This window comes from Janthinobacterium sp. BCJ23 (genome assembly GCF_059617945.1).
This window is the reverse complement of the sequence record NZ_JCAQAW010000006.1, coordinates 57,672-288,357: the sequence shown is the minus strand read 5'-3', so window position 1 is coordinate 288,357 and position 230,686 is coordinate 57,672. Positions and strand designations below refer to the sequence as shown.

Below are 230,686 nucleotides of genomic sequence, written 5' to 3'. Positions count from 1 at the left end.
CACGGTTTGCGTGCCGCAGATGAAGCGCACGGACGACAGGCCGTAGCCGTATTTTTGCGTAGCGGCAATCGATGCCTCCTGCGTCTGCAGGTCGCCGGACAGGCCCAGGTAATTGTTCGCACACATATTGATCAGGGTACGGCCATCGTCGCACACCACTTCGGCGCCCTGGCGCGAGGCGATCACGCGCTCGGGCTTGTACAAGCCCTGCTGGCGCAGTTGATCGAGATTCTGTTGCAGACCGCTGAAAAAGGTGTTCTTCGCTTGCTCGCTCATGATGATCCTTGTGTGTCCCTGCGTTTGTGGTATCCGTGTGACCTCAGCCGCCATAGGGAAAAGCGGCCGCTTGACCGGTGCGCGCACAATGCTGTACCGTGAAGCGCTGTTTGAAGTCTACACGTTTCCGTATTTTTCTTCAAAATCCACTATTTCGAACTGAAATTCAATATAGTGGATATTACCCAAGCCTTTTGAACTTTGCAAGCCACCTGCCGATGAAAACCAGCGTTTCGACCAATTCTCCGCCCGAAGTGGGCGCCACCCTGCAACGGCTGCGCCTGGCGCGCGGCCTGACACTCGAGGATTTGTCGCGCATCGCCGGCGTTTCGAAGTCCATGCTGTCGCAAATCGAGCGCGAAAAAGCCAATCCCACCATCGCCATCACGTGGCGCCTGGCCAACGCCCTGGGCGTACAGATCGGCGAATTGCTGTCCAGCGCGGAAAAAGCCGTGGAAACCATCCGCATCACGGACGCCCACGAAACCCCCACCCTGCCCGGCGACCATGCGGGCTACGTGCTGCGCATCCTGGGACCGATGGAACTGGCCGGCAAATATGAATGGTATGAAGTGACTCTGGCGCCGGGCGGCGAACTGGCGTCGCAGCCGCACGACCCGGGCACGACCGAGCATTTGACGGTGATCCACGGCAACCTGGAGCTGGAAGTGGGGACGGCGAAGAAAAAGGTCAAGAATGGCGGCACGGCGCGCTACCCGGCGGACCAGCCGCATACGATACGCAACCTGGGCAAGACGGAAGGCAAGGCCTTATTGGTGGTCATCCATAGATAGTTGCATTTCAGCGGTGTGCAATAGGCTCTTTCGCCCATGCTAAGATTTTGGATTAGACAAGATTTTTCACTGTCTTTCATGGAGCCTTAGCAATGACGATTTCCGAAAGCACCACCCTCTTCCACCAAAAAAAGGTCGTCCAGTACGATCCTGATATTGCGCTGCAATCCGGGCAGGATATCGTCTACCGCCTCTCGCTCGAGTATGACGACAAGCGCAAGATGCCGGACCTGATCGCCGGCTTCCTGGAAAAAACCGACAAGAATGCGCTTGAGGCGCTGATCATCGGCATGTGGGGCGACCCGTACGAAGCGGGCGCCGACGAGGTGATCGCCGCACTGATCAGCCACGCGCCGCAGCTGCCGAACTTGCGCGCGCTGTTTATCGGCGACATGACGTACGAGGAATGCGAAATCTCGTGGATCGTGCAAGGCAGCTACAAGCCGCTGCTGGACGCCTTCCCGCAGCTGGAAGAGCTGCGCATCCGTGGCGGCAATGAATTGACCGTCGAACCGTTCGCGCACCAGAACCTGCGCAAGTTCACCATCGAGTCCGGTGGCCTCGATCAGAAGATCGCGCAGGCGCTGGCCCAGTCGAGCATGCCCAAGCTGGAATACCTGGAACTGTGGCTCGGTAGCGACGACTATGGTTTTTCCGGCGACGTGGCGCTGTACCAGAAAGTGCTGGCACAACTGGCCACGCCAACCCTGCGCTACCTGGGCCTGCGTGATGCGCAGATCGCCGACGAGCTGGCCGTCTGGCTGGCCAACGAGCCGCTGCTGGCCACCGTCGAGACCCTGGACCTGTCGCTGGGCACCCTGGGCGACGTGGGCGCCGAAGCACTGCTGCAAGGCACGCAATTGGGCAATCTGAAGCGCATGGACCTGTCGCATCACTATATCTCCGAAGCGAACCAGGAAAAACTCAACGCCCTGCCCTTCCCCGTCAGGCTCGATGATCCGCAGGAAGACGACGAGGACGACGACGAAGTCTATCGCTATGTCGCCGTCGGCGAATAAAACCTGATGCTTTTGCTGGCAACACAGGGCAGCAAGCGCGTGCGCCTGCTGCAGGCGGCGCGCGCGCAGCTGCGCCTGCCGCCCGCGCAAGTGCTGGAATGGCGCGACTGGCTACGTCAGCCTGCCTTGCTCGAGGATTCATTGCGCCAGACCGGCCCGCTCAAGATCGAACCGCCCGGCGACGATCCTGCCGCCCACCTGCTGTTGCTGCAGGCGGGCTGCCGGCTGCTTGACCGTCCGCTGCTCTCGGCGCCCGCGCATGGCGAGCTGCTGGCCATGGATGCGTGGTTTGCCGGTTTTTCCAATGCCATGGCGTCCCTGGCGGCGCAGCTGGCAGACCTACCGCAAATACGCGTCTTCAATGCGCCAGCCGAAATCTGTCTCATGACGGACAAGCTGGCGTGCCAGCGCCACCTGGCCGCGCATGGCGTGCCCATACCTGCCTTGCTGGGACCAGTGCAGAGCTACGAGCATCTGCAGTCGCTGCTGTACGAACACCAGCTTGACCGCGTCTATCTGAAACCGCGCTACGGCTCGTCCGCATCTGGTGTCGTCGCCTACCGCAGGAACAAGGCCGGACGCCAGCAAGCCACGACCTCGGCCACGCTGCACCGCACCGAGGGCGCAACGCGCCTGATGAACAGCAAACGCATGGCGCGCTACGAGTCCGAACACGACATCGCCGCCCTCGTCGACGCGCTGGCAGCCCAGGAACTGTATGCGGAAGCATGGCTGAACAAGCCGCGCTGCGGCGACAGCCATTACGACTTGCGGGTCGTGACCGTGGCCGGCCAGCCCGCGCACCGGGTGGCGCGCATCGGCGACCAGATGATGACGAATCTGCACCTCGACAACCGGCGCGGCGACGCGGCTGGCCTCTTGAACGCGGCCGACATGGCGGCGCTGGAAGTTGCCAGCGCCCAGGCCGCGCGCGCCTTCCCCCACAGCCACGTGACGGGCTACGACCTCGTCGTACGCCACGGCCAGGCCCATGTGCTCGAAGCGAATGCCTTCGGCGACCTGCTGCCAGGCCTGCTGTGGCAAGGCGCGGACACTTACGCAGCACAACTGGCCCATGTTTAAAGACACAGCACCGATCCCCGACATGCACCGCATCGTCGGCAGCCACGACATCGTCTTCATCACGCTCGACACCCTGCGCTATGACGTGGCGCAAGCCCTGTATGAGGCGGGCGAACTGCCCGTGCTGGGACGTTTTCTGCCGCCGGGCGGCTGGGACAAGCGCCACTCGCCCGCCACGTTTACCTACGCGGCGCACCAGGCCTTCTTTGCGGGTTTCTTGCCCACGCCGGCCGCGCCCGGCCGCCATCCGCGCCTGTTCGCCAGCGCCTTTGCTGGCAGTGAAACCACCTCGCCGCACACGTTTGCGTTCGAGGAAGCGGACCTGCCCGCCGCACTGGCCGCGCGCGGCTACCGCACCATCTGCATCGGCGGCGTAGGCTTCTTCAATAAACAGACGGCGCTGGGCACGGTGCTGCCGTCGCTGTTCCAGGAAAGCCACTGGAGCGCCGGCATGGGCGTGGCCAGCCGCCATTCGACGCAAAAGCAGGTGGCGCTGGCGACCCGGCTGCTGGCGCAAAACGACCAGCGCACCTTCTTGTTCATCAACGTGGCCGCCCTGCACACGCCGAACCGCGCCTACCTGCCCGGCTGCCACTGCGATAACCTGGACAGCCATGCGGCGGCCCTGCGCTATGTCGACAGCGCACTGGCGCCCCTGTTTGCCGCCTGCGCCGCGCGCGCGCCCACGTTCGCCATCGTCTGCTCGGACCACGGCAGCGCGTATGGCGAAGACGGCTACCGTGGCCACAGGGTCGCCCATGACAGCGTGTGGCAGGTGCCGTACGCGCACTTCTTCCTCACGCCAGATACCATTTCCCAGGAGTCCCCACCGTGAACCCATCCGAACCGCCGGGCACCCTGGCGCAGCGCATGCGCCACACGCCCTACCAGGCGTATTCATATTCGTATCCGCACAAGGCGGCCTACCGCGCCTTGCCGCAGGCCGCGCCGCTGGCGCCCCTGTGGGCGCAGCAGGACCGTTCCGCCCTCTTCGCCTACATCCACATCCCGTTTTGCGAGATGCGCTGCGGCTTTTGCAACCTGTTCGCCATGGCCCGCCCCAGCGCCGACATGGTCGAGCGCTATGTGCAGCAGGTGCTGGTGCAGATGCGCGCGATGGACGGCGCCCTCGGTGAACGCCGCTTTGCCCGCTTCGCGCTCGGTGGCGGCACGCCCACTTACCTGTCGCCCGCGCAGCTCGACACCTTGCTGTGCGGCGCGCGCGACATCCTTGGCATCGACCTGCAAGCCACGCCGGCCGGCATCGAAGCGTCGCCCGAAACCATCACGGCCGAGCGGCTTGCCGTCTGCCGCGCGCATGGCATCGACCGGGTCAGCCTGGGCATCCAGAGCTTTGCCGCCGGCGAGATGCGCGCGCTGGCCCGTCCCCAGCAAAACGCCACCGTCCATCACGCCATCGGCCTGATACGCGCGGCCGGCTTTCCCACCCTGAACCTGGACCTGATCTACGGCATCGCGGGGCAAACCGTCGTCAGCCTGCTCGCGTCCATCGACAGCGCATTGGCCTTCCGGCCCGAGGAAATCTATCTGTATCCGCTGTACGTACGGGAGCAGACGGGTCTTGGCAAAGTGGCGCGCCGCCAGGGTGCCGCGTCGCTCAACCCCATCATGCTGGCCCGCGACGGCGACAGCCGCCTGGCCCTGTACGCGGCCGCGCGCGACCATTTGCGCGCCCAGGGCTATGAGCAGGTCTCGATGCGCATGTTCCGCGCACCGCATGCGCCCGAGCAGAACGGACCGTCGTACTGCTGCCAGAACGATGGCATGGTGGGCCTGGGCGCGGGCGCCCGTTCCTACACTTCGCGCCTGCATTATTCGAGCGAGTACGCGGTGGCGCGCACGCAGACCATCGGCATCATCGAACAGTATCTGGCGCTCGACGAAACGCGCTTCGCGCAGGCGGAACACGGCTACGTGCTCGATGATGCAGAACAGCGCCGCCGCTACGTGATCCAGTCGCTGCTGACGGAACCGGGCCTGGACCGCGACGCCTACACGGCGCGCTTCGGCACGCGCTGCGAGCTTGATCTGCCGCAGCTGGCCGAGCTGCACGCCTTGGAACTGGTGGAAGAAAACGGCGCGCTGCTGCGCCTGAATGACCGCGGCTACAGCTACGCCGACACCATCGGCCCATGGCTGGCGTCCGAGACGGTGCGCGCGCTGATGGCCGAAGGCGGCCAGGCGTGCTGACAGCGCAAGCGCCAACGCTGTCCCTGCTGTATCGCGGCACGCTTTCGAGCTGCAATTACGCCTGCGGCTACTGCCCGTTCGCCAAGAAGCGCGACAGCCGCGCCACCCTGGCCCGCGACGCGCGTGAAGTGGCGCGTTTTACCAGTTGGGTGGCGGCGCAAAAACGGGACATCAGCGTCCTGTTCACGCCCTGGGGCGAAGCACTGGTGCGGCGCCACTACCGCACGGCCATGCAAATCCTGGCAGCTTTGCCCCATGTGCGGCAAGTAGCGCTGCAGACGAATCTGTCCGGCCCCCTGAACTGGCTGCAAGCGATGGACGGGGTGGAAAAGATCGGCCTGTGGTGCACCTACCACCCGGATCAGACAACGCTGGCCCGTTTTCTTGAACGCTGCGCGCGCCTGGACAAGATGGGCGTGCGCTATTCCGTCGGCGTCGTCGCCATGAACGAACACCTGGACGCCATCCGCACCCTGCGCGCGGCCCTGCCCGCGCACGTCTATTTGTGGCTGAACGCCTACGACCGTCGCGGCCCCGGCTACTACAGCGAACAGAACCTGGCCTGGCTCGACGCCGCCGACCCGTGGTTCGCGCAAAGCCGCCGTCCGTCACCCTCGCGCGGCAAACCGTGCCTGGCGGGCGAAGCGTCGCTGTCCGTCGATGGCGATGGCGAACTGACGCGCTGCCATTTCGTGCCGGAGCGCTTGGGGAATCTGTACGTGGATGACTTGGCAGACATGCTACAGGAACGCCGCTGCCCGCGCTTCAAGTGCGATTGCTATATCGGCTATGCGCAGCGCAAGGATTTGCCGTTTCAGGCGGTGTTTGGGGAGGGGGTACTGGCAAGGATCGTGACTGTAGGTCGGATTAGCCAGCGTAGGTCGGATTAGCGGCGGCACGCCGCGTAATCCGACACATTGTTGGCATGACGGGTGTTGTCGGATTACGCGCGGCGATGCCGCGCTAATCCGACCTACCGTATTTTACTGCGCAGCCACCTTGGCCGGCTCCGCCATTACCGGCGTCATCTTCAACGAACGGCTGAGGAAGCCCCAACGATCCGCCACTTCTTCGATCTGCTTGGTCGTCGGCTTGCCGGCGCCATGGCCCGCCTTGCTGTCGATGCGGATCAGTACGGGCGCCGCGCCGCCTTGCGCTGCCTGGGCGGCGGCGGCGAACTTGAAGCTGTGGGCAGGCACGACGCGGTCGTCGTGGTCGGCCGTCGTGATCATGGTGGCTGGATAGCAGCCGCCCGCCTTCAGGTTATGCAGCGGCGAGTATTTCACCAGCGCCTTGAACTGTTCGGCGTCGTCCGACGAACCGTAGTCAGGCACCCAGCCCCAGCCCACGGTGAACTTGTGGAAGCGCAACATGTCGAGCACGCCCACTTGCGGGATCGCCGCGGCGAACAGGTCGGGACGCTGCGTCATGGCCGCGCCGACCAGCAGGCCGCCATTGCTGCCGCCGCCGATCGCCAGCTTCGATGGCGAGGTGACCTTGTTGTCCACCAGCCACTGCGCCGCGCCGATAAAGTCGTCGAACACGTTTTGCTTGTTCAGCTTGGTACCAGCCTGGTGCCAGGCTTCGCCGTACTCGCCGCCGCCGCGCAGGTTGGCCATCACGTAGACGCCGCCCATTTCCACCCAGGCAAGATTCGCCACGGAGAAGCTTGGCGTGAGCGAAATGTTGAAGCCGCCATAGCCGTACAGATAAGTCGGGTTGGAACCGTCGAGCTTCATGCCTTTTTTCGAGACGATGAACATCGGCACCTTGGTACCGTCGCGGCTGGTAAAGAATTGCTGGCGTGTTTCAAAGGCGTTCGGGTCGAAATCGACCTTCGGCTGGCGGTACACCGTGCTCTTGCCCGACTTCATCTCGTAGCGGTAGATAGTCGCTGGCGTCGTGAAGCTGGTAAACGAGTAGAACGTTTCCGTGTCGCCACGCTTGCCCGCAAAGCCGCCGGCCGAACCGATGCCCGGCAAGGCCACTTCGCGCACCAGCTTGCCGTTCAGGTCGACGATCTTGATTTGCGTTTGCGCATCTTTCAAGTAGTCGAGCACCAGCTGGTTGTTGATGAGGTTGACGGCGACGAGGGTTTCCGCGCTTTGCGGCACGATTTCCTTCCAGTCGGCAGGGGCAGGTTTGCGCGTATCGATGGCGATCACGCGCGATTTTGGCGCCTTGTTGTCCGTCTTGAAGAAGAACACGGGGCCGTCATTGTCGATGAACGAGTATGAAGCGTCAAACTCTTCCAGCAAGCCCACGACCTTGGCGTTTTTCTGGCGCAAGTCCTTGTAGAAAACGCGGTTCTTGCGTTCCGTGCCTTGCGTGGCCGTGATGATCAAATAATTGCCGTCGTCGCTGACGGTGCTGCCGCCGAACGCCCATTCCTTCTGGTCGGGACGGTCGAAAACGAGCACGTCGTCGCTTTGCGGCGTGCCGATCTTGTGGAAATACAATTTCTGGAAGTAATTGATATCGGCCAGCTTGGTGGCTTCGTTCGGCGCGTCATAACGGCTGTAGAAGAAACCTGTGTTGTCCTTGGTCCACGAGGCGCCCGAGAACTTTGCCCACTTGATGTGGTCTGTCAAATCCTTGCCCGATTCGATGTCGCGCACTTTCCACTCGTTCCAGTCGGAACCGGAAGCGGACGTGGCATAGGCCAGGTACTTGCCGTTCGGGCTGATCGAAGTGCCTGCCAGCGCCACCGTGCCATCCGTGGACAGGGTGTTCGGGTCCAGCAGCAGGCGCGGTTCGTCCGTCAGTTTTTTCACCGTGTACAGCACGGCCTGGTTCTGCAAGCCGTCGTTGCGGCTGTAGAAATAGCGGCCGCCCTGCTTCGTTGGCGTAGAGAAACGCTCATAGTTCCACAGCTTGGTCAGCCGCTGCTTGATCGCGGCGCGCTCGGGGATGGTGCCCAGGTACGACTGCGTCAGCTTGTTTTGCGCCGTGACCCACTCGCCCGTTTCCGCGCTGTTGGCGTCTTCGAGCCAACGGTACGGGTCGGCGATGGTGGTGCCGAAATAGCTGTCTTGCTGGTCGACTTTTTTGCTGACCGGATACGTCACGGCAGCGCCGTCGCCGGCCGGGCACGATGGCGTCGCGGCGCTTTGCGCCAGGGCATTGCCACCGAAAGCGGCCATCAAGCTGAATATGAGGGTTGCACTACGTAATTGCATGGGTTGTTGTCTCATTGTTGGATGTCGAGGAAAGCAGGCCGCACACACACACGCCGCGGCTGCCCATGTTGACTTTCGCCAAGAGAAATCATAGCGCGGATTGCCACTTTTAAAGCACAGTTATCTGATGGATTTGCCGTCTTTTGTTTGGACAATTTACAGGAATCGCCATGATAAATCTCGCTTTCGGCGGAATCGACAAACTGACGTTCATGCAAGAAACGTTATCAAAAGCAAAGTCATTTCATCAAGTTGTCATAAATCTTCTTTACTATCGGCAACATGTTCATGGCCCGTCCAGAGGCCGTGCCGCCACAGCCTCCTATGCATACTCTCGCCCTCCCTTCCGCCACTGCCGCGCCGGCCCCCGCGACGCCATCGAATGTGGCTTACCTGAAGCCGCCACCGGCAAGCATGACCATCGAAGGGACGGACGCCTTGCACGAGATCCTGGCGGGCCGCAAGCTCAGCGCGCTGTTCCAGCCCATCATCCACATGCACAGCGGCGACATCATCGGCTACGAAGGCTTGATACGGGGGCCGTCCGACAGCCCCCTGCACGCGCCGATGAATCTGTTCAAGGTGGCGCGCGCGCATGACCTGACCCTGGATGTGGAACACCTGTGCCGCCAAGTGGTGCTCGAGCGCTTCGCAGAACTGCAACTGCCGGGCAAGCTGTTCCTCAACGTCAGCCCGGAATGCCTGCTGCTGCGCAATGCCCGCCATGGCGAAACCCTCGAATACATCGAGCACATCGGCATCAACCCGGACCGTGTCATCATCGAGCTGACGGAAAACCAGCCCACCTACGATTACGAGCTGATGCGCGAAGCCGTGCTGCATTACCGTAACATGGGTTTCCAGATCGCCATCGACGACCTGGGCGAAGGCTTTTCCAGCCTGCGCCTGTGGTCGGAACTGCGCCCGGAATATGTGAAGATCGACATGCATTTCATCCAGGGCATCAATAATGACCCCGTGAAACTGCAGTTCGTGCGCTCGATCCAGGAAATCGCGGAGAAATCGGGCACCCTGGTGATCGCCGAAGGCATCGAGGCGCAGACGGAATTGCTGGTCTTGCGCGACCTCGGCGTGGCGTTTGGACAAGGCTATCACCTGGGGCGGCCCAACGCGGTGCCGGCGCGCGCCCTGCCGGCCGAAGTGGTGCAGGCGCTGGGACGCAATGGCGTGGCCGTGTATCCGCAGCGCAGCAGCCTGGAAAAGAATGGCGCCAGCATCCGCAAGCTGCTGCACAAGGTGGCGGCCGTGTCGCCACAGCTCAACAATAACGAGGTGTACGATATCTTCCTGAAGGAACCGAAGCTGATGATCATTCCCGTCGTCGACGACGGCGTGCCGCTGGGCCTGATCAGCCGCTTCGAAATGATCGACCACTTCGCCCGCCCCTACCAGCGCGAACTCTATGGCAAGAAATCATGCAGCCTGTTCATGGATGCCACGCCCCTGATTGCCGACCACGAGACGAGCTTGCAGGAACTCAGCTACACGATGGTGCAGTCCGATGCCCACCACCTGTTCAACGGTTTCATCATCACCGAGCACGGCCGTTACCTGGGCATGGGCACGGGCCACGACCTGATGCGCGAAATCACGCAGATGCAGATCAACGCGGCCCGTTACGCCAACCCGCTGACGCAACTGCCCGGCAACGTGCCCATCAACGAGCATATCGACCGTTTATTGCACAGCGGCAGCCGCTTCTGGGTCTGCTATTGCGACCTCGACCACTTCAAGCCCTTCAACGATGTGTACGGCTACCGCAAGGGCGACGACGTGATCCAGCTGACGGGAGAAATCCTCAGCAGCCATTGCGACCCGAACCGCGACTTCATCGGCCACATCGGCGGTGACGATTTCATGATTCTGTTCCAGAGCGAAGACTGGGAAACGCGCTGCCAAGCCATGCTCGACGACTTCGCGGCCGCCATCCTCGCCTACTACAGCACAGGCGATTGCGAACGGGGTGGCTACATCAGCGAAGACCGGCAAGGCAAGAAAGTGTTTTATTCGTTGATCAGCCTGTCGCTGGGCGTCATCAAGGTCGAGGCGCACCAGTACTACACACACCATCAGATCGCCACGCAGGCGGCCGAAGCGAAGAAGCAGGCAAAGAAAATCCACGGCAACAGCCTGTTCCTAGACCGGCGGCAAGGCGCGGCTGTGGCGCGCATGGATGCCTAGCCTGGAGCAATAATACGCAAGATCAAATACGCACGAGATCGACAAACGCATTGCCGCTGCGCGTATCGGACACGAATGCCAGGCTGATGTGCGCGCCATCGCGGCGCGCCTGCACGCGGTAGCTGCCTGCGGGCAGATCCACGAACAGTCCTCCATACGCCGTGTCCGGTTCCAGGCCGCCGCCCGTGACGTCTTCCCCCGCGCCGATGAAGACGCGGCCCGAAACGATGGCAAGATGCACGATCACCTGCGGTTCGGCAAGTTCCTCGTGCAAGGTGACTTCATACGCGCCATCGCCGCCCACGTTGAAAAACGCGACTTGCCCCGCATTCACGGCCGCCAGTTCGGCGCTGGGGATGCTCCACCAGTCGCAGTCATCTTCCAGCTTGTGGCGCAAGAGCGCAGGGTCGAACACGCACAGGGTAGCCGTCCCGGTCACAATTTTGACGCACGTGCTTGGCGTCATGTGGCCAGCGGCGCCGGTCCCAGCAGGGGCTGGCTCTCCACATACTGCGCGCTCGCTTGCACCTGCCACGGGAAGTGGCCATCGCGCGACGGCCAGACGATCTGGTACAAGGTGAAATCATCGCCCTGGTAATACCAGCGCGCATAGCCGACATAGTCGCGGTATTGCTCGACGGGCACGCGCACGAAGGCGCACTGATGGCCTTCCAGCAAGACGTCCGTGGTAGTCGTGAAATCCGTGATGGCGCCGCTGCGCGCGGCGTCCAGCGCCAGGTCGAGTATCCGGTGGGCCATGGAATGGGGCAAGCCCATGATCAGGAATTCAGGCTGGCCGAAGCTGTGGCAAGCGCCTATGGTGAAGGCATAGCCGGGACCTTCTTCATCGGCACCGATATGCACGCCATGCCAGCCGTGCGTGGCGATGTCGTCGATGACTTTTTGCTCGGATGCATCCTCGCCTGCCTGCCTTACCATGCTCCACCTTTCACCGTGCCAAAAAACCGTGCCGCCTGAGCGACATGCCTGCCGGCAATTATCGCATGCGGAGCGCGTCCATGCGCGCACGGCGGCGGCGCTTCAGTCAGGCGGCTGCAGCGGCGGAAAGCGCACCTGGTGCCATTGCCGCATGCGCTGCTGCGCCTCTTGCAGCTGTGCCGGTTCCAGCCTGGTGGCAGCCGCTTCCCTGGCCCTGGCCTCCCCGCTATCACCGCCCTCGGCCGCCAGCGCCAGCCACATGTAGCCGCAGACGGGATCCTTTTCCACGCCGCGTCCGCTGTTGTACATGCCGCCCAGGTTGTACTGCGCCAGCGCATGGCCCTGGCCAGCTGCGCGCGCATACCATAGCACGGCCTGGCCATCGTCTTGCGGCACGCCATGGCCGTTCGCATACATGACACCCAGGTTGTTTTGCGCGCTGGCATCGCCTTGATCGGCCGCCGTGCGGTACCAGCGCACGGCGCACACCTCGTCGCGCTCCACGCCCTGGCCATTCGCATACATCACGCCCAGGTTGAACTGCGCATTCGACGCGCCCTGGGCCGCCGCCCGGGCATACCAGTCGAGCGCCAGGCGCAAATCGCGGATGACGCCGCGCCCGCCCGCAAACATGCCGCCCAGATTGTATTGCGCCATGCAATGGCCTTGCAGGGCAGCGCGCCGGTACCACGCGACGGCGCGCGCCTCGTCCTTGTCCACGCCCTGGCCGCGCGCCAACATCAGGCCCAGGTTGAACTGGGCGTCGGCGTCGTCCTGCTCGGCCGCCCGCTGCAGCCAGGCGTAGGCGCGCAGCTGGTCGGGCGCCACGCCCAGGCCTTCCGCATACGCCACGCCAAGTTGCCGCTGCGCCACGGCCAGCCCCTGTGCCGCGGCCTGGCGGAACCAGGCCAGCGCCTGCGCATCGCTCTGCACCACGCCCTGCCCCCGTTTGTAGACGAGCCCCAGATTCAGCTGTGCCTGCGCATCGCCTTGCAAGGCCGCCTTGCGGAACCACGCCAGGGCCAGCGCATCGTTCTTTTTCGCGCCCAGACCCTGGGCATAGGCTTCGCCCAGCAGAGATTGTGCGCTGGCCACGCCCTGCTCGGAAGCGCGGTAAAACCACGCCAGGGCCAGCTCGTCGCTCTGCAGCACACCGCGTCCCTTGCGGTACATCTGCCCCAGGTTTTGCTGGGCCGAGGCATCGCCCTGGGCGGCGGCGCGGCGAAACCACAGCACGGCGTCGGCATCGCTCTGCGCCACGCCGCGGCCGTGGTAATACATGGCGCCCAGGTGGTTCTGCGCGAACGCCAGCCCTTGCAGCGCTGCCAGGCGTAGCCAGACAAAGGCACGCGCGTCGTCCTGCGCCACGCCTTCGCCCTTCTTGTACATCAATCCCAGGTTGAACTGGGCGTAGGCATTGCCCTGCTCGGCAGCCGTGCGGAACCAGATATACGCCTGGTGGCTATCTCTGGCAGTATGGTCCTTGTCCATGTGCGCCCCCATCCACATCGCGCTTGCCGGCAGCACGCGCAAAACGGCGGCCCAGGGCGGCGAAATCGTGTGTTGCTTAAATTTTAAATTCGCTGCGGGGGAAGGACTTGAGCAGGCTCAATAGAAATAATAAAATTATATCGTTTTGATGAGCCCGCTTAGAGGGGAAACGGCGCTCAGCGGCGCGATGGATGCTTTTGCAGGAATTGCGGCACCTTGGCGGCGGCCAGCTTGTTCAGCGACACGAGCAAGTCGGCGTCGACATCGGCGATGCCATAGCTGCTGCGCAAATGGCGGCCGATATGGATCAGCACTTGCGCCGCCACTTCCGCATCGGACTCGGCCCTGTGGGCGGCGCTCTTGAAGGCGATGCCCAGCTGGCTCGACAGCAAGCCCAGCTTGTAGCTGGCCATGCCGGGAAACACGCGGCGCGACAGTTTCAAGGAACACACGAGCGACTGGTGCGCCGGTGTCAGGTTCAGCCTGGCGCTTTCCGCGCGCAGGAATTTTTCATCGAAGCTGGCATTGTGCGCTGACAAGGCATCGCTGCCGATAAAATCCAGCAATTGCGGCACCACTTCGGCCACGGGCGGTGCTTTGTCCACCATCGCCTGCGTGATACCCGTCAAGCCCGTGATGAACGAGGGAATGCGCGCATTGCAGTTGATCAGGGTCACGTAACGGTCCGTGATCCGCCCGCCCTCGATGCGCAGCGCCGCCACTTCCGTGATGCGGTCGCCCATGTCGGGCGACAGTCCGGTCGTCTCGAAGTCGATCATGACGATCGGTTTGTCAAACACATTCATGAAGTCAGGCTCTTTCTGCGATGCTGCGGTGGACCAGCTTAGCCGAACTTGCGTACGGCGTCCAGCGCAAGACCTGCGCCGATACTGCCGAACAAATCGCCTTCGACCTTGCGCGCGGCCGGCACCAGTGCCGCGATCTTTTCGCGCAGCAGGCGCACGCCGCTCGAGCCGCCCGTGAAGAACACGGTGTCGACGGCTTCCGGCGCCACACCCGCGTCGCGCAGCAGACGCAGCACGGTGTCTTCCACGGAACCGCACAGGTGGCCGATGGCTTCGTCGAATTGCGTACGTTTGAGCAACAGGCTTTGCGCGGGCGACAAGCGGTCCAGCTCCAGCTGCACTTCGGCCGCGTCGGACAGGGCAATCTTGCCCTCTTCCACTTTCATGGCCAGCCAGTGGCCGGCGCGCTCGTCGATCAGTTTTTGCAGGCGCCCCATCTTGTCTTGCTCGCGCGCATCGCGGCACACGTCGGCCAGTTGCACCCAGATCTTCTTCGTGTACGCCAGATTGATCGTGTGCCACGTCGCCAGGTTGAAATAATAGCTGGACGGCACTTCGCTATTATTGTTCAGACGGCTGCCATAGCCGAGCAAGGGCATGACGGACGACAGGCTCAGGTATTTATCGAAATCCGTGCCACCGATGTGCACGCCGCCCGTGGCGAGGATGTCGTTACGGCGCTCGGCCTTTTTCGCCCGGTCCGGCGACAAACGCACCAGCGAAAAGTCGGACGTACCACCGCCGATGTCGGCGATCAGCACTAGCTCTTCCTTGGCTATCTGCGACTCGTAGTCGAACGCTGCGGCAATCGGCTCGAACTGGAAGGCGACATCCTTGAAGCCGACGGAGCGCGCCACTTCGGCCAGGGTGTCCTGCGCCAGCTGGTCCGCTTGCGCGTTGTCGTCGATAAAGAAGACGGGACGGCCGAACACGGCGGACGAGAATTCGCGGCCGGCGGACTGCTCGGCGCGGCGTTTCACTTCGCCAATGAATTGCGCGAGCAACATGCGAAATGGCAAGGCGCGGCCGCCGACTTCCGTCTGGCCATCGATGAGACTGGTACCCAGCAGGCTTTTCAGCGAGCGCATCAAGCGTCCTTCGTAACCAGCCAGATAGCCGGCCAGCGCCGCGCGGCCAAAACTGACTTCCTCGTCTTCCGCATTGAAGAAGACGACGGACGGTAAGGTCGTCTTGCCATCTTCCAGGCCGAGCATGGTGCTCTGCCCTGGACGTGCCCAGCCTACCGTGGAATTTGACGTGCCGAAATCGACGCCGCAAGCATTGGCCATGTCGACCCTTCCCTGAATAAAGGGGCGTTATGTTATCAGAAGGCAGGGCTTTGCACCAGCAAAACCCGTTCAGCCCGGTCAACAGCATAAGCTTGCTTTGCATCAAGTACCAGCTGCACACAAAAGATACTCTTGGGAAATTAACGCCGAGCAACTCGGCCAACCCCCGGAGACCCATCGTGCCCCATGCTCCCCTGCGCCACCTGCCAGCAGCTGTGCTGGCCGCCTTTCTCGTTTCCCTGGCCGGCTGCGGCGGCGGTTCGGCCGACACCCAGGCCGGCGCCGGTTGCGGGCTGCACAGCATGGCAGGCTGCGGCGGCAGTCCGCCGCCGGTGGTCAATCCGCCCGTCACCCCGCCGGTCACCCCACCCGTGACGCCGCCCGTGATTCCGCCCGTCACGCCGCCCGAACCGGCCAGCCTGGCCAGCGCCGTCAACCTCGTGTTTTCCAGTACGGAACTGGCCTCGGCGGGCATGGCCGGCGGCGAGGTGGCCGTCACGGCCCTCGTCAAGGATGGCGCCAACCTCGCCTTGCCCAACGCGAAGATTTCCTTTGCTACCGATTCCGGCATCCTCGGCAGCGTCGACGCCGTGACGGACAAGAATGGCCAGGCGCGCGCCCTGCTGGGCACGGGAGGCGCCAACAGCAACCGCAGCATCACCGTAACGGCCAATGTGGGCATGCGCAGCGGCAAGGGTACGGTGGCCGTCACGGGCAGCACCGTGGAAGTGCTGGGGCCCGCCGCCTTGATGCTGGGCCAGGGCGCCGACCTCACCGTCACCGTGCGCGACTCGGCGCGCAAACCCGTGGCCGGCGCCGCCATCGCCTACAGCACGGGCGCCGGCAACAGCGTGCGTGTCAAGGATGGCGGCGCGGCGCTCAGCAATGCGCAAGGCCAGCTGGTGCTGCGCCTGACGGCAAGCAGCCTGGGCAAGGACGCCGTGTCCGTCAATGCGCTGGGCGCCGCCGCCACGCAAGCGTATGCCGTGGCGGGCAGCGACCTGCGCCTGAGCCCGGCCGTGGGCCAGGATGCCAGCGGCGCGGACGTGCTGGCGGAAGTGGCCACCCTGGCGTGCCAACCCATCGACGCGCGCTACGACAAGGCGGGCGTGGCGCAGTCCGGCAGCGCCAGCTTGTCGACCTCGCGCGGCAGCCTGTTTGCGGACAGCGCCTGCAGCCAGGCCTTGCCCACCAGCTTGATGTTCAGCAATGGCAACTTGCCGCGCAGCTATGTGCAGTCGGCCAACACGGGCGTGGCCACCATCACGGCGGCCGTGGCCGGCGGTCCCTCGGCGCAGACGCGGCTGGAATTCGTCGCGCCATTGAGCCCTGCCAGCAAGCTGGCCGTGCAAGCGGATCCGGCCGTGCTGCGCGCGAATACGACGGCATCGGCCGACAATGCCAGCATCAGCACCAGTATGAGCACCATCAGCGCCGTGGTACGCGATGGCGCGGCCAACAACCTCGTCAAGAACGCGCCCGTGCTGTTTACCATCTTGAGCGACCCCAGCGGCGGCTACCTGCGGCAAGCGGGCCGGGTGCTGACGGGCAGCGACGGCCTGGCGCGCGCCGTGTACGTGGCGGGACCGGCCGACAGCGGCCGCGACGGTGTGCTGATCCAGGCCCGCATCGAGGGCGCTGCGCAAGCGGCGGCCACGGCCCTCGTGCGCTTGACGGTGGCGCGGCAAGCGCTGTCGGTCAAGCTGGGTACGGGCAGCCTGCTGCGCGAGTATTCGGCCAGCGTGCTGCAAAAGGACTTTGCCGTGTTCGTGTCCGACAGCGCCGGCAACGCCGTGCCCGGCGTCGCCATCACGGCCGCCGCCTGGCCCAGCCGCTATGCCAAGGGATACTATGTGTGGCAAGCGGACAAGCCCGAGTTCCCCGACACGGGCGTCTGGCGCCTGGCCCTGCCCCATTACAGCTGTGCCAACGAGGACGTCTTGCGCAATGGTATTTTTGACGCCGCCTACGATGGCAACGGCAATGGCGTGCTTGACCCGGGCATTCCCCTGACCGTCAGCGCAAGCGGCCTGAGCGACGCGCTGGGCATGGCCACCGTCACCGTCAGTTATCCGCGCAACTTCGCTTCCTGGGTGCGCATCGCATTGACTGTGCGGGGCACGGTCAGCGGCACGGAAGCGAGCGCCACGGCGGATTTGCCCTTACCGACCCTGGCCAGCGATTTCAGCGTCCGCCGCGTGGACCCGCCGGGACGCCTCAGCCCCTATGGCAGCGGCCCCTGCGACAGTCCAGATTGAGAAGCAAGCATACCACTTGCCATTAAATCAAATTATTTGCAACATGGATAAGAAAACAGTCTTGCCACATGGAAATATTTTCGCTATGCTCATTTTCCCGCCCAGGCCGCCACCAGCGGCCGGGCCTGCAGGAATACTTTGAGACAGGTTGCTTGCCAGACCAATATGCGAAAAAAGAATACTGTAGCCCGGACACCCAGCACCACCGCCCGCCCCGTATCCAGCGCCGGACGGCGCGTGACTTCATATGACGTGGCCCTGCTGGCCGGCGTGTCGCAATCGGCCGTGTCGCGCTGCTTCAAGCCGGGCGCCAGCGTTTCGCCAGCCACCCACGCCAAGGTCATGCAGGCGGCCATCAGCCTCGACTACATTCCCAATGCGGCCGCCCGCAGCCTGATCACGCGGCGCTCGAACCTGGTGGCCGTCATCATTTCCAACCTGGCCAATCTGTACTATCCGCAAGTATTGTCCGACCTGAGCCAGCAAATCGCCCGCCAGGGCAAGCGTCTCTTGTTGTTTACCCTCGAGCGCGAAGCGGACATCGGCAAGGTCTTGTGCGATGTGTGGCAATACCAGGTCGATGGCGCCATCGTGGCCGCCTGCCTGTCGGACGAACAGATGGCCGAATTCGGCCGGCGCGACGTGCCGCTGGTGCTGTTCAACCGCAGCCCGCGCGAGCACGCCGTGCATGCCGTGCTGTGCGACCAGGCCGAAGCGGCGCGCCTGCTCGTCTCGCGCCTGGCCGAAGCGGGCCACCGCCAGTTCGCCATCATTGACGGCCCCGGCGACTCGGCCGTCGCGCAGGAACGCAAGGCTGGCATGCTGGACCGTTTGCTGACCCTGGGCCTGCCCGCGCCCATCGTCGTCAGCGGCAACTACGATTACGCCAGCGGCGGACGCGGCTTGCGCAAAGTCATCGATCGCCTGGGTCGCGTGCCGGACGCCGTCATCTGCGGCAACGACATCATGGCCATCGGCTGCCTGGACACGGCGCGCCACCAGATGGGCATCGAGGTGCCGCTGCAAATGTCGGTGGCCGGTTTCGATGCGCTGGAAGCATCAGGCTGGCTCAGCTACGACATCACCACCCTGCGCCAGCCCGTGCAAAAGATGGCCACCGACGCCGTCGCCATGCTGGGCGAACTGATGGAGCGGCGCGGCGGCATCGCCGAGCGCCGCCGCTATTGCTCGTATCTGGTCGAGGGAAGTACGGCGAGGCTGACTGGAGCACAGCCATATTTCGGCATGATGGCCGCCGCCTGAAAAACGCCCGTGGCGTTGTTGCCTGCCCCTCGCCGTACTATTCGTACTGTCTTCGGGGCCGCGCCTAGCCACAGGCGTTTTTCAGACGCTCGCACTTCTCTGCCAAAAACCTTACACATAAAAAAACCTCGCATTGCTGCGAGGTTTTTCATTTCAAGGCCAGGGAATCAACCGAAGATCTTGCCCTTGAGCATATTCAAACCCTGGCTGACGAGGTCATTGCCTTCCGGTACCTGACCATCAGGGGTCAGTTTGTCGATCAGCTGGGGCAGCAAGGCTGCCAGGCCGCCCGAAGCCGCGTCCGGTGCGACGCCCGCTTTTTCCGCGATCTGGGTGATCGTGTCGCTACCGAGCGCATCCTTAATTTGTTCGCCGGAGACAGGCGCATTGGCACCCGTGCCGATCCAGCTGGCCACCTGGTCACCCAGGCCGCTTTCCTGGAATTTCTGCAGCAGGCCGGGCAAGCCGCCATGCTGGTTGACCAGGTCCATCACACTGGCCATCAATCCCGATGGGGCTTCCCCGTCAGCACTTTTGTTGCCCAAAGCGCTCATCGCCTGTCCTGCAAGTTGATCTAGCAAACTCATCGTATTCTCCTGAACGCTATCGATTGGTGCCGCGTGACTGCGGCTTCGGTATGGCGCAGACCATTCTGCGCCATGGAAATCATTATACTATGAATAATAAAAATGCTATAATTACAATCTTGAGGCGAACGCACAGATCGCCTCACTGTCGAGGCATCCACCTCCATCATATTTAGTTCGGCCCAACTTGCAAGCGTAAATTGACAGTTTGCAAAAACGTGTAGAATTAATTTTCCATTTACTGAGGAGTATCAACACATGAACATCAATAAAGCGGTAGACAAGGCTTACGAAAAAAAGACCTTCAAGGAAATCGCTGATGCGCCCGTCGATGCGCTGCAAGGCGTGAGCGAAAAGGATGCGGAACTGCTCAAGCAAGCGTTCAATATCAAGACCGTGCGCGATCTGGCGAACCTGAAATACTCGAAGTGGGCGCGCGCCATCGTCACCCTGGCCGATACGGAAGAATAAACCGGGCCATGCCGCAGGCATTCCCGTCAGCACAGCCCGCCCCAGTCGGCGGGTTTTTTCATTCCGGCCTATTACCGGCTGGCAAGCCGATAGCCGCGCGGAGTCGCCGTTGACTACGCCGCTGACCCTGCCCGGCATCTGCTGGCCCCTGCAAGCGAGCACGGGCCACCTTGCCGTCACCACGCAGCACATCACGGGCCACTTTCGCGCCGGCGCAGGCGAAGATGCCATCATCGTGTGCGATCTGTTGGCAGCCGGGAAGTTCCGCAATGGCGCGGCGCGCCACTGGTGCCGCACGCACCAGTGCTACTGGGGCACGCAGGCTGACGTGGCCGACTGGCAGGCAACGCGGCAGATGCGTTGCCGCCAGCACGCCAGCCCCATGGGCTACGTGCTGTATCCGGCGCTGTTCGACCCCAGCCAGTTTCACGCCACGACCTTGCGCCCGGGCCCCGATGGCTTGCTGCAACTGCGCGCCAAGGCCGATGATGGCGGCGCCCTGCTGGCGCGCGACCTAGCCGCGCTGGCCATCGATTGCCGCGCCCTGCCCGGCCTGTTCCCGCCCGACGTCGTGCAGCTGAACATCACGCCGCCCGCCGCGCAAGCGTTCACCGCCGCCTTGCAGGCAGGCACGCCGCTGGACTGCAGCGACTGCGCCCGCTGCGGCCATCCGCACCTGGACCTGGGCAGCTTCGCGCTGGCGCCGCACCGGCGCCACAGCTGCGGCCATTGCGGCCACGACGCCTCGCACAGCGCCACGGCCATCGTCTCGACGCCCCTGTGGCGGCTGCGCCAACGCTACGCGCAATGGTTCTGAAGGTGCGTCCGCCCACAGTCGGCCTGGTCGCTTGTGCGTAGACTGGCCCCATCACCACCACGAGGACGGCACCATGCCACAAACGCAACACCAGGATGAAAATGGCCAACCGGGCGACGAAGGCGATTTGTCCGACCTGCTCAGCGAATTGCGCATCCTCTTGCCGGGCGCGCAGATGCTGACGGCCTTCCTCATCATCCTGCCCTTCAACGGCGGCTTCGCGAAGATCGTGCAGGCGGAAAAAGTCGTCTTCCTGCTGACGTTCTTCCTGTCCATGACGAGCCTGGTGCTGCTCAGCGCGCCAGCCATCCAGCACCGCGTGATGCGCCCCCTGCAAGACCGCGAACGTTTCAAGCGCGTGGCCGACCGCATCATGATGTGCGGCGCCTTTTCCCTGGCGCTGGCGTTTATTCTGGGCACGAACCTGGTGATGTCGGAAGTGTTCGGCCACATCGCCGGCATCATCGCCGGCGTCCTGATGGGGTCACTCATCATTTGCATGTGGTGGTGGCTGCCCCTGCACCTGAAAAGCAGCAAGAAGATCTAAACGCAGCTGGCAGCGCCCAGTCCGTGTCCGGCAACTATCGTAGGCATAGTCGCTTTCATATTCTACGTGTCAATATTTTCCATGGGATCAGAAATTCCTTGCGCCGTCCGTCTCCGAGTGACATCAGAGCGATTCCCCCGTCCTGGCCATCTGCATGGCTGCCGTCATGCAAATACAGCTTGCGCACCTCGACGCCAAGATTAGTATGAATGCAATATTTTGTCTTCGTACAACTAGTATCGACCCCGCATTGAAAGGATGACAACTTGGATCCCGACCTCGACCTCCTCAAGAAACAGATTGAATTGATGGCCTTGCACGCGCAATCGAGCATGGACCCCGCGCAAGCAAGGGCATTCGAGGCAGCAACACGGAAAATGCAGGCGGAGTATGAAGGGGCAAAACGCATCCTGGCCGACAAGAACGCCAGCGCGGAAGCCAAGAAATATGCAAAGGACGTCACGGACGCCATCAACAAGAACTTGCCCAACATGGTCAAGGGCGTGCTGTCCGCGGCGAGCGCCTTCAAGTCCGGCGACTATATCAATGGCAGTGCCGCCATCATGGATATCTGCGCCGCCGGCATGCAGCTGATCGGCAGCCTGTCAGCCGGCGCCGGTCCGTACGGCGCGATATTCGGCGCCCTGTTCAGCATTGTCGGTCAACTGCTCACCTATTTCGGGCCAAAGCAACCTTCTCTCAAGGATCAGATCATTGAAGCAATGAAAGGGTTGAACGCGGATGAGAAACTGCGTGAAGTCAAGGCCAATGGCAGTGCGGTTGATCAATATATGGCGACCATAGGCCGCATCAAACTGGATCTGTCCGAAATTCTGCCGACGCCCTTGAACACGGTGGAGAATCGGGTGAAGGTCCACAAATGTCTCGATAGTTGCATTATTTCAATAAATAATGCGTTTACCATTATTTCCGTTTTATACGACAAATGGATGACCGCCGAATGGCTGAAGGACGAAAAAACCCAGGACCTGGAGAAATGGCCGGAAATCCTCGGCGTTTTCTGCCGCACCTACGCCGATGCGCTGCTCGCCCATGTACTGCTGGAATCCCTCGTCGACCATGAAATGGTGGGGCGGCAGCTGGAGCAGGCCTCGATTCGAAATCCGGACTACAAGAACACGCCGCACGAGTATGACGCGATCTACGACCGTTTGATACGGCTCGAAGCGGACATGGAGGCGCTGCCCAAGCTGTGGAACGACGGCAACACCCAGATGCTGGAATGCCTGAAGGCGATCGAACCGGTCGCCCGCGACCGGGGCCTGTTCGCTCACCTGGGCACCAACATGAGCAAGAACCTCTACGCCGCGACGGGAGGCAACGTCACGCGGACCGGCGAATGGAAGCCTTTTCAGATCGGCTACGGCAATCGTGGCCGCCGCTTCGCCTTGACGATGCCAAAGACAGAGGCAGGCTCGCTGAAGCCGCGCTATCACCTTTTCTTCTGCCAGCACTGGAGCGCGTCCGATAACGGCGACATGGAACACGGCTGGATGGATCCGACCACGATTGAAGTGTCGGACATGAAAGAAGTATCCGGTGATAAATTCCATGACGTCTGGGCGCTGCCGTCCCCCGACGACAGCCGCGCATCGTTCGTCTACACGGCGCGCAATGAAGGCAGGCAAGGCTCCATCAAGCTCCATCAATTGAATGACAGCGGAGAGTTGAAAGCCGGAAATTGGCAGCCGGCGACCAAGGCCGGCGTCGTCAACGTCCGCGCCATCACCCATCCACCCGCGACATTGCCCGATGACCCGGACGGGGCCGCCATGCTGCCGGCCCTCCTGCAAGGGACGGACCATTACAACTCCATCATGTACGGCGCCCTTGCCGCTTCCGGCGAGCTTTACGTCGACCAGTCAAATACCCGCTGCTACGTGCCAGCGCCGTGGGGCAGCTATACCGGTATCGATGTCGATCCCTACTATGTCTGGGTTTTCGGGCCGATGGGCCTGGCGTGCGCCACGCACGCCTCGGTCATCAGCTGTATACGCGGCATCATCAAATCGCCCAGATGGATCAGCCATATCCCCGAAGCGCTGATCGGCGACACGCATACCCATCCGGGCAAAACGTGGCGGGACAGGTACACCCAGGCGAGGATTCCCTACCCGCCGCTGATCGGAATACAATCGCTGTCGCCGTGCAAGGATGGCACCCTATTCGCCAGCATCACGACACGCACCGTTACAGCTGTACAACATGGCGGAGAAGTCGCCTACATCGCGACCGATACGCCAGCCCTGTATACGGCCCTCTACAGCATCAATATCAAGGATGGCAGCCTCAACGTGGGACCGTGGAGCAAACTGCCCGGCGGCCCGCAGGCGCAACAAGTCCAGAAGATGGCCATCCCCTGCTGGTCGCTATTTGCAAGTTTGAAAGCACAGCTGGCCAAGACGCCTGTCATGGCCCCGCCTCCGCTGCGAACTGCCCGGCAGACCACGCTGTAAGCCTGCCCTGCCCCCATGGCTCGCCGTGGCGGCTGGAATCACAGAGACGGCAAGCGACGCACGGCGGAAGGAAACGCAGCATGGGCAAGCCGCTACCCCGCCTTTTGCAAAATGGTGATCTTGCCATCTGCCTCGAGGAACGCGCATTTCATGTCCGCCAACGGACAATCGGCCTCGCGCAGCGCCTGCTCGACATCGCCGCCGGCCACCCGGCATTTCTTGACGACATCATCGAAAATCTGGCCGTCGCGGCCCAGCAGCACGGGCGTGCCATCGACCAGATCGGCGAACTTGCGGCTGCGCGAACTCAGCCATGCGATCAGCATGTTGAGGCAGATCAAAGTCAACGCCAGTACCAGGCCGGCGGGAACGGATTCGTCGCCGCCGGACAGGGAATTCGATACCGCCTCGCTCAGCAGCATGACGACCAGCAAGTCGAACGGCGTGAATTGCCCCACAGTCCGCTTGCCCGTCATGCGCACCATCAGCAGCAAGGCAAGGTAGATGATGACGGCGCGCGCCACCAGTTCCCACACCGGCACACTCAGATCGAACATGGCAATCCTCCCCACAGATGATTGCCTTATTTATACGTCTTTTTGCTCCGGCATGGCAACACCGCTGGCCTGCTCCAGCAACGTTTCGCGGAAAATCCCCACCAGCGGACGCAGGTTGACCTTGTGCCAGGCCAGCCACAATGGCGTGCGGTAGCTGAACCACGGCAGTGCGCGCACGATCACGCCGGCCGGCGCGTGCTGGCGCAGGCTGTGCTGGATCATGGCCATGCCCAGCCCGGCCGCCACCAGGCCCAGCGCCGTCAGCGGTTCCGTTGCTTCCAGGCGGATATCGGGCGTAAAACCAGCGCGCGCGCAGGCGGCGATAAAGTTATCGTGTTTCAGCACGCTTTCCTTGTGCAGCACGGCAATCCATTCCTGGCCCGCCAGGTCCTCGGGCGTCAGCTCCGCCTTGTGCGCCAGCGGATGCGTCTCCGGCAAGGCCAGCAGCATGGGATCGCTCAGCACTTGCGCGCAATCGAGGTCCGGGTCGTTCGGCAGCGGCGGTTCGCACAGCAGCGCGATATCGAGGCTGCGCTGGCGCAAGCCCTCGATCTGCTCGGCAGAATGCAGCTTGTACAGGGCGATATGCACCTGTGGGCGCGTGGCGCGCAAGGCGCGCAAGCCATCGGGCAGGACGCCCGCATGCATGGCGTTCTCGATGTAGCCGATGCACAGGCCGCCCTCGTCGCCGCGTCCCAGGCGCTTGGCCAGCGCTTCCAGGCGATTCCCGTGCGTGATAAAAGCGCGCGCTTCGGCCAGGAAAGTATGGCCGTCGCGCGTCAGGCGGATGCGCTGCGCGCTGCGCTCGAACAGGGTCAGGCCCAGCCTGTCTTCAAGCTGGGCGATTTGCCGGCTCAGCGGCGATTGGGAAATATGCAGGCGCTCGGCGGCCCGCCCCACGTGTTCTTCCTCGGCGACGGCGATGAAGTATTGCAATTGACGGATATCCAGCATATCAGACCTTTCAGGACTCAAGTTGCGCCAATTATGTCTTGGACAGGCTTAACTTGTCCAGCTATTCTGTCTTCACTGATCCACACATTGAAGGAAAACATCATGAGTATCAAACACTTACTGACAGGCAAACTGGGTTTCGGCACGGCGCCGCTGGGCAATATGTTCCGCAACATTCCTGAAGAGGAAGCCAAGGCGACCGTCGACGCGGCCTGGGAATCGGGCATCCGCTACTTCGATACGGCCCCGTTCTACGGCGCTGGCCTGGCCGAGCTGCGCCTGGGCGCCGCCCTGAAACAGCGCCGCCGCGACGAATACGTACTGAGCACCAAGGTCGGCCGCCTCATCCTCGACGAACTGGAAGACCCGGCAAGCCGCGAACTGGGCGAAAAAGGCGGCTTGTTCGAATTTGGCCGCAAGAACAAAATCGTCGACGATTACTCGGCTGACGCCACCCTGCGCTCGATCGAAGACAGTTTGAAACGCCTGGATACGGATCACCTCGACATCGTCTGGGTACACGACATCGCCCAGGATTTCCATGGCGACAACTGGCTGGCGCAATTTGAAACGGCCCGCACAGGCGCCTTCCGCGTGCTGACCCGCTTGCGCGAAGAAGGCGTCATCAAGGCCTGGGGCGTGGGTGTGAACAAGGTGGAACCACTGGAACTGACCCTGGACCTGGCCGAAGCCCAGCCCGACGCCTTCCTGCTGGCCGGCCGCTACACCCTGCTCGACCATGAACGGGCGCTGCAGCGATTGATGCCTGCCGCCGCGAAACAGAACGTCGACATCGTCGTCGGTGGACCCTACAGTTCGGGCATCCTGGCCGGTGGCGCGCATTTCGAATACCAGAAAGCCTCGCCCGAGATCATTGCAAAAGTGGAACGCATCAAGGCCATTGCCACGCGCCATGGCGTCAGCGTGAAGGCCGCCGCCCTGCAATTCTCGCTGGCCAACCCGGCCGTGGCCGCCGTGATCCCCGGCGCCAGCCGTCCGCAACGCCTGGCCGAAGACCAGCAAGCATTGAACAGCGTCATCCCCGCCGCCTTCTGGCAAGACATGCGCGCCGAGCAACTGGTGTCGCCATTCGCGCCGCTGCCCGGCAGCACTCTCTAATATATACATAAGGAAATTACCATGGCCCATACCACCACCTCGATCGACATCGCCGCCACACCGGCGCAAGTGTGGCAACTGATTGGCGGCTTCAACTCGCTGCCCGACTGGCTGCCGTATATTCCCAGCAGCACCCTCAGCGATGGGGGCCGCATCCGCCATCTGGCCAATCCGGCCGGCGACGTCATCGTCGAGCAGCTGGAAGCGTACGACAATGCGGCGCGCAGCTACAGCTATTCCATCCTGCAGGCGCCGTTTCCCGCCACCGATTATTTGTCCACCCTGCAAGTGAGCGCGATTCCCGGCAGCGATGGCGCGCGGGTCAGCTGGTCGGGCCGCTTCACGCCCGTGGGCGTGAGCGAGCAGGAAGTGACGGAGCTGTTCCACGGCATCTACGTGGCGGGCCTGGAAGCGCTGCAGCAATCATTGACGAAGTAACAATCCGCGAAGACCATTTCCGCCACAGCCAGCTTTTCTTCGCCTGCCCTGTGGCGGAATCGCGCAGATTCCGTGTTATCGTTAACAACAAGAGCAAGCGTTATTGTGTGCAGTGCAGCATATTTCAGCCATCACCCAGCAGAGCTTGCCCGAATCTTTTACAATGTTGTCTTTGGGCAGTTCCTATCGCCCGAAAATACCGGCCAGCCGACGACTCTGGTGGCGCATTGCCACTTCCGGCCGGGCCACAGCGCGTCTCTCCACCCTGTCATTCTTTACCCAACTAACAAGAACATGCACGCCTCCGTAGACCCATTGATTCCGCGCGTCACCGCGCCTTTTGGCGCTGGTTATGCCGACCTGGCCCTGGCCATCGGCGGCCTCGCCATCGGTACGGGCGAATTTGCCTCCATGAGCATCCTGCCCGTGGTGGCCGACGACCTGGGCACGACCTTGCCGCAGATGAGCCACATGATCAGCGCCTATGCGCTGGGCGTGGTCGTCGGCGCGCCCCTGATCACGATCTTCCTGGCCCGCATGCCGCGCCGGCTGATGCTGATCTGCCTGATGCTGATGTTCGCTGGTGGTAACTTGCTCAGCGCCATCGCCCCCAATTATGGCTTGCTGGTCGTCGCGCGTTTTGTCGCCGGCATCCCGCACGGCGCGTATTTCGGCGTGGCGGCCTTGGTGGCAGCCGCGCTGGCCGAACCGGACAAGCGGGGACAGGCCGTCGCCCGTGTCCTGATGGGCTTGACCGTAGCCAATATCTTCGGCGTGCCGCTGGCCACGTATATCGGCCAGACCCTGGGCTGGCGCTCGGCCTTCTTGCTCGTCGCCGCGCTGGGTTTGCTGACCATGCTGATGGTGCGCATCTTCGTGCCCATGGTCGCCGCCGGCGACTCGAGCCCGCGCCGCGAACTGGGCGTGTTCCGCCGCCTGCAAGTGTGGCTGACCCTGCTGATGGTGGCGATCGGCTTTGGCGGCATGTTCGCCGTCTATACGTTCATCACGCCGACCTTGCTGGAAATCACGAAAGTGTCGCCCCTCGTCATCTCCATCTTGCTGGCCATTATCGGTGTGGGCATGACCGTGGGTAATCTGATCGGCGGCTGGCTGGCCGACCGCTCGCGCCTGTGGACCATCTTCGGCGTGCTGCTGTGGAACGTGGCCGCCCTGGCCGCCTTTACCTATACCAGCAGCAATGTGTGGCTGACGGCCATCAACCTGTTCGCCATCGGCGCCGGCATCGCCGTCGCTCCCGCCGTGCAGACGCGTTTGATGGACGTGGCCGGCGACGCGCAAACCGTGGCCGCCGCCCTCAACCATTCCGCCTTCAATATCGCCAACGCCCTGGGTGCCTGGGCCGGCGGCATCGCCATCGCCATGGGCATGGGCCTGCGTTCGACAGGCTGGGTCGGCGCCATGCTGGCCTGCGGCGGCATCGTCGTGCTCGGTATTTCCGTGCTGGTGGAAAACCGCAGCCGCAATGTGGGTGGTGCGCAGCCGGCTTGAGTCGTTCAGTGAGCGGCGGCAGGTTCAGGCGGCCGCTCACTGCCCGCTCGTCTAGTCCTCGATGGCAAACGCCACCGCCGCCTCGCAATGAATGGCCGTGGTATTAAATAACGGCAAGTCGATATCTGCGGGCTTGACCAGCAATGGAATCTCCGTGCAACCCAGAATCACGCCCTGCACGCCTTGCAGCCGCAGTTTCTCGATGATGCCGAGAAAAATTTTCCGACTGCCATCGGTAACAATATTCTGTACCAGTTCCGTGTAGATAATGTCGTGGACGACTTCCTGGTCGGCCGCATCGGGTGTCACTGTGGCGATGCCAAAGCGCTCCAGCGCGTCGTGATAAAAGCGGCCCGCCATGGTCTGCTTGACACCCAGCAAGCCGACCTTGCGCAAGCCCGACTGCTGCACCCGCTTCGCCGTTTCCTCGACGATGCTGATGAAAGGCAAGCCGATCCGCGGCACGACGGCCGGCGCGAAGCGGTGCACGCCATTCGCGCATAGCAGGAAGAAATCCGCGCCCATGCCTTGCAGGCGCCGCCCTTCCTTGACGAGGAATTGCTCGATGGCGTGGGAATCGGCTTGCGCCGCGTGCGCGACGAAATCGGCCTGGTCGATGCTGACCAGTATGATGCGCGCGCTATGCGCGGGACCGAGGCGCGCCACCAGCATTTCATTGAGCAAGCGGTAGTATTCCAGGGTGGAAGCCCAGCCGATGCCGCCGATCAAGCCTATCGTTTTATGCTGCACGTCTATCCTGGCAAAAAAGAGTTTCGTACATTGTATGTCACGCGTATCCAGACGATGGCAGAGAAGCACGCAGCGCTGCCGCCATCCAGATGGCGCGGCACCTTGCCGTCTATCCTCCGCATCTACCTGATGTCATGGCCATTGGAGGTCTGTCGACTATATTCGCTCTCAAACGCGGCCAGGCTTTCCGCCTGCGCCCACAGGCTGGCGATATAGCGGAATTCATCCTCGAACGGCTGCTCGAAATCGGCCACGTCCGTCGCATACTCGCAATTGCGGCTCAGCATGACCAGCCAGTCGGGATAAGCTAGCGCCGGGTACAAGCGGGTAAAGATGGCATCGAGCGAAGCCACGCTTTCCCGCCCTGCCAGATAGGCGGCGCGCAACTCGACGATGTATTTACCAGCCAGGAATTGCTGATCGAGCCGTTGCGTGCCCCGGTAGCGCTCGATAATCACCTCGGCCAGCGGCAGTACCTCGTCAACACCCCGGGCGCTGGCCAGCAGCACGACCTCGAGGTCGTCGCCTTCCTGATCCAGGCGCAAACGCTCCACGGCCCAGTCCACGCAGCGGTCCGCCAGGGCAAAACCCATGCGCAGCTGGAAAACGGCGAGCTCCAATTCTGTCAGTTGTTCCATGTCTTTCATTTTGCTGATGCCCTCCTCACTCCGCCTGCAGCATCTTTTGCAGCACCGCATCAAGCTCATAAAAATCCACGGGCTTGGTCAGGTGCAGATCGAAGCCCGCATCGGATGCCATCTGGCGGTCCTTGTCCTGGCCCCAGCCCGTGACGGCCACGAGGATGGCGTCCTTGCCGCAGGGTTCACTACGCAACAGCCGCGCCACGTCGTAGCCATTCATGTCCGGCAAGCCGATGTCGAGCAGGATCACGCGTGGCATGAAACTTTTCGCCGTAGCCATGCCTGCAGGGCCATCGTAGGCCGTGCGCACTTCATAGCCGAGGATGTCGAGCGCCAGCGCCAGGCTTTCGGCCGCGTCGGCGCTGTCGTCGATGACCAGCACCTTGCCCTCGCGCGTGCCGGCCAGTAAGCGGCGGTTGGGCTCGGGCGGCGCTTGCAGCGGCACGGCGGGCAGCGGCAGGCGCAATATGAAGGTGCTGCCCAGCCCCACGCCATCGCTGTGCGCGCTGATGCTACCGCCATGCAATTCAGCCAGGCCGCGCACCAGCGACAGGCCGATGCCCAGGCCGCCCTGTGCCCGCGACAGGGCCGGTTCCAGCTGCGAAAACATGTCGAACACCGTGTCCAGGTGCTCGGGCGCGATGCCGATGCCCGAATCGCGCACGGTAATGTGCACGTCGTTTTCCGTGCACGCCACTTCCAGCCCGATGATGCCGTTGGCGGGCGTGTACTTGACGGCGTTGGTCAGCAGGTTGGCAATCATCTGCCCCAGGCGCGTGGCGTCGGCGTCGAGCCAGATGGCTTGCGGCCATTGCTCCACGTGCACCGCGTGGCCCGATTGCGCGGCCAGCTCCGCCACGCTGTGCAGGGCCGCTTCGACCACGGGGGCCAGCTCCACGCTGGCGCGGCGCAATTCCAGACGCCCCTGCGTGATGCGCGACACTTCCATCAAATCGTCGACCAGGTGCGTCATGTGGCCCACTTGCCGGCCCAGCACGTCTCGCGCCCAGCGCAGCTGCGGATCGTCCAGCTGCGCCAGGCGCAGCACTTCCAGCACATTGCGCATGGGCGCCAGCGGGTTGCGCAACTCGTGCGCCAGGGTGGCCAGGAACTCGTCCTTGCGCCGGTCGGCGGCCGCCAGCCGCTCGTTGAGCTCGCCCGCCTCCTTGCGCGCCAGCTGCAGCTGCTGCTCGTATTTGCGCCGGTCGCTGGCAACAAAGACGGCGATCTCGTCATAACGCACGCCCTCGTGCACGCGGCGCACGGCGTTGAACAGCATCGGTATGGATTGCCCCTGGCGCTGGCGCATGTCGAGCAGAATTTCCGACACGCTGCCCTGCACCTGCATCAGCGGCAGCCAGTGCGTCTGGTGGAACACGCGCCCGCCGATGGTCAGCAAGTCCTGCAGTTTCTTTTTGCCGAGCAATTCCGCAGAGCCATAGCCGAGCCAGCCGCAAAAGGTGGCGTTCGCCTGCACAATGGTGCCGTCAGCCGTGCATAGCAGCAAGCCGCAAGCGGCGTGCTGGAACAAGGTACTGGTATCAGGCAAGGAAGGCATCGTGTCGCGCATTACAGGTGCAGGCCGTCGAGAAATTGGCGGATGGCGCGGTAGCTGGCATCGGGCACGCTCATGTGCGGGCAATGACCGACATTCTCGACCACGTGCAGGCTGCTGCGCGGCAGCATCTCGCGCAAGTACTCGCCCACGGACGGTGGCGCGATGAAGTCGTCGCTGCATTGCACGATCAGGGCCGGCGTGCTGTTGTGCGGCAAGATGGCGCGGTGGTCGGACAAAAACGTGGTTTGCGCGAAATGCCGGGCGATGGCCGGGTCTGTGCGGCAAAAACTGTTCACAAGATCGTCTCCCAGCGCCGGCTGCCCGGGCGCGCCCATGATGGCAGGCGCCATGCCGGCGGACCAGCCCAGGTAATTGCTGTCCATGGCATCCAGCAAGTCGTCGATATCGGCACGGCTGAAGCCGCCCCGGTAGCCGGCCGCCGCATCGTCGACATAGCACGGCGATGGCGCCAGCATGACTTGCGCGGCGAACAACTCCGGCTCGGCAATCGTGGCCAGCAAGGCGCTCATGGCGCTGACGGAATGGCCGACGCAAATCAAGGGACCGCCGCCAACGGCATGGATGACCTGGCGCAAATCGGCGCCATGCGCGTCGAGCCGCGCATAGCGATCGAAATCATAGGCGCCCTGGTCGGAAGCGCCACTGCCGACCAGATCGAACAGCACGGTGCGGTAGTGCGGACGAAACAGCGGCTCCAGATAGCGCCACATGGTTTGATCGCAGCCAAAACCATGCATGAACACCATGGTGGCTGCCGCGCCCGCCAGCGGTGCATCGTTGCGTTCGTTCACGCGGACATTGTTCCGATCTTCTATACGCATGCCGCTTCAACCTTGAATATTTCCATGTGGAATGTAAATTAACTTCTTGCTAGCATCTTAGCATGCGCCATTTGACTCGAGGCAACACCATTGGCGCTGGACAAACGCCATGCCACGGCGGATAATGAGAACGATTCCCATTATCAAAATAACAGGCCTGTACTAGGCCCATACTTGGCTTTTCCCTGTGCGCCCCGGTGGCGCCCGCTGGCGGCAACAAGCCGGTTTTATGTTGAAGGTTTGTACCGCATGCGCGCTTTCTGGACTGTCATACACCGCTGGGCCGGTCTCACCATCGCCCTCTTCCTCATCGTCGCGGGCCTCACGGGCGCCGTCACGTCGTGGGACCACGAACTGGACGAATGGCTCAACGCCGACATCATGGAAACGCCGGGCCGCGGTCCCCTTCAGCCGCCGTTCGTGCTGGCGCAAAAAGTGGCCGCCGCCGACCCGCGCGTGGAAGTCAATTACATGACCCTGGGCCTGGAAGAAGGCCATGCGGCCGCCTTCATGGTGCGTCCGCTCACCGACCCGGCCACGAACAAGCCGTTCGTGCTCGACTACAATACCGTCTACATCGATCCCGTCACGGCGCAGATCACGGGCACGCGCGATTCGACGGCCATTTCCCTGTCGCGCCGCAGCCTGATGCCATTCTTGCGCCATCTGCACTACAGCCTGCACGTGCCCGCCTTCTGGGGCACGGACCGCTGGGGCTACTGGCTGATGGGGACGGTGGCCCTGATCTGGCTGCTCGACAGCATGGTGGCGTTTTATCTGACCACGCCGCGCCGTTTGCGCCCACGCGCGCAGGATGAAGCGCCGCGCCACCGCGACGCCGCCAACTGGTGGCAGCGCTGGAAACCGTCATGGGTGGTGCGCTGGGCGGCCGGCGGCTACAAGCTCAATTTCGATCTGCACCGCGCGGGCGGCCTGTGGGTGTGGATCATCATCATCGTCGTCGCGTTCACGTCATTCTCGCTGAACCTGTACCGTGAAGTGTTCTATCCCGTCATGTCGCTCGTCTCGACCACCACGCCGGGCCCGTACGAAACGCAGACGCCGGCGCCATACGGCACGTATATCACGCCCGCGATCGGTTTCGAGCAAGCCGTCGCCATCGCCAAAAAGCAGGCCGTGCAGCGCGGCATCACGTCACCCATCGGCGGCATTTATTACGGCGGCAATTACTCGTTCTACAACGTCTCGTTCTTCGACCCGGCAGACGAGTTCGGCGCGGCCGGCATGGGCTTGTCGAACCTGTACGTCGACGGCATGGACGGCAGCATCATCGGCCAGCACAAGCCATGGGAAGGCACGGCCGCCGACGTCTTCGTGCAATTGCAATTCCCCCTGCACTCGGGCCGCATCCTCGGCCTGCCGGGACGCATCATGATGTCCTTCATGGGCGTGATGGTGGCCATGCTGTCGGTGACGGGCATCGTCATCTGGGAAAGAAAACGTCGTTCGCGCCGCCTGCAAGCGAAAAAGCCCCAGCAATCCACCTGAAGTAACGGCTCCACGAGGGCGCAGGCGGAGGCATTCGGTCTGCGCCGCACACGCGCAACGCGCAACTAATAATAGCGGCCATCCCACCTCCGCACTTTGCTACACGGTAGCCGGCACATGCCGGCTGTACGCGCTACTCTTCCCGTGTGACTAATGCAGTTTACTTGCAATAGCATGACGCGCCAGCTATTATTGCAACTCAATTGCATTTACCACTTTGCGCTGCGCCTGCGTCCAGCGCCAGCATCCCATACGCCTATTAGAGAGTCCTATGCGCCATCATGTATTCGCAGCCGCCATGCTGTCCACTGCCCCGCTCGCTTACGCGGCGGACGACGTCACCCTGCAAACCATCAAAGTCCGCGCGGACAGGCCTTCCAGCATCGACAGCGTCGTCATCGTCGAGAATACGCAAGCCCAGAACAGGACTTTGGGCGGCATGCTCGAGCATGTCTCCGGCGTGCAAAGCAGCGCCTTCGGCCCGAATGCCGGCGCCCCCGTGATTCGCAGCCTCAGTGGCAGCCGCGTGCAAATCCTGGAAGATGGCCAATCCATCCTCGGCATGAATGCGCTCAGCGGCGACATCAACATCCCGTTCGACCCGCTGTTTGCGCGCAGCGTGAGCGTGAACAAATCGTCCGACAGCGTACGTTTCGGCGGCAATGCGATCGGCGGCAGCGTGGACGTCGATTCCGGCCTCATTTCCAGGAAGATGGAGAGCAAGGAGAAAGACCTGGAGCTGGTGCTGCGCAAGGGATTCAACGATGCCGACGCGCAAGGCTTGCGCATGAATTTCAATGATGGCAAACATTTCTCGACGAATTTGCAGATGTCCTTCCAGAAAATCGGGCATTACGATATTCCTGGCAACAGCAAGGCCGGCGTGTGCAACAGCCAGCTGTTCCCTTCGAGGGGCGGCGTGAATAGCTTTCTGGCCGACAGTTGCCAGAAAGAAGCGAGGATCCAGCAAGTCTACAACAAGGCTTCGCAACCGTTTATCGACCAGTTCATGAAGGAAAATCCGGACTGGGCGGACGGCGATTTTTCCTTCTATACGAATCAGCCGACGTCCGTCTGGCAGCGCAAGACCTACGTCAATCCGGCCAACCCCGCTTATGTGCCGGGTACGCCAAAGACGGTGCAGAACAAGATCAACAAGGACGTGACACCCGATTACCACGGCACCTTGGGCAACAGCCATGCCAGCAATTCCCACTTTGCCGTCGGCAGCACCTATTTTTTCGATCGCGGTTACGTGGCCGTCAGCCTCGACACCAAGAATAGCGACTATGGCGTGCCGGGCTTTTCCATGGAAAACAAGTCTTTCGGGGCCAACCATGACGAGGGGTTGCCCGTCGGCGTCGTGATCAGCCAGGATAAATATGCGCTGGAAGCCACTCTGCGCGACCCCGTCGCGTACATGGAAAGCGCGCAGCTGCGCGTGTCGCGCCTGAACAATACGTCGGGAGAACGCCTCGGTGCGGCGAAGGCGAATGACTACCGCTTCGACACCAATCAAGCCGAGCTCCTGCTGGCGCACCGGCGCGCGGGGCCATTGAGCGGCGTGCTTGGCCTGAGCCTTCAATCCCGCGACATCACCGGCAGCGGGCCGCAGCTTTACCTTCCCGATGCGAGCACGGCCAGCAGCGCGCTGTTCGTCAAGGAAAGCCTCGATGCCGGCTGGGCCACCTTCGACGCCGGTTTTCGCCATGAAAAAGTCGAGCACGACATCCACAAGAGCGGATTCAAGACGTCAAGGAATGCGAAAAACGCCAAACTCGAGGACAGGTCATTCAGCCTGAACAGCTATAACCTGGGGGCCTCGGCCAAGCTGGGCCAGCTGTTCGGTGCGAAGGTGCGCTATGCCTCGTCGGAAAGAGCGCCCGACGTCAATGAGTTGTATGCGAGCAACCGCCACTATTCGATCATGACCCAGGAAGAAGGCAACCAGGATTTGAAAGCCGAGCGCGCACGGAATACCGAGCTTACGGGCTTGTTCGGCCATCGCGGCTTCCAGCTGTCCGCCACCGGCTACGTCATGAAGTATGAAAACTTTCTGTATCTTGGCCACTCGGGCCTGCAGACGGCCAATCGCCTGCCATTAAAATATTGGAAGCAGACCGATACGACGGTCAAGGGATTCGAGATCGACGCCTCGCAGCTCATTGAGCTTGGCGGCTACGGCAAGCTGAACCTCTCCGCCTTTGCCGACCTGGTCAAGAACAAGGCGGACAATCCGGACAAGCTGCGCGCGCACAACGACGGCGCCTACCTGCCCAACATGCCCACCAACCGCTATGGCGCGAATCTGCTGTGGGAAAACAAAGGGTGGAAGGCCAGGCTTTCCAGCACCTGGTACGACAAGCAGAAGTACCTGGGCAAGAGCGTCAGCGAGGAAGTGCCGCTCGACGGCTACACCATGGTGAACTTCCAGGTGAGCCGCGCACTGCAAGTGCCGAATTCGCCGTTTGCAGGCATCGACGTATTCATCAGCGGCACCAACCTCCTCGATGACGATGCCAGGCCGCACAACTCTCCACTGAAATACATCGCGCCCTTGCCGGGCCGTGGCTTCCAGATTGGACTGAGCGCCAGGCTCTAAGACGCGGCGCCGTCCCGCTCCCGCCTCACCAGCGCAAGCAGGCTGTCGCCCCGGTTGCCGTCGCAGCAGACGGCCACGCCATCCGTAAAATCAGGCGCCGTCAGCCGCGTCAGGACGCTGCCGGGCGGCATTTCCAGCGCCAGCCTGGCGCCACGCTCCCACGCCAGGCGCGCGGTAGCGGTCCACTGCACGCGCTGCGCCATGTTGGCAGCCAGGCTGTCCCGGATGCGGGCCGGGTCGAACAGAGCGCGCGCCGCGCTGCTGCTCAGGTAGACGAGCGACGGCCGGCGCACGACTACGCCATCGAAGGCGGCGGCCATGTCGCCTGCGGCAGCCTCCATCAACGGACAGTGCGACGGCACGCTGACGGCCAGACGCTTGGCCTTGCTGGCGCCGTGCGCGAGGGCCAGCGCCATCACGGCGTGCAAGCCAGGCTCGCTGCCGGCAATGGCGATCTGGCGCGACGCGTTCAGGTTGGCGACATACACGGGCGTTGCTGCGCTGTGCACCGGGGCCAGCAAGGGTTCCAGCTGCGCCAGGTCCAGGCCGATGATGGCCGCCATGCCGTAGCCGGCCGGGTACGCGTGCTCCATCAACTCGCCGCGCCGCGCCACCAGGCGCACGGCATCCGCATAATCGAGCGCGCCGGCGACGACGGCCGCCGCATATTCGCCGATGGAAAAGCCGGCCACCATGTCGGGCAGCGCGCCGCGTGCCGCCAGCGAACGCGCCATCGCCACACCCGCGATCAGCAAACACAGTTGCACGGCCCGCGTCGACGCCAGCGCGGCAGCCGTGTCCAGCGCCAACGGATCGTGGCCCAGCACTTCAGCCGCTTCGGCCAGGGCCGCCGCCACGGCAGGATCGCCGGGCAACGCATGCAGCATGCCCGGAGTCTGGGCACCCTGGCCGGGAAAGGTAAACAAGACGCTCATGCCAGCTCCCATGGCGTGGCCGTCAGCACGGGACCATGATCCGTTTTCAACAAGACCCGGCCCCGCCCCGCCGCCCACTCGGCATACGCAAAGCCGCCACGGCCCGTGTCGATCTGCAGGTCCAGCCGGCACGCCGTGACAGTGGCCGCGATGGCGCGCAGGGCGTCGGCCTGGGTGAGGTCCGGCGGCGCGGCGATGCGCAGCACCAGATCGAGGTCGCTGTCGGCGCGCAGCACGGGCAAGCCGCTGGCCAGCGAGAAACCGACGCCGCCCGTCGGCCCCCAAGGCCAGCCCGTGGCGCCGAGCAGCGGCGCAACTTGTCGCAGCGCGTCGAGCGCGGCGCAGGAAAAATCCGGCACTGGCGCATGCGCCAGCATTTCCGGCGTGACGCGGCGCACGACGGCGGCGGCGTCCACTTCGCACGCATGCCGCTCGCTGCGCAGCATGCCGCGCATACCCACGGGGATGCGCCCAGGGGCCGTGCTGGCGCGCCGCACCACCAAGGGCGCCGCCTGCAGCCAGGCAGAGTCGGCCCAGGCGGGCAAGGATGCGCCGTCCGGCAAGCCGTCCAGCCACAACAGATCATGCGCGCGCCAGGCTTCCATCAGGCCACCACCGCCTTGACGGCAAAGAACAGCAACGATGGACCCAGCAAACAGCCCAGGCCCGTATGAAACGTGGCCACCAGCGCGCCATACGGCACCAGCTTGCGGTCGGTGGCGGCAAGGCCCGCCGAGACGCCGCTGACGGTGCCGGCCAGGCCGCCGAAGACCATGGCCGAACGCGGCGTTTTCAGTCGCAGGAAACGCGCCGCAGCGGGCGTGCCCACCATCACCAGGATGGCCTTGATGAGACCCGCCGCGATACTGAGCGCCATGACGTCGGAACTGGCGCCGATGGCCGCACCCGTGACGGGGCCGACGATGTAGGTGACGGCGCCGGCGCCGATGGTGGTCATGCTGACGGCGTCCGAATAGCCAAACGCGTACGCAACGCCCGCGCCGACGAGGAACGGCAGCACCACGCCCAGCATCAGCGCCACGACGCCGATCAGGCCAGCCTTGCGCGCTTCCGTCGCCTGCACTTCGAAGGCCGTGGCGACGATGGCAAAGTCGCGCAGCATGGCGCCGCCCATCAGGCCGATGCCGCCGAACAGCGACAGATCGGCCAGTCCCTTGTGGCCGCCGCTATGCACGCCGCCCCAGTAAGCGAGGCCCAGGCCGATGACGATGGCGATGGCCGAGCCATGCACGCGGCCCAAGGTCAGATACTTCGACAGCGCCACCGACAGCAGCATGATCAGGCCGACAAAGGCGAACGCCGTCACCAGGCCATTGTGGATGGCGGCTTTTTCAAATATCTCAAGCATGACGGTGCTCCTTGATCAGCATCGAGTCGGCTTCGACGGCGGCCGGGCTTTCCATTCGATTAATCAGCGAGATCACTGCGCCGCAAACGATGACGGAACCGATGGCGGCCAGCACGGCCACCGGCCCGCCGCGCAGGGCCGCCACCACGTCCTGCTGTGCAGCCATCGCCACCACCACGGGAATATACATGGCGCCCCAGTATTCGACGCCCCGCTCCGTCATCTGCGGCAGCCAGCCGCGCCGCTGCATGTAGAGACGGGCGCAGATCAGCAGCAGCATGGCGATGCCCACGCCACCCACGTTGGTCTTGACGCCCATCAGCTGCCCGAGCAGGTCGCCCAGGAAGATGCCGAGCAAGTGGCATAACGCCAGCAGTGCGGTTCCGTAAATGATCATGATTTGTCTCCGTTATAGGAATGGAATGACTTGAAGTCTTCTCTGTTGTTTCACCTACCACTGCTGCGCCAGCACCTCCCTGACTTTTGCCGACGCCTGGCGGTGCGGCGCGCCCAGGCGGCTGGACAGGTCCGGCAGCGGGTCGGCGCGGATGTCGGCCAGGGCAGCCTGCAGGCAGGCCTCGACGGCGGCCGTGTCCTGCGCCGAGGGATCGTCGGGCTGCGCCACCTGCAAGGTTTGCCACAGCAGTCCCAGGGTGGCGTAGTTGCCAATGTCGTAGGCCATCGGCGCGATGGTCGCGGCCAGCGCTTCGAGCGCTTCCACGGTGCGCAGGGTGATGCGCGCGGCCGAGGCCTTGCCCATCGCATGCACCATCACTTGCGGATCGTCGAGCGCGATCAGGCGGTTGGCCTGGTAGCCGTGGGCGAGGAAGGCGCCCGACATGGCCTTGCCGACGATCAGGCCGATCACAGGATGGCCGGCCAGGCGCGCCTCGGCGTAAGCGCCCGCCGCGCCGGCCAGCGCCTGGTGGATGCCGTACGCTTCTTCGCGCCGGCCATACGCCTGGCTGGCCACGTCGATGACGGCGACGATGGGCCGTTTCACGGCCAGCGCTTGGTCCTCGACCACCGCCTGCCGCACGGCGCGCGCCAGTTGCCACGCCTCGACCAGGCCGACTTCGCCCGTGCGTGCGCGCGTAAAACGGTTGTCCGGGTCGGGCAGCACGGCAAGGTAGCGTGCCGGCTCGCCCGCCAGCGGCGCGTCGACCACGCGCACGGCAGGCGGGTAATCAGGCAACGGCGCGGCATGCTGCGTCAGGGCCGCGAGCCAGACGGCGCCCCGGCTCGTATCGGTGATGGCGTTCATGCTACTGCTCCTTTGCTGTAGATGGTGCGCACGGCTTGCGGCGTGGCTTGCGGGCCGGCGTCCACTTGCGCCAGGCGGGCGAGAAAATCGTCGGCCTGGCTGCTGCGGTGCTGTGCTGGCACGCCGCGCGCGAACAATTCGGCTACCGTGGCGCGCATCTGCGCCGTGTCGTCTTCCACGTAGGCGTCGGCCAGGCCGCTGTGGAAGCGCTGTTCGCCGCCCGTCAGGCTCCAGATGAACGGTTTGTTGCGCGAGTCGAATTCGTCCACGCCCGCCTCCTGCTCGATCACGGCCGGACCGTTGAGACCCAGGCGCGCCTCGCGCGTGACGACAAGGTAGCTGCACAAGCCCGCCGCGATCGACATGCCGCCGTAGCAGCCCACCGTGCCGGCCGTAATCCCGATCACTGGCTGGTAGCGGCGCAGGTCGACGATGGCCGCATGGATGTCGGCAATGGCCGCCAGGCCCAGGTTGGCTTCCTGCAGGCGCACGCCGCCCGTCTCGAACAGGATCACGGCGCGCGTCGGTATGCCCTTGCGGTTGTCGCGCGCCGCCAGTTCCAGCGCGCCGGCGATCTTCGCGCCACCCACCTCGCCCATGCTGCCCCCCTGGTAGGCGCCCTCGATGGCCAGCACCACGGCCGGCTGGCCGCCGAACAGGCCCTTGGCCACCACCACGCCATCGTCCGCCTGGGCCGTCACGCCCTGTTTGGGCAGCCACGGTGAAGCGATGCCACAGAACGGGTCGAGCAGTTCGCGCATGCTGCCCGCATCCAGCAAGGCCTTGGCCCGGCTGCGCGCGCCTCGTTCGATGAAGCTGTCACGCTCAAGTAATTGCTGCAATGTGCTCATGCCGCCCTCCCCGCTTGCAATTCTTCGTACGCTTGTTCGATGCGCATGCGCACCACGCCCGGTGTGGCGCCGCAATCGTTGATGACGATGCGCGCCGCCGGCAGCGGCTCGCCGCCGAATACGCGCTGCAACAGCGCATCCCACACGGCGCCCTTGCCATCGACCGAGGTGTTGACGACGATGCGGGTCACGCCATCGCTGCCTGGCTGCAGCAGCACTTCCAGGTCGCCCGAGCCGACGACGCCGGCCAGCGCGCGCCCCGCCGCCGGCTGCCCGGCCGGGAATGTATAGTCACGCGTTTCCATGCGCTTCTCCTTGCGTCAATCGGTCGAGGAACAAGGTGGCCGCCAGCAGATCGGCCGCGCCGCCCGGCGACACGCCGCGTGCCAGCGCCACGGCTTCCAGAGCCAATAGCGCCTGCGAACCGGCGGCCGTGGCCGCACCTCCCGCAGCGAGTACCTGCGCCGCCCCAGCCTGCAACGCCAGCAAGGCCGTCTCGCCGCCGCGCGACAGCACGCAGGTGTCATCGAGCTGGCTGACTATCGCCAGCAAAGCGTTCAGGCGCGCCGTCGTTTCGTTGTCGCCGCGCGCCCGCGAAGCGTGCAAGGCAGGCAATCCGGCACCTGTCACCAGGGGAAAGCCGGCGCGGGCCTGGCCACGCGCGCCATCGACCTGATACTGGCGACACGCCAGCTCGCCCTTGTTGCCAGTGGCGCCAGGCGCGCCGCGGTCGTGCAAACGGGCCAGCGCGCCGGCCCGCGCCGCCACGGCTGTTGGTACCAGCGATGCGCCGCGCGCGCCCTGCTGCGCCGCCGCCGTCACCAAGAGGCCCAGTGCCCAGATGGCGCCACGGTGCGTGTTCACGCCGCCCGTGGCTGCCAGCATCAGCGCTTCGCCATCGCGGCCGATGGCGCCGATGCGCTGGCGCAGCAGGTCGTCGTCTTCACTCCGCGCGCCAGCGTCGGCCATGGCGGCAAACACGGGCTCCAGCACGTAGGCCGAATGGCACATCAGGGCCCAGTTCAAGTCCGTGTGCGCGCCACGGCTGCGCAAGTCGACCAGGCCCGGTTTCGGCGTCAAGGTCACTTCATCGAGCAGCGCCTGCAGCACTTGCCGTCCCAGCGCGGCAGAACGTATCTGCACTGGCCTTATCATCATTGTGCTCATTGCAATCATTACCAGCTCCTGAATTTGGCGGGTGGTTGATACAGGCCGTCCGACCATTCGACCAGGTCGGCGATGCTTTTCGCGGCCAGCAGCGAGCGGTTCGCGGCGCCGCGCTGCACGCCGATATCCTCGGGCAGCGCGATCAGGCCGTCGGCGCGCAATTTGGCCGTCGTCTTCGGGTCGTGGCGCAGGCCGATGGGCGTCACGCCGGCGACAGCCGCCAGCATGGCCTTGCGTTCGTCGAGCGAACCGGCCTTGTACAGGTAGGCGATGCCCTCTTCCGTCAGCACGTGGGTGACGTCGTCGCCATAGATCATCACGGGCGCCAGCGGCATGCCGCTGGCCTGGCCCACGGCGACGGCATCGAGCGATTCGACGATCGTCGGCTGGCCGCCATCCTGGAACGTTTCGACCATCTGCACCACCAGCTTCTTGCCGCGCGCGAGCGGATCATCGGTCTCGATCAGGTCCAGCCAGGCCGGTGTCGGGTGGCGCCGGCCGTGCGGATCGTGGCCCATGTTCGGCGCGCCGCCAAAGCCGGCCAGCCGGCCATTCGTCACGGTCGACGAATTGCCCAGGCCATCCATCTGCAAGGTGGCGCCGATGAACAGGTCGACCGCGTACTGGCCAGCCAGCTGGCACAGGGCTCGGTTCGAGCGCATGGAGCCGTCGCGGCCCGTAAAGAACACGTCGGGCCGCGCGGCCGCATAGCCTTCCATGCCCAGTTCCGCGCCGAAGCAGTGCACGCTCTCGATCCAGCCCGTCTCGATGGCAGGGATCAAGGTCGGATGGGGATTGAGCACCCAGTTGCGGCAGATCTTGCCTTTCAGGCCCAGCTGCTCGCCATACGTGGGCAAAATCAGCTCGATGGCGGCCGTATTGAAACCGATGCCGTGATTGAGCGACTGCACCTGGTGTTTTTCATACACGCCGCGGATCGCCATCATGGCCATCAGCACGTGCACGGGCTTGATCACGCGCGGGTCGCGGGTAAACAGCGGCTCGATGAAGAACGGTTTATCGGACTGCACGACGAAATCGATCCACGAGCCGGGCACGTCGACCCTGGGTAAATCGCTGACGTCGTCGACGATCTGATTGACCTGGGCGATGACGATGCCGTCGCGGAAGGCGGCCGATTCCACCAGGGTCGGCGTGTCCTCCGTGCTGGGGCCCGTGTACAGATTGCCCTGGCGGTCGGCCATGTAGCCGGCCACCATGACGACGTTGGGCGTGAGGTCGACGAACAGGCGCGCATACAGTTCGATGTAGGTGTGGATGGCGCCAACTTCCAGCAAGCCATCTTGCAGGAACTGGGCGATGCGCAGGCTTTGCGTACCGGCAAACGAGAAATCGAGCTTGCGGGCGATACCCCGTTCGAACAGGTCGAGGTGCTCGGGCAGGCTGACGCTGGGCATGATCAGGTGCAGATGGTGGATCTTGTCGGGGTTGACCTGGGTCAGCATGCGGGCGAGGAAGTCGGCCTGCTTCTGGTTATTGCCTTCGAGGACGACGCGGTCGCCCGGCGCCAGTAAGGCTTCGAGCACGGCGACCATGTCGCCCTGTTGCAGCACGGGGCCGCTCGCGTAATGGCGCACGGCGTCCAGGCGGCGGCGCTTCTCGGTGCGACGCGTGTCCCATTGTTTTTGCCGCTGCGCTGGCGCTGCTGTGGCGGTTGACATCTTGCCTCCGAATTAAGCTATCGAACCCTGACGATAGAGTGAAAACGGAGGCACGACAATCAACCTGCTACCATGTTCATTACCCTGAAGTTAATGAACTCACGATAATCACGGTGATCATGGCCATCAACGAAGAAATCACGCTGAAAAAGCTCGAGGTTTTTCTCAGCTTTATGGAATTGAACAACCTGGCGCGGGTGGCCGACGCGCTGGGCCAGAGCACGGTCAGCGTGCACCGCGCCCTGCACTCGCTGGAAGACGGCTTGCGCTGTCCCCTGTTCAAGCGCGAGGGCCGCAGCCTGATACCGCTGCATGCGGCCTACACCTTTGCCGAATCGGCGCGGCGCGCGCTGGCCGAGTGCGAGGAAGGCGTGCGCAAGGTGCGCGAAATGTCGGGCATCAACCCCGTGCGCCTGAAGATCGGTTCGCTGTATTCATTGACCCTGCACTGCATCCCGCAGCTGGTGATCGCCCTGAAGCTGCGCCGGCCCGGTCTCGACATCGACCTGACCCTGGGCTCGAACCGCGAACTGCTGCAAAGCCTGGCCGATGGACGCCTGGATGCCATCATCGTCGGCGTGCAGGAGGAAGAACAGCACCCGGGATTGGTCGCCGTGCCCCTGTTCCAGGACGACGTCTACCTGGCCGCCCCGCTCGGTTCACCCTATGCGGGCGCCGCCTCGGTGGACTTGCAGCAGCTGCGCAACGACAAATTCGTCACCCTGAACGAAGGTTTCGTCACCTCGCAAAGCTTCAACCACGCGTTCGACCTGGCGGGATTCGTGCCCGACACGACCATGCGCGTGGGCGACATCTTCTCGCTGATCAACCTCGTCAGCGGCGGCATCGGCTACAGCCTGCTGCCGGGCCGCGTGCGCGCCTTCAGCTCGCGCATCGAACTGCTGCCGCTGGACGCGCGCTACGGCTCGCACCAGCAAATCACCCTGCTGATGCTGAGCAGCCGCGAGCGCGACCCGAATTTGCTGGCGCTGGCGGCGGAGTGCAGGCTGTATGGACGTGGTGGTGGCAGCACAGCCAACTAAAAAAACAGATGCCAATCAGTTCGCCCGTCACCAATGATCAACTCTGACTTCTGAAGTCTATGGTTGAAGTCGAATCAACGTCGGAGCGATCCTCCTAGCAATTTCAATTGGAATAGTTTCAAAAAACAAAAATACAGCAAAAGAAAAAATTACAATTTCAACAACGACGATAAACATCGCCTGCTGAAAATTCAGTGGAACCCCATTTAAAACCGCCGACATTATCGCAATGAAGAAAAGCAGCATCAATGAAAACATGAAGTAATTAAACACGTTATCAAATTTGGCTGACCCGGTAATTTTTACAAATATTTTCCCGTTTTTCATTTCCAAATATTTGGACGTTTTTGCGATCGAACTATAACTAATATCTCCATCGAAAATTGTAACAAGATTTTTTATAACTGCACGATACTGCGCATCGGCAGAAATTTTTGCAACTTTCAAAAAAATATGATGATTGATTTGCTCTTTTAGAAACTCCTTATTGCCTACATCGGTTTCCGCATACAACAAAGAATCCTTGATAAACTTCACCTTTCCAGTGACTATTCTGTCATGAAAATCCTCAATAGCTTTGTACTTCCATATGATGATGGCAAAAATAATACCAATGACAACTGCCCAATTCCCTTTCAGGTATTCCGTAACTAACATCTCGAGCCACTTATCCATAAAACCCTTTGCAAAAAATTTTTTTCAGAAATAATACTTCACACAATTTCCACAAGAAAACAGCAAGCTTAATATTTATGATCAAAAAAACAATCAATTTTAAAAAAATTAATTACAATTTAACATAACTTACTATCATTGAGTTGCTTTCTTTTCTGGGCCGGCAACAATCGCCACAGTTGAATGGACCCGACACTTTCCCGGCACAATGGTTTTTACAACAGCATGAAATAAAAATGCCGTTCAGGTTTAACTGAACGGCATTAATACCACAGCGAATTTCGGCAACAAAGAAAATTAATAAAGTGAAAATTCTCCGATTTTCTAAACCGCACTATCCCAAGGCGCCGACAGCCGCACCGCGCAGTTGATGAGGCCCACCATCGAATACGTCTGCGGGAAATTGCCCCACATCTCTCCCGTCACCGGGTGCGTATCTTCCGACAGCAAGCCCAGGTGATTACGCGCCATCAACATTGTTTCGAAGATCTTGCGCGCTTCGTCCTTCCTGCCGATGCGGGCCAGGGCGTCGATGCGCCAGAAGGTGCAGATGTTGAAGGCCGTTTCCGGTTTGCCGAAGTCGTCGGGCGCTTCGTAGCGGCGCATGTAGGGGCCGTCGCACAGCGATGCTTCGAGCGCGTCGACGGTGGCGATGAAACGGGGGTCCATGGGGTCGATGAAGTTGACTTCCGCCATCAGCAGCACGGATGCATCGAGGTCGCGCCCGCCCAGGCTTTCCGCGAAGGCCTGGCGTTCCTCGCTCCACGCTTCGCGCAGAAGACGTTCGCGGATCAGCACGGCGCGGCTGTTCCAGTGGTCGGCGCGGTCCGGCAAGCCCAGTGTATGGGCGACCTTGGCCAGGCGGTCGCAGGCGGCCCAGCTCATCAGCATGGACGAGGTGTGGACCCTGGCCCGCGTGCGCAGCTCCCACATGCCGGCGTCCGGTTCCGCGTGCAGTTTGAAGGCCTGGTCGCCCACGGCTTCCAGTGCGGCGAACTCGGCTTTTCCGCCCCGGTGGAACAAGCGGTGGTCGAGGAAAGCCTGCGCCGCGCCCAGGACGATGTTGCCATAGACGTCGTGCTGAAAGTGTTCCTGCGCCTGGTTGCCGACGCGCACGGGGCCATTGCCGCGGTAGCCAGGCAAGTGGTCGAGGGTGGATTCGGGCAACTGCTCTTCCAGGCCGATGCCGTACAGGGGCTGGATGTGGCCGCCTTTCGAGCGGGCGACGATATTCGTCAGCCAGCGCAAATACTCTTCCATCGTCCCAACTTCCGACAGGCTGTTCAATGCCCGCACGACGAAGAAGGCGTCGCGCAGCCAGCAGTAACGGTAATCCCAGTTGCGGCTGCTGCCCGGCGCTTCCGGAATGCTCGTCGTCATGGCGGCGATGATGGCGCCCGTGTCCTCATATAAAGACAGTTTTAATGTGATGGCCGCGCGGATGACCACGTCCTGCCATTCCAGCGGCACGGCCAGGCGCCGCGTGTAGGTGCGCCAATAGTTAATCGTTTCCTTTTCGAAGATGCGCGCCGTCTCGTCGATGCCGCCGGCCAAGGTTTCATCGGGGCCCAGCAGGAAGTTGGCGGTGCCGCCCAGCACGAAATACGTTTCGCTCAGCACATAGTTGAGCGACACATCGGTGTTCAGGCGCAAGGTCTGATCCGGCCCCACGTAGCGGATGTGGTGGCTGCCCTGCGTGACCTGCGGCGCCAGCTTGCCCCAGTCATAGCGGGGCCGCAGGCGCACACGGATGCGCACGGCGTGATCAAGCGGACGGACCCGGCGGATCAGCATCAGCGGGCGGAACATACGGTCGCGGCTGAGGAAGCGGGGCGCGAAATCCGTGATTTCCACGCCGCGCCCATCCGTGTCGTACAGCCGCGTGCGCAGTACGGCCGTGTTCGGCTCGTAGAATTGTTCGCTGCGGGCAAAATTCTCGATGTCGATGGCCCACACGCTGCCATTTTCCGTGTCGTCCAGCAAGGTATTGAAGACGGGGTCGCCATCGAAACGGGGCAGGCAGGACCAGACGACTTGCCCCGCCTGGTCGATCAGGGCGCTGAAGGCGCAATTGCCCACCACGCCGCAGTTGAGGGACGCTTGCGCCGGCGGCGCAGTGGCGGCGGACGCATGGGCGCCGCTGGGGGTGTCATAGGATGTCGTCATTGGCTACTCCTTGAACGGGGATACTGACGCGGCCAGCAATACGGTGCGCAAGACGTCCGGGCTGGCCAGGCGCAGGCTGGCGGCGCTGGGACCGCTGCCCACTTTCACGCCCTGCCCCCCAATTTGTTGAACATAGGCAAAGCCTGCCTCGTCGGTGGTATCGTCGCCCGCGAACACGGGCCGGCGTCCCTTGAACGGCGCCTCGGCCATGAAGGCGGCGATGGCGCCGCCCTTGTCCGTGGCGGCAGGCTTGGCTTCCAGAACCATTTTGCCATGCAACAGCAAAAGACCGGGGCACGCTTGCACGGCCGCCGTCATTTCCTGCAGGCACAGCTGTTCCAGTTCCGGCGCCAGCCGGTAATGCAGGGCCACGGCGCCGCGCTTGTGTTCCACCAGCAAGCCCGGATGGCGGTCCGCCAAGGCCCGGGCATGCGCCAGCACGGACGACACGTCGGGCGTGGCCGCCACATGCCGTGTGCCGTCGGCGCCGCGCCGCTCCACGCCGTGCACGCCGGCCACGGGCAGGATCAGGGGCGCCAGCATGGCGTCGATCTGCGCCACGGGGCGGCCGGAAACGAGGGCCAGCGCGCCGCCATGCCAGCGCGCCAGCAGCATCAGCGCGTCGACCACGCCCGCTTCCAGGCGCACGCCGTCGGGCGTGGGCGCCAGGTCGACCAGGGTGCCGTCGAAGTCGAAGAAGATGGCGCTGCCGGGCGCACTCAGCAGTTGCAGCAAGGCTGCGCTATCGTCAGGGATCTCCGCCATCAGATCCCCTTGCGCCGCTTGATGCGGCTGTGGGCATCGATCTTGGTCATGACCTTGTCGCGCTGGCGCAAACGGGCCGCATCGAGCAGCATGCGCCCGGCCCAGCGGTAGACATTGAAATGTTTTACACGGGCCCGCATGCTCTTCATGCGCTCGCGCTGTTCCACGGGTGGCATCACGAGGGCGCGGTACAGGGCTTCGGCGCCCTGCTCGATATGGTAAGGGTTGATGATCAGCGCTTCGTGCAGCTCGCGCGCGGCGCCCGTGAACTGGCTCAGCACCAGCACGCCCAGCTCGTCGTCGCGCGCGGCGATGAATTCCTTGGCCACCAGATTCATGCCATCGTGCAAGCTTGTCACCATGCACACTTCCGAGGCGCGGAAATAGCGCTGCAAATCGTCCTGGCCATGGTGTTCGGCTTTCAGCAGGATGGGCACATAGTCTCCGCTGCCGAAGCGACGGTTGATGCGTTCGACCATCTTGCGCACCCGGGCGTCAAAACTCTGGTATTCATCGAGCGACGCGCGGCTCGGGGCGGCGATTTGCACGAAGGTAAAATGACCGACCATGCCGGGCTGCTGTTCCAGCATGCGTTCGACGGCCTGGAATCGCTCGACGATGCCTTTCGTGTAGTCGAGGCGGTCCACGCCGATGCCCAGCAAGTGGTCGGGCGCCACGCCCAGTTCGCTGCGAATCTGTGCGCGGCACGTGGCCACGTCGGGCTGGTCCGGGTTGTCTTCCGGCCAGGCGATGGAAATCGGATAATCCTCGACCTGCGTCATCTCGCCGCCATAGGAAATGGTCGACGCTTCTGGTTCGATACGGGTTTCCAGGTAGCGGTCCACCGTTTCGAGGAAATTCTTGCGGTGGAATGGCGTGTGGAAGCCGAGAATCGTGCTGCCCAGCAAGCCGTCGAGGATTTCTTCGCGCCATGGGCAAATGCCGAACGATTCCGAGTTCGGCCACGGGATATGCCAGAAAGTGATAATCGTCGCCTTCGGCAAGGCTTCGCGCACCATGCGCGGCAGCAAGGCAAAGTGGTAATCCTGCACCAGTACGACGGGGTTGTCCGCCTTCGCCTCGGCGATCACGGCGTCGGCAAAGCGGCGGTTGACCTTCACATACTGCTCCCAGTCGGACGAGCGGAACACGGGGCGCACATGGGCGATATGGCACAGCGGCCACATGCCCTCATTGGCGAAGCCATAATAATAGCCCTGCTCTTCCTCTTGCGTCAGCCACACGCGGCGCAAGGTATAGCTGGGATTATCGGGTGGCACGGGCACGTGGTCGAGCTTGTCGACCGTCTCGCGGTCGGCGGAACCGGCGCCATGCGCGATCCACGTGCCGGAGCAGGCGCGCATCACGGCTTCCACGGCCGTCACCAGGCCGCTGGCGGGACGCTGCACCGCAACACCGGTTTCCGTTTTGGTGTGGATATACGGTTCGCGGTTCGACACCACGAGCACCTGGTCGCCCGACAGGTCCGCTTCCAGCAAGGCGCGCAGCTTGTCCGGCGTCCAGTCGGACGACCAGCCGTTATCGCCCTGGCGTTCCAGATGGTATTCCTGCAGCAATTCGCGCAAGTCGCCGATCAGCGGCTGCATTTCCGGCGGCGGCGCGGGCGCGGCGGCCGGTGCGGCGGCGGCAACGGCGGGATTGTTCTTCGACAGCAATTCGCCGCGCAGGATGTCCTTGACGGCCGCCAGCCAGCCGCGCCAGCTCAGGTGCGCCACGAACACGGTCATCAGGGAAATCAGCACGGCCAGCACGGCCAGGAAGGCAAAGATAAAACGTTTGGTATCGGTATTGCGGCGCTCGACAAAGCTCATGTCCTGCACCAGCACCAAACGGCCCAGCTGGGACGCATCCTGCATCACGGGCGTTTCGCTGATATGGACTTGCCCTTGCGGCAATTGCGCCAGGGATTTGTACAGGCCGCCCGTGGAAGGCGTGCTCCAGCAGCCGATGGAAGCGGGGTATTGCGCGGACTGGTACAGCAAATGGCCCGCATTGTCGCAAAAGCCGATGGCGATCAGGCGCTCGTCGCGCGTGGCGCCCTGGAACAGTTCGCTGATGCGGGTGGTGTCCTGCGCGGGCAGGTATTCGGTGAGCGAAGGCCGGAGGGTTCCGGCGAGCAGTTCTGCCCGGCTGTCGAGATCGCGCACATACCAGCGCAGGGTGATGTTGTCGAGCAGGGGTACCACAATATAGGCAAACAGTCCCAGCACCAAGGCCAGTGGCAGGATGAAGCGCAAGGACATTCGGAGTGATCGTACTATCATCGTTTTCCTTTGCAAAAACAAAAAGCATGGCAAGTATGACTATGTTTCCACTGCGGCGACGCCCGTTTGCTTTCCGTATTGAAACGTCAACGTGACATGGCGCAGCGCAGCAATTTCTGCAAGTATCCACGTTGACGCAAGTCTTATCCGTACGGCAACGCACGCCCCCGTTACGCCATCTGCCCGTAAAATACCGCTTCCGACATCCATTTCATTTAAGAACAAGGAGTTTTCGCCTATGGATCTCAGCACGTTCCACTCGCTGATGGGAGGCCCGCTGCGCTCGGCGCTGACCGTGCTCGTTTCCGCCCTGCTCGTCACCCTGGTTGCCATCGGCGTGCACCGGGCCGGCATCGGCCTGCTGAAAAGACTGGCCAATGGCCACCCGCTTGCCAGCAACGTCGCGCGCGTGGCCTTCCGCGCCAGCCAGCTGTGCCTGATCGTCTTCGGCTTGCGCATGGTGCTGGCCAGCGCGCCCGACGACACGCCGGGCCTGGTCGCCATGTCGCACCTGGCCAGCGTGGCGCTGATCATCGCGCTGACCTGGCTGGCCATGCAATGCATCGAATCGCTCAGCATCACGATTTCCCAGATCAATCCCGTCGACGCGGCCGACAACCTGCGCGCGCGGCGCCGGATCACCCAGGCCCGCGTGCTCACACGCAGCGCGCACGCCATCGTGGTCCTCCTGGGCCTGTCCTTCGTGCTGCTGACCTTGCCCGGCGCGCGGCAGATCGGCGCCAGCCTGCTGGCGTCGGCCGGCGTGGCGGGCCTGGTGGCCGGTATCGCCGCCCGGCCCGTGCTCGGCAATTTCATCGCAGGCCTGCAAATTGCGTTCTCTCAACCGATCCGCATCGACGACGTGCTGATCGTCAACGGAGAATGGGGCACGGTCGAGGAAATCAAGGGCACGTATGTGGTCGTGCGCGTATGGGACGAGCGCCGTTTGATCGTGCCGCTGCAGTGGTTCATTGAAAATCCGTTCGAGAACTGGACGCATACCTCCTCGGAGATCCTGGGCACGGTGTTCCTGTGGCTCGATTTCAGCATCCCGATCGAGCCGCTGCGCGCGGAACTGACGCGCATCTGCGAAGGTGCCAAGCAATGGGATGGCCGGGTCTGCACCGTGCAGGCGACGGATTCGAACGAGCGGGCCGTGCGTGTGCGTTTCCTCATCAGCGCTGTCGATTCAGGCACGGCGTTCGAATTGCGCTGCATGGTACGCGAGCAGATGCTGGCCTTCATCACCACCCACTATCCGCACGGCCTGCCCCGCTTGCGCTCGACGCACGACCCCATCGAGCTACATGGCATGCAGGCGCAGAACGACAGCGTGTCGCTGCACAAAGCATAAAAAAACCGTGCGGCGCGCTGCCCTTGCCCGCGCGCCGCTACAATGGTTTGCATGAGCACCACCGCCTGGTTCATCCTGATCGGTTGCCTGATGCTGGCGCGTGGCCTGGGCGCCGATGGCATCGCGCGCCTGCCATTGACCTCGGCCATGGCATACCTGGGCGTGGGCCTGCTGCTGGGGCCCATGTTCCTCGGCCTGTTTTCATTCGACCTGGTGCAGCAAGCGCCACTGCTGGAAACCCTGACGGAAATCGCCGTCCTCATCTCCCTGTTTTCCGCCGGCGTCAAGATGCCCGTGCCTTTCAGCCTGGCGCGCTGGCTGCCGTCGCTGCGCCTGGCGTGGCTGTCGATGGCCATCTCCGTGGCCCTGGTGGCGGCCTTTTCCTGCCTGGTGCTGGGCCTGCCCCTGGGCGCGGGCATACTGCTGGGCGCCATCCTCGCACCCACCGACCCCGTGCTGGCCACCGACGTGCAGCTGCGCCATGCGGGCGACCGCGAACAATTGCGCTTCATGTTGACCAGCGAAGCGGGCATGAACGATGGCAGCGGCTTTCCCTTTGTCATGCTGGGCCTGGGCTTGCTGGGCCTGCATGAGCTGGGGCCGCACGGCGCCACCTGGCTGTGGCGCGATCTGGTCTGGGCCAGCGCGGGCGCCATCGCCCTGGGCGCGGCCGGCGGCGCGCTGCTGGCCTGGCTGGGCTGGCAGGTGCGCGCGAAGGAGCCGAAACACGCGATGCTGGACGACCTGGCGGCCCTGGGCTTGATCGCCCTCGTGTATGGGGTGTCCACGTGGCTGCACGCGTGGGGCTTTTTGGCCGTGTTCTTTGCCGGCGTGGCCTTGCGCCAGACGGAACTGCGGCTGGCGGGCGCGCCGAAAGACCGGCACGGCTTGCTGCAAGCCGAGGAAACCCATGCCGTGTCCGCCGCCAAGCCGCACGACAGCGACGTGACGCTGACCGTCAGCGGCGAATCCCTCGTCTTCAAGGAACACCTGGAACGCCTGTCCGAACTGACCCTGGTGCTGCTGCTGGGCGGCGCCGTCACGGCCGCCGCCTGGAGCTGGCAGGCGTGGAGCGTGGCGCTGTTCCTGCTGCTGGTGGCGCGCCCGGCCAGCGTGATGCTCGGTCTGCTGGCCTCGGGCACCAGCGTGCGCCTGCGCGGGCTGGCCGCCTGGTTCGGCGTGCGCGGCATCGGCTCGCTGTACTACCTCAGCTATGCCATCGCGCATGGCCTGGCGGACGGCCTGGCGCGCGAACTGGCCGACATCACCCTCGTCGTCGTCATCCTCTCCATCGTCGCCCACGGCCTGACGGTCAAACCGCTGCTGGAACGCTACTGGCGCAAATAAGCGCCGGCGGCACCTATTTATCACTGCTTCAAAGCAATGTTTTGTCAATTGCGCCTATGACGGGCGGAAATATTGTTAAGATAATTAAAAATGGCAAAAGAGAGAAGCAATGAAACGAAGAAGCGTGCTGGGACTGGGCGTCTCGATGGCCCTGCTGCAAACGGGCTGCGCCACCGATCCGGCCAGGCTGGCGTGGGAAACGGCATTTGACGGCTTCATGCGCGATGGCCTGGCCCGCACGGAAACGCCGGGCATGAGCGTGGCCGTGGTGCGCGGCGAGCAAACGATTTTCGCGCGCGGCTATGGCTGGGCCGACATCCAGGCCGGCAAGAAGGCCGACGCCAGCACGGTGTTCCATGTCGCCTCCGTCAGCAAGCTCGTCACGGCCACAGCCGTCATGATGCTGCTGGAACAGGGCGCCTTCCAGCTCGACGACAAGGTGGCGGCCTACCTGGACTTCCCGCTCATGCATCCGAAGTTTCCCGACGTGCCTATCACCTTTCGCCACTTGCTCAGCCACACCTCGGGCATTTCCGACGCCGTGTACGAAAAGACGACGACGTTTGCCGTGCAGGGCGACCCGCGATTACCGCTGCGCGACTTCGTCAAGGGTTACCTGTCGCGCGGCGGCGCCTGGTATGACGCGGACGTGTCGTTTGCGGCCCGGCCCGGCACGGAATGGCGCTACAGCAATGTCGGCATCGCCCTGCTCGGCTATCTGGTGGGCCGTTTGAACCCCGATGGCCTCGACGCCTTTACCCACGAGCACCTGTTCGAACCACTGGGCATGGACAGCACGGCGTGGAATCTGGCCGGCTTGCCGCGGCGCACCGTCGTTGCCCAGCCGTATGCGCACAAGGAACCGGGCCTGCAAGCGCTGCCGCCCGTCGGCTATCCGGACTGGCCGGCCGGCCTGCTGCGCAGCTCGGCGCATGACTTTGCCCGCTTCCTGGCCATCTTCAGCAATGGCGGCCGGGTCGATGGCCACCGCTACCTGCAAGACTCCACCCTGCAATTGTTTTTCGCGCCTCAAGCAGCCCCCGTCGTGCCCGCCGACTCGTCCGTGCGGCAAGCCCTCGTGTGGCTGCTGCGCGACGTCGACGGCAGGCCGCTGGCCACGCACAGCGGCGGCGACCCGGGCGCCGCGTCCGTCGTCTGCGTCGACCGCGCCAGCAAGACGGCCGTGCTGGCCTTCGCCAACGTCAGCGCCGACAAGGAGTTTCGTTCATTTCAGAAAGAAGTCGTGCTGCGCCTGCTGGCCCATGGCGGCAGCGGCGCGCAAGCGCGGTAGGCATGCCGCTTGTGTGAGCGGGCGCACGGTGGCGCACGGGCAAGAACGTATGCTGTGCTGGTCAGATTTGACGCTCAACAAGGAGACCGGCATGACGAACCGCATCGGCAACAAGGACGTGGCGCAGCAGCGCAGCAAGAGTGAAAAAGCCCGCATCAAGGCGCAGAACATCGCCAACGAGGCGGTCAAGAAGGCCGAGGCCAGGGCCAAGTACCGCAACGCCGTCAAGGGCCAGCCGGGCCAGCCCGCTCCGGCAAGCTAGGCGCCGAACCAGCCGCGCAGTTTCTCGGCGGCCCGTTCCTTGACCTCGGCCGTGATGTAGGTGGCGACCGTGGCGACAGCCGCCGCCAGCACGGCTAGGTCATCCGCATAGCCGACCACGGGCGTGATATCGGGAATCGCATCGATGGGCGAAATAAAATAGCCAAGCGCGCCGTAGATGGCCGTCTTGGCCCACAGCGGCGTATTCGGCTGCTGCGCCGCGTAATACAGCCACAGGGCTTTCTCGATGACTTCGCGTCCCGCCGTCTTGGCGAACTTGACAACCTTGTCCCAGAAGCTGTCATCCGTGTATTTCTTTTCATACTGCTTGTCGGCCTGGGGGGCGTGGTCTTCTTCCAGATTCTTTTTTCTGCCAAACATCTGCTGCTCCTGTCTGCCGCGCACGGCGTTACGAATGCGCACCTTAGCATAACGGCGCGGCAGGTGCGCGGCGTACAAGGTACGCTATATCCATGGAAATATCCGCCACCACCACGGCCCGCGCCGCCGGCCTGCGCTACACGGGCGACCATCAGAGCGGCATCGCCCGATCGGGCAAGCCCGGCAAGTTCCGTTACCGCGACGCGGATGGCAAAGTCCTGCGCGATGCCGCCACCCTGGCGCGTATCAAGGCGCTGGCCATTCCGCCGGCCTGGACGGACGTGTGGATCTGCCCGCACGCGAATGGCCATTTGCAGGCGACGGGGCGCGATGCGCGGGGCCGCAAGCAATACCGCTACCATGCGCGCTGGCGCCAGGTGCGCGATGAAGTGAAATACGAGCGCATGCTCAGCTTTGGCCGCGCCCTGCCCGCCATCCGCGCCGCCGTCGCGCGCGGCATGCAGCTGCCGGGCTTGCCCCGGGAAAAAGTGCTGGCCACCATCGTCCACCTGCTGGAATTGACGATGATGCGCATCGGCAACGAAGAATATGCGCGCACGAACAAATCGTTCGGCCTGACCACCCTGCGCACGCGCCACGTGCAGGTCGACGGCAGCGCCGTGGCCTTCCACTTCAAGGGCAAGAGCGGCGTGCGCCACGATATCCGCCTGAGCGACCGGCGCCTGGCCAGGGTGCTGCAGCGCATGCGCGAACTGCCGGGGCAGGAACTGTTTCAATATGTCGATGAGGATGGTGCGCGCCACGGCATCGGTTCGGGCGACGTCAACGATTACCTGCGCGAAGTGACGGGCGAAGACTACACGGCCAAGGATTTCCGCACCTGGTCCGGCACCCTGCTGGCCGCGCTGGCCCTGCAGACGTTCGAACAGGTCGATTCCGATGCGCAAGCGAAGAAAAACATCGTGCAGGCGATCGAGTCCGTGGCCAAGAAGCTGGGCAACACGCCGACGATCTGCCGCAAGTGCTATGTGCACCCGGCCGTGCTGGAATCGTATCTCGATGGCAGTTTATTGGAAGGCATGCGGGCGCGGGCGCGGCAGCAGATGCAGGACGATTTGCAGGCGCTGGCGCCGGAGGAAGCGGCCGTGCTGGCCTTGCTGCAGCAGCGGCTGCAGGGTGCCGCTACGGTCAAGCCCGGCGTTCCGGCTGGCAATGTGCCGACAGCGTGAGCGCATCGCTGCTGCAGACAGGCAAGGCGCCATGGCCGGCATCGCGCGCCACGGGTGCCGGCGCGGCATCGTCCGGCTGGGCCTCGCCAGTATTCATCAAGGTGGCCGCCAGGGTCGAGAACGTAAACAGGCAGATCAGCAGAAAGGGCTTGTTCACGTGGATGGACTGGTCTGGCTTTTGCATCGCGTACTCCGTCGGACTGGTTGGCTGTTGCAGCATGGACACGATCATCGCGTGTTTCCGCAAGGCATACAATCAGACAGTTTCGACAAGACGGGTAGGACAGCGCTGACAGGCTCAGCCATGACGTCCCGTGTCGGAAAATTTGACACCTGCTCCGTCCCATTGCCGCCAAGCCCTTGTTTTTAAAGCACAATCGATGCAGGAACGCTTCCTGCTTGACCTCCTGCCTGGGCACGCTTGGCGCCAGTCTACGGGGGGAACGATCATGAGTTTTATCAAACAGGCTCTGCTGGCGCTGCTGCTGTGCGCAATGTCCGCCGCGCACGCCGCCAGCATCGGCTACACGGCAACATCGCTGGGCGGCACGCAGTGGCGCTACGACTATACGGTCAGCAATACCACCCTGGCCGTGCCCATCGAGGAATTCACCTTGTTCTTCAGCGTGGGCCAGTACGCCAACCTGCACAGCGCCTCCACGCTACCAGGCTGGGACGTGCTGCTGGTGCAGCCCGATCCCGCCATTCCCGCCAGCGGCTACCTCGACGCGCTGGCGCTGGCCGGCGGCATCGCGCCCGGCGCCACGGCCACGGGCTTTTCCGTCACCTTCGATTATCTGGGCGCGGGCAGCCCTGGCGCCCAGCCGTTTTCCATCCTCGACCCCGTCTCCTTCATCGAGCTCGAGGAAGGTATCACGCTGCCGGCCGCCGTCGCCCTGCCCTCCACGCCATGGCTGCTGCTGGCCGGCGTACTGGCCATGGCCTGCCTGCGGCGCCGGCAGCTGGCGGGCGCCGCCCTGGCCACGGGGCTGGCACTGAGCCTGTGTGCCTGCGGCGGCCCGAACGATCCCACGCAGGCGCCCGCGCCGAAGATCATGCTTGCCGGCGCGACCACCGCCCAGGCCGCCGGAGACCTGGAAGTCACCTTGCTCGAAAAAGTGGCCGAGCAGCGCGTCAACCGCACTGCCTGGGACTACACCTACCGCGTACACATCCGCAACAATGGCAGCGAAGCGGCCGTCAACGTGCAAGCCGTGCTGGCCAGCGCGCCGGCCGGCAGCACCATCATCGATGGCAACGTGCTGGCCGGCAGCATCGGCGCGGGCGCCACCGTCACGCCCGCCGACACCATCACCGTGCGCATCGAGCGCAGCATCGCCTTCCAGAGCTCCGGCCTGACATGGACCTTCAGCACCGGCGACGGCATCGTCCTCGACCCCGTACGGCCCGCGCAAGTGGTCGTGCTGCCGCTGGCCGAGCTGGGCTTTCCCGATGGCGCCGACAGCGTCAAGGCCAGCGGGGCCGTGACGGACGTGCTGCTGCAGGACGGCAGCCTGCGCTTTTCCACGCCCGGCGACACGGGCGTGGACCAGCACGCGCAATTTGCCCTCAGCAAGGGCGGCAAGGTCACCACCCTGGACCTGCTGATCCAGACGCAACTGCCCACGGCTGTGGAAACCTATGTGGAGCCGGACGATGACGGCAGCGTACCGACCACGGCGCCCGTGCTGGCCATCACGGGACTGGGGCCGAACAACCGCCTGCAGCCGGGCGGCCTCGCGTTCCGCCTCGTGGATGCGGCCCCCATGGCCCTGCAGGATGACAGCGACGGCCTGCTGTCCGGCCCGAATGACGTGGCCATCAGCCTCAAGACCTACTGGACGTTCGATGCGGCCAGCGGCACCTTCAGCATCGGCGCCACGGCCATGCAACAACTGCTCGCATCCTTGCCCAACGGCAGCTACGACCTGAACCTCAATTTCGTCTCGCAGGATGGCGAGTTCACGGCCAGCTATGCCTTGATCGTCATCAAATCCGGCATCGTGCTGCAAGGACAGTTGCGCACGCCGGCGGGCGGCAATGCCACGGAGCTGGCCGGCAAGAAGATGTTATTGGCCGGCTACAACAACCACCAGCGCCAGGTGGCCGTGGTCGACGCCACGGGCGCCTTCCATTTCGACGGCGTACTGCCCGATACCTACCAGCTGACCTTGAACGACCTGGTCCACCCGAACGTGGTCAGCGTCAGCGCCGTCGTTTTTGAGAACAGCAGCAACGTCAATGTCGACATCGTCTATCCGTATGGGACTAACCTGGCCCTGCGCGCCGGGGCGCAGACCTATGCGGCCGGCAGCGTCACGCAGGATGGCGCCGGCCCGCCTGCGCGCGACCTGCCCGCCAGCCCCCGCGCTGCGGGCGACGCCATGCCGCAGGCTGACGAGGGCAGCAAGACCTTCACGGCCATTGCAGCCGCGCAAAACCAGACCATCACCTCGCCCATCGCCTTCACGGTGCCCAAGGACACGAAAAACGTGGGCGTGAAAATCACCGTCAGCACGGCCGAGTATCCCACCTACACGACGGCGCAAAGCCAGTACAACGATACCTGGTCGTACGCCGTGACCGGCTTGCCCGGCGTCAGCCTGGCCGCCACGGGCGCCGTCAACCAGTCGCACTTCACGCAAGGCACCATCGTCAGGACTGAGTGCGTCGACGTCAGCAAGCAAACCAGCAATGGCGCGCTGAACCTGGGCGGCAACGTCAGCGCCACGAATATCGGCGACAGCGCCCTGGCCACCGTGACGACGGTGGAACTGAGTCTCGCGTGCAAGGGTTTGAAGGTGACGCAGGCGAAGTTCAGCTCGCCGAACCAGGCCGCCCTCCCCGTGCTACAGCCGATCAAGCTGACGGGTAACTTGGCGGGGCCGTATGTTTCCGTCTCGCAGGGAACGGCCACGGCCACGCACACCTTGCCGCTGGAATTGCACTACACGCCGGCGACGGCAAAGATTACGGAAATCAACATCGGCATATCGTCGGGCGGCGGCAATCCCGCCTTCAGCACGGAGAATTTATTGTCCCAGACCAATACCAAGACCGCCGGCACCGTAAAATTTCCCGGCCTTGTGCTGCCTGCCTTTGCAGGTGCCAAGCTCGACAAGAAGGCCGTCGTCACGGTGCGCCTGAAGGGCAGCATCGACAATGTCGATGCCAGCTCCGACCCGGCCGAAGGCGGGCAAGTGGAGTTCAAGGGCGACACGGCCTACATTCCCCTGTACCTGGCCAACAACGAGGCGGCGCTGGCGGGGCGGCGCTACGGCACGCGCGACCCTGGCGGCGATTCGTGGGCCACGCGCCTGGCCATCGCCTGGCTGGCGGGCAAGGCTTACCGTTTCGACGACATCAGCGGCCAGCACGTGACCCAGACGGCGACGGGCCGCTCCATCCTCGGCCACAGCGGCCACAGCGACGGCCAGCAGATCGACTTGCGCTACGCGGACGGTGCGGGCGGCTACACGGACGCGCTGGGCGGCCAGAACGATGGCGCCGCCATTCAAAATCTGATCAATGCCGCCAAGGCGGAAGTGGTGGCCAACCCCGCGCAAAAGCCGAAACTGGCAGCCCTGGTGGCGTGGATTGCGGCAAACCGCGCCATGCTGGCCCTGGAAGCGGCGCAGGCCAGCACGCGCGTGATCTACATCGGCCCCCGCTTCATCAAGCTGGCCCTCGTCGACGGGCGTTTTTCCGCCGCCACTACCGACCATATCCCCGGCGCTGGCGCCTGGACCAAGCCGGCAAAAGTGCACATCGAGACGGGACACCTGAGCCACTGGCACATCAGCATCACGGCCCATCCGTAAGCAAGGTCAGGCGGGCAGATCGGACAGTTCCAGCTCCGAAAACCCCGCCCGCCGCCGCGCCTCCAGGTTGAACGGGCCGCGCAGGGTCGGCGCTTCGTAGCGCAGCGCCAGCTCGGCATAAGTAGCGCGTAATTCCAGGCCCCTTTGATCGCACAGGTAGCCATACCAGCGGTTGCCGATTTCCACGTGTCCCACTTCATCGCGCAGGATGATGTCGAGGATGGCGGCAGCGGCCATGTCGCCCGCCTGCGCCAGCTTGGCGCGCAGCGGCGGAATCGCATCGAGCCCCCGCGCTTCCAGGGTGCGCGGCACGAGCGCCATGCGCGCCAGCACGTCGCCGCGCGTCTTGTCGACCATTTCCCACAGGCTGTCGTGGCCTGGGAAGTCGCCATATGTGTGCCCCAGCACCTGCAGGTGCGCTTGCAGCATGGCAAAGTGCGTGGCCTCCTCCTTCGCCACGCGCAGCCAGTCCGTGTAGTAATCAAAGGGCAAATCGGGGAAGCGCCACAGCGCGTCGAGCGCCAGATTCATCGCATTGAATTCGATATGCGCGAGCGCATGCACGAGCATGGCGCGCCCTTCCGGCGTGATCATCGACCGCCGCCCCACGAGGCGCGGCGGCACCAGTTCCGGACGTTCGGGACGGCCCGGCACGGGGCCGGTCGGCGCCAAAGGCGCATGCGCATCGAGAGATAGCTGCGCTTCGGCCATGGCCGCCACCATCGCCACCTTCGTTGCCGGGTCCGGTTCGAGCAGGCAGGCGAGCGCAGTTGTGCGCAATTCCTGTGGCGGCGTGGAGGTCAGTGGGGATGATGCGTGCATGGTGCTTCCTTCGTGCGCTTTCTTGAACAAGGCGCGCAGTGTATCAAATTGCCTGCCCCACCAGCCAATCGAACAAGGCCTGCACTCTTGCCGGCAGCGCGGCGCGCCCGCTGTGCACGAGATAATACGCCTGCGGGCTGGCCAAGGAAAAGCCGCCAAACGGCAGGATCAGTTGGCCGCTATCTAACCACGGCTGCACCAGCTGGCGCCGGCCCATGGCCACGCCCGCGTGGTGGATGGCCGCCTGCGCGCACAGGTCGGCGCGGTCGAAACGCAGGCTGCGCGCGGGCAAGTTCACGCCGGGCGCCTGCCCGTCCAGCCACAGCCGCCACTCGGCATCGGGCGCGCAGGCGGGCCAGGCCAGGGTGTCGTGCAGTACCGTCGCGCCTTGAAGCTGATGCGACGCATCGAGCAAACCGTGTTCGCGCGCATAATCCGGGCTGCACACGGGCGCCAGCCATTCGTCCATCAGCTTGCGCGATGCCAGGCCGGGAAAGTTGCCGTCGCCGTAATGCAAGGCCAGGTCGACCTGGCCCGCGCGAAAGTCGACGGCGTCGTTCCCCACGCGCAAATCGATCGACACGTCCGCATACTGCGCCGTAAAGCCTGCCAGGCGCGGCACGAGCCAGCATTGAGCAATGGAGGGGCGCGCATGCACGGTGATGCTGCCCGTGAGCGCATCGCCGCCGGCCAGCGCCGCATGCAAGCCATCCCAGCCGATTTGCAGCGCGGCGAAGATGCGCTCGCCATCCTGCGTCAGCTTTACTTGCCGCGTCAGGCGCTCGAACAAGCGCAGACCCAGGCCCGCTTCCAGCCGCGCGATGCGGTGGCTGACGGCGCTGGGCGTGAGCGCCAGTTCCTGCGCGGCCAAGGCAAAACTGGCATGGCGCGCCGCCACGAGAAACGTGTGCAGGTTGGCAAACTGGCTGGCCGTCAACGTCGCCATGCGCGGTGCGCCGGCCGGCATCAAGCGGCGCCGGCCGCCAGCAAGGCGTGGCCGCGCGCCACGTAAGCGGCCATTTCGTGCTCCGGCACCATGCTGCCGCCCGTGCCCCACACCAGGTGCGTGGCCGTTTCCAGGTGCTGCTGGTATTGCGGCGCGGCCAGCACGGCAGGAATGCCCGCGAATCCGGCCACGGCCGACGGTTCCAGGCGCAAGCCTTGCGTTTGTTCCAAGGTCGCCAGCAAGCGGTACAGTTCTTCATCGCTGACGGTGGCGTAGCCGTCGATCAGCCTTTGCATGGCGCGCCCGACAAAGCCGGACGGGCGTCCCACGGCCAGGCCATCGGCGGCCGTCAGGTTGTCGATGCCGATTTCCTGCACGCTGATGCCATCATGCAAGCCCGTGTACACGCCCAGCAGCATGCACGGTGAATGGGTCGGCTCGACGAAGATGCAGTGGACATGATCGCCAAAGGCCAGCTTCAAGCCAAAGGCCACCCCGCCGGGGCCGCCACCCACGCCGCACGGCAGATACACGAACAAGGGGTGCTGCGCATCGACCGTGACGTTCTTTGCGGCGAACTGGGTTTTCAGGCGTTCGCCCGCCACCGCATAGCCGAGAAACAGATCGTGCGAATTTTCATCGTCGACGAAGTGGCAGGTGGGATCGCTCTCCGCCTGTTTGCGCCCCGCTTCCACGGCCACGCTGTAGTCGGTCGCGTACTCGACGACGGTGACGCCGTGGCTGCGCAATTTATCTTTTTTCCACTGCCGCGCGTCAGCCGACATGTGCACGGTAGCGCGAAAGCCCAGGCGCGCGCTCATGATGCCGATCGACAAACCCAGATTGCCCGTGGAGCCGACGGCGATCGCATACTGGCCAAAGAAGGCGCGTACGGCGTCGCTGGCCAGCAAGCTGTAATCATCGCCCTCTTTCAGCAAGCCGGCGTCCAGCGCCAGCGTTTCCGCATGTTTCAGCACTTCATAGATGCCGCCGCGCGCCTTGATCGAGCCGGAAATGGGCAAATGGCTATCCTGCTTGAGCCACAGCTGACCGCTTGTCATGTCTAATGCCCCCTGCATGGCGGGCAGCGGCACGACGGGCGACTCGATGACGCCGCCACTGGCCTGCGTTTCCGGGAAAGCCTTGGCCAGATACGGCGCAAAACGGGCCAGACGCGCACTGGCCTGCGCCACGTCATCCGCCGTCAAGCCCACGTCTTTCAGGCCCTCGGCCGCCGGCGCAATGCCGGGGTTGAACCAGCTCAAGGGCTCCAAGGCCATCAGTTCTGTAATCAGGGGAAATTTTTCGCGCAGCGCGACGATGGCGGAAGTGGGCAGCATGGCAAGCTCGTAAAGGAACAAACCATGATTAGACCGTATGCGGGCGCCGCTGGCAAACGATGGTTGATCAGGCAATGGGTGACGGGAAGTCATCTATGCCTTATTTATCGTCCGCACGGAATGCCAGAACGCGTGGACGATATCGCATGCCGAAGCCGCGCATGACCGGGTCCTGAACTTGAACGATAGATAAATTTAATTCCTCAATGCACTATCGATTAAAGAAAAATTTCCACAAAGTCACAAAAATAAGTTATCTTAAAGGCAAATAAAAGGAGACATTTTTCTCTTTTCTACCGAGGCAAAAATGCGCTCCAAGAACGACAAGGTCACTGCTACGAATATGGATATCCTCGACTGCGCAAGGCAGGACGATTTGACGGCCCAAAAGGTCGAGGTCGGCATTATTTTCCAGGAAATGCTCGACACGGCCACGGCCGCCGCCTACCTCGCCAAGAACAAGGTGCCGATCGCCACCGCGCTGCGCGTGCTGACGGGGTCACGGCGGAAAAAGAACGGAGGCGGAAATTGATGGCGCTGTGCCGGGTACCCTGGGATATCCGGCTTGAACACGTCAGGGTTTCAATGGAAGTAAAGTCACTTCGTACCAAACCCGTAAGCCTCGCTCAATCTGGGTGATCGCCATCCAGCCCCTGGTTTCCGTGATGGTTTCAATGGAGACAGGACGAATGCCGTTTTTTACCAGCCATTCATTGGCCATTACCAGCGATCTGTCCATGCCGTCAGAGAGAGGACTGCCCGAGGTGGTCGAACGAAAATCTTTAAACGCGATCATGTACACCTTTTCATCAAGTCGGCATCATTTCAGCAGTCAAGGGCGGAAGCCTCTGCTATCGCACCCATGTGCGCCAAACGCCTGAAACAGGCGCCACAGAGCATAACAAATTACCGACAAGAAACATGCACACATTGTCACGAGCAACTGGCGCTCGCCGATGCGGCAATGCCAGCAGGCACCTTCCTTCCGCATCGGCGCAGGAAGGCGCCTGCTGATTTCAGCCTTAGAACTTCAGCTGCAGCCCCAGATCAATCGACCGGCCCTCGGCCGGCAACGCTTGCAGCGCGCCGCCGTTCGACTTCAAGCCGGACAAATACACGCCGCCCAGCGGATCCGCATACGCTCGGTTGAACAGGTTGCTCACTCCCGCGCTGAGGTTGGCCATCTTGCTCAGCGCTACGCTGCTGCGCAGGTTGACGAGCGCGTAGCCGCCCGTTTCCGGTTCGACACGGCGCGCGTCGACCTTGTCCTTGCGGGTCACGATCTTCGTTTCGATGCGGTTGCTCCAGGCGCCCAGCTTGTGCTCGACGGCCAGCAAGGCGTTGAACGGCATCATGCGGTACAGGTCGCCGCCATCGCTGCGCTTGCCCCGCGTGTATGCGGCATTACCCGTGGCCATGAAACTGCCCCAGCGGGCGCTACTGGCCAGCGGCAGCTGCCACGCCAGATTGGCGCCGTACAGCTTGGCGTCGTGGTTGGCAAAGCGCAACAAATTGCCGTTCGCACCCATTTTCATGTACGGGTGGAAAGATGACAGCACATCGACGTCGATGTAATTGTCGACCTTGCTGTAATACGGGTTGAGGCGCACGAACCAGCCCTCCTCGCCGCCGCCATGCCAGTCGGCCGTGAAGGCCGCCGTGTAAGCGGTTTCGGGCTTGAGGTCGATATCGCCCACATAGCCGTTGCCATCGCCAAACCAGTTGGTCATGGTCATCGCCATCGAACCCCGGCCCCACGAGTAGCGCTCGTACAGGTTGGGCGAGCGCACCTTGCGCGCCAGCGCGAATTCATAGCTGCTGGCCGCGTCTGGCGTGAACGTGGCTTGCGCCGAAGCATCGATATTCGTGTCGCGCTGGCTGCGGCTGCGCGCATTGAAGGCCCTGGCGGCCATCACGTCGGGCATGTTCATCATGTTGGTGCCGTACGATTGCACGTCGCCCGTATCCATGCGCACGGATTCGCCGCGCACGCCCAGCACGCTCGTCCAGCGCGCATCGTGGCGCGTTTCCAGTTCGCCGAACAGCACGGTTCGGTCGCGCTTGCCGTCGTTGATGTTCAGGTAGGTGCGCGGCCCCATCATCATGGAACCGGGCACGGCCGGCCAGTAATCGTCAAGGCGGAAGCCGTGCCACTCCTGGCCCAGGCGCAACTCGCCCGCGCTCATGGGCAAGCTGGCCATCAGCGCATAGCCCGTGTTGCGCCCGTGCGTGATCATCGGCATCGTTCCCGTGCGCTCGGGTGTGAAAAAGCCCATTTCATGGTCCGTCTGCTGCCAGTAGGCGCGCGCGTCAAACACGCCCCAGCCGAACTCGCCCTTGTAAGCGAGGTTGGCGAACTGGCCATGGTTGTCCGTCATGTCCATGTACTGGTTGGGAAAACCCTGGTACGGGATGTGCTGCACGCCGGCGCGCAGGGTCAGCTGCTGGCCATCGCGCTTGGCCGCCAGCACGATGGACTGGTTGATGCTTTCAAACATGCTGGCCAGCACTTTGTTGCCGTGGCCATCTTCATAGCTGTGTCCGCGGGTGTAGGCACCGCTGTAGCCGACGCTGAGCACGTCGCTGCCGGCCGACGCGTTCACGCTGGTCGCCACGCTGTTGTTGACGCTGCGTCCCGACACGGCAAAGCTGCCTTGCGTGAGCAAGGCCGCGCCGGGCTGGGCGAACACGGGCGCGTTCGACTGCACTTCGATGGTGCCGCCGATGCTGTCGCCGCCCGCGCTGACGGGTGTCACGCCCGCGATCAGGCGGATGCGCTGCACCTGCTGCGGATCGATATACGACAGCGGCGCATTCATGTGGTTGGCGCAGGCCGACGTCAGTTCCATGCCGTCGATGCGTATTTTCAGCCGGTCATCGGCAAAGCCATTGACCACCGGCAAGCCGGACACGCCGCCGCCGGCCGCCACGCTGTAGCCGGGCGTGCTCGATAACATGAGCGCCGTGTCGGCGGCGGGACGGTAGCCGTCGCCTATGGCCGTGACGATGACTTTCATCTCGGGCAGGACCTGTTCAGTGCGCGTTTGCGCCACGGCGGGCATGGCGATGGCGAGGAAAATCAATAAGGGGAAATGTTTCATGGTGCTGCTTTCAGATTCTGTATGGGCAAGACGAACAGACGCAAGCGCACGATACGCGCGGCGCAAGGCAGTTCAGGGAAAGGGACAGATCAGAAAGCGGCAGGCGGCCCGCGAGGCTGGACAGGTGTCCAGGCGAACAGCGGCGTGGCGGATTGGTAAAACAGCAGGGGCAGCAAGCCCGTGATGAGCTCGCCGGAAGCAAGCACGAGGGTCGTCGGTGGCACGTCCAAGGTGGCCGCATGCATGCTGCAGCACGGGCAATCGCCCATGCGCATGCCGCTCTTGGAGGTATCGGGCGCGTCCGTGGAGAATGTTGCGGGCAGCATGTTCATGCCGCCCGCCACCGAGCATATTTCCAGGCTGGGCACGGCCAGGCCGCTGGCGACCGTCAGCGCGCGCGACACCGTAGGGGCGAGCGTAGCCAGGAAGATGGCGATACACGCGATCCACAGGACGATGCTGGCCTTGCCTTTGCTGATGAACATGGCAACATTGTATCAGCGCAGGTCACCCGTGGACAGCGCGCAAGTCAAGCCTTATAGATCCACCTTCATCGACAACTTGATCGCGCGCGGCGCGCCCGATGCCAGGCGCGTGCCGGCACCAGCCCAGTAGCGCTTGTCGGCCGCATTTTCCACGTTCAACTGCCACACGACGGCCTTGTCCATCACGCGGCTCGCATAGCGGGCGCCCGCGCTGAACAGGCTGACGCCACCGAGGAAGGCCTGGTTCAAATCGTTGACGGGACGGGCGCTGTAGTAATACGCGCCGCCGTTGACGGACAGGCCCGGCATGGCGTCAAACGCGTAAGCGAGGAAGGCGCTAGCCGTGCGTTTCGACGCGTTTTCCGGCGCCTTACCGTTGTAGTCGGCGTTGATGTGCGCAAAGCTTGGATCGAGGAACTGGGCCGACGTCTGCCACGACAACTGGCGCGTCAGCTTGCCCTGGGTCGACAGTTCAAGGCCGCGGTAGCGTTGTTCGCCGTCCGACGTGAATACATTGCTGGCATTCGTGTAATAGCCGGGGCGCGTGATGTCGAACAGCGCGGCAGACAGCAAGGTGCCGCCAGGGGTCAGCCAGCGCGCGCCCAGTTCCTTTTGTTTACTCACGCCAGGCGCCATCTTGACGCCCTGGTTGACCGTGCCCGTCGGGCCCGTTTCGCCCTCTTCCAGCCCCCGCGCCGTGGAGGCATAGAACGACAGCTCGCGCATGGCCTTGTAGATCAATGAGGCCATCGGCGTCGTCTTGCTGACGTCGTAGTGGCTGGCGCCCTGGTCGCTTTGATAGCTGCTGCGGCGCACGCCGATGACGCTTTGCCATTGCGGGCTGAAAACCATGCGGTCGAGCGCATACAAGCCCGTGTCGCGCGTGTCGAGCCCGGCCGTCGTCGGCGCCGTGGGCTTGGGGCCTAACACGACAGTCGTAACGGGCACTGGGTTGTACAGGTTTTGCGAAGCGATCGTGTAATTGCTCTGGTAAATCGGATCTTGCGATTTGTCCGTGCGCGACGCGCCCAGGGTCAGTTCGTGGGCGATGGAACCCGTGTTGACATTGCCGGCCAGTTCCGCGCGCAGCAAGTCCGACGTCATCACGCTGTGCTGGATATTGCCCGTGATGCGGCCCGCGCCCGTGGCCAGCGCGGCCGCGTTGTTCAGGCGGAAGATCGCCAGGCGGCGGTCGCGCGCCGTTTCCGCGTGGCCCGCCTCCACCGTCAAGGCCCAGCCATCGGTGATGGCGTAATCGGCGCGCAATTGCGCATTTTTGGTTTGCGCTTCGAAATTCGACCAGTCGGGGCCGATCAGCTTGCGCGGATCGACGGCGCGCGGCAAGCTGATCACGCCTTTCACGGCCGTGGGCAAGGCCACGCCCGCCTGCTCCGTCACCCTGCGGCGCTCGTACTCGAGGTCGGCCTTGAGCAGCAATTTGTTCGTCACTCTCCAGTCGAGCGCCGTGGAAAGGAAGCGGCGGTTACCATTGCCGACATCATCCAGGTAGGAACCGAGGGTGCCGCCAGCGGCATTGATGCGCGCGCCGAATTCCTGCTGCGCGCCAAAACGGCGCGCCACGTCGACATTCGCCACGGCACTGCCACGGTCATCGAGGCTCAAGCCCATGCTGGTGACGGGCTGGCTGCCGGCACGTTTGGTAACGAAGTTGACGACGCCGGCCGGCGACGTAAAGCCGTAGTACAGGGCCGAAGCGCCCTTCAGCACTTCCACCCGCTCCTTGTTTTCCATGGGCACTTGCGAGAAGTTCATGATGGGCAGGGAGCCGTTGAGGCGGTAATTCGTGCGGTTTTCCACGGCAATGCCGCGTATCACCAGCTGATCCCACGTCTCGCCCCCATTTTGCTGGCGCGTCACGCCGGCCGTATTGCGCACGGCGTCGTACAGGCCGGACACGGCTTGCTGCTCCAGTAATTCGCGCGTAATCACGTTGACGGTCGACGGCACGTCCATGATGCTGGCGCCACGGAAACTGCCCGCCTCCGTGGTCAGCGGCACCAGTCCTTGCGCGCGGGCGCCCGTCACCTGCACGGCTTGCATGACTTTCTCATCGCCAGCCGTCGGCTCGTCCTGGCCGCTGGCCGCATTGGCCGCCAGCGCGGCGTGGGAAGCGAAGGCCAGCGACAGGGCTGCGACCACTGGAAGTAAACGGGTGCGGGGAGTGACAACAGGCATGGCGTCAGGCTTTCAATTGGGAAATGGGGGGCAAGCGGAAACTTACGGTTAGCGCACATGATACCGATAATGAGAATCATTATCAAGAAAAGGTGAGTTTGTGTGAGTTTTACAGAAGAAACTAGTTCCCTTAGGCGCCTGTTATCACTTGAACACGTTTGGATTTTGCAGACGAGCCCGCAAAGAGGCATACTGACAGTCACGGCGCGCAACACTGCGGCCCAACAAGATCAAAAGGTAAGTTCGTGAACACAATCGACAACAAAAGCGTGCAGACGAAAACATTTCGCTGGAAACGCTGGCAGCGCTGGGCCCTGGGCACGGGCTGCGCCCTGGCCGCCTACAGCGCGGCCGGTTTCTGGCTGGTGCCCTACGTCATCAAAAACCAGTTGCCCAAATTTGCAGAAAAAGAACTCGCGCGCCAAGCCAGCATCGCTGACGTGCGCTTTAACCCGTTTACCCTGCGCCTGGAAGCGGACAAGATCGCTTTCACGGAAGCGGCCAGCGCAAACAATGCACCGCTACTGTCCATCGGCGCCCTGGCCGTGCAGCTGGAATGGAAATCCATCGTGCGCCGCGCCTGGAGCCTGGCGGAAATCCGCATCACGGCGCCGCAAGCACAACTGACGATCACGCCGGACGGCAAGTTCAACCTGGCCGAAGTGCTGGCCACCTGGCAACGCAATCACCCGGAAAAGAGCGAAGGCGGCATGCCGCGCCTCGTCATCGCCCACTTTGCGCTGGAGCAAGGCAAAGTCGACTGGCAAGACCAGAAGGCCGGCTATGCGGACAACTTCACGCCGATCAACTTCACGCTCGATAATATTTCCACCCTGCCCGACGCCAACGGCAGCTACAGCCTCAGCGCCGATGCGGTGCGCGGCGGCAAGCTGCACTGGCGCGGCACCGCTTCGCTCAGCCCCATCCGTGGCGAAGGCGAACTGATACTGAACGACGCTTCCCTGCCGGGCCTGGCCGCGTATTTGAAAGCCTATACGCGCGCGACTGTCGCCAGCGGCAAGCTGTCGGCGCGCCTGCCCTACGCCTTTTCCTATGCGGACGGCAAGCTGGAAGCGACCGTCAAAGGCGCGGGCCTGGCCTTGCGCGACCTGGCGCTGGTGCAAAGTGGCAAGAGCGACGCCTTCACGTCGCTGAACACCCTCGGCATCGCCGGCGTGAACGTGGACCTGGCGCGCCAGAACGTCACGATCGACAAGGTCAACCTGGTCGGCGGCAAGGTGGCCGTGCGCCGCGACAGCAAGGGCGAGATCGATGTGGCGAGCCTGATGCTGCCGGGTAATCCCGCACCTGCCGCATCGGCCACCGCCACGCCAGCAGCGCCAGCCACGCCCGGCAAGTGGAAAGTGGATTTGAAACAGCTGGCGCTGGCCAATGTGGACGTGTCCGCCATCGATGAAACCGTCTCGCCGGCTTTGCAGCTGAGCGCCAAGCAGCTGCAGCTGAACTTGCAGCTGGGCTTGCAGCAAGGTCCATCGGGCATGGCCACCGTCATCGACGGCGCACAGTTCGGCCTGGCCGACCTCACCATGCAACGGGGAGCGCAAACGCCGTTCAAGCTGGCCCAACTGGGCTTTACAGAAGGCAAGATCGACCTGGCGGCGCATACCGTGCACCTGGGCGCCGTGACAGCCAGCGGCGCGCAGATCGACCTGGCGCGCAACCGCCAGGGGGAATTTGCGATTGCGCAAAAGCTGCCCGTGTTTGCCTCCAGCAAGGCCGACACTGCCAAGGATGCGCCATCCGCGCCATGGTCCACCAAGGTAGACAAGGTAGAACTGAGCAAGTTCGGCGCCCGTTTCGATGACGCGGGCACTGGCATCAAGGTCACGCTGCAAGATGCCCGTTTGTCGCTGCAAGACGTCAGCAACGATATGAAACAGGCGCTGCCGTTCGAGCTGGGCGTAGGCCTGCGCGAAGGCGGACTGTTGACGGCCAATGGCAAGTTCGTGCCGGGCACGGGCGCCGTCGATGCGCAGCTGAATTTGAAGCAGCTGACCCTGGCGCCCGTGCAACCGTTGCTGGCGCAGCATATCAAACTGAAACTGGCAAGCGGGTCGCTCTCCGGCAGCGGCCGCCTGACGACAGGCGGCGGCGCGCCGAAAGCGCCCAAGGTCCGCTATGTGGGCGGCGTCGATATTGCCGGCCTCGTGCTCAATGAAACGGATGGCAAACGCTTTGCCTCATGGAAAAGCGTGCGCGCCGACAAGATGACGGCCAGCGTGGGGCCCGACTTCGTCGACATCCCCGAACTGCGTGTGGTGGAACCGAACGCCCAGCTGATCATCGAAAACGACCGCAGCCTCAATGCCCAGCGCCTGCTGGTCAAGGCGCCCGAGCCTGCCACGGCCACCGCACCTGCGCCGGCTCCCGTTGCCGCCACCACGCCGGCGGCCGACGCCGTCTTCCCCGTGCGTGTGCGCCGCGTGCGCCTGCAAAACGCCAAGCTGGACTTTGCCGACCTCAGCTTGCGGCCCCAGTTCGCCGCCAAGATTTATGAACTCAATGGCGTCGTCACGGGCCTGTCGACGAAACGTGATGCGCGCAGCCAGATCGAACTCGATGGCCGCATCGACGAATTCGGCCTCGCCCGCGTGCGTGGCCAATTAAATCCCTTCGCCCCAACCGACAACACGGACTTGAACGTCGTCTTCAAAAATGTCGACATGGTGTCCGCCTCGCCGTACACGATGAAGTTCGCCGGCTACAAGGTGGCAGAAGGCAAGATTTCGCTGGACTTGCAATACAAGGTACGCAACCGCCAGCTCGACGGCACAAACCAGATCGTTCTCGACAAGCTGACCCTGGGCGAGCGCATCGACAGCCCGGACGCCTTGAAGCTGCCGCTGGAACTGGCGCTGGCCATTCTCAAGGACTCGGACGGGCGCATCGACCTGGGCTTGCCCGTGTCGGGCGACATGAACGACCCGCAATTCAGCTATGGCGCCCTGATCTGGAAAGCCGTGGGCAATGTGCTGACGAAAATCGTCACGGCCCCATTTCGCGCGCTGGGCAACTTGCTCGGCATCAGCGCCGACAAGCTCGAATCGATCGACTTCGATGCGGGCAGCGCCGTGCTGCTGCCGCCCGAGCGGGAAAAGCTCAAGCAGGTGGCGCAAATCCTCGCCAAGCGCGAACAGCTGAAGCTGGCCGTGCCAGGCCAGTACAGCGATACGGACGCGGCCGCCCTGCGCGCCCAGGCCGTGCGCCGCGCCGTCGCCGCCAAGGCCGGCATCAAGCTGGAAGCGGGCGAAGAGCCGGGACCGTTGAACCTGGGCGAACGCAAGATACGGGGCGCCCTGCGCGACCTGTACGCGGAACGCTTCGGCAAGGCCGAGCTGGACAAGCAGAAAAAGGCGGCGGAATCGGCCGTCCCAGCCACAGCGGCGGCAGAGGCGGCATCAGCAGCCGCATCGGCTCCGGCAAAAATCCCCGTATTCCAACGTCTGGGCAAGCTGATCGAAGGCGAGCCGCAAGTGGCCGACACGGGCGCCTTCTACAAGGGCTTGCGCGAGCAGCTGGAAGCCAAGCAGCCCCTGGCGGCCGACGCCTTGAGCAAGCTGGGCACCCAGCGCAGCGCGGCGATTCTGGCCGCCCTGCAGCAGGATGGAACGCAGGCGGCCAGGGTCAGCGCCGGTGCGCCGGAAAAAACGGAGGCCGCGCCGGGCAAGCTGGTGGGACTGAAACTGGGATTGGCGGCGCAATAAAAAAAGCGTTGTCCGCAATAAGCTCGTGGACAACGCCTTTTTATCAGGAAGCGACTTTATTTGAATTTATTTCTTGGGCAGGAATTTTTGCAGATCGAATGCACTGACATCAAATTCAAATACAGGCGAACCTTCCTGATACATTTCTGCGGCAATGCGCAGCCTTTTCGCCTTTTTTAATTCCTGGAAAAATTTATCCCCATCACGGAAGTGGATCGTTGTCGTACTTTGATCGGAGGCGCCAACGGCCTTGTAATAACCAGGCGGACTATCGTCAAATCTCACCTGCACCAGGCAATCTTGATAGGATTGGCACAATATCTGGCCCTTCTTAATCGAGAACATCGCACTCTTCTTAGGCCGGCTATCACTCATCAGCGTCACACTGGCATTCTGTTCTCCGTTATACGGAAAAGCAAAATCAACCGTATTACTGCTATGCAGGTTCGCAAAGTAGACCGTATCGCCGCTCATTTTATCTTCGCTGGCGAAGTAATGCCATGCATCGACCGGCTTGACTGCCTCAATGACGGCAGCTGGGCTGCTATTTGTCGCGGCCTGCGTTGTAGCATCAGGCGCTTTGGGAGAACAGGCGATCAAGGAAAGGAGAATTGCTGTTATTGCGGAAATTTTTATCTTTATCATTACAATCATTCACATATTATTTGAATTGAAACACCGCTTTGAAGTCTAACAAACGGCGTTCCCACAAGCAACATGCAAATTTGAAAACTCGCCAGACCGACAGCGAATGCCGCCGCGGTGCCGCCAGCAATGCCGGCACCGCGGCGTGTCTAACTATTTCGTCTTCGCCCCCTCCTTCACCGCCTCATCCGGCAACGCAAACGCCACCAGGCTATCGCCCATCTTCGTGCCGAGCGAACCATGGCCGCCGGCCATGACGACGACATATTGCTTGCCCGTCTTGTCGGAGATATAGCTCATCGGCGTGGCCTGGCCGCCGGCCGGCAGGCGGGCTTTCCATACGGTCTTGCCATTGCGCACGTCGTAGCCGCGGATGTAGTAGTCGAGCGTGCTGCTGAGGAAGGCCACGCCGCCGCCCGTGGTGCTGATGCCGCCCAGGCTGGGCACGCCCAGCGGCAAGGCGATGGGCACGGGGGCGCTGTCGCGCGTGGTGCCGTTCTTGTGCATCCACACTTTTTTCATGGTGCGCAAGTCGACGGCGGCGATATAGCCCCATGGCGGCGCCTGGCATGGGAAGCCCAGCGGCGAAAGAAAAGGCTTGATTTCCACGGCAAACGGCACGCCCGTCTGCGGCTGCAAGCCCATTTCGGATCCCGTACCGCCCTTCGCGTTCGCTTGCGCACGCGGCACCAGACGCTCCAGAAAGCCCATGTAGTCGGGGTTCACCAGCAGCAATTGCCGGCCCGGATCGACGGCCGCCCCGCCCCACTCGAAGATACCGAGCGGGCCGGGCGAGATGATGGCGCCCTTGATCTTGCCTTCGGCCACCGTTTGCGGCGTGAACGGCCCTTCGTAGCGGTGCTGGCGGAAGATGATGCGGCACGCCAGCTGGTCGAATGGCGTCGTGCCCCACATATCCGTTTCGCTGATGTTTTTCTCGGGCAAGAAAGTGAGGCCCGAAAACGGCTGCGTGGGCGACAGGCGGTCGCCGGGAGCCGGGTTGTTCGTCGGCACGGGTTTTTCCGGCGCCGGCACGACCAGGCTGCCGTCGCGCCGGTCGATCACGTAGATGTCGCCGCGTTTCGTCGTGGCCACGACGGACGGCACTTTGCCTTTCGGCGTGTCGATGTCGACCAGGGTGGGCTGACCGCCGATATCCATGTCCCAGATATCGTGGTGCACGGTCTGGTAGACCCAGCGCACCTTGCCCGTCGCCAGGTCCAGCGCGACGATGGCGCTATTGTATTTCTCGCCATGGGGATTGCGGTTGCCACCCCACGTGTCCGGCGTTTCATTGCCCATCGGGATGTACACCATACCCAGTTTTTCATCGATGCTGGACACGCCCCAGGAATTGGGCGAGTTGTTCGTGTACGTTTTTCCATCGGCAATCGGCGCCGTGTCGTCCGGGTTCGACGCATCCCAGTTCCACATCAGCTTGCCCGTGACGGGATCGTAGCCGCGGATCACGCCCGACGGCTCTTCCGTGGAAAAGTTATCGGTGACGCTGGCGGCCATCACCACCACGTTTTGCGCCACGGCCGGCGGCGACGTCGGCATCAGGAATCCCCGCTTCTTCATGCCCATGCCATGGTACAGGCCGATCACGCCATTTTCGCCAAAGCTTTTGCAGGCTACCCCCGTATCGGCGTTGACGGCGATCAGGGTGGCATCCATGGTGGGCGCGAGGATGCGGCGCGGGCATTCCATGCCGGCCGCCTCGGGTGCCGGGTCGCCCTTGGCGCGGCCCGCGTTGACGTCCCAGTAGGCCACGCCGCGGCAGATCATGTGCTGGTAGGTCGATGCGTCGCGGTTGATCTTCGGATCGTGGCGCCAGATCTCCTTGCCCGTGTCCGGATCGAGCGCAATGACGATGTTATGCGGCGTGCACAGGTACAGCATGCCGTTCACTTTCAGCGGCGTGACTTCGTTGGCGATCTCGCCCGGATCGTTCGGACCCTTGAAGTCGCCCGTGTTGTACACCCATGCCTGTTTCAGCTGCGACGCGTTGGCCGGCGTGATCTGCGCGGCCGGCGCATAGCGGTCGCCATAGCCGGAACGGCCATACGCGGCCCAGTCGTTGGGCGCCACGCCCGGCGCGAAATCGCCTTGCGGCGCGGCTGCCATGTTCTCGGCCGGCACTTCGCCATGCAAGGTGTAGTAGTCCTGAAATAGCGAGAACACGCCCACGGCGGCCGTCAGTACCACGGCGGCGGCCAGCGCGCTCTTGCCCGCGTCGCGCGGTTTCGCTCCGGCCGTCAATGGCGGATCGAGGCGGCGGTCGACGAACGGCAGCAGCAGCCAGACGGCGGCGGCGAACCAGATATCGAGGCGCGGCAGCAATTGCCACCAGTCGAACTTCACTTCGATCACGGACCAGATCAGGGTGGCGAACAGCAGCAGCGCGAGAAACAGCTGGGCGCTGCGCCGCCCCTTCCACACGAGCGCGCCCGCGACGAGCATGCCGATACCGGCCACGACGTAATACCAGGAACCGCCCAGGCTGACGAGCCAGGCGCCGCCGCCGGCAAGTGCCAGGCCCAGCAAGATGAAGATGACTGCGGTGATGACAAGCAAGGGTCCAGGCCGGGCAGAGGCAGTCATGATGCTCCTTTACAAGAGTCAGTCGGCGGCACGCGCCTGCGCACCGTATTTGATGGCGATCAAGGAATTCCATTTTTTCACTAATCGCCAAAGCGTGCCACACGCCAGAAGGCCAGGTACACGCCGTGTGGCTTTTTATACACGGTCTTACCGTCCAGCCCGCTATAAGCATATGTTTTCAATGAAAATCATTGAATAAAATAATTCAACAACAAATTTCTCGAATAAAACGAATTTTTATCGTAAAATGGAAAAAAACCTCCCAAGCCAAACATTTTTCTTGAATTTCACTTCATTGGAGCGGCGCCCAAAATGACCATCGCTAAACGGCTGTACGCCTTGATCCTCTCCGTCGTCCTCGGGCTGGCCGCCCTCGCGGGCTTTGGCATCTACCAGATGGACCGCGTGTACACGGCGGCCAGCTATGCCACTGTCAACACGGTACCCAGTCTGCTCACCTTGAACGACGCTTTTGTACCGTTCGCGCAGATGCGCACGGCCGTCTGGCAGCACATGGCCAGCAAGGATGCGGCCGGACGCGCCAAGCTGGAAGCGGGCATCAGGGAAGCGCGCGCGGCGGTCGGCAAGGCGCTCGACCAGTATGAAAAAGAAGATATCACCGATGAACAGGACCGCGCGCTGCTGGCCGCCGACCGCGCCGTGCTGCTGCGCTACGATGAAGTGCGCGACAAGGTGCTGGCGCTGTCGAAGGCCGGTGAACTGGACGCGGCGCGCGACTTGCTGGCGCAAAACCAGCCCATCATCAAGGAACTGGTCGACGCCCTCGCCGCCCACCACCGCTACAACGCAAACCTGGCGGCCAAAGGTGCGGCCGATGGCGCCGCAGCCGCTGCCAGCGCGCGCTGGATTGCCATCGCCCTGTCCCTGGCCGTGACGGCCCTGGTGGCCAGCATGGGCCTGCTGCTGGCGCGGCGCATCGCCGCCTCGCTGGCCGGCGCCATCGGCGTGGCCCGCACCATCGCGGACGGCGACCTCAGCGTGCAGGTCCGCGCCACCTCGAACGACGAGGTGGGCCAGCTGATGCAGGCCATGGCGGACATGAGCGCGAGCCTGGTGCGCATCGTGGCCGAAGTGCGTTCCGGCACGGACAGCATCAGCACGGCCTCGGGCGAAATCGCGTCCGGTAACCTGGACCTGTCGGCGCGCACGGAACAGCAAGCGGGCTCGCTGGAAGAAACCGCCTCGGCCATGGAAGAACTGACGGCCACCGTGCGGCAAAACGCGGACAATGCCCGCCAGGCCCAGCAAATGGCCATCAGCGCCTCGGACAAGGCGCAGCGGGGCGGACAAGTGATGGGCGACGTGATACGCACGATGGAAGCGATCGACAGCTCGTCGAACAAGATCGCCGACATCATCGGCGTCATCGACGGCATCGCCTTCCAGACCAATATCCTGGCCCTGAATGCGGCCGTGGAAGCGGCGCGCGCCGGAGAACAGGGGCGCGGCTTTGCCGTCGTGGCCACCGAAGTACGCAACCTGGCGCACCGTTCGGCCGCGGCCGCCAAGGAAATCAAGGTACTCATCAGCGACTCCGTGGAACAGGTGGGCCAAGGCGGCAAGCTGGTCCAGCAGGCCGGCGCGGCCATGACGGAAGTGGTCGACACGGTACGCGGCGTTACCGACATCGTCAGCGAAATCTCGGCCGCCAGCGTGGAGCAAAGCACGGGCATCGAGGAAATCAACCGCGCCATCACGCAGATGGATGAAGTCACGCAGCAGAACGCGGCCCTGGTCGAAGAAGCGGCGGCGGCATCGCAATCGCTGCAGGAGCAGGCAGCCAGGCTGGCCGGCGTGGTGGGCGCCTTCAAGCTGGCGCAGGGACAGGCCGGCGCGGCGCCGCGCGCGCCTGCCGCGCCGCGGCCCGCGCCGCACAAGGCGACGCTCAAGCTGGTCGCCACGCGCCCCGCAGGCCAGGCCAGGAAAGCGGCGCCGGCCGCCGCCGATTCGGGCGACTGGGACGTATTTTAGGTCCGCCATCACGCAGGATCACTCGCATAGAACGCACTGGAGCACTGCCATGAACTCCTTTCTCGCCATTCACCCCTTCCTTCGCTGCGAAGACCTCTCGCTGATGCGCCCGGCGCTGGCGCTGGCAGGCCTGCTGTTGCTGCTGGCCGCGCTGCTCTGGCGCCGCACCCGCTGGCAGCAGGCCGACCGCACGCAGGCCGCCGGCGCGGCGCCGGCCGATCTGCACGCACTGCTGCAAATGCGCAAAGCGGTCCCACCGGCCAAGGCGGCTGACAGCGCACCACCGTCTACAGCGCCCAAGGCACCGGACACGCCGCCATTCGACGCGGCCCGCCTGGACGCCATGTTCGGCCACGACCGGCGCCTGCAGGGCGAGATTCTGGCCCTGTTCGTGGCCGAGACACGCGACCGCCTCGCCGGCATCGCCCATGCGCTGCGCTGCGAGCGGGCCGCCCCGGCAAGAGTGCTGGCACAGGAAATTCTCGATGGCAGCCAGTCCATGGGCCTGCTCCCATTGCAGGCCCTGTCGCGCCAGGCTGTGCATGCGGGCTTTTCCAACGATATCGGCGCCCTGCACCGCCTGCATGCGGAACTGCTGATGGCGCTCGATGCGCTGTCGCAAGCCGTGACGGCCCTGCAGACGGCGGGCACGGCGCAGGCCGATGACTGCAACGGCGTAGGAAGCCGGCCATGAGCGCGCACATCGACCTGGCGTTCCTGCCCGGCGGCGCCATCCTGCCTTCGCCCGCCTGGCGGCGCCACTGGCTGGCCACCTTGTGCCAGCAGCAGGTGGCGCTCGATGAACTGGCGGAACAGCTGGGCTGCGATCCGGCCATGACCGGCAAGCTCATCGGCCTGGCGAATGCGGGCGTGCCGCCGGGCGGGCGCAGGCATGCGGCCGTCAGCGCCGCGATGCTGGCGGCCATCGGCCTGCCCGCCCTGCGCCAGGCGTGCGCCACTCCGGCCCCGCCAGCGCCCACGTGCGCGCACTTCGACGCGCAGCGCTACTGGTCGCACTCGCTGGCCATGGCGTGCGCCGCCCGCGTGGCAGGCGACGCGCTGCAGCTGGCGCCGGCCGATGAGCTGTACAGTTGCGGCTTGCTGGCCAACTGCGGCCAGCTGGCCCTGGCCACCGTGCATCCGCAGGAATATGGAGAACTGCTGGGCCAGTACGGCAATGGCGTCACGGCCCGGCTGCTGTGCGAAGAATCGCAGCGCTTCGGCCACCACCAGCTGGCCCTGTCGGCCATCCTCATGCGGGGCTGGGGCATGGCGGACATCCTGTGCGACGCCGTGCTCTGCCATGCCGCGCCGCCCGGCTTCGGACGGGCCGGGCGCATGACGGACCTGGCCTGGCTGCTGAAGCTGGCCAGCAGCTTCGCCGACCTGATACTGCGCAACGGCGCGGGGCCGCGCGAGCCCGCCCTGGCCACGGCGCGGGTACTGGGCCTGGACGCAGGCCACATGGAAACCCTACTACGCCACAGCAATGCGGAGTGGAGCGAATGGCGCGATATCCTGGAACCGCACACCCATCCCGCCCCCTGCCGTACGCGCACGCGGGTCCGGCCAGCCGCACGCCAGGTTTTCAGTGAATTCATCTAATTCGTTGAAATTGATTTTTTGAGCCCGATTGCGTATCATTCCCATCAACTTCATCGCGACCATAAAGCCCATCATGCACACTGCAGACGTCTGCACCACCCAAAAGGCCGCCGAAATCCTCGGCATCTCGGTCACCTCAGTGCAGCAACTGGTCGAGGCCGGCGTGATCGAAGCGTGGAAGACCAAGGGCGGCCACCGGCGCATTCCCCTCGCGGCCGTCGAAGCCTACAAGGGCAATCCCGGCCAGCCGGGACAGGATCAGCGCGCGTCACGGGCCAGCCGCCCTGTCCCATCGGGCCGCCCGCCGTCCATCTTGGTCATCGAAGACAATCCGATCGAGCGCGCGCTGTATGAAAAACAGATCGGTTCATGGGGCTTGCAGGCGGACTTGCGCTTTTGCGAGAACGGCTACCAGGCGCTGATGGAAATCGCCCGCGACCAGCCCGACATCCTGCTGGCCGACATCGTCATGGAAGGCATCGACGGCTACGAAGTGATCCGCACCATCCTGGCCGACCCGCTGCTGGCGGACATGCACATCGCCATGCTGTCGAGCCTGACGCAGGAAGAGCTGCAGGAACGGGGCGGCGTGCCGCCAGGCGTCGTGTTCTTTGCCAAACCCGTCAATTACGACGAGCTGCGCGGCTATCTGCGTGCCTGCTGCGCCGGCCATGCGCGGCGCAACAGCCTGGCCGCCTGAGCCGCCACCGCTTTCCCTTCGCCACGGAGCCGCCATGCCAGCCTATCGCCACATCGATCCTGCCGTGCTGTTCCACGCCACCGGCCACGACCTCGAGATGTTCCGCGCCCTGTCGCAGACCTACCTCGACACGTCGCCGGCCATGTTTGCGCGCGTCGAGCAGGCCGTGCGCGGCGGTGCGGCGCAAGCCATCGTGCATAGCTGCCATACCTTGCGCGGCACCGTGGCCCTGCTGGGCGCCAGCGCCCTCGTGGCGCGCCTGGCGGCACTCGAGCAGCTGGTGCGCCATCAGGGCGTGGCGGCACCGGACTGGCTGGCCGAAACGGCGGCGCTGATCGGCGCAGTGGAGCAGGAAGTACGCCGCAGCATGCTCGAATACACGGGCGCGCAGGCATGAACGCGCGCCAGGCCGTCCTGCGCCTGGTGCACCACTATCGGCCGCGCACCACGGTGGCCATCGTCGGCCTGGTGCTGGTGGGCCTGCTGGCGCTGCGCATCGTCGTCTCCGGCGTGGTGCTGCACCGCGAAGCCGTCGATGACTGGAAACAGGACCTGTCCAATCTGTCGCTGCTGCTGGCGGAAAACACGGCGCAGAGCATGACGGCGGCCAGCCTGGTGCTCGACAGCGTCAGCAGCGAGATCGAGGCCGCCGCCCCTGCGGACGCGCAGGCGCTGGCCGCCGCCGTCGGCACCCCGGCCATGCACCAGATGCTGCGGCACAAGATCGGCGGCGTACCGCAAGTGGACGTGGTATCCATCGTCGGCAGCGATGCCGGCGTGCTGGCCTTCAGCCGCGCGTTTCCCGCGCCACCCATCCGCCTCGGCGAGCGCGACTACTTCGAGTATCACCGGCGCCACCCGCACGGCGGCATGCATGTGAGCGCGCCCGTGCAAAACAAGGGCAATGGCGCCTGGACCTTCTATATCAGCCGGCGCATCAGCGGCCCGGACGGCCGTTTCCTGGGCGTGGTCCTGGTCGGCCTGTCGTGCGATTTCTTCAGCAAATTCTTCCAGAGCACCAGCATCGGCGAACACACGGCCTTTTCCCTGTACCGCAGCGACTACACGCTGCTGGCCCGCTGGCCGGCCGTGCCCGCCATGATGGGCAAACGCAACCTGACGGGCAGCACCTACCGCCTGCTGGAACAGGGCAAGACCGATGGCGTGCTGCAGGTGGACTCGCCGCGCGCAGCCGAGCAGGGACGCCCGGTCGACCGCCTGGCCGGCATACGGCTGGTGCGCGACTATCCGCTGGCCGTCAACGTCACCGTCACGGACGAGGTCTACCTGGCGGGCTGGCGGCGCATGCTGCGCACCATGGGCGGTGCGGCCGTCGTCAGCCTGCTCGTGCTGGCCGGGGCCATCGCGCTGATCATGTCCCTGCTGCGGCGCCAAGAACACGAGGCGGCTCTGCCCGTGGCGCTGGCGCCGCGGACGCCGGCCGCCACATCGCCGGAGCCGGAGACAGCAGCGCCATCCGAATCCACACCCGCGCCTGCACCAGCGCCGGAGCCGGGCGCGCGCATCCTGCTGGTCGAGGACACGGCGCTGAACCGCCAGCTCGTGTGTCTGCAGCTGGGATCCCGCGGCTACAGCATCGACACGGCGGAGAACGGCGCGCTGGGCCTGCAGGCGCTGGCCGAACGGCAGTACGACCTGGTGCTGATGGATTGCATGATGCCCGTCATGGACGGCTACCAGGCGTGCGAGGCCCTGCGCGCCCGCGAAGCGGCCAGCGGCGCGGCGCGCCTGCCCGTCATCGCCCTGACGGCCGGTGTCACCGAAGACGACCGGCAGCGCTGCGTGGCGGCTGGCATGGACGATTACCTGTCCAAGCCGTTTACGGCCAGCCAGCTGCGCGACATGGTCGAGCGCTGGCTGACGCGCCAGGCGGCGACGCGCTAGCCGCCAGGGCCAGCGCTCAATACAACACTTCCCGCATAAAAATCATTTTATTCGATAAATTCAATTATATTCACTATAATTGATAAATCGCGCACAGAATGACAATCCTCGCGGAGGCAGCATGCAACAGCACAGATACCGGAAGGCCATGGCCTGGCAGCGTTGGGAGCGCTGGGATGCGCGCACCCTGCTGTCGCTCTTCATGGCCGTGCTGCTGGCGGGGCTGTGGAGCATCACCGTGCTGCAACTGCGGCACGCCTACGACAGTGCCATCGCCGGCGCCGGACGCGATGCGCGCAGCATGGCGCGCGTCTTCGACGAGCATGCGATCCGCACGATCGAGGCGGCGGACCAGGCGGCCACGTATTTGCGCAGCCGCTACCAGGTGCTGGGTAGCGGCCTCGACATCGTGACGGACCTGCGGCAAGGCCTCAGGCCCGGCCCCCTGTACAACCTGTTTACCATCGTCGACGAACAAGGCGACATGGTGCTGTCAAGCCGCCCCTTCCAGCCGACCAACCTGGCCGACCGCGAGCACATCCGCGTACACATGCAGCGCGACAGCGGCGAACTGTATATCAGCAAGCCCGTGCTGGGCCGCGTGTCGAAAAAATGGTCGATCCAGCTGACGCGCCGCATCAACCATGCCGATGGGCGCTTCAAGGGCGTGGTGGTGGTCTCGATGGACCCGTATTACTTTACCCGCCTGTACGACGAAGTCGACCTCGGCGACAACAGCTCCACCGAGCTTGTCGGCAGCGACGGCGTGGTGCGCGCGCGCCGGGTCGGCGCCGCCGACACCATCGGCCAGGATATCGGCGCCAGCAAGGTATTTTCCTTGATGCAAGGTAAAACGCGGGGCGGCTTCACCGAACGCAGTCCCGTCGACGGTATCCTGCGCTTTTACGCATTTGAAAAACTGGCTGGCTACCCGCTGTACATGCTGGTCGGACTGGACCGCGACACGGTATTGGCCGACTACGTCTCGCGCCGCAACCAGGCCCTGCTGATGGCGGCCATCACGAGCGCGCTGATCGTGCTGTCCTGGGCCGCGCTGGTGCTGCTGATCGGCCGCCTGGTCGACAGCCGCGCCAGGGCCATCGCCGCCAGCGAAGCCAAGTCGCGCTTCCTGTCGAACATGTCGCATGAATTGCGCACGCCCCTCAACGGCATCCTCGGCTTCTCCGAGCTGCTGCAAGAGCAGCTGCGCGAGCCGGAACAGGCCGCCTACGCGCAAACGATACAGGACAGCGGCCGCCAGTTGCTGTCCATGGTCGAAGCGGCGATGGAATTGAGCGCGCTCGAGCACGACCAGGTCCGGCTGGAGTCCGCCGCCGCGCCATTGGACCAGTTGCTGGAACTGGCGCTGGCGCCGCACCGGCCGCGCGCGGCGCACAAGGGCTTGCAGCTGGCCGCGCAAGTGGCGCCCGCCACGCCGCCCAGCATCGATTGCGACCGCATCCGCTTCGTGCGCGTGCTCGACATCCTGCTCGATAACGCCATCCGCTACACGGCCGCCGGGCGGGTCGACGTGCACGTCACGCACAGCGGCGCGGACCTGCAGATCGAGGTGCGCGATACGGGCATCGGCATCGCGCAGGCGCAGCAAGGCGTGATCTTCGACAAATTCTCGCAGGCCGACGACTCGCCGAGCCGCGCCCACGATGGCGCCGGCATGGGCCTGGCCATCGCGCGCCAGCTCGTCGCGCTGATGGGCGGCAGCATCGGCGTCGCATCCGCGCCGGGCCAGGGCGCCGTCTTCCGCCTGCGGCTGCCGCTGGGCGGCAAATTGACCACACTATCACATGCATAGTTGCGCCAGTTGTGCGCAAAAGTTGTTCTCCATCCCTATCGGGTATAGCATCGCCACATGAGCTATCACACAGAGGCGGCGGCGTTGCGCAGACGATGGATCGAGTGGCTGTTCCTGCTTCTCGGGCTGCTGATCGTCGCTGCCGCCCTCGCCTATGCGCACCTGGCCGAAGCGACGCGGCATGACGAGGCCGAGCGCGAGCGCCTGAGCGTGCTGACGGCGCTGCTGGCAAAAAACATCGAAGTCGACCTGGCGGCGACCAACCTGGTGCTGGGCGGCGTGATCCGCGACTATCTGGCCGCCGGCCCCGTACCGGACGCCGGGCAAGCGCTGCCGCGGCGCCTGGCCGCGCTGGTCGACGCCATGCCGGGCGTGCGCACCATGCTCGTCATCGATGCGCAAGGCAAGGCGGTCGCCACCAACATCGCGGAACTGGCAAACCAGGATTTTTCGCGCCGCGGCTACTTCCAGACGGCGCGCGATGCCCCCGATGCACGCATGCTGTACATCTCGGCGCCCTTCCATTCCTTCAAGGGCGACCTGGTCATCACGGCATCGCGCATGGTGCAGGACAAACAGGGCCGCTTTGCCGGCGTGGTGGTGGCCACCTTCGCCCCCGAATACTTCACGGCCAAGTTCCGCACCGCCATGTACGCCCCCGACGTGTGGGCCGTGGTGCTGCATGGCGACGGCCAGCAGTTCCTCAACTACCCGGCCAGGACTGCCAATGGCGGCAATATGGACGTCCCCGGCAGCTTCCTGCGGCGCTTTCGCGACAGCGGCTACCAGGCGGGTGTCCTGAGCGGCGTCGAAATTGCCGGCGCCGGCGCCCACACCGCCCCCCGCATCATGGCCATGGCGACCATCGCCCCCACCGCCCTGCACATGGACCGCGCCCTGATCATCGGCCTGAGCCGCGAAGAAGCGGCCATCGCCGCCCCGCTGCGGCGCCAGGCGCTCGGCTACGTCCTCTCCTTTGCCGTGCTGGCGCTGGCCGCGGCCAGCCTGCTGTTCTGGAGCCAGCGGCGGCGCCGGCAGCAGGCCGCCTGGCATGCGGAACAGGAAAGCGAGCGCCAGGCCATGCAAGCCGTGTCCGATAGCGAAACGCGCTTTCGCACCCTGATCGAAGATGCGCCCGTGGCCATCGCCATCCTGCGCCACGGCCGCTTCATCTATTCGAATCCCCGCTACCGCAGGCTGCACGGCTACACGATGGAAGACAATCTGAACGGCCTGCCCTGGTCCGCCATGATTTCCCCGCCATCGCTGGCGGCGCTGGCCGCCAACGAAGCGCTGATCGAAGCCGATTCGCCCAGTGAACAGGTGTTCGAGGCCGTCGGCCTGGGCAAGCAGGGCCTGCCCGTGCCCATGTTCAAGACCACCACGCGCGTGCTGCTCAAGGATGGACCGGCCACCCTGATCTTTGCCCAGGATATCTGCGCGCAAAAACAGGCCGAAGAGGCCATGCTGCTGGCGCGCGACGCGGCCGAAGCGGCCAACCGCAGCAAGGCGGAATTCCTCGCCAACATGAGCCATGAAATCCGCTCGCCGCTCAACGCCATCCTCGGCATGGCCTGGCTGCTGGAGCGCGACGGCCTCGATGGCGAAGCGCTGCAGATGGCGCGCAAGATCCGCGCCGCCGGCCAGTCGCTGCTGGGCATCATCAACGACGTGCTCGACGTGTCGAAAATCGAGGCGGGCCACATGACCATCGAACAGGCGCCGTTCCGCCTGGCCGACGTGATCGAGAAGATCGCCGCCAGCATGGGCGTTGCCGCGCATGACAAGCCGATCGAGGTGCGCATCGGGCCGCTGCCCGACGGCGTCGACCAGGTGATGGGCGACGCGCTGCGGCTGGAACAGGTGCTGGTCAACCTGACCAGCAATGCCATCAAGTTCACCACGCAGGGCACGGTCGAGCTGACGAGCGCACTGGAAAGCCGCGACGGCGACGCCGCGGTGCTGTGTTTCAGCGTGCGCGACACGGGCATCGGTATCGCGCCTGAAGTGCAGGAAGCGATCTTTTCCGCCTTCGCCCAGGCCGACACGTCCACCACGCGCCGCTTCGGCGGCACGGGCCTGGGCCTGACCATCTGCCGCCAGCTGGTGCGCCTGATGGGCGGCTCCATGCGCTTGACCAGCGTCACGGGCCAAGGCAGCACCTTCAGCTTCACGGTGCCGCTGCAGCTGATGGCCGCCAGCGTCCCGTCCTCGCCCGACATGCAGGGTTTGCGCGTCTTGCTGGCCGATGGCAAGGCCGACGCGCGCGGCGCCGTGGCCGCCGTGGCGCAGGGCCTGGGCTGGAGCGTGCATGCCGTCTCCGGCGGCCAGGCGGCGCTCGAGCATGCGCTGGCCTGTGCCGACGACGCGCGGCCCGGCGTCATCGTGCTGGCCGCGCGCATGCCCGACATGGACGGCGAAACCACGGCGCGCGCCCTGCGCGAGCACCTGCCGCCGCAGGATTGCCCCATCGTCATCCTGGCGGCCAGCGGCGCGCCGGCGACAGCGCCCGCGCGCCGCCGTACGGACCCGGCCAATCCGGCCGATGCCATCCTCAATGAACCGGTGACGGCTTCCAGCCTGTACAACGCGACGATGGAAGCGCGCCAGCGGCGCGCCGAAGCGGCCGGCCTGGACGTCGGCCTGGACGTCGGCCATGGAGCGCTGGGCGAGCGCGTGCTGGCCGGCGTGCGCGTGCTGGTGGTCGACGACAGCGACATCAACCGCGACGTGGTCAACCATATCCTGTGCGACCAGGGCGCCCTGCCCTCGTTCGCCTGCGACGGCCAGCAGGCGCTGGACTGGCTGCTGGCCCACCCGGCCGACGTCGACATCGTGCTGATGGATGTGCAGATGCCCGTCATGGACGGATTGCAGGCGACGCGCGCGCTACGCCAGCTGCCGCAGTTCCAGGACCTGCCCGTGGTGGCGCTGACGGCCGGGGCATTCCAGACGCAGCGCGCGGCGGCGCTGGAAGCGGGCGTGAACCATTTCATCAGCAAACCGTTCGACGTACCGCAGACCATCGCCCTGATCGCGCGCGCGCACCGGCGCCACGCGCAAGGGCTGCCGGCCCTGCCGCCCGTCGTGGCCGAAGCGGCGATGCCCGTGCGGGCGGGCGGCGCGGCGCCCGTGATCGACCTGGTGCAAGGCATGGAGCAGTGGCTCGATGAAGCACCCTACCGCCAGCACCTGTCGCACTTCGGCAGCACCTACCGCAACACGGTGGGCGCCATGCGCGCGCTGCTGGCGGCCGATGCACGCGCCGACGCCGCCGCGCTGGCGCACAAGCTGGCCGGCGTGGCCGGCAGCCTGGCACTGCCCGCCACCGTGCACGCGGCCCAGCAAGCCGAACAGCTGCTGCACGCGGGCGACGATGCGTCGGCCGCCCTTGATGCACTGGAACAGGCGCTGGCGCAGGCCATCGAGGCCGCAGCCGCATTCACGGCACAGACGCGGCCCGGCCAGGCGGCCGTGCCAATGACAAACTTGCCAGCCTAGCCTTCGCGGCCATCCACCCTGGCGCGCCACAGATACGGCGCATACACGCATGCATACAGGCCAAAGGCCAGCGACCAGCAGGCGCCCGCCGCCAGCAGCAGCGGCATCGACAGCGCGGCGGGACCGACGGCGGCCAGCAGGCGCGCCAGCGCACCCAGCTGGATCAGCCAGTACATCGCCGCTTCCGCCTTCCCGCCCTTGAGCGGCCGCCCCGTGTGGCCCAGGGTGGTGCGCGTCATCATGCCGATGATCAGGCCCGCCATCGAGCCCACCGTCAGCGCGTGCAAGGCGGCGCTGGCCGGCAGCAGGCCCAGGCTGGCGGCCGCCAGCAGCGCAAAGCCGATGCCGATCCACGCATACGACAGGTGCAAAATCCACAGCAGCGGCACGCGCACCGTACGCTGCGGCTGCCAGGCCAGCAGGTTGGCAAGCGACACGCCGGCGGCGCAGAAGGCCAGCGGCGCCGTCAGCCAGGCTGGCGCGCCGGCCAGCCACGCGATCGCGGCGGCCGCCATGCAGGCCACGGCCGCCAGCGCGCGTTTCGGACTGGCCACGGGCGTGCTGCCCGGTGCGCCATTGCGCGTAAACATGGGGATCACGCGCGCGCCGATCACCGATTCGATCAGCACGATGATGAAAATGGCCGCCTGCACGGGCACAAACAGCGACAGCGGAAGCCAGCCCAGCACGGCCGCGTGGAACAGGCCATTGGCCAGCGCCAGCAGGGCCAGCAAGCCGACGAGGAACAGGTTGCGCGTATTGCCCGAGCGGCGCAGCACCAGGTACAAAGGCCAGGCGGCCAGCGGCAGGAACAGCCAGTCGACCAGCGCCGCCAGGAATCCGGGGCCGCACAGCATGGCCACGCGCCCGGCCAGCCACAACGCCACCAGCGCCATCAGCTGGGCGCCGTGCGGCGTCGGCAAGCCAGTCCAGTTGCGCCCCGCCGTATAGAGGAAGCCAACGACGACGGCCAGCGCGAAACCGAACACCATTTCATGCATGTGCCAGCCCAGCCCCACCTGCAGGCCGCCCGTCAGCCAGCCCGCATAACTGGCCAGCCACAGGGGAATGCCGATGGCCGCAAACACGGCCGCCAGCAGGTAGAACGGGCGGAAACCCAGTTGCCAGACGGCGTGGCCGGCATGCCAGGGCGCGGCGCTGGCGGCGGCGGCGGGAGGAGAAGATGGTTCGCTGATCGGGGTGATGGCCATGATGGGCTCTCTTTTAAAGATATATTCAATATACTACTTTAAAAGTGCGATGGCGGCCATCGGCAAAAAGGACTAGAAGAATGACTGGCAGCGGCCATGGGGCCGGCCCGGCGGGCCTGACCCCAACTACGCGGCTACTTGCCTTGCCGGTGCTCGACCGCGTACACGGCCGCCTGCACGCGGCTGGTGAGGTTGAGTTTTTTCAGCACGTTCTGCACGTGGATCTTGACCGTGCTTTCGGCCAGGTCGAGGGTGCGCGCGATGCCCTTGTTGCTCTCGCCGCGCGACAGGCAATCGATGATTTCCTTTTCACGGGGCGTGAGCTTGTCCAGTTCCGACACGGGTTCCTCGCGCCGCGTGCCCGCCTGCAGCTGCGCCACCAGCTTGCCCGTCATCGCTTCGGCGATGACGACTTCGCCGGCAGCCGCGCGGCGGATGGCGCGCACCAGGTAATCGGCGTCGATGTTCTTGATCAGATAGCCGCAGGCGCCCGCGCGCAGGGCCGTGGCCAGGTCTTCCGCGTCTTCCGACACGGTCAGCATGACGATGGCCGTATCGGGGCAATCGTGCTGCATCAGCTGCAGCGCTTCCACGCCGGACATGCCGGCCATGTTCAGGTCCAGCAGCACCACGTCGGGCTGCAGCTGGATGGCGCGCTTGATGCCTTCCACGCCATCGGCCGCCTCGCCCACGACGGCAAAATCCGTATGCCGCTGCAGCAGCGAGCGTATGCCGCTGCGGAACAGCGCGTGGTCGTCGACCAGCATGACGGTGATCGGTTTATCGGGTGTCTCCATTTTTTATACTTTCAGGTAGTTACTCAGGCGGCGCGGCGCTGCTCGCGCGACAGATGCAGTTCGACCGTGGTGCCGCCGCCCTGGCAGGCATGCACGTCAAACGTGGCGTCGATGCGCTGCGCGCGCTCGCGCATGATATGGATGCCGACATGGCTGTCGCCCTTTTCCAGCACGGCGGCAGCGTCGAAGCCGACGCCATTATCGCTGATCGTCAGGGTAAAGTCCTGGTGATCGGCGAGGCGCACTTCGACGTGGCTGGCCTGGGCGTGCTTGCGGATATTCGACAGCGCTTCCTGCACGATGAATAATAACTGCAATTGCTGCTCGCGGGGGAACGGCGCGCCGTCCACATCGGCCAGCAGTTCGGCGTCGATGCCCGTCTGGCGGCGGAATTTGTCCACGGCCGCGCGCAGGGAGCCGATCAGATCGTCCTCCATCAGGCGGCTGCGGAAGTTGGCCAGCAGTTCGCGCACGTCCTCGTAGCTTTCCTTCACGCCCGCATGCAGGGCCGGCACGATGCCCGCCACCTCGTCGAAACGCGCGTTGCGCACGGAGTCGTCGAGCATCTGCACCTGCAGGTTGAGGAAATTGAGGCTTTGCGCGATGCTGTCGTGCAGGCCTTGCGCCACCAGGTTGCGCTCTTCGGAAATGGCCATTTCGCGTTCGCGCGCGGCCAGGCGCAGGTTTTCCAGCGCGATGCCCAGCAGCTGGCCCAGGGTTTCCAGCAAGGCCAGCTCGCGCGCGGAAAACACGCGCGCATGGCGGAAATGCAGGTTGAAGAAGCCGAGGTGCTGTTCGTGCGCATGGATATGGAAGACGGAGACGGTGGCAAAGCCTTCGCGGTGGCAGCGCAGCTCGTGCGCCTTGTCGATGCGGCGCATGTCGTGCACCTTCGCCACCTTCATCTCGACGGCCGTGCCGCACAGGCAGTCGCCCACCTTCAGGCAATGCTCGGACGCCACCAGTTCCTCGGACAGGCCCGTATGCACGACCATGTGCAGGTTGCCCCGCTCGGCGTCGAGCACGCGCACGGTGGAGCCGTCCGCTTCGAAATAATCGACGATGCGCTGCATGAAGCCGCCGCAGATGTCTTCCAGCGGCTGCGGGCGCTGCAGGAAAGCGGCGCTTTCGTACAGCAGCGCCAGTTCGCGGTTGCGGTATTCGAGGGTGGCCGTCTTGCTGCGCACGCCCTCTTCCAGGTTGCCGTACAGCGCCTGCAGGCGGTCGGCCATCTGGTTGAAGCCACTGGCCAGCTGGCCGAATTCGTCATTGCTTTCCACTGCCAGGCGCACGCTGAAATCGCGTTCCTTCATGCGCTGCATGCCCAGGCGCAGCCGCGTGACCGGTTCGATGATCAGCATGAACATCAGGTAAATCATGCTGACCGTGCCGATGACGGCCATGCCGACGAGGATCAGCTGTGAGGCACGCAGCCAGAAGGTGCGCTGTTCGCTATCATGCTCGATCAGGCGCACCAGTTGATCGACCTGCCCCACGAAGGTATCGGCGTCATGCTCGAACTGGCGCGCGCGCGCGGTGGAATCGGCGGCCAGCGCTGCCGGGCGCAAGGCGCCGCGCCAGGCCGTGCCGATGCGTTCGAATTCGGACTTGATGGCCGTGCTGGGGGGCAGGAACAGGGGGCGCTGCGGGTCCCCGTGGCCGATCTTGGCCAGGGTTTCGTCGATCAGCAGCACTTGCTGGCGCGCCTGTTCGCGCGCATCGCTGGCAAGCAGCAGGGTCAGGCGGTAGGTCTGCATGCGCAGCCGGCCCGTCTCGTTGATGGCGGCCGAACTGCCTTCGAGCTGCCAGGACAGGAACAGGGTGCAGCCGATCGCACTCAAGGCCAGCACCAGCATGAGCAGCAGCGCGCCGACGATCTTGGTCGACAGCTTCTGCCAGGAGGAAAACATCGCCTTGAATTTCATACCGCCCTTGAATGTAAATGCAAACTGCCTCAGCCGCCCGTCTGCGCCATGAACCGGATAATTTTATCGGGCTGCGTATTGAAATCATGCTGCTGCGGCTTCAGTTCGATGGCGGCGCGGATCGCCGCTTCGATCTCCGCATCCGTGGCCCCGCCGCGCAGCATGGGGCCGAGGGCAAATTTCTCTTCCTGGCCCAGGCACAGGTACAGGGTACCATCGACGGACAGGCGCACGCGGTTGCAGGTGGCGCAAAAATGCTGCGACATGGGCGTAATGAAGCCGATGCTCGAGCGGCCATCGGCTGTCGCCATGTAGCGCGCCGGCCCGCCGCCGAGCTCCGTTGCCTGCGGCACCAGGCCAAAACGGGCCGCCAGGCGCTCGCGCACAGGACCGAGCGGCATATAACTGGCATTGCGGCCCGTGCTGCCCATCGGCATGGCTTCAATCAGGCGCAGGATGAACTGCTGCTCGATGCAAAACGCCGCCATGGCCTCGATCTGGCCGTCATTGATGCCGCGCATGGCCACCATATTGATCTTGATCGGGTCGAAACCGGCCGCCTTGCCCGCCATCAGCCCATCGAGAATCGGCTGCAGGCTGTCGCGCCCCGTGATCTGCTGCATGCAGGCGCGGTCGAGCGAATCGAGGCTGACGTTAATGCGGTCCACGCCCGCCGCGCGCAAAGCCACGGCGTGCTTGCCCAACTGGGTGGCGTTGGTCGACAGCGACAAGTCCTGCAAACCAGGCAATGCCGTCAGCCGCTGCGCCAGTTCCGGCAGGTTGCGCCGCAACAGCGGTTCGCCGCCCGTCAGGCGCACGCGGCGCGTGCCGAGGCGAACGAAGATGCCCAGCAGGCGTTCGATCTCGTCGAACGTCAGCCAGTCCTTCGGCTCCTCGAAGCCGCGAAAGCCCTTGGGCATGCAGTAACTGCAGCGCAAGTCGCAGCGGTCGGTGACGGACAGCCGCACATAATCGATCGAACGGCCAAAACGGTCCTGCAACTTGACGCTACCCATGACGCTACTCCTGTTTCTTACTTGATTGTAAAGGCTGGGGCACGATCTGGCTGTGCCCCAGAAGGCCTAGCGGCCTACGCCTTTCGGCCTACGCATTTCTACCTACTGAACCAGCGGGCTGGCCGTGCCTTCAAGCTCGATGCCTGCGATCTCGGCGCGTCCCACCAGCAAATGCAGATACTGGTGCACGGCGCGCTGCCACGCAGCGCGCGACAGGCGGTCGGCGATCTGCGCCTGCACGGCCTCGTAGGCGATGGGCTGGCCCTCGACCCGGCGCAGCACTTGCACGATGTGGTAGCCGAAGCGCGTTTCCAGCAAATGGCCGGCCAGCGCGCCCGCTTCCAGGCGGAACAGCAGCGCATCGAATTCCGGCACGCTCTGGCCCGGCGACAGCTGGCCCAGGTTGCCCCCCAGGGCGCCCGACGGGCAGTTCGAATACTGCGCCGCCAGTTCGCCGAAGCGTTCGGGCGCCAGTTTCAAGGCGTCGAGCACGGCTTGCGCCGTCGTGCGCAGCAGCTCCAGGGGCGCCTCGGGCGTCACCTGGAACAGGATGTGGCGCGCCTCGACCAGCTCCCCGCTGCTAAACAGCTGCGGGCGCTGCGCATAAAAGGTGCGGCAAGCCGCATCGTCGGCGGGCGGCACGCGCACTTCCTGCGCAAACAGCGCTTCGATGCGGTCATCAATACTGCCGCCCTGCACGCCGAGGCGCTCGGCCTCGTCCAGCAGCAGCCGACGCAGCACCAGTTCATGCACGGCCTGCTTCAAAGGGTTGCCGGCGCCGTCGTGATGCGGCAGTTCCTGCGCGATGTCGGCATCGTCGATATCGATGCCATTGACGGAGATTCCCATGATGTGACTCCTTTCTTAACGGCGGCGAACCAGCTGGTAAGCGCGGCCCAGATATCCGATGGCGCCGAAGCCGCTCCACACGTGCACCAGACGGGTGAACGGGAAGATGACGAACAGCGACATGCCCATGAACAGGTGCAGCTTGAACACCAGCGGCGCATCGACAATGAAGCTGGCGGCGTCGCCGCGGAAGGTCACGATGTGCTGCGCCCAGTTCATCAGCAAGACCATCATGTGGCCATCCATGTGCGAAGCCGAGACGAAGATCGAGGACAGGCCCAGCAGCAAGGTCAGCAGGATCCACACCATCACCAGCTTGTCGCCGGCCGTGGTGACGGCGCGCAGCCGGTCGTTACTGAAGCGGCGCACCAGCAGGATCAGGATGCCGACCAGGCACAGGCCGCCCATCACGCCGCCTGCCGCCATGGCCACGCCCTGCTTCAGGCTGTGCGACACGCCCAGGGTATCCCACACCCAGACGGGGGTGAGCAAGCCGGCCGCATGGCCGAACAGCAGGCCGATGATGCCGATGTGGAACAGGATATTGCCCAGGCGCAGGCTGCCGCGGTGCAGCAGCTGGCTGGAATCGGACTTCCACGTGTATTGCTCGCGGTCGAAACGGATCAGGCTACCGAGGAAAAAGATGGCCAGCGCGATGTATGGATAAATGCCATACACAAATTGATGCAAGTAATTACTCATGATGTACTCTCCTCATGCGGACGCGCTTCAAGCGGCGCGCCGCGGCTGCGGGTGAAAATGCACGGGATGGACGCCGCCCGGAACCTGGGCCGGACCTTGGCGCAGCAGCGGTTCGACGCCGTCCGCACCGGGACCGAAGGTTTCCAGCGCTTCATCCATGTCGCGCACCGGCGGTTCGGCCAGCATTTCCGCCGCCACGGGGCTCAGGCGTTCGAGCAAGGTGAAGACGGGCGCGTACGGGCTGCCGTTGGCCGTCAGCTTGCGGCCGATGTGCGCCAGCACGTGGACGGCGTCGCCCAGCAGCGGCGCCGAGACTTCCTCGTCGAGCTGCGCGAGGAACTCCAGGAACAGCGGCACGAAGTCGGGCAAGTCGTCGCCCACCATTTGCAGGCCGTGGCGCTTGTATTCCTCCATCAGGTCGACCATGGCCTGGCCCCGGTCGCGCGATTCGCCGTGGATATGCTCGAACAGATGCAGCGAGTGCGACGGGTTGCGGTCGAACGTGGCCACGTACTGCTGCTGCAGGTCGATCAGGCTGCTGCTTTCCAGGTGCGCCAGCAGGGGCCGCAACAGCGCTTGCTGTTCCGGCACGGCCGCCAGCGCGGCGTCCAGCTGCGGCAGGTGAGCGATCAGCTCGGGCTCCGGATACAGCAGCAGGCGCGAAAGGACTTGGTAGTGATGCATAGCGTGTTCCATATCAGCTCCTTAAGCGCCTGGCGCCGTTTTGCGCGACTTCGGCATCTGCATGAAGATGGCCGAACCGTGTTTTTTCTTGCCGAACAAGGTCGGTTCGCTGGTGCCGTCCGAGCAGCCGTTGCCGAAGCTGAAGCCGCACGAACCCTTCTCGTTGAAGCTGTCCTCGGCCATTTCCTTGTGGCTGCTGGGGATGACGAAGCGGTCTTCGTAATTGGCGATGGCCATGATGTGGTACATGTCCTCCACCTGCGCCTTGCTCAAGCCCACCTGTTTCAGGACCGTGAGGTTTTCCACCTTTTCCACCGTCTTGCTGCGCATGTAGGCACGCATGGCCAGCATGCGGTCCAGCGCCGTGACGATGGGCGGCTGGTCGCCGGCCGTCAGCAGATTGGCCAGGTACTGCACGGGAATGCGCAGGCTTTGGGTGTCCGGCAGCATGCCGTTCACGCCCAGCTTGCCCGATTCGGCGGCCGCCTGGATCGGCGACAGCGGCGGCACGTACCACACCATCGGCAAAGTGCGGTATTCGGGATGCAGCGGGAACGCCACTTTCCACTCGACGGCCATCTTGTAGACGGGCGACTTGACGGCCGCTTCCAGCCAAAGGTCGGGGATGCCCTGACGGCGCGCCTCGGCGATGATGGCCGGGTCGTGCGGATCGAGGAACAGGTCGAGCTGCGCCTGGTACAGGTCCTGCTCCTGCGGCACGGAGGCGGCGGCTTCGATCTTGTCGGCGTCGTACAGCAGCACGCCCAGGTAGCGGATGCGGCCCACGCACGTTTCCGAGCACACGGTAGGCTGGCCAGCTTCGATGCGGGGGAAGCAGAACGTGCACTTCTCCGCCTTGCCCGACGACCAATTGTAGTAAATCTTCTTGTACGGGCAACCGGAGATGCACATGCGCCAGCCGCGGCACTTGTCCTGGTCGATCAGCACGATGCCGTCGTCTTCGCGCTTGTACACGGAGCCGGACGGGCAAGACGCCACGCACGTCGGGTTGAGGCAATGCTCGCACAGGCGCGGCAAGTACATCATGAAGGTGTTTTCGAACGTGCCGTACATCTCCTTCTGCATGTTGTCGAACAGTTTGTCCTTGCTGCGCTGGGCAAACTCGCCGCCCAGGTCATCTTCCCAGTTCGGACCCCACTCGATTTTTTCCATCTTTTTCCCCGTCAGCACGGAGATCGGACGGGCCGTCGGCGGCGTCTGCGACAGCGGCGCGCTTTGCAGGTGCTCGTAGTCGTAGGTGAACGGCTCGTAGTACTCGTCGATGGCGGGCAGGTTCGGGTTGGCGAAGATATTCGCCAGGATCTTCAAACGGCTGCCCTGGCGCGGCTCGATCTTGCCCGCATCCGTGCGGCGCCAGCCGCCGTTCCACTTGTCCTGGTTTTCCCACTGCTTCGGATAGCCGATGCCGGGCTTGGTTTCCACGTTGTTGAACCATGCGTACTCGACGCCGTCGCGGCTGGTCCATACGTTCTTGCAGGTGACGGAACAGGTGTGGCAGCCGATGCACTTGTCCAGGTTCAGCACCATGCCGATTTGCGCTCTGATTTTCATACTATGCTCCTTGTTCCTGCAACGGGCCTTCGAGCCAGTCGACCTTGTTCATCTTGCGCACCAATACGAATTCATCGCGGTTGGAGCCCACCGTGCCGTAGTAATTGAAGCCGTATGCCAGCTGGGCGTAGCCGCCGATCATGTGCGTCGGCTTGGGCACGGCCCGCGTCACCGAGTTATGGATGCCGCCCCGCTTGCCCGTCATCTCCGCGCCAGGCACGTTGATGATCTTTTCCTGGGCGTGGTACATCATCGTCATGCCGGCCGGGATGCGCTGGCTGACGATGGCGCGCGCCGTCAGGCTGCCATTGACGTTGAAGACTTCGATCCAGTCGTTATCGACGATGCCGGCAGCTTGCGCGTCCGTCTCCGACAGCCACACGTGCGGTCCGCCGCGCGACAATGTCAGCATGCGTAGGTTGTCCGAATACGTGGAGTGGATGCCCCACTTCTGGTGCGGCGTCAAAAAGTTCAGCGCCAGTTCCTTGTTGCCGTTCGGCTTGGTGCCCAGCAGCGCTTCCGTCGTCTTCGTGTTAATGGCCGGCTTGTACACGCACAGTCCCTCGCCGAAATCGCGCATCCACAGGTGATCCTGGTAGAACTGCTGGCGGCCAGTCAGGGTGCGCCAAGGGATCAGTTCATGCACGTTGGTATAGCCGGCCGTGTAGCTGACTTCTTCGCTTTCCAGGCCCGACCAGGTGGGCGAGGAAATGATCTTGCGCGGCTGCGCCTGCACGTCGCGGAAGCGGATGCTGTCATGCTCGCGCGGCAATGCCAGATGCGTATGGTCGCGTCCCGTGATGGAGGACAGCGCGGCCCAGGCTTTCACGGCCACGTGGCCATTCGTTTCCGGCGCCAGCGACAAAATCATCTCGGCCGCATCGATGGCCGTATCGAGGCGCGGCTGGCCCTGCGACACGCCCTCGTCCAGCACCGTGCGGTTGATGCCGCGCAGGACGTCGACTTCATGCCCCGTTTTCCAGGAAATGCCCTTGCCGCCGTTGCCGATGGTTTCCAGCAGCGGGCCGATCGAGGTAAACTTCTTGTAGACGTCGCGGTAATTGCGCTCGACCACCGTCATGTTCGGCATCGTTTTGCCGGGAATCGCTTCGCATTCGCCCGCGCGCCAATCCTTGGGATCGAAAGGCTGGCCCAGTTCGCCCGGCGTGTCGTGCATCAGCGGCGTGAGGATGATGTCTTGCTGGGTACCCAGCAGCTCGCCGCCGATTTCAGAGAATTTCTCGGCGATGCCCTTGTAGATTTCCCAGTCCGACTTCGATTGCCACAGCGGCTGCACGGCTTCCGACAGCGGGTGGATGAACGGATGCATGTCCGACGTATTCAGATCGTCTTTTTCATACCAGGTGGCCGTCGGCAGCACCACGTCACCATACAGGCAGGTGGTCGACATGCGGAAGTCCAGCACCACGAGCAGATCGAGCTTGCCTTCGGCGGCCGGGCGCACTTTCACCTGTTTCGGCGTGAGGCAGTCTTCTTCATCGCTGAGCAAGCCGTTTTGCGTGCCGAGCAGGTATTTCAGGAAGTACTCGTGGCCCTTGCCCGAGCTGCCGAGGATATTCGAGCGCCACACGAACATATTGCGCGGGAAGTTGGCCGGGTTGTCCGGGTCATCGCACGAGAACTGCAGCTGGCCCGCCTTGATCTGGTCGAGCGCATACGCGGCCGGCTTCTGGCCTGCGGCGGCAGCGGCCTTGGCTACTTCCAGCGGATTCGTTTGCAGCTGCGGCGCCGATGGCAGCCAGCCCATGCGTTCAGCCTTGGCGTTGTAGTCGAGCAGGGTGAGGTCGCCCGTGCCGCCGGCCGCCGATGGCGAAGCGATGTCGCCCGTTTCCAGCTTTTCGTGGCGCCACTGGCTTGTGTGGGCATAGAAGAATGAGGTGCCGTTCATCTGGCGCATCGGACGCACCCAGTCCTGGGCGAAGGCCAATGGCGTCCAGCCCGTTTGCGGACGCAGTTTTTCCTGGCCCACGTAATGGGCCCAGCCGCCGCCCGACTGGCCGATACAGCCGCACATCATCAGCATGTTGATGATGCCGCGGTAGGTCATGTCCATGTGGTACCAGTGATTCAGTCCGGCGCCCACGATGACCATGCTCTTGCCGCGCGTCTGGTCCGCGTTTTCCGCAAACTGGCGCGCCACGGTGATGACGTCGGCGCGTTTCACGCCCGTGTGCTTTTCCTGCCATGCGGGAGTGTACGGCACGTCGTCGTCATAGCTTTCCGCCACGTTTTCGCCACCGAGGCCGCGGTCGATGCCGTAGTTGGCCAGGGTCAGGTCGAACACGGTGGTCACCAGGCCCGTCGTGCCATCGGCCAGGCGGATGGTTTTCACCGGCACCTTGCGCAGCAACATGTCGGACGCATCCTTGCCGCCGAAGTAGGCAAAGCCCACTTCCGTGACGGCGTCGCTGTCGTTGATCATGGAGAGCATCGGCACGATGGGCGCGCCGCTGCCGCCTGCCTTCTGTTCCAGGTTCCACTTGCCCGACTCGCCCCAGCGGAAGCCGATGGAGCCGGCCGGCGCCGTGATGGCACCCGTGGTCTCGTCGATGACGAGGGTTTTCCATTCGGGGTTATTCGTTTCGTCGAGGTTGTTGTCCAGGTGCGAAGCGCGCAGGAAGTAGTCGGGCACGAGGGTGCCGTTATGTTCCTTGAGCAGCACCAGCATGGGGAAATCCGTGTACTGGCGCGCATAGTCGCGGAAGTAGGCACTCTGCCCTTCCGAGTGGAATTCCTTGAGGATGACGTGGCCCATGGCCAGCGCCAGCGCGGCGTCCGTGCCCTGCTTCGGCGCCAGCCAGATGTCGCCGAACTTCACCATTTCGCCGTAGTCGGACGAGATGGCGACGGTTTTCGTGCCCTTGTAGCGCACTTCCGTGTAGAAGTGGGCGTCCGGCGTGCGCGTCATCGGCACGTTCGAGCCCCACACCATCAGATAGGTCGAGTTGTACCAGTCGGCCGATTCCGGCACGTCCGTCTGCTCGCCCCACACTTGCGGACTGGCTGGCGGCAAGTCGCAGTACCAGTCGTAGAAACTCAGGGCCACGCCGCCGATCAGCGACAGGTAGCGCGTGCCGGAAGCATAGCTGACCATGGACATGGCGGGAATCGGCGAGAAGCCGACGATGCGGTCCGGGCCGTATTTCTTGATCGTCAGCGCATTCGCGGCGGCGATGATTTCATTCGATTCTTCCCACGTGGCGCGCACGAAGCCGCCCAGGCCGCGGATGGATTTGTACTGCTGCGAGCGTACGGGGTCCTGGCTGATCCAGTCCCAGGCCGTGACGGGGTCCATGGTCTTGCGCGCTTCGCGCCACATTTCCATCAGGCGGCCGCGCACCATCGGATACTTCACGCGCTGCGCCGAATACACGTACCAGGAATAGCTGGCGCCGCGCGGGCAGCCGCGCGGTTCGTGGTTGGGCAGGTCGGGCCGCGTGCGCGGGTAATCGGTTTGCTGCGTTTCCCAGGTGATCAGGCCATTCTTGACATACACCTTCCAGCTGCACGAGCCGGTACAGTTCACGCCATGCGTGGAGCGCACGATCTTGTCGTGCTGCCAGCGCTGGCGGTAGGCGTTTTCCCAGGTACGGTCTTCATCGACCACGGTGCCGTGGCCGTTTGAAAACGGCTCGGCGGGCTTGCTAAAAAATTTCAGGCGGTCCAGAAAGTGACTCATGCTACCTCCACATTGCGCCGCCGACAGCGGCGCCAGGTCTTAAAAAACGCTGCAAGCACGATGGCTCAAGCGTCGATACAAACAGTCTATCGATGCGCCGTGCCCGGCGGTATTGGCAAGAAGTCGGTTTCCGGCACCAGGAATGCATAGGCGCGTAGTCACCCGGATAGTCACTATTGCCTATGGGCGGCGCGGCGGAGCTGCGGTATACCTGTCGTCATCGTTCAACACAGAGAAAGAGCATCATGCCGATTACCGATTACGCCAGCCTGCTGAGCAGCGCCCGCAACCAGGAGCAGCCGCAACGCCTGCTGTTCACCTTTACCCAGGCGCAGGCCCAGCCTGGCGGCCAGGGCAAGTCCCTCACGCCCGTGATGTGCGCCGACAAGCTGCCCGAGGAACTGGACAGCTTCGAGACATTGAAGGAGGAGTCGAAACAGATGCAGACGCACTGGGATGTGGTCTTCGTGGCGGGACTGGCGGGCACGGACGGCCAGCCGCCCGCCGCGCAGGAATGCGAGGCGCCCCTGCGCGCCATGGTGACGGCCATCGAGCAAGGCCGCATCGACAGCCTGCTGGCGTTTGACCGCAGCGGGGATTTGTTACGTTTTAGTTGACGGAACTTGTCGGATTACGCCCTGCGGGCTAATCCGACCTACCTGACGAGGCAACTGTGGAGCGACGTAGGTCGGATTAGCGTAGCGTAATCCGACACCTTGTTGGCCGCACGTTTCGGATTATCTGCCCGCATCCGGCCAAGGGCGCTCATGCAAATGGCGCGCCCTTTCTATCGGACAGACCAGCGGCAAAAACTGCTGCTGGCGCGCCGAATACGCCATCAGCGCCCCGCTGTCGATGTCGAAATACCATCCATGCAATTTCAATACGCCCTGCTCCACCCTGCGCTTGAGCCACGGGTAGGTGAGCAGGTTGTCCAGCGACTGCAATATGCTGGCCAGCTCGCACGCGTGGTGCTGTTCCGCCGACGAACGGTGCGCCAGTTCGCGCCGTACTCTTTGCGCCACCGGTTCGGCGATGCGCATCCACTGGCCAACGAAGTCCGTTTCCTGCCCTTCCGCGCGCGGCTGCGGTTCCAGCAGCGCGCGGATGCCGCCGCAGCGCGCATGACCAAGCACGATAACCCTGGCCACTTCGAGCTTGCAGACGGCGAACTCGATGGCCGAACTGACGCCGGGCGGCGCGTCCGGCGTACACGGTGGCACGAGGTTGGCGATATTGCGCACGACGAACATGTCGCCGGGGTCGCTGCCCGTCAGCAGCATGGGGTCGACCCTCGAATCGCAGCAGCCGATCAGCAGAGTCGAGGGCCGCTGCCCGTCGCGCAGGCTGTCGTACAGGGTTTGCGGCTCGCTGAAGTACTGCTGCTGAAACAGGCTGAAGCCGTTGACGAATTTTTCCAGTTCTTCCATGACTACCTCTTACTGTGTTCAACGCCAGGCGAGCAGGACTCGCCCGGCGTTCTGACGCTAACTAGCAAGGCATCGGCGCATTCTTGCGCGCATAGCACCACCAGGTGATCGCGATGCAGCTGACATAAAAGCCGATGAAGCACCACAGGGCCGCGTCGGGGCTGCCCGTCAGCGCGATCGAGGTGCCATAGCTTTTCGGGATGAAGAAGGCGCCGTAGGCGGCCACGGCCGAGGTGAAGCCCAGGACGGCCGCGCCTTCCTTGTTGGCGTCGACGATGGCTTGCTCCTGCGCCGCCTTGCCCTTGCCGGCCGCCGCGCGCTGGTGTTCCGTCAGGAAGATCACGGGGATCATGCGAAAGGTCGACGCGTTGCCGATGCCCGTGCCGGCGAACAGCAGCATGAACATCCAGAAGAAGCCATTGAAACTGCCACCCACGCCCGCTTGCGGCATGAAGTACAGCACGCCCAGCACGGCGCCGATCATCAGCAGGAAGGACCACAGGGTGACTCTGGCGCCGCCCAGTTTGTCGGAAATCACGCCGCCGGCCACGCGCGCCAGCGCACCGACGAGGGGGCCGAGGAAGGCGTAATCGAGCGGGTTCACGTCGGGGAACTGGATCTTGATCAGCAGCGGAAACGCGGCCGAATAACCGATAAAGGAGCCAAAGGTGCCCGTGTACAGCCAGCACATGAGCCAGTTGTGCTTGCGCTTGAAGATCACGGCCTGTTCGGAAAACGACGCTTTCGCCGACGCCAGGTCATTCATGCCGAACCAGGCCAGCAAGGTCGACAGCGCGATGAACGGCACCCAGATGAAGCCCGCGTTTTGCAGCCACATGTCCTTGCTCACGCCATTCTTGACCCAGGTGAGCGAATCGCCGCCCCAGGCGCCGAAGACGGCAAACGTGATCACCAGCGGCACGACGAACTGCACCACCGACACGCCCAAGTTGCCCAGGCCCGCATTCATGCCCAGCGCGAAGCCCTTGCTCGCCTTAGGATAGAAAAAGCTGATGTTGGCCATCGAGGAGGCGAAATTGCCGCCGCCGAAGCCGCACAGCAGGGCCAGGATCAGCATGGTCGGATAACCGGTGTTCACATCCTGCACGGCCAGGCCGATGCCGATGGCGGGAATCAGCAAGGAACCCGTGGAAATGGCCGTCCAGCGGCGCCCGCCGAAGATCGGCACCATGAACGAATAGAAGATGCGCAAGGTGGCGCCGGACAAACCCGGCAAGGCCGTCAGCCAGAACAGCTGGTTGTTACTGTAGGTGAAGCCGATGTTGGGCAGGTTGACCACCACCACGCTCCACACCATCCACACGGCGAATGCCAGCAGCAGCGCGGGGATCGAGATCCACAGATTGCGCGCGGCCGTGGCCTTGCCCGTGTTTTGCCAGAAGCTCGGGGTTTCCGGCTCCCAGGTATTGATCATATATCTGCTCATGCTTTTGCTCCTGCAGGTTGATTGGTAGGTGCCGCGCGCAGCGGCTTGAACGAGAAATACATCCAGACGAGGGAGACGCAGACAGTGCCGTAGAGGAGCATGAAGGAGCTCGAACGCACGCCCGTGAAGTCCACCAGGGCGCCGAACATCACGGGCAGGATGAAGCCACCCAAGCCGCCGGCCAGGCCGACCACGCCCGAGACGGCGCCGATGTTGTCGGAAAAATCATCGCCGATGAACTTGAAGACGGACGCCTTGCCCACGGCCATGGCGATACCGACGATGAACAGCAGCACGGTGAACCACAGCGGCGACAGGCCGATATGGAAGGCCAGCGGACCGGTGACGGTTTCCACGACCATCTGTGTTTGCGGATACGACAGCAGGAAGAAGCACACCCAGCACACCCACATCACGGCCCAGGTGACTTTCGCCGCGCCGTATTTGTCGGAGATCCAGCCGCCCACGGCGCGCAGCACGCCGCCCGGCAGCGAGAAGCAGGCGGCCAGCAGCGCCGCGTGTTTCAGGTCGAAACCGTATTCGGCCACGTAGTACTTCGTCATCCACAGCGCCAGCGCCACGTAGCCGCCGAACACCACCGAGTAGTACTGGCAGTAGCGCCACACGCGCGGGTCCTTCAGCACCTTCATCTGTGCGCTGAAGCTTTCGCCCGATGGCGCCAGGTGCGATTTGTCCGTGTATGAGAACAGCCAGAAGATGATGGCCGTGGCCAGCATGGCTACCGCATACACCTTGGGCAGCATCTGCCAGCCGAAGGCGGCGACGATGCCGGGCGCGACGAACTTGGTCAGCGCGGAACCGGAGTTGCCGGCGCCGAAGATGCCCATCGCCAGGCCGCGGCGCTCCTTTTCATACCAGCGTGCCACGTAGGGCGTGCCGACGGAAAACGAGCCGCCCGCCAGGCCCACGAACATGCCCAGCACGAGGAAGTGCCAATAGGCGGTGGCGTAGGAGATCAGGTAGATCGGCACCACGCTGGCCAGCATCAGCCAGAAGAAGACGCGGCGTCCGCCGTATTTGTCCGTCCAGATGCCCAGGGGCACGCGCACGAGGGAGCCCGTCAGCACGGGCATGGCGGCCAGCAGGCCGAATTGTGTTTCAGTCAATCCCAGGCTGGTCTTGATGGGGATGCCCAGCACGGCAAACATCATCCAGACTGCAAAGCAGATGGTAAAGGCGAAGGTGCTGCTGATCAGCACGGACGCCTGCTTGCGCCGCATGCCGGGTTCGACTGCCTTGTTACTACTGTTGTTCTTAGTGCCATCTAGGGTAGCCACGATGTTTCTCCATGAATGCACTGGCCGTCTGGCCAGCCGTCCCGACCAGCTTACGTGGCAGAGTCGAAAGGCACTATCGGCCACAGGGTGATTCTGGAAAGGCAATCTGGATAGCCGCATCGGCAAAAGTGACTAGATGTCGGGGTATGAACCTAGCCTGGATGGCGGGTGTTTTACAAACGGACGCATTTTTGGCACACTCGGCGCCTGGAGAAAAAGAACGCCATGCAGAACAGAGACGAAACAGACGGGATCATCACGCGCGCGGCGCTGCCGGCCGATGTGGACGCCATGCTGGCCTGCGATGCCTATGCGCAGGCGCACGCCAGCCGGGGCGATGCCGTGCGCGCCGCCGTCGGCCAGGGGCACTGCCAGGTGGCCATCCAGGCGGGCCAGGTGGCAGGCTATGTCCTCACGCGCGACGATTTCTTCGATTACGGTTTTGTCTCGCTGGTGGTGGTCTCGCCCGCCTACCAGCGGCGCGGTGTGGGCGTGGGCCTGCTGGCCGCCGCCGAAGCCGCGTGCACGACGGCGAAGCTATTCACCTCGACGAACCAGTCCAATTTGGCCGCGCAACGGCTGTTCGCCAGCGCGGGTTTCGTGCGCAGCGGACAGATCGACCATCTCGACGAGGGAGACCCGGAGCTCGTGTACATGAAATGGTGCCGCTGATTGCGCGTCCCTCCGACGGCGTATGGCGCGGCGCGCCAAAGGCGGCTATGCTGGCGCTACTTTGAATAACGACCGCATGGACATATGGACTATCTGAGCCTCAAGCATTTCCACATGGCTTGCGCCGCCGCCAGCGGCCTGCTTTTCCTCTTGCGCGGCGCATGGATGCTGCGCGCCTCGCCCGCCTTGCAGCAGCGCTGGGTAAAAATCCTGCCGCACCTGGTCGACACGGCCTTGCTGGCCAGCGCAATCACCCTGGCCGTGTGGAGCGGCCAGTCGCCGGGCAGCCAGCCCTGGCTGGCCGCCAAACTGTGCGCGCTGGTGGCCTACATCGTGCTGGGCACCATCGCCCTGAAACGGGGCAAGACGCCAGCCGTGCGCGGCGCAGCCTTCGCGGGCGCCGTGCTGGTATTTGCCTACATCGTCGCCGTGGCCGTCACCAAGCAGGCCTGGCCGCTCTGAGCGATTGCGGCGCGCGCCAGTTCTGCCGGGCGCGCGCAAGTGGAAGGCAATGATAGTATTTGCAACTTCATCGACAAGCGGGCTACCGTGGCCCCGCATCCACTCCTGAAAGGCAAACATGCTGCTATCCGAACTGCTGACCAAGCTGACCTGCGGCGACCTGGAAGGCGACGAACTCGACGACGCCGTCGCCGCCATCACCGAAGCCCCCTCCGCGCCGCGCGAGGAATGGGTCGACAGCGATGCGCAAGCCTACGCGCTGGAAATGCTCTCGCAGCTGGCCGGCTACATGGCGTCGAGCGACAAGATCGATGAACTGCACGAACAGATACAGGACATGTTCGACGAATTTCCCGACTTCCCGTACGCACTGCTCAAGGAAAGCGGCGGCAGCGTGCTGCCCTATTTCGAGTGGCTGGATACGGAACTGGCGCAGCGCGCCGTGGAAGAAGGCGGCTATGACCTGATCCAGATCGACGGCAACGGCTCAGACGAAATGGATGCGCTGATCGTGTACCGGCGCGACACGGACGACATCATCCAGGCCGCGGCATTGATGGGCGTGACGATAGGCCGGCCACTCACCTACTACCGCGGCATCGACGCGATGGTGGGCAAGCAACCGGGCTAAGGATCAACGCCTATTGCATCGGCAAGGCGCTCACATCGACGGCCGGCGCCTGGCCCGTCGCGGGCCGCGTAAAGTTCTGGCTGGTTTTCACGTAGTCGGCGAAGAAGCCGCCGTTATGCAGGTAGAACTTGCCGTTTTCCAGCCCGCCCGCATAATCCATGCGCTGCGCATTCGTGGCCGTGGCGTCGCCGGTGAACCTTCCCGCCGTCACTTCCGACCACGTGCCCGATGCATTCCGAGCCCACTGGTTGCCGAACTGGACGCGGCGCTCCGTGTAGCCCAGGGTATCGATAAAGTTCTCGAGGAAGGAATGCACGCCCGTCAGATACGTGGAGATCGCCGGCCGCTTCCAGGTGGCGATGTAGCGCCACTTGCCCGTCTCGGGCGCGAAGAACCAGGCCGAATAATCGCTGCCGCCATTGCCGTCGGGCCGCGCACGCGTGATGAAGCGGTACGTCGTGCCAGCCGCCCAGTTATACGACAGATAGGTCTGGCCGCCCGTGCCCTCGCCGCCAAACGCATTGTCGACCACGCCGGCGCCCTTGCTGACCAGGGTGGTCTTGGCGCCATTGTCGGCGTCCCACACGGAGAACAATATCCAGCGCTCGCTCGGCGATTTCACCTGGATGCCCATGTAGCCCTGGCCAAAGCCGTTGGCCATGAAATAGGAGCCGATGGCGTCCTGGCCCTGGGGAATCGTCATCTCGTTATAGAAATACTCGGTATTGGCCGGCACCGTATAACCCATGTGCACGGACGGGCCGCGCCGCGACCAGTAGTAGTTGGCGGGGTCATTCGCATAGGTGAGCGCCGTATTCGACGTCACCTTCAGCGCCGCGACATCGCCGAACGTGCCCTTCACGCGCTTGAGGCCCTGCATGTCGACCTTTACATAGCCGGCCGCCGGCACATTGACCGTGCCGACGGCATAGGTCTTGCGCTCCTTGCCGGCCAGCTTGACGTCGAACGGCGTGCCATTGATCTTCACGCGGATGGTGCTGTTGCCGCCATCGGCCAGGCTGGCGTCGAGCGCCACCTGCACGGAGCCCGCCCCGGCCACGCGGAAATACGTGCTGGCGACGGCATCGGGATTGCTCCAGCCGGCCAGGCCGCGTTCGTTGATGACGGCGCCTGCGTCCCCGCTGGTGATGAAGGCGTTACCGGCCAGTTCCACGGTCGCCGTCGTGGCGGGCGCCGCCACGCTGGCCGCCAGCAAGGCCGTATTGCCGTTGCCCGTGGCGGTGGCGCCGCCGCAGGCCGCCAGCAGCAAGGGCATGGCGGGAAGGATGGCATAGAGTAATGAACTTCTGTGTTTCATCAACGTCTCCTGGTGGTACAGCTTTGCGGCGGGCGAACACGGGCCTGCGCACCTGCGCCGCGGTTGAAAAACTGGGTGGATAGAAAAAACCCGCTACGGCAGCTGGTGCGGTAGCGGGTTCTGTCGGCTTAGTACTTGCCGTCGAGGGCGAAGATCGGCTTGCGCGATTTCCACTGCCCGCCCGTAAAGTCCGGGAAGTCCAGGGTCTGGAAGTTGGCGGCGATCGATTGCTCGGACAGCGGCGTGATGGCGCTCCACGTCACGGCATCGTAGATATCGATCGGCATCGGCGCGTTGGCTTTCAGCGCTTCGACAAAGGCGTGGATGACGAAGAAGTCCATGCCGCCGTGGCCCGCGCCTTCGGCTTGCGCCGCGTACTTGCGCCACACCGGATGCTCATACTTGTCCTGGTAAGCCTTGAAGTCGTCCCACTGGTGCGGCTTGCTGACGCCTTCGATATGTATCGAATTGTTCAAATCCATCCACAGGCCGTCCGTGCCTTGCACGCGGAAGCCCAGCGAGTATGGACGCGGCAAGCTCGTATCGTGCTGCAGGATGATGGTTTCGCCGTTCTCGCACGCCAGGGTCGTGGTGACCACGTCGCCCAGCTTGAATTTGACCTTGGCGTTCGCATGCTGGGCGCCGCCTGGCTGCTTGACGATGTAATCGTGCAAGCCGCGCGCCTTGGTGGCGAAGGCGTTGATGCGCGTAAAACGGTTGCCGCGGTTGATGTTCGTGTACATGGCACACGGGCCGATGCCGTGGCTCGGATACAGCTCGCCATTGCGCTCGACCGAATGCTGCGTGCGCCAATGGGCTTCCGACCAGCCCTTCTCGCCGAATTCCACGCCGCCGCCATATGGCTTGGCCGGATTGCCGCTGTTGAATTTCACGGCGCGCAAATCGTGCTGGTAGCCGCCCTGCAGGTGCAGCAGTTCGCCGAACAGGCCCGCGCGCACCATTTGCAGCGCGGCCATCACATCGCGGCGGTAGCACACGTTTTCCAGCAACATGTACGGCGTGCCCGTTTTCAGCTGGGTGTTCAGGACATCCCAGTGGTCTTGCAGGGTAATGCCGGCCACCACTTCGCAGCCGACGGCGATCTTCGCCTGCATGGCGGCGATCGCCATCGGCGCATGGAATTCCCACGGCGTGGCGATGATCACGCCATCGAGGCCGCCCGCGTCGAGCATGCGCTTGTAGGCTTTCTGGTCGCGGTCTTCGCCATACGTGCGCGGACGCGGCTTGCCGGCCTTGGCCACCTGGCCCAGCGCATGTTTCAGCATGATCGGTTCGATATCGCACAGGGCCACCACTTCCACGTCGTCGCGGCGCACCAGTTCAGCCAGCAGCACCTGGCCCCGCATGCCCGTGCCGATCAGGCCCAGGCGGACCTTGTCGCGGCCGGCGGCGGGTGCGGCGTTGGCCTCGCCAGGCAGCAGTGCGCTGCCGGCCATGGCGCCACCGGCCAGCGCGGCGCTGGCGGACAGGAAATTGCGTCGATTGATTTGTGTCGTCATTGGTCTCTTCTCGCTTCCATTGGTAATGATCGTCGCCGGCCCGCCGCACGGCAGGCCGGCTGCAGTTTAATAGGTGTATTCCGCCGTGAAGCGCACGGAACGCGGCGCCGTGCGGCCGGCCACCTGCAGATAGTTGCGGGCGATGGCGCCATGGTCTTCGCGCGTCTCGTTGTAGCGGGTCACGGTCTGGCTGTTGAACACATTGAACACGTCCACTTTCAGACTCAGGCCCTTGACGGCGCTGGGAGTATAGGCCAGATTCATGTCCAGCTGGGCTTGCCAAGGCAGGCGGCCCTGGCTGCCGCGCGGCGCCGCTTTGCCATCGCAATAGAAGTAGGAATCGCCGTAGTCGTTCTCGAACTTCAGGTTGTCGGGCAGCGCGCCGATGCAGTTGCGCGGCGCGCCCGACGTCAGCGACAGGTTGGCGCCGACCGTCACGTCCGGGATGACCTGCATGAAGCCGTAGGCCTTGAAGGCGTGGCGGTGGTCGCCCGGCAGATAGCCATACGCGTTGTACATCAATTCCTTGTGGTCGTCGCTGACCGTCAGGCCCACGTCGCCCCCGCCGATGCTGTCCGTCTGGCCTTCCATATTGCCCTTCAGGCCGGACAAGGTGTAGGTCAGCTTGCCGTACCAGCCATTCGTGTACGGGTGCTCGATGAACATGTTCAAAGCGCGGTAGGTGCGTGCCGGTTTCGGATTGCCCCACTCCGCCGCCGAAATATCCACGCGGCGCAAGCCCTTGCCATCGTCGAAGTCGACCATCAGGCTGTTGTCGCGGCCCGGGTTGATGATGGCGCACTGGAAGCCGCCCCAATTGCTCGTGTCGACGCTGTTGCGCGTGGCCCAGGCTTGCAGCGGACGCGCGTCGCAGGTGTCGTCGTTGGTGTCGTTCAGCTTGCGGTACAGGACGCTGGCGCCCACCACCAGCTTCTTGCTCAGGGCACGTTCGAAGCCCAGCGAGAATTCATCCTGCGACAGCGGCTTCAGGCCGACGGCCGTCACCTCGCGCGCATCGCGGCTCTGGCCATACGCATTGTTTGCCGAATACGGCTTGCTGATCGCGTGCAGGCCCGTCGGCGCGCCCGTGACGGGATCGATGCCCGTGTACGTGTACATCTCGCTGGTGGCCAGGAAGGGGCTGGCCATGTTGCTCGACAAATTCGATGGCACGGGCAGGTGGTAGCGGCCGCCGTTGGCGAAGAATTTCAGCGTGCCGTCGCCCAGGTAATCCCAGGTGGCACCCACGCGCGGGGCGATCATGTTGCGCTGCGAAATGAAGGCCACGCCATCGGTGCTGTAGTTGGTGAACTGTTCGCGACGCAGGCCCAGGTCCAGCAGCACCCGTTCCGTGACCTGGTAATGGTCCTGGATGTATTGCGCCGATTGCACGCTGGTCGGACGCGCCAGGTTGGCGTTCAAGTCCTTGCTGACGTAATAGCCCTGCGCACCGTAGCCGCCGCCCTGGGCCGGCGTCTCAAAGGCACCGTTGATGGCCCGGTTCGGATCGGTCGCGCGCTGATAGCTCCAGCGGTGGCCGCCGGCCAGGCTCAGGCCCACTTTCGATTCCACGTCGATGCGGTCGATGCCGCCGCGCAGCGAGTGCTTGCCCAGCTTGTATTCGAGATCGAGGCGCTTGGCTTTCTGGCGGTCTTCCGACGACGGGTCGACCAAGGTGCCCGTCACCGTTTGCGGATTGGCGTACGTCAGGCCAGGCACCTGCGTCGAGGTATTCGACGACGTTTGCGCCAGCAGCGGGTTGTAGCCGTTCGGCGTGCGGGTGTGCGAGGTGCGCGACTCGCCCATCATGGCCGTCACGGTCAGGTTGTCCGTCAGGTAGCCCGTATACTTGAAGATGTCGATGTTGGCGCCCGGCGCGGCCGACGAACCGCAGCAGTTGACCGTCGTCTCGCCCTTGCCTGCCTGGACGCCATTGCTCGCATGCGTGGCGTAGCTGTAGCCATACGCCTGGCTGTCTGTTTTCGTGCGGTCATACAGCTTGGTGTATTCGAAGTGATGGTCGTCCGTCAGATTGTAATCGAGCTTGGCCATCATGCGGTCCACCTTGCTCTGGCTCGTGCTCCAGCCGCGCGCCAGGGCCGTGCCCGAGTCGGCGGCGGCGGCAACGGACTGGCTGTCCGTGCGCGTCTGTTCCAGCGCCACGAAGGCAAACAGCTTGTTCTTGATCAGCGGGCCGCTGCCGTACAGGCCCACCACCTTGCTGGTGCTGCCATTGTCGCGGTTCCAGTACAGCAGATTGCCATCCGTCTTGGGATTGGCGCCCGTGTTCGGGTAATAGGTGTTTTCCGGCTCGCCTTTGAGCGAACGGGGGATGATGGAGACCTTGCCGCCGAATTCGACCTTGTTGCCGCCGCTCTTGGTGGTGATGTTGATCACGCCGCCCGTGGAGCGGCCGAATTCCGAACCGTAGCCGCCCGACAGTACCTGCAGGTTGGAGATCGCGCCAAATGGCAGCTCCGACGCGCCCACCTGCGTCAGGATGTTCGTGATGGGGAAACCGTTGACGTAGAACGCGTTTTCCGACTGGCCCGAGCCGCCGATCGATGGCGCATTGCCATACACGCTGTTGGTGCCGCGCGAGACGCCCGGCGTCAGCTGCACGATGGACGCCACATCATTGCCGACCGGCAACGCCTTCAATTCCTTGGCCGTGAAGATCACGCCATTGTTCGTGTTCGACACGTCGATCGGATTGCGCGACGCCTTCACCACGACGGTCTGCTCCTGGCCCACGGTGCCTGCCGCGCTGGCCGGGCCGAAGTTGGCCTCCGCGCCCGCGCCGATCAGGGCTTCGACTTCCTGCGATGCTTCCACCGAACCGGCACGCAGCACGCGCACCGCATAGCGGCCTGGCGGCATGGAGTTGGCCACGTAGCGGCCCGACGTATCGGGCGTCAAGGTGCGCTGCACGCCCGTCGCCAGGTTTTCCAGCACCACGGTGGCGCCGGCCGGCGCGCTCACTTCGCCGAAAATGGTGCTGGTGGCGTTCGACTGTGCCCAGGCCTGGCCTGGCACGCCGGCCGCCAGGGCGATCACGATCGCGGCGGCGCGGCTGATGTCGCGCAATTTGAGTCCGGTGGTATGCATGGTGTGTCTCCGTCTATATCGAGGGTTATGCGCGCCCTCCCCGCTCCAGGGCGAAGCCGGGGGGATGCAATTTTTATGGTGGTCGTCGGAAGGTAGCTCCAGGCAGTTGCACCTTCCGGGAAATCAGTCCGTATCGGCTGATTTTCGTTTTCTTGGGATTACTTTAAAAAGAAAAATAAGTATCGTCAACAAAAAGAAAGTTATAACGGCAATTTATCGAGAAATTCGGCGAATAAAGGCATTTTATCTTTCGATTCAATCTGCGATGCGTCCTATAACTTTCGTTATCGTGGTATGACAGATACACGCGACTGCAGCGAGGTAAGCAGAAATCGTGAATCGGCGCAAAAAAGCGGGGAGAAAAACACGAAAGCAGCCATGGCACTCTGCTTTCACTTACGTTTATCTTTCGTATTGTGCATTTCGGAATATTGTCTTTTCTTTTCCATGCCAATACCCCGGCCCGCATAGACGGGCCGGGGCAGCGTCACGCTTTAAAAGAACTTGTAGCTGGCCGACAGGGCGAACTGTCGGCCGAACAGGTCCTGGCTATGGTTGTAGCCTTCCCAGCCGTTCGGGTCGTAGTACGGCTTCTTGTTGAACGCGTTTTTCACGTTCAGGCCCACGTCCAGGTTCTTCACCGGCTTCCAGCTGAAGGCCAGGTTGACCGTCGTGTATGACGGCGCGCCCTTGCACTGGCCGGCCGGCAGCGCTACCGAGGCGGCGGTGCAGTTTTCCGGCGTGTTGTCCTTGTCCCAGGGACCGTAGGCCCAGCGCGTCTTGCCCGAGTAGTTGATGAAGACGCTGCTGACGAAGTTGCGGTAGCTCCAGTCGGCGTTGACCGTGGCGCGGTAGCGCGGCGAATCGTAGTAGCCGACGGTATTGCCCTTGATGTCGCTGCCGTCTTCGCTGTCGTGGGTATCGCGCTTGCGGATGGTGGCCGCGATGCCGGTACTCAGCTTGCCCCAGTCACCGAGCCCAAAGCGCGTGCGCGCATCGATGTCCACGCCATCCATCAGGGTGCGGCCGCGGTTCGAATACGAGTTGATCAAGCCGCCCAGGTTGCCCACCGAGTAGCCGGGCACGCCGCCCGCGCACACGCCCGCGTTGGCGGGATTGGCGCACATGGCCGCCACCGCCGCCACGTTGCCCCGGTCCGTATCCGTCAGGTCGTTGCGGATGGCGCTGGACGTGCCGGCCAGGGTCGGGCCGTACTTGTCCACCAGTTCCGTAAACAGCTCATTGAAGTCCTGGCGCACGATTTCGTCGCGGCGGTTGATGAACCAGTAATCGATGGAAATGCTCACGTCCTTGGCCGGCTGCAGCACCAGGCCCACCGTGGAAATCTTCGCCTTTTCCGGGCGCAGGTTCTGGTTCGGCGGCGTCAGGCCGCCCACCGTCGTCGAGCAGTTCGAATTGAGCAAACTCTTGCCCAGGTCTGCATCCGTCGCCACCTTGGACTTCATCAGTGCACGCGCCATGGCATTCGTTTCATCGCAGCGCACCGTGTCGCGGATGCCACCCACCTGCGCAAAGACGCCGCCCGTGCCCGATTCGGCCAGGTTGGGCGCGCGGAAGCCTTCCGAATACGTCCCGCGCAGCATCAGGTCGGGCCGCGCGCGCCAGATCACGCCCAGCTTGGGCGCCAGGTTGGCCGAGAAATGCGGATATTTGTCCAGCCGCGCGGCCGCGTTGACTTCCAGGGTGTCGCTGAGCGGTACCACCACTTCGCCAAACACGGCCGCGATGGTGCGCCGGCCATCGAACCAGGAACCGCCCTGCTGCGTGATCAGGCCATTGGCCGCATCCGCGTTGCCGGGCGTGAGGAAACTCTCGCGCATCACGTTGGTGCCCACGGCGGCGCGCACTTCGCGCTCGCCCAGCTTGAACAGGGTGCCTTCCACCTTCGCATCCCACGTCATCAGCTTGGTCCACGATTCGATGGCGAAGGTCGGATAGGCGCTGCGCACCAGCGCCGCATTCGCCTCGCTGATTTCGCCGAACTTGTAGGCGGGATTGTCGGAGATATACGTGCGGCCGCTGACGGGGTCTTTCGTGAACGGCCCGAATGCCTGCTCGAAGCCCTTGATGTTGATGTTCGCCGTCTGGAATAGGGTCGAATGGCTGCCCGCCACGCTGAGCGCCGTCTCGAAATCCCAGCCGCCGCCGATGCTGCCGCGCAGGCCGACGAGCGCGCGGTAGTTTTCATCGACGTTCTTCTGACCGAAGTGGCCTTGTGCATCCTGCAGCAGGTAATTCAAGCCGGCCGCGCCGCCCATCTTGGCCACCATGTCGGCATCGAGCTTGCCTTTCAGGTAGGCGTTGTTGGGGCTCAGGAAAGGCGTGGCAAACGTGTTCAGGGTATTGCCCGTGTTGCGCGCGAACCAGTTGTTCGTGCTGCCGCTATTGAAGCTGGACGGGCCATTCTCGCCGCGCATCTTGATGTGGGTGAAAGCGCCTTCCGCGAACGCTTCCATGTCGCCACCGAGTTTCAGCCGGCCGCTCACGTAGGCCGTGGCGCGCTCCGAGGTGGGGCCCGTGTCGAGCTGGTTGGGCAGCGCATTCCACACACAGCGCGTGCCCGACGCTTCGGTGATGCTGTTGTTGCAGCCATTGACGGCGCGCTGGGTGCGCGCATTGTTCTTCGCCTTGTCGAAGACAAAGAAGGTCCCGGGATTCATCACGCCCGGTTCGCTGCCCACGCCCACGCGCATGTTCGGGATGAAATTGGGATTGTTCACATAAAAATACGAGGGGCGCTTGCGCCAGGTATCGGCCAGCGCGATGCGGTCGCGCTGGTAGACGTTCACGGAACCGTAGATGTTGTAGCCATCGCTGGCCAGGTCGCCCAGGCCATACAGCACGCTGGCCTGGCGCTCGCCATACGATTTCACGCTCGGTGAAAACTCGCCATTGGCGCGCGCTTCCAGGCCCTGGTACGACTTCTTGGTGATCACGTTGATCACGCCGGCCACGGCGTCGGAGCCATACACGGCCGACGCGCCGTCAGTGAGGATTTCCATGCGCTCGATGGCGGCGGCGGGAATGGCGTCGATATTGACGAACATGGTCTGGAAGCCGGCCGGCGCGCCATAGAACGACAGGCGGCGGCCATTGAGCAGCACCAGGGTGCCCTGCGCGCCCATGCCGCGCAAGTTCGCTTGCGAACCGCCATCGGAACCCGTAAACATCGAGCGGAAATCCTGCTGCGCCGGACGGGCCGCGGGCAGGTTGTCGAGCACTTGCAGCAAGGTGAGCGCGCCCATGTTCTCGATCTGCTTGGCGTTGATCACCTGCACGGGCGACGCCGTTTCCGCGTTGATGCGCTTCAGGCTGGAGCCCGTCACTTCGACACGCTGCAGTTTCTCCTCCTCCGCCGCCAGCGCCGTCGACGCCAGCCCCACCGCCACCATCGCGGCCATCAGTTTTTTCAAGTGCATACTCAACTCCCTTTTTATAAGTGATTTGTTTTCGTCAGGTTGCAAGAGCCCCTCCCCGGTCCGCAGAGGGGCTCTTTTTAGTGAAATGATTGAAGTAGTTAGCGCGGCTTGACTGTCGCGCCTTCCGTGCCGGTGAGTACGGCATTGGCCCAGTTGCCGCAGACCTGGGCCGGGTGGGCGCCGCGCGCGCCCAGGGTGCGCAAACTGAGCTGGCTCAGGCCGCGCACGTCGATTTCGGGTTTGACCACCCCGGGAGCCGTGACCAGGCCGCTGTCATACAGCAGCCGCTCACCGCTCCATACCTGGAATTGCAAGCCGCCCGCGCTGCGGCAGCTATCGTCCACGCCCAGGTCGGCGCGCAGCAGATTCCAGTTGCCCGCCAGCTGCAAGTCGATGCGGCTGGCGGGTCCCACGCCGAGGCCCTTGCGGAACCACAGCCCGTTCATGCGCATCTCGGCCGCCTTGCCGGCCGGCCGGTCTTTCGCGATAGTCTTCGGCAGCGCCAGGTCCGACAGGTAGCGCTGCACTTCCTCGCCTTCGGCCACTCTGTGCTCGAGCACGCGGAATGCGGACAAGGTGACAGGCGCCACGTCGGTCGCCAGCGCCGCGTCGAACGCGCGCGCCACCGGCGCACTTTGCGCCGCCGTCACCATCGGGTCCAGGGACGCCGCGCCATCGCCTTCCGGATTTTGCGTGCTCATGACGCGGAAGCGCAGCAAGCGCCCGGCCGTGGCGGGGAAATTGATCGTCTGCGTGCCTTCCTGCAGCTTCAAGGTGCCCCGCTGCAGTGGCGCGCCCCACTCGCCGTTGTTGTCGCCGATGTAGATTTCGTAATCGCGCACCTGGCCATGCTTCCAGTGCTGGTCGTTGCGCGGCGCCAGTTCGATGCCGTCCACCAGGCGCCGTTCCGTAAAGCCGATCACCCATTCATGCGGGCCGCTTTTCACGGACGGGCTGCGCACGGTGCGGAACCACGTCTCCGGCTTGCCATCGAAGGCGTTTTCCAGCGGATAGCCGCTTTCCTCGGCAGGACGCGCCACCACCTGCATGGCGTCGGCCGGCAAGGCGCGGCCCGGCACGGGAGCGGCCGGGAAGGCCGCATCGACTCTGGCCACGGCCAGCGCGCCGGCGACCTGCAGCATCAAGGGCTGGCGAATATCCTGCGCCGCCACTTTCACGTGCAAGGTGCCTTGCCTGTCCGCCGCATCAAAATACCAGCCCTCTGCCGCCTTGTCATAGGCAGCATGGCCGGCGGCTGCCGCGATCAGGCGTTCGCCGGCGCGCACGGCGGCCGGTGCCTGGCCCGCCAGCATGCGCAGCGCATAAGCGCGGCGCGCTTCCTGGCCCTGGTACCGGCCATCGACGGCGCCGATGTCGACCTGCACGTCGGCGCCCGTCTGGCGCATACGGATGACTTGCTGGCTGAAGGCGCCGCCCTGGTACTGGCGCGTGTTGCCGTCGTCTTCATACAGGGTGTAGTCGGAATCGCCGTGCGGGTAGATATCGAGGGTCAGCTGGTCCTTCGGCTTCTGGCCGTCGTACAGCATTTCCGGATACATGGGCAGGATGGCGCCGGCGCGCACGAACACGGGCAGTTTATCGAGCGCCACCTGCAGATCGAGGTCGCGTCCCTTGGCGTCGGCCGTGGCCTGGCGGCCATCCCAGTAGTCGTACCACGTGCCTTGCGGCAGGTGGATGCCCTTGCGCCAGCCGCCGCTGACGGCCTGGCTGCGGTAGACGGGCGCCACCAGCACGTCGCGGCCCAGCAGGAACTGGTATTTATACGCTTCCGTGTAGGCGGCCGGGTCTTGCGGATAATCCCACATCAGACCGCGCACCAGCGGCGCGCCCGATTGTTCCGCTTCGCGCACCAGGGTATACATATACGGCGTGAGGCGCATCTTGAGCTTCAGATAGCGGCGGTTGATGTCGCGGTACGGCTCATCGAACCACCACGGGTGCTTGCGTTCGGCCGCAGCCCAGCCGGACATGCCCATCAGGACGGGCGTAAAGCTTTTCCACTGCAGGTCGCGCAGATAGGTTTCCGGGCTGCCGCCGAAGATGGCGTCCACGTCGCCCGATGCATAGGCCTGGCCGGACAGGCCCGAGCCGATCAGGGTCGGGATATGCCAGCGGATGTAGTCCCAACTGGCGCTCTGGTCGCCCGTCCACGCCACGGCGTAGCGCTGGATGCCGGCCCAGCCCATCACCGTCCACAGGAAGGGGCGGCTGTCCGAGTTGTTCAGGATGCCGTCATAGGCCGACTTGTTCGCATCCATGGCGAACTGGTAGCCCTTGCCCGTCCACGCCACGTCGAGCTTTTGCACGCGGCTGCCCGCTTGGCCCACTTCCCAGGCGATCTTGTCGACGCCGTTTTCCGTCCACAGGCCCGTGCGAAAGCCATAGCCGGCCAGGCCCTTCACCGTTTCCGGCAAGTTCGTGTAACCGCAGCCGTAGCCGTCGTTGGGCAGTATCCAGCCGCCCGGCATGTCGTGTTCGCGGTACTGGCGCGCCACCGTTTCCACCACGTCCGGCGTCTTGCCCGTGGGGCCGTCCGTCCAGTTCTTCGGCACGGAACCGGGCTTTTTCACGTTGTCGCCATCGTTGTAGCAATCGGCGTCGCCGTATTCCAGCGCCCAGCGGGGCAGCATGCGCGCGCGGCCCGTCAGGTCCGTGTAGCGGGCGACGACGTCGGGCAAGTCCTTGCCGACGAAGAAATACGCATCGAAGCGGCCTTCCGCGTGCTGCAGCGAGATCTGCTCCTTGTCGCGCAGATCGTAGTTCCCGTCGGACCAGGTATTGCGCAGCATGCCCCAGCCGCGTGAACTCATGAGAAATGGCGCGGGATTCGGCCGGTCGCCCTCTTCCCAGCCGCCCGAATACGACACGGGCACCTGCTTGCCCTTGAATTCGAAGCGGCCATTTTGCTGGCCGCCGCCAAAGTACCGCTCGCCCGGCAAGCTCGATAGCACCTGCACGCCCTGCTTGTCGTCGAGCGACAGCGGCTGCACCTCGCGCCACAAGGGCACCGCATCACCGTTGCGGAAAAGGGAAAAGCGCAGCGGTTTGCGATCGATGCGCAGGCTCAGGGCATCCGTGTTGATCAGGATATGGTCGGGCTGCTCCTTGATCTGGTACACCACCTGTGCGGCAGGCTGGCCCACGACAATGGGCGCTGCCTTGTCGCCGGGCCCCGTCAAGCCTGCCTTGCCGCCGGCCTCGATGCGCAGCACGTCCACCTGCGGCAGGCTGATACGCAGTTGCATGCCCGTGTCGCTGCGCAGGTCCCAGCCCAGCGCCTCGCCCTTGGCAACGTCGGCCGCGTGCACGGCGCTCAAGCTGGCCAGATTACCGATAGGCGCGGCATGCAGGCCCGGTGCGGCAAGGGTGGCAAGGGCGGCCAGGACGCAGGCGGCAATGGCGCGGCGGGGAAGCGGGAGAGGTTTCATCTGCTGGCTTTCAGAAAATCGAAGTGATGGAAATACTTTAAGAAGAAAAATAAATATCGTCAATCAAAAGAAAGTTAAAGCGGCAATTTATTAATAAAATGCCCAGAATTGGCGCATTTCTCTTACGTTTCACCAAAATGTCACAAAACATACTTTCGTTATCGTGGCATTTCAGCGACAGGCCGCGCCGCCACGGGCTTTTGCGCTGCACCGCAGCATGCTTCAGGGCCATTAAAACGACATTATTTCGCAAGCCGCCAAACTATTTACTTTCGTTTTACTTTCGTATTTGACTTTTCGAAATTTAGTATTTATGCTTTCTCCAACAAACACTTTACTGACCTCTCATGACTACCCTTCTTCAGCGTGACATTCAAACCTGGCGCGACATCGGCGGCCTGCACACGGCCGAGGAAATCGCCCACCAGCCAGCCATCTGGCGCGCGCTGGCCGGCATCTTGCGCAAGGAGCAAGCGACACTGGCCGCCTTCCTCGGGGACGCGCTGTCGAACCCCCAACAACGCGTCATCCTGACGGGCGCCGGCAGCTCGGCCTATGTGGGCGAAATCGTCGTCGATACCCTGAATGCGGCCTGGCCCGCGCAGATCCGCGCCATCGCCACCACGACTTTGCTGACCCACCACGAGCTGTACCTGGAAGCGGATGCGCCCACCCTGCTCGTCTCGTTTGCCCGCAGCGGCGACAGCCCGGAAAGCCTGGCGGCCGTGGAACTGCTGCGCCAGGTCGTGCCCGGCGCGCGCTTTTTGAACATCACCTGCAACGCCGATGGCAAGCTGGCACGCCAGGGTGCGAACGATGCCAACACCTACAACCTGCTGATGCCGGAAGGCAGCTGCGACCGCGGCTTCGCCATGACCAGCAGTTTCAGCAGCATGCTGCTGGCGGCCCTGTCGGTACTGGGCAAGGACACGGATCTGTCTCGCCTGGACACCCTGGCACAGCTGGGCGAGCAAGCCTTGCGCGACTGGTCTGCCCCCGTGGCGGACCTGGGTTCGACACCGGTGCGGCGCGTCGTCTACCTGGGCAGCGGCCCGCTGGAGGCGCTGGCCAAGGAAGCCGCATTGAAGATCCTGGAATTGACGGGCGGGCGCGTGATGGCGATGGCAAATACGCCGCTGGGCTTCCGCCACGGCCCGAAATCGGCCGTCACCACGGAGTCGCTGGTAATCCTGCTGCGCAGCAGCAAGCCGCTGGCGCGCCAGTACGAAGACGACCTATTGAAAGAACTGCAGCGCGACAGCGTGGCGCAGACGTGCCTGACTGTCGGTATCGGCGGTGACTTATCTGCCGATGCGCCGGCCTGGCCCGACGCCTGGCTGGCCCCGCTGTGGCTGCTGATGGCCCAGCAATATGCGCTGCACCAGTCCGCACTGCTGCAACTGCGCCCCGACAATCCATTCGCCGGCGGCATCGTCAACCGTGTCGTGCAAGGCGTCACCATCTATGGCCATGACCAATTCTAATCCTACAGCCGGCTACCACGGCATCGACATCGGCGGCAGCAAGATAGAGCTGGTCGCCTTTGCGGACCGCGATGGCGCGCTGGAAGAAGTGTTCCGCGAACGGGTCGCCACGCCCGGCGACGATTTCAACGCTTTCGTGCAAGCCATCACCGGCCTGGTGGAACGCGGCGACGCGGCGCTGGGCACGACGGCGCCCGTCGGCATCGGCTTGCCCGGCGTGATCGACAGCGCCAGCGGACGCCAGCTCAGTTCCAACGTGCCGGCCCTGAACGGCCGCCTCGTGGCGCAAACCCTGCAGCAGGCCTTAAAACGCCCTGTCGCCATCGGCAACGATTGCCAGTGCTTCGCCCTGTCGGAAGCGCAGGGCGGCGCGGCCGACAATGCCGCCAGCATGTTCGGCGCCATCCTCGGCACGGGCGCCGGCGGCGGCTATTGCGTGGGCGGCCAGCTGCTGCGCGGCTTTAACGGCGTGGCAGGCGAATGGGGCCACTGGAGCCTGCCCGCCACCCTGCTGGCGCAGCACGGCCTGGCCGGTTACGACTGCCCGTGCGGCAAGGCGGGCTGCCTCGAGCGCTATGTCTCCGGCCCCGCCATGCGCAAACTCCACGCCCACTTTGGCGGCGACGGCGCCGAGCCGCTGGCCATCGTCGCCCGCGCCAACATGGGCGACGCCGTGGCCCAGCGCACGGTGGCCGTGCACCTCGACGTGCTGGGCCACGCGCTGGCCGGCCTCGTGCTGGCCTACGACCCGCACGTCATCGTGCTCGGCGGCGGCTTGTCCAAGCTGCCGCATTTGTACGACAAGCTGCCGGCCGCCGTGAAGCGCCATCTGTTCCCCGGCGTGCACGTGCCGCCGATCCTGCCGCCCCGCTTTGGCGACGCCGGCGGCGCGCGCGGCGCGGCCCTTTTGATACGACAACATACAAAGGCGTAAACATGATGAAGCAAGCGGAAAACCCGACTTTTACCCTGTCCCCGATCCAGCAAGTGATCAAGGCGCACCGCCGCGGCGAGCGCGTGGGACTGTACGCCGTCTGCTGCAGCCACCCGAGCGTGCTACGCGCCGCCATGCGCGTGGCCAGCGAGTACGACACGGTGCTGCTGGTCGAGGCGACGTCGAACCAGGTCGACCAGTTCGGCGGCTACACGGGCATGACACCGGCCGTTTTCCGCGACACCATACTGGCACTGGCCCGCGAACAGGGTTTCCCCGCCAGCCGCCTCGTGCTGGGCGGCGACCATTTGGGCCCGAACGCCTGGCAGCACCTCGATGCGGCCACCGCGATGAACCACGCCGAAACCCTGATCGCCGCATATGCGTCGGCCGGCTTCCATAAGATCCACCTCGATTGCAGCATGCGCTGTGCCGACGACCCCTTGCAGCTCGACGACGAAACCGTGGCCGCCCGTTCGGCGCGCCTGTGCATCGTCGCCGAGGAAGCGGCGGCGGCCGCCGGCTTCGCGCCGCCCGTCTACGTGATCGGCACGGAAGTACCGGTTCCCGGCGGCGAAGCGTCGCTGGCGCAGGCCGGCGCCGTCACCAGCCCGCAGGCCGCGCGCCGTACGCTCGACGTGCACCGTCGCGCCTTCCTCGACAAGGAATTGCATGGCGCCTGGCGCCGTGTCATCGCCATGGTGGTGCAGCCGGGTGTCGATTTCGACCAGAGCAGCATCCAGCACTACGATGCCGATGCCGCCGCCGAACTGTCTGCCTTTGTCGCCGAGCAGCCGGGCCTCGTGTTCGAAGCCCATTCCACCGACTACCAGCGCGAAACGGCGCTGCACGCCATGGTGCGCGACCATTTCGCCATCCTGAAAGTGGGCCCGGCCGCCACCTTCGCGCTGCGCGAGGCGCTGTTCGCCCTGTGCCAGATCGAGGAGGAACTGCTGCCGGCGCACGCCACCTCGCAGCTGATGCAGGTGCTCGACGACGTGATGGTGGCCAAGCCGAAGAACTGGATCAAGCATTACCTGGGCACGCCGGACGAGCAGCGCCTGATGCGCCGCTACGGCTTGAGCGACCGTTGCCGCTATTACTGGGGCGAGCCGGAAGTGGCGGCCGCCGTCGGCAAGCTGCTGGCCAACCTGGATACGGTGGCCATTCCGCTGCCGCTCCTGAGCCAGCATTTGCCGGAACAGTATCTGGCCGTGGTGCAGGGCAGTTTGCCGGCACAGGCGCCGGCCCTGATCGAGCACAAGATCGGCAGCTTGCTGGCGCAATATGCGCGCGCCTGCAACCACAATGCGGCAGTCCCCGTCATTGCCGAAGCGGCAATCTGTTAAGCTCGGTATTTTCACTTTTTACCGAGCCCGCCACCATGCGAAATACCAGCCAACGCCGTGAATCCATCCTCCAAATGCTTGCCCAGCAGGGCTCGGTGCAAGTGACCGACTTGGTGGAAAAGCTCGGCGTGTCCGCGGTCACCATCCGCAGCGACTTGAATGCGCTGGAAGCGCAAGGCATGGCCACGCGCAGCCACGGCGGCGCGACCCTGACGCGCACGCCCCCGCTTGAACACACGATACGCCAGAAGGACGCCATCAACCACGAGCAGAAGGAGCGCATCGGCGCCTATGCGGCGCGGCTGGTGGAACCGGGTGACAACATCATCATCGACTCGGGCACCACCACCATCTCGCTGGCGCGCCATCTGCGCGATGCGACGGGCGTGACGGTGGCGACGAATGGCCTGAACATCGCGTGGGAACTGGCCGACGCGCCCGGCGTGGACCTGATCCTGACGGGCGGCCTGCTGCGCAAGCAGTCGCTGTCGATCCAGGGCAGCCAGGCGGAAACCTGTCTGCAGGCCTACAGCTTCGACAAGCTGTTTCTGGGCGTCGACGGTTTCGACCTGCAGTTTGGCGTGACCACCCACCACGAAGCGGAAGCAAGCCTGAACCACAAGATGGTGGAACGGGCCAAGCAAATCATCGTCCTCACGGACGCCTCGAAGTTCGGCCGCGTCAGCCTGCACCGCATCGTGCAGCTGGACCGGGTCGATACCGTCATCACCGATGCCAGCATCAGCCAGGAGTACCGCGAAGGGCTGCAAAAGCTGGGCATCGAACTTTTTATAGCGGAATAGCACATGCTGAGCGGCAGAATCCTTACCCCATCTGGCTGGATCACGGGCACCATCACCTTTGACCAGCGCATCGTCCAGATACAAGAAGACCCTGCCGCCGACAGCGCGCTGACCATCCTGCCCGGCTTCATCGACCTGCACGTGCATGGCGCGGCCGGCGTCGACATCATGGAAGGCGGGAACGCGGGCGCCACCGTGGCGCAGGTGCACGCACGCCACGGCACCACGGCCCTGCTGGGCACGACCCTGACGGCGAAAGAACCGTCGATCCTGCGCGCCCTGCAAGGCCTGGCCGGCGTCATCGCCGAGCGCCCCGCCAACGGCGCGCGCATGCTGGGCGTGCACCTGGAAGGACCGTTTTTGAATTTGCACCGCCTGGGCGCGCAGCCGCCCGACGTCGTGCAGGCCAGCCTGGCGCTGGTGCAGCGCTTCCACGCCATCGCCCCCATCAAGGTCTTGACCATGGCGCCGGAAATCCCCGGCCATCTGGAACTGATCCCGCAGCTGGCGGCGATGGGTATCCGCGTGCAGATCGGCCACAGCGCCGGCACGTATGACGAAGGCGTGGCCGCGTTGAACGCCGGTGTGTCCGGCTTTACCCACCTGTACAACGGCATGACGGGCATGACACATTACGACCCGGGCATGGTCGGCGCGGCGCTGGCGCACGCCGAATACGCGGAAATCATCCCCGACCTGCAGCACGTGGCCAAGGGCGCCCTGCGCGCGGCCCTGCGCGCCATCCCGCGCCTGTACGGCGTGACGGATGCCACCTCGGCCACCGGCATGCCCGATGGCGAGTACGGCCTGGGCACGCAGCGCGTCTACAAATGCCTGGGCTGCGTGCGCCTGGCCACGGGTTCCCTGGCCGGCAGCGTGCTGACCATGGACCAGGCCCTGCGCAATTTCGTCGACCTGGGCCTGGACCTGGCCGACGCCTCGAACCGCTTGTCGCTGTACCCGGCCGACTACCTGGGCGAATCCGAACGGGGCCGATTGGCGCCGGGCGCCTGGGCCGATATCGTCGTCCTCGATTCCCAATTACAGCCAGTGTCCGTCTTCGTCGAAGGCACGGCCATCGATCTTTCCACCCGCTAGACCATCCACAACCTCAACCCCGTCCCGGAGTTACCATGCACGACACGTCACACAAGGCCCCCGTGTGGGCCATGCGCTACCTGCTATTTATTGCCGGCATGGGGGGATTGCTGTACGGCATAGACATCGGCATCATCGCCGGCGCCCTGCCCTACCTGGAATCGACGGCCTCCGTGGCCTGGAAACTGACGGCCCAGCAGCTGAGCTTTATCGTCGCCGCCGTGCTGCTGGGTTCCGTGCTGTCGTCGCTGTTCGCTGGCGCCCTGGCCGACCTCTTGGGCCGGCGCTGGGTGATGTTCCTGGCCGGCGCCCTGTTCAGCGCCAGCATCCCGCTGATCGCGCTGGCCGACGGCTACACGCCGCTGCTGCTGGGCCGTCTGCTGCAAGGCATCAGCGGCGGCTTGATCGGCGTCGTCGTGCCTTTGTACCTGGCCGAATGCCTGCCCGCGCAGCAGCGTGGACGCGGCGCCGCCCTGTTCCAGCTGCTGCTGACCATCGGCCTGGTGGCCGCCGCCCTGATCGGCCTGATGCAGGCGCAGACGGTGGAAACGGCCACGCAGGCCGCGCAAGCGTTGCCGGAAGCGGGCCGCGTCGCCGCCATCTTCACGGCCAAGGACCAGGCCTGGCGCAGCATCTTCTGGGTCTGTTTGACGCCGGGCCTCGTGTTTACCGTCGGCGCCCTGCTGCTGGCCGAGTCGCCGCGCTGGCTGGCGCAACGGGGCCGCATCGAGCAGGCGCGCCAGTCGCTGCTGCGCACGCGTTTGCCCGCCGCCGCCGACATCGAGCTGCGCGAGATGCAAGATACGCCCGAGAATACGGCCAAGGCCAGCGGCAAGGCAAAAGACCCGCTGCTGAGCCGCCGCTACGTGCTGCCCTTCCTGCTCGCTTGTTTGATCCTCGCCTGCACGCAGGCGACGGGCATCAATTCCATCCTCGCCTATGTCGTCAATATCCTGAACCAGGCCGGCCTGTCGGGCGCCTCGGCCAATATGGCGGACGTCTTGCTGAAAGTACTCAATGCCGTGATGACGGTGGTGGCCGTGCTGCTGGTCGACCGCAAGGGCCGCAAGTTCCTGCTGATGCTGGGCACGGGCGGCATCGTCGTCTCGCTGCTGGCGGCCGGCCTGCTGTTCCGCGGCGCCGAAGCGCATCTGGCCGACGTGCGCCCCGCCATCGCCGCGCAAGTGCAGGCCGATGGCCTGACCCTGAACCTCGATGCGGCCGCCTTGACGGCTCTGGGCGCGGCGGCCGACGGCACGCCGCAGCAGCTGACCATCGCCTACGCCTACGGCCCGTTCACCAACGTGAAAAGCTTGCGCAGCGACGACCCCGTGCTGCGCCAGGTGACGATCGCCCGCGACGACGCCGTGCAGCCTGACAGCGTGATCGGCGTGTTCTTCCGCAAGCTGCACCTGAATCCGTTCGCCGACCCGGCCGCCGGACGCGAAGCGCCGCTGCGCATTGAAAAGGCCAGCCTGGGCCCCGTGCCCTCGTCGACGCACGGCTGGCTGGTGGCCATTGCCATCTGCGTGTTCGTGTCCAGCTTTGCCGTGGGACCGGGCGTGTGCGTGTGGCTGGCCCTGTCCGAGCTGATGCCGACGCGCATCCGCTCGAACGGCATGAGCATCGCGCTGCTGGTCAACCAGTTCGTCTCGACGGTGATCGCCGCCATCTTCCTGCCGACCGTGGGCTTGCACGGCTATTCGACCCTGTTCTTCTTTGGCGCCGGCTGCACGGTGCTGTATTTCCTGACGGCAGCGTTTTTGCTCCCCGAAACCAAGGGCAAGACCTTGGAAGAGATCGAAGCGCACTTTGCCAAGTAAGCCAGAGTAACCAACTGTAGCAGTCTCCTTTCCAGCCCCGGGCCACCATCCGGGGCTGTTTTTTTGCCTGCCGGACAAGTTTGCGGGGCTGGCGCGCACGGCACCGTACGGTTTTCCTTCTGGAATCAAGGGCGCGTGGGCTAGAATCTGGCTGCGTCGTGCTACTCACGAGGCGGCAATGGCGCCATGACAAAAACCACCAGGAGACACAGTGAGCTTATTTAGAACCAAGAATTTGGATGACATGATCGCCCACAGCAAGAAACCGGGAGGTCTGGCGAAAGTGCTGGGACCCTTCGACCTTGTCCTCATGGGCATAGGCGCCATCGTCGGCACGGGAATTTTCGTGCTGACCGGCACGGGCGCCCTGACGGCCGGCCCCGCCCTGTCGCTGTCGTTCGTCGTGGCGGCCGTCGCCTGCTGCTTCGCCGCCCTGTGCTACGCGGAATTCGCTTCCACCGTGCCCGTGGCCGGTTCCATCTACACCTACAGCTATGCCACTTTGGGCGAGCTGGCCGCCTGGATGATAGGCTGGGACTTGCTGCTCGAGTACGGCCTGGCCGCGGCCGCCGTCTCCGTCGGCTGGTCCGGCTACTTCCAGTCGCTGCTGTCAGGCTTTGGCATCGCCTTGCCCGTCGCCCTGACGGCAGCGCCCGGTGCCCTGCCTGGCGTGACCACCTTCATCAACCTGCCGGCCCTCGTCATCATGCTGCTGCTGACGGCCATGCTGGGCTGGGGCGTGCGCGAATCGGCGCGCCTGAACAACATCATGGTGGCCATCAAGGTAGGCGTGGTCCTGCTGTTCATCATCTTCGGCGCGCGCCACGTGCAGCCCGCCAACTGGCAGCCCTACATGCCGTTCGGCTACCACGGCATGCTGAGCGCCGCCGCCCTCGTCTTCTTCGCCTTCATCGGCTTCGACGCCGTCACTTCGGCCGCCGAGGAAGTCAAAAAACCGTCGCGCGACCTGCCGATCGGCATCATAGGATCCTTGGCCGTGTGCGCCGTGCTGTACGTCGTGGTGTCGGCCATCATGACGGGCATCGTGCCATATCAAAAATTCCTCGGCGTCGACCATCCCGTCTCGCTGGCCCTGCAGTATGCGGGTGAAAACTGGATCGCCGGCTTCGTCGACCTGGGCGCCATCCTCGGCATGACCACCGTGATCCTCGTGATGGCCTTCGGCCAGACGCGCATCATCTTCGCCATGTCGCGCGACGGCTTGCTGCCCAAGCGCCTGTCGACCGTGCACCCGCGCTTCCACACGCCGTTCTTCGCCACCTGGCTCGTCGGCATCGTCTTCGGCCTGATCGCCGCCGTGATCCCGCTCAACATCCTCGCTGAGCTGATCAACATCGGCACCTTGGCCGCCTTCACGATGGTCTCCGTCGCCGTCGTGGTGCTGCGCAAGAAGCGCCCGGACTTGCCGCGCGCCTTCCGCTGCCCTGGCGTGCCGTACGTGCCGGCGCTGGCCGTGATCCTGTGCGTGGGCCTGATGACCTTCCTCAGCTGGGTCACCTGGGTGGCCTTTACCATCTGGCTCGTGATCGGCCTGGTCATCTACTTCGGCTACGCGCGCCGCCGTTCGCTGCTGCATCCGCAACAGTAATCCCTCCACTGCGCCATCGCAGTAAGATGGCGGTCTCGCAACCCCGCAGACCGCCATCGATGCAACGCTCCCCCGACCTCATCAAACAGCTGGACCACAGCACGGACCAGCTCAAGCGCGCGCGCCTGCGCAGCATGCAGTGGCTGGCCGTTGGCTTGCTGCTGCTCGCCGCGCTGGTGTTTGCCGTGGCCCGCTCGCAACGCGGCGGCCACCCGGCCTGGGGCTATGTGGAAGCGTTTGCCGAAGCGTCCATGGTGGGCGCGATCGCCGACTGGTTCGCCGTCGTCGCCCTGTTCCGCCACCCGCTCGGCATCCCTCTGTGGCATACGGCCATCATCCCGAACAGCAAGGCCGACATCGGGCGCAGCCTGGGCGCCTTCGTGGAAAACCATTTCATTACCGAGCAAGGCATCGCCGAGCGCATCGCGCAAGCCGACCCCGCCGCGCGCCTGGGCGCCTGGCTGGCCGACGAGGCCCACGCGCGGCAGCTGGGCATGGCCAGCGCCGGCGTGGCGAAACAGCTGCTGGCCCTGGCCGACCACGACAAACTGGGCCACCTGCTGCGCCAGCAGGCCAGCGGCTACCTCGGCCAATTGAACCTGTCGGACGTGGCGGCCGACTGCATCGATGCGCTGATCGCCGACGGCAAGCCGCAAGAATTGCTGGACTTCCTGCTCGACCGCGGCGCCGCCTACCTCGACGACGAGGCGCACCACGCGGCCATCGGCGACTTCGTGCTGGGCGCCTTCCAGATCGAGAACGCGCTGGTCAAAAAAGCCGTGAAAGCATATGAGCCGCGCATGATCGCCTCGCTGCAAAAGTTCGCCATCGCCGTGCGCCTCGATCCCGATCATCCGCTGCGCCAGCGCATCGCCGGCTGGATCGCCGACAGCGCGCTGCACCTGAAGGCCGATCCGCAGTGGCAGGACACGGTGCGCCGCTACCAGCTGCAACTGGTCGCCAGCGACACGGTGCAAGCCATGCTCGGTGACGTGTGGAAGCACATCAGCACGCGCGTGCTGGCCGACCTGCACGCCGACCAGCCCGTGCTGGCGCAAGCGATCGCCAGCCTGGCGCGCAACACGGGCCGGGTGCTGGGCACGGACGACCATGCGCGGGCATGGCTGAACGGCGCCATCGTCGCCGGCAGCGGATCGTTGGTGCGCCGCTACCGTGGAGAAGTGGGCGCCTTCATCGCCGCCCGCCTGGACCTGTGGAGCAAGGAAGAAATGAGCGAGCGCATCGAACTGGCCATCGGGCGCGACCTGCAATTCATCCGCATCAACGGCACCATCGTGGGCGGCCTGGCCGGCTTGCTCATTTACGCCGCCAGCCAGGCGTTCTAGCCATACTTACCAGCGCGGCACGGCGCTGGCCGGCGCCGCATGCGACGGAAAATGCGGCAGCACTTCCTGCGCCAGTTCCTGCAGCACCTCGGCGGCCGGACGCTGGCCATGCTGGATGCCCAGTGCCGCATGGTTGACACCCGCTTCCTGCCATTCCCCCAGCAGATCGATCAAGCCCTTGCGCCCCGTGCGCAGCACATAGCCGCTGCGCAAGGGCGTGCGCGGATAGTCGGGGTCGTCCACCAGGTCCAGCCACTCATTGCACATGTGCGGGCGGAAGCCGCCATCCGGGATGCACTGGCGCCAGGCGCGGATCTTTTCCGCCAGCCGGCGCGGCCCGTCCGGCGTATCGGTCGCTTCCGGATACGTCAGCCAGCCATCGGCATGGCGCCCTATCCACTCAAGCGGCTGGCCCGAGGAACTGGTGACGATCAGGGGAATGGCGCCCGCCACGGGCTTGGGCAGCAGTTCGAGGCCCTCGATCCTGCCCAGCGGGCTGCTGACATGCGCGGGGCCAGGGCGCAGCAACTGGCGGAACAGGTGCACGGCCTGCGCATAGCGTTCGCCGCGCGTATCGTACGGCACGCCATACGCGGGAAATTCGCTGGCGCGGTCGCCCGAGGCCGTGCCCAGCACCAGGCGCCCGCCCGACAACTGGTCGATGCTGGCGGCCGCCTTGGCCAGGTCGATGGGATGGCGCAGGGTAAAAATGGCGCTGCCCGTGGCCAGGGCCAGCGAGTCCGTGCGCGCCGCCAGGTAGGCGAGATAGGTCCACGGGTCGAACAGCTGGCCCGCATCGCCGAAGCGCGGGTCAAACAGGGGAATATCGCGCACCCAGGCGGCGGCGAAGCCTTGCCTGTCCATGGCGGCGACCAGGTCGGCCTGGCCGGCCAGCGCCTGCATGTCGCCCTGGTAAAAACGCAGCGGCGTGTAAATGCCGAGGGTAAGCGCGCCGGGCGCGAACATGCGGCGGTAGCCGCGGTGCTGCGTGAAGGCCTGCGACGAGGCGCCTTCCGTGATGTCATTGCTCATGCTGTTCCTCGATAAAAATCAGGCGCCCGTGGCGGGCGCGGGGATAGTGACGCCCAGCTGCACGGCCGGGCGGGCCGCCACGCGGGCGTACCAGCTGCTGACGTGGGGCCAGGCGGATAAATCGAAGCCGACGATGCGGGCGATGTGCAGCCAGCCGAAGCTGGCGATGTCGGCGATGGAATAGCCGTCGCCAGCCAGGTAGGCGTTGCCCGCCAGACGGCCATCCATGGTGGCCAGCGCCGCGCCGCAAAGCTGGCGAAAGTGTGCCGTGGCGGCCGCATTCGCGCCTCTCTCCTCGACCTCGAAATGCACGCGCTGGCCCAGCACCGGCCCCATGCTGGCCGCATGAAATTGCAGCCAGGTGATGGCGGACCAGCGTTGCGCGGGCGCCGCAGGCAACAGCCTCCCCGTCTTCTCGGCCAGGTACAGCAGGATGGCGGCCGATTCGAACACGGTAATGCCTGTCTCGTGGTCGACCAGCACGGGAATGCGCCCGTGCGGATTGAGGGTCAGGAAAGCGGGCAGCCGGTGTTCGCCCTGTTCGATACGCACATGGCGCAATTGATACGGCAAGCCCAGTTCGGCCAGTGCGATGGTGGCCTTGAAACCGTTGGGCGAGCTGTCGGTGTAGAGTTCAAGCGAACCCGCCGGGGATGTGATGCTGTGCATGGAGTATCCTGTCGATATAGTTTTACTGAAGTAAAATAAGCGTTGCAAACACCGCCATCCTCGCTCTTATTTTCGGAGAATGGAAACGATGATTTTTGCTGTCTTACTATAGAAAAACTATATCGATGAAGCATCCTTTACCGCTCCAGGCACTGCGCGCCTTTGTCGAAGTGGGCCAGCGCGGCAGCATCAAGGCCGCCGCCGAAGCGCTGCACGTGACGTCGGGCGCCGTCAGCCAGCAAATCCGCCTGCTGGAAGAACGGGTCGGCATGCCCCTGTTTACGCGCGAACGCCAGGGCTTGCGCCTGACCGAAGCGGGCGCCATGGTCCACCCCACCCTGCTGGGTGCCTTCGCGCAGATCGCCGGCGCCAGCCAGGCGCTGGAAGACATGGCTGGGCGCCAGACGCTCACCGTCAGCACGGTCGCCACCTTTGCCGCCGCGTGGCTGGTGCCGCGCCTGGGCCGCTTCAACCAGCGCCACCCGCAAATCGAGGTGCGCGTGGAAGCCACGTCGGCGCTGGTCGACCTGCGCCGCGACAGGGTCGACGTGGCCTTGCGCCACGGCCTGGGAGAGTATCCGGGCTTGCAGGTGACGCGGTTAATGGCACCCGTGCTGGTGCCCGTCGCCAGCCCCGCCCTCATGGCAGGCCAGCCGCCCATCACCACGCCCGGCGATTGTCTGCGCTACCCGCTGCTGCACGATACGGACCGCGCCGACTGGCCCTTGTGGCTGGCCGCGCATGGCACCCAGGACGGCAGCGCGGATGCGGCGCGGGCGCGGCGCGGCTCGGCCTTCGAAGATGATTTTCTGTTGATACGCGCGGCCGAGGCGGGACAGGGACTGGCCCTGGTGCCGCAGCTGTACGCGCAGGAGGAAATCGCCGCGGGACGCCTGGTGCAAGTGCTGGACTTGCCCTGGCCCGCGCGCTTTGCCTACTACCTGGTGACGCGGCCCGACGCGGCCACGCGCCCTGCCGTCCAGGCATTCATGGCATGGATACGCGAGGAGGCGCAGGCCGCGCGCTAGAGTCCATGCTCGCCTGCCGCGCACGACACCACGCCGCACATGGCGCTGAACGGCGCCGGCATGCCGGCGCGTCCCGTGGCGATGCAGGCCGCGGCCGGCACCACGGCCAGCAGCAGGGCCAGGTAAGCGATCGCCTTCAGGCGCTGCATCGATGCATGGCGCACCTGCGCCCCGTGTGGATAGCCCTTGCCCGCCTCTACGCTGCCTCTTGCCGACATCTTCGTATGCATGTCCGTCTCCTCTATCCACAGTGAATGGTGTTGCTTCACTGAATTTTGCTACATAAATTTACCGAATACAATAAATAATTTCACGAAAAAATCATTTTCTCTTTCCGTGAGCAAACGAAACGAAGAAGAAAACTTTGCTCACCATAGGAAGAAATGGCCCAGCATCAGCTGTTTACGCCATGTGCCCCCGAACTTAGCTGTGTCGAAAATCCAAATAAAATCATGGAAATCACAATATTCGTTGAAATCATTTTTATTTGATGTATGATGAGTGCAAAGGAGCGCCCAGGGCGATTCGGCAGACCTCTTTGCCTCGACCGCCCGGTATCTCCACCTTCTTTGTAGGGGACAAGCAGATGAACAGAATCCTGGCCTTGCGCCTGCTCGACGCCGCCGATGACGCCGCCGTCATCATCGATGCGGGCTCGCGCATCCGCTATGCGAACGATGCCATGTATGCGCTGAGCGGCTATGCCGCGGGCAGCTTGCCGGGCCAGCCGATCGAGGCGCTGTTGCCCGACGCCGTGCGCGAGCAGCATGGCGCGCAGATCGGCGCGTATCTGGCCGGCTACAAGAAGTCCAGGGTGCTGGGCCACAAGCGCCATTTCGCCATTCGCCACCGCGATGGCACGATGCTGCCCATCGTGCTCAAGGCCATGGACCTGGGCACCCTCGACGATGAAAACTTCATGGGCGCCTTTTTCATCGACCAGCGCCGCGAACTGGCCATCGAACAGCAGAACGCGGCCCGCTGGCAGCAGTTGCAGCGCATCGCCCTCAGCGATCCCCTGACCCAGCTGCCCAACCGCCGCGCCTTCGAAATCGCCGCCGTGCGCACGGCGGCGCGCTCGAAGCGCTCGGGCCACCCGATGACCATCGGCATCGCCGACATCGATTTCTTCAAGCATGTCAATGACCAGCATGGCCATGCGGCCGGCGACGCCGTGCTGCAAGCCATCGCGGCCATCATCCTGGCCCAGGCACGGGCCGCCGATGTCGTCGCCCGCGTGGGCGGCGAGGAATTCGGCTTGCTGTTCCCCCACACGGACCTGGCCAGGGCGCGCCAGGTGGCCGAGCGCATCCGCCTTGCCGTGGCCGCGGCGCAGGTCGATGTCGAGCACGCGCCCATCGCCGCGACGATCAGCATCGGCCTGGCGCCGCTGCCTGCGGACGGCGACTGGAAAGCGGGCTTCACGCAGGCCGATGCCGCCCTGTACCAGGCCAAGAAAAATGGCCGCAACCGCGTCGAGCAGGCTTGAACCCCGCCCGGCGATCCTCGCAGTCCCATGCAGTACGCAGCACCTGACAGGAGCAAGCACATGGAAACGACGACGACACATGCCGCCGCAGCGGGCCAACGGGCGCAAGCGGGCGCACGGGAATTGCTGGTCTTCGGACTCGGCAAGGAGGAATACGCGATCGACATCGGCCTGGTGCAGGAAATCCGCGGCTACGGCGCCGTCACCCGCATCGCCAACGCGCCCGCCTTCCTCAAGGGCTTCATCCACCTGCGCGGCAGCATCGTGCCGCTGGCCGACCTGCGCATCGCGCTGGGCCAGGCCGAGCCCGCGTACGATGCCTCGACGGTGGTGATCATCCTCGTCTTCGCGCATGGCGCCACCGGCATCGTGGTCGACCGCGTGGCCGATGTGGTGCCGCTGGCGCCGGGGCAGATCAAGCCGCCGCCGCAGCTGCACGGTTCGGCCATGGCCGGCCACGTGACGGCCATCGGCGCCCTCGACGAGCGCATGCTGATCGTGCTCGACATGGACAGCCTGCTGGCGGGCCTGGGCATGCACGCCACGGGCGAGCTGGCGGCCTGAACCAGCCGCCGCCGTCCGTCCGCCACCTGACCGCCATCCGCCGGAGACACCATGAGCATCCTGATCGTCGATGACAACGACACCAACCTGAGCCTGCTATCGACCCTGGCGTCCAAGGCCAGCAGCATCGAGACGGTCTGCATGAGCGATCCCGTCGATGCGCTGTACTGGTGCGAATCGCACGTGCCGGACCTGGTCTTGCTCGACTACCGGATGCCCAGCCTGTCGGGCAACGAGTTCCTCAGCATTTTCCGCAAGATGGGCGGCATGGCAGACATCCCCATCATCATGGTGACCACGGAAAACGACCGCTCCGTGCGCAAGCAGGCCTTTTCGCTGGGCGTCACCGAGTTTCTCACCAAGCCCGTCGACACCATCGAATTCAGCCTGCGCGTGCGCAACCTGCTGGCCCTGCGCACGGCGCAAACCATGCTGGCCGACCGCGCCAAGCTGCTCGAACACGAAGTGGCCCAGGCCATCGCCAACGTCACGGCCAGGGAGATGGAACTGGTCACGCGCCTGGCGCGGGCGGCCGAATTCCGCGACCCGGAAACGGGCGCCCACATCATGCGCATGGCGCGCTACTCGGCGCTGATCGCCAGGAACCTGGGCATGGATGCGCAATGGCAGGACCTGCTGCTCAAGGCAGCGCCCATGCACGACGTGGGCAAGCTGGCCACGCCCGACCATATCCTGCTCAAGCCGGGGCGGCTCGATCCCGATGAAATGGCCATCATGCGACTGCATGCGAAGATCGGCGGCCATATCCTGGCCGGCAGCGACTCGCCGCTGATCCGCCTGGCCGAGGAAATCGCCTGCGGCCACCACGAAAAATATGACGGCAGCGGCTATCCGGACGGCCTGGCGGGCGAGCAGATACCGCTATCGGCGCGCATCGTCGCCGTGGCCGACGTCTTCGACGCGCTCAGCTCGGAGCGCCCGTACAAGCCGGCCTGGCCTCTGGCGCAGGCGCGCCAGTACCTCGAGGAAAACCGGGGCAGCCATTTCTGCCCGCTGTGCCTCGACGCCTTCCTGGACGCCTGGGGCGAGGTGCTCGCCATCCGCGACAGCCTGCCCGACCCCGTCCAGCCACACGCCCACCCACTGTAAGCGAGGAGCCTGCCATGCGCGTGCAACAACTGATCCTGAACAGCCATGCCGACTTCGATGCGGCCCTGGCGCCGCTGGCCGCCATGGCCCCCGACCTGGTGCTGGTCTTCGGCGCCTGCCCCTACTTTGCCACGCCAGGATTGAGCGCGGCGCTGCGCCGGCAGCTGCCCGGCGCCGTCATCGCCGGCTGCTCCACGGCGGGCGAGATCGCCGGCAAGCGCGTCCACGACGACAGCTGCGTCATCACGGCCATCCGCTTCGCCCACACCACGGTGGCGATTGCCGACGCCATCATCTGCGACATGGCAGATTCGCACGACGCGGGCGAGCGCCTGGCGCAGGCCCTGCCGCACGATGGCCTGACGGCCGTCTTCATGCTGGGCACGGGCGTGGCCATCAACGGCAGCGCCCTGATCGCCGGCCTGCAGGCGAACCTGCCGCCTGGCGTGACGGTGTCGGGCGGGCTGGCGGCGGACGGCGGCGCCTTCCTCCAGACGTGGACCCTGGGCCCGCGCGGCGCGGCCGACAATACCATCGTCGCCGTCGGCCTGTACGGCGAACGCATCCGCCTCGGCTACGGCAGCCATGCGGGCTGGGAAGCGTTCGGCCCCGCGCGCAAGGTGACGCGCTGCGTCGACAACGTGCTGTATGGCCTCGACGGCGCGCGGGCGCTCGACATCTACAAGCTGTACCTGGGCGACCATGCGCGCGACCTGCCCGCTTCAGGCCTGCTGTTCCCGTTTGAAATGCTCACGGCCGCGCATGAAAAAAGCAATGTCTTTCGCACCATCCTCGCCGTCGATGAAGAGCAAGGTTCGCTGACCCTGGCCGGCGACATCCTCGCCGACGGCTACTTGAGACTGATGCATTCCAGTACCAACCGGCTGATCGACGGGGCCGAGACGGCCGCGCGCGGCGTCGCCCCCCACGCCGATGCGCAGGGCGACCAGCTGGCCCTGCTGGTCAGCTGCGTGGGACGCAAGCTGGTGATGGGCGACCGGGCCGAGGAAGAGGTCGAAGCCGTGGCAGACCTGCTGGGCGGCGCGGCCTGCATCGCCGGCTTTTACTCGAACGGCGAAATCGGCATCGCCCAGCCGCATGGCGCATGCCAGCTGCATAACCAGACGATGACCGTGACTGTATTGAGCGAAGCATGAACCGCACCCTGGCACGCCAGTTGAACCGCGTCTGCGATATCGACTCGGACGCCGCCTGCGCCGCCCTGCTGGAACAGGCGCAGACACTGTGCGGGCGGGCGGACACGCCGCCCGAACTGGCCGGTTTTCTGGCCGGCTTGCCAGCCCTGCTGCAGCGCATCGACGGCGCCTACGAACAGTCCGAACGCGATCTGGACCTGCGCTCGCGCAGCCTGGAACTGAGTTCGAATGAACTGAGCATGACGAATGACCTGCTGCGCACGGAACTGGCCAGCCGCAACCGCGTGATCCAGTCGCTGCGCGTGGCGGCCGTGCGCCTGCTCGACAACAACGATTCCGGCCTGCGCCTGCCGCAGGAAGACGATATCGAAGGCCTGTCGGTGCTGCTGGCCGAGCTGGTGTCGCAGCAGGAACTGCGCCGCATCGAATTGCAGAACCAGCGCTTCGCGATGGACCAGCATGCCATCGTCAGCGTCACGGACACGGCCGGCGTCATCATCTACGTCAACGACAAGTTCTGCGCCATCAGCGGCTTCGCGCGCGAAGAGCTGGTCGGCAAGACGCACCGCCTGATCAATTCGCGCGCGCATCCGGACGCCTTCTTTGCGCAGATGTGGCAAACCATTACGGCCGGCCACGTGTGGCACGGCGAAATCTGCAACCATGCCAAGGATGGCGGGCAATACTGGGTCGACGCCACCATCGTGCCCTTCCTCGACGCGGCCGGAAAACCCTATCAGTACATCGCCATCCGCACGGAAATCAGCGACAGCAAGCGCATGGCCGAGACCATCGCGAAAAGCGAGCGCGAATACCGCAACGTCGTCAACAGCCTCAATGAAGTGGTCTTCCGCACGGACCTGCACGGCGCCTGGACCTTCCTGAACCCCGCCTGGCACACCATCACGGGCTTTGGCGCTGCCGGCAGCCTGGGCAAGAGCGTGCTGCAATTCGTCGATCCGCGCGACCGCGAGCGCGCCGCAGCCGGCCTGTCCCATCTGCTGAGCGGCCAGGTGGACAGCATGCGCCATGAAGCGCGCTACGTGACCCGCGATGGCGACGTGCGCTGGATCGACGTGTGCGCGCGCGCCGAACGCGATGGCCTGGGGCGGCTGGCCGGTATCACGGGCAGCTTGACGGACATCACGGAGCGGCGCCAGGCGGCGCGCGAGCTGCGCCACAACCTCAACTTCGTCGACGCGCTGATCGAAACCATCCCTATCCCCTTGTACCTGAAGGATGTGCAGGGCCGCTACCTGCGCGCCAACCGCGCCTTCTGCGCCTTCTTCCACCTCGACCAGGCGCGCATCCCGGGCCTGACGGTGGCCGACATCCTGCCGCAGCAGCAGGCGCAGCAAGCGCTGCAGCACGACCTGGCACTGCTGCAGGACCGGGGCAACCAGTCGTATGAGGACCGGCTGACCGTCGGCACGCGGCAGGTCGATGTCCTGTGCAGCAAGGCGGCCCTGCTGAAGTCCGACGGCAGCCTGCACGGCCTGGTGGGCACCATCGTCGACATTTCCAGCCAAAAGGCGGCCGAGCGCGCGCTGCTGCTGGCCAAGGAAGTGGCCGAATCGGCCAGCCGCTCGAAGAGCGAATTCCTGGCCAACATGAGCCACGAGATCCGCACGCCGATGAACGGCATCCTCGGCATGACGGACCTGGTGCTCGATTCCGAGCTCGATGCCCACCAGCGCAAATACCTGGAAATCGTCAAGGCCTCGGCCGATGCTCTGCTGTGCATCATCAACGACATCCTCGATTTCTCGAAGATCGAGGCGGGCATGCTGACCCTGGAAAGCATCCCCTTCGACCTGCGCCAGCTGCTGCAGGAAACCATGCGCGCGCACGCCATGCGGGCGCAGGCCAGCGGCCTGGAACTGGTGCTCGACGTCGATCCCGCGCTGCCGCACACCCTGCTCGGCGACCCGGGCCGGCTGCGCCAGGTGCTGACCAACCTGGCGGGCAACGCCATCAAGTTCACGCCGCAGGGCGAGGTGGTCGTCAGCGCCCGGCTGCGCGCCAGCGGCGATGGCGTGGCCTGCCTGCGCCTGAGCGTGCGCGACACGGGCATCGGCATCGCCGCCGACATGCAGGAGGCCGTTTTCGACGCCTTCCAGCAGGAAGACGGGTCGACCACGCGGCGCTTCGGCGGCACGGGACTGGGCCTGTCGATCACGCGCCGCCTGGTGACGATGATGGATGGCGGCATCGGCCTGACGAGCGAACTGGGCAAGGGCAGCTGTTTCACCGTGGACCTGGCACTGCCCATCGGCGAGCAGCAGCCCCTGGCGCCGCCGCCCGGCGCCTCGCTGGCCGCACGCAACATCCTGCTGGTCGACGACAATCCCAGCAGCCTGACCATCCTGCGCCGGATCTTCGAGCACAGCGGCGCCACGGTCACCGCCTGCGAGTCGGGCGAGGCGGCGCTGGCGCACTGCCACGGCGCCTTGCCGGCGGACTGCATCATCATGGATTTCGCCATGCCCGGCATGAACGGCTTCGACACAGCATCGGCGCTGGCCGCCCTGCCCCACTGGAGCCAGGCGCCCATCGTCATGCTGTCGTCCTGCGGCAGCCTGGGCGACGCGGCGCGCTGCCGCGAACTAGGCATTGGCGGCTACCTGCTCAAGCCTGCCAGCCCCGAGGAATTGCTGACCGTCGCCATGAGCGTGCTGGGCACCCGCCGCGGCATGCCCAGCGCCGCGCCCGTGGCGACACGCCAGGCCGTACGCGAAAGCATGCCCGGCCTGGACATCCTGCTCGTCGAGGACAACGCCATGAACCGCGAACTGGCCACCGTGCTGCTGTCGAATGCGGGCCACCGCGTCACGCACGCGGCAAACGGCCGCATCGCCCTCGATTGCCAGGCCGCCGGCCATTTCGACATGATCCTGATGGACTTGCAAATGCCGGAGATGGGCGGTTTCGAAGCCACCGCGCAGATCCGCGCGCGCGAAGCGCAAGGCATGCCGCGAAGCGTCATCATCGCCATGACGGCCAACGCCCTCGAAGGCGACCGCGAACGCTGCATCGCCGGCGGCATGGACGACTACCTGTCCAAGCCGTTCCGCACGGCCGCCTTCCACAGCCTGATCGAGCAGCATGTGTTGCAGATAAACAAACAGACGCCGCGCTTCGGCTACGGCGCCGCGCTGGCCCAGGCCGACGCCGACGTGATCGGCATCATCGGCGCATCGTTCCTGACCGGCTTGCCGGCGCAGCTGGAGGCCCTGCGCGCGGCCCTTCGGGCGGGCGACCGGGGCACCGTCAGCCGGCAGGCGCACACCCTGGCCGGCTTGCTGGCCAATTTCCGCGCCGCACCGGCCGTCGCCATCGCCGCCGCCATCGAGCGCGAAGCGGCAAAGGCGCCGCAGGGTGCGTTGCTGGCGCGGCTCGATGCGCTGGACGAGCAACTGCGGCTGTTTGTGCAGGAAACGGACACGGCCATCCAGGCGGCAAGCCACATGCTGCACGCATCCGGCCAAACTTGATGTAGATCATAATTTTTTAAACAAGCTCTTGCTATCCTGTAAAAAAATGACAGGAGCCCTGGATGAGCAAGACGCAGCCGAGCGAAGCGGCGCACGACGTTGAACATGAGCGCCTGGGCAGCGCCTGGCAAGGCGTGCCGGCGCCCGACTATCCGGAAAGCGCGCCGGAAGGCGCCACCCTGGACTTGCTGCTGAACGCCTGGCTGGGCAAGTTCACGGGCGGCATTTCGCCGGCCGCGCTGGGCAACGCCTATGCCGACTGGCTCGGCCACCTGGCGCTGGCGCCGTCGAAGCAGCAAACCCTGCTGCAGGAAGCGTGGAGGAAGATCGGCCGCTGGCAGCAATATGCCTTGCAATCGGCCATGGCCGGCGGCGCCTTCGAGCCGCCATGCATCGCGCCGCTGCCGCAGGACCGGCGCTTCGACGATCCGGCCTGGCGGCGCTGGCCGTACAACCTCGTCTACCAGGGTTTCCTGCTGCAGCAGCAATGGTGGCACCGCGCCACCACGGGCGTGCGCGGGGTCACGCCGCACCACGAGGATGTCGTCACGTTTACCGTGCGCCAGTGGCTCGACATGCTGGCACCGTCGAACTTCATGCTGACCAATCCCGTGGTCCAGCAAGCGGCCCTCGAGAGTGGCGGCGCCAGCCTGGCGCGCGGCGCGCAGCACCTGGCCGAAGACTGGCAGCGCGCCGCCATGGGACCGTATGCGTCCGACACGCGCCGCTACAAGGTGGGCGGGAACGTGGCCGTCACGCCGGGCAAGGTGGTCTACCGCAACGACTTGATCGAATTGATACAGTACGCGCCCACGACCGCCACGGTGCATGCGACGCCCCTGCTGTTCGTGCCCGCGTGGATCATGAAGTTCTATATTCTCGACCTGTCGCCGCACAATTCGCTGGTGCGCTATCTGGTGGGCCAGGGCCACACGGTGTTCATGATTTCCTGGAAAAACCCCACGGAAGAAGACCGCGAGCTGTCGCTGGAAGACTACCGCCAGCTGGGCGTGATGGAGGCGCTCGACGCCGTTGTCCGCATCACGGGCGCGCCGCAGGTGCACGCGGCCGGCTACTGCCTGGGCGGCACCCTGCTGGCGATCGCCGCCGCCACGATGGCGCGCGACGGCGATGCGCGCCTGGCCAGCCTCACCATGCTGGCCTCGCAGGTGGATTTCAAGGAGCCGGGCGAACTGTCACTATTCATCGACGAGAGCCAGGTCAGCTTCCTGGAAGCGGCCATGTGGAAACAGGGCTACCTCGATACGAAGCAGATGGCGGGCGCTTTCCAGCTGCTGCGCTCGAACGACCTGGTCTGGTCGCGCCAGCTGCGCCATTATCTGCTCGTACAAGACGAGCAGGACAGCGACCTGATGGCCTGGAATGCGGACGCCACGCGCATGCCCTGCCGCATGCACTCGGAATACCTGCGCCGTCTGTTCCTGCACAACGACCTGGCCGAAGGCCGCTACCGCACTTCGGGCCGCCACATCGCCTTGCCCGACATCGATGCGCCGATCTTTGCCGTCGGCACCCTGACGGACCACGTGGCGCCGTGGCGCTCCGCATACAAGCTGCAACTGCTGACCGACACGGACGTCACCTTTTTGCTCACCTCGGGCGGCCACAATGCGGGCGTCGTCTCGCCGCCGGGCCAGCCACGCCGCAGCTACCAGCTGGCCACGCACGGCCACGACGCACCCTACATCGACGCGGACAGCTGGCAGCACGACGTGCCGCACCACGAGGGTTCGTGGTGGCCCGCCTGGCAGGCGTGGCTGGCGCAGCGCTCCGAGGCGCAAGTGGCGCCGCCAGCCATGGGGCCCGGCCTGGGCGACGCGCCGGGCCGCTACGTGCTGCAAACCTGACCACCGACAACCGAGCGACAACCGAGGAAAACGCCATGCCCTACACCACCCTGCTGGTCCACGTCGACAATTCCCGCCACTGCGCCCAGCGCATCCGCCTGGCCGTGCGCCTGGCCGTTGCCGAAGGCGCGCACCTGATCGGCTCGGCCATGAGCGGCATCTCGCGCTACGCGTATGGCGGCGGCGTCAACGCGCTGCAATTTGCGCCGGCGCAGATGCAGGCGCTGCGCTCCCAGGCCAGCGAGGCCTTGCACGACTTCGAGCGCATCGCCCGCGAAGAAGGCCTGGGAACCTACGAAACGCGCTTCGTCGACGACGACGCGCAAGGCGCGCTGCTGCTGCAGGCACGCTATTGCGACTTGCTGATCCTGGGCCAGACGGATGCGCAGGATACGCCGTCGCGCGTCATCGCCGGCACGCCCGAATACCTGATGCTCCATTGCGGCCGGCCCGTGCTGATGGTGCCGCACACGCCGTCCGCCGCGCCAGCGGGCATCGCGCAGCATCCGCTGCTGGCCTGGAACGGCAGCGCCGAAGCGCTGCGCGCCATCACCGATGCGCTGCCGCTGCTGCAAGGGGCGCGGCAGGTGACGCTGGCCGTCGTCAATTCGCACGCCCAGCCGGCCGCGCATGGCGAGCAGCCAGGCGCCGACCTGGCCCTGTACCTGGCGCGCCACGGCGTCAACGTCGAGGTGCTGCAGCACGACACGCCGCCGGGCCAGGACGTGGGCACGGCCCTGCTGGCCATGGCGGCCCAGCGCCACTGCGACCTGCTCGTGATGGGCTGCTACAGCCACATGCGCCTGCGCGAAGCGCTGCTGGGCGGCGTCACGCGCACGGTGCTGCAACAGATGACGTTACCGGTGCTGGTGTCGCACTAGCGCGGCCGTGCGGTCATGTCGGCATGCCGTGCGGTGTCATCGTTTTTGTAAAATCACGCCGCTCATGTATTGATTCAGATCGCGGAAATCCTTCACGCTCCAGGCGTGCGGCGCAATCTTGACGCCATTCTCTTTCAGGGTTTTCGGAATCAGGTCGCCATTCGGACGAAGGATGACCGACGAGACGATCACGCCCGGATAATCATTGAGCCGTTTCTTGAAAGCGGCGGTGGTCAGATCGGGGGTACGGGGGTTGCTTTTATTTGCCAGCGGCCCTGTCCCCTTGATCTCCGCTCCGTGGCACACGGCGCATCGCTGCATGTAGAGATTTTTTCCATTGATATTCTCCGCGAAGGAGGACGATGTGTGAAGCAAAGATAAAAGGCCCAGCGTAGCGGTTAATACTAATTTCATTGTCATGTAGTTTGTTATTGATATCAACGGAGCTGGCTCAGGGCAAACCCCGTCAATGCCGCTGCAACGCTCCAGATCATATTTTAACCGGGATTGCTCATTCACCAAGTGACGCCTGCAGCCAGGGAACGGCCTACAATAGCCAGGCTGGACACTGCCCTGCCGCCTGCTGACGGGCCGCGCGGCCTGCGTCGCCCCTGTCAGCGCCACCGCCACAAGGAGTATTCGCATGAGCAAGCAAGCCACCATCGTCCTCGTCCACGGTTTCTGGGGCGGCGCCGCCCACTGGAGCCGCGTCATTGCCGAATTGCGGCGCCACGGCCACACGGCCATCCGCGCCGTCGAACTGCCGTTGACGTCGCTGGCCGACGATGCCGAGCGCACGCGCAAGATGGTGACGCAGGTCGATGGCCCGGTATTGCTGGTGGGACACTCCTACGGCGGCGCCGTCATCAGCGTGGCCGGCAATGCGCCGAATGTCGCGGGCCTCGTCTACATCGCCGCCTTCGCGCCCGACGCGGGCGAAAGCCCGGGCAGCATCACGCAGGAACACCCGCCCATCGGCGCGGCCAGCCTCGAGGGCGACAGCGACGGCTATCTGTGGGTCAAGCCCGAGCAATACCATGACAGCTTTTGCCAGGACCTCGACGCGGAAGAAGGCGCCGTGCTGGGGGTGGTGCAGAAAGCGCCGCTGGCCAGCACCTTCGGCGACACCGTCAACGACCCGGCCTGGAAGCACAAACCCAGCTGGTACCAGATTTCCAGCGCCGACCGCATGATTTCCCCCGTCAACCAGGAGCGCATGGCGGCGCGGCTGGGCGCCAGGAAGGTCATCACGCTCAACGCCAGCCACGCGTCGCTGGCTTCGCGCCCCGTGGAAGTGGCGGCGCTGATACTCGAAGCGGCAGGCGCGGTGGTCGGCGGGTAAGCGTGCTCCGCTACAGCCACCCTTCGCGCTTCAGCCGCCGGTGCAACCAGAAGCAGCCGGCGATGATGATGGCGATCACGGCCGGATAGCTGCCGCGCCACTTCAGTTCCGGCATGAATTCGAAGTTCATGCCGTACAGGCTGAAGACCATGGTGGGCACGGCCAGGATGGCGGCCCAGGCGGCCAGGCGCTTGACCACCTCGTTCTGGCGGATCGAGATCTGCCCCAGCGCCACCTGCATGGCCGAATTGACCAGCTCGCGCATCTGCCCCGCCGTGTGCGTGACCCGTTTGACGTGGTCGAGAATGTCGCGGTAATAGATGCGGTTTTCCTTGGGCACGATGTCGCCATGAAAGCGGATGAGCTGGGTGCAGATGTCGTGCAGGGGGTTGACGGCCGCATCAAGCTTGAGCAGCTCCGTCTTGAGCTGGTAGAAATCCTGCAGCTTGTCTTCGCTCAAACTGGGCTTGAACAGCTGCAGTTCGTAGTGCTGGAAGCGGGCCTGCAAATGGTCGATGCAGGGCTGGTACTGGTCAACGATGAAATCGATGATCGAATACAGCACGTAGCCGGGGCCGCTGGCCAGTTTCTCGGGCACGCTTTCCTTGCGCTCGCGCAGCTTCGCATAGCCGGCCGAGGGGCCATGGCGCACCGTGATGATGAAGCGTGGGCCGAGAAAGACGTGGGTTTCGCCATAGACGATGGCCTCGCCATCGAGGGTGGCCGTGTGCATCACCATGAACAGGGTGTCGCCGTACTCTTCCAGCTTGGGCCGCTCGTGCGCGCCCTGCGCATCCTCGACGGCCAGTTCGTGCAAGCCGAACGCCGATTGCAGCGCCTGCATGGCCGTGGCGTCGGGGCTGGCCATGCCGATCCAGACGAAACAATCGGGGTCGCCGAGAAAGTCGCCCACCTTGTCGATGTCGAAGTGGGCGATCTTCTTGCCGTCGCGATACGCTTCGCAATTGACGACGGCGGCGTGGGTACTCAGGTCCATGTGATTTTCGGGCTACGATGTCGGGCCGTCAGTATAGCGGAATGACACTGTCACTCTGTTAAGTTGGCCACCGTCGCCCGCAACGAAGCTTAGAACAGGCCGAACAGCGATTTTTTCGGCGCCGCGCAGGCGGCGGTGACGGGCGCCTCGATTTCCTGCCTGGCCGCCGGATCCGTCACATCGAGCAGCACCTGCTTGCACTTGTTTTCACCCAGGAAACGGAATTCCACCTGATATGTCTTGCCCGCTTCCGGCGTCAGCTGCAAGGTCAGCGGGCCGCAGGAACCGGCGCGCAAGCCGTGTTCGGCCGGCCAGTCGGCGTAAGCCTGCACCCAGACCGGTACGCCCGCCGTCAGCGTCTTCTCCACTTGCGGCAGCACGCCCGTCATGCGCCGCGAACGCTCGACCATCTTCGAGATAAACGGCAACAATTTTTCGCGCAAGGTCGTGGCGTCGTACACCTTGCCCGCCGGCGTGAAGTCCTTGCACTCCTCCTTGCTGCCACTGGTGCCGTAGTCCACCACCATCTGCTCGCCCGAGGATACCAGGCTCAGTTTCGCAACCGCGGGCACGGCGGCCGCTTCCGCAGCAACAGGCTGCGCCACCGGCGTTTCCACCGCCGGCTTTGCCACGACTTCGTCACCCGCCTGGGCCGCCCAGGCACTCACGCTGGCCGCAGCCAGCAAGACACTCAATACACCACGCACACTATCTTTACGCACAAGAAATCCAGATTCAAAGTAGGTTTCATCGAAACATTAGTTAATTCAACATAACCAATATTGCCATAAAAGATAATATATTAAATATTTCCATATGGCAATTTTATAATGTGCGGTTTGCCTGCGCGTCGCGTCTCATCACGTCTCAATAGCGGTAGTTCAGGCTCAGCATCGCATTGCGCGGGTCGCCGTAACTGACCCTGCGGCCCGTGCTGATGCCGTAGTAGCTGCGGTCGGCCAGGTTGTTGAGGTTGAGCGACAGGGCCAGGCGATCGGAGACCTGGTAGCGCGCCATGGCGTCGAACACGGCGTACGAGCCCTGGTGCACGGTGGTGGTGCCGCCGCGCACGGCCCGGGTTTGCTGCCAGGTATGCGATTGCCAGCGGGCGCCGCCACCCAGCGTCAGGCGCGGCATCGGCTGCCAGGTGCTGTACAGGCTGAGCTGGTCTTCGGGCGCCAGCGTGTTGACCTTGCCGGCCGCGTCGCGCGCGATCTTGTGCGTGTAGCCAGCCTGCAATTGCCAGCCCGGCATCAGCTGGCCCGACACTTCCAGCTCCACGCCGCGCGAGCGCACGCCGTCGATGGCGCGGTAGGCGTCCATGCCCGTCACCTTGTTCACGGCGTCGACAGACTCGGCAAAATTATCCTGGCGAACCTCGAACGCGGCCGCGCTGGCGTTCAGGCGGCCGTTGAGGAATACGCCCTTCACGCCCGCCTCGATATTCTTGCCCAGCACGGGGTCCAGGGTCTTGTTGTCGACGTCGCGGCTGTTTTGCGGACTGAAGATGTCGCTGTAGCTGGCAAACGCCGTCAGGTTTGGCGCGAAGTCCCACGTCAGGCCCGCATACGGCGTGAAGATCGACGCTTCATCGATCTCGGCCGTTGGGTTGACGTAGGACGACAGGCGCCCGCCCATGATCACGTGCACGCCCTGCGGCAGCGAAAAGCGGCCCGTCGCATACACGGCCTTCTGGCGGATGACTTCGCGGGCCGTGTCCAGTTCCCACTTCGGCTCAGCGACTATGCCCCGGTAAGTATAGATATTATCGACCTTGATGAAGGAATACGGGCTGAAAACGTCGTCCGACTGTTTGCGGTAGGCGTTCGCGCCCACCACCAGTTCATGCGTGCGGCCCAGCAAGGTAAACGGCCCCTTGGCGTACACGTCGAGGCCATTGCTGGTGGCGTCGCTGTTGTACTGGCGCGCCGTGACGGACGTGCCGCTGCCGTCCGCCTTCGGGAAACCGTCCAGGTAGGCGACGGGCGCGTACAGGGCGTTGGCCTGGTGGATCAGGCGCAGATTGGCCAGCCAGCCATTGTCGAACGTGTGCTCGAGCGAGGCGAAGACGGATTTGGCTTGCGTCTGCTGCGTGCTCCAGGTGGGCGCGCCGGTGAACGAGCGGGGCATGGTGAAACGGTTGCCGTCCGCGTCGAACAGGGGCGCGCCGCCCCAGTCGCTATTGCGCGGCACCGTATGCTGGTAGTCGGCGCCCACGGTCAGCAAGGTGCGCGGCGACAGGTCCGCCTCCAGCGTGCCATAGGCCAGTTCGGAGCGGCGCTGGTAGCGGTCGACGAACGAGTGCTTGTCCTGGTACGAGGCCACGGCGCGCGCACGCACGCTGCCGCTGTCGTTCAGGGGGCCGCCCACATCCGCCATGCCGCGGTAATTGCTCCACGATCCGGCCGACAGGTCGGCCAGCGCGCGCAATTCGCGCGTGGGCTTCTTGCGGATCAGGTTGACCGTGGCGCCCGGCGTGCCGGCTCCGCTCATCAGCGCATTCGCGCCTTTCAGCACCTCGACCCGGTCGTACAGGTCCATATTGGCCAGGGACTCGCCCAGGTTCAGCGAAGCGTCGCGCGTCCACGGCAAGCCGTCGTAACTGAAATTGTCCAGCGAAAAACCGCGCGCATAGTAAATCGTGCGTTCGCTGTCGATGTGCTGCACGTACACGCCCGGCGTGTGGTTCAGCACTTCGCTGAGCTGCACCAGGCCGAAATCGTCCATCTGCTGGCGCGTGACGACGCTGACCGCGTGCGGCGTCTCGCGCGGCGACAGCACCAGGCGGTTCGCCGTGCTGACGGCGCCCGTCGTATAGGAACCCGTGTCTTCCGTCACCTGGCCCAGGTAATTGGTGGTGATGACCACTTCCGGCATCGTTGCCTCGGGATGGGCGGCGGCCTGTGGCGCCGCCGCTTGCACGGTATAGACGCCGCTATCGGTCTTGAGCAGGACCAACTGCGTGCCCTGCAAGGCGTGCCGCAAGGCCTGCTCCGCCGTGAAATCGCCGTGCACGGCCGCGCCGCTGGCGCCGCGCGCCAGGTCCGCATCGATGGAAATGCGCACGCCGCCACGGCTGGCAATCGCGATCAGGCTGGCGTTCAAGGGCTGGGCCGGCACGTCATAGCGCACGGTGGCTGGCGCCATTTGCGCCGCTGGCGTTTGCGCCAGGACGGTGGGCGCGGCGCAGGAAAGTAACATTACAGCCAGGGGAATCTGGCGCATCAACAATGGTGGCATGCTGGGACTCTATCTTGTGGTGAAGGAAAAGTGGGGCTACACCAGGTATGAGTCGCGGCGCGCCAAAAGTGACAGTGCCGGCGCAAAAAAAAATGTCAGCCTGCCTTCAGGTCGATGCCCGTCCACCAGCCGCCGGGCCCCTGGCGCAAGGTGACAGGCAGGGTTTCGGCCAGCGCCAGCAAGGTGGCGCCGCTGTCGTCGAGCGAGTAATTGCCGGACACGCGCAGCGCCGCCGCCTGCGCCGTGATGTCGATGTAGCCGTGGCGGTACGGCCGCAAGGCGGCCACCACTTCGCCCAGCGGCTGGTCGACGGCCACCAGCATGCCCTGCTCCCACGCCATCGCCTGCCCTGGCGCCATGCCGGGCAGCAGGGTCAGCCGGTCCGCGTCGAAGCGCGCCGCCTGGCCCTGGCGCAGCACGCGTGCCAGCCCTTTACCGGCCGGACGCACGTCGATATCGCCCCGCAGGGCCAGCGCCACGGTGCCCTGCGCTTCGCGCCGCAGCATCAGCTCGCCACCCGGCGCCGTCACCGTGCCGTGCGCGCTGCGCAACAGGAATGGCGCGTTTGCCGCATGCGCCACCCTGGCCAGCAGCTGGCCCTGGCGCAAGGTGACGTGGCGATGCTCATGCGTGAGGTCCGTATCGGCCGAGGAACGGGCATCCAAAGTCAGCACGCTGCCGTCGGCCAGCGTGTAGCTGCCCCGCTTGGCCGTGGCCGTATGCAGGTCCGCGCTCCAGTCCGGCAAGAACGGGCTGCCGCGCAGCAGCCAGGCGCCGCCGAGGGCCGCGCCCGCCAGACACAGGGCGCCCTGCAGCCACTGGCGCCGCTGCTCATCGTGCCGGGCGGCGCGCGCCAGGGTTTGCCCGACGGTCCCCGCCCCGCCCGCCGCCTGCAGCGGGCCGACGCTGTGCTCGACGGCCTGCCCCAGGGTGTGCCACGCGGCCGCATGGCGCGCATCGGCGGCCAGCCAGCGAGCGAAGGCCTGATGCTGGGCCGCGTCCGCCTCGCCCGAACTGAGTTCGACCAGCCAGCCGATGGCGGCGTCCTGTACCGCAGGGGACATGCTCATGCCGGCTCCGCGGCGGCCAGGCAGCAGCGCAAGCCTTGCGCCATATACTGGCGCACCATGCTGGCCGATACGCCCAATTGCGCCGCGATCTGCGCATACGTAAGGCCATCGAGCTGGCTCATGAGAAAGGCGCTGCGCGCCTTGACGGACAAGGTATCGAGCGCGCGCGACAGCCGCTCCAGCGCTTCGAGCAGCACGGCGCGTTCCTCGGGCGATGGCTGGACGGCGTCCGGCAGCAGCGCCAGGGTGTCGAGATAGGCCTGCTCGATATCGCGCCGCCGCCACTGCTGCAGCAAGATGCTTTTCGCTACCGTCGTGAGATAGGCGCGCGGCTCGCGGATGGCGGCCAGCCGCCCCGCATGCAACACGCGCACAAAGGTTTCCGAAGTAACATCTTCCGCCTCCGCCCGGTTGCGCAGGCGTAACAGCAAGCGCTGCAACAGCCAGCCATGGTGGCCCGTAAACAGGCTGGCGGCCAGGGTGGCGTCATTCGAGGGAAAAGGCAAGGCAGACAAGAGCGGATCCGGCGGCTTTAATGATAATGATTCTCATTATATTGCAGAGACTGGAGCCTGTCCCGCAATTTTGCCATTGTTGTCAGGCGCCGACAACGCAGCAGCAGTCTTGAAGGACGAGGGATGCCGCAGCAGGCTAAGCCGTCGAGATAACCGCATTCAGGGCACGCCGCAGTTCCTTCAGCCGGGGCGGCTTGCCCAGCACGCAGTTGACGTGTTCGGGATAGTCGCTGTCGGCCGCCAGGCGCTGGCCCCAGCCCGTGAGCATGATGATGGGCGTGGCCGGCGAACACTGGCGCACGGCGCTGGCCACCTTGCGCCCGTCCACGTGGGGCATGCCCAGGTCCGTGATGACTACCTCGAAATCTTCGTGCCGGTCGCGCGCGGCCAGGAAGCTGTCGATGCCGGCCTGGCCCCCATCGGCGGACACCACGTCGTGGCCATCGATTTCCAGGATGTCGCGCAGGGACTTGAGCACCATCGGGTCGTCGTCGACGACGAGGATGCGCAGGCGCGGCGGCACGGCGTGGGCCGCGTCGGGCGCCGGCTCCCCCGCGTCCGCCGCGCAAGCGGGAAACGCCAGGCGCACCGCCGTGCCCTGCCCCGGCGCCGTGACGATGTCGATGCTGGCGCCATGGCGCTCCATCATGCCGTACACCATGGCCAGGCCCAGGCCCGTGCCCCGCTCGCCCTTGGTGGTGAAAAACGGTTCCAGGCAGCGGCGGCGCGTGTTCTCGTCCATGCCGAGGCCCGTGTCGGCCACTTCGATCAGCACCTGGCCGGGCGCGCCCACGCCGGCCGTGCGCACGGTCAGCGTGCCGCCATCGGGCATGGCGTCGACGGCGTTGAAGACGAGGTTGGTCAGCGCTTCGCGCAATTCGCCCACGCTGCCGGGCAGCATGGGCAGTGCGTCGGCCAGCTCCGTGCGCAGGGCGATGACGATGCCGCGCTGCTGCGGCATGTCGCTCCAGCGCGCGCGCGTCAGGTCCAGCACCTGCTGCACCACCAGGTTCGCGTCGATGGGCGAGAGCGCCAGTTGCGGTTCGCGCTGGCGGTAGAATTCGCGCATGCGCGCCACGGTGGCGGCCACGTCGTCGATGGCCCGTTCGATCACTTCCAGGCAATGCCGGCCCTGCGGACTGAGACTGGTTTCCGTCTCCAGCAGCGATTCCGTGTACAGGGCCACGGGGGAAATGGCGTTATTGATGTCGTGCGCGATGCCGCTGGCCATCTGCCCCAGCGCGCGCAAACGTTCCTGCTGCATCACAGACTGCTGCGTCTGGCGTAAATCGTCATACGCGCGCTGCAGTGCACCGTAGAGCTGCGCCTGGTTGGCGGCCAGCGCCACGTGCTCGCTCAGCTGGCTGAGGAATTCGCACTCGCCGCTGGTAAAGCTGTTTGCGGCGCGGCGCGCCACGATCAGGATGCCGAACACCGTGTTTTCGGCCAGCAGCGGCGCCATGACGAGGGCGCGCAGTCCCCCTTGCGCCAGGCGCTGCGGAAACGGAAACGCCACCCCGGCGATGTCGGCTTCATACACAAGCTTGCCGCGCACGCAGCTCGACAGGCCATTCTCGTCGATGGGAATGTGCGCGTGTTCGCTCATCATGAACGACTGCGCCAGCGCCTCGCTGCGCACGCCCACGCACGTCACCTGCAGCGCGTGCTGCGACGGTTCGTACAGGCAGATGCAGCTGAAATCGATGGGCAGCTGCTCTTCCAGGCTGCGCACCACCACCTGAAAGATGCTGCGCAAGTCCTGCCGCTCGCCGATCGAGCGCGTGATCTGCTGCAGCAGGTTCAGGCGTTCGAGCTGTTCATGCACCTTGCGCTCGGCCAGCTGGCGTTCGGCGATCTGCGTTTCCAGCGCGGCATTCGTGTGCGCCAGCTCGTCGCGCGAGACGGTGGTGCGGCGCAGCTTTTCCGTCATGCCGTCGAAGGCGCGCGCCAGGTCGCCGATTTCATTTTTGGTGTGCACGCCGAGCGAGAAGTCCAGCTTGCCGGCGCCGACGATCAGGGTACCCTGGCGCAGTTTTTCCAGCGGTCCCGTGACGCTGGTGATGGTGAAGTAAATCAGGCCGGCCACCAGCGCGATGATCATCCCGCCAAACAGCATCACGGCCACGTTGGCCCGCTGCTGCGCCTCCAGCACGCCTTGCCGGCTCAATTCGGACAGCCGCATCGCCTCCGAAATCATGCCCTGCACCTTGCCCATGATCTGGCCGGACAGGCGCGACTCCAGCTCGTCCAGCACTTCGCGCCGCTGCGGGTCCTGCCCCAGTTCGCGGTGGTTCGCGACAAACAGGTGGAACAGGCCGCCCACGCCGGCCAGGTCGCCCTGCAATTTCAGCAGCAGCGCGCGCTCCTCGTCCGTGCTGAAGGCGGGCGTGGCCAGCAGGCCCGAAGACAGCGATTCGCTGCGCAGCTGCCATTGGGCCCGCGTGCGCTCGCCACGGTGCAGCGCATATTCGATCGACAGGTAGCGCAGCGACGTGACGGCTTGCAGGATATCGGCCGCCGCCTTGTTCTTCGCCAGTTCGCGCTGCATCGCCATGGTGGTGGAAAACAGCATGGCGACGATGATGGCCACGAGCACCACGCAAAACAGTTCGGCCAGCTTGAAACGCGTTACGATTTTCACGGTGGCCTTCTCAATGAATGACCGTCACGGCCGATGGCGCCACGGCTTCGAGGCCGTCCAGGTAAACGGCGTCGAGGAAGTTCGGCATGTCGCCGTGCTCGGCCAGCCGGTTCCTGATGGCCCAGCGCGCCTCGTCTTCCAGCGCCAGCAGCAAGCCTTGGTCGAGCACGACACCGAAGCGGTAACCGTGCCAGGCTGCCTGCAGGCGCGCCGTCTCGCTGGCCGATGCCTTGGCAAACAGGGCGCGCGCGGCGTCGGGCTCGTCCTGGCAAAAACGGGCGCCGGCGATCAGCGCGCGCAGCACCTTGCGCACCGTGGCCGGGTGGCTGCGCACATAGCCGTCCGTGCCGGCCACGTTGAACAGGCCCGCATAGACATCCTCGCCATAGAAGATGGCCGCCTTGCCGGCGATGGCATGCGTCATGCCCGTCAGGAACGGTTCCCAGCCAGCCGCCGCATCGATCTCGCCCCGCGCCAGCGCTCCGGCCAGCTGCTCGGGCGCGTAGTTGCGCAAGGTGACTTCGGCGGGCAGCAGCTTCTGGCGGTTCAAAAAGGCGTCCAGCGTAAACTGGCCGGAGGTGCCCAGGGTCACGCCGATGCGCTTGCCCTTCAGGCTGGCGGGCGTGGATACGCCGCGGTCCAGGCGCCCCACGATACCGTGGTCGCGCTCGGCCTCGAAGATGCTGGCAATGATGACGACGGACTGGTTCCGCAGGCTGGCCAGCACGACGGGAATATCCGAAACCGTGCCCAGGTCGGCCTTGCCCTGCAACACGGCTTCCATCGAGGCCTTGCCCGACGAATACGGCTGCAGCCGCGCATCGATGCCTTCGCGCGCGAAATGCCCCTGCCCGTGCGCGGCCAGGACGGGGCAGCTGCCCACGTATTCCGCATTCACGGCCAGGCGCAGCACTTCCACGGGGCCGCGCGGCGCGGCGGGACGGGCATGGAACTGCCAGATGGCCACGGCAACCAGCGCCAGCAACAGCACGATGGCTGCCAGCCTGGCCATCCACCGCCGCGGCGCCCGGCCGCTCATGCGCTGCACTGCGCCGTGGCCGACTCCAGCGCGCTGTTGATGGCCTCGGAAAACGCCGTTACGTCGATCGGCTTGGTGAGATAGCGGTAAAAGCCCGCCGCCAGCCCCTGGCGGATATCGCCGGGCCCGGCCACGGCCGTCAGGGCGATGACGGGGATATGCGCAGTGCGGGCATCGGCACGCAGCAGCTGCATGACTTGCGTTCCGCTGATGTCGGGCAGGTCGCTATCCATCAGTATCAGCTGCGGCAGGTGGCGGCGCGCCATGTCCAGGCCCGTCTGGCCGTCGCCGGCCGACAGCAGGTCGAGATCGGGACGGAAATGGATCAAACCCGCCACCAGGGTCACATTCAGGGGATTGTCTTCCACATACAGCAGCGTCTTGCGGTCCGGCAGCCGTACCGCTTCGGCGGGCCGGGCAATGACGGACAGGCGCGCACTTTCCTGCGGCGGCTGGCGCGCCGGGCAACTGGCGATATCGAGCCAGAAGGTGCTGCCGCGCCCGGGTGTGCTGGCCACGCCCAGCCTGGCCTGCATGGCTTCGGCCAGGCGCTTGCTGACCACCAGCCCCAGTCCCGTACCCTCCTCGTCGCGCGCATCGCGTCCCAGGCGGTTGAAGGGCTGGAACAGCGCCTCCAGCTGCGCCGCGCTCATGCCGCCGCCCGTGTCGCGCACGGACAGGCGCAGCTGGCGCGCGTCGACGGGCTGGCAATCGACGTGGATCTCGCCCTGTTCGCGGTTGTACTTGACGGCATTCGACAGCAGGTTGATCAGCACCTGCTTGAGGCGCGTGCGGTCGGCCAGCACATGCACGCCGCCCGCTTCGACGAACGTCAGGGTGATGCCGCGCTTGTGCGCCAGCGGTTCCATCATTTGCCAGCATTCGTGGTAGATGTCGGCCAGGCTTACGGGTTCCATCGACAGCGACATATTGCCCGACTCGATCTTGGCGATGTCGAGGATGTCGTTGATCAGGGTCAGCAAATGCCGGCCGGCGCCGAAGATGTGCGAGGCAAAGGTTTTCTTTTCCTGCCCCGTCGAGGGGATGGAATCGGACATCAGCATCTGCGAAAATCCCATGATGGCGTTGAGCGGCGTGCGCAGCTCGTGGCTCATGCTGGACAGAAAATTGGTCTTTTCCTGGTTTGCCCGCTCGGCCACTTCGCGGGCCAGCTGCAAATCCTTGTTCATGGCGTCGAGTTCGGCCGTATGCTGGCGCAGCAGCAGTTCCAGGCGCGCATTGGCGATGCGCAGCTGGCGCGTCTCCAGCGCCCGCGCCAGTATCAGCAGGATTCCCGACACCTTGAACGGCTTGACGACGTAATCGAGCGCCCCCGCCTTCATGGCCTGCACGGCCGAGGCGATCGTGCCTTCGCCCGTCATGACGATGCAGGCCAGGTCGGGATCGATCTTGCGCGCCGCTTCCACCACGGCGATGCCGTTCATGCCCGGCATCATCAGGTCGACCAGCAGCAGGTCGAACGATTCGACGGCCAGCAGGGACAGCGCCGCCTCGCCCGAAGCGAGCCCCGTCGTGTCATACGCCTGGCCGCGCAAGGTGTCGCACAGCGCGCGCACATGCGCCAGTTCGTCATCGACGATCAGTATCCGCGGCGGCATTGATGAGCTGTTCATGCATTCTCCTGGCGGCATGGCCTTGCGGGCCGGAAATTTTCCCCGCAACATGCGTTCCGAGCATAGCACTTGAAAATTACCAAAAATACACGCATTGTCACGCGCGCAAGGACGCCAGGCAGATGTCAGCTCATCACGGGCAGCCCCCGCAGCAGCTTGTCTAGCGTCAGCGGATAGTCGCGCACGCGCACCCCCGTCGCGTTGTAGACGGCATTGGCGATGGCGGCCGCCACGCCGCAGATGCCCAGCTCGCCCACGCCCTTGGCTTTCATGGGCGAGGACGTGGGGTCCGTTTCATCGAGGAAGATGACGTCCTGGTGCGGGATGTCGGCGTGCACGGGCACTTCGTAGCTGGCCAGGTCATGGTTGACGAAGAAGCCGCGGCGCTGATCGACCACCAGTTCTTCCATCAGGGCCGCGCCCACGCCCATGGTCATGGCGCCGATCACCTGGCTGCGCGCCGCTTTCGGGTTCAAAATGCGCCCGGCCGCGCACACGGCCAGCATGCGGCGCACGCGCACTTCGCCCGTGTCGCCGTCCACGCCCACTTCGACGAAATGGGCGCCGAACGTCGATTGCTGGAATTTTTTATCGAGGTCGCCGTATTCCATATGGTCTTCCGCGACGACGTCGCCATGGTAGGCGGCGGCAGCGAGCGGCACGCTGCGCTCGCCCTGGCTGACCTGGCCGTCGGAAAAGCGCGCCTCTTTCTCATCGAAGCCCAGCTTGCCGGCGATGGCCTGGCGCAGGCGCACGCAGGCCGCGTACACGCCAGCCGTGGAACTGTTGCCGCCCCACTGCCCGCCCGAGCCGGCCGAGACGGGAAAATCCGAGTCGCCCAGGCGCACGACCACCTTGTTCAAGGTCACGCCCAGCATTTCCGCCGCCGTCTGCGCGATGATGGTGTAACTGCCCGTGCCGATATCCGTCATGTCCGTTTCCACGGTCACGATACCGTTGCCGTCAAGACGCACGCGGGCGGCGGACTGCATGACGAGGTTGTTGCGGAAGGCGGCCGCCACGCCCATGCCCACGAGCCAGCGGCCATCGCGCCGCATGCCCGGCTGCGCCGATCGCTCTTTCCAGCCGAATTCCACGGCGCCCGTGCGCAGGCAATCGATCAAACGGCGCTGGGAGAATGGACGGCTCGGCTTTTCCGGATCCACTTTCGTATCGTTCAGGATACGGAAGACGATGGGGTCCATTTTCAGCTTGTCCGCCATCTCGTCCATGGCGATTTCCAGCGCCATCATCCCAGGCGCCTCGCCCGGCGCGCGCATGGCATTGCCTTCCGGCAAGTCAAGCACGGCCAGGCGCATGGCCGTCATGCGGTTCGGTCCCGCATACAGCAGCCGCGTCTGCATCACGGCCGTTTCCGGTTGCCCCCCTTTCAAGTCGCCGGACCACGATTCATGGCCAATGGCCGTGATCTTGCCGTCGCGCGTGGCGCCGATGCGCAGGCGCTGGATGGTGGCGGGCCGGTGCGTCGTGTTGTTGATCATCAGGGGCCGCGCCAGGGCGACCTTGACGGGACGCTGGGCCGCGCGCGCCCCCAGAGCCGCCAGCAAGGCTTCCGCGCGCACGAACAGCTTGCCGCCGAAGCCGCCACCGATATATGGCGAAACGATGCGCACCTTGTCTTTCGGTATCCCCAAAGTGCGGGCCAGGTCGCCGCGGCCCCAGTCCACCATCTGGTTCGCCGTCCACACCGTCACCTTGTCGCCTTCCCAGGCGGCAATCGAGGCGTGCGGCTCCATCATGGCGTGCGACTGGTCCGGCGTCGTGTAGCTGGCATCCAGGCGCACGGGAGCATGGGCATAGGCGCCGGCGAAGTTGCCCGTCTTGCTGTCGGGCTTGCCCTCCTTCGGCTTGGTGGCGCCGCCCTTGGCCCTGGCCAGGTCGAACACGCCCTGTTGCTCGACATACTTGACATCAAGCAACTGTGCGGCCGAGCGGGCTTGCTCGAAGGTTTCCGCCACCACCAGCGCGATGGCCTGGTGGTAATGTTCAATGTCCGGCCCGCCCAGCAGCTTTGCCGTGTTCATCTTGCCTTTGCCCAGCTTGCCAGCCGACTCGGCCGTCACCACTGCCAGCACGCCCGGCGCGCGCCGCGCGGCGCTCGTGTCGATCGAGGCGATACGCCCCTTGGCGATGGCCGCGCCGACGACATGGCCGTAGGCCGCATGCGGCGCGGCCTTGTTCTGTTCATATGCATACGGCGCCGTGCCCGTGGTTTTCAGGGGGCCGTCGATGCGGTCCGTGGGGCGGCCCACGATTTTCAGCTGGTCGATGGGATTGGTGGTCGCAGGTGTCGAAAATTTCATGGCCCTAGCCTTTCTTCGCTTGTGCTTGCGCCAGCACCGAGGCAATCGTGCGCTGCGCCAGGGTCACCTTGAAGCCGTTGTCGTCAGTGGGATGGGCGCCGGCCAGCAGGCGTTCGCTCACGGCGGCGGCGCCATCGGGCATGGCCTGCTCTGCGGCGGACACGCGCCACGGCTGCGGCGCGACGCCGCCCAAGGCCAGCCTGCCCGTGCCGTTGGGCAAGATGATGGCCGCCACGGACACGAGCGCGAACGCGTATGAAGCTCGGTCGCGCACCTTGCGGTAGACGTGCGTGCCGCCAACGGGCGGGGGCAAGGTGACGCTGGTGATCAGTTCGCCGGGCTGCAGCACGGTTTCCACGTGCGGAGTGTTGCCCGGCAAGCGGTAAAAGTCGGCGATGGGGATGCTGCGCGTGCTGCCATCGGCCCGCACCGTGTCGATGCCGGCATCGAGCACGCGCATGGCCACGGCCATGTCGCTCGGGTGCGTGGCGATGCAGGCATAGCTGCCGCCCAGAATCGCCAGCGGCCGGCTGAAACCGCCGATGGCCGAGCAGCCGCTGCCCGGCACGCGCTTGTTGCAGGCCTGGTTCGTGTCATAGAAATACGGGCAGCGCGTGCGCTGCAAGAGGTTGCCCGCCGTCGTCGCCTTGTTGCGCAATTGCGCCGAGGCGCCGGCCAGCAAGGCGCGCGACAACACGCCATAATCGCGCCGCACGGCGGCGTGCGCGGCCAGCGCCGTGTTGCGCACGAGGGCGCCGATGCGCAAGCCGCCATCCTTTGTTGCTTCCACCGTATCCAGCGCGAGGCCATTGACGTCGATCAAGTGTGCCGGCGTTTCGATTTCCAGCTTCATCAGGTCGAGCAGATTCGTCCCGCCCGCGATGAAGCGAGCGCCCGGCGTGTTCACGGCGGCCGCCGCCGCTTCGGCCGGTGAAGTGGCCTTCTGGTAGCTGAACACTCTCATGCCGGCCTCCCCGCCACCTCGGTGATGGCCTCGATGATGTTGGAGTAGGCGCCGCAGCGGCAGATGTTGCCGCTCATGCGTTCGCGCAGCTCTTCCGGCGTTGCCTGCGGGACCGCGTTCAAGTCCGTGCTGACGTGACTGGGGATGCCCTGGCGTATCTCTCCCAGCGCGGCGACGGCCGAGCAGATCTGCCCCGGCGTGCAATAGCCGCATTGATAACCGTCGTGGGCGATGAAGGCGGCCTGCATCGGGTGCAGCTTCTCGGGTGTGCCCAGCCCCTCGATGGTGGTGACCTTGGCGCCGTCATGCATCACGGCAAGAGTTAAACAGGCATTGATGCGCTGGCCGTCGAGCATGACGGTGCAGGCGCCGCACTGGCCGTGGTCGCAGCCCTTCTTGGTGCCCGTCAGCTGCAAATGTTCGCGCAAGGCGTCGAGCAAGGTGGTGCGCGTGTCGAGTTCCAAGCTGTGGCGCCGGCCGTTGACATCGAGGCTGACTTTCATCAGGACTGGTGGCGCCTGGCCGGTCGTGCTGACGGCCTGCGCCGCTCCCGCGACGCCGGGCACGGCCGCCGCCGTGGCCGACAGCGCGCCGGCAATCAGCAAGCCGCGCCTGCCGGCATTGATGTGATGGGACTCTGTCATCTCGCGCTTCCTCCTGGCTGTGGACTGGCTGGGTGGGCGCATGCAGGCCCGAAGCACCAGTCTGACGGCCCGATTCCTACGCGTCTGTACGCAAACGAACGTTCAGCCTGAGGCCGCGCCGGGTCGTGCCGACGCCGCCCTGCGCCGCGTAGCCCGTGTGGCGGGCGCAATGGTCGAGCGCCTGGCGCAAGGCCGTATCGACATTACGCAAGGACATGCCGTGCCGTTCAGCCACTTCCTGGCGGGTCAGCTCGTCCACGCGCAGCGCTTCGAGCACTTGCCGGTGGCGCCGCGGCAGCAAATCGACGGCCTGCGCCAGCCGGCGCACGTCGGCCTGCAGCTCGGCCAGGCGTTCCGGCCCGGCCGCCGTATCGGCAAGGAAATCGACGAGGCCGGCGCCGCCCCCATCACCGTCGTCCGCATACAGCCAGGCGCGGTTGCGGCGCAGGCTGTCCATGGCCGCATTGCACGCGACGCGGAACACATAGGCGACGGGGCTGTGCGCCAGCGCAGCTCCGTCCGCGTCCCCGGCCGCCAGCGCGCCCAGGCGCAGCCAGGCGTCGTGCAGGCTGTCGCTGGCCAGTTCGGCGCAGCCCAGGTGGCGCGCCAGGCGCCGGTGCAGGGCCGCGTAATTACCCTCCAGCACCGCCTGCAGCTGGCTGCCCTGTCCTGGCGCCACGTCGTTCGCCGCCTGCTGCCGGGGGCGGATGGCCGGGCGGTACCAAGCCATGCCCGTCATGCGCAAGGGCAAGGCAGCCGTCATATTCACCAGGCCGGCCATCATGGCGACAACCTGCTGCGCTCTTGCGCCGTCAGCTGGCGCGTGGCCGATTCCGGCAGCGGGCCCAGGCCCAGCACGCGCACGGCGCTGCGCGGGTTGTAGTCGGCCGCCTCGATGCGCGCGCCATCCTGCGGCGCCGCTTGCGCGCTGTCCGGCGGCGCGTCATTGCCAAAACCCAGCACGCGCACCGTGAACACCGATGGCTGCGCCGAACGGGTGGCGGCGCGCTCGCGCTGCACCACGTCCTGGGCGGCGGCCGTGGCCTGCGTGGCGGCCGCGCTGGCGTTCGTCATGGCGGCCACGTTGACGGACGCCACCGTGGGCATGCCCTTGGACTCTCCCTTGACCTGGATGTTCGCCGCGTTCATCACCGTCAGCGCGGCCAGGTTGACGTTGCCCGACACGCGGATGCCCGCCTCGCCCGCGTCGATGGTGCCCAGCGGGGCCAGCAAGTCCACGTCGCCGGCCGGCACTTCCGCGATCGGCGCCAGGGTGGCGATGCCGGCGCCCGTGCTCGGCACGTCGGACGACAGGGTCACGTTGCCCCAGCTGTCATACACGCGCTTGGGCGGCGTGTAGACGATGGTCGACTTCGAGCCGCGCCCCGCGTTGATGTCGCCTTGCGACGACCAGCCGAGGATGTCGCCGCCGAACGTCGTCATGATGCGGCTCTGGCCCAGCAGGATGCTGCCGTGCGAGAACAGGCCGATATTGCCGCCGCCCTTGGTGATCACGCCCGAGGTCGACGGCGGCGCCTCGCCTTCGATGCCCAGCACCTGCTTGCCGCCCGGCGTCAGCATCTGGATGTCGCCGCCGAAGTTCGTATGCACGTAGCCGCTGCGGGGGAAGTAATCCCAGCGCTGCTCGCCGTCGTTGCGCTTGGCGTACAGGCCGCGGTACATGATGATGTCGCCCGCATAGGCAATCGTCTTGCCATTCGCGGCCGTGGCCGGCGCCAGGCCCGCGATGGCGTTGCGGCTGCGCAGGAAGCTGCCGATGCGCGCGCTGTCCGCATCGTTGAACTCGCGCCCGCCCGCCTTCAGTTCCGCGAAATACACGTTGCGGGCAAACACGCGCTGCTGCGGCTCGGGCAAGGCCAGGAAGTAGGCCAGCGCTTCGGCGGTCGTGCCCTTGAAGCCGTAGCGCTCGCCGAGCCAGCTCGCCAGTTCGCCGTCGTACGCTTTCACCACCTTGCCGGCCTGGTCGGCCAGCGGCACGCCCGTCTTCGCCACGTTCGCCGGGTCCAGATAGGGCTTGACGAAGCGCAGGTAATCGAGGCCGGCCGCGCCCACACCAGCCTGCATGGCGATGCCGGCGCCCGGGCGCTTGTCTCCCGCGACGACGGGGCCGAGGCTGACGACGCTGCCCTTGTCCTGCATCAATATATTGCGCCCGGCGCTGATGTCGAGCGTGCCGGGGCCGGCCACGTTGAAGGAACTGCTGAGGATATCGCGTCCGGCCGACACCACCGACACGTCGAACGCGTTGTTGTGCACGAACAGGTTGCTGTAATTGCGGAACATCATGTCGCCACCGCCCGTGCCGTCGATGGCTTCCAGCAGCGCCGTGCCGCTGCCGACGATATCGCGGCCCGCCCTCATCCAGACCGGTTGCGCCCCTTCGTACCAAGTGATGCCCGCGTGCTTGGCGTCGTAGAACGCGACCATGCGGCCGCTATTGACGCCGATCAGATCGCCCTTCACGGCATAGATGCGCGCCACTTGCGTGCCGCTGTTGGCCGGACCGGCGGCGGAATCGGGCCCGAAGGCGAACAGCGGAAAGTTCCACTGCGACGACGGCACGCCCGAGCCCGAAACATTGCCGCCCGCCGACGTCAGGCTGCCAGGCCTGAGATTCCACGCTTCGAAGGCAGGCTTGAACGGCGTGGCCATGCTGTCGGCGGCCGCGCCGGACTGGCTGACGGCATAGCCGCCCGCATAGATGGAATCGCCGGCCAGCCACTCCAGCTGGGCGTAGCCCGACGGCGCCAGCAGCAAAGGATCGGCATACGCGGTCGCACCACCCCAGTCCGAGATGGTCTTGCCGTAGTACAAGCTGCCGTTCGCGGCCGCGGCCCGCACGATGGACGGATAGACGACGGCCAGGTCGGTGGCCGTGCCGACCGGCGCCGTCAGCGGCGTCATGTTGCCGCCGGCGGAGAACAGGTCGAGCGCCGTGCGCGGCGTCCACAGGCTGAACCAGCTGTAGCCGGCGCCCGGCTCGCCCGACGCGCTGATGAACGACGCGGCGTTGAACATCGGCACGCGGCCGGGGTCGGCCACGTCCTGCAGCACCTGGTCGCCCAGGGTTGCCACGCTGACAGTGGCGTCGCCGGGCACCAGGGTCATGCCGCCCTGCGGCGTGGCGCGCGTGGCGTGGAACGCGTCGAAGGCGCGCGTTTCCAGCGGCACGTGGTCGGTCGAGCGCGTGCCGTACTGCAGCGCGACCTTGCCCAGCTGGGCAGCGGCCACGTCCACGTGGCCGCGCAAATCGACCAGCGCGCCATTCAAGTGGCCGCCACCGGATTGGCTGGCAGGATTGAGGGCGCCGCCCACGCGCAGGTCCAGGTCGCCGCCGCCCGTCAGTTGCAGGCTGCCATCGGCCAGCACCCGGCCCGTGCTGCCCACGGCCAGCAGCAAGCCCTGCGAGCGCGGATTGATGTTGATGTCATACACGGTGGCAACCTTGGGCGCCAGCACGCCCGCATCGCCCGCCACATCGGCGCGCACATTGCCGCCGCCCAGGGTGCCGAAGCCCGTAAAGCCCAGCACGGTATCGGCCAGGGTATCGCGGCCCACGTAGCTGCCAAAATTGATCCACCACGCCGTCGGCTGGGCCGGACCGCCCGTGGCCACGCCACCGCTGCCCTGGCGCCACAGCCAGTTGCCCACCGCCACCGAATCGCCCGGACCATCCTTGCTGACGGGGCGCCCGTTGGTGGCGGCGGACGCGCCGACCAGCGAACCGCTCAGGTCGCCCGCCACCCGCAGCAGCAGATTGCCACCCTGGTCCGGATACCATGCCCGGTAAATGCTGTCGGCGCCGCCATCGACCAGGCGTTCATGCGCACCATCGGGGTTGGCCAGCACCTTGCCGTCCAGATTGCGCGCGCGCGCCAGGTTGTACGGGTCGCCGGCCGTGGTCGCCATGGACGACATGCCGGCCGTGTACACGCCGTACAGGCTGTCCACGCGCAAGTCGCCGCCGCTGACGAGGTCCAGGTCGCCCGTGCCCGTGCGCAGCACGCTGTGGCGCAGGGTGGACGCCTTGTTGTCGAAGGTAGGGTTGGAGGTGCCGCACCAGGTGGGGTTTTCCTCGCACATGGTGGGCCAGCCCAGGCCGGCCAGGTCGACCACGTCGCCCGCCTTCACGCTCGGGTCGGCGAATTCTTCGGCGCCGGCCTTGGTCCACACATAGGCCAGCTTCAGCACGCACATGCTGGCGTCGCCAGCGCAAAACTCCGCCACGGTCTGGCCGAACTGGCTGATGAATTCCTCGGTGATCGGTTCGCCCGCCACGATGCCGACGATGCCCTCGCGCTCGCCCAGCTCCTGCGCCGCCTGCGTCCAGTGCTGCACGCCCTTCGGCGGGATCATGACGCCATACATGCCGTAATGGCTGTCGGCCAGGCGCAGGGTGCCGTGGGCCGGATGCGCCTGCACGCTGCGCGTGTCGGCCGCGTCCAGGTCGGCGCCGGCCGCCAGGCGCATGCCCCACGATTGCGAACCTTCGGCCAGCATGGGCGCGATGGCCCACAGCGCGCCCTGGCGCCCCGCCACTTCCGGACGCAGTTCGATGGCATCCACGCCGGGCAGCAGCTTGACGTCGGTGCCGTTCGGGATCAGTGCGCCGACGGGCAGCACCACTTTGCCACTAAGCGTGACCACGTTGAGCTCGCCCAGCAAGCCCGGCAAGGCGACGCCTTTCGGCCAGGTCATGGCGCGCACCTTGACCATTTGCGCGACCACGTTGCCCGCGTCGAGCCGCATGCCGGCAGTAAAGGTCTGTTCCGTGGCCAGCAAGGTACCCGCCGCGTGGACGATATTGCCGGCGCTGTCGCGCACGGCAGCGGCCAGTACCGTACCGGCCGGCACGGTGAGCTTCTGGTTCAGGACCACATCCACGGGCAGGCGCGTGTTGGCGCGGAAACTCAGGGCCTTGACGGGCACGTCGTAATTGAGCGTGACGCCGCCCGGGAAGATGGTGCCGTCGGCCAGGGTCACGCCCTTGCCCGGCACGATGACGTCGCTGCCGTTGATGTCTCGCCCCGGCAGCAACAACCAGCCCTTGTCGTCCTGCGTGGACGGCGGCGGCGCGAAGCCGTCATTGATGCTGCCATAGATATTCAAATCGCCGCCAGCGCGCAGCAGCAGGCTGCCCACCTCGCCCGAGCCGCGCGCATTCGTCACTTGAAAACGCGGATTGAGGCTGGCGTAGCGCATGCCGGACAAATCCAGGTCGCCCTGCACCACCAGGTCGCCGTCCGCCGTCTTGCTGACGATATCGACGCCGGGACGCAAGTGCAGCGCCTCGGCATACGCGGCCGTGTTCAAGCCCGCCAGTTTGCCATTGCGCAAGTTCGTGTTGGCCAGCGCCGCATCGATAAAGGCCGTGCTGTCCGCATGCTTGCTGTCGAGGTATGCCTGGTTGACCACCTGATATGGGCGGCCGGTGGCCGACAGGTCCACGGCATAAGCCGCATCGTCATAGCGCTGCATGGCGTTGACGGCGATCGATTTCGCGCCGCGGATGGTGAGACCGCCGCCAGCCGTAATGGCGATGTCGCCAAAGGTGGCCGCGTCAGCGTCCGTGCGCGCGCCGCCGCTGCCCAGGCGTGGCGCGCTCAATTCCACCGTGCCGCGCGCAACGCCGTCGTTTTCGCCCTTGCCCTTCCCAAGCACGGCCGCCGTGCCGTGGCGCACGTCGATCTGCGCGCCGCCGGCCAGGTCCAGCACGCCTTCGCCCCCGTTCAGTTCCACCATGGCCCGGTTCGGGCTGTCGATGATCTTGCCATAGCTGTCAACGCGCAGGACGGTGCCATGCGCGTCGAGCACGGCGTTGTTGGCCAGGGTGATGCCATGCTTGCCGGCCAGGCGGATACTGCCCACGCGCTCGCCGCTGGCATCGATCACGCCGGCCACCGTCAGGCGGCCATTGTCGACGGCCACCTGCACCTCGCCCGCCTTGAGTTCATTGCCGATGGTCAGGTCGCCCTGTTTCAGCTGGAAGCTGCGCGCGCCCGTCACGCCGCCTTCGTTCAGGCGCGTGTTGAGCGCGGCGAACTGGCCGTCCACGGTCCCGCCCGCGCCCAGGGTGTGCGCGCGCACGTCCACGCTGCCCTTCTTGTATGGCACCATGGTGCCGCCCGCGTCGTAGCTGCCGCTGGCGCCGCCCAATATCTTGCCTTGCAGCTCCACCATGCCGGCCGCGCCATCGAGGGCCACGGCTTTCAGGCTGCCGGCGCGGTTGTTCTCGGCCGACAGGTCGATCACGCTGCCGCCAGCTGCGCGGATGTCGCCGGCGCGGCTGTCCAGGCTCACGTCGCCGCCCCAGCTGTATTTGTCCACGTCGAAGAAGGTGCTCTTGCGGCCCGCCATGTCGATGCGCGCAGCATCGGCCACGCTGATGTCGTGCTGCGCGTTGACCGTGAGCTTGCCGCTCGGCAACACCACGGCTGTCGCCACCGTCACGCTGTCGCCGTTCAAGGCCAGCTGGGCGCCCAGCGCGGCGTTAGTTTTGGCGAAAGGGGCTGGCGCGCCGGCCGGCGCCGTCACGGCCAGCGCGCCGCCCGCCGTGTAGCTATGCGATGAACCGGCCTCGCCCGTCAGCAGCGGCGTGCTGATGTTCAGGTTGCCGCCGCTGTACCGGAAGCCCTTGCCCGTTTCATACGCGCCCTGCGCCTCGTAGACGGACAGGCTGCCCTTGTGGTTGGCCGTGACCTGGCCCGACGCTTTCAGGTTAACGGTGCCAAAACCCAGCGCCAGGCGGTCGAAGGTGGCGACGCCGGCCGGCTGCGTGAACGGGCCGAAACCGAAATCGATGCGTTCCGCTTCCAGATTCAGGATGCCGCTGCCCGTGCCGGCGCCATGCGCGATCACATTGCCGGGCGCCGACAGGGCGCCGCCCCAGATCAGGTTGGCCGTGCGGATGGTAGCCACCGTGCCGGCATCGCCCTGGCCATACATGGCCGGCGTGGTCAGCACCAGGCGCTCCAGGTTCGATTTTCCGCTCGTCTTGTCATAGGTATCGAGCACCACGTCGCCATAGAAATTGACGCTGTCGGCCGCGTTCAGCATCAGCGCCTGCAGCGCTGGCGCGCCCGTGCTGATGTCGCCGCGCAGCAATCGGTCCAGCAGGCCCTGGTTCAGGGTCAGTCCGGTGGGGCGCGTGCCGCCGGCCTGGGCCGCCGCCAGCGCCTCGTTCGAACCGATATTGATGGCGCCCACGGCCAGGCTCAGGTTGCGCGTGCCGTAGCGGGCCGTGTCGTCCAGCTGGAAGCTGCCGCTGGTCGCCAGCAGCAAGGTGCCTTCCGAATATAGGCTGGCCGTGCCGACGCAAGCGGCGGCGCACATGCCGATGCGGATGCCGCCGCGCGTCGTGCCGCTGACGGGCGCCACATTGAGCAAGCCGTTCGACGCGGCCAGCACGTGCACGTCCGGACGGCTCTTGTAGATAAAGCCATCGTTGGCGTCGTACGCGGCCTTGCCGCGGCCCAGGGTGTTGATGCCGGCGCCGGCCGCGATATCGATCACGCCATTGCCCAATTGCGCGTTGCTCGGGTCCTGGGCGACGAGGAACACTTCGGGCGCCGACAGGACGGCGCCGGCGCGCAGGTAGATGGCACGCGCCGACTGGACGCCGAAGTTCACGTAATTGCCGCCCTGGCCATATTCCACCGTGGGCGCATTGCCCACCACGATGCGGGCCGCGCCGATATTGTTTAGGCTGGAAGCACGTATGCTGACCGGTTTTGCGCCGCCGCTGGCCGGCGCGCCGTCGGCGAGAATTTCAATTTCGCCAGTCGAGCTATCGTTCGACATCAGCACCACGGTGCCGCCATAGCCGCCCTCGGCCGCCGCGAACTTGCCGGCACCCTGGAACTGGAACGTCTCGAGGCCGCCGCCGGGCGCCATGGTCAGCTTGAGCGTTTTCGCATCGGACGGCAGCATTGCGCGGGGAATGCCGCGCGTTTGCGCATCGGCCAGGGCAAACGCGGCATAGCCCATTTCGTTGTACTGGGAATACGTGCGCAAGACCTTGGCCGGCGTGATGATCAGCTGGCTGGCCAGCGGCGCGCGGATGTCCGTGCCGGCGATAGACAGGGTGCCGGACGCGGCCCAGGAACCGTTGCGCAGCTGCTGCGCCAGCGAGCCGGCGCCGCCCTGGCCTGCCAGGCCGTTCAGTTCCACGCGGAAGGCGCCCGGCAGCAAGGCGTAGGTCGACGGCATCAGGGTATAGGTGCCGGCCGCCAGGCCCGGCACGCCGCTGCCTATCGTCACTTGCCGGCCAACGACCGCATCGGCGGCGCCCGAAGGCGCTTGCGGTGCCTGCACACCGGGCACGATGGCGTACACGGGATTCGTCGCCAGGCCCGGCAAGACAAAACCGCCGTTCGCCCCCACCTGCACCAGCGGGTGAGTGCGCGCATCGGTGGAACCGCCGCGGCCCGCGATGAAGCCGGCACCCGCCAGTTCGCCGCCGCCGGACAGGTCGAGCAGCGCGCCCGGCTGCACGTTCACCGCCACGCCGGCCATTTCCACGCCGACGCGCAAGCCGCCCTGCGCATTGAAGCCGCCCACGCCCATGAAGGTAGCCGCCTTGCCGTCCACGTTCCAGCTCTGGCCATCGACCGTGCCGCCATACGGCATGACCAGGCCGGCGCCGCTGACGGAGCTGATGCTGTTGGCCAGCAGATTGACAGTCAAGCTCTTGTCATTGTCATAGCGGGCCGCGCCGATCGCCAGGCGGCCCAGCGGTGCGCGCACCACGCCGCCCTGCTCGATGTGCGCAGCCTCCAGTTCCAGCGAGCCGAAGGCGGAATACGGCATGGCCGGCACGCCATCGGTCGTGCGAGCGATGCGCAGGCTGCGCGCCGGGTCGTAGCCGAACTTTCCATCGGTGCGGCCGTAGCCGACGCGTACGGCGGCGCCGGCGCCCGTGTCCGGGTACAGCTGGGCCGCGCTGAGGGTCATGTCGCCCGGCGAGGACAGCACCGTCGTCGCCTCCGCGCCACCCCAGCCCAGCGGGGACAGCAGGAAGCGCAAGTCGCCGCGGCTGCTCAGGCGCACGTCGTCGGCAACGATATTGACCAGGCCGCGCACGTCGATCAGGTCGCCCGTCATGCTGACCTGGCCGGCGACCGGCGACTCGCCCGCCGTGCCTGGCGTGACATAGAAATCGCGTCCGACCGGCTTGACGCTGGCCAGGCGCACATAGGGCGCCGCGATGCCGACCTTCGCGCCGGGCTTGCTGCCTGGTGTCAGCACGGGCGCGCCGTACAGCTGGAAGCTTTGCTGCAGATGCAGCGACACGTCGCCATCGAAGGAGGCGGCCCCCAGCAGGGCCAGGCTGCCGAAGCCGCCCGCTTCCACCTGCTCCACGGAAAAACGGCCGTGGCCGTACTGCAGCGTTGCCGCCGCGTCCCGTGCGCGCACGTTTTCGGCCAGGTCGCTGGCGCCCTGGCGCTGCGTCACGGCCAGTTGCCGCCCCTGCAGCACCTTGTCCGTGGCCAGCACTTTCAGGTATTCGGGCGAACCCGTGGCCACGGACAGGCTGCCGCCTGCCGCGCCCGCGCCACCGGCCCTGGCCAGCAGCTGGCCATCGAGATACAAGCCGTTGTTCGACGCCAGCGCGATGCTGCCGCCCGCGCTGGCGACGTCGACGGCCGCGCCGTTCACGTCGAGCACGGCATGCGCGCCCGAAGCGTCGAGCACGGCGCCATCGCGCACGACAACAAACAGGCTGGCCGCCGACGTGCTGCCCTGCGCATTGTCGATCTCGCCGCCGACGACGATGCTGCCGCCATCGACCACCTTGCCGTAGCGCCGGCTCTGCGCATCCACAGCCGTGACGGCGCGCGAGGCGACGTCGAGCACGGCATTCTCGCCTATCCACAGGGAACGGCCATGGCCGGCCGCTTCCACGGCTTCGGACACACTCACGCCGACGCCCACGCCGCCGAGGCTGATCTTGCCGCCCCAGGCGTTCAAGCGGCCGTCCACCGTCAGCTGGCCCACGCTGGACAGCTTGATCGACTGGCCCGCATCAACGCTCACCACGGCACCCTTGCCCACAAGCAGTTCGGCGCTGGCCATGCCGGCCGCATCGGACTCGATATCGCCCACCTGCAAGGCCAGGCTGGCGCCCTTGCGCTGCGTCAAGGTGCCCTTGAGCGCGTTTTCCGTGTACTGCTCCGGCGTCCATACAGCCAGTTTCTCGTTGTCCACCACGCGCAGCACGGGCATGCGCACGTCGACCTGCGTGCCCTCCGCCACCGCCACGCCCTGCTTGCCGACCAGGCTGTAGCTGGAAAACCCCTGGTCGAAGAAGTCGCCGTCCAGTTGCAGGGCGCCTTTCTGTTCCGTCTCGGCCTGGCCGATCACTATCTTGTTCGCCTGCAATTCCAGCTTGCCGCCGCCCGCCACGCCATGGCCGCGCACTTGCGCGCCCTCGCCCAGCACCATGTCGGCCTTCGGCCCATAGCTGGCCAGGCTCACGTTGCCGCCCTTGCCGCCCTGCTGTTTCGCCTGCGACAGAATGGCCGCGCCCGAGCTCACGTTGATCAGGCTGCCATTGCCGATGCGCACGTCGCCGCTCGCCCGCAACGAGACATTGCCGCCATTCATGTAGGGCAAGCCAGCGGCGGCCAGCGGGTCGCGCAGCACATTGCTGAGCAAACCGCTGGTGTCGAGGCTCACGCCATCAGCCAGTACCAGCTTGCCCGCGGACCCGCCCGGGATGACGACGGTGTCGCTCATGCCCAGCGCGCCGATCTGGTTCAGCACATTGCCGGCCATGATGCTGCCGCCATGGCTGCGCAGGTTGGCGTTGATGGCCACGTCATTGCCGAACAAGGTGATGTTGCCGCCATCGGCCACCTGCAGCGCGCTGTCGACGGTGACCGCGCCCTTGGCCGCGATGCGGATGGCGCCCAGCTGCTGGCTGTTCAGCAAGGTGGTGTCGAGCAGCAGCTTGCCCTGGCGCTCAGCGTCCAGCATGCCTGTCACGTCGAGGCCGGCGGCGATGCCATCCTGCACACGCGTCAGGCGCACCTCGTCCATGACGGCCGACAAGGCATGCTGCAGCACGCCCGTGCGCTTGTCGAACATGGGCTGATACTGGCCAACGATCAATTGTCCCCGCTGCGCGGCCGCGAACTGCGACTGCTGGTAGCCGTCAAGCAACGCTTGCGGCGCCTGTACCTGGCGCTCGCCCTGGAAAACGTCGCCGGCGATGCCGCCTTCCAGCACGGCCGACCCCGTGGCGACCACCAGCTTGCCCGCGTCGCGGCCTGCCGTGTAGCCGTTTTCCAGACGCAGTTGCGCGGCGATCAGGGGATTGGCGTAGAAGGCGCTGGCATCCTTGCCCCAGCGCGCGTGTTCCTCCTCGTAGCCCTTGTAGACGCCCAGATACTGCAAGTCGCCGGGCGCGCTGCCCGCCTCGTGCAGCTTGCCGTCCGCGCCTTTGAGCCAGGTCTGGCGCACGGCGCCCGTCTGCACGTCCAAAGTGCCGCCGGACAGATTGATGCTGGAGCCAAGCTGCGTGACGACGTCCTTGCCGCCAAAACTCACCGTGCCGCCCTGCGCCATCCATTCGCTGACGGAATGGCCTTGCGTGCCCAAATAACCGGCCACTTCCAGCAAGCCGCCGGCCGTGTACCAGCGGTCGCTGTCGTAGCCGTTCGTGCCTTTCGGTACGAACACGAGCTTGCGGCGATCCACCCAGATACTGCTGTTGATCAGGGCCTTGCCATCGCGGTTGACGGGCGCATCGCGCTGCTCGTTGCCCTGCACGTTGATCTCGACATTGTTCGCCTCCATCGCCACCTTGACGCCCACGGCGCCGGAGACGTCGAGCTGCGCCCCATCGCGCACGAGGCTGCGGCTGCCGGCGTTGACGGCGAGCTGTCCGCCCGTAGCCAGGGTCAGCGAGTCGCCCATGAATTCCACCGTGCCAGCGCTGCCGATCTCGATGCGCGACTGGTCGCGGCGGTCGTTGACGAGCGAGATATTCTGCTCCGTCGTCACGGCCGGGCCGCGCATGGCATCGCGCTGGCTGTCGAGCGCCATCGTCTTGCCGTCGTCCTCGACGACGATGGCCGTGGTGGCGCCGCGTCCCAGAGTCACGGCAGCATCGCTGCCCAGGGCGTTGAGGTGGATGGTGCCTCGCGTGGCCGCCGTGGTGGACGCGAGCAGCACGCCATCCTGCCGCACGTCGCGCCCGGCAAGAGTGATGTCGCCTTCGCGCGCCTGGATCAGGCCCGTGTTGACGACCTTGCCCGCAGTGCTGGCGGCCGCGAATTGCGGCGTGACTTCGCTGCCGCGCGTGGTCGACAGCGGGTTGCCATCCGTGCCCACGCCCTTCTTGATGGTAAAACTGTCGCCGGCGGCCAGCAGGGCCTGGCCTTTCGGCGTGCTGATCTCGCCCCCGTTGTGCACCTCTTTGCCCAGCAGCATCACGTAACCGCCGCCCTCCGTGCTGCCCTTCGGCAGGTTGCTGGCAATGCGCGCACCGGCCTGCACCTGCACCTTGCCGTCCGCATCGGTAAACGTCGTGGCGCCGGCCGTGCCGGGGCTGTAGATGCCATTCTTCTGGAATTGCGCATCGCTGATGCGGGCAGCGGCCGCCACCAGGCTGCGCGTGTCGACCTGGCTCGTGCCGGTAAACACAATGCCGTTGCGGTTAGCAATCAGCACCGTGCCGTCGGCCTTGATCTGGCCCTGGATCTGGCTGGGCCGCGCTTGCGGATCATTGACCCGGTTCAGCACGGCCCAGTCCTTCTGCTGCTGGAAAGTCAGGGTCGTGTCCTTGCCCACATTGAAGGTTTCCCAGTTCAGGATGGCCTTGTCCGCCGTCTGCTGCACCACCACGGCCGTCTTGCCTGCCGCTACCGTCTGCACGGGCGCCTGGGCGTTGAGCCAGCCGGCCGTCAGGCTGTTGGTGTCGACCTGCAAGCCGCCCTGCGCCAGGCCGTTCGGCAAGCTGACACCGCCACCAGCTGCCTGGCGCGCCTGCGCCTGGGCCGCTTGCTGCGCGGCGATGGCACGCGCGGCCAGGTTCAGGTTGTTGAGCGAGCGCTGCAACTGCTGGTTCGCCTGCTGTTGCTGGCCCTCTGGGCGGCTGCCCAGCGGCAGCGGCTGGCCATTCGGCAGGCGGCCCGACGTGGCCGCCGTATTTTGTGCCGCGCCCTTGGCCGCGAACCAGCCGCCGCTGAACGCCTGCTGCGCGCGGGCCGGCGTGCTGAAGGCGCCCGCCATCAGCATGGTGGTCAATGCGTAAGCGAGCGGCGTGAGCCGCAAGCGGCTGCCCAGCGTGGACGTGGGGACTGGGCGCTGGGCAGTGTAAAGCTTGGTCATGGCAATGGTTTCCTGGCTAGAGAGAAGGGAACGGAGCCTGGCGTTAGCGCAAGCGTCCATGCCTCCATGACGTAGCTGGGCGGCGGAAGGGATAATACTTTTGTAAAATATTTTTTGCGGCGCACCCTGGCACGCGCCGCACTTCAGCTGAGCAGCACGATGCCGCCTGGCAGGCTCGTCATTTGCGCCCCCGTCAAGTCGCGTATCATCGCCAGCGCGCCATCCATCTGGGTGATGGAAAAGCGCATGCGCACGAGGCGCCGGCCCAGCTCGGCATTGCGCAGTACGACCCTGCCCGGACGGTAGCGGTTGATTTCATCGACCACGCGGGACAGCGGCTGGCCGGCAAACGACAGCGCGCCCGTGCGCCATGCGCTGGCCTCCCCCGCCGGCGCGGCCGTGGCCGCCTGCACGCCCCGCTCGTCGTAGACCAGTTGCTGCCCCGCGTCGAGGGTCTGGCGGCGCTGCTGCCACACTACGTCCACGGCACCCGCCAGGCAGGTGACGCACACGGCGTCGTCCGTGTGGCGCACATTGAAGCGGGCCGACTGCGCCAATAAACGCCCCGCGCCCGCCACCACCGATACGGGCTGGCGCGCGCCGCTGGCAACGATTTCCGCTTCGCCGCCCAGCAGTTCGATCGCTTCCGGCGCCCGCACATTGATGCGCGTCTGTGTATTCATCTGCACCGTCATCTGCTGCGACAGGGCCACTTTCCGCTGCTCGCCCGTGCCCGTGCGGTAGTCGGCGCTCAGCTCCTGCAGCGACGGCCAGGCGCCCAGCGGTGGACGCAAGGCCAGCACTGCCACGCCGGCCGCCAGCGCGCCACCGAGAAAAGCACGGCGTCCGGGCCGCGCCGGGAACGCCAGCACTGCCGCCTGTTGCGGTGCGGCGGCGCGGGTCAAGGCGGAGTCGAGCGCCTGCCACACTTGCTTGAGCTCGCGCCAGGCGCGCGCATGATCGGGGCTAAGCGCGCACCAGGCGCGCAAGGCGTCGGCGTCGGCTTGCGTAAAATCGTCGGCACGCAGCCGCGCCCACCAGGCAGCGGCTTCCCGGCCAATGGCCGTGTCGGCATGAACTAAAGGGGCGCGTGGATCGCGGTCGGGAGCAGTCATGGGATTCATCAATATTTACGCCGGCCCGACACATCGCTGCGCTGGGCCGCATCGGCGTCGGCCATGCACGTTTTACAGTGTTGCAGGGCGGCCTGCAATTCTTTCTTCACCATCGCCACAGAAATGCCGAAGCGTTCGGCAATGTCCGCATTGAGCATGCCGTCGATGCGCGCCGCCGTCAGGATGGCGCGGCGGCGCGGCGACAGGGCCGCCAGGGCCGCGTCGAGCGCCTGCACGTCGAGCCGCGCCGAGACGATGCGGGCCGGGTCGCTGATGTCGTCGCCCGGTTCGTCGGCCATGTGCATCAGTTCTTCGCGTTCGCGCTCGGTGACGATGATGCGGTCGCGGCGGTAGGCATCGGTGGCGATATTGGCCGCCATGCGCAGCAGATAGGCGTCGGGATTGTGGACGGGAGCGGCGGCCGGCCCCGGCGCCACCATCGCTTCGAGGCGCAGCCAGGTTTCCTGCAGCGCATCGGCCGCATGGTGCTTGCAGCCGACGACGCGCTCAAGGCGCCAGCGCAGCACGGCGTAGCGCGAACTGAGGTGGCGTTTGAGCTTGGTGCGCAGGTCAGGCATGCTCATGGCGCGGCCATGGTCTTGGGGGCGCAATCGACTTCGCTGCCCGGCCCTTGCGGCAGCAGCAGGATGGAAACGGGCTGCGGCATCGAGGGCAGCGGCGCGGCGCCCACGCGCATGCCCAGCACGACGCGCGCAATGGCCGTGTCGCGCGCGCGCAAGCCCGTGCTGTCGAGCAGGTGCACGCGGTCCACCACGCCGGCACGGTTCAGATACAGTTGCAGCGCGAGACGGTAGCCGCCGGGACGCGTCTGCGCCGCGCGGCACAGCAGTCCCAACAGCACATGCTGCAAGCGGCTGACATAGGCCGCATGGTCGCCGCCGCCCTGCGTGGCGCCCGGGATGTCGGCGGCGGCCACGACGGCGGCCTGCGGCAAGTCCGCTGCCGTTGCTGAAGCGCCGGCCGGGGCATACACGATGACGGCTTGCGCGTCGGACAGGCGCGATAGCAGGCCCGTGCCTTCCAGCAAGGCTTGCAGGGCCGCACCCGCCGCATACGGGCCGCGCACGGCGGCCGACTGGCGCTGCGCGTAGCGCTGGTCCATCAGCACGGCGACGCCCGTGCGGCGGCTGTACATATCGAGCGCGTCGCCCAGGTTTTGCGCGGCGATATCGAACTGCAACACGGCGCCATCGGCCGGCTGCGCCCGCACCGGTCCCACCGCGGCCAGAAAACCCAGCAAAACCAGGTATCCCGCCAGCGCTAGCACATGGACGGATGCCGGGCTGCCTGTCATATCGCTATCGAGTCGCTATCGTGTGAGGGGAAACTGCGTGGCAACAAGGCATTGCCAAGTAACAATTCTTGCATCAACTGCAATAGCCTACACACAAAAAATGACGGCTTCGTGACATCAGCGGCGTGCGCAAATTTCGCCATGCGGGACGTCGGGCGCGGCTGTGATTTCGGCTACACTGGCTGCTACTTTCCCTTTCAGACGCCTGATGATCGAAAAGAATCTGCCCGAGCTGGTCATGCTGAAGCGCCTCATCGACGAGGGCGGCAGCCACCTGGAAGTGGCCGCGCCCTGCAGCATCGCCATGGATGGGCGCGAATTTCCCGTGTACTCGATCGCCATGGGCAATCCCAGCCCCGACGTGCCCGTGCTGGGCTTTTTCGGCGGCATCCACGGCCTCGAACGCATCGGCACGCAAGTGCTGCTGTCGTTCCTGGAAAGCCTGATCGCGCGCCTGCGCTGGGACGCCACCCTGCACCAGCAGCTGGAAACCATGCGCCTCGTGTTCATGCCGCTGGTCAATCCAGGCGGCATGTGGCAAGCCACGCGCAGCAATCCTCACGGCGTGGACCTGATGCGCAACGCGCCCTTGAGCGCGCGCGAAAAAGTGCCGTTCATGCTCGGTGGACAGCGCTACAGCGCCCGCCTGCCCTGGTACCGCGGTGCGGCGGATGGCCCGATGGAGCTGGAAAGCCAGGCCGTGTGCAACCTTGTCGAGCGCGAACTGCTGTCGCGCCAGTTCAGCATCGCCCTCGATTGCCATTCCGGTTTCGGCTTGCGCGACCGCATCTGGTTTCCTCACGCGCATACCAAGGTACCGATAGCCCACCTGGCCGAGATCGGCGCGCTGGAAGAACTGTTCAGCCAGAGCTACCCCAACCACAACTATGTGTTCGAGCCGCAAAGCCGGCAATACCGCACGCATGGCGACCTGTGGGACTATCTGTACCTGAACGGCACCAGCTACAGCGGGCGCGTGTTCCTGCCGCTGACCCTGGAAATGGGCTCGTGGCGCTGGGTCAAGAAAAACCCGCGCCAGCTGTTCAACCGGGTCAGCATCTTCAACCCCACGGCCGCGCACCGCCTGCAGCGCGTGCTGCGCCGGCATCTGGTGTGGTTCGATTTCCTCATGCGCGCCGCCAGCAGCCACGGCCGCTGGATGCCCGAAGGCTTGCTGCGCAAGGCCCAGCGCCGGCGCGCCCTGGCGCAATGGTACGAATCATGAGCGGATCGCCCACCTGGGTCCTGCTGCGCGGCCTGATGCGCGAACAGCGCCACTGGGGCAGCTTCCCCGCTACCCTGGCGCGTGCCCTGCCCGGCGCCCATATCGTCACGCCCGACTTGCCCGGCAATGGCACGCGCCACGCACAGGACAGCGCCACCCGCGTGGCCGCCATGGTGGAAGACTGCCGCCAGGAGCTGCTGGCGCGCGGCATCCCCGCGCCCTACCACTTGCTGGCCCTGTCGCTGGGTGGCATGGTGGCCGTCGAATGGGGTCACCGCTATCCGCAAGAAATCGCCCGCTGCGTGCTGATCAACACCAGCATGCGGCCGTTCAGTCCCTTTCATCAACGCCTGCGCTGGCAGAACTATGGCGCCCTGCTGCGCCAGCTGCTGCTGGGCGACGGGCGCAGCCAGGAAAGCCTGATCCTGCGCCTGACCAGCCGCAGGCATGCCCATGGCAACCCCGCGCTGCTGGCCGACTGGTGTACATATCAGCAGGAATACCCGGTCAGCCGCCGCAACGCGCTGCGCCAGTTGCTGTCGGCCGCCCGCTACCGCGCCCCGGCAATCCGCCCGCCCATGCCCGTGCTGGTGATGGCCGGCGCGCTGGACCGACTGGTCGACCACCGCTGCTCGCAGCGCCTGGCCCGCGCCTGGCAGGCCGATTGCCTGATCCACGGCGACGCGGGCCACGACTTGCCGCTCGACGAGGGACAGTGGGTGGCGCAATCGGTGGCGAGGTGGCTGGGCGTGGCAGCGACAGACGATCACAAGATAAACACGGCACAATCATCATGCCAATAGCAAACCCCACAGACCAACTGACAGCGCTGGTGGAAGCCGGCGTCCGCGAACAGATTTTCCCAGGCGCGGCCTGGGCCGTGGGCACCATCGACCACCACGCAATGGGCGCGGCCGGGCGGCTCACGCCCGATCCTTCCAGTGCCGCGATGCAGGTCGACACCCTGTTCGACATCGCCTCGCTGACCAAGATCATCAGCGTCTGGTCGCTGGTCGGCCAACTGGTGAAGCAGAAGCGCCTCGCTCTGGACAGCCGGCTGGCCGACGTCTTGCCCGGCACGGCCGGCCATGCACTGGCACCGATCACGATTTTCCAGCTGCTCACGCACACGGCCGGCCTGCCGCTGCGCGCCCGCCTGCGCGCCAGCTATGGCGACGTGTACGACGATATCGTGCGCGGCGTGCTGCGCGAGCCGCTGGAAGGCATACCAGGTCAAGCTGTCGAATACACGGACCGCGCGGCCCTGATCCTCGGCCTGGTCATCGAGCGGCTGCTGGGCCTGCCGCTCGACGTGGCCCTTGCCGAGCACGTGCTGCAGCCGCTGGGCATGACCGCCACGGGCTACGGTCCGGTGGCGCCACGGCACGGCCAGCTGGTCGCGCCGACCGAGTATTGCGAGCAGGCGGGCGCCCACCTTGCCGGCGTGGTGCATGATTTTTCGGCCCGGCTGCTGGGCGGCGTGTGCGGCATCTCCGGCCTGTTTTCCAACGTGCCCGACCTGCAGCGCTTCCTGCAGGCGATGTTGGCGCCGCGCCAGCACAGCGGCGTGTTTGACGCCGATTGGCTGAAGGAATCGCTGACGGTGCGGACGGGCGCGCTGCAGCCGTCGCGCGGCCTGTTCTGGCACCCGGCGGCAGGCACGGGGCCAGATGACGACGTCTGGTGCCATCTGGGCTTCACCGGCACGGCGATGTGGCTCAGCCCTCGGCGCGGCCGCTATGCGGTGCTGCTGACAAACAAGCTGTATTACACGCGCGACTCCGCCAGGATCAACGAACTGCGGCGCGAATTCATACGTTGCGCATTCGGTCTCTGAATCCGGCCGCTTTTCAGAACAGTCCGATTTTCCGCGGATGCCGAAGTTCCTATACTTCCCCCATCTTAAACTGTCGGGAAAATCGCCATGAGCGCTGCCGTCTATGCCCTTCCATCCATCACGATGAGGCAGCGCCTGCCGGCGCTCCCCTTCGCCATGCCCAGCAACGGGCCGCAGGAACGCAAAAAATCCGCGCAAGCGCTCAAGCTCAGTCCAGCTGCCCAGCCCAGCGACGCGGACGTCATCCATGCCATACATTCGGGTGAGGGGCTGCGCGTCGTCTACCAGCCCCAGTATGACTTGCACAGTCGGCGCATTGTCAGCGCGGAAGCACTGCTACGCTGGCACCATCCACGTCATGGCAACGTACCGCCGGCGGTACTCATTCCCATGATTAACCGGCTCGGCCTGCATCTGCCGCTGTTCCGACTGGTTGTGCGGGAAGTGATCGACGTGCTGCATTACCTGCGCAAAAAAGGCACGGAAGTGCCGCTGGCAGTCAACGCCTCGATCGATACCGTGTGCGAGCCGGGCGTGGCCGAGCTACTCGCCACCCAAATGTGGGATGCCTGCCTGCCGCCCCGGTTGCTGAAAGTCGAAGTCACCGAGGAGTTGCCGGTACTCGATGAGCTACGCCTCTCCGCATGCCTCAACACGCTGAAGGCGAAGGGATTTCCCCTGTCGCTCGACGATTTCGGCGCTGGTTCGGCCACCTTCAACGTCCTGTCCAAGATGCCTTTCGATGAAGTCAAGATCGACGGCGCCTTTATTCGCGACATGGAAACCAATACCCATTCGCACGCCATCGTCGCCACCCTCATTTCACTGGCACAAAGACTCAACCTCAAACTGGTGGCTGAAGGCATTGAGAATGAATCGCAGCTGGCAGCCTTGCTGGGCATCGGCTGCCATATCGGCCAGGGCTATGCGCTGGCACATCCGATGGAGCGCGAGGACTTTATCCAACATCAACGTGCAAGACTGCCTGCAATGGCAATGAAGGCAACGTACCAATGACTGATATGACCGAATTATTACCGCATGTCTTGACCACCGATGCTATGGGTGCCGAGGAAGCCGTCTACACGCATGATGGCGCGGCATTGGTCGAACGCCTGCTCGCCTACATGGGGCTGCGCAATGACGCCTGCCTGGCACGCGAACTGGGCGTGCCGCCCTTCGCGATCAGCAAGCTGAGAAGAGGCTGCGCCGCGCTCAATACCGACATGCTGATACGCATGCACGAAGCATCGGGCCTGTCCATTGGCGTACTGCGGGCACTCACGGGTTCCCGCCCGTGATCGCTGACGGGCGGCATGACCGCTCCCCACGCAAAAACGGCGCGCCATCACTGGCGCGCCATTTTACATTTGACCTCGCTGTGCTATTGATAAGTCAGTGTATAGATGGCCACCGCCTTTGCCGGCCCCGCCGTCACCTTGCCCGCCGTCGTTTGCAGGTAGCGCACCCCCAGGGGGATCTCGAGCGAGCGGGTACCGGCATCTAGCGGGATGTTCAACTTGACATTTTGCGATAGGGGCAAAGGTGCGCCTGCGCTGTCGAGCAATTGCACCCCCACTCCCGTCGCCGACACGGTACCAGCCGTCAAGCCAAGCACGCCATTGGCGGCGTCGATAACCCCGCCCGCTGGATCAACCCGGATGCTGACGGTATTTTTCGTCAACACCCCGGCGGAAACCGCGGCGTTTTGCGACGATGTAGGCAAAACAGTTTGAGAGTAGCTACCATAATAACCGGGAAACCCGGAACAACCCGTCAAGGCAATTGTAAACGGCACTGTCGGCGAAACCGCATCTTTTCTTGTCAAGGTTCTCACATGATGTTTACCTAAAGACACGTTGAGGTCAGGCGTAGAACAGGTAATGTCGACGACACGGATACTGCCGGTCAAACCGAGCGAAGCGATTTTCATCGGGATGGAGCTGGGACCGAGCTTCAGAACCAAGTTCATCCGGCCCAGGGTGCTGGCATCGATAGTGCCCGTTCCCACTGGCCCAATCTTGATCAATGAGACGAGCATACGCGTGCCTATAAAAGCTCTTCGGGATGTACGGCAGCTGCCATTGGGCGCGCCTAAGCCAGTCCCGCAAAAATTAGTGATATTGCCACCTACCGGATCTACGCCAACTGCCTCCACACCCACCTCTCCGCTCCACCAACCGATACCGATGCCAGGGATGTTCGTTGCATAAGTTTTTCCAGCATATACTCCCACGCTATTGCTTGTTATCGCTCCCAGTCCGCTGACATCGTAAGAATTGAACCCCGCTAGAGAGGACGCGTTGCATTCAATTACGACGCCCGTGCCATCCTGGCGAAATGCCTGCGTATAGAGCGCGCTGCCGATCGGTGCATCGCGGGGTATATTCAGAGTGTTGATCTGCAGTGCCATGGTGCCGAAAAAGGCCGCCGTGCCATTGACATAATTGCAGCTAAGCTGCGCCTGTGCCGATTGCGCGGCGGCGTACAACACCAGGCCCGTCATGGAGACACGAATTATTTTACCGATTTTCATTTTTTTTCCTTTGTCATGGTACGCATCGCGCATCCGGCCTGTCCATCGGCGAACTCAGGGCACTCACGGATCGCCGGCACGGATCGCTGACGGACGGCATGACCGCTCCCCACGTAAAAACGGCGCGCCATTTTACATTTGACCTCGCTGTGCTATTGATAAGTCAGTGTATAGATGGCCACCGCCTTTGCCGGCCCCGCCGTCACCTTGCCCGCCGTCGTTTGCAGGTAGCGCACCCCCAGGGGGATCTCGAGCGAGCGGGTACCGGCATCTAGCGGGATGTTCAACTTGACATTTTGCGATAGGGGCAAAGGTGCGCCTGCGCTGTCGAGCAATTGCACCCCCACTCCCGTCGCCGACACGGTACCAGCCGTCAAGCCAAGCACGCCATTGGCGGCGTCGATAACCCCGCCCGCTGGATCAACCCGGATGCTGACGGTATTTTTCGTCAACACCCCGGCGGAAACCACGGCGTTTTGCGACGATGTAGGCAAAGCAGTTTGAGAGTAGCTACCATAATAACCGGGAAACCCGGAACAACCCGTCAAGGCAATTGTAAACGGCACTGTCGGCGAAACCGCATCTTTTCTTGTCAAGGTTCTCACATGATGTTTACCTAAAGACACGTTGAGGTCAGGCGTAGAACAGGTGATGTCGACGACACGAATACTACCGGTCAAACCGAGCGAAGCGATTTTCATCGGGGTGGAATTGGAACCGAGCTTCAGAACCAAGTTCATCCGGCCCAGGGTGCTGGCATCGATAGTGCCCGTTCCCACTGGCCCAATCTTGATCAATGCGAAGAGCATATACGACTCCACAAAAGCACGTCGAACTGTGACGCAGTTGCCATTGGATGCGCCATCCCCCCCGCAAACATTAGAGGTACTGCTAGTTACCGGATCTACGCCAACTGCCCTCACACCTGTCTCTCCGCTCCACCAACCAACACCGATGCCAGGGATACTCGTTGCATAAGTTTTTCCAGCAAATGCTCCCACGTTATTGCTTGTTATCGCTCCCATTCCGCTGACCTCGTAAGAATTGAACCCCTGTAGAGAGGGCACGTTGCATCCAATTACGACGCCCGGGCCATCCTGGCGCAAGGCCTGCGAATAGAGCACGCTGCCGATCGGTGCATCGCGGGGTATGCTCAGAGTGCTGATCTGCAGTGCCATGGTGCCGAAAAAGGCCGCCGTGCCATTGACATAATTGCAGCTAAGCTGCGCCTGTGCCGATTGCGCAGCGGCGTACAACACCAGGCCCGTCATGGAGACACGAATTATTTTACCGATTTTCATTTTTTTCCTTTGTCATGGCACGCATCGCGCACCAGATATATTGCGCATGAGCGCTAATGCATAGTCTGGCGCCCAAGGCAAGCCTGATGCAGCCATACGGCCCATCAGCGACGTTTGCCTGCGGCGCCCGGCTTGACGGCCGCGTCGGCCTGTTACACACCCTGATCAGATGCGCGCACCACTTGATGATCATGCGGCACCCGCAGGTCGAGGCGCCGCGCGGCATTGCCATAAGTCCAGTGGACACCGGAAATCGATGGCGGCACGGCCTGGCAAGACTGCAGCAGTTACTCCCTGGACAGCTGTATTCCGTAGGCGTACAGATGGGCACTTGCCGCCTGCCACCGGCATGAACGCCACCTCGCGACGTTCCATGCGCTGTCCCTTAGTCGGCCTGATAGGTGCGTGCCATCGCCATCGTCTTGTCCGGCACGCATACTGCCTCCGCTTGCCGCAGATTGCCGCCCTCGCCCTGCATCAACGAGACGGGCACCGGCAGCAAGCAGCGCTCATGCGCCTTGCCGCCCCATGCAATCGATAGCTGCCGGATGTTTTCCTGCAAGCGCACGTACAGTTGGCCATCCTGGCCGACCATGCCCACGGACTGCCCTTGCTCATCCTTGACCGTGGCGCCAAACGGCAGCACGCCGCCGCCGGCCAGGCGCACCTGGAACAGGATCGCGCGGCCCGTGCTGGTGCCATACTTGAGGAAGACGATGGCGCCGTCACGCGGCGCCACCTGCTGGCTCGTTTCGCGCAGCTCCACGTCCATCGACGAACCTGCGGGATCGATCGCCACTTCGTTCAGTTCATACGGACGCAAGTACGGCACGACCGCATTGCCGCTGGCATCGAGCCTGAGACCGGGATAACCGGCCACCCTGGCGCCAGCGGCGCCGGGCGCATGCACCACGGCCATGGTTTCGCCACGGTGCGGCGACAGGGTCACGCCACCCGGATGGGCCACCACACTGCCGCTCATATTGAACGACGCGCTGGTATAGTCCTGTCCGCGCCCGATGGAGGCGCCCATAAATGCCCGCGCTCCCGTGTACTGGCCATTCAAGGTGCCGCTGCTGGTGCCGCTGGCGCCATCACGGCTGAGCGACGCACCATAGCCGAACTGGCGTTCTTCGCCGGCCGTGCCGCTGACGGTGGCTAGCTGGCTGTAGCGGCCATCGGCGTTGCGCGACAGTTGGGCCGACATTTGCGGCACGTCCGCGCTGGCGCTGCTACCCAGCGGCAAGTTCAGAGACAGCAGCAGGCGGTTTTCCATGCCGCCGGACGACATCCGGCCGCGATTGGCGCTGATGCCGTAGCTGATTCTCCCCACCCGCTTGTTATAGCTGAACTGGTATTGCAAATCTTGCCCAGTCCGGTTCCAATAGTTTTGCGTATAACCGCTGATGCTGAGGTTGCCCCACTCGCCGAGGCTCTGGTCGGCCGTCAGCGACAGCCGGTTGCGGGGCCGGTCCAGCATGCTGGTGGCATAGCCCTGCCGCTCGGCGTCAAGCGCCTGCATGGCGTTGGCGAAATCCAGGTAGCCGCTGGTGGAAAAGCGGTAGGCCGCCATCGAAAAATTGCTGCCGGTACTCAGGATATTCTTGCTGTACGACACGCGCATACTCTGGCCCCGGGCCTTCTCGGCGTCCAGGGCAGTCTGCGCATGGCTCAGATCGACGGACATGGCGCCGATCGGCGTGGCAAACGCCATGCCGCCCAGCAGCGAAAAATAATCGGCGCTGGCTTGCACGCCGCCGTAGCCCGTCAGGCTGTTGTTCAAGCCATATTGCACGGTGCCTTGCATGAAACCTGCCTGCTGGCTCAGGTAATTATTGCGCGTCACGCCGGCCGTGGCGCCGAAACGCAGCGTTCCCGGACGCAGCAGCTGCGTCACGGCGGCATACGGCACCACAAAGCGCTGTTCGCTGCCGTCCGCTTCGGACACGGTCACGTTCAGGTCGCCGCCGTAGCCGGTGGCGTACAGGTCGTCGATGACGAAGGCACCCGGCGCCACCGTCGTTTCCAGCAAAATATTGCCTGCCTGGCGTATTGTCACGCGGGCGCTGGTGCGGGCGATGCCGCGCACCACTGGCGCGTAGCCGCGCAGCGAGTTCGGCAGCATGCGGTCATCGCTGGCTAGTTGCACGCCGCGGAAGGACTGGGTGTCGAAAATCTCGCCGCTGGTATTTGCGTCGCCCAGGGTCAGCTGGCTTTTCAGCGAGGTAATGTCGCGCCGGAGATAGGTATCGAGCACCTGATAATGGCTGCCGCCGGCTTGCTGCCAACTCAGCGCTCCCTTGTGGCGCAGGCGCCAGGCGCCGAGATTGACGCCGCCATCGAGGCCCAGGTAGGCTGAATTGAAGGTGGTGTCGCCACTCTTGCTGTGATTGCTGTTGAAACTGTAGCCCAGCGTGCCGGACGTGACGCCGCGGTCCCACAGTTCCGGGCTGACATAGCCGCGCGCATCGCGCCGCAGCGAAATCTGTGGAATGCTGATGTCGACTTGCTGGCTCTCCGGCACGAACTTGGCCGTTGCATTCTCGATCAGTTTGCCCAATTCGGCACAGTTGCCCGCTTCCAGCAAGACTATCGCTTCCGGCGACAGACGCGCCATGTCGACGCCAAGCAGTTCCAGCAGCTTGCGCGACACACACACCACGGGATAGCTGCCATCGTCATTGGCATGAATCTGGATATCCTGGCGGTTTTTCAACTGGCCATTGAGGGCGATGTCGGCACGGTAAGTGCCTGGCAAGACGGGGTTACCCTTCTGATACGCGGCCAGATCCAGGCTGCGCGAGCCTTCCGGCAGGAACGCGCCATTGAACTCGACCTCTCCGGCGTGCGTGGCCGGCAAGGCCAGGACACAGGAGCCCAGCGCGACCGCCTTGAGCATCGCCTGCGCGATGGAGGCGGCCAGGCGATGACGCGGCGGCCGATGATGGCGGATCTGGAAGCGGCTATGCATGATATGGCATCTCAAGGCGCAAGCCTGGCGCCGGGGGCAGACAGCGCGCGGCGGGTCGGCACCTGGGTACCATAATCATTGATCGCGCTAAATTCCACCTGCGCGCCGGCTGCCGGCACGGCCTTCAAGGTCGGCAGGGCAAACTGCTTCTTTTCGCCCGGCGCGACCATGCCGTCTTCGCTGTCGTTACGCTCGGCGCCGGCGACCAGGGTCAGGGCCACCAGGGAAACGTGAAAAGCGGATGGGTTGTAGGCTTCCAGGGCGTAACCCCGGCCATTGCTGGCGGACACGACACGCCATTGCAATTGCTCGATCGCCTCGTCAGGGGAGCCAGGCAACCCCTCGTTGCGATAAAAAACCTTGATGCGCGAACGGAACGCCATCTGCAGGGTATTCTCATCGGATTCCTTCACCTTGGGCGGAATTTCCAGCACATTCAGCCAGAACACGGATTCCTTATTCGATGGCAAGGGTGGGCCGATAAACATCAGGCGCAAGCTCTGGCCCTTGCCCGGATCGATGCGTGCCAGCGGCGGCGTCAGCACGAATGGGGCTTTGGCCGTGGCAGGTGTCGATGCGGCATCGCCGCTATCGACCCACGCCTGCACCAGCGCAGCCTGGCCACCGTCGTTATTGAGCTTGACGGTAATCTCTTTCTGCTTGGCCGAATAGACTTGGCGCGTACCGGTAATCACCACGCTGGCCATGGAAGAAGAATAAAACAGCAAGGCCAGACTGAACAAGAACGGACGTTGTAATGAGTAGTGACGGGACATGCGCAGACTCTCCGATAGTTATCGCAAGCTCGCCCCAACCTTGCAGCCGGAACGTGCTTGCGTGGCGATTAATTACTGATAATTGATCGAGTACGTCACGGTGCCGGACACGGTGCCGGCGGTAGCGATACCGGTGGAAATATATTGCACGGCATACGGCAAAACCGTGTTACCGCCGGCGTTTTTTTCCACGCGGGTGGTGGCAGAGTCTTGGCTAATATTGCCAGCCTTGATTTCGCTGCCGTTTGCGCCATCGAGCAATTGCAGCTGTACATTTTTGGCGGTCCCGATGCTTTTCACGTTGCTGGTCAAGGCATCGACGCCAGGACCCGCTTCGAAGAATGCGGCCGCCTTGGTCGTGGCGCCCACGCAGCCGCTCAACTCGATATTGAAACCGGTCTGGCCGGCAACACTTTTAGCCGTTTTCAGCACGGCGGCCGACAGCTTCGGCAAGTTAACGGCGACGGGACCCCCAGCACCCTGGCCATTGACGGCAATGGCGCAAGTCGAGTCAAGCAGCTCGCCGGAAAAATTGATCGTGCCATCGCCGGCGAAAGCAGATTGTGTTGCCGCGACTGCCAGCAGAACGGTGAAGATACGGGCTTGGGATTTCATTGAGACTACTCCTGAAAGATAAAGGTAAATGCGCACCAGTTAATCTAGGAACGCGGCTGTTGATGCAGGTTCGTACTTTACCGAGCCGCGATATTTTTCGATATAAGAATGGTCTTAAAAATTCTTGCCGCGGACAGGACGCGCTCTTGTGCTAACTAGCAAGAACACACACCGATGCCAGAGCGCCTGGCAATCTGACGTTGGGGAATGGCATACTTGAATGGGAGGGAGTGGGGGGGTATGGCGCCCCCGCACGGCCGGGGCCAGGGCCACGCGGGTGCGCTAGCGCCTGCGCGGCGGCGCACGCAGGCGAGATGATGGTTGCAGGTCTATCAAGCGGGCAGCGTCTCCTTATCGTCAGGCGTCAATATTCTCTGCGCCAGCCAGACCAGAACGGTCGCCAACATCACGGGACACACAAGCTGCAAAAAAGCAGCCAGCGTCAAACCAAACATATCCTTCAGCTGAGCGGCAGCGACACCCGCGACAAGTAGACCCAAGGAGTTGGCGGCGTAAAACAAGCCCAGTATACGCAGGCTCTGCATCGGCGCCACCGTTCGTACCAGCGCCGCCACCAGATTGACATAAAACATCGCACTCAGCCCGACGCTCATCAAGGACGCCAGCAACACAAGCAGGCTCAAGGGCATATGCCATCCTGTGAATATCAGGCCACCAATCGCAGCCGTGATGGGGAGAGCAAGCGACAGCGTTTTCAGGGCGCCATAACGATCTCCCAGCCAGCCTCCCAGCGGCGCCAGCAAGGTACAAATCACAAACAAACTCGACGCCATCTGCGCAGACCGCATGGGAAATCCCAGTACCTCGCGCAAGTAAACTTCATAAATATCTACAATGTAAGTTGCGCTCGATGGCTGGCATATGGCTGCCAGAGACAGCAGCAACGGACCGCAAGACCAAATAGATCCTATCGGGGTCCTCGCTTCATGGCGTATGAAGCGGCGTTCGTCGGCGGCGTTAATTTGCTGAAAAAGGTGCCAGATCAGGATATACAGCAGCACCAAGAGGAGCAAGCCGGCCAAGGCCGGTAGCAGGGGCAGTTTTTCCTGTTCACTGGCCGCATGTCGAATGGCAATCAGTGTGGCCCAGATAATACTGCTGGCCACAACGATGCAGTACATGAAGCCCACAATGAGCCCGCAATGGCGCGGAAAATACGTGGTTCCAATACTGATCCAGGCAGCTAGAGTCAGTGTAAGTCCTATACCGCCCAGAAAGGTACAGCAGCATAATTCAAATGGCGAGCGAGAAAAGATGGCCATGAACGCTGCTACCGCAAGCAGCAGGAATCCACTCCACAAGGTTTTCTTGCGCGACATGGTTGCTGGCAGGAGTGCCAGCATCAGGCCAGTTCCTGCCTTGCCAAGGATAAAGATCACCCCGGCTATCGGCGCATTGCCGAGCATCTCAGGCAGGCCGAACGGCAAGGGCTGGGATGCCAGCGGCAACAGCGCTGGATCCACGTTTTGCAATACTCCGTACAGCAAGGTGGTCGGCAACATCAACGCCAGCATCCCCATGGCCTCTTTTCTATTCTTGTTCATCCTGCGCAACATGATGCTCCTTTCGATTGAAATCAATGCTGACCGCGGCTACGCCAGGTTGCCACGACGTCCTGCAGAAGCCGGCTGCAGCGCGCGTCGGTCAGCGCTGCCACACCGCGCAACAGGCTCTCCAGCTGCCCTGCCGGCTGCGCCATCTCCGTCCATTGCATGGCCAGGGCCGCGCCATGCAGACGATGCGCGGCGCGCAAGGCGGCATCCCGCTCGTGCATGGCCATGGCCTGCAGCAACTCTCCCATATCGTTGGCGAACGCTGCGCGCACTTGCGGCATATCAAATATCGCCAGGGTCTCCATCGGCGGCGCATGCAGCACCAAGGTCACGTCGCACCAGAGTTCGACGATATCCTGCAGTTTCGCCAACCGGATCGGCTTGCTCAATATGCCATCCATGCCGGCTTCAAAGCAGCGTTCGGCATGATCCTCGCCCGTCGAGGCGGAAATCGCGATGACCGGGCAGCGCGCCTGTTCCAGGTCCGCTTCGCGCTTGCGCCATTCGACCGTCAGGCTGTAGCCGTCGATGTCGGGCAAGTCGCAATCCATCAGCACCAGGTCATATTCGCGCAGGCTGAAGCAGGCCAGGGCCCTGGCGCCATTCTCGGCAATGTCCGCATCGCAGCCGAGACTGGCGAGCTGGGCCCGCAATACGGCCTGGTTGGCCGGCACATCCTCGATGACCAGGATCGACAGGCGCTGCGCCGCCGCGCCGCCCACCGGAGCGGGCCGGGTAACGACCACGTCGGCCGCAGTAGCGGAGCCGGGCGCCAGATCCGCAGGCAAGGAAATCAGCATGCGCGTGCCCCTACCCATCTCGCTGTCGATGGTGATCGTGCCCCGCATCAGTTTCACCAATTCACGGCAAATGCCCAGGCCCAGGCCGGTGCCGCCCGAGCGTTTGTAGGTGCCCTCCACTTGCACATACGGGCGAAACAGGGTTGCCTGCATGGCGGCGGCTATGCCGATGCCCGTATCGGCAACGGCAATTTCCAGGCGCGCCTGGCCCTGCCCGTCTTCCAGCATGGCAATCTGTATCTCGACGCCGCCGCTTGCCGTAAATTTGATGGCGTTCGAGACCAGGTTGTGCAGCACCTGCAACAGCCTGGCCTCGTCCAGCAACAGCAGCGGTACTGCCACGTGCAGCGCGACATCGACCGTGATGCCCTTCTCCCGCGCCCGCAGCTGCTGCAGGGCCGCCACGTCGTTGGCCAGGGCTGCGACATCGACCGCATCGAGGCTCAGCGTCAGCTGTCCCGCTTCCAGCTTGGAAACGTCGAGCACGTCGTCAAGCAAACGCAGCAGGATATTCCCGCCGTTGCTGGCCAGGTCGACAAAGTGGCGCTGCTCCGCATTGATGGAGGTAAAACGCAGCAATTCCACGGCGGCCAGCACGGCATTCATGGGCGAGCGGATTTCATGGCTCATCACGGCCAGGAACATGGCTGCCCTGCGTTCGTTGCGCAAGGCGCGCCGGTGTGCGCTGTATCCCTGGTATGCCAGGCCCGCCAGGATCAGCAGCAAGGCGGCAGCCAGGGCTGCATCCTCGCCAAAGTGTTCCCCCGCGAACAGCATGCCCGAATGATCATCGCCCGGCGCCCCCAGCCAATCCTGGCGTACCAGCCGGATTTGGTCCGGGCTCATCGAAGCGAGCGACTTGTTCACGATCGATACCAACAAGGGATCGCTATCGCGCAGCGCCATGCGCACATCGGACGTCATCGCCACGGGAAGATCCATAAAATGCAGGTGTGCGCCTTCCTCGCGCATTAATTTTGGCAATAGCTGTGCCTTGCTGCCGACGGCAACGTCAGCCCCGCCCTGTGACAGCAGCGCCAGCGCCTGCCGCATGGTGGGACTGACAATAATGCGCACGCCGTCGTGGCGCTCGCGCAGGAAGGTACCAAGCAGGTCCGCTTCCGCGGCCGGCAGCACCACGGTCTTGCCATCGAATGCGGAGTCATCGCTAATGGGTTCATCCCGTTCACGCGTGGCGGCGATAGCCGTGGTCGAGAGGTAGGGCAAGCTGTAGCTGATGCCGGGCACCTGCGGCGGCGTGCCGATGCTGCGCACTGCGGGCAGACAATCGACCCTTCCTTCGCGCAGTGCGGTCAGGCCGTCGTCCGTGTCGGCCAAAGTCACGATGTCAAAGTCCAGGCCGCTATGCCGTTGAATGACTTTCATGTAATCGGGGCCTATGCCAACCCCGACCGCTCCGCGCTGGATGGATTCGAACGGTGGACGGTGCTGCACCATGCCCAGTTTCAACACAGGATGCGCGCGCACCCAGGCTTGCTCCGCGGCGCTGAGCGCATACGCCCTTTCCTGCCCCTGCGCCGCCATGCAGCAGGCGGCCAGCAGGAAAGCGGCGATGCCGGCTCGCCAGCGCCTCATGCTTCGCCTATGGTATGCCTGATCTTGAACAGTTCATTATTCGACGTTACACCGAGCTTGCGAAAGGCGGTGGTCTTTTGCGAGCTGATGGTCTTGATGCTGCGTTTGAATTTTTCCGCGATTTCCGTCACCGTCATCCCGGCCAGATAACAGCGGATCACCTCGCGCTCGCGCGCCGACAGCGCAGCTCCCAGCAACAGCGCGTCAGCGCCGTCCTCGCCCTCTCGCGCATCGAAGGTGGTGCTCGCCTCTGCCACCCGATAGGACATTTCGGCGCTCAGGTACACGGCACCGGTGACCACCTTGCGCAACGCCTTGACCAGCTCCGCCATTTCCTCTCCTTTGCCGACAAAACCGCGGGCGCCGACGCGCAAGGCCAGCGCCACCGTGGCTGGCTCATGATGCGTGGACAACACCAGGATGGGAACATCGGGAAACTTCGCCCTCAGGGCGCGGATCAGCGACACGCCATCGAGTTCGTCCGGGCCCAGCGTATAGTCGAGCAACAGGACGTCGGCCGGCGCCGCGAGCAAGCCCGCGATCAGATCGCGGCTGGTACTGTACGCACCCACAACGTCGATATCCTGTTCCGCCGTGAGGCGAGCCACAAGGCCATGCCGCACTACAGCGTGATCGTCGAGCAAGGCAATACGTAAGCGTTTCATTGGCATGGGCAAGGACCAACTACTTCAAGGGTGAAGTTTCTTTTGATGAGATTACTCCTATTTATGCCAGCATGGCAATTCACGATACCACCAATCAACAAAAAAACAGTCCGCCGACCATGCATTTACTGGCTGCTGACACTGTCAAAAAAGTCGCGCAACTCCATGGGCCGGGCCAAGGCATAGCCCTGGCCTATCGGACAGCCAAGATCGAGCAATACATTGATGCACGATGCCTCTTCGATACCTTCTGCCACCACTTTCAGATTCATCAGCCGTGCCAAATTCACGGTTGCGGCAATAACGGCCTGCGCGGAAGCACTGGTTTTCATGTCGCGCACAAACGCGCCATCGATCTTGACCTCGTCAAAGGTCATCTTGGCCAGCAGATTCAGGGTCGATGCCCCTTGCCCAAAATCATCGAGCGAAACGGGAAATCCTTTCGCCCGCAGCGTATTGAGCGAGGCGGACAGCAGCAGCTCATCGTCGACCGGCAGATCGCCAGTCAATTCAATTTTCAGCAATTGCGGCGGCACGCCTGCCCGCTGCATTTTTTCAGCCAGCCGCTGCGCGAGACCTGGCGTACATACGGTTTCGGCGGAAGCATTCAGGGCGATGGGCAAGCTCACCTGGCGGCTCTTGAGCACCAGCAGGACGTCGATCACGCGCGTTTCGATAAAGCTGAACAACAGCAGGTGCAGGCCAAGGCGATTGACCATCGGAATCAGCACCGATGGCGGCACTTCACCAACGCCGGGATGATGCCAGCGCAGCAGCGCCTCGGCGCCGATGATGCGCCTGGTACGCAAATCGTACTGCGGCTGCAGCATCACGCGCAGGTTCTTGCCTATCGTCAAGGCCTCGATCACATCGGCTTCCGTCGGGCCATCGGGTGGCGCAAAACAGCCTACCTGCCGCTTGATCGACGGCACCAGCAACAAGGCACGCAAGGCCTCGGCAAACGCGGCATTGCCGCCGCCGTAGACCATGCCGACATTGATGCCAACCCGATGCGCCAGGCGGGCATGCGCCAATAGTGCCGTCACGGACAAGCCGCCGATGCGTGGAACGGCCGGTTTTTCCAGCATCGCCGCGGCTTGCCCATGCAGCAAATTGAGCAGCGTCGGCTGGCCTACCCACAGCACATGCGGAAAACGCGCCAGCGGGCTGGCCGCATCGAGCGTCTTGAGCAAGGTCGGCACCATCAGGCCACCGTGTTCGACATCCGCGACGATCACGTCAACATTCCCTTCGCGCAAGAGCGAGGGAATCAAGCTCAAGGAATTGATACTTTTCACATTGGCAACGCCAATGGCGTTCAGCATCGTGCCCAGCCATCGCGCCCCCCCCTTGTCTGAATCAGGCGACAAGGTCAGCACGCGCAGGGAGTGGAATTCGCTAGGCACAGGGGAGCTGATGGTTTTCACGGAAGTTTTCCTTGGATTAATACGCATGGGTGAACAAAGAGTGGGGACGCCAGAAAATGACGGGCGGCAAACATCTTGCTAGTGACCCTCATCATCGGGCAAACCGAAATGCGTGCGATGATCGCCCATGCATGCCCGCAGCTCATGAATACTCAGCCGGCTTACCTCGTGCATGCGTATGAGGATGGCGGCGCTGACTGGCAGCGAACCATGTCTGATTTTGGAAAGGATGGGGGCCGATACCTGCAATTCGCGCCCCAGGGCCGCATCGTTTTTCAAGCCCAGGAAATCGATGAGCACGTCGAGCAGGTCGGCGCTGCAAAAGCCGTTGGCGCCGCTCAGGGGGAGTCGATTCCGTAATCCCGTCACGCGGGGAGAATACTGTTGTATTTGCTTTGTCATAGCCGCTACTTTCAATAAGGAAGATCAGGACCCGGCCACGCCATGCGCATGGCGGCTGGCGCGAACCGGTGAAGTATTGAAGTGTAGCGAAAGACTTTCTTGACCGAAATCAGAACAGTCCTAAAAATTCCCAATGAGAATTTAAAGCGACGTCCTACAGCCGCAGGCTAACGAAAATCGCCAGCAACAGCGCGCCAGCGGCGGCCAGCAAGGCGCTGTTGAAGCTGTGCGACTGCGCATACAGGCTGCCAGCCAGCACGGGGCCGATGATCTGGCCGATGCCATACACCACCGTCATGATGGCCATCATGTTCGAGCCAAACTTAGCTGCCTTGACGGCGGCCCGCTGCGCGGCCGGCATGGCGATGGTCACCGTGCCGACAAACGTGCCGCCGACGAGGACGGCGCTGAACAGGTAGCCGGCGGCCGTGGGCGCCAGCACGGGAAGCGCCACGCCCAGCGCCTGCAGCAGCAAATTGAGCCTCAGCGCCTGGCGCGTCCCAAGTCTCTCGTGCAGCCGGTGCCACAGGAAACACGACGGCGCCGCACCAAGGCCGAACACGGCCCACACGTGGGCGGAGTTCAGCCCGGGCAAAGCCGCGCCGACCAGCACGGGCAAATACGTGGCTGTGACGATATAACCAAATCCCGCCAGCCCGTAGATCAGCACGAGCGGCCACGGCGCCACGGGTGCCAGGGCCGATGCGGCCGCTTGCGCTGGTGCAGCCAGGGTTGCCTGGCCGCTGGCGGCAATGGCGGGCGCTGCCGCCAGCCCCGCCAGCGCGGTGACGCCGGCCAGCAGCAGCCACATGCCTGCGCTGTGCCAGCCCAGCTGCGAGGCCAGCACCAGCAATTCGGCCGAGACGGCGATGCCCGCGCCCACGCCCGCATACAGCAGCGGCGCGCCGCGACCATGGCCGCGCTGGACCAGCAGCCAAAGCGAGGCCGCCACCATGGCCAGGGCGCTGAAGACGCCCGCTACGCCGCGCACCGTCACGATGAGCCAGACGGGCATAGTCAAGGCCAGCATGCCCAGGCACAGCGCCGTGCCAGCCACCGACCACAGGCACAGCCGGTGCGCGCTGTGGGCCCGCGCGCGCATGGCCAGGATGGCGCCCAGCAAGTAACCGGCATAGTTGGCCGAGGCGGCCAGGCTGCCGTCGCGCAAGCTCAAGACGCCTTCCCTGACCATGTGCGGATAGATGGCCGTGAAGGCAAAGCGGCCAAAGCCCATGCCGATGGCGAGGATGACGGCCGCCGCGATCGCCGCGCGCAGCCTGGCGACCGCGTTCATGACGCCGCCTCGTTCACTTGCGCCAGCAAATGCTGGAAGGCGGGCACGTCGAATCCCGCGCGCCACACCAGCACGGTGTCAATCTCCCCTGCGGGCAGCGTTGTCAAGGTAGCTGGCGCGTCCGACAGCGCCAGCACGCTGGCCGGCAGCAAGGTCACGCAGGCGCCGGCCGCCACGCAAGCGATCATGGTGTGATACGAACTCATTTCCTGCACCTGCCACTGCGTGCTGCCGGCCACGCCCAGCAGCTCTTCCGCGATGCCGCGGTAGGTGCAGCCCTGCGGGAAGGCCGCAAGCGAGCGCGTGCGCACGTCCATGGCGCTGCGCGCCTGCCCTTCGCTGGCCGGCAGCAGCAGACACAGTTCCTCGCGCCACACGGCCATCGATGCCAGGCCCAGCTCGTCCAATGCGGCGGTGCCGCCGAACGAGGGCGGCAAGGCGACAAAAGCGCAGTCGAGCAAGCCCGTGCGCACTTCCTCGATCAGGGGCCGCGACGGCCCCGTGCTCAGCGCGAGGCGCGTCGCCGGATAGCGGGCGTGATACGCGGCCAGCAGCGCCGGCAAGCGGCTGGCCGCCGTGCTTTCCATGCTGCCGACGCGCAAGGTGCCGCCGTCGCGCCCGCCCGTGACGACGTGCCGCGCTTCTTCCGCCAGCGCCAGCAAACGCTGCGCATACTCGAGAAAGCGCTCACCGGCCGCCGTCAGCGCCATGCGTTTATTCGTGCGCACGAACAGTTCCGCGCCGATATCGGCTTCCAGCTGCTGGATGCGCGTGGTGACGCTGGACGGCGCGCGCCCCAGCCTGGCTGCGGCCTGGGTGACGCTCAGTTCACTGGCCACGGCGCAAAAAATCGTCAGGGATTCCATGTCCATCGTATTCTCTATTTGAAAATGATTGTGCTATTATATTCTTCAAATGCGAACATTGCACAATGTCCTCAACTTTGCGAAGGAAACATCATGAGCTCGTTCCAGCCCCTCCTCGACCGCCTCGGCTTGCAGTTGCCCATCATCCAGGCGCCGATGGCCGGTATCTCCACGCCGCACATGGCCGCCGCCGTCTCGAACGCGGGCGGCCTCGGTTCGCTGGCCATCGGCTCTGGCACCGTGGCGCAGGCGCGCCAGATGATCATGGACACGCGCGCGATGACGGACCGTCCCTTCAATGTGAATGTGTTTTGCCATGCGCCGGCGGTCAGGGATGCGCAGCGCGAAGCGGCCTGGCTGGCCCACCTGGCGCCCATGTTTGCGGAACTGGGCGCGGCCGCGCCAGTGGCGCTCGACGAAATCTACGAAACGTTCATCGGCAATGACACGGCATTCGACCTGTTGCTGGAACTGCGTCCCGCCGTCGTGAGCTTCCATTTCGGCTTGCCAACGCATCAGCAGATTGCCGCCCTGCGCCAGGCCGGCATCTACACCATGGCCACGGCCACGAATGTGCGCGAAGCGGCGCTGATCGAACAGGCGGGGGTCGACGCCATCGTGGCGCAAGGCGTGGAAGCGGGCGGCCATCGCGGGGTTTTCGACCCGCAAGCGCCGGACGAGCGCCACAGCACCAGCGTCCTGCTGCGCCTGCTGGCAGGCAGCACCGCCCTGCCCCTGATCGCCGCCGGCGGCATCATGGATGGACAAGGCATCCGCGCCGCGCTGGACCTGGGCGCCGCAGCCGCCCAGCTGGGCACGGCGTTCGTGCTGTGTCCGGAATCGTCGGCCAATGCAGGCTACCGCGCCAACCTGAAAAGCGAACGTGCCGCAAGCACGCGCCTGACCAGCGTGCTATCGGGCCGCCTGGCGCGCGGCATGGTGAACCGTCTGATCGAACACGGCGAAGCGCCAGGCAGCCCGCCGCCAGCCGACTACCCGGTCGCCTACGATGCCGCCAAACAATTAAACGCGCTGGCCAGCCAGCACGGCAACAGCGAATTCGCCGCACAGTGGGCTGGTCAGGGCGCGCCGCTGGCGCGGGAGATGGGGACGGAGGAACTGGTGGCCACCCTCGCACAGGAAATGGCGCGCTGATTTCAGGCTGCCGCTGACACGCGTGCAGCCAGGACAATGAAAGCCTTCTTGGCCGCATGCCACCTCGACGCTGCGACCGCATAGTAGTGTCCGCTTTCGCCCGAGGCTGTGTGAAAACGCAGAAAAATTCGGCCCCGCAAAAAAACGGTCTCTTAAAACGCCCGCTACGCGATTTTTTCGGCGTGGGGAATGGTCACCCTACCCATGAAAATTTCGTGTTTTTGCGTTTTCACACAGCCTGGCCCCGAAGCGGCCTTTGGAATTTCTCAACGCTTGAGATGGAAGTGCCTTCGATCCAGGACTTACCCAACCGTCGAAGCCGCGTTTGCAGGACAATGACAAAAATGCGAATCTCAACCTGCAAACCTATTTAGCTTCCTGCTCCGCAGTTGGAAACTTTAGACGTGAAGCGTCAACGATGAGCTCGTACTGGACAGGACACACTGGTTTGGGCTCTGCTTGCACCAACATCATCGGTGGAAAGTCAGGCAAGGTCGCATCAATACAGCCGACTAACATCGTTTCCGCGAATTCAACTAAGGCCATCACGATAATCGGCATCTCCTCAGCAATGGAAGTGGGCCTTTGTCCGTCCAAATACCACAAAGGCACATGCACTTCATTGGTCGGTAGTAGCTCAAAATTCTTAATTACGAGCTTTGCGCCCTTAGTTGTGGCCCCATGTTCTTGCCCGTTTCGAAACGCGATAATCCTTCTGATTATATCGGCTCTCTCTTTGAACCAGACGACCATTCGGTGTTCGTTGCCAAGGCGGGGTATCAATTCCTTGTCGAGAAGATAGTCTAGTGAACTATGAGCTTGCTTCGTATCCCAAAAGTGAACAGGAATTTGGCAAACCTCAGTAATGATTCGCCGAGCGGAGATAAGGAAATTCGTTACCGTTGATTCGATGTCGGGAACGACAGGGAAGTTTGCGTACACTCGGGTGCCGCCTCCTTGAACTGTATTCGCAAACACCTCAGCTTGCTCTTTCTCAGCTTCAATGTAAGTGGCCGAGGAGTGGCTGCATTGCAGAAGATTGTTCTTGATCTTATGCATTAGCAGAAGTACGTTTTTTATCTTCTCATCATCGCTTAACGGAATACGGCTTCTCAGCATGTCATATGCCATGATAAGTGTCCGTGCTACTATGGGAGAAGACGATCCAACATCTGCAATCTTTGCCGTAACCCACATTGCATGCGGATTTGCCCTTGCGGGATCTACTGATTCGGGACTCTGAACTTTAAACGTCTCTTCCTCAGTGAACATCTCAGCAAACTCCCCAAGTGAAATCATTCGCTGAATCGTCCCTTCTTTTTTAGAGGGCAATTTAAATGAGGCGGCGCCATCCCGTGGATACATTGGAACTCGGTTCTTGGTCATATAGACAATTCGAAATTAACGCAAAGTTATCTTGACATAATCGCTAGCGATTATGCCATGCTGGCACGCTTATCAATTGGTATCGAATACCCGATGAAGAAGAGTACGGTGAACGACCGCTTTTGGCCGGTTGCCGTCATCGGCAGCTTCCGCCCCTTTTCGGACGGCCGCAGTTCTACAATGTGCTCGTTCGATATGGAACTAACCGGCACTGCACCGTTTCATCGCGCACCGTCCAGTGACCGTAGCGAACGAGGTTAAGCGCCATGTTAGATTGCTACCGGACTAATGGTGCGCAGCCTACCATTTCCATCAAGAATTACATTTTCGGCCTCGTATATTTTTTCTGATTCGAGCATTGTCGGTAAGAAAAATATCACTCCGTCGCTGATTCCAGATGAAAGCATCAATTGTTCTACTTGGTTGAGAAGGTGTTTGTAAGTCAGGATGTTTAACCTGTTTTTTATTTCAACTATCACTCTTTCATTGCCGCACTCAATCAACAGATCGGCAGTTATATGAAGGCTCTCTCTTCCCAGCGGTGCATCGATCGTAATTGCTACGTCTGGAATGATCGCAGCCAAAAAGCCACTAACAGACCCGAGCCATTGAGCAGCTGTACCACTCTTGATATGCTCATAAGTGCGTCGCAAGAAATAGACTTTTAGGGCCTCTACAGTTCTCGTAAGGAGATCACCATTGCTAACGTTAACTTCTTGCCTTACTTTGCCTGCAATTTCTTGTACTGCAACCACCTCCCTATCGTACGCAAGCTGTCGGGCTATTTCATCTAGAAGGAGACAAGAAAATGCAGTAACAGAGACTATCGCCAGAAATGCTTCGCTCTCGTTAAAATCCAACTTGTAGTCATGTGTTGATGGATTTCTCCATTCCTTCCTGTAGTTAGTGAATTGATCCAGAACGCGCTGCCTGAATGTTACAGATTTTGAGAAATGCAACTCAATCTCATACGGGCGGACATTCTCAGGGTTTTTCTTTGTAAGAACACGATATGCTTCCTTTATGCCCCCCTCGAACGCTTGATTCGTTCTGTAAACAGCATCGGTAAATGCAGTTTGATCTTCATCTTTTTGACCGCGCATTAGGTGACGGAATGCAATCTCAATGTGGGAAAGCGTCGCCTTAAGCCCAGCCGAGTGTCCCCCAGAATCAAGTAAGGAAATCTTCTTTTGTAAGATGGCGATAATGTCCATGCTGGATCAATCAACGTTGTGTTAACTGGCGGCGGAGGCGCATAGCGCTATCGCCGTCCGGTTGAGCGAATAGTTTTACATTGTTGACTCTTCGCAGATAGTCGAGGTACTCAACGGCCGCTATTGGCCGGTTGGAGTCACTCTGCTGATGTCATTGGGGCTTCGCGGAGTATGAACCTGCTCGCCATCTGGTTCCAGCTAGCAGCCCGCCCTTGAAGAAATAACAGCTGCCCATACTCATCCATATTTGAATCTCGGTGAGTCAAGCGTAGCCATTTCTCATAAAATACGTCAAAGTCTTCCTGATTCATTTGAGGTAAAAACTTATCGGAATAATCAAAGAGCGCAAGGAACTCAGTGTTAGGCCGCAACGATATTGAGCGCAATGGTTCAATGCCGAGCAAACCCATCAGCAACTCCAATTCTTCGTCACTGGCGAGCGTAACCGAGAAAAGCTCGGCACGGGCCGCCGCCATTAAGGCTTCAATAGACAAAGACGCTGTTGCACTTGGTTCGTTTGACGATGCGAATAGATAGCTTTGAATTCTCGCCTCCACTACAGTTGAGATGATATCGACGTCCAGTAGTCCGTCTGCTTCTGGCCGGCTGCCGTCCTTGCCAGGTTCCGCCCCAAAGCGGAAGTTCGAAATTAATACTCATCACACAATCGCGCCCGAGCTTCTGACAGCGCTTGACCATATTCCATATTAAATGGAGCTACTGATTTCTTCTCAAGAATGCAGCACAGATTCCAGAGCGCCCTTTGTTCTACTTGGTCTATTATATTCAACTGGTCTGAATCAGAGTAGCGGCTCAAAAGCTCAAATAACATAAGGGCTTCGTCAGCGGTAAGTGTTATGTGAACTTCAGAATTTATATGCTGTTCATATGATGTAAATTCTCGCTTTATCTTCGTCTGTTCTTCGTCTGTAAATGGCCCAATCCGGGCGACGGCGTTCAGGATAGCGGTTTGCCCATCTGTAAAACGCGCTGATTGTCACTCTAGGCTGGTGCCGCCCTGAAGCGAAAGGGCGGCATTTCCGTGCACGCTTGGCCGTTTCGCAGCGGGGAATCAGTACAATTGAAAAATTGCAATTATTGAAATTCCCTCTCTTCTTCTACGGTGTCACGAGCTGCGCAGAAGCGCTGCCTTCGGGGATAATCAGGGCAAAATCGTAGCCGTTGATCAGGTTGAACATTTCAATGTCGCCCCCCGCCAGTTTGCGCGAGCCTGGCCGCAGTGACCGCAGATCAAATAGAGACCAACTGCCGTCGGTGGCGCCTGCACTGGCCAGCAGTTTGAAGGCCGAGCTGTCAAGTTTGATTGGTGCCGGCTGATATGGCTTGCCCGCTCCCGCAAATCTCAGTTGCGTCCCCTTCGCCGCCATCACGATCAGGTGCAGCGTGGTATGGCCCTGGCCTTCGGCGCGTTCAGCCAGAAAGTTGCCAATGTCACGATTGTTGAGTGGATTAATGCCCTTGTATGCGTGATTTGCGCCGACCTTGACCACCAGCTTTTGCTCTTGCATGCCGAGCCGGGTTTCCAGGGTCCGCTTTAACAGCGTCAAACGTAAGCGGTTGGATAGGTCGCGATCGCCGGGCACTTGAGAAGCGCTTTTCTGATAGATGGCGCGTGTGGCCAGCAATGCATCGAGCAGGCCTAGCGCGGTTTGCTCTTTGGGGCCGGCAAGTAGCGGGCGCAACGAGGTCAGTTCCTCGGTTGAGGCCGACAGCATAAAGTACTCTAAGGGATTGCCGGTGGCTACCGCCTTTTGAGACGCGGCAGCTTCCATTTGACGCAAGGCTTCCAGCTTCGTGCGGGCGGCCGGATTAACCGGCTGGGCCAGCATCAGCGTGATCAGGTATTTGGCCGCACCCACGAATTCCTGATCGATGCCCCAGTGCTGGAAGCGCGGTCCTGCGGCCAGGGCAAAGCTGGCGAGCATCTCTGCTTCCTGGCGCATGGTGTAGAAAGCAACGGAGTCCGGATAGATGGCGTCGAATCTGGCGATAGCAGCAACCGCGTCGGCACCCTTGAGTATCCCTTCGAGCGCACTCGTCACGGCTGGACCATTTTCGGTGACCAAGGTCGTGAAGCCGGCAGGGGGCAAGGCATTGAAGTAGGCGGATGAGAACTGGGCGATCTCGGCGACACCATGATCCTCGCCGAGGAGGACGTACTGCGCCTGGCGCGAAGCCTGCAGCAGCAGTGCCGCACCGGGTCCCGATAACGTGCCTTTGTCAACAGTGATAGCGAGCCGGCTAGCTGTGAGTTTTTCAAGGACGGCGGTATCGGCGACAGCCGAATCGGCGAAGCCGAGCGTCAGGGTGGCGGCAAGGAAGGCGAGACGGAAGAACATAGTGGTGTGGGCCGATCAGGGCGGTCAGTGAATGAGTCAACAGTTTAAACTGTCGCTAGGAAGGCCGGCTTCTGGCCAATCTCAGCCATACAGTGTACGGCAACTGTCGCCCCCAGGTGGGAGAAAGCGCTACATGTTTAATCGTGCAACACAATCTGAACTTCGATGCTTCGCGTTGTCGCAAGCGCGCGGGGAAAAGTGCGGAGCATTCGAATCTCATCTCCAATCGCGGCACTGGCACTTGGCAGGCCACAGACTAACAGCCGCGCAGGTAATGCAAACTCGCTGGAATGGCCGCTTGCCGTCGTTGCCAAGTATCGCCCCGAAGCGGACATGCGAGGATCAAGTGATCGGCGATTCTGTCGACCGCCGTCACTTTGCCCGCGGGGCGATATATCGTGAAGGTCTCCGAATGCTGGTTCGCTGACCGTATTCGCGCTGCTGAGCTCGGAAGTTATCGGCCGGCACGACAGAGAGCGCCGGTGCAGTGCATGGAATTGTAGTCAAGCATCCTGGAATGACCCAGTTTACCCGTGGGAACTGGCACTCCCTTCGGCACAATAAAAGTCGCCAAGTGTGCACCGTATAAGCCGGCTGGTAGCTCAAACCCTTTCAACACAACGTAACCGTTATGAATTTCGCGCGTTGCGAGCAAGTTTCCGCCCGCGACTGGTGGAGTGTCGGCAGATGCCGCTTTCCTGGTGGCCGCGTCCCAGGCACGGACATCGGCTGCCGTCGCCACCCGCAGGATGCCTTTGCGGACTGCATCCGCCAGTCCGGCAGGTCCAGCCAAAACTGCCTTTTGATCGCGAAACGAATCCGGTGTCACATCGGCCGATGTAAGCAGCTCAGTTTGATCATCAAAGGGCTCGCCGATCACGACTTTGCCCTTTCTCGACAAATATACCTTGTCGACAGCCCGCCCGAACACACGTCGGGCCAGTGGATTGAGCCCGTCCAATTGATCGGCTTTTATATAAAAATGACCGCATGGACCCCGGTTGTCGTAGGTGCTGTTGATGATTGGTGTGCCCTTGGGCAGACCAGCCACCGCTTGCCGGTGGTAGCCGCTCACGAGAACGCCGGCAATTTCGGTCCCACGGGTCCACCCGATGTTCCATACGGTAGGCTCGTATGCCCCCAACATCAGAATGACGGGCTTGTTGCTCGAGTTGACCAAGGCATCAATTCGTGTGGCTTCGTGCCCGGACTGATCGATCTGGAAATCGGTAGGGCGACCGCCGTATTCGCCAGCAGCGAGAACAGCAAAGTCGGCCGGGAGTGGCGACGTGAACGCGCACGTCGCCGATGCCATGTCGCTTGTCGAAAACTCGAACCGTTTGAGGTTTTGGGCCGTTGCTCCTGCCACGGCACTCGCCAACGCGATCGCCATCCCGAACCGTGCCAGTGTGACCATATTTGGCTTCAACACAGAAAACTCCTCATCTTGCATCTACAAATGGACTATGCTCGGTTTTTTCGATTGGTCCAAGGTCAAGTCTTGGCCGACCTCGACCGTCCGGCACAGTATAGTAGATTGCTCGGCGGCAAAATTCACGAACGGTCACAAAGGGCCGATCCCGCCCCACTCCGGACATTCGAAATTCAGGTCTAAGTGTTGCTTTGAGCTGCTTCGATCGCTACATTAAGCAGTCGCACTAGCTCTTTGGCCCCTTCCGCACCTAAGCGGCTACCTCAAACGCAACAAGGCCGTGTATTACCGTTTGCTGTCGGCAACCCGTACTGGCGGCGACTGGGAAGCATGGGTCAGCTTTCTCCTAGCTGGCGTTGCGGAAGCGGTGGTCGAAGCCGATGCCAACATCGTTGAAGTGGCCACGCTCGTGACCGCCGATCGGCGCCGCCTCCTGGAAGCGCCAAAAACCACGTCAGCCGCCTATCGCCTGTTCGAAATGTTGCCAATGGTGCCGTGCTTCATGATGGAGCGAGTCCGCCAACAGTTGGCAACCAGCTTTCCGACTGCAAACGCCGCCGTCAATATTCTAGAAGAACTTTAGCATCATCGCGGAAATGACGGGACAGCGGAAGAATCGGACCTTAGCTACCAGGCGTGTAATAGGCTGCTGTCGCGCTCCGAGTAAGCAGTGCCCAGCCTAGGGCGCCCACCATCCCTGTGTTTACTTTGTCCCAAGCAGTGCTTGGTACTGAGCTGGCAGAATTTTCGCAAACGACATCCTGTCGGCCATTCCTTGCGCGTCCGTTTCGAGGAACAAGCAAGCACCCTTGATATCGGTATTTTTAACCTCTGCAAACCTATCAAGCTCCCTACGCGCGGCCGGACTGGCCAGTGCCATTGCGTGATCTCGCACACCAGGAGTGTCCATTGTCACCCTCGTCACATCCATCACCTCTTGATTCGCAGCAGAGAAAGCTTTTGGAAAGTTGACCATCGAAACTCCATGTTCCAAACATACACTGGGGACGCCATGGGTATTTTTCATGTAGTAGCCGAGAAACAGTATCGTTGCGGCCAGTTTAGGATTTCCTGTCTGTTTATCGACATAGCTGGCCAGTTCCATGTTAATCACCGCGTTCTGCGCAGTGTGGTCATTTGGATGGGCTACACGTGCTTTCGCCTTGATGCGCTCTAACACCTCATTGTTATTAATTGTTTGGGCGCTTAGCTTTGCTGACTGAATGCTCTTGTCCCAAGCTCTCCACTCATCAGGAAGGTAGCAGGTTTCGAACATGTATCGACGCAGCTTATACTCATCCTCGTTGTCGGTAACTTGGTAGACTAGGGGGACAAAACGGTCGATAATGGGGTCAGAATAGATGGACTTTGAGCTGTTGCTAAAGCGCTTTCTTATGCGAACATCAGCTTCACCCTCCGGGCGCCCCTGCTCCCGATCGATGGCCAAGTAAAACAGAATGTCCTGCCGCGCGAGGCAGAACGTGGCAGCCTGCCAATCCTCTTTGATTGGCAGGCCCGCCAGTTTGGAACATTGGAAAAGCTTCTTTGCCGCGAAACGGACATGGTCGTTCGAACCAGTGCGCGCGATTTCCTCATCGACCTCACTGGTGGTAGCTCTCTGGAACTCCGCGGTCGATTTGACATCTAGCATCGATTGCTTGGAATCCTTCAGGTGCATCGCGTTCCGAGCAATGCTCAATGCCGTCATGGTCTGAGCTTCACATTCTCTGAAATCTTGGCGTTCCAGCAGCAATTCCTCTGAATTTGCTGATGAGAAGGGAGCCAGAAATATCAGAAGGGAGATTAATTTGAGTAGTTGCATAATTGATTTTTTGACATGTGGATGACCGGTGTAGCCCGTCTATCGTGGTCTGAATGAAGGTTCCACTCCCTCTACCAACGACCGCAAGCTGATCATGTTTCGCCGGCCGAAAACGAAAGCATAATTTGCACACGCGGAGTAACAAACAGCTCGAACATGCAGTCTATTTACGGCCGCTCAATTTTTCACCTTCGTGTGCAAATACAGTTAGCAACCTTTTAATTGCGCGCCTAACTGTTCCGTTGATTCGAATTTCTGTTATCCCTTGGCCGAAACCCGAAACCATTCTTCAGCGACCGCTATTAGCCGAACCAGGCTGTTCAGCTCAGCATAGCAGGTCGTCAGTACGAAAATCCAGCGCGTCCCTCGACAGGCTGGATTCGTCCCAAAGCCGCCGGCCAAATGAAATGATAGCAGGCAAAGCTCAGTGCTTACGACGCCAGTCAAGGTATTCAAACTCGCTGTCGTCCCTGTCCAATTCAACGCGGTAGTAGGAACGCTTCGCCATCTCGCTAGGGGTATCGTGCCAGTAAAGTTCAGCAATCTTCTCAACTGTTAGACGTGCAAGTAACCGGTTGTAATAAGAGCCTGTAATCTCTCGAGCGCGCTGACTCGGCACCCCAAACCGGTTCTTTACCTCATCGATAGTTTGCTCTAGCAGATGCGGCATCGTGTATTCTATCGGTGCGTCCGAGTCACGAAAAGTGGTGACTAGTTGTTTTAATGCCGAGTCCAGAATGTATCTTGCTACGCTAGAACCAGAGTTGGTTGTGAGAACGAGTTCCCCCTCTTGCTCCAGCTCGACGAGAGACCGCAAAATCTTTTCTACGAGCTGCTCGTCGTCCATATAGAACTCCCGATAATTATGAATTTGCCGTCGGCCCGAAGCTGCCAGTCGGCGAAGGTCCGCTTTTGGCCGATTACGGAAGGTGAGCATAGCAGACCAACCGCCCGTTTAAGGCCAGACCGGTGCAGTTTTTGCACAGACACCTGTCCTCAGAAAATCCACGGTGTGCTAGCAGTTCAAGGAACTCTCTCTGCGCTGCTACGCTAGGTGAATTCCAAGTTAAGTCACCCGCAGCATCTTTCATGGCAAACACAGCCCAAGTTGTTTGTTCAGGTGCGCATTCTACATACCATTTTTGTGAGCAAATCTTGCACTCATAATTTGAAATTTCATAATCGAGTGGGGGTGAAAAAGTCTCTGAATCCAAATCTTGAAAATAAGTAGAAAACTCCTCCGCTCCTTTGTATTCAAAGCGTTTTTGCCAGTACGTGAGGTCAGCAATCGCCAGCGGGACTTCTTTACACTTGCACATAAACTTCACACCTTGATTGTCCGATGCTCTGTTGTGGAACGTCTGGTATTGGCCGGTTGCCGTGATCGGCAGGTTCCGTCCCAAAGCGAACCTTTCAGCCGGGGGTACGCAGTTGCCACGAAGTAGCCTTAGAGGCAGCCCCAAAGATAAATGGACTGCCCCGTGGAGATGGCTTGCCGTGCGAGCGATTGCAAATCCTTCAAGAGCGGCCGCAAATCTGCTGCATTACAGTCGATCTCTTCAGTTTTTGCCCATTGCTCCGATGCGCTCTCCAACCCGTCCGCATTTGAATTTGCGAGAAGGCTCGTCAGCCCGTCCGGAAAACGGTGAAGCCAGGACTCGCCATCCTCCTCAACGTAGATGTCTTCAGGCATGTGTTTTTCGATATCCCACTCGCTGCGTTCCAAAATGGCCCAAAGAGTACCGATTTCCAGGTCTGTGATGCCATTGAATTGGACCGGATTCAACAAAAGCGCAATTTCCTCGCCCTCGTCAGGCTCTTCAATTCGATTTGCATATCGGATGGCCTCGGCTGGATCAGCGATAAAGAAGTCTGCAATTACTCCCAATGTAGTTCTCCCAGTTTTTTGCACAAGATTGATTGGATATTCAACGACTGCGTCCGGCCGGTTGCCGTCGTTTCACTAACGGGCTAGACCGATCCGGTGGGATTCCCTCAGGACGTTTTCTGCACGAGCTGTTCGGCAAGCCCGATGAGGATTCCTTCCGGACCACGAATATAGCAGAGCCGATACATGTTTTCGTACTGGACTACTTCGCCGACCAGCTTCGCGCCGTGTTTGACGAGCCGGACGAGCGTGTCGTCGATATCCTCGACGGTAAACATGACACGCAGATAACCGAGAACGTTCACCGGGGCGTTGCGGTGATCGGCCACCACGGGCGGTGCGAGGAAGCGGGATAATTCGAGACGGCTGTGACCGTCCGGCGTACGCATCATGGCAATCTCGACGCGCATACCGTGCAGTCCGGTGACGCCATCTGCCCAGTCTCCTTCAATTGGGGCGCGTCCTTCGAGTACGAGACCAAGTTCGGTGAAAAACGCAATGGCGGCATCGATGTCTGCTACCACGATGCCAACGTTGTCCATGCGCTTGACTGTCATGTTGCCTCCTGGGTATCTAACGTATCCTTCAATCAGGGAGAAGGAGCGCCCCGTTACGGCAACCGGTGCCGGAACGTCGGCTCGATATTACGCGCATGCAGCCAGCGCACGATGTCTTCCAGGCTGGCGTCCTGCAGCAGCAGGCCTGGCTGCGTCGGTGACTGGGTCACCACCGTTGGCAATGGAGCGGCGACGGGAGCCGGCACGGCATCAGCCAGCCCCGCATGTCCCTGCAACTTGGCCAGCGCCTGCGCGAATTGTCCCGGGTTGATGCTGCGCAAGCTTTCCAGGAAGCCCAGCTGGGCGGCCGGGGGTGGCGGCATGTCCAGGCCCGGCTCGTCGACAAAGGCCGCGCCCATGCTGGGGTGGATGAAGGCGGCCCACTTGCCCGATGGCTGCAGACATGGCGGCAACGCTACCTGCTCCACGTCGGCGGGCGGCGCGGTGGCGAGGATGTCGGTCGAGGCAGGTAAAAAGGTGGAACGCAGCAGCTGCACGAACTGGCGCGCCTGGGCGACGGGCACGGGCGTGGCCAGGGACAGCCATAACTGGAACGCCGTGCCCGAGATGCTGACGGCGGGCGCCGGCAAGTCCAGCTCGTGCTGCACGGCGTTGGCGATCGTGCACAGCGCGCTCCAGTGCGCTTCGCCGCCGCCCTTGCCGCCAAACACCAGCACCAGCGCGCGCGTCAGGCCGCCCTCGGTCACGAGTTGCACGGCCACCGTCTGTTCGCCCGACAGATGGCGCGCCAGCACGGCCGGCGTCAGCGGCTGCGCGCTGCCATCCGCATCGACGTATTGCTGTTGCTCGTCGAACAGATACAGGCGGGTGAGTTCGGAAATCAGTTTATGCATGGGCGGCCTCGTAATAACGTTGAGCAAGACTTGTCAACGTGCCCAGATTATAGCCTCCTGGCTATTCCCTCACTGGCAGCCCGGCTGCATGCCGCGTCCGTCCGGCGCCAAACACCAGCCAGCTGGCCACGGCGAACAGGCAGGCGGCCACGCCGCCATACAGCATCACGGCGCCAAATCCCTGCGCCAGCGCCAGCTTCGCCACGCCGGCCGGCAGTGCGCCGGCGCCCTTGCCTACCGACAAGCCTTCCGCCATGGCGCGCAAGGTGGCCGCGTCCAGTCCGCCGGGCAACTGCATCCGCAAGGCGGACTGGATGGCTGCGACGAGAATACAGCCCATCAGCGCGATATTCACCGACAGGCTGATCATGCGCGCGCTGATGTCGATGCTGGAAGCCATGCCGGCCCGTTCGCCCGGTACGGCGCCCGTCGTCGTATTGGTGACGGGCGTGTTGGTCAGGCCCAGGCCCGTGCCCGCCAGCAGGCAGCCGGGCAGGATCGTCAGCCAGCTGGCGGCATCCACACGGCTGCCCCACAGCATCAGCAAAAAGCCCAGGCCGATGACCAGCAAGCCGGCAGGAATGACGGCATCGGCCCGGTAGCGCAGCGCCAGGCGCTCGGCCAGCGGCGGCACGAGCAAGGTGGGCAAGGTGTAGGCCAGCAAGGTCAGGCCCGTGTCCAGGCTGCTGTAGCCGAGGCCATACTGCACGTACAGGGGCAGATAGATCATGAACGGCCAGAAACTGCAGTTCATGCCCGCCGAACCGAGCAGCGCTCCCGAGAAACGGCGGATGCGGAACACGGCAAAGTCGATCATCGGTTCGGCCTGGCGCCGTTCGATCATGACAAACAGCATCAGACTGATCAGCGCCACGGCCAGGCTGGCCACGCTGCGCGGATCACTGAACCCCAGCGCCGGCCCCTGCGTCAGGCACCAGGCCAGGCTGAACACGCCCAGCGACAGGGTGGCGATGCCGGCCCCGTCCAGCTTGCGCCGCTGCGGGTCGCGCGATTCGCTCACTCCCAGCGCCACCAGCAGCAACGCCGCCAGCGCCAAAGGTCCGTGCACGAGAAATACCCACTGCCAGTTTGACAGCGCGACGATGGCCGCGCCGATGATGGGACCGAAGCCCAGGCCCAGGCCAAACACGATGCCCCAGGCGCCAAACGCCCGGCCCCGCGCGGCGCCGTCCGGAAACTGCTGCGACAGCACGGCCACCTGGCAAATCAGCATGGCGCCGCCAGCCATGCCCTGCAGCGCGCGCGCGGCGATCAGCACGCCCGTGCTGCCGGCCCAGCCGCATGCCAGCGAACTGAGGCCGAACAGGATCAGGCTGGCGAGCAGCAAGCGCTTACGGCCATAGCGGTCGGCCAGGGTGCCCGTGGCCATCAGCACGGTGGTGCAGGCTAAGGTGTAGGCGTTCATGATCCATTGCAAGTCCTTGAAGTCGCCATGCAGCACGGTTTCCAGGGTGGGCAGGATCACGGGCACGCTGGAAATTTCCAGGCCAAACATGAGCGAGGCCAGGCAGACGGCGGCCAGGGTGAGTACGTTTTGTTGCGAAGTAGTCAGGTGCATCGAAGCTTTGCTTTCGGTAGTCATGGAGGGATGCGTGGTGCCGGGGCACTGCAAGCGGCCATTCTAGAAAAGCTCGACTCATGAGGGAAATGATAAAATTTTGTACAATTCATTCATTTTCATCATGAATCGCAGGAGCGTCACCCATGGACTTCGATACCGCCCTGCTGCGCGCCTTTGTGGCGGTGCAGGACACGGGCGGCTTTACGCGCGCCGCCGAACGGTTGCACCTGAGCCAGTCCGCCATCAGCCACCAGATCCGCCGCCTGGAAGAGCAAGCGGGCAGCGCGCTGCTGGTGCGCACGACGCGCAGCCTGCGCCTGACGGAAGACGGCGAGGATTTTTTGCGCCACGCGCGGCAGATCCTGGCTGCCCAGGATGCGCTGGCGCGGCGCTTTCAGCGCTCCTCGATTGCCGGCGCCGTGCGCTTTGGCGTGCCGGAAAATTTCATGGGCGCGCGCCTGCCTGCCCTGCTGGCGCAGTTCGCGCACCTGTTTCCCGCCGTGCGCCTGGATGTCACGGTAGGCACCTATCTTGACTTGCAGAAACTGGTCGCTGCCGATGCGCTGGACCTGGCCGTCGTCATGGCCCTGGCCGGCGGCCAGGATGAGGCAGCCGTGCTGCGCCGCACGCGCTTCGTCTGGGCTGCGGCGCAGGATTTCCGGCACGACAGCGCGCTGCCGCTGCCGCTGGCGTTTTCGCCCGCACCCTGCCTGCACCGGCAAGTCGGCGTCGACGCCCTCGATGGCGCCGGAATGGACTGGCGCGTGGCGTTCACCTCGCCCAGCCAGCAGGGCTTGCGCGCCGCCGTGCTGGCGGGTCTGGCAATCACGGCCCTGCCGCAAGGCGACTTGGAAGCGGGCATGGTGGTCATCGATGGCCAGCATGGCTTGCCCGCCCTGCCCGCCGCCCAGTTCCAGCTCGTCTGGCGCGCCACCAGCACCACGGCGGCGGCTGAAGCGTTCGGACAATTGCTGCGCGAATGGTCAGCCGCCGCAGCGGCATGACAGCAACGCCAGGCCACGATACATGCGATCGTACGCGCCGCCATCCAGGTGACCCAGCAGTTCATGGAGGTGATGAAGCGGCACCGATAGGGCCGGATCGTGAATATTTGCAGCCGCACCATCCACGGCACCGTGAACCGCACCGCCTAGTCAGGGTGTAGGCGCTTTGCACCCAGGCCATACCTTTATCCGTAAAGCCCAGTTCCTGGTGGACTTTAGGAAAGCTGCACCATGGACATGTCGAGCACGATCATCCCCTGGCTGACGAAGATGATGGCAAGAAATGCCAAAGTCCGCATGAACTTATTAGCCAAACTAATGATTGAGTGGAGCCAGTATCAACGGGCCAGCCGAACCACCAGCACTGCCGCCCCGGTAGCAAAGCATAGCCAGCAGGCAAGGAAAATATCGGCCGCATACGGCGTGCGGTCCCAATAGCTGTCGCCGGGCGGCAGCTGCAAGACCAGACCGCCCCACAGCAACATGGCACCCCATGCGATGACGCTGGCAATGACAAAACCCAGTAGCGAATAAAGAAAAGTTTTCATCACGCGATAGTCCGACAAGATTGCTTGCAGAATAACAGCAAAACGCAGCGCGATGACCTGCGCCTGCAAGTGCACAGCACGCGCAGCGTCTCGCTGACGCAAGCGGGCGAACAGCGGCTGCGCACGGCGGCCCCTCCTACCGCGTTTACCTTGCTGCTCGACACCTTGCGCAATCGTGGGGTTTGAGCCAGCGCAAGGCGACACCGGGCGCCAATGATCACCACACGAACACGCGTTTACCGCGCGGCGGCGCAGGTCTATAGTGGCATCTCCCCACCTTTTCAAGGACAGGATCGCCATGAAACTCTTTTACTCTCCGGGTGCCTGCTCGCTGGCACCGCACATCATCCTGCGCGAAACGGGCACGCCGTTCACACTCGTCAAGGTCGACCTGGGCCAGCACAAGACGCCGGAAGGCGGCAGTTACTATGAGCTCAACCCGAAAGGCCAGGTACCGCTGCTGGCGCTCGACGATGGCAGGACCTTGAGCGAAGGCCCCGTCATCGCCCAGTACATCGCCGAGCATGCCGGCAAACACGACCTGCTGCCGCCCGTGGGCAACTTTGCCCGCTACAAGGTGATGGAATGGCAGAATTACATCACGTCCGAGCTGCACAAATCGTTCAGTCCCCTGTTCGATTCGCGCATCGACGCCGCCACCAAGGCCCTGTTCATCGAGGAACTGGGCAAGAAATATGCGTGGATCAACAGCCGCCTGGAAGGCAAAGCCTACCTGACCGGCGACACGATGACCGTGGCCGATCCCTACCTGTTCGCCGTGACAGGCTGGGCGCCGCAGCTGGGTGTGGACCTGTCGCAGCTGGCCAATGTGCAGGCATTCCTGGGCCGCATGACCGAGCGCGACAGCGTCAAGGCGGCACTGGAAGCGGAAGGACTGGCCAAGGCTGCCTGAACGCCGTTGCATGGGGTTTCCCCGGGCTGGCGGCGCGCGACAATCCCGTGCTAAGATCGTGGCGTCGAAAAAGGTGGACCGGCGTGGTGAGCCCCGGTCAGCCGTCCGCCTGCGGACGGTCATATTCCAGCCCTGGGGGCCGCGGACCACGACGAAAAGCGGACGTGCGCCGTTTTTTCGTCGGCGTGCGTTCCGTCACCCTGCTGCCTGAACGGCGTTCCGCCTGCCGCGAAAAATCACCACGTCCTTGACCGAGTGTGCTCTGCACAACATCCAGGACGACATCATGAAACCAGCTTCAATCCACACCCCTGTACTCATCATCGGCGGCAGCCTCGTCGGACTTTCAGCCTCGCTCTTCCTTGCATGGCGGGGCATGCCGCATATCCTCGTTGAAAAACACCACGGCAGCGCCGCCCATCCCCGCGCCACGGGCTTTACGGAACATACATTGGAATTTTTCCGCGCCGCCGGCATCGCCGAACGCATCCCCCAGGTGCCGCCCGGCGCCACCGTGCGCCGCGCCCGCGTGGAAAGCCTGGCGGGTCAGCACTACGAGGAATTGCCGTGGACACCAGGCCAGCCGGAGGAGCGCGACGGCAAGGCCTCGCCCATGGCCGGTGCCGCCATCGCCCAGGACTTGCTGGAACCGATACTGCGCGAGGCCGCGCGCGCACGGGGCGCCGACCTGCGCACAGGCGTGGAACTGCTGTCCGTGCAGCAGGATGCGCAGCGCGTCACGGCCCAGCTGCGCCAGCGCGACACGGGCGCATGCTATGCCGTCACGGCCGATTACCTGATCGCCGCCGATGGCGCGGCCAGCCCCATCCGCGAACAGCTGGGCATCGCGCGCCAGGGTGCCGGTCCCCTGCGCGTGCTGCGCAGCGTGCTGTTCAGCTGCGCGGAGGCGGACGCCTTTCTGGAACGGGGCATCCGCCAGTTCGACATCGACCAGCCAGGCTTCAAGGGTTTCCTGGGCACGTATTCGGACGGGCGCTGGTTCCTCATGTTTGAAGAACAAAGCGAGAGCACCGACGCGCAATTGCGGGCGCTGGTCCGCCAGGCCCTGGGCAAGGACATGGCGTTCGAACTGATCACCACGGGACGCTGGGAGCTGGCCGGCCTGATCGCGGACAGGTTCAGCGAGGGGCGCATTTTCCTGGCCGGCGATTCTGCCCATCAATTGCCGCCCACGCGCGGCGGCTACGGCGCCAACACGGGCATCGACGACGTCTACAACCTGGCATGGAAGCTGCAAAGGGTGGTGCGGCAACAATCGCGCCCTGCCCTGCTCGACACCTATACGGATGAGCGCCGGCCCATCGCCTGGCTGCGGCACCAGCAAACCTTCGCCCGGCCAGACTACGCGAAATGGGTCGGCGAAGGCTACCAGGACGCGCCACTGTATGGCAATCTGGCGATGGAACTGGGCCAGCTGACACGCTCCAGCGCCATCCTCGGCGCGGACGCGGCACTGCCGCCGGCCGCCCACCCGCGCGACTGGAACGGCCAGCCAGGCACGCGCGCTCCCCACGTATGGGTACGGCATCGTGGCAACAGCGTCTCCAGCATCGACCTGCTGACCGAGGATTTCGTGCTGCTGACAGCCGATCCCCGCTGGTCCGCCGCCGCCGCGCACCTATCGTTGAAGACCTTGCTGGCCGGCGCCGACGTGGTTTTCCCCGCCGACCAGGCCTTCGTCGACACTTTCGGCACAGGCGATGACGGCGCCGTGATCGTCCGGCCGGACGGCATCATCGCCTGGCGCTCGGCCCCGGCGGCAATACCGGATGCCATGCTGCTGCGCGCGGTGATGGAAAAAATCGCCTTGCCGCACAGCTGACGGCAACGGCGCCGCCGCGCTGTGCGAAAATGCCCGCCTTCACCATTGCCGGACATTGCCCATGCCGCACGCTGCCATTGCTACCCTTTCCGAACGCGACGCGCACCGCATCGCCCGCCACGCCCAGGCGGCCGATGCGGCCCGCTTCCTGCATCCGGTGCAGCAAGCCTTGCTGCACCGGCGCGGCTGGCTGACGATGCTGGCGCCGCGCAGCGCGGGCGGCGCAGAGCTGCCCTTGCCGCAAGTGGTGCGTCTGGAAGAAGCCGTGGCCGCCGTCGATGGCAGCATGGGCTGGGTGCTGACCCTGTGCGCAGGCGCGGGCTGGTTTGCGGGCTTTCTGGCGCCCGGCATGGCGCAGTCCATCATCGGCACGCCGCGCGTCTGCCTGGGCGGCAGCGGCGCGGCCACCGGCTACGCGGAGGAGGAAGGCGACGGCTACCGCATCACGGGCAGCTGGGACTACGCCAGCGGCGCACCCATGGCCACCCACTTCACCCTGAACGCCCTGCTGCGGCGCGATGGCCAGCCCCTGCTCGATGGCGAAGGAAAGCCACGCATCCGCGCCTTCCTCGTCCCCGCCGCGCTGGTGCGGCTGGTGCCTTCGTGGAACAGCGTCGGCATGCGCGCCAGCGCCTCGCACAGTTACCGGATCGACGGACAGTGGCTCGGCAAGGATCATGGCTTCACGATCAGTCCCGACACCGCGACGGCCGGCGGCCCCCTGTACCGCTATCCGTTCTACTCGCTGGCCTACGTGACCCTGGCCGCCAACGTGGCCGGCATGGCCGCGCATTTCATGCAGTTGGCCGAGGAATGCATGCGCCACCGCCGCCATGCGCGCGCCGGCTTGCCCCTGCTAGACGTACCGGAAGTGGCCGCCATGCTGCAAGCCAAGAAAGATGCTAGCACGACCGCCCGCGCCCGCTTTTACGCCGTGCTGGACGACAGCTGGGCCCAGGTGGCGGACGGCGCGGCGCTCGACGCGGAAGGCATGCAAGCCGTGCAGGAACGTTCGCTGGAGCTGGTCGCCGTGTGCCGCGCCGCCGTCGATGGCCTGTATCCATACTGCGGCCTGTACGCGGCCCGCGAAGACAGCACCATCAACCGGGTCTGGCGCGATTTCCACACGGCCAGCCAGCATTCACTGCTGCTGCCCTGACATTGCCAACCGCGGCTTCGCCGCGCGACAACTTGCCCTCCCCTGGCAGCCGCATGACTGAAAAGGCTGGCGGACGCCATGCGGCCCGGATTGCCTGATACTATGAGGCATTGCTACTTTTCGCTCCCCTATCCATGCACGTCAACACGCTCAGCAGCCTTGCCCAACTTTTGGCCAGCGCCGAAACGGAAACCCTGGCCTTCCCCACCAGCATCAATACGGCCCTGCTCCTGCAAAAGGAACTGGCCAACCCCGATTGCCACTCGGCCGACATCAGCCGGCTGCTGCTGTGCGAACCGACCTTGTCGGCGCGCGCCGTGGCGCTGGCCAATTCGGCCCTGTTTGCGCCCGGCCAGGCGCCCGCCATCACCAGCGTGCGCGGCGCCGTCGAGCGGCTGGGCCACCGCAACCTGTATGCGCTGGCGACGGCGGCCGTCATCCGCCAGCTGAACGCGGGCATCCGCGACGAAGCCTTGCGCGCCCGCGCCACCCAGCTGTGGGCGCACACCGTGCACGTGGCGGCGCTGGCGCATGGATTGGCGGGCGCCGTCACGCAGACGGATGCCGATACGGCGCTGTTCGCCGGCATCGTGCATGAAGTGGCCGGCTTTTATCTGCTGGCCCAGGCCGACAAGACCCCTGGCCTGTACGCCCACCTGGAAACGCAGATGGCGTCCGCCCTGGAAGTGATCGGCCGCGCGCTGATGCGCCAGCTGGGCGTGCCGCAGGCGGTGGCCGATGCCGTCAATACCTTGCCCGGTTCGACCATCATGCTGCCACCCGAAGGCTTGCGCGACACCCTGCTGCTGGCCAAGGCGCTGGCGCCCGTGCCCTCGCCGCTGCCGCAGGCCGGCATCACCGTCAGCGCGCCGCTGCAAGCCTACCTGGACAATGATCCCGTGCTGCAGGCGCTGCGCACGCAGCCGTCGGCCGAAGCGAAGGCCCTGATCGAGGTGCTGCTCAGCTGATGGCCGATCTGCTATGATGGCGCAGGCCGGGATGGACCCGGTCCGCTTTCATTCATGTCCACTGGAAAACTGCCTTGACTACCTCCTTACGCATGCTCGGCCTGGCCGCAGCTCTGACCATGGCGTGCAACGCCAACGCCGACAGCTTCGTTTCCTCGGCCTCCAGCGCCGGCTCCCAATCGAGCGGCAGCATTTCCGATTCGCTCAACGGTTCGAGCAACAGCTCCTCGCGCGACAACAAGGTGGCCAATGGCCCCTACCGCATCATCGACGTGGCCGCCGTGCCGGGCCGCGACGGCATGACGCGCCTGACCATGCAGGCCGACGCCACGGCCACGCCGCTGGTGCTGGACTTGCCGCAAGCGGCGCTCGACAAGCAGCAACTGGCGCAGGGCGACGTGGTGCATGCGCAAAACCGCGCCTACGGCATCGAATTCTCGCGCAACGACACGCGCGCCGCCTTCTTCCTCGTGCTGGCCGACGACTGGTACGGCGAAATGGCCACGCGTCCCGTCAGCCTTTGATTCGTTTTCTCCCGCGCCGCCCGGCACTGCTGCTGGGCGTTTGCGCCATCTTCAGCACCGGCGCGACCCAGGCGGGCACCTCGCTCGCCTCGTCGCGCTTTTGCGACCGCGCGCAGGAACTCACGGCCACGGAACAGGACCGGCTGCTGCGCTTTGCCGCCGTCGTGCGCGAAGAACTGGCCGCCAGCGAAGGCAGCGTGGCCCTGATCAGCCGCTCGGGCCTGGACCTGGCCCGCTTCGGCATCCGCTATTCGCACGCGGCACTGGCCTGGCGCCACGACAACGACAGCGGCTGGTCCGCGCGCCAGCTGTACTACGCCTGCGATGAAGGCCGCCCGCGCATCTTCGACCAGGGCACGGCCGGCTTCGCCATGGGCACGGAAAACCCTGCGCTCGGCTACATCTCGCTCGTGAAACTGCCGGCCGAAACCGTACCGCCCCTGCGCCGCGCCCTGCTCGACCCCGTGCGCGTGCAGCAGTTGCTGGCGGGCCGCTACAGCGCCAACGCGTATGCCTACAGCCTGAAATACCAGAACTGCAATCAGTGGGTGGTGGAATTGCTGGCCGCCGCCTGGGGCGAACTGGCCGCGGGCGGCGACTTGCGCGCCCGCGCCCAGGACTGGCTGCGCGCCGCGCCCTACGCGCCCGCCCCCGTCGACGTGGGTGCGCGCTGGCTGATGCTCGGTTCCATCTTCGTGCCCCTCGTGCACATGGACGACCACCCGCCGGAAGCCATCGGCACGATGCAGCTGGCAGTGAGCTTGCCAGCCAGCCTGGAAGCATTCGCGCGCCAGCGCCTGCCCGCCAGCGAACGCGTGGAAATCTGCCACGACGGCAAGCAGGTGGTGGTGCACCGGGGCTGGGATGTGATCGCCGACGGCTGTATTCCAGGCGCAAACGACAGGGTCATCGCCCTCGACGATACGCCGCACGACAGTCCCTGACGACAGTCCCTAAGCAGCGGCCAGTGCCGCTTCGACCTGGTCAAGCAGGCGCGATGGTTCGAGCCCCTGCCCCATCCGGCGGGCCACCTCGCCGCACGCCAGCGGGACCCCGGGCGCGGCGAGCAGGCGCGCCAGCTGCCGCTGCATGCGTCCCGCCGACAGGCGCCTGGCCAGCAAGACATCCCCCACGCCGAGCCGTTTGACCCTCCAGCCGTTATCGAACTGGTCGTACGCGAACGGCACGATCAGTTGCGGAATGCCCGCACGGAAAGCATCCGCGCTGGTGCCGATGCCGCCATGGTGCACGACGGCCGCCACGCGCGGCAACAGGGCCGCAAACGGCACGTGCGCCTGCCACATGACGCTGGCCGACAAATCCTGCGGCACTTGCGCCGCATGCGGCGTGAGGAACAGGCCGCGCCGCCCCAGCCGCCGCAACACTTCCATGGCGATGCTGAAATAGCGCTGCGCGTGCTGGTGGCCGGTACCGGGCGTAAACACGATGGGCGCTTCGCCCTCGCCCAGAAAGCGTTCCAGCTCCGGCGGCAGCGCCGCAGCGCCATGCATGGCGGCGCCCATGAAACCGGTTTGCACGAAATGCGGCGGCCAGTCCGCCTGCGGGGCGGCGAACCACGCTGGAAAGAGTCCCAGCGAGGCATCCGGCGCGGTCAGCATGTGCGCAAAAAAATGCGCTTCGGGCGGCAGTCCGTGCTGCGCGCGCGCCCCGTTCAGGCCAGGCAGCAGCACCGGGTCGACCATGCTGCGGTTGATCAGCCGCCACAGGGCCTGGCGCCAGACCAGCGGCACCCAGGCGGGAACGCGCAGCGAGCCGGCCGCCAGGAAATCATGGCTGCTGCACAAATTCGATGGCGCCAGATAGGCCGCGACGATGCGCAGGCCCGGACATATCGAGCGTGCCAGGGCGGCCATCGGCACGAGGAAGGGGTGGCACAGCACCACGCAATCTTCAGCATCCGGCAAGCCTTGCACGATGCCGCGCACGGCGCCCAGGTGCGGCACGAGGCCGCGCCACACCAAGCCCCAGCCCTTGCGTTCATCCCACAGGCCCGGGTCGCCCAGCATGGCCTGGCCCTCTGCCGCACTGCCAAAGGTGTGATACGGCAGCCTTGACGCCTGCGCTGCCGCTTCCTGCCAGCCCGGCACGAGCAGCAGCACGCGCCGGCCCCGCTGCTGCAAGCCCTGCGCCAGCGCGATAAACGGTTGGATGTCGCCGCCCGTGCCGCTGCTGGCGACGATGACGAGCGGCATGGCGACGGCCTGGCCGGCCAGCGCTTCAGCCCGGGGCGGCATCGAGCGCCTGGCCGATCGCATAGAAGCGCCCGCCGGCGATGTAGTGCAGGCTGCGCCAGGATGGATCGGCGTCTTCGAAATGCCAGTGCCCGTCATGGAACACGCGCGTGTCGGCCCAGGCGCCCACCACTTCGCCGATGAACAGGTCATATGCGGTCTGGTTGTGCGGCTCGGGGATCAAACGGCAGGCCAGCCAGGCCGAACATCCGGCCACGAACGGCAAATCAAAGCCGTCCATGTGAAACAGCCGCACGCCAGCGCGCGCCAGTTTGTCGGGCTGCGCATCGAGGCTGTGCGTGCCGACGGCGTGAGTCAGCTGCAGCTGCGCCGCCGTCGGCACCTGGATGACGAACGTGCCGCTGCCTTCGACCAGCGCGCGCGTGCGCGTTGCCTTGTCCAGCACCACGGTCAGTTTGGGCGGCGCGAAATCGAGGGCGCAAGCCCAGGCGGCGGCCATCACGTTATCGACGCCGCCATGGCGGGCCGAGACGAGGATGGACGGGCCGTGATTGAGCAAACGATAGGCTTTTTCCAGCGGCACGGCAGCGATATGGTACCGTTCATTTAGCGACAGCAGCATGTCCCACTGGTCGATGCCGGGCCCGAAGCCGTCCGGCGTCACCTTGACTGTCTCAAAGCCGAAGCGCGCATAAAAAGCCTGTGTGTGCTGGCTGGTGTTCATGCTCACCTCGGCCACGCCCGGCGCGGCGCGGATGGCGTCCAGGCGTGCCTGCGTCAGCGCGCGGCCCAGTCCCTGGCCGTGCAGATCCTGCGCCACCATGCCCCAGCACAGGCTGGCCACCGTGCCGCCTGCATCGAGCGCATGGCCGCCGCAGGCGACGATGCGTCCGTCGCGTTCGATGACCAGATACGGATGTGTCGAATTTTCCAGCCAGGCGGCAAAGTCCGCGCGCTCGGACGGGTCGAAAAAGCGCGGCGTATTGCCGTCGAAAAGAGCCAGGCAGGCATCGCGGTCGCCGGCCCGGTAAGGACGCACTGTTTGCATTTTTTGTACTTAAAAAAACATGAATGGCAATTATAAGGGGCGCGCGGTCAAGCCAGCTGTTCCGGGCCGACGACGTGCACGCCCGGCGCGCTAGCCAGCGCCGCTTCCAGCAAGGCGCTGGCGATGCGCGGCGCGGGATTGATGCGCCAGCGGCGCGGCAGCACGGGACCGAGCACGCGCAAGATGCGCAGGGCAGCGCCCTCGCCCGCCCGCGCCTCCTCGCGTTCGCCGCCGATCAGTCCCGGCCGCACGTGGGTGAGCGACGCAAAGCCCAGCGCTTCCAGGTCGCGTTCCAAGTCTCCCTTGACGCGGTTGTAGAAAAAGCGCGAAGCCGCGTTGGCACCAGCGGCGGAATTGAGCGCATACGTGCGCGTGCCGGCCGCCAGAGCCAGGCGCGCCGCGGCCAGCGGATAGTCATGGTCGACTCTGCGGAACGCCTGCCGCGTGCCCGCCACCTTCATGGTCGTGCCCAGGGTGCAGATGACGGCATCCGCCTGCCACCAAGGGGCATCGGCCGGCAAGCGGTCGAAGTCGACGAGCGGCGCGTCCAATTTGGGATGCGCCGGCAAGGGCTTGCGCACGGGCGCGACGATGGCCGTGACGCGCGTGTCACTCAGCGCCAGGCGCAGCACTTCGCGGCCCACCAGGCCCGTGGCGCCTATCAGTATCAGTTTCATTCATTCTCCCCGCATGCTGGACGCCACACGATACAGCATCGGGCGCCCAGGCAGCGCATCAGGCGCCCGCGTGCGTGTGATAGATCTTGCTGACGATGGTCCACTCGCCTTGCACTTTGAGCAGATTGAAAAAGTCGGTGAAGCGGAAGCCCGAGAGTTCGTCCGTGTCGACGCGCGCGCTGGCCGCCGTGCCCACGATATCGATCCGCGCGATGGCCGCCTTTGCCTGCGGCGATGGCCGGAACGCGCTGTCGATGATTTCGAACAGGCCTTCGATGGGACCGCCCGTCAGCTTGTCTTCGCTGTCGACGCCGAAAATGGTGGCCTCGCTGCTGAAGGCGGGGCGCATGATGCTGCTGTCTGCCTGCGCCCCGCCCGCATTGTATTGATTCAGCACGGCGACGATGGCCTGGTAATCCTGCACATAAGTGGTGTTGTTCATATTGCGCTCCTTGGGTGGATGAAAAGAAAAATCAGGACTGGCTGGCGGGCCAGTCGGTGTAGCCGACGGCGCCGCCGCCGTAATACGCCGCGCGCGGCGCCACGGCCAGCGCCACGCCATGGCGCAGGCGCGCCACGAGGTCCGGGTTGGCGATGAAGGGACGACCGAAGGCCACCGCATCGACCTTGCCTTCGGCGCGGCGCGCCAGCGCCAGCGGCAAGTCGTAATGGTTGTTGCCGATGTAGGGACCATCGAACAGCGCCCGCAACGCATCGAGGTCGACGCCATCGGGCACGTCGCGCGAGGTGGCCGTGGCGCCCTCGACGAAGTGCAGATAGGCCAGCCCGTGGCGGTTCAACTGTCCGATCAAATAGCCATAGGTGGCCATCACGTCGCTGTCGACGGGCGTGTTGCCCGCGTCGGGCGTGACGGGCGACAAACGGATGCCTACCCTCGATGCGCCCCAGATGTCCACCACGGCTTGCGTCACTTCCAGGGTCAGCCGCGCGCGGTTGTCGATGCTGCCGCCATAAGCGTCCGTGCGCCGGTTGGTCGAATCGCGCAGGAACTGGTCGAGCAGGTAGCTATTGGCCGAATGCACCTCGACGCCGTCGAAACCGGCGCGCAGCGCGCATGCGGCCGCATGCGCATACTGGGCAACGATGCCGGCGATTTCCTGCGTCTCCAGCGCGCGCGGCATGGACACGGGCTGCATGCCGCTGGCCGTGTAGGTGCTGCCCTCGGCGCGGATGGCGGACGGCGCGACGGGCGCGGCGCCGCCGGGCTGCAAGCGCGTGTGCGAAAAGCGTCCCACATGCCACAGCTGGCAAACGATCTTGCCGCCGGCCGCATGCACGGCATCCGTGACCAGCTTCCAGCCAGCCACCTGCTCGTCCGACCAGATGCCCGGTGTCAGGGCGTAGCCGCGCGCCTGCGGCGAAATATTCGTCGCCTCGCTGATGATCAGGCCGGCGCTGGCGCGCTGGGCGTAATACTGGGCATGCAAGGCGTTCGGCACGCCATCGTCGCCCATACGGCTGCGCGTGAGCGGCGCCATGACGATGCGGTTGGCCAGCGCCAGCGCGCCCAGGTCGACTGGGAAAATAAATCGTTTTCATGCTGCTCGGTCATCATATTGCTTTCATATTGTGCAAGAGGTCGAAAATAACTGACCGGTCGTCTAGTTAATAGTTAAAAAAAACGGCTAGGACAGCAGCCGTTGCGTGGTTAACGTGGCCGCGTCGAACGGCCCGCCGCTCCTGGCCACCTTGACCATCAGGGAAGCGCCCAGCCACAGCTGGTACAGCGATTCGGCCAGCACGCGCGCCGGCGTTGCCGCCGCCACGGAACCGTCGAGGTGGCCCGCCTCCACGCACTGCGTCAGGCGGTCCAGGATGGCGCCCGTGCCCTGCTGCAGCACGGCGCCCATGTCCACGGACAGGTCGCACACTTCAGCGCCCAGCTTGACCACCAGGCATTTGCCTTCCGGCGCGTTGCCGGCCTGGGTCGCGCTCCAGTAGTCAAAATACGCGAGCAGGCGCTCGCGGGCGGTGCCCGGGCCGTACAGCAAGGCGTCGACCGTCTGCAGATAGGTGGTGAAATAGTCGTCGAGCAAGGCTTGGCCAAACTCTTCCTTTGACTTGAAGTAATAGTAGAACGAGCCTTTCGGCACGCCGGCGGCCGCCACCAGTTCGGCCAGGCCCACGGCCGTATAGCCCTTCTCGGCCATCAGGGCCTTGGCGATGTCGATCAGGTGCTGGCGCATGTCAGCGGAGGATTTTTTGCTCATGCGGCCAGTATAGCAAAAAATCTGACCGGTCGTCTAGTAAACTATCCCCTGCTCCGCCATCACCCCAGGCGCAGCGCCAGCGCGGCCAAGGTCACAAGCAGCACGGGCACGGTCAGCACGATGCCGACGCGGAAATAGTAGCCCCAGGAAATGTGGATATTTTTGCTGTCGAGCACGTGCAGCCACAGCAAGGTAGCCAGGCTGCCGATGGGCGTGATCTTCGGTCCCAGGTCGCTGCCGATGACGTTCGCGTAAATCATCGCTTCGCGCACGGCCCCCTGCGCCGTCGTCGGGTCGATGGCCAGCGCGCCCACAAGCACCGTCGGCAAGTTGTTCATCACGGACGACAGCAAGGCCGTCAGCACGCCGGTACCCATGGCCGCGCCCCACACGCCGTACTGGGCAAAGTGGTTCAGCATGCCCGTCAGGTAAGCCGTCAAGCCCGCATTGCGCAAACCGTACACGACCAGATACATGCCCAGCGAAAAGACGACGATCTGCCACGGCGCATGGCGCAGCACGTGGCGCGTGGAAATCACGTGGCCCCTGCCGGCCACCACCAGCAGCAGCGCGGCGCCCACGGCCGCGATCAGGCTGATGGGCACGCCCAAGTGCTCTTGCGAGAAAAAGCCCACCAGCAGCAGCGCCAGCACCAGCCAACCGGCGCGGAAGGTGCCCAGGTCGCGGATGGCGGCGTCCGGGCGTTTCAGCTGCGCGACTTCGTAGTCGCGGGGGATATCCTTGCGGAAAAAGAGCAGCAAGGCGGCCAGGGTGGCCAGTACGGCGACGACGTTGACGGGCACCATCACGGCAGCGTACTCGGCAAAGCCGATCTTGAAGAAATCGGCCGAGACGATATTGACCAGGTTCGACACCACGAGCGGCAGGCTGGCCGTGTCGGCGATGAAGCCGGCCGCCATCACGTAGGCCAGGGTAGCCCTGGCGGAAAACTTCAGCGCCCGCAGCATGGCGATGACGATGGGCGTCAGGATCAGCGCGGCGCCGTCATTGGCGAACACGGCCGAGACGAGCGCGCCCAGCAAGACCAGCAGCACGAACAGTTTTCTGCCGCTGCCCCCGCCCCAACGCGCCACGTGCAGCGCGGCCCACTCGAAGAAGCCGGCCGCATCCAGCAGCAGGCTGATGATGATCACGGCCACGAAGGTGCCGGTGGCGTTCCACACGATATGCCAGACGACGGGAATGTCGCCCCAGTGAATCACGCCGGCCAGCAAGGCGACACAGGCGCCGATGACGGCGCTCCAGCCGATGCCTAGGCTACGCGGCTGCCAGATGACGAGGACCAGGGTTGCAAGGAAGATGAGGAAAGCGGTGAGCATGGGGCGAGGTTCCGGGTATGCGGCATCGCGGGCACTATGCGCCGCAGCCATTGAATATCATCAACAATTCTATAATACTGGAATTATTGAATCAAAGCAAAGCTGCGGCGTACTTCCTTACTTCAGCGCGATGGCGATATCGACCAGCCCCACCGCCCCATTGCCGATGGCGGAAGCGGCCGGCGTGGCCGCACCGCCGCTCAGCACGGCCCCGCCCGTCGCCAGGTCGATGCGGTACAGCGAGCTCGGTCCCGTGGCCGAGGTGCGCAAGGCCGCCAGGGCCAGGCCGTTGGCGCCGCCCGCGATATCGAAGCCCACGTCGCCCGCCACCGCCACGCCAAGCGCGCCGACATTCACCAAAGTGCCGTCGTTTGGCGGATTTTGCAGGGCGAGCGCCGCGCTGGCCGTGTCGATATCGAACAGCATGGTCGCCGTGGTGCCGGCAAAGCTGTTGGTATACGCGGCGGCTGTCACGCTAGGCGCGGCGCCCGCGCGGTTGACGGTACCGTCGGTGGTGGTGGCGCCCGTGTCGACATTGATGCGCAGGCTTTGCCCCGTGTTGCCGATCACGCGCAGGCGGTCGGCGACGGGATTGAAGTCGACGCCAAAGGCCGTGCCCGCGATGGCCGTGTACGGCGCGGTGACGTCCAAGGCATCGGCGGCCAGCGCCGCCTTGACGGTGGACACACCCGTGGCCGGGTCGATGGTGACGATACGCCCCGTCGATGATATCCCGTACAGCAAGCCATCCTTGGGACGGATGTCAAAGCCCAGCAGGCGCTCGCCCGCCGCCAGGCCCGTCACGGCCACGTTGGCGTCCAGCGTGTTCGGCGTGGCCGTCTTGAAGGTGACGATGCGGGCGTCGTCCGTCAAGCCGTAGGCGACGGGCGTGGCCGGCGCTTTCAGGGCGATGCCGCGCAGCTCTTCCGTCACGCCGATGGCCGCCACCAGGGTCGCCGGTGCCGTGCTGGCCGCCAGGTTCAGGGTGTACAGGTTGCGCGCGCCGGCTACCGTCATGACGGCGTAGCCCGTATTCGTGCGCGCATCGATGTCGAAGCCGGCCACGCCGGTGGCCGCCACGCCCAGCGGCACGGCGCCGGCCAGGGTGCCGTTGTTCGGCGGATTTTGCGTGTACAGGGTGGCGTTGGCCGCATCGATGACAAATAAGGTGGTGCTGGCCGTGCCGGCAAAGCTGTTGGTATAGGCGGCCGCCGTGATGGCCGTATTCGCTGCACCACCGTTGATATTGCCATCTGTCGTGGTGGCGCCCGTATCGACATTGATGCGCAGGCTCTGCCCCGTGTTGCTGACGATGCGCAGGCGGTCGGCGACCGGATTGAAGTCGACGCCGAACTCCGTACCGGCCAGCGCCGTGTACGGGGCCGTCGCATCACCCGCATCGGCGGCCAGGGTGGCTTTGACGGTGGCGGCGCCCGTCACGCCATTCAGGGTGTAGATGCGACCCGTGCTGCCGACGCCATACAGCTGGCCATCGGCGGGACGGAAATCGATGCCCAGCAGGTTTTCGCCGGCCTGCAGGCCCGTCACTGTCGCCGTGGTGCGTATGGTGGCCGGCGTGGCGCGGTCGAACGACAGCAGCTTGTTGCTGGCGGTGAGCACGAAGACGTCGCCAGCCACCACCACGGGCGGCGGTGGTGTGACGACAACATCGTCGTGGTCGCTGCCGCCGCCGCAAGCGGACAAGGTCATGGCGACGGCGGAAACAAGCAGCAGCTTGGCGTATGGCAAGGTTGGCAGTGGTGACATGGTCGTGGTCCCGATAGAGTGAGTGGAGGTGCCGCTCATGCCGCCGTTGCGGCGAGCGCACCCCTGTACTACTCGCCGTACCCGCGTTTGGATGCAGTGATGCAAAAAAATTTATTTCGGTGCAATTTATGCTTGTGTTTAGGCAACTTAATCGGTGTATAGTCGCAGGCACGATTGAAACTGGGGTCAGGAAAGTGGCGCGCATCTATCAGACCAACAACATGGGCGAAGCCGACCTGCGGGTGGCCATCGTGCAGCGCGGCAGCGCCGACTTGCTGGTGCACCGCGTGGCCAGTTTTGGCCTGGCGCATGGCGACGCCCTGTGGTTCATCACCCGCGAGCGGCAAAGCGCCACGGCCGGCATGTATTTCACCTCGCCAGGCTTTGCGCAGCTAGCCATCTGTTTTGTCGACCACGCCAGCGAAGCGGGCTGGACCCGGCCACATCGGCTCAAGGGCTGCCTGTCGCACGGCGGCAGCTAACATCAAGCGGAGGAGCTCGTCATGGATTTGATTTTGCTGGAACCCGGCAACGGGGAACTCGTGTTCGGCAAGACGCCGGATGGTGGCAATGTCGGCATCGACGCCATCTGGCACGACGCCGCTGCGCTGCAGGGCATGGGACCATGCATCGAGCTGGTCTCGCTGCACCAGGGCATGAAGCAGCAAATAACGACGGACGTCAGCAATTCTGCGCGCACGTCGGGGCGGCCCGTGATCACGGAATTTACCTGTGTCAAATATGTCGACCGGACCTCGGTCAACTTGTACGACCTGTGCCTGCGCGCCAAGCCGCTGGGCACCGGCACGGACCAGACAACCAAACTGTACATCGCCCGCAACTCGGGCGACAAGACGGCCAACATCATGACCATTTGGCTGCGCGACGCCATCATCAGCGAAATCCAGCTGCAAACCCATCCCGATGACATGCCGACCGAGCAGTTCAAGCTGAATTTCACGGAAATCCTCTGGAGCCACAGCGTGCAGCAGGCCGACGGCAAGCCCGGCCCCCAACACACGACAGGCTGGAGCCTGGCGCGCAACCGGCCCATCGGCGCCTTCACGGGCTAAGCAAGGCGCCTACTCCTCCAGCCCTCCCCCCAGCGCCTTGTACAAGGCCACGGCCGACTTGAACTGGTCGCGCCGTGCGTCGAGCAAGGCTTGCTGGGCCGCATACGACTGGCGCTGCGCGTCGAGCAATTCCAGGCGGCTGTCCTGGCCCGCGTCGTAGCGCAGCTGCGACAGGCGCTGGCGCTGCTGCGCCGCCACCACCACGCGCTGTTGGGCATCGATCTGCTGCGCGTACGTGGCGCTGCCGGCCAGGCCGTCGCGCACGTCGCGGAAGGCCGACTGGATCGCCTGTTCGTACTGCAGCACGGCCACGTCCTTGCGCAGGCGCGACAGCTGCAGTTCCGCGCGCAGCTGGCCGCCCTGGAACAGCGGCTGCGTCACTTGCGGCGCGAACGACCAGCTGCGCGCGCTGCCGCGGAACAGGTCACCGAGCTCCGGGCTGGCAAAACCCAGCGACGCCGTCAGGGACAGGCGCGGGAAGAAGGCGGCGCGCGCGGCGCCGATTTCCGCATTCGCCGCCACCAGCGCATATTCCGCCTGCAGGATGTCGGGACGGCGCGCCAGCAAGTCCGACGGCAGGCCGGGCGGCAGCTGCGTCAGCACGGGCTGGCCATCAAGTGCGCGGCCAGCCGGCAAATCGGCGGGCAGCGGTGCGCCGAGCAGCAATTCCAGGTTGTTGCGCGCCAGGGCACTGGCCCGTTCGCGCGCCTGCACGTCCGCTTCCGCCGTCGCGGCCTGCCCTTCCGCCTGCGCCACGTCCAGGCCGCTGCCCTGCTGCGCGCCGTGCAGGCGCTGCGTCAGCACCAGCGCCTGGCGCCAGTCGAGCAGGGTTTGCCGCGCCAGCGCCAGCTGCTCTTCCGCCAGCCGCTGTTCCAGATACGCATCGGCTACGGCGCCGATCAGGGCCATGTGCGCGGCGCGCTGGCCCTGCTGCGTGGCCAGGTAGCGGGCAAACGCGGCGTCCGACAGGGAACGCAGGCGGCCGAACAGATCGATCTCGAACGCGCTCATGGCGATGCCGGCCGTGAACTGGTTTTGCGTCACCGCATCGGCGCCGCGCTGGCGCACGCCGCCAGCATTGGCGCCGATGGCCGGATAGCGGCCCGCATCCTGGATCTGGTACTGGGCCCGCACGGCTTCGACGTTGAGGGCCGCCACGCGCAAATCGCGGTTGTTTTCCAGCGCGATGTCGACCAGACGCTGCAGGCGCGCATCAAGCAGCATCTGGCGCCAGCCCAGGTCCGCCGCAGTGTCCACACTGCCCGGTGCGGAGACCTCGGCATACGCTGCCGGTATCGGCGCCGCCGGCTTGACCAGCGGCGGCGTCAAGGAACACGCCGACAAGGCCAGCGCGGCCAAGGGCGTCATAAAGAATAAACGCATTACAACTCTCCTTCCACCGTCTTGACGGCGATGCGATGACTGCGTTTGTTGAAATAGCTGCTCATCTTGTCGACGGCGCCCAGCACCACGACAAAGAACACGGGCACGAAAAACACGGCCAGCACGGTGGCGGTGATCATGCCGCCGAACACGCCCGTGCCGATCGCGTGCTGCGTCTCGGCGCTGGCGCCCGTGGCCAGCATCAGCGGCACGACGCCCAGCGCGAACGCCAGCGACGTCATCAAAATCGGACGCAAGCGCAAGCGGGCCGCTTCCACCGTCGCTTCGACCAGCCCCTTGCCTTGCGCCTGCAGCTGGCGCGCATATTCGACGATCAAAATCGCATTCTTCGCCGACAGGCCGATGATCGTGATCATGCCCACCTTGAAGAACACATCGTTTGGCATGCCGCGCAACATCACGGCCAGCACGGCGCCCAGCAATCCCAACGGCACGACCAGCATCACGGAGACGGGAATCGACCAGCTTTCATACAGGGCAGCCAGCACGAGGAAGACCACCAGCATCGACAGCGCCATCAGCATGGGCGCCTGCGAGGCCGATTCCTTCTCTTGCAGCGACTGGCCCGTCCACGCCAGCGCAAAGCCCGGTGGCAGCTGTTTCACAAGCCGTTCCATTTCCAGCATGGCGTCTCCGCTCGATACACCAGGTGCCGCGCTGCCCGAAATGCGCGCCGCAGGATAACCCTGGTAGCGCACCAGCTGCAGCGGCGATTCGCTCCACACGGGCCGCACCAGCTCGCCCAGCGCCACCATGCCGCCCGCGTTATTGCGGATGCGCAGGGCCAGCACGTCGTTCAACTGCATGCGCGACGGCGCATCGGCCTGGATGATCACCTGCTGCATGCGGCCGGCATTCGGGAAATCGTTGACATAGGTCGAACCCATGGCCGCCGTCAGCATGTCGGCAATCGCCGTAAATGACACGCCCAGCGCTTCGGCCTTGGTGCGGTCGATGTCGAGGCGCACGCTGGCGCCCGGTGGCAAGCCGTCCGGATACACGCCCGCCACCTTGCCGCTTTGCGCGGCCAGGCCCAGCAACTGGTTCTGCGCCGCCTGCAAGGCAGCGACACCCTGGTTGGCGCGGTCTTGCAGGCGCATGGAAAAGCCCGACGAGTTGCCCAGTTCATCGATGGCGGGCGGCATCAGGCTCATGATCATGCCCTCCTTCGCCTGCGACATGGCGGCCTGCGCCAGCGCCACTTCTTCCTGCGCCGTGGCGCCGTTGCGCTCTTTCCAGTCCTTCAGCATGGTGAACGCCAGGCCCGCATTCGGCCCCGCGCCGGAAAAGCTGAAGCCGAGAATAGACTGGTTCACTTCGATGCCGGGCCGCGTGGCCACGTGCTGCTCGTACAATTTGACGACGTCGAGCGTGCGCTCCATCGTCGCGTCGGACGGCAGCTGGATCGAGGTGATGAAGTATCCCTGGTCTTCCTCCGGCAAGAAGGCCGACGGCAGCTGCATGAAGGCCACGCCCAGCGCCGCGACGATGGCGCCATACAGCACCATCGAGCGGCCCGCGCGTTTCACCATCGCCACCACGCCCTTTTCATAGCGCGCCGTCATGCGCTCAAAACAGCGGTCGAACCACAGGAAGAAGCCCTTCTTGTCATGGTCGTGCGGGCCGATGGGTTTCAACATGGTGGCGCACAGGGCCGGCGTCAGGGTCAGCGCCAGGAATGCCGAGAACAGAATCGACACGGCCATGGCCAGGGTGAACTGGCGATAGATCGCGCCGACGGAGCCGCTGGCCAGCGCCATCGGGATGAACACGGCCGTCAGCACCAGGGTGATGCCCACTACCGCCCCGGTGATTTCACGCATCGCCTTCGACGTCGCTTCCTTCGGCGACAAGCCTTCGGTCGCCATCAGGCGCTCGACGGCTTCCACCACGACGATGGCGTCATCGACGATGATGCCGATGGCCAGCACCATGCCGAACATGGTCAGCACGTTGACGGAATAGCCGGCCATCAGCATGACCGTGAAGGTGCCCATCAGGGCGATCGGCGCGACGATGGCGGGAATCAGCGTGTAGCGTATCTTTTGCAGGAACAGATACATGACGAGGAAGACCAGCACCATCGCTTCCAGCAAGGTGATGACGACCTTCTCGATCGATATCTTCACGAACGGCGCCGTATCGAACGGTACCGAATACTTGATCCCGGCCGGCATGGTGTGCGCCAGTTCGGCCATGCGCGCGCGCACGGCGCTGGCCGTCTGCACGGCGTTGGCGCCGGGCGACAGCATGATGGCGGCGCCCGACGCGGCTTGCCCGTTTTCGCGGATGCTGAAGTTGAAGCTTTGCGCGCCCAGCGACACTTTCGCCACGTCGCCGATCGTCACTTTCGAGCCATCCGCATTCGCGCGCAGGACGATGGCCGCAAATTCGGCCGGCGTCTGCAGCTGGCCCTGCACCGTCAGCGGGATGGTCACGCGCTGGCCGTGCACGGCGGGCGAGTCGCCGAGGCGGCCCGGGGCGATCTGCGCATTTTGCTGCGCGATGGCCGCCGTCAGTTCGCCCATGGCGATGTTGTACGACACCAGCTTGGCCGGATCGACCCAGATGCGCATGGCCCGCTCGGAGCCGAACAGCTGCACCTTGCCCACGCCGGGAATGCGGCGCAGTTCTTCCGTCACGTTGCGCGCCAGGTAGTCGCCCAGCGCCACTTCATCGTGCTGGCCGTTGTCGGAAATCAGGCTGACGATCATCAGGAAGCCGGACGACGCCGATTCCACCGTCAAGCCGTTTTGCCGCACGGCTTGCGGCAGGCGCGGTTCGATGGCTTTCAGGCGGTTCTGCACGTCCACCTGGGCCATTTCCGGATCCGTTCCCGGCTGGAAGGTGACGGTGATCGAGGCCGAACCCGACGTATCGGTGGACGACTCGAAATACAGCAGGTGCTTGACGCCCGACAGTTCGCGTTCGATCAGACCGACCACGGAATCGTTCATGGTTTGCGGCGTGGCGCCAGGGTAGTTGGCGCTGATGCTGACGCTGGGCGGCGCCACCGAGGGGAAGCGCGCAATCGGCAATTGCGGTATGGCGATCAGTCCGAACAGGACGATGAAGACCGCCACCACCCACGCAAAGACGGGGCGGTTGATGAAAAATTGAGGCATGTCGTTAGGCTTTCATGGTATTCAAATGGCGCATCAATGCGCCTTGGCGGCGGTGGCCGTTGCCACGACAGCCGGCTTCCACGGTTGCGGCGCGGCGGTGGCGCCCGGCTGCAGGCGTTCCTGGCCTTCGA

Annotated in this window: 184 protein-coding genes and 1 pseudogene (2 of these 185 only partly in view); 74 read left to right on the top strand and 111 right to left on the bottom strand. The window is 64.2% G+C overall.

The annotated features are described in order from the left end of the window. Positions 1 to 276: the 5' end (the start) of a glycine C-acetyltransferase gene (kbl, locus tag AC54AG_RS20015; RefSeq protein ID WP_046685113.1), read on the bottom strand. It extends 948 nt beyond the left edge of the window; only the first 276 of its 1,224 coding nucleotides appear in the window; it begins with the start codon at positions 274 to 276; its stop codon lies beyond the left edge, outside the window. Positions 277 to 494: 218 nt separating this feature from the next. On the opposite strand from kbl, the gene AC54AG_RS20010 reads away from it, so the two are divergent. From AC54AG_RS20010 to AC54AG_RS19985, 6 genes are all read left to right on the top strand, one after another. Further along, positions 495 to 1,070 carry a helix-turn-helix domain-containing protein gene (locus AC54AG_RS20010; RefSeq protein ID WP_034751403.1) on the top strand — a complete coding sequence of 192 codons (576 nt, stop codon included), beginning with the start codon at positions 495 to 497 and terminating at the stop codon, positions 1,068 to 1,070. A 92-nt stretch (positions 1,071 to 1,162) separates the two neighbouring features. Continuing rightward, positions 1,163 to 2,089: an STM4015 family protein gene (locus AC54AG_RS20005; protein ID WP_219329393.1), complete on the top strand. Its 927-nt coding sequence runs from the start codon at positions 1,163 to 1,165 to the stop codon at positions 2,087 to 2,089. Between the two features lie 6 nt (positions 2,090 to 2,095). Next, entirely contained in the window at positions 2,096 to 3,172 is a 1,077-nt protein-coding gene (locus tag AC54AG_RS20000) for an STM4014 family protein (protein ID WP_496631415.1), read from the top strand. Then, entirely contained in the window at positions 3,165 to 4,007 is an 843-nt protein-coding gene (locus AC54AG_RS19995) for an STM4013/SEN3800 family hydrolase (protein WP_496631414.1), read from the top strand. The genes AC54AG_RS20000 and AC54AG_RS19995 overlap by 8 nt, the downstream gene beginning before the upstream one ends. Continuing rightward, positions 4,004 to 5,383 carry an STM4012 family radical SAM protein gene (locus AC54AG_RS19990; RefSeq protein ID WP_496631413.1) on the top strand — a complete coding sequence of 460 codons (1,380 nt, stop codon included), beginning with the start codon at positions 4,004 to 4,006 and terminating at the stop codon, positions 5,381 to 5,383. The genes AC54AG_RS19995 and AC54AG_RS19990 overlap by 4 nt, the downstream gene beginning before the upstream one ends. Then, positions 5,377 to 6,273 carry an STM4011 family radical SAM protein gene (locus AC54AG_RS19985; protein WP_496631412.1) on the top strand — a complete coding sequence of 299 codons (897 nt, stop codon included), beginning with the start codon at positions 5,377 to 5,379 and terminating at the stop codon, positions 6,271 to 6,273. Before AC54AG_RS19990 ends, AC54AG_RS19985 begins: the two co-directional genes overlap by 7 nt. A 93-nt stretch (positions 6,274 to 6,366) precedes the next feature. Here AC54AG_RS19985 and AC54AG_RS19980 read toward each other — a convergent pair whose 3' ends face one another. Next, a complete protein-coding gene (locus AC54AG_RS19980) occupies positions 6,367 to 8,562 on the bottom strand; it encodes a prolyl oligopeptidase family serine peptidase (protein ID WP_496631411.1) in 2,196 nt (731 codons plus the stop codon). Between the two features lie 414 nt (positions 8,563 to 8,976). Between AC54AG_RS19980 and AC54AG_RS19975 the strand changes: the two genes are divergently transcribed. Continuing rightward, positions 8,977 to 10,764, top strand: coding sequence for a GGDEF domain-containing protein (locus AC54AG_RS19975; protein WP_496631436.1), 1,788 nt, complete (start codon positions 8,977 to 8,979; stop codon positions 10,762 to 10,764). Between the two features lie 22 nt (positions 10,765 to 10,786). Here AC54AG_RS19975 and AC54AG_RS19970 read toward each other — a convergent pair whose 3' ends face one another. The 5 genes from AC54AG_RS19970 to AC54AG_RS19950 all read right to left on the bottom strand — a co-directional run bounded on the left by AC54AG_RS19970 (position 10,787) and on the right by AC54AG_RS19950 (position 15,289). Then, positions 10,787 to 11,230, bottom strand: coding sequence for a DUF6386 family protein (locus AC54AG_RS19970; protein ID WP_496631410.1), 444 nt, complete (start codon positions 11,228 to 11,230; stop codon positions 10,787 to 10,789). Further along, positions 11,227 to 11,703: a DUF4262 domain-containing protein gene (locus tag AC54AG_RS19965; RefSeq protein ID WP_319991810.1), complete on the bottom strand. Its 477-nt coding sequence runs from the start codon at positions 11,701 to 11,703 to the stop codon at positions 11,227 to 11,229. The genes AC54AG_RS19970 and AC54AG_RS19965 overlap by 4 nt, the downstream gene beginning before the upstream one ends. 102 nt (positions 11,704 to 11,805) lie before the next feature. Further along, complete coding sequence (locus tag AC54AG_RS19960) at positions 11,806 to 13,194, bottom strand: tetratricopeptide repeat protein (protein WP_496631409.1); 1,389 nt, start codon at positions 13,192 to 13,194, stop codon at positions 11,806 to 11,808. A 176-nt stretch (positions 13,195 to 13,370) separates the two neighbouring features. Then, a complete protein-coding gene (locus AC54AG_RS19955; RefSeq protein WP_170846245.1) occupies positions 13,371 to 14,000 on the bottom strand; it encodes a 3'-5' exonuclease in 630 nt (209 codons plus the stop codon). Positions 14,001 to 14,038: 38 nt separating this feature from the next. Further along, positions 14,039 to 15,289: an Hsp70 family protein gene (locus tag AC54AG_RS19950; protein WP_496631408.1), complete on the bottom strand. Its 1,251-nt coding sequence runs from the start codon at positions 15,287 to 15,289 to the stop codon at positions 14,039 to 14,041. Positions 15,290 to 15,468: 179 nt separating this feature from the next. Between AC54AG_RS19950 and AC54AG_RS19945 the strand changes: the two genes are divergently transcribed. Together AC54AG_RS19945 and AC54AG_RS19940 are read left to right on the top strand one after the other, a co-directional pair. Then, positions 15,469 to 17,547 carry an Ig-like domain-containing protein gene (locus AC54AG_RS19945; protein ID WP_496631407.1) on the top strand — a complete coding sequence of 693 codons (2,079 nt, stop codon included), beginning with the start codon at positions 15,469 to 15,471 and terminating at the stop codon, positions 17,545 to 17,547. A 237-nt stretch (positions 17,548 to 17,784) separates the two neighbouring features. Continuing rightward, a complete protein-coding gene (locus tag AC54AG_RS19940) occupies positions 17,785 to 18,810 on the top strand; it encodes a LacI family DNA-binding transcriptional regulator (RefSeq protein ID WP_072453759.1) in 1,026 nt (341 codons plus the stop codon). Between the two features lie 167 nt (positions 18,811 to 18,977). Here the strand turns inward: AC54AG_RS19940 and AC54AG_RS19935 are convergent, their stop codons facing one another. Next, entirely contained in the window at positions 18,978 to 19,397 is a 420-nt protein-coding gene (locus tag AC54AG_RS19935; protein ID WP_034751100.1) for a YidB family protein, read from the bottom strand. Positions 19,398 to 19,655: 258 nt separating this feature from the next. Between AC54AG_RS19935 and AC54AG_RS19930 the strand changes: the two genes are divergently transcribed. The 4 genes from AC54AG_RS19930 to AC54AG_RS19915 all read left to right on the top strand — a co-directional run bounded on the left by AC54AG_RS19930 (position 19,656) and on the right by AC54AG_RS19915 (position 23,709). Continuing rightward, a complete protein-coding gene (locus AC54AG_RS19930; RefSeq protein ID WP_034751103.1) occupies positions 19,656 to 19,868 on the top strand; it encodes a hypothetical protein in 213 nt (70 codons plus the stop codon). 109 nt (positions 19,869 to 19,977) lie between these two features. Then, complete coding sequence (locus AC54AG_RS19925) at positions 19,978 to 20,685, top strand: hypothetical protein (RefSeq protein ID WP_338678576.1); 708 nt, start codon at positions 19,978 to 19,980, stop codon at positions 20,683 to 20,685. 73 nt (positions 20,686 to 20,758) lie between these two features. After that, positions 20,759 to 21,232 (top strand): DUF6328 family protein, encoded by a 474-nt coding sequence (locus AC54AG_RS19920; RefSeq protein WP_070301903.1) that lies wholly within the window; start codon positions 20,759 to 20,761, stop codon positions 21,230 to 21,232. Positions 21,233 to 21,498: 266 nt separating this feature from the next. Continuing rightward, positions 21,499 to 23,709 carry a hypothetical protein gene (locus tag AC54AG_RS19915; protein ID WP_034751109.1) on the top strand — a complete coding sequence of 737 codons (2,211 nt, stop codon included), beginning with the start codon at positions 21,499 to 21,501 and terminating at the stop codon, positions 23,707 to 23,709. A gap of 92 nt (positions 23,710 to 23,801) precedes the next feature. Here the strand turns inward: AC54AG_RS19915 and AC54AG_RS19910 are convergent, their stop codons facing one another. Together AC54AG_RS19910 and AC54AG_RS19905 are read right to left on the bottom strand one after the other, a co-directional pair. Then, positions 23,802 to 24,266: a DUF421 domain-containing protein gene (locus AC54AG_RS19910; RefSeq protein ID WP_331776757.1), complete on the bottom strand. Its 465-nt coding sequence runs from the start codon at positions 24,264 to 24,266 to the stop codon at positions 23,802 to 23,804. 30 nt (positions 24,267 to 24,296) lie between these two features. Beyond that, positions 24,297 to 25,220, bottom strand: coding sequence for a LysR family transcriptional regulator (locus tag AC54AG_RS19905; protein ID WP_496631406.1), 924 nt, complete (start codon positions 25,218 to 25,220; stop codon positions 24,297 to 24,299). A gap of 102 nt (positions 25,221 to 25,322) precedes the next feature. Between AC54AG_RS19905 and AC54AG_RS19900 the strand changes: the two genes are divergently transcribed. The 3 genes from AC54AG_RS19900 to AC54AG_RS19890 all read left to right on the top strand — a co-directional run bounded on the left by AC54AG_RS19900 (position 25,323) and on the right by AC54AG_RS19890 (position 28,289). Beyond that, positions 25,323 to 26,339: an aldo/keto reductase gene (locus tag AC54AG_RS19900; RefSeq protein WP_496631405.1), complete on the top strand. Its 1,017-nt coding sequence runs from the start codon at positions 25,323 to 25,325 to the stop codon at positions 26,337 to 26,339. A gap of 21 nt (positions 26,340 to 26,360) precedes the next feature. Next, entirely contained in the window at positions 26,361 to 26,777 is a 417-nt protein-coding gene (locus tag AC54AG_RS19895) for an SRPBCC family protein (protein ID WP_034751123.1), read from the top strand. Between the two features lie 294 nt (positions 26,778 to 27,071). After that, a complete protein-coding gene (locus AC54AG_RS19890; protein WP_035818476.1) occupies positions 27,072 to 28,289 on the top strand; it encodes an MFS transporter in 1,218 nt (405 codons plus the stop codon). A 51-nt stretch (positions 28,290 to 28,340) separates the two neighbouring features. Here the strand turns inward: AC54AG_RS19890 and AC54AG_RS19885 are convergent, their stop codons facing one another. From AC54AG_RS19885 to AC54AG_RS19870, 4 genes are all read right to left on the bottom strand, one after another. After that, positions 28,341 to 29,039 carry an aspartate/glutamate racemase family protein gene (locus AC54AG_RS19885; protein ID WP_496631404.1) on the bottom strand — a complete coding sequence of 233 codons (699 nt, stop codon included), beginning with the start codon at positions 29,037 to 29,039 and terminating at the stop codon, positions 28,341 to 28,343. A gap of 122 nt (positions 29,040 to 29,161) precedes the next feature. Next, on the bottom strand, positions 29,162 to 29,677 hold the full coding sequence (locus tag AC54AG_RS19880) for a hypothetical protein (RefSeq protein ID WP_496631403.1): 516 nt from the start codon (positions 29,675 to 29,677) through the stop codon (positions 29,162 to 29,164). A gap of 25 nt (positions 29,678 to 29,702) precedes the next feature. After that, positions 29,703 to 31,238 (bottom strand): hybrid sensor histidine kinase/response regulator, encoded by a 1,536-nt coding sequence (locus AC54AG_RS19875; RefSeq protein WP_496631402.1) that lies wholly within the window; start codon positions 31,236 to 31,238, stop codon positions 29,703 to 29,705. Positions 31,239 to 31,249: 11 nt separating this feature from the next. Then, positions 31,250 to 32,080, bottom strand: coding sequence for an alpha/beta fold hydrolase (locus AC54AG_RS19870; RefSeq protein WP_496631401.1), 831 nt, complete (start codon positions 32,078 to 32,080; stop codon positions 31,250 to 31,252). Between the two features lie 249 nt (positions 32,081 to 32,329). Here AC54AG_RS19870 and AC54AG_RS19865 point away from each other — a divergent pair, with 249 nt between their 5' ends. Together AC54AG_RS19865 and AC54AG_RS19860 are read left to right on the top strand one after the other, a co-directional pair. Further along, complete coding sequence (locus tag AC54AG_RS19865) at positions 32,330 to 33,589, top strand: PepSY-associated TM helix domain-containing protein (protein ID WP_496631400.1); 1,260 nt, start codon at positions 32,330 to 32,332, stop codon at positions 33,587 to 33,589. A 298-nt stretch (positions 33,590 to 33,887) separates the two neighbouring features. Next, a complete protein-coding gene (locus tag AC54AG_RS19860; protein ID WP_496631399.1) occupies positions 33,888 to 36,191 on the top strand; it encodes a TonB-dependent receptor in 2,304 nt (767 codons plus the stop codon). Here AC54AG_RS19860 and mdcH read toward each other — a convergent pair. The 9 genes from mdcH to mdcA are packed head-to-tail and all read right to left on the bottom strand — an operon-like array spanning position 36,188 to position 43,459. After that, positions 36,188 to 37,126, bottom strand: coding sequence for a malonate decarboxylase subunit epsilon (mdcH, locus tag AC54AG_RS19855; RefSeq protein ID WP_496631398.1), 939 nt, complete (start codon positions 37,124 to 37,126; stop codon positions 36,188 to 36,190). The genes AC54AG_RS19860 and mdcH overlap by 4 nt on opposite strands. After that, on the bottom strand, positions 37,123 to 37,731 hold the full coding sequence (locus AC54AG_RS19850) for a malonate decarboxylase holo-ACP synthase (protein WP_496631397.1): 609 nt from the start codon (positions 37,729 to 37,731) through the stop codon (positions 37,123 to 37,125). The genes mdcH and AC54AG_RS19850 overlap by 4 nt, the downstream gene beginning before the upstream one ends. Next, positions 37,731 to 38,495 (bottom strand): malonate transporter subunit MadM, encoded by a 765-nt coding sequence (madM, locus tag AC54AG_RS19845; RefSeq protein WP_289947998.1) that lies wholly within the window; start codon positions 38,493 to 38,495, stop codon positions 37,731 to 37,733. Before madM ends, AC54AG_RS19850 begins: the two co-directional genes overlap by 1 nt. Beyond that, positions 38,488 to 38,892, bottom strand: coding sequence for a malonate transporter subunit MadL (gene madL, locus AC54AG_RS19840; protein ID WP_072453773.1), 405 nt, complete (start codon positions 38,890 to 38,892; stop codon positions 38,488 to 38,490). The genes madM and madL overlap by 8 nt, the downstream gene beginning before the upstream one ends. A gap of 54 nt (positions 38,893 to 38,946) precedes the next feature. Next, positions 38,947 to 39,759, bottom strand: a complete 813-nt coding sequence (gene mdcE, locus AC54AG_RS19835; protein ID WP_496631396.1) for a biotin-independent malonate decarboxylase subunit gamma — start codon at positions 39,757 to 39,759, stop codon at positions 38,947 to 38,949. Continuing rightward, positions 39,756 to 40,610 (bottom strand): biotin-independent malonate decarboxylase subunit beta, encoded by an 855-nt coding sequence (locus AC54AG_RS19830; RefSeq protein ID WP_496631395.1) that lies wholly within the window; start codon positions 40,608 to 40,610, stop codon positions 39,756 to 39,758. The genes mdcE and AC54AG_RS19830 overlap by 4 nt, the downstream gene beginning before the upstream one ends. Beyond that, a complete protein-coding gene (locus AC54AG_RS19825; RefSeq protein ID WP_034751150.1) occupies positions 40,607 to 40,915 on the bottom strand; it encodes a malonate decarboxylase subunit delta in 309 nt (102 codons plus the stop codon). Before AC54AG_RS19825 ends, AC54AG_RS19830 begins: the two co-directional genes overlap by 4 nt. Next, positions 40,902 to 41,786, bottom strand: a complete 885-nt coding sequence (locus tag AC54AG_RS19820) for a triphosphoribosyl-dephospho-CoA synthase (protein WP_496631394.1) — start codon at positions 41,784 to 41,786, stop codon at positions 40,902 to 40,904. The genes AC54AG_RS19825 and AC54AG_RS19820 overlap by 14 nt, the downstream gene beginning before the upstream one ends. Continuing rightward, complete coding sequence (mdcA, locus tag AC54AG_RS19815) at positions 41,786 to 43,459, bottom strand: malonate decarboxylase subunit alpha (protein ID WP_496631393.1); 1,674 nt, start codon at positions 43,457 to 43,459, stop codon at positions 41,786 to 41,788. The genes AC54AG_RS19820 and mdcA overlap by 1 nt, the downstream gene beginning before the upstream one ends. 119 nt (positions 43,460 to 43,578) lie before the next feature. Here mdcA and AC54AG_RS19810 point away from each other — a divergent pair, with 119 nt between their 5' ends. Then, on the top strand, positions 43,579 to 44,502 hold the full coding sequence (locus AC54AG_RS19810) for a LysR family transcriptional regulator (protein WP_496631392.1): 924 nt from the start codon (positions 43,579 to 43,581) through the stop codon (positions 44,500 to 44,502). A 57-nt stretch (positions 44,503 to 44,559) separates the two neighbouring features. On the opposite strand, the gene AC54AG_RS19805 is transcribed toward AC54AG_RS19810, so the two are convergent. The 4 genes from AC54AG_RS19805 to AC54AG_RS19790 all read right to left on the bottom strand — a co-directional run bounded on the left by AC54AG_RS19805 (position 44,560) and on the right by AC54AG_RS19790 (position 50,372). Beyond that, positions 44,560 to 45,177: a hypothetical protein gene (locus tag AC54AG_RS19805; protein WP_496631391.1), complete on the bottom strand. Its 618-nt coding sequence runs from the start codon at positions 45,175 to 45,177 to the stop codon at positions 44,560 to 44,562. A 324-nt stretch (positions 45,178 to 45,501) separates the two neighbouring features. Further along, a complete protein-coding gene (locus AC54AG_RS19800; RefSeq protein WP_496631390.1) occupies positions 45,502 to 47,343 on the bottom strand; it encodes a glycoside hydrolase family 15 protein in 1,842 nt (613 codons plus the stop codon). Positions 47,344 to 47,346: 3 nt separating this feature from the next. Continuing rightward, positions 47,347 to 48,108: a trehalose-phosphatase gene (gene otsB, locus AC54AG_RS19795; protein ID WP_496631389.1), complete on the bottom strand. Its 762-nt coding sequence runs from the start codon at positions 48,106 to 48,108 to the stop codon at positions 47,347 to 47,349. Beyond that, a complete protein-coding gene (locus AC54AG_RS19790; RefSeq protein WP_139143514.1) occupies positions 48,108 to 50,372 on the bottom strand; it encodes an alpha,alpha-trehalose-phosphate synthase (UDP-forming) in 2,265 nt (754 codons plus the stop codon). Before AC54AG_RS19790 ends, otsB begins: the two co-directional genes overlap by 1 nt. A 259-nt stretch (positions 50,373 to 50,631) precedes the next feature. On the opposite strand from AC54AG_RS19790, the gene AC54AG_RS19785 reads away from it, so the two are divergent. From AC54AG_RS19785 to AC54AG_RS19770, 4 genes are all read left to right on the top strand, one after another. After that, positions 50,632 to 51,747, top strand: a complete 1,116-nt coding sequence (locus AC54AG_RS19785) for a mechanosensitive ion channel family protein (protein WP_072453781.1) — start codon at positions 50,632 to 50,634, stop codon at positions 51,745 to 51,747. A 51-nt stretch (positions 51,748 to 51,798) separates the two neighbouring features. Beyond that, positions 51,799 to 53,094, top strand: a complete 1,296-nt coding sequence (locus AC54AG_RS19780; RefSeq protein WP_072453782.1) for a cation:proton antiporter — start codon at positions 51,799 to 51,801, stop codon at positions 53,092 to 53,094. A gap of 109 nt (positions 53,095 to 53,203) precedes the next feature. Then, positions 53,204 to 54,385 (top strand): serine hydrolase domain-containing protein, encoded by a 1,182-nt coding sequence (locus AC54AG_RS19775; protein WP_219329425.1) that lies wholly within the window; start codon positions 53,204 to 53,206, stop codon positions 54,383 to 54,385. Positions 54,386 to 54,476: 91 nt separating this feature from the next. Further along, a complete protein-coding gene (locus tag AC54AG_RS19770; RefSeq protein WP_175560472.1) occupies positions 54,477 to 54,647 on the top strand; it encodes a hypothetical protein in 171 nt (56 codons plus the stop codon). Here the strand turns inward: AC54AG_RS19770 and AC54AG_RS19765 are convergent. After that, a complete protein-coding gene (locus tag AC54AG_RS19765; RefSeq protein ID WP_046685558.1) occupies positions 54,644 to 55,027 on the bottom strand; it encodes a YkvA family protein in 384 nt (127 codons plus the stop codon). The genes AC54AG_RS19770 and AC54AG_RS19765 overlap by 4 nt on opposite strands. A gap of 92 nt (positions 55,028 to 55,119) precedes the next feature. Between AC54AG_RS19765 and AC54AG_RS19760 the strand changes: the two genes are divergently transcribed. Continuing rightward, on the top strand, positions 55,120 to 56,217 hold the full coding sequence (locus tag AC54AG_RS19760; RefSeq protein WP_496631388.1) for a DNA topoisomerase IB: 1,098 nt from the start codon (positions 55,120 to 55,122) through the stop codon (positions 56,215 to 56,217). Here the strand turns inward: AC54AG_RS19760 and AC54AG_RS19755 are convergent. Beyond that, the gene (locus AC54AG_RS19755) at positions 56,177 to 56,401 is read right to left on the bottom strand and encodes a hypothetical protein (protein ID WP_496631387.1); all 225 of its coding nucleotides are present in this window, start codon (positions 56,399 to 56,401) and stop codon (positions 56,177 to 56,179) included. The genes AC54AG_RS19760 and AC54AG_RS19755 overlap by 41 nt on opposite strands. Before the next feature lie 265 nt (positions 56,402 to 56,666). Here AC54AG_RS19755 and AC54AG_RS19750 point away from each other — a divergent pair, with 265 nt between their 5' ends. Then, the gene (locus AC54AG_RS19750; RefSeq protein ID WP_496631386.1) at positions 56,667 to 60,038 is read left to right on the top strand and encodes a hypothetical protein; all 3,372 of its coding nucleotides are present in this window, start codon (positions 56,667 to 56,669) and stop codon (positions 60,036 to 60,038) included. A 6-nt stretch (positions 60,039 to 60,044) separates the two neighbouring features. Here AC54AG_RS19750 and AC54AG_RS19745 read toward each other — a convergent pair whose 3' ends face one another. The 3 genes from AC54AG_RS19745 to dsdA are packed head-to-tail and all read right to left on the bottom strand — an operon-like array spanning position 60,045 to position 63,146. Next, positions 60,045 to 60,860 carry a ferritin-like domain-containing protein gene (locus AC54AG_RS19745; protein ID WP_496631385.1) on the bottom strand — a complete coding sequence of 272 codons (816 nt, stop codon included), beginning with the start codon at positions 60,858 to 60,860 and terminating at the stop codon, positions 60,045 to 60,047. 43 nt (positions 60,861 to 60,903) lie between these two features. Next, positions 60,904 to 61,806, bottom strand: coding sequence for a DNA-binding transcriptional regulator DsdC (gene dsdC / locus AC54AG_RS19740; RefSeq protein ID WP_496631384.1), 903 nt, complete (start codon positions 61,804 to 61,806; stop codon positions 60,904 to 60,906). Between the two features lie 20 nt (positions 61,807 to 61,826). Further along, positions 61,827 to 63,146 carry a D-serine ammonia-lyase gene (gene dsdA / locus AC54AG_RS19735; RefSeq protein ID WP_496631383.1) on the bottom strand — a complete coding sequence of 440 codons (1,320 nt, stop codon included), beginning with the start codon at positions 63,144 to 63,146 and terminating at the stop codon, positions 61,827 to 61,829. A gap of 307 nt (positions 63,147 to 63,453) precedes the next feature. Here dsdA and AC54AG_RS19730 point away from each other — a divergent pair, with 307 nt between their 5' ends. Further along, positions 63,454 to 63,678 carry a hypothetical protein gene (locus AC54AG_RS19730; RefSeq protein ID WP_034751205.1) on the top strand — a complete coding sequence of 75 codons (225 nt, stop codon included), beginning with the start codon at positions 63,454 to 63,456 and terminating at the stop codon, positions 63,676 to 63,678. A 42-nt stretch (positions 63,679 to 63,720) separates the two neighbouring features. Here the strand turns inward: AC54AG_RS19730 and AC54AG_RS19725 are convergent, their stop codons facing one another. The 4 genes from AC54AG_RS19725 to AC54AG_RS19710 form a co-directional block, all read right to left on the bottom strand. Next, complete coding sequence (locus AC54AG_RS19725) at positions 63,721 to 63,942, bottom strand: hypothetical protein (protein WP_496631382.1); 222 nt, start codon at positions 63,940 to 63,942, stop codon at positions 63,721 to 63,723. A 226-nt stretch (positions 63,943 to 64,168) separates the two neighbouring features. Further along, positions 64,169 to 66,247, bottom strand: coding sequence for a TonB-dependent receptor (locus tag AC54AG_RS19720; protein ID WP_496631381.1), 2,079 nt, complete (start codon positions 66,245 to 66,247; stop codon positions 64,169 to 64,171). An 89-nt stretch (positions 66,248 to 66,336) separates the two neighbouring features. Further along, on the bottom strand, positions 66,337 to 66,732 hold the full coding sequence (locus AC54AG_RS19715; protein WP_496631380.1) for a DUF2946 domain-containing protein: 396 nt from the start codon (positions 66,730 to 66,732) through the stop codon (positions 66,337 to 66,339). Positions 66,733 to 66,783: 51 nt separating this feature from the next. Continuing rightward, positions 66,784 to 68,928 carry a TonB-dependent siderophore receptor gene (locus AC54AG_RS19710; protein WP_496631379.1) on the bottom strand — a complete coding sequence of 715 codons (2,145 nt, stop codon included), beginning with the start codon at positions 68,926 to 68,928 and terminating at the stop codon, positions 66,784 to 66,786. A gap of 245 nt (positions 68,929 to 69,173) precedes the next feature. On the opposite strand from AC54AG_RS19710, the gene AC54AG_RS19705 reads away from it, so the two are divergent. Beyond that, the gene (locus tag AC54AG_RS19705; protein WP_496631378.1) at positions 69,174 to 72,653 is read left to right on the top strand and encodes a DUF748 domain-containing protein; all 3,480 of its coding nucleotides are present in this window, start codon (positions 69,174 to 69,176) and stop codon (positions 72,651 to 72,653) included. Between the two features lie 66 nt (positions 72,654 to 72,719). Here AC54AG_RS19705 and AC54AG_RS19700 read toward each other — a convergent pair whose 3' ends face one another. Next, on the bottom strand, positions 72,720 to 73,298 hold the full coding sequence (locus tag AC54AG_RS19700; protein WP_496631377.1) for a hypothetical protein: 579 nt from the start codon (positions 73,296 to 73,298) through the stop codon (positions 72,720 to 72,722). Positions 73,299 to 73,451: 153 nt separating this feature from the next. Further along, positions 73,452 to 75,902 carry a membrane-bound PQQ-dependent dehydrogenase, glucose/quinate/shikimate family gene (locus AC54AG_RS19695; protein ID WP_496631376.1) on the bottom strand — a complete coding sequence of 817 codons (2,451 nt, stop codon included), beginning with the start codon at positions 75,900 to 75,902 and terminating at the stop codon, positions 73,452 to 73,454. Between the two features lie 312 nt (positions 75,903 to 76,214). On the opposite strand from AC54AG_RS19695, the gene AC54AG_RS19690 reads away from it, so the two are divergent. The 8 genes from AC54AG_RS19690 (at position 76,215) to AC54AG_RS19655 (ending at position 87,418) form a co-directional block, all read left to right on the top strand. Then, a complete protein-coding gene (locus AC54AG_RS19690) occupies positions 76,215 to 77,894 on the top strand; it encodes a methyl-accepting chemotaxis protein (protein ID WP_496631375.1) in 1,680 nt (559 codons plus the stop codon). Positions 77,895 to 77,943: 49 nt separating this feature from the next. After that, entirely contained in the window at positions 77,944 to 78,588 is a 645-nt protein-coding gene (locus tag AC54AG_RS19685; protein WP_496631374.1) for a hypothetical protein, read from the top strand. Beyond that, positions 78,585 to 79,499 carry an HDOD domain-containing protein gene (locus AC54AG_RS19680; protein WP_496631373.1) on the top strand — a complete coding sequence of 305 codons (915 nt, stop codon included), beginning with the start codon at positions 78,585 to 78,587 and terminating at the stop codon, positions 79,497 to 79,499. Before AC54AG_RS19685 ends, AC54AG_RS19680 begins: the two co-directional genes overlap by 4 nt. 73 nt (positions 79,500 to 79,572) lie before the next feature. After that, entirely contained in the window at positions 79,573 to 80,199 is a 627-nt protein-coding gene (locus AC54AG_RS19675) for a response regulator (protein WP_496631372.1), read from the top strand. Positions 80,200 to 80,233: 34 nt separating this feature from the next. Further along, on the top strand, positions 80,234 to 80,596 hold the full coding sequence (locus tag AC54AG_RS19670; RefSeq protein ID WP_051991157.1) for an Hpt domain-containing protein: 363 nt from the start codon (positions 80,234 to 80,236) through the stop codon (positions 80,594 to 80,596). Further along, the gene (locus AC54AG_RS19665; protein ID WP_496631371.1) at positions 80,593 to 82,104 is read left to right on the top strand and encodes a response regulator; all 1,512 of its coding nucleotides are present in this window, start codon (positions 80,593 to 80,595) and stop codon (positions 82,102 to 82,104) included. The genes AC54AG_RS19670 and AC54AG_RS19665 overlap by 4 nt, the downstream gene beginning before the upstream one ends. A 121-nt stretch (positions 82,105 to 82,225) precedes the next feature. After that, positions 82,226 to 83,917: a sensor histidine kinase gene (locus AC54AG_RS19660; RefSeq protein WP_496631370.1), complete on the top strand. Its 1,692-nt coding sequence runs from the start codon at positions 82,226 to 82,228 to the stop codon at positions 83,915 to 83,917. Between the two features lie 57 nt (positions 83,918 to 83,974). Beyond that, complete coding sequence (locus tag AC54AG_RS19655; protein WP_496631369.1) at positions 83,975 to 87,418, top strand: response regulator; 3,444 nt, start codon at positions 83,975 to 83,977, stop codon at positions 87,416 to 87,418. Here AC54AG_RS19655 and AC54AG_RS19650 read toward each other — a convergent pair. From AC54AG_RS19650 to AC54AG_RS19610, 9 genes are all read right to left on the bottom strand, one after another. Beyond that, on the bottom strand, positions 87,415 to 88,629 hold the full coding sequence (locus tag AC54AG_RS19650; RefSeq protein WP_496631368.1) for an NnrS family protein: 1,215 nt from the start codon (positions 88,627 to 88,629) through the stop codon (positions 87,415 to 87,417). The two genes, AC54AG_RS19655 and AC54AG_RS19650, sit on opposite strands and share 4 nt — an antisense overlap. Positions 88,630 to 88,763: 134 nt before the next feature. Next, complete coding sequence (locus tag AC54AG_RS19645; protein WP_034751227.1) at positions 88,764 to 89,426, bottom strand: response regulator; 663 nt, start codon at positions 89,424 to 89,426, stop codon at positions 88,764 to 88,766. Positions 89,427 to 89,449: 23 nt separating this feature from the next. Continuing rightward, entirely contained in the window at positions 89,450 to 91,336 is a 1,887-nt protein-coding gene (locus AC54AG_RS19640) for a type IV pili methyl-accepting chemotaxis transducer N-terminal domain-containing protein (RefSeq protein WP_235194215.1), read from the bottom strand. A gap of 44 nt (positions 91,337 to 91,380) precedes the next feature. Next, positions 91,381 to 92,367 (bottom strand): GTP 3',8-cyclase MoaA, encoded by a 987-nt coding sequence (gene moaA / locus AC54AG_RS19635; protein ID WP_139091857.1) that lies wholly within the window; start codon positions 92,365 to 92,367, stop codon positions 91,381 to 91,383. A 102-nt stretch (positions 92,368 to 92,469) separates the two neighbouring features. Further along, positions 92,470 to 93,216, bottom strand: coding sequence for a peptidylprolyl isomerase (locus tag AC54AG_RS19630; RefSeq protein ID WP_496631367.1), 747 nt, complete (start codon positions 93,214 to 93,216; stop codon positions 92,470 to 92,472). A gap of 15 nt (positions 93,217 to 93,231) precedes the next feature. After that, positions 93,232 to 93,918: a respiratory nitrate reductase subunit gamma gene (gene narI / locus AC54AG_RS19625; protein ID WP_070305903.1), complete on the bottom strand. Its 687-nt coding sequence runs from the start codon at positions 93,916 to 93,918 to the stop codon at positions 93,232 to 93,234. Positions 93,919 to 93,945: 27 nt separating this feature from the next. Beyond that, on the bottom strand, positions 93,946 to 94,614 hold the full coding sequence (gene narJ, locus AC54AG_RS19620; RefSeq protein ID WP_496631366.1) for a nitrate reductase molybdenum cofactor assembly chaperone: 669 nt from the start codon (positions 94,612 to 94,614) through the stop codon (positions 93,946 to 93,948). Between the two features lie 9 nt (positions 94,615 to 94,623). Further along, a complete protein-coding gene (gene narH / locus AC54AG_RS19615) occupies positions 94,624 to 96,174 on the bottom strand; it encodes a nitrate reductase subunit beta (protein ID WP_034751243.1) in 1,551 nt (516 codons plus the stop codon). Position 96,175: 1 nt separating this feature from the next. Beyond that, positions 96,176 to 99,874, bottom strand: coding sequence for a nitrate reductase subunit alpha (locus tag AC54AG_RS19610; protein ID WP_070305906.1), 3,699 nt, complete (start codon positions 99,872 to 99,874; stop codon positions 96,176 to 96,178). Between the two features lie 245 nt (positions 99,875 to 100,119). Between AC54AG_RS19610 and AC54AG_RS19605 the strand changes: the two genes are divergently transcribed. Further along, positions 100,120 to 100,491, top strand: a complete 372-nt coding sequence (locus tag AC54AG_RS19605; RefSeq protein WP_139091860.1) for a ribonucleotide reductase subunit alpha — start codon at positions 100,120 to 100,122, stop codon at positions 100,489 to 100,491. 120 nt (positions 100,492 to 100,611) lie between these two features. Here the strand turns inward: AC54AG_RS19605 and AC54AG_RS19600 are convergent, their stop codons facing one another. From AC54AG_RS19600 to AC54AG_RS19590, 3 genes are all read right to left on the bottom strand, one after another. Further along, on the bottom strand, positions 100,612 to 101,304 hold the full coding sequence (locus AC54AG_RS19600) for a carbonic anhydrase (protein ID WP_034751250.1): 693 nt from the start codon (positions 101,302 to 101,304) through the stop codon (positions 100,612 to 100,614). Positions 101,305 to 101,365: 61 nt separating this feature from the next. Beyond that, a complete protein-coding gene (locus tag AC54AG_RS19595) occupies positions 101,366 to 102,751 on the bottom strand; it encodes a NarK family nitrate/nitrite MFS transporter (RefSeq protein ID WP_219329445.1) in 1,386 nt (461 codons plus the stop codon). Then, the gene (locus tag AC54AG_RS19590) at positions 102,748 to 103,992 is read right to left on the bottom strand and encodes an MFS transporter (RefSeq protein ID WP_072453804.1); all 1,245 of its coding nucleotides are present in this window, start codon (positions 103,990 to 103,992) and stop codon (positions 102,748 to 102,750) included. Before AC54AG_RS19590 ends, AC54AG_RS19595 begins: the two co-directional genes overlap by 4 nt. Before the next feature lie 282 nt (positions 103,993 to 104,274). Between AC54AG_RS19590 and AC54AG_RS19585 the strand changes: the two genes are divergently transcribed. The 3 genes from AC54AG_RS19585 (at position 104,275) to AC54AG_RS19575 (ending at position 105,814) form a co-directional block, all read left to right on the top strand. Then, the gene (locus AC54AG_RS19585) at positions 104,275 to 104,721 is read left to right on the top strand and encodes a GNAT family N-acetyltransferase (RefSeq protein WP_496631365.1); all 447 of its coding nucleotides are present in this window, start codon (positions 104,275 to 104,277) and stop codon (positions 104,719 to 104,721) included. 84 nt (positions 104,722 to 104,805) lie between these two features. Then, entirely contained in the window at positions 104,806 to 105,183 is a 378-nt protein-coding gene (locus AC54AG_RS19580; protein WP_496631364.1) for a SirB2 family protein, read from the top strand. Positions 105,184 to 105,301: 118 nt separating this feature from the next. After that, positions 105,302 to 105,814 (top strand): hypothetical protein, encoded by a 513-nt coding sequence (locus AC54AG_RS19575; protein WP_496631363.1) that lies wholly within the window; start codon positions 105,302 to 105,304, stop codon positions 105,812 to 105,814. 10 nt (positions 105,815 to 105,824) lie between these two features. On the opposite strand, the gene AC54AG_RS19570 is transcribed toward AC54AG_RS19575, so the two are convergent. The 5 genes from AC54AG_RS19570 to AC54AG_RS19550 form a co-directional block, all read right to left on the bottom strand. After that, entirely contained in the window at positions 105,825 to 107,132 is a 1,308-nt protein-coding gene (locus AC54AG_RS19570; protein WP_496631362.1) for a DUF3472 domain-containing protein, read from the bottom strand. Positions 107,133 to 107,260: 128 nt separating this feature from the next. Continuing rightward, positions 107,261 to 108,652: a Gfo/Idh/MocA family protein gene (locus AC54AG_RS19565; protein ID WP_230516491.1), complete on the bottom strand. Its 1,392-nt coding sequence runs from the start codon at positions 108,650 to 108,652 to the stop codon at positions 107,261 to 107,263. 66 nt (positions 108,653 to 108,718) lie between these two features. Then, the gene (locus AC54AG_RS19560; protein WP_496631361.1) at positions 108,719 to 111,760 is read right to left on the bottom strand and encodes a TonB-dependent receptor; all 3,042 of its coding nucleotides are present in this window, start codon (positions 111,758 to 111,760) and stop codon (positions 108,719 to 108,721) included. Between the two features lie 494 nt (positions 111,761 to 112,254). Continuing rightward, positions 112,255 to 115,200, bottom strand: coding sequence for a TonB-dependent receptor plug domain-containing protein (locus AC54AG_RS19555; protein ID WP_496631360.1), 2,946 nt, complete (start codon positions 115,198 to 115,200; stop codon positions 112,255 to 112,257). A 98-nt stretch (positions 115,201 to 115,298) separates the two neighbouring features. After that, positions 115,299 to 118,649, bottom strand: a complete 3,351-nt coding sequence (locus AC54AG_RS19550) for a TIM-barrel domain-containing protein (RefSeq protein WP_496631359.1) — start codon at positions 118,647 to 118,649, stop codon at positions 115,299 to 115,301. A 347-nt stretch (positions 118,650 to 118,996) separates the two neighbouring features. Between AC54AG_RS19550 and AC54AG_RS19545 the strand changes: the two genes are divergently transcribed. The 8 genes from AC54AG_RS19545 (at position 118,997) to AC54AG_RS19510 (ending at position 129,095) form a co-directional block, all read left to right on the top strand. Further along, the gene (locus AC54AG_RS19545; RefSeq protein WP_496631358.1) at positions 118,997 to 120,133 is read left to right on the top strand and encodes an AgaS family sugar isomerase; all 1,137 of its coding nucleotides are present in this window, start codon (positions 118,997 to 118,999) and stop codon (positions 120,131 to 120,133) included. After that, positions 120,120 to 121,067, top strand: coding sequence for an ROK family protein (locus tag AC54AG_RS19540; RefSeq protein WP_496631357.1), 948 nt, complete (start codon positions 120,120 to 120,122; stop codon positions 121,065 to 121,067). Before AC54AG_RS19545 ends, AC54AG_RS19540 begins: the two co-directional genes overlap by 14 nt. A 5-nt stretch (positions 121,068 to 121,072) precedes the next feature. Next, positions 121,073 to 122,416 carry a D-tagatose-bisphosphate aldolase, class II, non-catalytic subunit gene (locus AC54AG_RS19535; protein ID WP_496631435.1) on the top strand — a complete coding sequence of 448 codons (1,344 nt, stop codon included), beginning with the start codon at positions 121,073 to 121,075 and terminating at the stop codon, positions 122,414 to 122,416. 35 nt (positions 122,417 to 122,451) lie between these two features. Continuing rightward, a complete protein-coding gene (locus AC54AG_RS19530; protein ID WP_496631356.1) occupies positions 122,452 to 123,219 on the top strand; it encodes a DeoR family transcriptional regulator in 768 nt (255 codons plus the stop codon). A gap of 3 nt (positions 123,220 to 123,222) precedes the next feature. After that, on the top strand, positions 123,223 to 124,317 hold the full coding sequence (locus tag AC54AG_RS19525) for an N-acetylglucosamine-6-phosphate deacetylase (protein WP_338678535.1): 1,095 nt from the start codon (positions 123,223 to 123,225) through the stop codon (positions 124,315 to 124,317). Positions 124,318 to 124,352: 35 nt separating this feature from the next. Further along, entirely contained in the window at positions 124,353 to 126,140 is a 1,788-nt protein-coding gene (locus AC54AG_RS19520) for an MFS transporter (RefSeq protein ID WP_496631355.1), read from the top strand. Positions 126,141 to 126,351: 211 nt separating this feature from the next. Next, complete coding sequence (gene bcaP, locus AC54AG_RS19515) at positions 126,352 to 127,749, top strand: branched-chain amino acid transporter BcaP (RefSeq protein ID WP_034751289.1); 1,398 nt, start codon at positions 126,352 to 126,354, stop codon at positions 127,747 to 127,749. A gap of 59 nt (positions 127,750 to 127,808) precedes the next feature. Beyond that, complete coding sequence (locus AC54AG_RS19510; RefSeq protein ID WP_496631354.1) at positions 127,809 to 129,095, top strand: DUF445 domain-containing protein; 1,287 nt, start codon at positions 127,809 to 127,811, stop codon at positions 129,093 to 129,095. A gap of 6 nt (positions 129,096 to 129,101) precedes the next feature. On the opposite strand, the gene AC54AG_RS19505 is transcribed toward AC54AG_RS19510, so the two are convergent. Further along, positions 129,102 to 130,127, bottom strand: a complete 1,026-nt coding sequence (locus AC54AG_RS19505; protein WP_496631353.1) for an LLM class oxidoreductase — start codon at positions 130,125 to 130,127, stop codon at positions 129,102 to 129,104. An 18-nt stretch (positions 130,128 to 130,145) separates the two neighbouring features. After that, positions 130,146 to 130,796, bottom strand: coding sequence for a glutathione S-transferase family protein (locus AC54AG_RS19500; RefSeq protein ID WP_496631352.1), 651 nt, complete (start codon positions 130,794 to 130,796; stop codon positions 130,146 to 130,148). Positions 130,797 to 130,921: 125 nt separating this feature from the next. On the opposite strand from AC54AG_RS19500, the gene gcvA reads away from it, so the two are divergent. Then, a complete protein-coding gene (gene gcvA, locus AC54AG_RS19495) occupies positions 130,922 to 131,824 on the top strand; it encodes a transcriptional regulator GcvA (protein ID WP_496631351.1) in 903 nt (300 codons plus the stop codon). Here gcvA and AC54AG_RS19490 read toward each other — a convergent pair. Then, positions 131,821 to 132,054 carry a hypothetical protein gene (locus AC54AG_RS19490; protein ID WP_034751303.1) on the bottom strand — a complete coding sequence of 78 codons (234 nt, stop codon included), beginning with the start codon at positions 132,052 to 132,054 and terminating at the stop codon, positions 131,821 to 131,823. The two genes, gcvA and AC54AG_RS19490, sit on opposite strands and share 4 nt — an antisense overlap. A 356-nt stretch (positions 132,055 to 132,410) precedes the next feature. Here AC54AG_RS19490 and AC54AG_RS19485 point away from each other — a divergent pair, with 356 nt between their 5' ends. From AC54AG_RS19485 to AC54AG_RS19455, 7 genes are all read left to right on the top strand, one after another. Beyond that, the gene (locus AC54AG_RS19485) at positions 132,411 to 133,313 is read left to right on the top strand and encodes a sensor domain-containing diguanylate cyclase (RefSeq protein WP_496631350.1); all 903 of its coding nucleotides are present in this window, start codon (positions 132,411 to 132,413) and stop codon (positions 133,311 to 133,313) included. Positions 133,314 to 133,373: 60 nt separating this feature from the next. Beyond that, complete coding sequence (locus AC54AG_RS19480) at positions 133,374 to 133,877, top strand: chemotaxis protein CheW (RefSeq protein WP_219329458.1); 504 nt, start codon at positions 133,374 to 133,376, stop codon at positions 133,875 to 133,877. A gap of 51 nt (positions 133,878 to 133,928) precedes the next feature. After that, positions 133,929 to 134,987: an HD domain-containing phosphohydrolase gene (locus AC54AG_RS19475; protein ID WP_496631349.1), complete on the top strand. Its 1,059-nt coding sequence runs from the start codon at positions 133,929 to 133,931 to the stop codon at positions 134,985 to 134,987. A gap of 14 nt (positions 134,988 to 135,001) precedes the next feature. Next, the gene (locus AC54AG_RS19470; protein ID WP_496631348.1) at positions 135,002 to 136,144 is read left to right on the top strand and encodes an FIST signal transduction protein; all 1,143 of its coding nucleotides are present in this window, start codon (positions 135,002 to 135,004) and stop codon (positions 136,142 to 136,144) included. After that, positions 136,141 to 139,638 (top strand): PAS domain S-box protein, encoded by a 3,498-nt coding sequence (locus AC54AG_RS19465; protein WP_496631347.1) that lies wholly within the window; start codon positions 136,141 to 136,143, stop codon positions 139,636 to 139,638. The genes AC54AG_RS19470 and AC54AG_RS19465 overlap by 4 nt, the downstream gene beginning before the upstream one ends. A gap of 62 nt (positions 139,639 to 139,700) precedes the next feature. Next, the gene (locus AC54AG_RS19460; protein ID WP_496631346.1) at positions 139,701 to 141,506 is read left to right on the top strand and encodes a PHA/PHB synthase family protein; all 1,806 of its coding nucleotides are present in this window, start codon (positions 139,701 to 139,703) and stop codon (positions 141,504 to 141,506) included. A gap of 35 nt (positions 141,507 to 141,541) precedes the next feature. Beyond that, positions 141,542 to 142,387 (top strand): universal stress protein, encoded by an 846-nt coding sequence (locus tag AC54AG_RS19455; RefSeq protein ID WP_496631345.1) that lies wholly within the window; start codon positions 141,542 to 141,544, stop codon positions 142,385 to 142,387. Positions 142,388 to 142,423: 36 nt separating this feature from the next. Here AC54AG_RS19455 and AC54AG_RS19450 read toward each other — a convergent pair whose 3' ends face one another. Further along, a complete protein-coding gene (locus AC54AG_RS19450; protein ID WP_496631434.1) occupies positions 142,424 to 142,801 on the bottom strand; it encodes a c-type cytochrome in 378 nt (125 codons plus the stop codon). Between the two features lie 229 nt (positions 142,802 to 143,030). Here AC54AG_RS19450 and AC54AG_RS19445 point away from each other — a divergent pair, with 229 nt between their 5' ends. After that, positions 143,031 to 143,729, top strand: coding sequence for an alpha/beta hydrolase (locus tag AC54AG_RS19445; protein ID WP_496631344.1), 699 nt, complete (start codon positions 143,031 to 143,033; stop codon positions 143,727 to 143,729). A gap of 10 nt (positions 143,730 to 143,739) precedes the next feature. On the opposite strand, the gene AC54AG_RS19440 is transcribed toward AC54AG_RS19445, so the two are convergent. The 16 genes from AC54AG_RS19440 to AC54AG_RS19365 form a co-directional block, all read right to left on the bottom strand. Further along, complete coding sequence (locus AC54AG_RS19440) at positions 143,740 to 144,726, bottom strand: magnesium and cobalt transport protein CorA (RefSeq protein ID WP_070305954.1); 987 nt, start codon at positions 144,724 to 144,726, stop codon at positions 143,740 to 143,742. A gap of 89 nt (positions 144,727 to 144,815) precedes the next feature. Beyond that, entirely contained in the window at positions 144,816 to 145,448 is a 633-nt protein-coding gene (locus AC54AG_RS19435; protein WP_139143522.1) for a hypothetical protein, read from the bottom strand. A 145-nt stretch (positions 145,449 to 145,593) separates the two neighbouring features. Next, positions 145,594 to 147,966 carry a TonB-dependent siderophore receptor gene (locus AC54AG_RS19430; RefSeq protein ID WP_496631343.1) on the bottom strand — a complete coding sequence of 791 codons (2,373 nt, stop codon included), beginning with the start codon at positions 147,964 to 147,966 and terminating at the stop codon, positions 145,594 to 145,596. 95 nt (positions 147,967 to 148,061) lie between these two features. Next, positions 148,062 to 149,036 carry a FecR family protein gene (locus AC54AG_RS19425; protein ID WP_496631342.1) on the bottom strand — a complete coding sequence of 325 codons (975 nt, stop codon included), beginning with the start codon at positions 149,034 to 149,036 and terminating at the stop codon, positions 148,062 to 148,064. Next, positions 149,033 to 149,551, bottom strand: a complete 519-nt coding sequence (locus tag AC54AG_RS19420; RefSeq protein ID WP_496631341.1) for a sigma-70 family RNA polymerase sigma factor — start codon at positions 149,549 to 149,551, stop codon at positions 149,033 to 149,035. The genes AC54AG_RS19425 and AC54AG_RS19420 overlap by 4 nt, the downstream gene beginning before the upstream one ends. Positions 149,552 to 149,687: 136 nt before the next feature. Continuing rightward, positions 149,688 to 152,192, bottom strand: a complete 2,505-nt coding sequence (locus AC54AG_RS19415; RefSeq protein WP_496631340.1) for an ATP-binding protein — start codon at positions 152,190 to 152,192, stop codon at positions 149,688 to 149,690. Between the two features lie 10 nt (positions 152,193 to 152,202). Beyond that, entirely contained in the window at positions 152,203 to 153,204 is a 1,002-nt protein-coding gene (locus AC54AG_RS19410) for an ABC transporter substrate-binding protein (RefSeq protein ID WP_496631339.1), read from the bottom strand. 23 nt (positions 153,205 to 153,227) lie between these two features. After that, the gene (locus tag AC54AG_RS19405; RefSeq protein WP_496631338.1) at positions 153,228 to 154,865 is read right to left on the bottom strand and encodes a response regulator; all 1,638 of its coding nucleotides are present in this window, start codon (positions 154,863 to 154,865) and stop codon (positions 153,228 to 153,230) included. Between the two features lie 125 nt (positions 154,866 to 154,990). Further along, positions 154,991 to 157,189, bottom strand: a complete 2,199-nt coding sequence (gene paoC, locus AC54AG_RS19400; RefSeq protein WP_496631337.1) for an aldehyde oxidoreductase molybdenum-binding subunit PaoC — start codon at positions 157,187 to 157,189, stop codon at positions 154,991 to 154,993. 4 nt (positions 157,190 to 157,193) lie between these two features. Next, complete coding sequence (locus tag AC54AG_RS19395) at positions 157,194 to 158,153, bottom strand: FAD binding domain-containing protein (RefSeq protein ID WP_496631336.1); 960 nt, start codon at positions 158,151 to 158,153, stop codon at positions 157,194 to 157,196. Continuing rightward, complete coding sequence (paoA, locus tag AC54AG_RS19390; protein ID WP_496631335.1) at positions 158,150 to 158,797, bottom strand: aldehyde dehydrogenase iron-sulfur subunit PaoA; 648 nt, start codon at positions 158,795 to 158,797, stop codon at positions 158,150 to 158,152. Before paoA ends, AC54AG_RS19395 begins: the two co-directional genes overlap by 4 nt. 76 nt (positions 158,798 to 158,873) lie before the next feature. Further along, positions 158,874 to 159,581: an RNA polymerase sigma factor gene (locus AC54AG_RS19385; protein ID WP_496631334.1), complete on the bottom strand. Its 708-nt coding sequence runs from the start codon at positions 159,579 to 159,581 to the stop codon at positions 158,874 to 158,876. Next, the gene (locus AC54AG_RS19380; protein WP_496631333.1) at positions 159,578 to 172,153 is read right to left on the bottom strand and encodes a filamentous hemagglutinin family protein; all 12,576 of its coding nucleotides are present in this window, start codon (positions 172,151 to 172,153) and stop codon (positions 159,578 to 159,580) included. The genes AC54AG_RS19385 and AC54AG_RS19380 overlap by 4 nt, the downstream gene beginning before the upstream one ends. 143 nt (positions 172,154 to 172,296) lie before the next feature. Continuing rightward, a complete protein-coding gene (locus tag AC54AG_RS19375; RefSeq protein WP_496631332.1) occupies positions 172,297 to 173,268 on the bottom strand; it encodes a FecR family protein in 972 nt (323 codons plus the stop codon). Positions 173,269 to 173,276: 8 nt separating this feature from the next. Continuing rightward, on the bottom strand, positions 173,277 to 173,852 hold the full coding sequence (locus AC54AG_RS19370) for an RNA polymerase sigma factor (protein ID WP_496631331.1): 576 nt from the start codon (positions 173,850 to 173,852) through the stop codon (positions 173,277 to 173,279). After that, complete coding sequence (locus AC54AG_RS19365; protein ID WP_496631330.1) at positions 173,849 to 174,583, bottom strand: hypothetical protein; 735 nt, start codon at positions 174,581 to 174,583, stop codon at positions 173,849 to 173,851. The genes AC54AG_RS19370 and AC54AG_RS19365 overlap by 4 nt, the downstream gene beginning before the upstream one ends. A 208-nt stretch (positions 174,584 to 174,791) precedes the next feature. Between AC54AG_RS19365 and AC54AG_RS19360 the strand changes: the two genes are divergently transcribed. From AC54AG_RS19360 to AC54AG_RS19340, 5 genes are all read left to right on the top strand, one after another. After that, complete coding sequence (locus tag AC54AG_RS19360) at positions 174,792 to 175,808, top strand: M14 family zinc carboxypeptidase (RefSeq protein WP_496631329.1); 1,017 nt, start codon at positions 174,792 to 174,794, stop codon at positions 175,806 to 175,808. Beyond that, complete coding sequence (locus AC54AG_RS19355) at positions 175,805 to 176,611, top strand: alpha/beta fold hydrolase (RefSeq protein ID WP_496631328.1); 807 nt, start codon at positions 175,805 to 175,807, stop codon at positions 176,609 to 176,611. Before AC54AG_RS19360 ends, AC54AG_RS19355 begins: the two co-directional genes overlap by 4 nt. Beyond that, the gene (locus AC54AG_RS19350) at positions 176,602 to 177,645 is read left to right on the top strand and encodes a serine hydrolase domain-containing protein (RefSeq protein ID WP_496631327.1); all 1,044 of its coding nucleotides are present in this window, start codon (positions 176,602 to 176,604) and stop codon (positions 177,643 to 177,645) included. Before AC54AG_RS19355 ends, AC54AG_RS19350 begins: the two co-directional genes overlap by 10 nt. Before the next feature lie 87 nt (positions 177,646 to 177,732). Then, the gene (locus AC54AG_RS19345; RefSeq protein ID WP_496631326.1) at positions 177,733 to 178,662 is read left to right on the top strand and encodes an EAL domain-containing protein; all 930 of its coding nucleotides are present in this window, start codon (positions 177,733 to 177,735) and stop codon (positions 178,660 to 178,662) included. Further along, a complete protein-coding gene (locus AC54AG_RS19340; RefSeq protein WP_496631437.1) occupies positions 178,659 to 178,946 on the top strand; it encodes a helix-turn-helix domain-containing protein in 288 nt (95 codons plus the stop codon). Before AC54AG_RS19345 ends, AC54AG_RS19340 begins: the two co-directional genes overlap by 4 nt. A gap of 83 nt (positions 178,947 to 179,029) precedes the next feature. On the opposite strand, the gene AC54AG_RS19335 is transcribed toward AC54AG_RS19340, so the two are convergent. The 9 genes from AC54AG_RS19335 to AC54AG_RS19295 all read right to left on the bottom strand — a co-directional run bounded on the left by AC54AG_RS19335 (position 179,030) and on the right by AC54AG_RS19295 (position 191,906). Next, on the bottom strand, positions 179,030 to 180,181 hold the full coding sequence (locus AC54AG_RS19335) for a fimbrial protein (RefSeq protein ID WP_496631325.1): 1,152 nt from the start codon (positions 180,179 to 180,181) through the stop codon (positions 179,030 to 179,032). Positions 180,182 to 180,333: 152 nt separating this feature from the next. Further along, entirely contained in the window at positions 180,334 to 181,482 is a 1,149-nt protein-coding gene (locus AC54AG_RS19330) for a fimbrial protein (RefSeq protein WP_496631324.1), read from the bottom strand. 385 nt (positions 181,483 to 181,867) lie between these two features. Beyond that, positions 181,868 to 184,453 (bottom strand): fimbria/pilus outer membrane usher protein, encoded by a 2,586-nt coding sequence (locus tag AC54AG_RS19325; protein ID WP_496631323.1) that lies wholly within the window; start codon positions 184,451 to 184,453, stop codon positions 181,868 to 181,870. An 11-nt stretch (positions 184,454 to 184,464) separates the two neighbouring features. Further along, positions 184,465 to 185,229: a fimbrial biogenesis chaperone gene (locus AC54AG_RS19320; RefSeq protein WP_496631322.1), complete on the bottom strand. Its 765-nt coding sequence runs from the start codon at positions 185,227 to 185,229 to the stop codon at positions 184,465 to 184,467. Between the two features lie 72 nt (positions 185,230 to 185,301). After that, positions 185,302 to 185,844: a fimbrial protein gene (locus AC54AG_RS19315; RefSeq protein WP_496631321.1), complete on the bottom strand. Its 543-nt coding sequence runs from the start codon at positions 185,842 to 185,844 to the stop codon at positions 185,302 to 185,304. 332 nt (positions 185,845 to 186,176) lie between these two features. Then, the gene (locus AC54AG_RS19310; protein WP_496631320.1) at positions 186,177 to 187,421 is read right to left on the bottom strand and encodes an MFS transporter; all 1,245 of its coding nucleotides are present in this window, start codon (positions 187,419 to 187,421) and stop codon (positions 186,177 to 186,179) included. A 20-nt stretch (positions 187,422 to 187,441) separates the two neighbouring features. Continuing rightward, the gene (locus AC54AG_RS19305; RefSeq protein WP_496631319.1) at positions 187,442 to 189,814 is read right to left on the bottom strand and encodes an ATP-binding protein; all 2,373 of its coding nucleotides are present in this window, start codon (positions 189,812 to 189,814) and stop codon (positions 187,442 to 187,444) included. Beyond that, entirely contained in the window at positions 189,811 to 190,479 is a 669-nt protein-coding gene (locus AC54AG_RS19300; RefSeq protein ID WP_496631318.1) for a response regulator, read from the bottom strand. The genes AC54AG_RS19305 and AC54AG_RS19300 overlap by 4 nt, the downstream gene beginning before the upstream one ends. Before the next feature lie 125 nt (positions 190,480 to 190,604). Then, positions 190,605 to 191,906, bottom strand: coding sequence for an EAL domain-containing protein (locus AC54AG_RS19295; RefSeq protein ID WP_496631317.1), 1,302 nt, complete (start codon positions 191,904 to 191,906; stop codon positions 190,605 to 190,607). A gap of 75 nt (positions 191,907 to 191,981) precedes the next feature. Between AC54AG_RS19295 and AC54AG_RS19290 the strand changes: the two genes are divergently transcribed. Then, the gene (locus AC54AG_RS19290; protein ID WP_496631316.1) at positions 191,982 to 192,266 is read left to right on the top strand and encodes a hypothetical protein; all 285 of its coding nucleotides are present in this window, start codon (positions 191,982 to 191,984) and stop codon (positions 192,264 to 192,266) included. A 196-nt stretch (positions 192,267 to 192,462) separates the two neighbouring features. Here AC54AG_RS19290 and AC54AG_RS19285 read toward each other — a convergent pair whose 3' ends face one another. Further along, the gene (locus AC54AG_RS19285; protein WP_496631315.1) at positions 192,463 to 193,602 is read right to left on the bottom strand and encodes a YbfB/YjiJ family MFS transporter; all 1,140 of its coding nucleotides are present in this window, start codon (positions 193,600 to 193,602) and stop codon (positions 192,463 to 192,465) included. Then, positions 193,599 to 194,474 carry a LysR family transcriptional regulator gene (locus AC54AG_RS19280; RefSeq protein WP_496631314.1) on the bottom strand — a complete coding sequence of 292 codons (876 nt, stop codon included), beginning with the start codon at positions 194,472 to 194,474 and terminating at the stop codon, positions 193,599 to 193,601. The genes AC54AG_RS19285 and AC54AG_RS19280 overlap by 4 nt, the downstream gene beginning before the upstream one ends. A gap of 87 nt (positions 194,475 to 194,561) precedes the next feature. Between AC54AG_RS19280 and AC54AG_RS19275 the strand changes: the two genes are divergently transcribed. Beyond that, a complete protein-coding gene (locus AC54AG_RS19275) occupies positions 194,562 to 195,623 on the top strand; it encodes an NAD(P)H-dependent flavin oxidoreductase (protein WP_496631313.1) in 1,062 nt (353 codons plus the stop codon). Positions 195,624 to 195,989: 366 nt separating this feature from the next. On the opposite strand, the gene AC54AG_RS19270 is transcribed toward AC54AG_RS19275, so the two are convergent. The 5 genes from AC54AG_RS19270 to AC54AG_RS19250 all read right to left on the bottom strand — a co-directional run bounded on the left by AC54AG_RS19270 (position 195,990) and on the right by AC54AG_RS19250 (position 202,000). Further along, positions 195,990 to 197,009: a hypothetical protein gene (locus AC54AG_RS19270; RefSeq protein ID WP_496631312.1), complete on the bottom strand. Its 1,020-nt coding sequence runs from the start codon at positions 197,007 to 197,009 to the stop codon at positions 195,990 to 195,992. 269 nt (positions 197,010 to 197,278) lie between these two features. Beyond that, the gene (locus AC54AG_RS19265) at positions 197,279 to 198,223 is read right to left on the bottom strand and encodes a hypothetical protein (protein ID WP_456131147.1); all 945 of its coding nucleotides are present in this window, start codon (positions 198,221 to 198,223) and stop codon (positions 197,279 to 197,281) included. A gap of 137 nt (positions 198,224 to 198,360) precedes the next feature. Continuing rightward, the gene (locus AC54AG_RS19260; RefSeq protein ID WP_456131148.1) at positions 198,361 to 198,717 is read right to left on the bottom strand and encodes a hypothetical protein; all 357 of its coding nucleotides are present in this window, start codon (positions 198,715 to 198,717) and stop codon (positions 198,361 to 198,363) included. Between the two features lie 624 nt (positions 198,718 to 199,341). Further along, positions 199,342 to 200,583 (bottom strand): hypothetical protein, encoded by a 1,242-nt coding sequence (locus AC54AG_RS19255; protein ID WP_496631311.1) that lies wholly within the window; start codon positions 200,581 to 200,583, stop codon positions 199,342 to 199,344. A gap of 454 nt (positions 200,584 to 201,037) precedes the next feature. After that, positions 201,038 to 202,000, bottom strand: coding sequence for a hypothetical protein (locus AC54AG_RS19250; protein ID WP_496631310.1), 963 nt, complete (start codon positions 201,998 to 202,000; stop codon positions 201,038 to 201,040). Between the two features lie 295 nt (positions 202,001 to 202,295). Here AC54AG_RS19250 and AC54AG_RS19245 point away from each other — a divergent pair, with 295 nt between their 5' ends. After that, positions 202,296 to 202,598 (top strand): Fic family protein, encoded by a 303-nt coding sequence (locus AC54AG_RS19245; RefSeq protein WP_456131151.1) that lies wholly within the window; start codon positions 202,296 to 202,298, stop codon positions 202,596 to 202,598. 120 nt (positions 202,599 to 202,718) lie between these two features. Here the strand turns inward: AC54AG_RS19245 and AC54AG_RS19240 are convergent, their stop codons facing one another. From AC54AG_RS19240 to AC54AG_RS19210, 7 genes are all read right to left on the bottom strand, one after another. After that, on the bottom strand, positions 202,719 to 203,837 hold the full coding sequence (locus AC54AG_RS19240; protein WP_456131152.1) for a hypothetical protein: 1,119 nt from the start codon (positions 203,835 to 203,837) through the stop codon (positions 202,719 to 202,721). 424 nt (positions 203,838 to 204,261) lie between these two features. Next, a complete protein-coding gene (locus tag AC54AG_RS19235) occupies positions 204,262 to 204,684 on the bottom strand; it encodes a hypothetical protein (protein WP_456131153.1) in 423 nt (140 codons plus the stop codon). Between the two features lie 73 nt (positions 204,685 to 204,757). Continuing rightward, on the bottom strand, positions 204,758 to 205,240 hold the full coding sequence (locus AC54AG_RS19230; RefSeq protein ID WP_456131154.1) for a hypothetical protein: 483 nt from the start codon (positions 205,238 to 205,240) through the stop codon (positions 204,758 to 204,760). Between the two features lie 44 nt (positions 205,241 to 205,284). Beyond that, positions 205,285 to 205,725 carry a hypothetical protein gene (locus tag AC54AG_RS19225; protein ID WP_034754748.1) on the bottom strand — a complete coding sequence of 147 codons (441 nt, stop codon included), beginning with the start codon at positions 205,723 to 205,725 and terminating at the stop codon, positions 205,285 to 205,287. Between the two features lie 107 nt (positions 205,726 to 205,832). Next, positions 205,833 to 206,282, bottom strand: a complete 450-nt coding sequence (locus tag AC54AG_RS19220) for a VOC family protein (protein ID WP_496631309.1) — start codon at positions 206,280 to 206,282, stop codon at positions 205,833 to 205,835. A 53-nt stretch (positions 206,283 to 206,335) separates the two neighbouring features. Continuing rightward, positions 206,336 to 207,136 (bottom strand): TOTE conflict system archaeo-eukaryotic primase domain-containing protein, encoded by an 801-nt coding sequence (locus AC54AG_RS19215; protein WP_496631308.1) that lies wholly within the window; start codon positions 207,134 to 207,136, stop codon positions 206,336 to 206,338. A gap of 61 nt (positions 207,137 to 207,197) precedes the next feature. Then, the gene (locus tag AC54AG_RS19210) at positions 207,198 to 208,715 is read right to left on the bottom strand and encodes an MFS transporter (protein WP_496631307.1); all 1,518 of its coding nucleotides are present in this window, start codon (positions 208,713 to 208,715) and stop codon (positions 207,198 to 207,200) included. A gap of 146 nt (positions 208,716 to 208,861) precedes the next feature. Here AC54AG_RS19210 and AC54AG_RS19205 point away from each other — a divergent pair, with 146 nt between their 5' ends. Continuing rightward, positions 208,862 to 209,722, top strand: coding sequence for a LysR substrate-binding domain-containing protein (locus tag AC54AG_RS19205; RefSeq protein WP_496631306.1), 861 nt, complete (start codon positions 208,862 to 208,864; stop codon positions 209,720 to 209,722). Positions 209,723 to 210,060: 338 nt separating this feature from the next. Here AC54AG_RS19205 and AC54AG_RS19200 read toward each other — a convergent pair whose 3' ends face one another. Then, entirely contained in the window at positions 210,061 to 210,288 is a 228-nt protein-coding gene (locus tag AC54AG_RS19200) for a hypothetical protein (RefSeq protein WP_034754755.1), read from the bottom strand. A 6-nt stretch (positions 210,289 to 210,294) separates the two neighbouring features. Between AC54AG_RS19200 and AC54AG_RS19195 the strand changes: the two genes are divergently transcribed. The 7 genes from AC54AG_RS19195 (at position 210,295) to AC54AG_RS19165 (ending at position 216,621) form a co-directional block, all read left to right on the top strand. Next, complete coding sequence (locus AC54AG_RS19195; RefSeq protein ID WP_175560473.1) at positions 210,295 to 210,456, top strand: hypothetical protein; 162 nt, start codon at positions 210,295 to 210,297, stop codon at positions 210,454 to 210,456. Positions 210,457 to 210,568: 112 nt separating this feature from the next. After that, complete coding sequence (gene gstA, locus AC54AG_RS19190; protein WP_496631305.1) at positions 210,569 to 211,183, top strand: glutathione transferase GstA; 615 nt, start codon at positions 210,569 to 210,571, stop codon at positions 211,181 to 211,183. Between the two features lie 286 nt (positions 211,184 to 211,469). After that, a complete protein-coding gene (locus tag AC54AG_RS19185) occupies positions 211,470 to 213,026 on the top strand; it encodes an FAD-dependent monooxygenase (RefSeq protein ID WP_331778777.1) in 1,557 nt (518 codons plus the stop codon). Between the two features lie 61 nt (positions 213,027 to 213,087). Further along, the gene (locus AC54AG_RS19180) at positions 213,088 to 214,185 is read left to right on the top strand and encodes an acyl-CoA dehydrogenase family protein (RefSeq protein WP_331778776.1); all 1,098 of its coding nucleotides are present in this window, start codon (positions 213,088 to 213,090) and stop codon (positions 214,183 to 214,185) included. A 134-nt stretch (positions 214,186 to 214,319) separates the two neighbouring features. Next, complete coding sequence (locus AC54AG_RS19175; RefSeq protein ID WP_070305993.1) at positions 214,320 to 215,153, top strand: HDOD domain-containing protein; 834 nt, start codon at positions 214,320 to 214,322, stop codon at positions 215,151 to 215,153. A 92-nt stretch (positions 215,154 to 215,245) separates the two neighbouring features. Next, on the top strand, positions 215,246 to 215,677 hold the full coding sequence (locus AC54AG_RS19170) for a hypothetical protein (RefSeq protein ID WP_034788152.1): 432 nt from the start codon (positions 215,246 to 215,248) through the stop codon (positions 215,675 to 215,677). Next, positions 215,677 to 216,621 carry a DUF2145 domain-containing protein gene (locus tag AC54AG_RS19165; RefSeq protein WP_496631433.1) on the top strand — a complete coding sequence of 315 codons (945 nt, stop codon included), beginning with the start codon at positions 215,677 to 215,679 and terminating at the stop codon, positions 216,619 to 216,621. Before AC54AG_RS19170 ends, AC54AG_RS19165 begins: the two co-directional genes overlap by 1 nt. Before the next feature lie 9 nt (positions 216,622 to 216,630). Here the strand turns inward: AC54AG_RS19165 and AC54AG_RS19160 are convergent, their stop codons facing one another. The 9 genes and pseudogenes from AC54AG_RS19160 to AC54AG_RS19120 all read right to left on the bottom strand — a co-directional run bounded on the left by AC54AG_RS19160 (position 216,631) and on the right by AC54AG_RS19120 (position 224,953). Further along, entirely contained in the window at positions 216,631 to 217,932 is a 1,302-nt protein-coding gene (locus AC54AG_RS19160) for a glycosyltransferase (protein WP_496631304.1), read from the bottom strand. Further along, complete coding sequence (locus AC54AG_RS19155) at positions 217,916 to 218,512, bottom strand: flavin reductase family protein (RefSeq protein WP_496631432.1); 597 nt, start codon at positions 218,510 to 218,512, stop codon at positions 217,916 to 217,918. The genes AC54AG_RS19160 and AC54AG_RS19155 overlap by 17 nt, the downstream gene beginning before the upstream one ends. A gap of 3 nt (positions 218,513 to 218,515) precedes the next feature. After that, a pseudogene (locus tag AC54AG_RS19150) lies at positions 218,516 to 218,938 on the bottom strand (GNAT family N-acetyltransferase); the annotation flags it as partial. A 47-nt stretch (positions 218,939 to 218,985) separates the two neighbouring features. Continuing rightward, positions 218,986 to 219,615, bottom strand: a complete 630-nt coding sequence (locus AC54AG_RS19145; protein WP_496631303.1) for a Rossmann-fold NAD(P)-binding domain-containing protein — start codon at positions 219,613 to 219,615, stop codon at positions 218,986 to 218,988. A 58-nt stretch (positions 219,616 to 219,673) separates the two neighbouring features. Further along, entirely contained in the window at positions 219,674 to 220,057 is a 384-nt protein-coding gene (locus AC54AG_RS19140; protein ID WP_496631302.1) for a nuclear transport factor 2 family protein, read from the bottom strand. Between the two features lie 31 nt (positions 220,058 to 220,088). Then, the gene (locus AC54AG_RS19135; RefSeq protein ID WP_496631301.1) at positions 220,089 to 221,114 is read right to left on the bottom strand and encodes an alkene reductase; all 1,026 of its coding nucleotides are present in this window, start codon (positions 221,112 to 221,114) and stop codon (positions 220,089 to 220,091) included. 147 nt (positions 221,115 to 221,261) lie between these two features. After that, positions 221,262 to 221,846: a TetR/AcrR family transcriptional regulator gene (locus tag AC54AG_RS19130; RefSeq protein ID WP_496631300.1), complete on the bottom strand. Its 585-nt coding sequence runs from the start codon at positions 221,844 to 221,846 to the stop codon at positions 221,262 to 221,264. 59 nt (positions 221,847 to 221,905) lie between these two features. Continuing rightward, positions 221,906 to 223,186, bottom strand: coding sequence for an arsenic transporter (locus AC54AG_RS19125; RefSeq protein WP_496631299.1), 1,281 nt, complete (start codon positions 223,184 to 223,186; stop codon positions 221,906 to 221,908). A 117-nt stretch (positions 223,187 to 223,303) separates the two neighbouring features. Next, positions 223,304 to 224,953 (bottom strand): DUF4394 domain-containing protein, encoded by a 1,650-nt coding sequence (locus AC54AG_RS19120; RefSeq protein WP_496631298.1) that lies wholly within the window; start codon positions 224,951 to 224,953, stop codon positions 223,304 to 223,306. A 194-nt stretch (positions 224,954 to 225,147) separates the two neighbouring features. Here AC54AG_RS19120 and AC54AG_RS19115 point away from each other — a divergent pair, with 194 nt between their 5' ends. Both AC54AG_RS19115 and AC54AG_RS19110 read left to right on the top strand, forming a co-directional pair. Beyond that, positions 225,148 to 225,435: a 7(1) septoil knot domain-containing protein gene (locus tag AC54AG_RS19115; RefSeq protein ID WP_496631297.1), complete on the top strand. Its 288-nt coding sequence runs from the start codon at positions 225,148 to 225,150 to the stop codon at positions 225,433 to 225,435. 21 nt (positions 225,436 to 225,456) lie between these two features. Continuing rightward, complete coding sequence (locus tag AC54AG_RS19110; protein ID WP_496631296.1) at positions 225,457 to 226,026, top strand: Hcp family type VI secretion system effector; 570 nt, start codon at positions 225,457 to 225,459, stop codon at positions 226,024 to 226,026. A 9-nt stretch (positions 226,027 to 226,035) separates the two neighbouring features. Here AC54AG_RS19110 and AC54AG_RS19105 read toward each other — a convergent pair whose 3' ends face one another. The 3 genes in view from AC54AG_RS19105 to AC54AG_RS19095 are tightly spaced (at most 33 nt apart) and all read right to left on the bottom strand, a layout consistent with a single transcriptional unit that may run on beyond the window. Next, the gene (locus AC54AG_RS19105; protein ID WP_496631295.1) at positions 226,036 to 227,409 is read right to left on the bottom strand and encodes an efflux transporter outer membrane subunit; all 1,374 of its coding nucleotides are present in this window, start codon (positions 227,407 to 227,409) and stop codon (positions 226,036 to 226,038) included. Further along, on the bottom strand, positions 227,409 to 230,555 hold the full coding sequence (locus tag AC54AG_RS19100; protein ID WP_072453863.1) for a multidrug efflux RND transporter permease subunit: 3,147 nt from the start codon (positions 230,553 to 230,555) through the stop codon (positions 227,409 to 227,411). The genes AC54AG_RS19105 and AC54AG_RS19100 overlap by 1 nt, the downstream gene beginning before the upstream one ends. Positions 230,556 to 230,588: 33 nt before the next feature. Beyond that, on the bottom strand, positions 230,589 to 230,686 hold the end of the coding sequence (locus tag AC54AG_RS19095) for an efflux RND transporter periplasmic adaptor subunit (protein ID WP_496631294.1). 1,060 nt of this gene lie beyond the right edge of the window; the window shows 98 of its 1,158 coding nt (coding positions 1,061-1,158); the start codon falls outside the window, past its right edge — the gene reads right to left on this strand; the stop codon is at positions 230,589 to 230,591.

Excerpts from the sequence above, each read along its gene's own strand:
- AC54AG_RS19430 (WP_496631343.1), bottom strand. The coding sequence starts at position 147,966 with ATGCCACCATTGTTGATGCGCCAGATTCCCCTGGCTGTAATGTTACTT.
- AC54AG_RS19565 (WP_230516491.1), bottom strand. The coding sequence starts at position 108,652 with ATGACGACACAAATCAATCGACGCAATTTCCTGTCCGCCAGCGCCGCG.
- AC54AG_RS19720 (WP_496631381.1), bottom strand. The coding sequence starts at position 66,247 with ATGAAACATTTCCCCTTATTGATTTTCCTCGCCATCGCCATGCCCGCC.
- AC54AG_RS19995 (WP_496631414.1), top strand. The coding sequence starts at position 3,165 with ATGTTTAAAGACACAGCACCGATCCCCGACATGCACCGCATCGTCGGC.
- AC54AG_RS19100 (WP_072453863.1), bottom strand. The coding sequence starts at position 230,555 with ATGCCTCAATTTTTCATCAACCGCCCCGTCTTTGCGTGGGTGGTGGCG.
- AC54AG_RS19440 (WP_070305954.1), bottom strand. The coding sequence starts at position 144,726 with ATGGACCTGAGTACCCACGCCGCCGTCGTCAATTGCGAAGCGTATCGC.
- AC54AG_RS19350 (WP_496631327.1), top strand. The coding sequence starts at position 176,602 with ATGCCAATAGCAAACCCCACAGACCAACTGACAGCGCTGGTGGAAGCC.
- AC54AG_RS19560 (WP_496631361.1), bottom strand. The coding sequence starts at position 111,760 with ATGCATACCACCGGACTCAAATTGCGCGACATCAGCCGCGCCGCCGCG.
- AC54AG_RS19670 (WP_051991157.1), top strand. The coding sequence starts at position 80,234 with ATGCCAGCCTATCGCCACATCGATCCTGCCGTGCTGTTCCACGCCACC.
- AC54AG_RS19320 (WP_496631322.1), bottom strand. The coding sequence starts at position 185,229 with ATGTCCCGTCACTACTCATTACAACGTCCGTTCTTGTTCAGTCTGGCC.
- AC54AG_RS19520 (WP_496631355.1), top strand. The coding sequence starts at position 124,353 with ATGCACGACACGTCACACAAGGCCCCCGTGTGGGCCATGCGCTACCTG.
- AC54AG_RS19770 (WP_175560472.1), top strand. The coding sequence starts at position 54,477 with ATGACGAACCGCATCGGCAACAAGGACGTGGCGCAGCAGCGCAGCAAG.
- AC54AG_RS19425 (WP_496631342.1), bottom strand. The coding sequence starts at position 149,036 with ATGAGCATGTCCCCTGCGGTACAGGACGCCGCCATCGGCTGGCTGGTC.
- AC54AG_RS19370 (WP_496631331.1), bottom strand. The coding sequence starts at position 173,852 with ATGAGCATGCCTGACCTGCGCACCAAGCTCAAACGCCACCTCAGTTCG.
- AC54AG_RS19530 (WP_496631356.1), top strand. The coding sequence starts at position 122,452 with ATGCGAAATACCAGCCAACGCCGTGAATCCATCCTCCAAATGCTTGCC.
- otsB (WP_496631389.1), bottom strand. The coding sequence starts at position 48,108 with ATGGCGGAGATCCCTGACGATAGCGCAGCCTTGCTGCAACTGCTGAGT.
- AC54AG_RS19765 (WP_046685558.1), bottom strand. The coding sequence starts at position 55,027 with ATGTTTGGCAGAAAAAAGAATCTGGAAGAAGACCACGCCCCCCAGGCC.
- AC54AG_RS19305 (WP_496631319.1), bottom strand. The coding sequence starts at position 189,814 with ATGAGGCGCTGGCGAGCCGGCATCGCCGCTTTCCTGCTGGCCGCCTGC.
- AC54AG_RS19410 (WP_496631339.1), bottom strand. The coding sequence starts at position 153,204 with ATGGCCAGGCTGGCAGCCATCGTGCTGTTGCTGGCGCTGGTTGCCGTG.
- AC54AG_RS19675 (WP_496631372.1), top strand. The coding sequence starts at position 79,573 with ATGCACACTGCAGACGTCTGCACCACCCAAAAGGCCGCCGAAATCCTC.
- AC54AG_RS19860 (WP_496631399.1), top strand. The coding sequence starts at position 33,888 with ATGCTGTCCACTGCCCCGCTCGCTTACGCGGCGGACGACGTCACCCTG.
- AC54AG_RS19700 (WP_496631377.1), bottom strand. The coding sequence starts at position 73,298 with ATGATAAAGATAAAAATTTCCGCAATAACAGCAATTCTCCTTTCCTTG.
- AC54AG_RS19250 (WP_496631310.1), bottom strand. The coding sequence starts at position 202,000 with ATGGTCACACTGGCACGGTTCGGGATGGCGATCGCGTTGGCGAGTGCC.
- narI (WP_070305903.1), bottom strand. The coding sequence starts at position 93,918 with ATGAGTAATTACTTGCATCAATTTGTGTATGGCATTTATCCATACATC.
- AC54AG_RS19910 (WP_331776757.1), bottom strand. The coding sequence starts at position 24,266 with ATGTTCGATCTGAGTGTGCCGGTGTGGGAACTGGTGGCGCGCGCCGTC.
- AC54AG_RS19890 (WP_035818476.1), top strand. The coding sequence starts at position 27,072 with ATGCACGCCTCCGTAGACCCATTGATTCCGCGCGTCACCGCGCCTTTT.
- AC54AG_RS19445 (WP_496631344.1), top strand. The coding sequence starts at position 143,031 with ATGAGCAAGCAAGCCACCATCGTCCTCGTCCACGGTTTCTGGGGCGGC.
- AC54AG_RS19525 (WP_338678535.1), top strand. The coding sequence starts at position 123,223 with ATGCTGAGCGGCAGAATCCTTACCCCATCTGGCTGGATCACGGGCACC.
- AC54AG_RS19640 (WP_235194215.1), bottom strand. The coding sequence starts at position 91,336 with ATGTTTTCCTCCTGGCAGAAGCTGTCGACCAAGATCGTCGGCGCGCTG.
- AC54AG_RS19340 (WP_496631437.1), top strand. The coding sequence starts at position 178,659 with ATGACTGATATGACCGAATTATTACCGCATGTCTTGACCACCGATGCT.
- AC54AG_RS19220 (WP_496631309.1), bottom strand. The coding sequence starts at position 206,282 with ATGACAGTCAAGCGCATGGACAACGTTGGCATCGTGGTAGCAGACATC.
- AC54AG_RS19465 (WP_496631347.1), top strand. The coding sequence starts at position 136,141 with ATGAACCGCACCCTGGCACGCCAGTTGAACCGCGTCTGCGATATCGAC.
- AC54AG_RS19590 (WP_072453804.1), bottom strand. The coding sequence starts at position 103,992 with ATGCGGCGCAAGCAGGCGTCCGTGCTGATCAGCAGCACCTTCGCCTTT.
- AC54AG_RS19300 (WP_496631318.1), bottom strand. The coding sequence starts at position 190,479 with ATGAAACGCTTACGTATTGCCTTGCTCGACGATCACGCTGTAGTGCGG.
- AC54AG_RS19550 (WP_496631359.1), bottom strand. The coding sequence starts at position 118,649 with ATGAAACCTCTCCCGCTTCCCCGCCGCGCCATTGCCGCCTGCGTCCTG.
- AC54AG_RS19665 (WP_496631371.1), top strand. The coding sequence starts at position 80,593 with ATGAACGCGCGCCAGGCCGTCCTGCGCCTGGTGCACCACTATCGGCCG.
- AC54AG_RS19285 (WP_496631315.1), bottom strand. The coding sequence starts at position 193,602 with ATGAACGCGGTCGCCAGGCTGCGCGCGGCGATCGCGGCGGCCGTCATC.
- mdcE (WP_496631396.1), bottom strand. The coding sequence starts at position 39,759 with ATGAACGCCATCACCGATACGAGCCGGGGCGCCGTCTGGCTCGCGGCC.
- AC54AG_RS19155 (WP_496631432.1), bottom strand. The coding sequence starts at position 218,512 with ATGCTGCTGTCGCTAAATGAACGGTACCATATCGCTGCCGTGCCGCTG.
- AC54AG_RS19825 (WP_034751150.1), bottom strand. The coding sequence starts at position 40,915 with ATGGAAACGCGTGACTATACATTCCCGGCCGGGCAGCCGGCGGCGGGG.
- AC54AG_RS19820 (WP_496631394.1), bottom strand. The coding sequence starts at position 41,786 with ATGATTGCAATGAGCACAATGATGATAAGGCCAGTGCAGATACGTTCT.
- AC54AG_RS19535 (WP_496631435.1), top strand. The coding sequence starts at position 121,073 with ATGAAGCAAGCGGAAAACCCGACTTTTACCCTGTCCCCGATCCAGCAA.
- AC54AG_RS19730 (WP_034751205.1), top strand. The coding sequence starts at position 63,454 with ATGCGCTCCAAGAACGACAAGGTCACTGCTACGAATATGGATATCCTC.
- AC54AG_RS19600 (WP_034751250.1), bottom strand. The coding sequence starts at position 101,304 with ATGGAAGAACTGGAAAAATTCGTCAACGGCTTCAGCCTGTTTCAGCAG.
- gcvA (WP_496631351.1), top strand. The coding sequence starts at position 130,922 with ATGAAGCATCCTTTACCGCTCCAGGCACTGCGCGCCTTTGTCGAAGTG.
- AC54AG_RS19970 (WP_496631410.1), bottom strand. The coding sequence starts at position 11,230 with ATGACGCCAAGCACGTGCGTCAAAATTGTGACCGGGACGGCTACCCTG.
- AC54AG_RS19605 (WP_139091860.1), top strand. The coding sequence starts at position 100,120 with ATGCCGATTACCGATTACGCCAGCCTGCTGAGCAGCGCCCGCAACCAG.
- dsdA (WP_496631383.1), bottom strand. The coding sequence starts at position 63,146 with ATGCTGCCCACTTCCGCCATCGTCGCGCTGCGCGAAAAATTTCCCCTG.
- AC54AG_RS19975 (WP_496631436.1), top strand. The coding sequence starts at position 8,977 with ATGACCATCGAAGGGACGGACGCCTTGCACGAGATCCTGGCGGGCCGC.
- AC54AG_RS19585 (WP_496631365.1), top strand. The coding sequence starts at position 104,275 with ATGCAGAACAGAGACGAAACAGACGGGATCATCACGCGCGCGGCGCTG.
- AC54AG_RS19345 (WP_496631326.1), top strand. The coding sequence starts at position 177,733 with ATGAGCGCTGCCGTCTATGCCCTTCCATCCATCACGATGAGGCAGCGC.
- AC54AG_RS19905 (WP_496631406.1), bottom strand. The coding sequence starts at position 25,220 with ATGCTGGATATCCGTCAATTGCAATACTTCATCGCCGTCGCCGAGGAA.
- AC54AG_RS19895 (WP_034751123.1), top strand. The coding sequence starts at position 26,361 with ATGGCCCATACCACCACCTCGATCGACATCGCCGCCACACCGGCGCAA.
- AC54AG_RS19130 (WP_496631300.1), bottom strand. The coding sequence starts at position 221,846 with ATGAGCAAAAAATCCTCCGCTGACATGCGCCAGCACCTGATCGACATC.
- AC54AG_RS19555 (WP_496631360.1), bottom strand. The coding sequence starts at position 115,200 with ATGCACTTGAAAAAACTGATGGCCGCGATGGTGGCGGTGGGGCTGGCG.
- paoA (WP_496631335.1), bottom strand. The coding sequence starts at position 158,797 with ATGACAGAGTCCCATCACATCAATGCCGGCAGGCGCGGCTTGCTGATT.
- AC54AG_RS19805 (WP_496631391.1), bottom strand. The coding sequence starts at position 45,177 with ATGGATAAGTGGCTCGAGATGTTAGTTACGGAATACCTGAAAGGGAAT.
- AC54AG_RS19505 (WP_496631353.1), bottom strand. The coding sequence starts at position 130,127 with ATGAGCAATGACATCACGGAAGGCGCCTCGTCGCAGGCCTTCACGCAG.
- AC54AG_RS19900 (WP_496631405.1), top strand. The coding sequence starts at position 25,323 with ATGAGTATCAAACACTTACTGACAGGCAAACTGGGTTTCGGCACGGCG.
- AC54AG_RS19110 (WP_496631296.1), top strand. The coding sequence starts at position 225,457 with ATGGATTTGATTTTGCTGGAACCCGGCAACGGGGAACTCGTGTTCGGC.
- AC54AG_RS19170 (WP_034788152.1), top strand. The coding sequence starts at position 215,246 with ATGCTCGGCCTGGCCGCAGCTCTGACCATGGCGTGCAACGCCAACGCC.
- AC54AG_RS20005 (WP_219329393.1), top strand. The coding sequence starts at position 1,163 with ATGACGATTTCCGAAAGCACCACCCTCTTCCACCAAAAAAAGGTCGTC.
- AC54AG_RS19630 (WP_496631367.1), bottom strand. The coding sequence starts at position 93,216 with ATGGGAATCTCCGTCAATGGCATCGATATCGACGATGCCGACATCGCG.
- AC54AG_RS19375 (WP_496631332.1), bottom strand. The coding sequence starts at position 173,268 with ATGACTGCTCCCGACCGCGATCCACGCGCCCCTTTAGTTCATGCCGAC.
- narH (WP_034751243.1), bottom strand. The coding sequence starts at position 96,174 with ATGAAAATCAGAGCGCAAATCGGCATGGTGCTGAACCTGGACAAGTGC.
- AC54AG_RS19695 (WP_496631376.1), bottom strand. The coding sequence starts at position 75,902 with ATGACTGCCTCTGCCCGGCCTGGACCCTTGCTTGTCATCACCGCAGTC.
- AC54AG_RS19715 (WP_496631380.1), bottom strand. The coding sequence starts at position 66,732 with ATGTTCATCAGCAAAGGCAAGGCCAGCATCGTCCTGTGGATCGCGTGT.
- AC54AG_RS19655 (WP_496631369.1), top strand. The coding sequence starts at position 83,975 with ATGAGCTATCACACAGAGGCGGCGGCGTTGCGCAGACGATGGATCGAG.
- AC54AG_RS19175 (WP_070305993.1), top strand. The coding sequence starts at position 214,320 with ATGCACGTCAACACGCTCAGCAGCCTTGCCCAACTTTTGGCCAGCGCC.
- AC54AG_RS19965 (WP_319991810.1), bottom strand. The coding sequence starts at position 11,703 with ATGGTAAGGCAGGCAGGCGAGGATGCATCCGAGCAAAAAGTCATCGAC.
- AC54AG_RS19920 (WP_070301903.1), top strand. The coding sequence starts at position 20,759 with ATGCCACAAACGCAACACCAGGATGAAAATGGCCAACCGGGCGACGAA.
- AC54AG_RS19870 (WP_496631401.1), bottom strand. The coding sequence starts at position 32,080 with ATGCGTATAGAAGATCGGAACAATGTCCGCGTGAACGAACGCAACGAT.
- AC54AG_RS19125 (WP_496631299.1), bottom strand. The coding sequence starts at position 223,186 with ATGCTCACCGCTTTCCTCATCTTCCTTGCAACCCTGGTCCTCGTCATC.
- AC54AG_RS19510 (WP_496631354.1), top strand. The coding sequence starts at position 127,809 with ATGCAACGCTCCCCCGACCTCATCAAACAGCTGGACCACAGCACGGAC.
- AC54AG_RS19960 (WP_496631409.1), bottom strand. The coding sequence starts at position 13,194 with ATGGACAAGGACCATACTGCCAGAGATAGCCACCAGGCGTATATCTGG.
- AC54AG_RS19750 (WP_496631386.1), top strand. The coding sequence starts at position 56,667 with ATGAGTTTTATCAAACAGGCTCTGCTGGCGCTGCTGCTGTGCGCAATG.
- AC54AG_RS19275 (WP_496631313.1), top strand. The coding sequence starts at position 194,562 with ATGAGCTCGTTCCAGCCCCTCCTCGACCGCCTCGGCTTGCAGTTGCCC.
- AC54AG_RS19545 (WP_496631358.1), top strand. The coding sequence starts at position 118,997 with ATGACTACCCTTCTTCAGCGTGACATTCAAACCTGGCGCGACATCGGC.
- AC54AG_RS19160 (WP_496631304.1), bottom strand. The coding sequence starts at position 217,932 with ATGCCGCCCCGGGCTGAAGCGCTGGCCGGCCAGGCCGTCGCCATGCCG.
- AC54AG_RS19570 (WP_496631362.1), bottom strand. The coding sequence starts at position 107,132 with ATGAAACACAGAAGTTCATTACTCTATGCCATCCTTCCCGCCATGCCC.
- mdcA (WP_496631393.1), bottom strand. The coding sequence starts at position 43,459 with ATGTCAACCGCCACAGCAGCGCCAGCGCAGCGGCAAAAACAATGGGAC.
- AC54AG_RS19325 (WP_496631323.1), bottom strand. The coding sequence starts at position 184,453 with ATGCATAGCCGCTTCCAGATCCGCCATCATCGGCCGCCGCGTCATCGC.
- AC54AG_RS19120 (WP_496631298.1), bottom strand. The coding sequence starts at position 224,953 with ATGTCACCACTGCCAACCTTGCCATACGCCAAGCTGCTGCTTGTTTCC.
- AC54AG_RS19850 (WP_496631397.1), bottom strand. The coding sequence starts at position 37,731 with ATGGAAGCCTGGCGCGCGCATGATCTGTTGTGGCTGGACGGCTTGCCG.
- AC54AG_RS19755 (WP_496631387.1), bottom strand. The coding sequence starts at position 56,401 with ATGCAAAAGCCAGACCAGTCCATCCACGTGAACAAGCCCTTTCTGCTG.
- AC54AG_RS19330 (WP_496631324.1), bottom strand. The coding sequence starts at position 181,482 with ATGAAAATCGGTAAAATAATTCGTGTCTCCATGACGGGCCTGGTGTTG.
- AC54AG_RS19645 (WP_034751227.1), bottom strand. The coding sequence starts at position 89,426 with ATGGAGACACCCGATAAACCGATCACCGTCATGCTGGTCGACGACCAC.
- AC54AG_RS19310 (WP_496631320.1), bottom strand. The coding sequence starts at position 187,421 with ATGTTGCGCAGGATGAACAAGAATAGAAAAGAGGCCATGGGGATGCTG.
- AC54AG_RS19405 (WP_496631338.1), bottom strand. The coding sequence starts at position 154,865 with ATGAACAGCTCATCAATGCCGCCGCGGATACTGATCGTCGATGACGAA.
- AC54AG_RS20010 (WP_034751403.1), top strand. The coding sequence starts at position 495 with ATGAAAACCAGCGTTTCGACCAATTCTCCGCCCGAAGTGGGCGCCACC.
- AC54AG_RS19955 (WP_170846245.1), bottom strand. The coding sequence starts at position 14,000 with ATGAATGTGTTTGACAAACCGATCGTCATGATCGACTTCGAGACGACC.
- AC54AG_RS19210 (WP_496631307.1), bottom strand. The coding sequence starts at position 208,715 with ATGCACCTGACTACTTCGCAACAAAACGTACTCACCCTGGCCGCCGTC.
- AC54AG_RS20000 (WP_496631415.1), top strand. The coding sequence starts at position 2,096 with ATGCTTTTGCTGGCAACACAGGGCAGCAAGCGCGTGCGCCTGCTGCAG.
- paoC (WP_496631337.1), bottom strand. The coding sequence starts at position 157,189 with ATGAAATTTTCGACACCTGCGACCACCAATCCCATCGACCAGCTGAAA.
- AC54AG_RS19650 (WP_496631368.1), bottom strand. The coding sequence starts at position 88,629 with ATGGCCATCACCCCGATCAGCGAACCATCTTCTCCTCCCGCCGCCGCC.
- AC54AG_RS19760 (WP_496631388.1), top strand. The coding sequence starts at position 55,120 with ATGGAAATATCCGCCACCACCACGGCCCGCGCCGCCGGCCTGCGCTAC.
- AC54AG_RS19830 (WP_496631395.1), bottom strand. The coding sequence starts at position 40,610 with ATGAGCACATTGCAGCAATTACTTGAGCGTGACAGCTTCATCGAACGA.
- AC54AG_RS19265 (WP_456131147.1), bottom strand. The coding sequence starts at position 198,223 with ATGGACATTATCGCCATCTTACAAAAGAAGATTTCCTTACTTGATTCT.
- AC54AG_RS19240 (WP_456131152.1), bottom strand. The coding sequence starts at position 203,837 with ATGCAACTACTCAAATTAATCTCCCTTCTGATATTTCTGGCTCCCTTC.
- narJ (WP_496631366.1), bottom strand. The coding sequence starts at position 94,614 with ATGGAACACGCTATGCATCACTACCAAGTCCTTTCGCGCCTGCTGCTG.
- AC54AG_RS19800 (WP_496631390.1), bottom strand. The coding sequence starts at position 47,343 with ATGACGACATCCTATGACACCCCCAGCGGCGCCCATGCGTCCGCCGCC.
- AC54AG_RS19140 (WP_496631302.1), bottom strand. The coding sequence starts at position 220,057 with ATGAACAACACCACTTATGTGCAGGATTACCAGGCCATCGTCGCCGTG.
- AC54AG_RS19185 (WP_331778777.1), top strand. The coding sequence starts at position 211,470 with ATGAAACCAGCTTCAATCCACACCCCTGTACTCATCATCGGCGGCAGC.
- AC54AG_RS19785 (WP_072453781.1), top strand. The coding sequence starts at position 50,632 with ATGGATCTCAGCACGTTCCACTCGCTGATGGGAGGCCCGCTGCGCTCG.
- AC54AG_RS19395 (WP_496631336.1), bottom strand. The coding sequence starts at position 158,153 with ATGAGAGTGTTCAGCTACCAGAAGGCCACTTCACCGGCCGAAGCGGCG.
- AC54AG_RS19455 (WP_496631345.1), top strand. The coding sequence starts at position 141,542 with ATGCCCTACACCACCCTGCTGGTCCACGTCGACAATTCCCGCCACTGC.
- AC54AG_RS19315 (WP_496631321.1), bottom strand. The coding sequence starts at position 185,844 with ATGAAATCCCAAGCCCGTATCTTCACCGTTCTGCTGGCAGTCGCGGCA.
- madL (WP_072453773.1), bottom strand. The coding sequence starts at position 38,892 with ATGATCATTTACGGAACCGCACTGCTGGCGTTATGCCACTTGCTCGGC.
- AC54AG_RS19380 (WP_496631333.1), bottom strand. The coding sequence starts at position 172,153 with ATGACCAAGCTTTACACTGCCCAGCGCCCAGTCCCCACGTCCACGCTG.
- AC54AG_RS19490 (WP_034751303.1), bottom strand. The coding sequence starts at position 132,054 with ATGCATACGAAGATGTCGGCAAGAGGCAGCGTAGAGGCGGGCAAGGGC.
- AC54AG_RS19660 (WP_496631370.1), top strand. The coding sequence starts at position 82,226 with ATGCAACAGCACAGATACCGGAAGGCCATGGCCTGGCAGCGTTGGGAG.
- AC54AG_RS19580 (WP_496631364.1), top strand. The coding sequence starts at position 104,806 with ATGGACTATCTGAGCCTCAAGCATTTCCACATGGCTTGCGCCGCCGCC.
- AC54AG_RS19725 (WP_496631382.1), bottom strand. The coding sequence starts at position 63,942 with ATGATCGCGTTTAAAGATTTTCGTTCGACCACCTCGGGCAGTCCTCTC.
- AC54AG_RS19930 (WP_034751103.1), top strand. The coding sequence starts at position 19,656 with ATGAACATCAATAAAGCGGTAGACAAGGCTTACGAAAAAAAGACCTTC.
- AC54AG_RS19935 (WP_034751100.1), bottom strand. The coding sequence starts at position 19,397 with ATGAGTTTGCTAGATCAACTTGCAGGACAGGCGATGAGCGCTTTGGGC.
- AC54AG_RS19810 (WP_496631392.1), top strand. The coding sequence starts at position 43,579 with ATGGCCATCAACGAAGAAATCACGCTGAAAAAGCTCGAGGTTTTTCTC.
- AC54AG_RS19685 (WP_496631374.1), top strand. The coding sequence starts at position 77,944 with ATGAACTCCTTTCTCGCCATTCACCCCTTCCTTCGCTGCGAAGACCTC.
- AC54AG_RS19365 (WP_496631330.1), bottom strand. The coding sequence starts at position 174,583 with ATGACAGGCAGCCCGGCATCCGTCCATGTGCTAGCGCTGGCGGGATAC.
- AC54AG_RS19745 (WP_496631385.1), bottom strand. The coding sequence starts at position 60,860 with ATGCACGCATCATCCCCACTGACCTCCACGCCGCCACAGGAATTGCGC.
- AC54AG_RS19480 (WP_219329458.1), top strand. The coding sequence starts at position 133,374 with ATGGAAACGACGACGACACATGCCGCCGCAGCGGGCCAACGGGCGCAA.
- AC54AG_RS19880 (WP_496631403.1), bottom strand. The coding sequence starts at position 29,677 with ATGGAACAACTGACAGAATTGGAGCTCGCCGTTTTCCAGCTGCGCATG.
- AC54AG_RS19355 (WP_496631328.1), top strand. The coding sequence starts at position 175,805 with ATGAGCGGATCGCCCACCTGGGTCCTGCTGCGCGGCCTGATGCGCGAA.
- gstA (WP_496631305.1), top strand. The coding sequence starts at position 210,569 with ATGAAACTCTTTTACTCTCCGGGTGCCTGCTCGCTGGCACCGCACATC.
- AC54AG_RS19135 (WP_496631301.1), bottom strand. The coding sequence starts at position 221,114 with ATGGCGCCGCTCACGCGCAGCCGTATGGGCGACGATGGCGTGCCGAAC.
- AC54AG_RS19180 (WP_331778776.1), top strand. The coding sequence starts at position 213,088 with ATGCCGCACGCTGCCATTGCTACCCTTTCCGAACGCGACGCGCACCGC.
- AC54AG_RS19980 (WP_496631411.1), bottom strand. The coding sequence starts at position 8,562 with ATGCAATTACGTAGTGCAACCCTCATATTCAGCTTGATGGCCGCTTTC.
- AC54AG_RS19950 (WP_496631408.1), bottom strand. The coding sequence starts at position 15,289 with ATGGCCAATGCTTGCGGCGTCGATTTCGGCACGTCAAATTCCACGGTA.
- AC54AG_RS19385 (WP_496631334.1), bottom strand. The coding sequence starts at position 159,581 with ATGATGGCCGGCCTGGTGAATATGACGGCTGCCTTGCCCTTGCGCATG.
- AC54AG_RS19145 (WP_496631303.1), bottom strand. The coding sequence starts at position 219,615 with ATGAAACTGATACTGATAGGCGCCACGGGCCTGGTGGGCCGCGAAGTG.
- dsdC (WP_496631384.1), bottom strand. The coding sequence starts at position 61,806 with ATGGCGACGTTGACGGCCAGCCAGTTTGCCAACCTGCACACGTTTCTC.
- AC54AG_RS19780 (WP_072453782.1), top strand. The coding sequence starts at position 51,799 with ATGAGCACCACCGCCTGGTTCATCCTGATCGGTTGCCTGATGCTGGCG.
- AC54AG_RS19475 (WP_496631349.1), top strand. The coding sequence starts at position 133,929 with ATGAGCATCCTGATCGTCGATGACAACGACACCAACCTGAGCCTGCTA.
- AC54AG_RS19680 (WP_496631373.1), top strand. The coding sequence starts at position 78,585 with ATGAGCGCGCACATCGACCTGGCGTTCCTGCCCGGCGGCGCCATCCTG.
- AC54AG_RS19205 (WP_496631306.1), top strand. The coding sequence starts at position 208,862 with ATGGACTTCGATACCGCCCTGCTGCGCGCCTTTGTGGCGGTGCAGGAC.
- AC54AG_RS19235 (WP_456131153.1), bottom strand. The coding sequence starts at position 204,684 with ATGGACGACGAGCAGCTCGTAGAAAAGATTTTGCGGTCTCTCGTCGAG.
- AC54AG_RS19335 (WP_496631325.1), bottom strand. The coding sequence starts at position 180,181 with ATGAAAATCGGTAAAATAATTCGTGTCTCCATGACGGGCCTGGTGTTG.
- AC54AG_RS19690 (WP_496631375.1), top strand. The coding sequence starts at position 76,215 with ATGACCATCGCTAAACGGCTGTACGCCTTGATCCTCTCCGTCGTCCTC.
- AC54AG_RS19875 (WP_496631402.1), bottom strand. The coding sequence starts at position 31,238 with ATGCCTTCCTTGCCTGATACCAGTACCTTGTTCCAGCACGCCGCTTGC.
- AC54AG_RS19865 (WP_496631400.1), top strand. The coding sequence starts at position 32,330 with ATGCGCGCTTTCTGGACTGTCATACACCGCTGGGCCGGTCTCACCATC.
- AC54AG_RS19360 (WP_496631329.1), top strand. The coding sequence starts at position 174,792 with ATGATCGAAAAGAATCTGCCCGAGCTGGTCATGCTGAAGCGCCTCATC.
- AC54AG_RS19270 (WP_496631312.1), bottom strand. The coding sequence starts at position 197,009 with ATGACCAAGAACCGAGTTCCAATGTATCCACGGGATGGCGCCGCCTCA.
- AC54AG_RS19450 (WP_496631434.1), bottom strand. The coding sequence starts at position 142,801 with ATGAAATTAGTATTAACCGCTACGCTGGGCCTTTTATCTTTGCTTCAC.
- AC54AG_RS19775 (WP_219329425.1), top strand. The coding sequence starts at position 53,204 with ATGAAACGAAGAAGCGTGCTGGGACTGGGCGTCTCGATGGCCCTGCTG.
- AC54AG_RS19470 (WP_496631348.1), top strand. The coding sequence starts at position 135,002 with ATGCGCGTGCAACAACTGATCCTGAACAGCCATGCCGACTTCGATGCG.
- mdcH (WP_496631398.1), bottom strand. The coding sequence starts at position 37,126 with ATGAGCGTCTTGTTTACCTTTCCCGGCCAGGGTGCCCAGACTCCGGGC.
- moaA (WP_139091857.1), bottom strand. The coding sequence starts at position 92,367 with ATGGGTAGCGTCAAGTTGCAGGACCGTTTTGGCCGTTCGATCGATTAT.
- AC54AG_RS19575 (WP_496631363.1), top strand. The coding sequence starts at position 105,302 with ATGCTGCTATCCGAACTGCTGACCAAGCTGACCTGCGGCGACCTGGAA.
- AC54AG_RS19500 (WP_496631352.1), bottom strand. The coding sequence starts at position 130,796 with ATGCACAGCATCACATCCCCGGCGGGTTCGCTTGAACTCTACACCGAC.
- madM (WP_289947998.1), bottom strand. The coding sequence starts at position 38,495 with ATGCTTGAGATATTTGAAAAAGCCGCCATCCACAATGGCCTGGTGACG.
- AC54AG_RS19790 (WP_139143514.1), bottom strand. The coding sequence starts at position 50,372 with ATGTCCTTGCGCTTCATCCTGCCACTGGCCTTGGTGCTGGGACTGTTT.
- AC54AG_RS19460 (WP_496631346.1), top strand. The coding sequence starts at position 139,701 with ATGAGCAAGACGCAGCCGAGCGAAGCGGCGCACGACGTTGAACATGAG.
- AC54AG_RS19540 (WP_496631357.1), top strand. The coding sequence starts at position 120,120 with ATGACCAATTCTAATCCTACAGCCGGCTACCACGGCATCGACATCGGC.
- AC54AG_RS19485 (WP_496631350.1), top strand. The coding sequence starts at position 132,411 with ATGAACAGAATCCTGGCCTTGCGCCTGCTCGACGCCGCCGATGACGCC.
- AC54AG_RS19710 (WP_496631379.1), bottom strand. The coding sequence starts at position 68,928 with ATGCCTGTTGTCACTCCCCGCACCCGTTTACTTCCAGTGGTCGCAGCC.
- AC54AG_RS19215 (WP_496631308.1), bottom strand. The coding sequence starts at position 207,136 with ATGCATAAACTGATTTCCGAACTCACCCGCCTGTATCTGTTCGACGAG.
- AC54AG_RS19105 (WP_496631295.1), bottom strand. The coding sequence starts at position 227,409 with ATGCGTTTATTCTTTATGACGCCCTTGGCCGCGCTGGCCTTGTCGGCG.
- AC54AG_RS19280 (WP_496631314.1), bottom strand. The coding sequence starts at position 194,474 with ATGGACATGGAATCCCTGACGATTTTTTGCGCCGTGGCCAGTGAACTG.
- AC54AG_RS19255 (WP_496631311.1), bottom strand. The coding sequence starts at position 200,583 with ATGTTCTTCCGTCTCGCCTTCCTTGCCGCCACCCTGACGCTCGGCTTC.
- AC54AG_RS19595 (WP_219329445.1), bottom strand. The coding sequence starts at position 102,751 with ATGAGCAGATATATGATCAATACCTGGGAGCCGGAAACCCCGAGCTTC.
- AC54AG_RS19610 (WP_070305906.1), bottom strand. The coding sequence starts at position 99,874 with ATGAGTCACTTTCTGGACCGCCTGAAATTTTTTAGCAAGCCCGCCGAG.